The 225,618-nt window shown below is 71.2% G+C and carries 204 protein-coding genes, 3 tRNA genes, 2 pseudogenes and 1 riboswitch (1 of these 210 only partly in view); of the genes and pseudogenes, 112 read left to right on the plus strand and 97 right to left on the minus strand.

Annotated features, from left to right (window positions below; genetic code table 11):
• Positions 1-100, plus strand: a pseudogene (locus tag ACIRPT_RS21720) (IS481 family transposase); the annotation flags it as partial.
• On the opposite strand, the gene ACIRPT_RS21725 reads toward ACIRPT_RS21720, so the two are convergent.
• The 9 genes and pseudogenes from ACIRPT_RS21725 to rpmH all read right to left on the minus strand — a co-directional run bounded on the left by ACIRPT_RS21725 (position 97) and on the right by rpmH (position 6,974).
• Positions 97-714 carry a GNAT family N-acetyltransferase gene (locus tag ACIRPT_RS21725; RefSeq protein ID WP_403829434.1) on the minus strand — a complete coding sequence of 206 codons (618 nt, stop codon included), beginning with the start codon at positions 712-714 and terminating at the stop codon, positions 97-99. The pseudogene ACIRPT_RS21720 and the gene ACIRPT_RS21725 overlap by 4 nt on opposite strands.
• Positions 715-1,021: 307 nt before the next feature.
• Complete coding sequence (locus ACIRPT_RS21730; protein WP_403829436.1) at positions 1,022-2,122, minus strand: ParB/RepB/Spo0J family partition protein; 1,101 nt, start codon at positions 2,120-2,122, stop codon at positions 1,022-1,024.
• Positions 2,119-3,189 carry a ParA family protein gene (locus ACIRPT_RS21735; RefSeq protein ID WP_403500663.1) on the minus strand — a complete coding sequence of 357 codons (1,071 nt, stop codon included), beginning with the start codon at positions 3,187-3,189 and terminating at the stop codon, positions 2,119-2,121. Before ACIRPT_RS21735 ends, ACIRPT_RS21730 begins: the two co-directional genes overlap by 4 nt.
• A gap of 305 nt (positions 3,190-3,494) precedes the next feature.
• On the minus strand, positions 3,495-4,220 hold the full coding sequence (gene rsmG / locus ACIRPT_RS21740; protein ID WP_403499818.1) for a 16S rRNA (guanine(527)-N(7))-methyltransferase RsmG: 726 nt from the start codon (positions 4,218-4,220) through the stop codon (positions 3,495-3,497).
• 134 nt (positions 4,221-4,354) lie between these two features.
• Positions 4,355-4,861 carry a protein jag gene (locus ACIRPT_RS21745; protein ID WP_403499820.1) on the minus strand — a complete coding sequence of 169 codons (507 nt, stop codon included), beginning with the start codon at positions 4,859-4,861 and terminating at the stop codon, positions 4,355-4,357.
• 14 nt (positions 4,862-4,875) lie between these two features.
• On the minus strand, positions 4,876-6,036 hold the full coding sequence (yidC, locus tag ACIRPT_RS21750; protein ID WP_403499823.1) for a membrane protein insertase YidC: 1,161 nt from the start codon (positions 6,034-6,036) through the stop codon (positions 4,876-4,878).
• 3 nt (positions 6,037-6,039) lie between these two features.
• Positions 6,040-6,357 (minus strand): membrane protein insertion efficiency factor YidD, encoded by a 318-nt coding sequence (yidD, locus tag ACIRPT_RS21755; protein ID WP_006604423.1) that lies wholly within the window; start codon positions 6,355-6,357, stop codon positions 6,040-6,042.
• A 95-nt stretch (positions 6,358-6,452) separates the two neighbouring features.
• Positions 6,453-6,812 (minus strand): annotated as a pseudogene (gene rnpA, locus ACIRPT_RS21760) (ribonuclease P protein component); the annotation flags it as partial.
• Positions 6,813-6,836: 24 nt separating this feature from the next.
• Entirely contained in the window at positions 6,837-6,974 is a 138-nt protein-coding gene (gene rpmH, locus ACIRPT_RS21765; RefSeq protein WP_003949374.1) for a 50S ribosomal protein L34, read from the minus strand.
• 378 nt (positions 6,975-7,352) lie between these two features.
• Here rpmH and dnaA point away from each other — a divergent pair, with 378 nt between their 5' ends.
• From dnaA to ACIRPT_RS21825, 12 genes are all read left to right on the plus strand, one after another.
• Positions 7,353-9,185, plus strand: coding sequence for a chromosomal replication initiator protein DnaA (gene dnaA / locus ACIRPT_RS21770; protein ID WP_403829440.1), 1,833 nt, complete (start codon positions 7,353-7,355; stop codon positions 9,183-9,185).
• 967 nt (positions 9,186-10,152) lie between these two features.
• Entirely contained in the window at positions 10,153-11,283 is a 1,131-nt protein-coding gene (dnaN, locus tag ACIRPT_RS21775) for a DNA polymerase III subunit beta (protein ID WP_403829443.1), read from the plus strand.
• A 192-nt stretch (positions 11,284-11,475) separates the two neighbouring features.
• Positions 11,476-12,354, plus strand: a complete 879-nt coding sequence (gnd, locus tag ACIRPT_RS21780) for a phosphogluconate dehydrogenase (NAD(+)-dependent, decarboxylating) (RefSeq protein WP_403499832.1) — start codon at positions 11,476-11,478, stop codon at positions 12,352-12,354.
• Between the two features lie 52 nt (positions 12,355-12,406).
• On the plus strand, positions 12,407-13,543 hold the full coding sequence (recF, locus tag ACIRPT_RS21785) for a DNA replication/repair protein RecF (protein WP_403829446.1): 1,137 nt from the start codon (positions 12,407-12,409) through the stop codon (positions 13,541-13,543).
• On the plus strand, positions 13,540-14,073 hold the full coding sequence (locus tag ACIRPT_RS21790; RefSeq protein ID WP_403499837.1) for a DUF721 domain-containing protein: 534 nt from the start codon (positions 13,540-13,542) through the stop codon (positions 14,071-14,073). Before recF ends, ACIRPT_RS21790 begins: the two co-directional genes overlap by 4 nt.
• A gap of 449 nt (positions 14,074-14,522) precedes the next feature.
• A complete protein-coding gene (gene gyrB / locus ACIRPT_RS21795; protein WP_403829449.1) occupies positions 14,523-16,553 on the plus strand; it encodes a DNA topoisomerase (ATP-hydrolyzing) subunit B in 2,031 nt (676 codons plus the stop codon).
• A 50-nt stretch (positions 16,554-16,603) separates the two neighbouring features.
• On the plus strand, positions 16,604-19,228 hold the full coding sequence (gene gyrA / locus ACIRPT_RS21800; RefSeq protein WP_403829451.1) for a DNA gyrase subunit A: 2,625 nt from the start codon (positions 16,604-16,606) through the stop codon (positions 19,226-19,228).
• Positions 19,229-19,243: 15 nt separating this feature from the next.
• Positions 19,244-19,945 (plus strand): DUF3566 domain-containing protein, encoded by a 702-nt coding sequence (locus ACIRPT_RS21805; RefSeq protein ID WP_403829454.1) that lies wholly within the window; start codon positions 19,244-19,246, stop codon positions 19,943-19,945.
• Positions 19,946-20,034: 89 nt separating this feature from the next.
• Positions 20,035-20,108 (plus strand) — tRNA-Ile (locus ACIRPT_RS21810).
• Positions 20,109-20,339: 231 nt separating this feature from the next.
• Entirely contained in the window at positions 20,340-20,474 is a 135-nt protein-coding gene (locus tag ACIRPT_RS21815; RefSeq protein ID WP_003958712.1) for a DLW-39 family protein, read from the plus strand.
• Between the two features lie 292 nt (positions 20,475-20,766).
• Complete coding sequence (locus ACIRPT_RS21820; protein ID WP_403829457.1) at positions 20,767-22,701, plus strand: VWA domain-containing protein; 1,935 nt, start codon at positions 20,767-20,769, stop codon at positions 22,699-22,701.
• Positions 22,695-24,104 (plus strand): hypothetical protein, encoded by a 1,410-nt coding sequence (locus ACIRPT_RS21825; protein WP_403829458.1) that lies wholly within the window; start codon positions 22,695-22,697, stop codon positions 24,102-24,104. The genes ACIRPT_RS21820 and ACIRPT_RS21825 overlap by 7 nt, the downstream gene beginning before the upstream one ends.
• Before the next feature lie 31 nt (positions 24,105-24,135).
• On the opposite strand, the gene ACIRPT_RS21830 is transcribed toward ACIRPT_RS21825, so the two are convergent.
• Both ACIRPT_RS21830 and ACIRPT_RS21835 read right to left on the minus strand, forming a co-directional pair.
• Positions 24,136-25,503, minus strand: a complete 1,368-nt coding sequence (locus tag ACIRPT_RS21830) for a serine/threonine-protein kinase (protein WP_403829461.1) — start codon at positions 25,501-25,503, stop codon at positions 24,136-24,138.
• 41 nt (positions 25,504-25,544) lie between these two features.
• Positions 25,545-26,093, minus strand: a complete 549-nt coding sequence (locus tag ACIRPT_RS21835; protein WP_400069033.1) for a helix-turn-helix domain-containing protein — start codon at positions 26,091-26,093, stop codon at positions 25,545-25,547.
• 128 nt (positions 26,094-26,221) lie between these two features.
• Between ACIRPT_RS21835 and ACIRPT_RS21840 the strand changes: the two genes are divergently transcribed.
• A tRNA-Ala gene (locus tag ACIRPT_RS21840) sits at positions 26,222-26,297 on the plus strand.
• Between the two features lie 109 nt (positions 26,298-26,406).
• Here the strand turns inward: ACIRPT_RS21840 and ACIRPT_RS21845 are convergent.
• Together ACIRPT_RS21845 and ACIRPT_RS21850 are read right to left on the minus strand one after the other, a co-directional pair.
• Positions 26,407-27,099: a transglycosylase family protein gene (locus ACIRPT_RS21845; RefSeq protein WP_403829464.1), complete on the minus strand. Its 693-nt coding sequence runs from the start codon at positions 27,097-27,099 to the stop codon at positions 26,407-26,409.
• 296 nt (positions 27,100-27,395) lie between these two features.
• Positions 27,396-28,112 (minus strand): DUF5324 family protein, encoded by a 717-nt coding sequence (locus tag ACIRPT_RS21850; protein ID WP_403829467.1) that lies wholly within the window; start codon positions 28,110-28,112, stop codon positions 27,396-27,398.
• A 339-nt stretch (positions 28,113-28,451) separates the two neighbouring features.
• On the opposite strand from ACIRPT_RS21850, the gene ACIRPT_RS21855 reads away from it, so the two are divergent.
• Positions 28,452-28,979: a peptidylprolyl isomerase gene (locus ACIRPT_RS21855; RefSeq protein WP_403499859.1), complete on the plus strand. Its 528-nt coding sequence runs from the start codon at positions 28,452-28,454 to the stop codon at positions 28,977-28,979.
• A 169-nt stretch (positions 28,980-29,148) separates the two neighbouring features.
• Positions 29,149-30,063 (plus strand): rhomboid family intramembrane serine protease, encoded by a 915-nt coding sequence (locus tag ACIRPT_RS21860; protein WP_403829471.1) that lies wholly within the window; start codon positions 29,149-29,151, stop codon positions 30,061-30,063.
• A 271-nt stretch (positions 30,064-30,334) separates the two neighbouring features.
• Here ACIRPT_RS21860 and crgA read toward each other — a convergent pair whose 3' ends face one another.
• The gene (gene crgA / locus ACIRPT_RS21865) at positions 30,335-30,589 is read right to left on the minus strand and encodes a cell division protein CrgA (protein WP_046927087.1); all 255 of its coding nucleotides are present in this window, start codon (positions 30,587-30,589) and stop codon (positions 30,335-30,337) included.
• Between the two features lie 182 nt (positions 30,590-30,771).
• On the opposite strand from crgA, the gene ACIRPT_RS21870 reads away from it, so the two are divergent.
• The 6 genes from ACIRPT_RS21870 to ACIRPT_RS21895 all read left to right on the plus strand — a co-directional run bounded on the left by ACIRPT_RS21870 (position 30,772) and on the right by ACIRPT_RS21895 (position 35,527).
• Positions 30,772-31,542, plus strand: coding sequence for a DUF881 domain-containing protein (locus tag ACIRPT_RS21870; RefSeq protein ID WP_403829474.1), 771 nt, complete (start codon positions 30,772-30,774; stop codon positions 31,540-31,542).
• A gap of 54 nt (positions 31,543-31,596) precedes the next feature.
• Entirely contained in the window at positions 31,597-32,307 is a 711-nt protein-coding gene (locus ACIRPT_RS21875; protein ID WP_403829477.1) for a class E sortase, read from the plus strand.
• Positions 32,308-32,388: 81 nt separating this feature from the next.
• Positions 32,389-32,565 (plus strand): hypothetical protein, encoded by a 177-nt coding sequence (locus tag ACIRPT_RS21880; protein ID WP_403499871.1) that lies wholly within the window; start codon positions 32,389-32,391, stop codon positions 32,563-32,565.
• Entirely contained in the window at positions 32,562-33,218 is a 657-nt protein-coding gene (locus ACIRPT_RS21885; RefSeq protein ID WP_403499874.1) for an aminodeoxychorismate/anthranilate synthase component II, read from the plus strand. Before ACIRPT_RS21880 ends, ACIRPT_RS21885 begins: the two co-directional genes overlap by 4 nt.
• The gene (locus tag ACIRPT_RS21890; RefSeq protein WP_403829480.1) at positions 33,215-34,753 is read left to right on the plus strand and encodes a class E sortase; all 1,539 of its coding nucleotides are present in this window, start codon (positions 33,215-33,217) and stop codon (positions 34,751-34,753) included. The genes ACIRPT_RS21885 and ACIRPT_RS21890 overlap by 4 nt, the downstream gene beginning before the upstream one ends.
• A 24-nt stretch (positions 34,754-34,777) precedes the next feature.
• Positions 34,778-35,527, plus strand: a complete 750-nt coding sequence (locus ACIRPT_RS21895; RefSeq protein WP_403499880.1) for a class E sortase — start codon at positions 34,778-34,780, stop codon at positions 35,525-35,527.
• A 96-nt stretch (positions 35,528-35,623) separates the two neighbouring features.
• On the opposite strand, the gene pknB is transcribed toward ACIRPT_RS21895, so the two are convergent.
• The 6 genes from pknB to ACIRPT_RS21925 form a co-directional block, all read right to left on the minus strand.
• The gene (gene pknB / locus ACIRPT_RS21900) at positions 35,624-37,627 is read right to left on the minus strand and encodes a Stk1 family PASTA domain-containing Ser/Thr kinase (protein ID WP_403829483.1); all 2,004 of its coding nucleotides are present in this window, start codon (positions 37,625-37,627) and stop codon (positions 35,624-35,626) included.
• A gap of 146 nt (positions 37,628-37,773) precedes the next feature.
• Positions 37,774-39,243 (minus strand): peptidoglycan D,D-transpeptidase FtsI family protein, encoded by a 1,470-nt coding sequence (locus ACIRPT_RS21905; protein ID WP_403829486.1) that lies wholly within the window; start codon positions 39,241-39,243, stop codon positions 37,774-37,776.
• Complete coding sequence (locus tag ACIRPT_RS21910) at positions 39,240-40,637, minus strand: FtsW/RodA/SpoVE family cell cycle protein (protein ID WP_403499888.1); 1,398 nt, start codon at positions 40,635-40,637, stop codon at positions 39,240-39,242. Before ACIRPT_RS21910 ends, ACIRPT_RS21905 begins: the two co-directional genes overlap by 4 nt.
• A gap of 23 nt (positions 40,638-40,660) precedes the next feature.
• On the minus strand, positions 40,661-42,244 hold the full coding sequence (locus tag ACIRPT_RS21915) for a PP2C family protein-serine/threonine phosphatase (RefSeq protein WP_403829489.1): 1,584 nt from the start codon (positions 42,242-42,244) through the stop codon (positions 40,661-40,663).
• A gap of 129 nt (positions 42,245-42,373) precedes the next feature.
• Positions 42,374-42,901, minus strand: coding sequence for an FHA domain-containing protein (locus ACIRPT_RS21920; RefSeq protein ID WP_403499893.1), 528 nt, complete (start codon positions 42,899-42,901; stop codon positions 42,374-42,376).
• 10 nt (positions 42,902-42,911) lie between these two features.
• Positions 42,912-43,736, minus strand: coding sequence for an FhaA domain-containing protein (locus ACIRPT_RS21925; RefSeq protein ID WP_403499895.1), 825 nt, complete (start codon positions 43,734-43,736; stop codon positions 42,912-42,914).
• 529 nt (positions 43,737-44,265) lie between these two features.
• On the opposite strand from ACIRPT_RS21925, the gene ACIRPT_RS21930 reads away from it, so the two are divergent.
• Positions 44,266-44,349, plus strand: a tRNA-Leu gene (locus ACIRPT_RS21930).
• Positions 44,350-44,704: 355 nt separating this feature from the next.
• Here the strand turns inward: ACIRPT_RS21930 and ACIRPT_RS21935 are convergent.
• Positions 44,705-45,355, minus strand: coding sequence for an FMN-dependent NADH-azoreductase (locus ACIRPT_RS21935; protein ID WP_403499897.1), 651 nt, complete (start codon positions 45,353-45,355; stop codon positions 44,705-44,707).
• A gap of 126 nt (positions 45,356-45,481) precedes the next feature.
• Between ACIRPT_RS21935 and ACIRPT_RS21940 the strand changes: the two genes are divergently transcribed.
• Entirely contained in the window at positions 45,482-45,841 is a 360-nt protein-coding gene (locus ACIRPT_RS21940; RefSeq protein ID WP_403499900.1) for a winged helix-turn-helix transcriptional regulator, read from the plus strand.
• 38 nt (positions 45,842-45,879) lie between these two features.
• On the opposite strand, the gene ACIRPT_RS21945 is transcribed toward ACIRPT_RS21940, so the two are convergent.
• Complete coding sequence (locus tag ACIRPT_RS21945; RefSeq protein WP_403829494.1) at positions 45,880-46,314, minus strand: MarR family winged helix-turn-helix transcriptional regulator; 435 nt, start codon at positions 46,312-46,314, stop codon at positions 45,880-45,882.
• Positions 46,315-46,542: 228 nt separating this feature from the next.
• Here ACIRPT_RS21945 and ACIRPT_RS21950 point away from each other — a divergent pair, with 228 nt between their 5' ends.
• The 4 genes from ACIRPT_RS21950 (at position 46,543) to ACIRPT_RS21965 (ending at position 51,422) form a co-directional block, all read left to right on the plus strand.
• Positions 46,543-47,820 (plus strand): ABC transporter permease, encoded by a 1,278-nt coding sequence (locus tag ACIRPT_RS21950; RefSeq protein ID WP_403829497.1) that lies wholly within the window; start codon positions 46,543-46,545, stop codon positions 47,818-47,820.
• Between the two features lie 540 nt (positions 47,821-48,360).
• Complete coding sequence (locus tag ACIRPT_RS21955; RefSeq protein WP_403829500.1) at positions 48,361-49,776, plus strand: DUF2252 domain-containing protein; 1,416 nt, start codon at positions 48,361-48,363, stop codon at positions 49,774-49,776.
• A 313-nt stretch (positions 49,777-50,089) separates the two neighbouring features.
• Positions 50,090-51,067, plus strand: coding sequence for a hypothetical protein (locus ACIRPT_RS21960; protein WP_403829502.1), 978 nt, complete (start codon positions 50,090-50,092; stop codon positions 51,065-51,067).
• A gap of 10 nt (positions 51,068-51,077) precedes the next feature.
• Positions 51,078-51,422 carry a rhodanese-like domain-containing protein gene (locus ACIRPT_RS21965; protein ID WP_403499913.1) on the plus strand — a complete coding sequence of 115 codons (345 nt, stop codon included), beginning with the start codon at positions 51,078-51,080 and terminating at the stop codon, positions 51,420-51,422.
• Positions 51,423-51,604: 182 nt separating this feature from the next.
• Here the strand turns inward: ACIRPT_RS21965 and ACIRPT_RS21970 are convergent, their stop codons facing one another.
• From ACIRPT_RS21970 to paaA, 6 genes are all read right to left on the minus strand, one after another.
• Positions 51,605-52,738 carry an acyl-CoA dehydrogenase family protein gene (locus ACIRPT_RS21970; protein WP_403829505.1) on the minus strand — a complete coding sequence of 378 codons (1,134 nt, stop codon included), beginning with the start codon at positions 52,736-52,738 and terminating at the stop codon, positions 51,605-51,607.
• Positions 52,739-52,852: 114 nt separating this feature from the next.
• Positions 52,853-53,905 carry a 1,2-phenylacetyl-CoA epoxidase subunit PaaE gene (gene paaE / locus ACIRPT_RS21975; RefSeq protein WP_403829508.1) on the minus strand — a complete coding sequence of 351 codons (1,053 nt, stop codon included), beginning with the start codon at positions 53,903-53,905 and terminating at the stop codon, positions 52,853-52,855.
• The gene (gene paaD, locus ACIRPT_RS21980; protein ID WP_403829511.1) at positions 53,905-54,411 is read right to left on the minus strand and encodes a 1,2-phenylacetyl-CoA epoxidase subunit PaaD; all 507 of its coding nucleotides are present in this window, start codon (positions 54,409-54,411) and stop codon (positions 53,905-53,907) included. The genes paaE and paaD overlap by 1 nt, the downstream gene beginning before the upstream one ends.
• Complete coding sequence (gene paaC, locus ACIRPT_RS21985; protein ID WP_403829514.1) at positions 54,405-55,121, minus strand: 1,2-phenylacetyl-CoA epoxidase subunit PaaC; 717 nt, start codon at positions 55,119-55,121, stop codon at positions 54,405-54,407. Before paaC ends, paaD begins: the two co-directional genes overlap by 7 nt.
• Positions 55,118-55,456 carry a 1,2-phenylacetyl-CoA epoxidase subunit PaaB gene (gene paaB, locus ACIRPT_RS21990; RefSeq protein ID WP_403829516.1) on the minus strand — a complete coding sequence of 113 codons (339 nt, stop codon included), beginning with the start codon at positions 55,454-55,456 and terminating at the stop codon, positions 55,118-55,120. Before paaB ends, paaC begins: the two co-directional genes overlap by 4 nt.
• Entirely contained in the window at positions 55,453-56,403 is a 951-nt protein-coding gene (gene paaA / locus ACIRPT_RS21995; protein WP_403829518.1) for a 1,2-phenylacetyl-CoA epoxidase subunit PaaA, read from the minus strand. The genes paaB and paaA overlap by 4 nt, the downstream gene beginning before the upstream one ends.
• 177 nt (positions 56,404-56,580) lie before the next feature.
• Between paaA and ACIRPT_RS22000 the strand changes: the two genes are divergently transcribed.
• From ACIRPT_RS22000 to ACIRPT_RS22010, 3 genes are read left to right on the plus strand one after another with little or no spacing between them, the layout of a single operon-like run.
• On the plus strand, positions 56,581-57,249 hold the full coding sequence (locus ACIRPT_RS22000) for a DUF5819 family protein (protein ID WP_403829520.1): 669 nt from the start codon (positions 56,581-56,583) through the stop codon (positions 57,247-57,249).
• Positions 57,250-57,257: 8 nt separating this feature from the next.
• Positions 57,258-58,574, plus strand: coding sequence for an HTTM domain-containing protein (locus ACIRPT_RS22005; RefSeq protein WP_403830003.1), 1,317 nt, complete (start codon positions 57,258-57,260; stop codon positions 58,572-58,574).
• Positions 58,571-59,260 (plus strand): TrmH family RNA methyltransferase, encoded by a 690-nt coding sequence (locus ACIRPT_RS22010; RefSeq protein ID WP_403829523.1) that lies wholly within the window; start codon positions 58,571-58,573, stop codon positions 59,258-59,260. Before ACIRPT_RS22005 ends, ACIRPT_RS22010 begins: the two co-directional genes overlap by 4 nt.
• 62 nt (positions 59,261-59,322) lie before the next feature.
• Here ACIRPT_RS22010 and paaN read toward each other — a convergent pair whose 3' ends face one another.
• Positions 59,323-61,035 (minus strand): phenylacetic acid degradation protein PaaN, encoded by a 1,713-nt coding sequence (gene paaN, locus ACIRPT_RS22015; RefSeq protein ID WP_403829526.1) that lies wholly within the window; start codon positions 61,033-61,035, stop codon positions 59,323-59,325.
• A gap of 225 nt (positions 61,036-61,260) precedes the next feature.
• Here paaN and ACIRPT_RS22020 point away from each other — a divergent pair, with 225 nt between their 5' ends.
• Both ACIRPT_RS22020 and ACIRPT_RS22025 read left to right on the plus strand, forming a co-directional pair.
• Positions 61,261-62,781, plus strand: coding sequence for a 3-hydroxyacyl-CoA dehydrogenase (locus tag ACIRPT_RS22020; protein WP_403829528.1), 1,521 nt, complete (start codon positions 61,261-61,263; stop codon positions 62,779-62,781).
• Positions 62,782-62,783: 2 nt separating this feature from the next.
• Positions 62,784-63,374, plus strand: a complete 591-nt coding sequence (locus ACIRPT_RS22025) for a TetR/AcrR family transcriptional regulator (protein ID WP_403499941.1) — start codon at positions 62,784-62,786, stop codon at positions 63,372-63,374.
• A 51-nt stretch (positions 63,375-63,425) separates the two neighbouring features.
• Here the strand turns inward: ACIRPT_RS22025 and ACIRPT_RS22030 are convergent, their stop codons facing one another.
• Positions 63,426-63,944: an Lrp/AsnC family transcriptional regulator gene (locus ACIRPT_RS22030; protein WP_403499944.1), complete on the minus strand. Its 519-nt coding sequence runs from the start codon at positions 63,942-63,944 to the stop codon at positions 63,426-63,428.
• A 221-nt stretch (positions 63,945-64,165) separates the two neighbouring features.
• Here ACIRPT_RS22030 and pdhA (ACIRPT_RS22035) point away from each other — a divergent pair, with 221 nt between their 5' ends.
• The 9 genes from pdhA (ACIRPT_RS22035) to ACIRPT_RS22075 all read left to right on the plus strand — a co-directional run bounded on the left by pdhA (ACIRPT_RS22035) (position 64,166) and on the right by ACIRPT_RS22075 (position 74,581).
• The gene (gene pdhA, locus ACIRPT_RS22035) at positions 64,166-65,326 is read left to right on the plus strand and encodes a pyruvate dehydrogenase (acetyl-transferring) E1 component subunit alpha (protein ID WP_403829532.1); all 1,161 of its coding nucleotides are present in this window, start codon (positions 64,166-64,168) and stop codon (positions 65,324-65,326) included.
• Positions 65,323-66,357: an alpha-ketoacid dehydrogenase subunit beta gene (locus ACIRPT_RS22040; RefSeq protein ID WP_403829535.1), complete on the plus strand. Its 1,035-nt coding sequence runs from the start codon at positions 65,323-65,325 to the stop codon at positions 66,355-66,357. Before pdhA (ACIRPT_RS22035) ends, ACIRPT_RS22040 begins: the two co-directional genes overlap by 4 nt.
• Positions 66,357-67,739 carry a dihydrolipoamide acetyltransferase family protein gene (locus ACIRPT_RS22045; protein WP_403829537.1) on the plus strand — a complete coding sequence of 461 codons (1,383 nt, stop codon included), beginning with the start codon at positions 66,357-66,359 and terminating at the stop codon, positions 67,737-67,739. The genes ACIRPT_RS22040 and ACIRPT_RS22045 overlap by 1 nt, the downstream gene beginning before the upstream one ends.
• Before the next feature lie 173 nt (positions 67,740-67,912).
• Positions 67,913-68,824 (plus strand): NTP transferase domain-containing protein, encoded by a 912-nt coding sequence (locus ACIRPT_RS22050; protein ID WP_403829539.1) that lies wholly within the window; start codon positions 67,913-67,915, stop codon positions 68,822-68,824.
• Positions 68,821-70,413: a molybdopterin-binding protein gene (locus tag ACIRPT_RS22055; RefSeq protein ID WP_403829541.1), complete on the plus strand. Its 1,593-nt coding sequence runs from the start codon at positions 68,821-68,823 to the stop codon at positions 70,411-70,413. The genes ACIRPT_RS22050 and ACIRPT_RS22055 overlap by 4 nt, the downstream gene beginning before the upstream one ends.
• Positions 70,410-71,570 carry a potassium channel family protein gene (locus tag ACIRPT_RS22060; RefSeq protein ID WP_403829544.1) on the plus strand — a complete coding sequence of 387 codons (1,161 nt, stop codon included), beginning with the start codon at positions 70,410-70,412 and terminating at the stop codon, positions 71,568-71,570. Before ACIRPT_RS22055 ends, ACIRPT_RS22060 begins: the two co-directional genes overlap by 4 nt.
• Positions 71,571-71,708: 138 nt before the next feature.
• Complete coding sequence (locus ACIRPT_RS22065) at positions 71,709-72,686, plus strand: NAD(P)H-quinone oxidoreductase (protein ID WP_403829546.1); 978 nt, start codon at positions 71,709-71,711, stop codon at positions 72,684-72,686.
• A gap of 194 nt (positions 72,687-72,880) precedes the next feature.
• Positions 72,881-73,768, plus strand: a complete 888-nt coding sequence (locus ACIRPT_RS22070; protein ID WP_403829548.1) for a hypothetical protein — start codon at positions 72,881-72,883, stop codon at positions 73,766-73,768.
• A gap of 249 nt (positions 73,769-74,017) precedes the next feature.
• Positions 74,018-74,581 carry a bacterial proteasome activator family protein gene (locus tag ACIRPT_RS22075; RefSeq protein ID WP_403499964.1) on the plus strand — a complete coding sequence of 188 codons (564 nt, stop codon included), beginning with the start codon at positions 74,018-74,020 and terminating at the stop codon, positions 74,579-74,581.
• Positions 74,582-74,659: 78 nt separating this feature from the next.
• Here the strand turns inward: ACIRPT_RS22075 and ACIRPT_RS22080 are convergent, their stop codons facing one another.
• Positions 74,660-76,324: a protein kinase gene (locus ACIRPT_RS22080; protein WP_403829551.1), complete on the minus strand. Its 1,665-nt coding sequence runs from the start codon at positions 76,322-76,324 to the stop codon at positions 74,660-74,662.
• A gap of 314 nt (positions 76,325-76,638) precedes the next feature.
• On the opposite strand from ACIRPT_RS22080, the gene ACIRPT_RS22085 reads away from it, so the two are divergent.
• Positions 76,639-78,261, plus strand: a complete 1,623-nt coding sequence (locus tag ACIRPT_RS22085; protein ID WP_403829553.1) for a protein kinase — start codon at positions 76,639-76,641, stop codon at positions 78,259-78,261.
• A gap of 59 nt (positions 78,262-78,320) precedes the next feature.
• On the opposite strand, the gene ACIRPT_RS22090 is transcribed toward ACIRPT_RS22085, so the two are convergent.
• From ACIRPT_RS22090 to ACIRPT_RS22100, 3 genes are all read right to left on the minus strand, one after another.
• A complete protein-coding gene (locus ACIRPT_RS22090) occupies positions 78,321-79,367 on the minus strand; it encodes a phosphotransferase (protein WP_403829555.1) in 1,047 nt (348 codons plus the stop codon).
• 122 nt (positions 79,368-79,489) lie between these two features.
• On the minus strand, positions 79,490-79,906 hold the full coding sequence (locus tag ACIRPT_RS22095; RefSeq protein WP_403499974.1) for a pyridoxamine 5'-phosphate oxidase family protein: 417 nt from the start codon (positions 79,904-79,906) through the stop codon (positions 79,490-79,492).
• A 133-nt stretch (positions 79,907-80,039) separates the two neighbouring features.
• Entirely contained in the window at positions 80,040-80,699 is a 660-nt protein-coding gene (locus ACIRPT_RS22100; RefSeq protein WP_403829558.1) for a response regulator, read from the minus strand.
• Between the two features lie 329 nt (positions 80,700-81,028).
• Here ACIRPT_RS22100 and pdhA (ACIRPT_RS22105) point away from each other — a divergent pair, with 329 nt between their 5' ends.
• Genes pdhA (ACIRPT_RS22105) through ACIRPT_RS22115 form a run of 3 tightly spaced genes read left to right on the plus strand, consistent with a single transcriptional unit; the run spans position 81,029 to position 84,741 of the window.
• On the plus strand, positions 81,029-82,240 hold the full coding sequence (gene pdhA / locus ACIRPT_RS22105) for a pyruvate dehydrogenase (acetyl-transferring) E1 component subunit alpha (RefSeq protein WP_403499978.1): 1,212 nt from the start codon (positions 81,029-81,031) through the stop codon (positions 82,238-82,240).
• Between the two features lie 2 nt (positions 82,241-82,242).
• A complete protein-coding gene (locus ACIRPT_RS22110; RefSeq protein WP_403829560.1) occupies positions 82,243-83,226 on the plus strand; it encodes an alpha-ketoacid dehydrogenase subunit beta in 984 nt (327 codons plus the stop codon).
• Positions 83,227-83,250: 24 nt separating this feature from the next.
• Complete coding sequence (locus ACIRPT_RS22115) at positions 83,251-84,741, plus strand: dihydrolipoamide acetyltransferase family protein (protein ID WP_403829562.1); 1,491 nt, start codon at positions 83,251-83,253, stop codon at positions 84,739-84,741.
• Between the two features lie 108 nt (positions 84,742-84,849).
• Here ACIRPT_RS22115 and ACIRPT_RS22120 read toward each other — a convergent pair whose 3' ends face one another.
• A complete protein-coding gene (locus ACIRPT_RS22120; RefSeq protein WP_403499987.1) occupies positions 84,850-85,029 on the minus strand; it encodes a hypothetical protein in 180 nt (59 codons plus the stop codon).
• Between the two features lie 203 nt (positions 85,030-85,232).
• Here ACIRPT_RS22120 and ACIRPT_RS22125 point away from each other — a divergent pair, with 203 nt between their 5' ends.
• The 3 genes from ACIRPT_RS22125 to ACIRPT_RS22135 all read left to right on the plus strand — a co-directional run bounded on the left by ACIRPT_RS22125 (position 85,233) and on the right by ACIRPT_RS22135 (position 88,240).
• A complete protein-coding gene (locus ACIRPT_RS22125) occupies positions 85,233-86,099 on the plus strand; it encodes a GNAT family N-acetyltransferase (protein ID WP_403829564.1) in 867 nt (288 codons plus the stop codon).
• 111 nt (positions 86,100-86,210) lie between these two features.
• Positions 86,211-86,903 (plus strand): GntR family transcriptional regulator, encoded by a 693-nt coding sequence (locus ACIRPT_RS22130; RefSeq protein ID WP_403829566.1) that lies wholly within the window; start codon positions 86,211-86,213, stop codon positions 86,901-86,903.
• Positions 86,900-88,240, plus strand: a complete 1,341-nt coding sequence (locus ACIRPT_RS22135) for a nitrate/nitrite transporter (RefSeq protein ID WP_403829568.1) — start codon at positions 86,900-86,902, stop codon at positions 88,238-88,240. Before ACIRPT_RS22130 ends, ACIRPT_RS22135 begins: the two co-directional genes overlap by 4 nt.
• A 214-nt stretch (positions 88,241-88,454) precedes the next feature.
• Here ACIRPT_RS22135 and ACIRPT_RS22140 read toward each other — a convergent pair whose 3' ends face one another.
• Entirely contained in the window at positions 88,455-89,279 is an 825-nt protein-coding gene (locus ACIRPT_RS22140) for a maleylpyruvate isomerase family mycothiol-dependent enzyme (protein ID WP_403829570.1), read from the minus strand.
• A gap of 144 nt (positions 89,280-89,423) precedes the next feature.
• On the opposite strand from ACIRPT_RS22140, the gene ACIRPT_RS22145 reads away from it, so the two are divergent.
• Positions 89,424-90,212, plus strand: coding sequence for a carbon-nitrogen family hydrolase (locus ACIRPT_RS22145; RefSeq protein ID WP_403829573.1), 789 nt, complete (start codon positions 89,424-89,426; stop codon positions 90,210-90,212).
• A 19-nt stretch (positions 90,213-90,231) separates the two neighbouring features.
• On the opposite strand, the gene ACIRPT_RS22150 is transcribed toward ACIRPT_RS22145, so the two are convergent.
• Complete coding sequence (locus ACIRPT_RS22150) at positions 90,232-90,762, minus strand: LURP-one-related/scramblase family protein (RefSeq protein WP_403829575.1); 531 nt, start codon at positions 90,760-90,762, stop codon at positions 90,232-90,234.
• A 64-nt stretch (positions 90,763-90,826) separates the two neighbouring features.
• On the opposite strand from ACIRPT_RS22150, the gene ACIRPT_RS22155 reads away from it, so the two are divergent.
• Positions 90,827-92,638: an NHL domain-containing thioredoxin family protein gene (locus tag ACIRPT_RS22155; protein ID WP_403829577.1), complete on the plus strand. Its 1,812-nt coding sequence runs from the start codon at positions 90,827-90,829 to the stop codon at positions 92,636-92,638.
• Between the two features lie 86 nt (positions 92,639-92,724).
• On the opposite strand, the gene ACIRPT_RS22160 is transcribed toward ACIRPT_RS22155, so the two are convergent.
• From ACIRPT_RS22160 to ACIRPT_RS22190, 7 genes are all read right to left on the minus strand, one after another.
• The gene (locus ACIRPT_RS22160; protein WP_403829579.1) at positions 92,725-93,411 is read right to left on the minus strand and encodes a hypothetical protein; all 687 of its coding nucleotides are present in this window, start codon (positions 93,409-93,411) and stop codon (positions 92,725-92,727) included.
• A 138-nt stretch (positions 93,412-93,549) separates the two neighbouring features.
• Positions 93,550-94,380, minus strand: coding sequence for a helix-turn-helix domain-containing protein (locus ACIRPT_RS22165; RefSeq protein WP_403829582.1), 831 nt, complete (start codon positions 94,378-94,380; stop codon positions 93,550-93,552).
• A 181-nt stretch (positions 94,381-94,561) separates the two neighbouring features.
• Positions 94,562-95,608, minus strand: coding sequence for a hypothetical protein (locus tag ACIRPT_RS22170; protein WP_403829584.1), 1,047 nt, complete (start codon positions 95,606-95,608; stop codon positions 94,562-94,564).
• A 325-nt stretch (positions 95,609-95,933) separates the two neighbouring features.
• Positions 95,934-96,596 carry a DUF4232 domain-containing protein gene (locus ACIRPT_RS22175; protein WP_403829587.1) on the minus strand — a complete coding sequence of 221 codons (663 nt, stop codon included), beginning with the start codon at positions 96,594-96,596 and terminating at the stop codon, positions 95,934-95,936.
• Between the two features lie 167 nt (positions 96,597-96,763).
• Positions 96,764-98,698: a BTAD domain-containing putative transcriptional regulator gene (locus ACIRPT_RS22180; protein ID WP_403829589.1), complete on the minus strand. Its 1,935-nt coding sequence runs from the start codon at positions 98,696-98,698 to the stop codon at positions 96,764-96,766.
• A 1-nt stretch (position 98,699) separates the two neighbouring features.
• The gene (locus tag ACIRPT_RS22185; protein ID WP_403829591.1) at positions 98,700-99,995 is read right to left on the minus strand and encodes a M18 family aminopeptidase; all 1,296 of its coding nucleotides are present in this window, start codon (positions 99,993-99,995) and stop codon (positions 98,700-98,702) included.
• Between the two features lie 254 nt (positions 99,996-100,249).
• The gene (locus ACIRPT_RS22190) at positions 100,250-102,076 is read right to left on the minus strand and encodes an acyl-CoA dehydrogenase (RefSeq protein WP_403829594.1); all 1,827 of its coding nucleotides are present in this window, start codon (positions 102,074-102,076) and stop codon (positions 100,250-100,252) included.
• A 177-nt stretch (positions 102,077-102,253) separates the two neighbouring features.
• Here ACIRPT_RS22190 and ACIRPT_RS22195 point away from each other — a divergent pair, with 177 nt between their 5' ends.
• The 4 genes from ACIRPT_RS22195 (at position 102,254) to ACIRPT_RS22210 (ending at position 105,609) form a co-directional block, all read left to right on the plus strand.
• Positions 102,254-102,730, plus strand: a complete 477-nt coding sequence (locus ACIRPT_RS22195) for an SseB family protein (RefSeq protein WP_046927143.1) — start codon at positions 102,254-102,256, stop codon at positions 102,728-102,730.
• A gap of 177 nt (positions 102,731-102,907) precedes the next feature.
• A complete protein-coding gene (locus ACIRPT_RS22200; RefSeq protein ID WP_403829597.1) occupies positions 102,908-103,861 on the plus strand; it encodes a pirin family protein in 954 nt (317 codons plus the stop codon).
• Positions 103,862-104,003: 142 nt separating this feature from the next.
• Positions 104,004-104,351: a hypothetical protein gene (locus tag ACIRPT_RS22205; RefSeq protein WP_403829600.1), complete on the plus strand. Its 348-nt coding sequence runs from the start codon at positions 104,004-104,006 to the stop codon at positions 104,349-104,351.
• Between the two features lie 100 nt (positions 104,352-104,451).
• Entirely contained in the window at positions 104,452-105,609 is a 1,158-nt protein-coding gene (locus ACIRPT_RS22210) for an AI-2E family transporter (protein WP_403829603.1), read from the plus strand.
• Here ACIRPT_RS22210 and ACIRPT_RS22215 read toward each other — a convergent pair.
• Positions 105,540-107,702, minus strand: coding sequence for a SpoIIE family protein phosphatase (locus tag ACIRPT_RS22215; protein WP_403829606.1), 2,163 nt, complete (start codon positions 107,700-107,702; stop codon positions 105,540-105,542). The two genes, ACIRPT_RS22210 and ACIRPT_RS22215, sit on opposite strands and share 70 nt — an antisense overlap.
• A gap of 288 nt (positions 107,703-107,990) precedes the next feature.
• Between ACIRPT_RS22215 and aspS the strand changes: the two genes are divergently transcribed.
• Positions 107,991-109,778: an aspartate--tRNA ligase gene (gene aspS, locus ACIRPT_RS22220; protein ID WP_403500032.1), complete on the plus strand. Its 1,788-nt coding sequence runs from the start codon at positions 107,991-107,993 to the stop codon at positions 109,776-109,778.
• Between the two features lie 159 nt (positions 109,779-109,937).
• Here aspS and metG read toward each other — a convergent pair whose 3' ends face one another.
• The 3 genes from metG to ACIRPT_RS22235 form a co-directional block, all read right to left on the minus strand.
• Complete coding sequence (gene metG, locus ACIRPT_RS22225) at positions 109,938-111,653, minus strand: methionine--tRNA ligase (protein ID WP_403829609.1); 1,716 nt, start codon at positions 111,651-111,653, stop codon at positions 109,938-109,940.
• Between the two features lie 154 nt (positions 111,654-111,807).
• Complete coding sequence (locus ACIRPT_RS22230; RefSeq protein ID WP_403829611.1) at positions 111,808-113,391, minus strand: MFS transporter; 1,584 nt, start codon at positions 113,389-113,391, stop codon at positions 111,808-111,810.
• Between the two features lie 238 nt (positions 113,392-113,629).
• On the minus strand, positions 113,630-115,171 hold the full coding sequence (locus ACIRPT_RS22235) for a VWA domain-containing protein (protein ID WP_403829613.1): 1,542 nt from the start codon (positions 115,169-115,171) through the stop codon (positions 113,630-113,632).
• Positions 115,172-115,528: 357 nt separating this feature from the next.
• On the opposite strand from ACIRPT_RS22235, the gene ACIRPT_RS22240 reads away from it, so the two are divergent.
• A complete protein-coding gene (locus ACIRPT_RS22240) occupies positions 115,529-117,595 on the plus strand; it encodes a PhoX family protein (RefSeq protein ID WP_403829615.1) in 2,067 nt (688 codons plus the stop codon).
• Positions 117,596-117,861: 266 nt separating this feature from the next.
• Positions 117,862-119,172, plus strand: a complete 1,311-nt coding sequence (locus ACIRPT_RS22245) for an alpha/beta hydrolase (protein ID WP_403829617.1) — start codon at positions 117,862-117,864, stop codon at positions 119,170-119,172.
• A 102-nt stretch (positions 119,173-119,274) separates the two neighbouring features.
• Here the strand turns inward: ACIRPT_RS22245 and ACIRPT_RS22250 are convergent, their stop codons facing one another.
• On the minus strand, positions 119,275-120,096 hold the full coding sequence (locus ACIRPT_RS22250) for a polysaccharide deacetylase family protein (RefSeq protein WP_403829620.1): 822 nt from the start codon (positions 120,094-120,096) through the stop codon (positions 119,275-119,277).
• A gap of 263 nt (positions 120,097-120,359) precedes the next feature.
• Between ACIRPT_RS22250 and ACIRPT_RS22255 the strand changes: the two genes are divergently transcribed.
• The 3 genes from ACIRPT_RS22255 to ACIRPT_RS22265 are packed head-to-tail and all read left to right on the plus strand — an operon-like array spanning position 120,360 to position 122,769.
• The gene (locus ACIRPT_RS22255; protein WP_403829623.1) at positions 120,360-121,124 is read left to right on the plus strand and encodes an ABC transporter permease; all 765 of its coding nucleotides are present in this window, start codon (positions 120,360-120,362) and stop codon (positions 121,122-121,124) included.
• The gene (locus tag ACIRPT_RS22260) at positions 121,121-121,798 is read left to right on the plus strand and encodes an ABC transporter permease (protein WP_403829625.1); all 678 of its coding nucleotides are present in this window, start codon (positions 121,121-121,123) and stop codon (positions 121,796-121,798) included. The genes ACIRPT_RS22255 and ACIRPT_RS22260 overlap by 4 nt, the downstream gene beginning before the upstream one ends.
• Positions 121,762-122,769 (plus strand): ABC transporter substrate-binding protein, encoded by a 1,008-nt coding sequence (locus ACIRPT_RS22265; RefSeq protein ID WP_403829627.1) that lies wholly within the window; start codon positions 121,762-121,764, stop codon positions 122,767-122,769. Before ACIRPT_RS22260 ends, ACIRPT_RS22265 begins: the two co-directional genes overlap by 37 nt.
• 111 nt (positions 122,770-122,880) lie before the next feature.
• Here the strand turns inward: ACIRPT_RS22265 and ACIRPT_RS22270 are convergent, their stop codons facing one another.
• From ACIRPT_RS22270 to ACIRPT_RS22280, 3 genes are all read right to left on the minus strand, one after another.
• Positions 122,881-124,038 (minus strand): betaine/proline/choline family ABC transporter ATP-binding protein, encoded by a 1,158-nt coding sequence (locus ACIRPT_RS22270; RefSeq protein ID WP_403829630.1) that lies wholly within the window; start codon positions 124,036-124,038, stop codon positions 122,881-122,883.
• 82 nt (positions 124,039-124,120) lie between these two features.
• Positions 124,121-125,332 carry a sensor histidine kinase gene (locus ACIRPT_RS22275; RefSeq protein ID WP_403829633.1) on the minus strand — a complete coding sequence of 404 codons (1,212 nt, stop codon included), beginning with the start codon at positions 125,330-125,332 and terminating at the stop codon, positions 124,121-124,123.
• Positions 125,329-126,012 carry a response regulator transcription factor gene (locus ACIRPT_RS22280; RefSeq protein WP_403500059.1) on the minus strand — a complete coding sequence of 228 codons (684 nt, stop codon included), beginning with the start codon at positions 126,010-126,012 and terminating at the stop codon, positions 125,329-125,331. The genes ACIRPT_RS22275 and ACIRPT_RS22280 overlap by 4 nt, the downstream gene beginning before the upstream one ends.
• 224 nt (positions 126,013-126,236) lie before the next feature.
• Between ACIRPT_RS22280 and ACIRPT_RS22285 the strand changes: the two genes are divergently transcribed.
• The 6 genes from ACIRPT_RS22285 to ACIRPT_RS22310 all read left to right on the plus strand — a co-directional run bounded on the left by ACIRPT_RS22285 (position 126,237) and on the right by ACIRPT_RS22310 (position 131,669).
• A complete protein-coding gene (locus ACIRPT_RS22285) occupies positions 126,237-126,755 on the plus strand; it encodes a hypothetical protein (protein ID WP_403829636.1) in 519 nt (172 codons plus the stop codon).
• Positions 126,745-127,905, plus strand: coding sequence for a peptidoglycan-binding protein (locus tag ACIRPT_RS22290; protein WP_403829638.1), 1,161 nt, complete (start codon positions 126,745-126,747; stop codon positions 127,903-127,905). Before ACIRPT_RS22285 ends, ACIRPT_RS22290 begins: the two co-directional genes overlap by 11 nt.
• Positions 127,902-128,633: an ABC transporter ATP-binding protein gene (locus ACIRPT_RS22295; protein ID WP_403829640.1), complete on the plus strand. Its 732-nt coding sequence runs from the start codon at positions 127,902-127,904 to the stop codon at positions 128,631-128,633. Before ACIRPT_RS22290 ends, ACIRPT_RS22295 begins: the two co-directional genes overlap by 4 nt.
• Positions 128,630-129,823 carry an ABC transporter permease gene (locus ACIRPT_RS22300; protein ID WP_403500071.1) on the plus strand — a complete coding sequence of 398 codons (1,194 nt, stop codon included), beginning with the start codon at positions 128,630-128,632 and terminating at the stop codon, positions 129,821-129,823. The genes ACIRPT_RS22295 and ACIRPT_RS22300 overlap by 4 nt, the downstream gene beginning before the upstream one ends.
• 238 nt (positions 129,824-130,061) lie before the next feature.
• On the plus strand, positions 130,062-131,003 hold the full coding sequence (locus tag ACIRPT_RS22305) for an NADP-dependent oxidoreductase (protein ID WP_403500074.1): 942 nt from the start codon (positions 130,062-130,064) through the stop codon (positions 131,001-131,003).
• A gap of 105 nt (positions 131,004-131,108) precedes the next feature.
• A complete protein-coding gene (locus tag ACIRPT_RS22310; protein ID WP_403500076.1) occupies positions 131,109-131,669 on the plus strand; it encodes a DUF4291 domain-containing protein in 561 nt (186 codons plus the stop codon).
• A gap of 9 nt (positions 131,670-131,678) precedes the next feature.
• Here ACIRPT_RS22310 and ACIRPT_RS22315 read toward each other — a convergent pair whose 3' ends face one another.
• Both ACIRPT_RS22315 and ACIRPT_RS22320 read right to left on the minus strand, forming a co-directional pair.
• The gene (locus tag ACIRPT_RS22315; protein ID WP_403500079.1) at positions 131,679-131,882 is read right to left on the minus strand and encodes a hypothetical protein; all 204 of its coding nucleotides are present in this window, start codon (positions 131,880-131,882) and stop codon (positions 131,679-131,681) included.
• Positions 131,883-131,935: 53 nt separating this feature from the next.
• Positions 131,936-132,925 (minus strand): hypothetical protein, encoded by a 990-nt coding sequence (locus tag ACIRPT_RS22320; RefSeq protein WP_403500082.1) that lies wholly within the window; start codon positions 132,923-132,925, stop codon positions 131,936-131,938.
• Positions 132,926-133,073: 148 nt separating this feature from the next.
• Between ACIRPT_RS22320 and ACIRPT_RS22325 the strand changes: the two genes are divergently transcribed.
• A complete protein-coding gene (locus tag ACIRPT_RS22325; RefSeq protein ID WP_403500085.1) occupies positions 133,074-133,382 on the plus strand; it encodes a hypothetical protein in 309 nt (102 codons plus the stop codon).
• Positions 133,383-133,464: 82 nt separating this feature from the next.
• On the opposite strand, the gene ACIRPT_RS22330 is transcribed toward ACIRPT_RS22325, so the two are convergent.
• Positions 133,465-134,511, minus strand: coding sequence for a cation diffusion facilitator family transporter (locus ACIRPT_RS22330; RefSeq protein ID WP_403500088.1), 1,047 nt, complete (start codon positions 134,509-134,511; stop codon positions 133,465-133,467).
• A gap of 304 nt (positions 134,512-134,815) precedes the next feature.
• Between ACIRPT_RS22330 and ACIRPT_RS22335 the strand changes: the two genes are divergently transcribed.
• The gene (locus tag ACIRPT_RS22335) at positions 134,816-136,027 is read left to right on the plus strand and encodes a cytochrome P450 (RefSeq protein ID WP_403829643.1); all 1,212 of its coding nucleotides are present in this window, start codon (positions 134,816-134,818) and stop codon (positions 136,025-136,027) included.
• Positions 136,028-136,081: 54 nt separating this feature from the next.
• Here ACIRPT_RS22335 and ACIRPT_RS22340 read toward each other — a convergent pair whose 3' ends face one another.
• The 6 genes from ACIRPT_RS22340 to tsaD all read right to left on the minus strand — a co-directional run bounded on the left by ACIRPT_RS22340 (position 136,082) and on the right by tsaD (position 142,057).
• Complete coding sequence (locus ACIRPT_RS22340) at positions 136,082-137,371, minus strand: cytochrome P450 (protein ID WP_403829645.1); 1,290 nt, start codon at positions 137,369-137,371, stop codon at positions 136,082-136,084.
• On the minus strand, positions 137,368-138,048 hold the full coding sequence (locus tag ACIRPT_RS22345; protein ID WP_403829647.1) for a GTP-binding protein: 681 nt from the start codon (positions 138,046-138,048) through the stop codon (positions 137,368-137,370). Before ACIRPT_RS22345 ends, ACIRPT_RS22340 begins: the two co-directional genes overlap by 4 nt.
• Positions 138,029-138,385 carry a DUF742 domain-containing protein gene (locus tag ACIRPT_RS22350; protein ID WP_403500099.1) on the minus strand — a complete coding sequence of 119 codons (357 nt, stop codon included), beginning with the start codon at positions 138,383-138,385 and terminating at the stop codon, positions 138,029-138,031. Before ACIRPT_RS22350 ends, ACIRPT_RS22345 begins: the two co-directional genes overlap by 20 nt.
• Positions 138,382-138,810: a roadblock/LC7 domain-containing protein gene (locus ACIRPT_RS22355; RefSeq protein WP_403500102.1), complete on the minus strand. Its 429-nt coding sequence runs from the start codon at positions 138,808-138,810 to the stop codon at positions 138,382-138,384. Before ACIRPT_RS22355 ends, ACIRPT_RS22350 begins: the two co-directional genes overlap by 4 nt.
• Positions 138,807-140,477 (minus strand): sensor histidine kinase, encoded by a 1,671-nt coding sequence (locus ACIRPT_RS22360; protein ID WP_403829650.1) that lies wholly within the window; start codon positions 140,475-140,477, stop codon positions 138,807-138,809. The genes ACIRPT_RS22355 and ACIRPT_RS22360 overlap by 4 nt, the downstream gene beginning before the upstream one ends.
• A 506-nt stretch (positions 140,478-140,983) precedes the next feature.
• On the minus strand, positions 140,984-142,057 hold the full coding sequence (gene tsaD, locus ACIRPT_RS22365; RefSeq protein WP_403829653.1) for a tRNA (adenosine(37)-N6)-threonylcarbamoyltransferase complex transferase subunit TsaD: 1,074 nt from the start codon (positions 142,055-142,057) through the stop codon (positions 140,984-140,986).
• A 207-nt stretch (positions 142,058-142,264) separates the two neighbouring features.
• On the opposite strand from tsaD, the gene cbiE reads away from it, so the two are divergent.
• The 3 genes from cbiE (at position 142,265) to ACIRPT_RS22380 (ending at position 145,778) form a co-directional block, all read left to right on the plus strand.
• On the plus strand, positions 142,265-143,527 hold the full coding sequence (cbiE, locus tag ACIRPT_RS22370) for a precorrin-6y C5,15-methyltransferase (decarboxylating) subunit CbiE (RefSeq protein ID WP_403829655.1): 1,263 nt from the start codon (positions 142,265-142,267) through the stop codon (positions 143,525-143,527).
• Between the two features lie 46 nt (positions 143,528-143,573).
• Complete coding sequence (gene cobM / locus ACIRPT_RS22375) at positions 143,574-144,347, plus strand: precorrin-4 C(11)-methyltransferase (RefSeq protein WP_403829658.1); 774 nt, start codon at positions 143,574-143,576, stop codon at positions 144,345-144,347.
• Positions 144,348-144,497: 150 nt separating this feature from the next.
• Positions 144,498-145,778, plus strand: a complete 1,281-nt coding sequence (locus ACIRPT_RS22380; protein ID WP_403829661.1) for an MFS transporter — start codon at positions 144,498-144,500, stop codon at positions 145,776-145,778.
• A gap of 172 nt (positions 145,779-145,950) precedes the next feature.
• Here the strand turns inward: ACIRPT_RS22380 and ACIRPT_RS22385 are convergent, their stop codons facing one another.
• Positions 145,951-147,108 (minus strand): cobalt-precorrin-5B (C(1))-methyltransferase, encoded by a 1,158-nt coding sequence (locus ACIRPT_RS22385; RefSeq protein WP_403829664.1) that lies wholly within the window; start codon positions 147,106-147,108, stop codon positions 145,951-145,953.
• A gap of 17 nt (positions 147,109-147,125) precedes the next feature.
• On the opposite strand from ACIRPT_RS22385, the gene ACIRPT_RS22390 reads away from it, so the two are divergent.
• Both ACIRPT_RS22390 and ACIRPT_RS22395 read left to right on the plus strand, forming a co-directional pair.
• Positions 147,126-147,908, plus strand: coding sequence for a cobalt-precorrin-6A reductase (locus ACIRPT_RS22390; RefSeq protein ID WP_403829667.1), 783 nt, complete (start codon positions 147,126-147,128; stop codon positions 147,906-147,908).
• A 70-nt stretch (positions 147,909-147,978) separates the two neighbouring features.
• Positions 147,979-148,536 carry a CchlQ gene (locus ACIRPT_RS22395; protein WP_403500121.1) on the plus strand — a complete coding sequence of 186 codons (558 nt, stop codon included), beginning with the start codon at positions 147,979-147,981 and terminating at the stop codon, positions 148,534-148,536.
• Positions 148,537-148,588: 52 nt separating this feature from the next.
• Here ACIRPT_RS22395 and ACIRPT_RS22400 read toward each other — a convergent pair whose 3' ends face one another.
• The 4 genes from ACIRPT_RS22400 to cobG all read right to left on the minus strand — a co-directional run bounded on the left by ACIRPT_RS22400 (position 148,589) and on the right by cobG (position 153,134).
• On the minus strand, positions 148,589-149,158 hold the full coding sequence (locus ACIRPT_RS22400; RefSeq protein WP_403500124.1) for a carbonic anhydrase: 570 nt from the start codon (positions 149,156-149,158) through the stop codon (positions 148,589-148,591).
• Positions 149,159-149,600: 442 nt separating this feature from the next.
• Positions 149,601-151,145, minus strand: coding sequence for a precorrin-2 C(20)-methyltransferase (locus tag ACIRPT_RS22405; RefSeq protein ID WP_403830006.1), 1,545 nt, complete (start codon positions 151,143-151,145; stop codon positions 149,601-149,603).
• Positions 151,142-151,768 carry a precorrin-8X methylmutase gene (locus ACIRPT_RS22410; protein WP_403830008.1) on the minus strand — a complete coding sequence of 209 codons (627 nt, stop codon included), beginning with the start codon at positions 151,766-151,768 and terminating at the stop codon, positions 151,142-151,144. Before ACIRPT_RS22410 ends, ACIRPT_RS22405 begins: the two co-directional genes overlap by 4 nt.
• A 7-nt stretch (positions 151,769-151,775) precedes the next feature.
• The gene (gene cobG, locus ACIRPT_RS22415; RefSeq protein WP_403829669.1) at positions 151,776-153,134 is read right to left on the minus strand and encodes a precorrin-3B synthase; all 1,359 of its coding nucleotides are present in this window, start codon (positions 153,132-153,134) and stop codon (positions 151,776-151,778) included.
• 170 nt (positions 153,135-153,304) lie between these two features.
• Positions 153,305-153,377: riboswitch (cobalamin riboswitch) on the plus strand.
• Positions 153,378-153,433: 56 nt separating this feature from the next.
• Between cobG and cobN the strand changes: the two genes are divergently transcribed.
• Positions 153,434-157,039, plus strand: coding sequence for a cobaltochelatase subunit CobN (cobN, locus tag ACIRPT_RS22420; protein ID WP_403829671.1), 3,606 nt, complete (start codon positions 153,434-153,436; stop codon positions 157,037-157,039).
• A 156-nt stretch (positions 157,040-157,195) separates the two neighbouring features.
• Positions 157,196-157,483, plus strand: a complete 288-nt coding sequence (locus tag ACIRPT_RS22425) for a hypothetical protein (protein WP_403829673.1) — start codon at positions 157,196-157,198, stop codon at positions 157,481-157,483.
• 21 nt (positions 157,484-157,504) lie between these two features.
• On the opposite strand, the gene ACIRPT_RS22430 is transcribed toward ACIRPT_RS22425, so the two are convergent.
• The 3 genes from ACIRPT_RS22430 to ACIRPT_RS22440 all read right to left on the minus strand — a co-directional run bounded on the left by ACIRPT_RS22430 (position 157,505) and on the right by ACIRPT_RS22440 (position 160,195).
• Positions 157,505-158,035, minus strand: coding sequence for a hypothetical protein (locus ACIRPT_RS22430; RefSeq protein WP_403829676.1), 531 nt, complete (start codon positions 158,033-158,035; stop codon positions 157,505-157,507).
• Positions 158,036-158,111: 76 nt separating this feature from the next.
• A complete protein-coding gene (locus tag ACIRPT_RS22435; RefSeq protein ID WP_403830011.1) occupies positions 158,112-159,314 on the minus strand; it encodes an MFS transporter in 1,203 nt (400 codons plus the stop codon).
• Positions 159,315-159,451: 137 nt separating this feature from the next.
• On the minus strand, positions 159,452-160,195 hold the full coding sequence (locus ACIRPT_RS22440) for a DUF4097 family beta strand repeat-containing protein (protein ID WP_403829678.1): 744 nt from the start codon (positions 160,193-160,195) through the stop codon (positions 159,452-159,454).
• Positions 160,196-160,424: 229 nt separating this feature from the next.
• Here ACIRPT_RS22440 and ACIRPT_RS22445 point away from each other — a divergent pair, with 229 nt between their 5' ends.
• The 4 genes from ACIRPT_RS22445 (at position 160,425) to ACIRPT_RS22460 (ending at position 162,533) form a co-directional block, all read left to right on the plus strand.
• Positions 160,425-160,697: a DUF1876 domain-containing protein gene (locus ACIRPT_RS22445; protein ID WP_403829681.1), complete on the plus strand. Its 273-nt coding sequence runs from the start codon at positions 160,425-160,427 to the stop codon at positions 160,695-160,697.
• 78 nt (positions 160,698-160,775) lie between these two features.
• Positions 160,776-161,273, plus strand: coding sequence for a VanZ family protein (locus ACIRPT_RS22450; protein WP_403829684.1), 498 nt, complete (start codon positions 160,776-160,778; stop codon positions 161,271-161,273).
• Positions 161,274-161,418: 145 nt separating this feature from the next.
• A complete protein-coding gene (locus ACIRPT_RS22455; RefSeq protein WP_403830014.1) occupies positions 161,419-162,261 on the plus strand; it encodes a helix-turn-helix domain-containing protein in 843 nt (280 codons plus the stop codon).
• The gene (locus ACIRPT_RS22460) at positions 162,243-162,533 is read left to right on the plus strand and encodes a DUF397 domain-containing protein (RefSeq protein WP_403829687.1); all 291 of its coding nucleotides are present in this window, start codon (positions 162,243-162,245) and stop codon (positions 162,531-162,533) included. Before ACIRPT_RS22455 ends, ACIRPT_RS22460 begins: the two co-directional genes overlap by 19 nt.
• A 52-nt stretch (positions 162,534-162,585) precedes the next feature.
• On the opposite strand, the gene ACIRPT_RS22465 is transcribed toward ACIRPT_RS22460, so the two are convergent.
• The 4 genes from ACIRPT_RS22465 to ACIRPT_RS22480 all read right to left on the minus strand — a co-directional run bounded on the left by ACIRPT_RS22465 (position 162,586) and on the right by ACIRPT_RS22480 (position 166,051).
• Positions 162,586-163,920 carry an LCP family protein gene (locus ACIRPT_RS22465; RefSeq protein WP_403830017.1) on the minus strand — a complete coding sequence of 445 codons (1,335 nt, stop codon included), beginning with the start codon at positions 163,918-163,920 and terminating at the stop codon, positions 162,586-162,588.
• Positions 163,921-164,241: 321 nt separating this feature from the next.
• A complete protein-coding gene (locus ACIRPT_RS22470) occupies positions 164,242-164,427 on the minus strand; it encodes a hypothetical protein (protein WP_403500150.1) in 186 nt (61 codons plus the stop codon).
• A 226-nt stretch (positions 164,428-164,653) separates the two neighbouring features.
• Positions 164,654-165,619, minus strand: a complete 966-nt coding sequence (locus tag ACIRPT_RS22475; protein WP_403829690.1) for a M56 family metallopeptidase — start codon at positions 165,617-165,619, stop codon at positions 164,654-164,656.
• Positions 165,620-165,622: 3 nt separating this feature from the next.
• Positions 165,623-166,051: a BlaI/MecI/CopY family transcriptional regulator gene (locus ACIRPT_RS22480; RefSeq protein WP_403829693.1), complete on the minus strand. Its 429-nt coding sequence runs from the start codon at positions 166,049-166,051 to the stop codon at positions 165,623-165,625.
• Between the two features lie 233 nt (positions 166,052-166,284).
• Between ACIRPT_RS22480 and ACIRPT_RS22485 the strand changes: the two genes are divergently transcribed.
• Positions 166,285-166,860, plus strand: a complete 576-nt coding sequence (locus ACIRPT_RS22485; RefSeq protein WP_403500160.1) for a TerD family protein — start codon at positions 166,285-166,287, stop codon at positions 166,858-166,860.
• A gap of 76 nt (positions 166,861-166,936) precedes the next feature.
• Here ACIRPT_RS22485 and ACIRPT_RS22490 read toward each other — a convergent pair whose 3' ends face one another.
• A complete protein-coding gene (locus ACIRPT_RS22490) occupies positions 166,937-167,392 on the minus strand; it encodes a tellurite resistance TerB family protein (RefSeq protein ID WP_403500162.1) in 456 nt (151 codons plus the stop codon).
• 182 nt (positions 167,393-167,574) lie between these two features.
• Between ACIRPT_RS22490 and ACIRPT_RS22495 the strand changes: the two genes are divergently transcribed.
• The 3 genes from ACIRPT_RS22495 to ACIRPT_RS22505 are packed head-to-tail and all read left to right on the plus strand — an operon-like array spanning position 167,575 to position 169,385.
• Entirely contained in the window at positions 167,575-167,820 is a 246-nt protein-coding gene (locus ACIRPT_RS22495) for a hypothetical protein (protein WP_403500165.1), read from the plus strand.
• Entirely contained in the window at positions 167,817-168,803 is a 987-nt protein-coding gene (locus ACIRPT_RS22500) for an acyl-CoA desaturase (protein ID WP_403829697.1), read from the plus strand. The genes ACIRPT_RS22495 and ACIRPT_RS22500 overlap by 4 nt, the downstream gene beginning before the upstream one ends.
• Positions 168,804-168,854: 51 nt before the next feature.
• On the plus strand, positions 168,855-169,385 hold the full coding sequence (locus ACIRPT_RS22505) for a DUF5994 family protein (RefSeq protein ID WP_403829699.1): 531 nt from the start codon (positions 168,855-168,857) through the stop codon (positions 169,383-169,385).
• A 15-nt stretch (positions 169,386-169,400) separates the two neighbouring features.
• On the opposite strand, the gene ACIRPT_RS22510 is transcribed toward ACIRPT_RS22505, so the two are convergent.
• The 4 genes from ACIRPT_RS22510 to ACIRPT_RS22525 form a co-directional block, all read right to left on the minus strand.
• Positions 169,401-170,114 carry a response regulator gene (locus ACIRPT_RS22510; RefSeq protein ID WP_403829701.1) on the minus strand — a complete coding sequence of 238 codons (714 nt, stop codon included), beginning with the start codon at positions 170,112-170,114 and terminating at the stop codon, positions 169,401-169,403.
• On the minus strand, positions 170,107-171,423 hold the full coding sequence (locus ACIRPT_RS22515) for a sensor histidine kinase (RefSeq protein WP_403829703.1): 1,317 nt from the start codon (positions 171,421-171,423) through the stop codon (positions 170,107-170,109). The genes ACIRPT_RS22510 and ACIRPT_RS22515 overlap by 8 nt, the downstream gene beginning before the upstream one ends.
• 127 nt (positions 171,424-171,550) lie before the next feature.
• Positions 171,551-172,336, minus strand: coding sequence for an ABC transporter permease (locus ACIRPT_RS22520; RefSeq protein WP_403829705.1), 786 nt, complete (start codon positions 172,334-172,336; stop codon positions 171,551-171,553).
• Position 172,337: 1 nt separating this feature from the next.
• Positions 172,338-173,276, minus strand: a complete 939-nt coding sequence (locus ACIRPT_RS22525; protein ID WP_403829708.1) for an ABC transporter ATP-binding protein — start codon at positions 173,274-173,276, stop codon at positions 172,338-172,340.
• 266 nt (positions 173,277-173,542) lie between these two features.
• On the opposite strand from ACIRPT_RS22525, the gene ACIRPT_RS22530 reads away from it, so the two are divergent.
• Positions 173,543-174,010, plus strand: coding sequence for a DUF6344 domain-containing protein (locus ACIRPT_RS22530; protein ID WP_403829710.1), 468 nt, complete (start codon positions 173,543-173,545; stop codon positions 174,008-174,010).
• A gap of 495 nt (positions 174,011-174,505) precedes the next feature.
• Here the strand turns inward: ACIRPT_RS22530 and ACIRPT_RS22535 are convergent, their stop codons facing one another.
• The 3 genes from ACIRPT_RS22535 to ACIRPT_RS22545 all read right to left on the minus strand — a co-directional run bounded on the left by ACIRPT_RS22535 (position 174,506) and on the right by ACIRPT_RS22545 (position 175,893).
• Entirely contained in the window at positions 174,506-175,195 is a 690-nt protein-coding gene (locus tag ACIRPT_RS22535; protein WP_403829713.1) for a DUF1707 domain-containing protein, read from the minus strand.
• Entirely contained in the window at positions 175,192-175,371 is a 180-nt protein-coding gene (locus tag ACIRPT_RS22540; RefSeq protein WP_403829715.1) for a DUF5708 family protein, read from the minus strand. The genes ACIRPT_RS22535 and ACIRPT_RS22540 overlap by 4 nt, the downstream gene beginning before the upstream one ends.
• 240 nt (positions 175,372-175,611) lie before the next feature.
• Entirely contained in the window at positions 175,612-175,893 is a 282-nt protein-coding gene (locus ACIRPT_RS22545) for a hypothetical protein (RefSeq protein WP_403829718.1), read from the minus strand.
• Positions 175,894-176,067: 174 nt separating this feature from the next.
• On the opposite strand from ACIRPT_RS22545, the gene ACIRPT_RS22550 reads away from it, so the two are divergent.
• Positions 176,068-176,847 (plus strand): aminotransferase class IV, encoded by a 780-nt coding sequence (locus tag ACIRPT_RS22550; RefSeq protein ID WP_403829721.1) that lies wholly within the window; start codon positions 176,068-176,070, stop codon positions 176,845-176,847.
• A gap of 32 nt (positions 176,848-176,879) precedes the next feature.
• Here the strand turns inward: ACIRPT_RS22550 and ACIRPT_RS22555 are convergent, their stop codons facing one another.
• Complete coding sequence (locus ACIRPT_RS22555; protein WP_403829724.1) at positions 176,880-177,167, minus strand: hypothetical protein; 288 nt, start codon at positions 177,165-177,167, stop codon at positions 176,880-176,882.
• 146 nt (positions 177,168-177,313) lie between these two features.
• On the opposite strand from ACIRPT_RS22555, the gene ACIRPT_RS22560 reads away from it, so the two are divergent.
• Both ACIRPT_RS22560 and ACIRPT_RS22565 read left to right on the plus strand, forming a co-directional pair.
• Positions 177,314-178,447: a site-2 protease family protein gene (locus ACIRPT_RS22560; protein WP_403829727.1), complete on the plus strand. Its 1,134-nt coding sequence runs from the start codon at positions 177,314-177,316 to the stop codon at positions 178,445-178,447.
• Positions 178,448-178,454: 7 nt separating this feature from the next.
• Entirely contained in the window at positions 178,455-179,201 is a 747-nt protein-coding gene (locus tag ACIRPT_RS22565; protein WP_403829729.1) for a PP2C family protein-serine/threonine phosphatase, read from the plus strand.
• Positions 179,202-179,298: 97 nt separating this feature from the next.
• Here the strand turns inward: ACIRPT_RS22565 and ACIRPT_RS22570 are convergent, their stop codons facing one another.
• Positions 179,299-180,192 (minus strand): D-alanyl-D-alanine carboxypeptidase family protein, encoded by an 894-nt coding sequence (locus ACIRPT_RS22570; protein WP_403500196.1) that lies wholly within the window; start codon positions 180,190-180,192, stop codon positions 179,299-179,301.
• Between the two features lie 281 nt (positions 180,193-180,473).
• On the opposite strand from ACIRPT_RS22570, the gene ACIRPT_RS22575 reads away from it, so the two are divergent.
• Together ACIRPT_RS22575 and ACIRPT_RS22580 are read left to right on the plus strand one after the other, a co-directional pair.
• Positions 180,474-181,970 carry a protein kinase gene (locus ACIRPT_RS22575; RefSeq protein ID WP_403829732.1) on the plus strand — a complete coding sequence of 499 codons (1,497 nt, stop codon included), beginning with the start codon at positions 180,474-180,476 and terminating at the stop codon, positions 181,968-181,970.
• 28 nt (positions 181,971-181,998) lie between these two features.
• Positions 181,999-183,138: a CapA family protein gene (locus tag ACIRPT_RS22580; RefSeq protein WP_403829735.1), complete on the plus strand. Its 1,140-nt coding sequence runs from the start codon at positions 181,999-182,001 to the stop codon at positions 183,136-183,138.
• Here the strand turns inward: ACIRPT_RS22580 and ACIRPT_RS22585 are convergent.
• The 3 genes from ACIRPT_RS22585 to ACIRPT_RS22595 form a co-directional block, all read right to left on the minus strand.
• The gene (locus tag ACIRPT_RS22585) at positions 183,135-184,007 is read right to left on the minus strand and encodes an HpcH/HpaI aldolase/citrate lyase family protein (protein ID WP_403829738.1); all 873 of its coding nucleotides are present in this window, start codon (positions 184,005-184,007) and stop codon (positions 183,135-183,137) included. The genes ACIRPT_RS22580 and ACIRPT_RS22585 overlap by 4 nt on opposite strands.
• A gap of 5 nt (positions 184,008-184,012) precedes the next feature.
• Positions 184,013-185,086, minus strand: coding sequence for an HpcH/HpaI aldolase/citrate lyase family protein (locus ACIRPT_RS22590; RefSeq protein ID WP_403829740.1), 1,074 nt, complete (start codon positions 185,084-185,086; stop codon positions 184,013-184,015).
• A gap of 94 nt (positions 185,087-185,180) precedes the next feature.
• Positions 185,181-186,761 (minus strand): nitrilase-related carbon-nitrogen hydrolase, encoded by a 1,581-nt coding sequence (locus tag ACIRPT_RS22595; protein ID WP_403829743.1) that lies wholly within the window; start codon positions 186,759-186,761, stop codon positions 185,181-185,183.
• A gap of 174 nt (positions 186,762-186,935) precedes the next feature.
• On the opposite strand from ACIRPT_RS22595, the gene ACIRPT_RS22600 reads away from it, so the two are divergent.
• From ACIRPT_RS22600 to ACIRPT_RS22615, 4 genes are all read left to right on the plus strand, one after another.
• Complete coding sequence (locus ACIRPT_RS22600) at positions 186,936-188,216, plus strand: sensor histidine kinase (RefSeq protein ID WP_403829746.1); 1,281 nt, start codon at positions 186,936-186,938, stop codon at positions 188,214-188,216.
• Entirely contained in the window at positions 188,213-188,932 is a 720-nt protein-coding gene (locus tag ACIRPT_RS22605; protein ID WP_403829748.1) for a response regulator, read from the plus strand. Before ACIRPT_RS22600 ends, ACIRPT_RS22605 begins: the two co-directional genes overlap by 4 nt.
• A gap of 73 nt (positions 188,933-189,005) precedes the next feature.
• A complete protein-coding gene (locus ACIRPT_RS22610; protein WP_403829751.1) occupies positions 189,006-189,872 on the plus strand; it encodes a helix-turn-helix transcriptional regulator in 867 nt (288 codons plus the stop codon).
• A 44-nt stretch (positions 189,873-189,916) separates the two neighbouring features.
• Positions 189,917-190,924, plus strand: coding sequence for a zinc-binding alcohol dehydrogenase family protein (locus ACIRPT_RS22615; protein ID WP_403829754.1), 1,008 nt, complete (start codon positions 189,917-189,919; stop codon positions 190,922-190,924).
• 60 nt (positions 190,925-190,984) lie between these two features.
• Here the strand turns inward: ACIRPT_RS22615 and ACIRPT_RS22620 are convergent, their stop codons facing one another.
• Positions 190,985-191,692, minus strand: coding sequence for a 1,4-alpha-glucan branching protein (locus tag ACIRPT_RS22620; RefSeq protein ID WP_403829757.1), 708 nt, complete (start codon positions 191,690-191,692; stop codon positions 190,985-190,987).
• Between the two features lie 72 nt (positions 191,693-191,764).
• On the minus strand, positions 191,765-192,112 hold the full coding sequence (locus ACIRPT_RS22625; RefSeq protein ID WP_403829760.1) for a MerR family transcriptional regulator: 348 nt from the start codon (positions 192,110-192,112) through the stop codon (positions 191,765-191,767).
• Between the two features lie 523 nt (positions 192,113-192,635).
• Here ACIRPT_RS22625 and ACIRPT_RS22630 point away from each other — a divergent pair.
• On the plus strand, positions 192,636-192,839 hold the full coding sequence (locus tag ACIRPT_RS22630) for a cold-shock protein (RefSeq protein WP_006604579.1): 204 nt from the start codon (positions 192,636-192,638) through the stop codon (positions 192,837-192,839).
• 511 nt (positions 192,840-193,350) lie between these two features.
• Positions 193,351-193,632, plus strand: coding sequence for an SCO5918 family protein (locus ACIRPT_RS22635; RefSeq protein WP_403500227.1), 282 nt, complete (start codon positions 193,351-193,353; stop codon positions 193,630-193,632).
• A 61-nt stretch (positions 193,633-193,693) separates the two neighbouring features.
• On the opposite strand, the gene ACIRPT_RS22640 is transcribed toward ACIRPT_RS22635, so the two are convergent.
• Together ACIRPT_RS22640 and ACIRPT_RS22645 are read right to left on the minus strand one after the other, a co-directional pair.
• Complete coding sequence (locus tag ACIRPT_RS22640; RefSeq protein WP_403829765.1) at positions 193,694-193,963, minus strand: hypothetical protein; 270 nt, start codon at positions 193,961-193,963, stop codon at positions 193,694-193,696.
• 644 nt (positions 193,964-194,607) lie between these two features.
• Positions 194,608-195,492, minus strand: coding sequence for a hypothetical protein (locus ACIRPT_RS22645; protein WP_403829768.1), 885 nt, complete (start codon positions 195,490-195,492; stop codon positions 194,608-194,610).
• A 475-nt stretch (positions 195,493-195,967) separates the two neighbouring features.
• On the opposite strand from ACIRPT_RS22645, the gene ACIRPT_RS22650 reads away from it, so the two are divergent.
• The 3 genes from ACIRPT_RS22650 to ACIRPT_RS22660 all read left to right on the plus strand — a co-directional run bounded on the left by ACIRPT_RS22650 (position 195,968) and on the right by ACIRPT_RS22660 (position 198,836).
• The gene (locus ACIRPT_RS22650) at positions 195,968-197,656 is read left to right on the plus strand and encodes a hypothetical protein (RefSeq protein ID WP_403829771.1); all 1,689 of its coding nucleotides are present in this window, start codon (positions 195,968-195,970) and stop codon (positions 197,654-197,656) included.
• Positions 197,653-198,231, plus strand: a complete 579-nt coding sequence (locus ACIRPT_RS22655; protein ID WP_403829774.1) for a hypothetical protein — start codon at positions 197,653-197,655, stop codon at positions 198,229-198,231. Before ACIRPT_RS22650 ends, ACIRPT_RS22655 begins: the two co-directional genes overlap by 4 nt.
• A gap of 98 nt (positions 198,232-198,329) precedes the next feature.
• Entirely contained in the window at positions 198,330-198,836 is a 507-nt protein-coding gene (locus ACIRPT_RS22660) for a DUF3558 domain-containing protein (protein ID WP_403829777.1), read from the plus strand.
• 39 nt (positions 198,837-198,875) lie between these two features.
• Here ACIRPT_RS22660 and ACIRPT_RS22665 read toward each other — a convergent pair whose 3' ends face one another.
• Both ACIRPT_RS22665 and ACIRPT_RS22670 read right to left on the minus strand, forming a co-directional pair.
• On the minus strand, positions 198,876-200,390 hold the full coding sequence (locus tag ACIRPT_RS22665) for a serine/threonine-protein kinase (protein WP_403829780.1): 1,515 nt from the start codon (positions 200,388-200,390) through the stop codon (positions 198,876-198,878).
• 205 nt (positions 200,391-200,595) lie between these two features.
• Complete coding sequence (locus tag ACIRPT_RS22670) at positions 200,596-201,909, minus strand: diacylglycerol/lipid kinase family protein (RefSeq protein ID WP_403829783.1); 1,314 nt, start codon at positions 201,907-201,909, stop codon at positions 200,596-200,598.
• Positions 201,910-202,290: 381 nt separating this feature from the next.
• Here ACIRPT_RS22670 and ACIRPT_RS22675 point away from each other — a divergent pair, with 381 nt between their 5' ends.
• From ACIRPT_RS22675 to ACIRPT_RS22700, 6 genes are all read left to right on the plus strand, one after another.
• Positions 202,291-205,044, plus strand: coding sequence for a LuxR C-terminal-related transcriptional regulator (locus ACIRPT_RS22675; protein WP_403829786.1), 2,754 nt, complete (start codon positions 202,291-202,293; stop codon positions 205,042-205,044).
• A 140-nt stretch (positions 205,045-205,184) separates the two neighbouring features.
• On the plus strand, positions 205,185-205,385 hold the full coding sequence (locus ACIRPT_RS22680) for a hypothetical protein (protein ID WP_403500252.1): 201 nt from the start codon (positions 205,185-205,187) through the stop codon (positions 205,383-205,385).
• Complete coding sequence (locus ACIRPT_RS22685; RefSeq protein WP_403829789.1) at positions 205,382-206,719, plus strand: hypothetical protein; 1,338 nt, start codon at positions 205,382-205,384, stop codon at positions 206,717-206,719. Before ACIRPT_RS22680 ends, ACIRPT_RS22685 begins: the two co-directional genes overlap by 4 nt.
• Positions 206,720-206,785: 66 nt before the next feature.
• On the plus strand, positions 206,786-207,307 hold the full coding sequence (locus tag ACIRPT_RS22690; protein ID WP_403829792.1) for a hypothetical protein: 522 nt from the start codon (positions 206,786-206,788) through the stop codon (positions 207,305-207,307).
• Between the two features lie 177 nt (positions 207,308-207,484).
• Positions 207,485-209,074, plus strand: coding sequence for an MFS transporter (locus ACIRPT_RS22695; RefSeq protein ID WP_403830019.1), 1,590 nt, complete (start codon positions 207,485-207,487; stop codon positions 209,072-209,074).
• Positions 209,075-209,196: 122 nt separating this feature from the next.
• Positions 209,197-209,607, plus strand: a complete 411-nt coding sequence (locus ACIRPT_RS22700) for an SHOCT domain-containing protein (RefSeq protein ID WP_403829795.1) — start codon at positions 209,197-209,199, stop codon at positions 209,605-209,607.
• A gap of 39 nt (positions 209,608-209,646) precedes the next feature.
• Here the strand turns inward: ACIRPT_RS22700 and ACIRPT_RS22705 are convergent, their stop codons facing one another.
• Positions 209,647-210,927, minus strand: a complete 1,281-nt coding sequence (locus ACIRPT_RS22705) for a PP2C family protein-serine/threonine phosphatase (protein WP_403829797.1) — start codon at positions 210,925-210,927, stop codon at positions 209,647-209,649.
• A 203-nt stretch (positions 210,928-211,130) separates the two neighbouring features.
• On the opposite strand from ACIRPT_RS22705, the gene ACIRPT_RS22710 reads away from it, so the two are divergent.
• Positions 211,131-212,312: an RNA-guided endonuclease InsQ/TnpB family protein gene (locus tag ACIRPT_RS22710; RefSeq protein WP_403829800.1), complete on the plus strand. Its 1,182-nt coding sequence runs from the start codon at positions 211,131-211,133 to the stop codon at positions 212,310-212,312.
• Positions 212,313-212,565: 253 nt separating this feature from the next.
• Entirely contained in the window at positions 212,566-213,507 is a 942-nt protein-coding gene (locus ACIRPT_RS22715) for an NAD-dependent epimerase/dehydratase family protein (RefSeq protein ID WP_403829802.1), read from the plus strand.
• A 98-nt stretch (positions 213,508-213,605) separates the two neighbouring features.
• Here ACIRPT_RS22715 and ACIRPT_RS22720 read toward each other — a convergent pair whose 3' ends face one another.
• Entirely contained in the window at positions 213,606-214,226 is a 621-nt protein-coding gene (locus tag ACIRPT_RS22720) for a PadR family transcriptional regulator (RefSeq protein WP_403829805.1), read from the minus strand.
• 108 nt (positions 214,227-214,334) lie between these two features.
• Here ACIRPT_RS22720 and ACIRPT_RS22725 point away from each other — a divergent pair, with 108 nt between their 5' ends.
• The 3 genes from ACIRPT_RS22725 to ACIRPT_RS22735 all read left to right on the plus strand — a co-directional run bounded on the left by ACIRPT_RS22725 (position 214,335) and on the right by ACIRPT_RS22735 (position 217,318).
• Positions 214,335-215,528 (plus strand): FAD-dependent monooxygenase, encoded by a 1,194-nt coding sequence (locus ACIRPT_RS22725; RefSeq protein ID WP_403829807.1) that lies wholly within the window; start codon positions 214,335-214,337, stop codon positions 215,526-215,528.
• Between the two features lie 289 nt (positions 215,529-215,817).
• Positions 215,818-216,627 (plus strand): class I SAM-dependent methyltransferase, encoded by an 810-nt coding sequence (locus ACIRPT_RS22730; protein ID WP_403829809.1) that lies wholly within the window; start codon positions 215,818-215,820, stop codon positions 216,625-216,627.
• Entirely contained in the window at positions 216,614-217,318 is a 705-nt protein-coding gene (locus tag ACIRPT_RS22735; RefSeq protein ID WP_403829811.1) for a M24 family metallopeptidase, read from the plus strand. The genes ACIRPT_RS22730 and ACIRPT_RS22735 overlap by 14 nt, the downstream gene beginning before the upstream one ends.
• A 25-nt stretch (positions 217,319-217,343) precedes the next feature.
• On the opposite strand, the gene ACIRPT_RS22740 is transcribed toward ACIRPT_RS22735, so the two are convergent.
• Both ACIRPT_RS22740 and ACIRPT_RS22745 read right to left on the minus strand, forming a co-directional pair.
• On the minus strand, positions 217,344-221,576 hold the full coding sequence (locus ACIRPT_RS22740; protein ID WP_403829813.1) for a molybdopterin-dependent oxidoreductase: 4,233 nt from the start codon (positions 221,574-221,576) through the stop codon (positions 217,344-217,346).
• A 220-nt stretch (positions 221,577-221,796) separates the two neighbouring features.
• Positions 221,797-222,510: an SDR family NAD(P)-dependent oxidoreductase gene (locus ACIRPT_RS22745; protein ID WP_403829815.1), complete on the minus strand. Its 714-nt coding sequence runs from the start codon at positions 222,508-222,510 to the stop codon at positions 221,797-221,799.
• Positions 222,511-222,611: 101 nt separating this feature from the next.
• Here ACIRPT_RS22745 and ACIRPT_RS22750 point away from each other — a divergent pair, with 101 nt between their 5' ends.
• Complete coding sequence (locus tag ACIRPT_RS22750; protein WP_403829818.1) at positions 222,612-223,472, plus strand: helix-turn-helix transcriptional regulator; 861 nt, start codon at positions 222,612-222,614, stop codon at positions 223,470-223,472.
• A 25-nt stretch (positions 223,473-223,497) separates the two neighbouring features.
• Here the strand turns inward: ACIRPT_RS22750 and ACIRPT_RS22755 are convergent, their stop codons facing one another.
• Positions 223,498-224,709, minus strand: coding sequence for a hypothetical protein (locus ACIRPT_RS22755; RefSeq protein WP_403829820.1), 1,212 nt, complete (start codon positions 224,707-224,709; stop codon positions 223,498-223,500).
• Between the two features lie 658 nt (positions 224,710-225,367).
• Between ACIRPT_RS22755 and ACIRPT_RS22760 the strand changes: the two genes are divergently transcribed.
• Positions 225,368-225,618, plus strand: partial view of a DinB family protein gene (locus tag ACIRPT_RS22760; protein WP_403829822.1) — the beginning only. It continues 307 nt past the right edge of the window; 251 of the gene's 558 nt are visible here — the first part of the coding sequence; its start codon is at positions 225,368-225,370; its stop codon lies off the right edge, out of view.

The following is a 225,618-nucleotide window of genomic DNA, read 5'->3' on the forward strand; positions in this document are numbered from 1 at the left end:
CGACTGGCTGGACTGGTACAACTACCACCGACCCCACACCGGAATCAGCGGCCACACCCCAGCCAGCCGCGTCACCAACCTCTCCGGACAACACAGCTAGAGCGGCCGCAGCGCGGGTTCCTTCTGGACGGCGCCCAGCAAACGGTCGAGGGCCAGCTCCACGTCTTCCTTCCACGAGATGGTGGCCCGCAGCTCAAGCCGCAGCCGCGGAAAGCGCGGATGGGGACGTACGGTCTTGAAGCCCACCGCGAGGAGATGGTCGGCGGGCAGCACACACGCCGGCTCGGTCCAGCGGGCATCACCGAAGGCCTCGATCGCCTTGAACCCGCGCTGAATGAGGTCCTTGGCAACCGTCTGCACCATCACCCGACCCAGTCCCTGCCCCTGGTAACCGGGTGTCAGCCACGCGGTGAGCATCTGCACGGCATCCGCCGACACCGGGCTGGTGGGAAAGGCCATGGAGCGCGGCACATAGGCAGGCGGGGCATACATCACGAACCCGACCGGGACATCGTCGACGTAGACCACCCGCCCGCACGATCCCCACTCCAGCAGAACCGCCGAGATCCAGGCTTCCTTTTCCAGCTCGGGCCGGCCCGCCTTTACCGCGGCTTCGCCGCTGACGGGGTCGAGCTCCCAGAAGACACAGGAGCGGCAGCGCTTGGGGAGATCCGGAAGGTTGTCCAGCGTGAGCGGTACGAGCCGACGGCCCATGAAGCCAGGTCCTCACTTCCCTCGCCTGCCGTACCGCGCAGCGCCGTCAGCGCCGCCTGCTCCCTGAGCAGACCGCCAACGAACCCTCCGACGGCAGCGAGACCGAAGCCCGCTGCCAACAGTCCGGTGCGGCTCACTGATCGCATGGCCTCTCCTCGTTGTGAGGTCTCTCCATGTGGATGCGTGCCATACCCGATCGCATCGTATCCACCCTTTACGGGCACGGGTACCGTCATAGAGCAAAGGGCGGGCCGTGTTCCGGTATGGACTCCGGAACACGGCCCGCCTGGGAGCCGAACCCGTCAGCTCATTCCTTGTCGTCGGTCTCCTCGGAGAGGGACTTGCCAAGGACCGGGCCCTCGCCAGGAGCCAGCGTGCCGAGAATGCGCTCCAGATCGTCCATTGAGGCGAACTCAACGACGATCTTTCCCTTCTTCTGGCCGAGGTCGACCTTCACCCGGGTCTCGAAACGGTCGGACAGCCGCGTGGCGAGACCGGTGAGCGCGGGGGACACACGGGTTCCCGCACGCGGCTTCTTGGGCTTGGTCGTGCTCTTGGGGTCCAGCCCCAGCAGCTTCACGATCTCCTCGAGGCTGCGCACCGACAGCCCCTCCCGCACCGTGCGACTGGCGAGGTGCTCCTGCTCCTCGTGGTCCTCCACGGCAAGCAGGGAACGGGCATGTCCCGCGGACAGCACGCCCGCCGCCAGTCTGCTCTGGACGGACGGTGCCAGCTTCAGCAAGCGCAGCGTGTTGGTGACCTGTGGACGCGATCGCCCGATCCGGTCGGCCAGCTCGTCATGCGTGCATTTGAAGTCCTTCAGCAGCTGGTCGTAGGCGGCCGCCTCTTCCAGCGGATTGAGCTGTGCCCGGTGCAGGTTCTCCAGAAGCGCATCGAGCAGCAGCTTCTCGTCCTCCGTGGCCCGGACGATGGCAGGAATCTTCTCCAGCCCGGCCTCACGGCATGCCCGCCAGCGGCGCTCACCCATGATGAGCTCATATTGCTCCGGTGCGGTCTGACGGACCACCACCGGCTGAAGCAGGCCCACCTCCTTGATGGAGACCACCAGCTCGGCGAGCGCGTCCTCGTTGAACACCTCCCGCGGCTGCCGCGGGTTCGGCGTGATCGCGTCCAGCGACACCTCGGCGAAGTACGCGCCCGCGACCTCCGATACGGCCGGAGACATCGTCTCCGGCTCGTCCGGTGTCTCTGTTTCACGTGAAACACCATTCGCCGGCAGCGCGGCGACCTTTGCCGCCGCCACCCCCCGGCCAGGTGTCAGTACCGGTACGGCCGACGGTGACGTCGCCCCCCGTCCCACCGCAGGCCCGGCGTTGTCCGTGCTCTGCGGTGCCGCGGGGATCAGCGCACCGAGCCCACGGCCCAGCCCTCTACGTCGTTCGCTCACTGGGTCCCCTCCGACATGCTGTGCTGTCCTTCATAGTTGACCGCGAGGCCCTGACCGCCGGTCTGAGGAGCCCCACGCAACGCGATCTCTCTGGCCGCTTCGAGGTACGAGAGCGAACCGCTGGATCCCGGGTCATAGGTGAGCACCGTCTGCCCATAGCTGGGTGCCTCGGAGATACGCACCGAGCGGGGGATGCTCGTACGAAGCACCTCGTTCCCGAAGTGGCTGCGCACCTCATCGGCGACCTGCGAGGCCAGCCGGGTACGCCCGTCGTACATGGTGAGCAGGATCGTGGAGACATGGAGCTTGGGGTTGAGATGCCCCCGCACCAGGTCGACGTTCCGCAGCAGCTGTCCCAAGCCCTCCAGCGCGTAGTACTCGCACTGGATCGGGATCAGCACCTCGGCGCCGGCGACCAGCGCGTTCACGGTGAGCAGGCCCAGCGAGGGCGGACAGTCGATGAGGATGTAGTCCAACGGCTGCTCATACGCCTTGATAGCCCGGTCCAGCCGGCTCTCACGGGCCACCAGAGAGACCAGCTCAATCTCCGCGCCGGCCAGGTCGATCGTGGCGGGCGCGCAGAACAGCCCCTCCACATCGACCACGGGCTGCACCACGTCGGAGAGCGGCTTGCTGTCCACGAGCACGTCATAGATCGATGGCACTTCGGCGTGGTGGTCGATTCCCAGCGCCGTCGAAGCATTGCCCTGGGGGTCGAGGTCGACCACCAGAACCCGTGCCCCGTGCAGGGCCAACGAGGCCGCCAGGTTCACCGTGGTCGTGGTCTTGCCGACCCCGCCCTTCTGGTTGGCAACCACCATGACCCTGGTCTGCTCGGGCCGGGGAAGCCCGTCGCCCGCGCGGCCAAATGCCTCTACCGCCAGCTGAGCTGCACGACCGATCGGGGTGTCGTCCATCGGGGGCGGCGTTTCACGTGAAACGTCGTCCCCGAACGACTCGTTACGGGGACCGGGGACCGGATCGGTCATCGGTCCCGCGATGTTGGCGTCGGACCGCACGGATTCACTCTCCTCGACATCAGGCTCGCAATGGTCAGAGCCTGCCATGCTTTCGGTGTCGCGAACCAGTGAGGTCCGTTCTCCTGTGGACGAATCCACTTCTGTGGATACTTCCGTGACCCTTGTGGGTTTACGGTCGCGCGGCGCGGCGGCCGCGCGACCACGGTCAATGATCCCTTGCAGCAGAGAACGACGTTTCACGTGAAACACGATGCCAGCGCCGCGCCCGATTAAGCCGCGACACTCCGTCTTATGCTCTTTTGATGGCGTTTATGGAATTCGCCCTATTCGCTGGCATGCAGACGTCACTCGCACGGCGCCGATGCCGGCCTGGGGATCTCCGGAATCGGGCCTCAGCGCCGGCGGCCCCTCGACGCACGGCTGGCACGCGCCGCCTTCGCCCGCTTGGCCGCAAAGCGCACACCGCCCGGGCTCTCGCCCACCTCGACCCGCACCACCGTCGACGGCGGATCCACGATCCCCTCGCCCACGTGCACCACCGACGTCTCCACCACGCCGAGTTTGCTCAGTGCCGCCCGAGCTCCCTTGAGCTCCTCCTCGGCGGCGTCGCCCTTCAGCGCCAGCATCTCGCCGTACGGACGCAGTAGCGGCACACCCCAGCCCGCCAGCCGGTCGAGCGGCGCAACGGCCCGGGCCGTCACCACATGTACCTGCGGCAGCTTGCCCATGACCTCTTCGGCCCGCCCCCGCACCACCGTCACATGATCCAGGCCGAGCAGCTCGACGACCTCCTGAAGGAAGGTCGTGCGACGCAGCAGCGGCTCCAGCAACATGATCTTCAGATCCGGGCGCACCAGCGCCAGCGGGATACCGGGCAGCCCGGCCCCCGAGCCCACATCGCAGACCGAAACGCCCTCCGGAACCACCTCGGAGAGCACCGCGCAGTTCAGCAGATGCCGCTCCCACAGCCGCGGCACTTCGCGCGGGCCGATGAGCCCCCGCCTCACCCCTGCATCGGCGAGCAGTTCGCCGTACCGCACAGCCTCCGGAAAGCGCTCACCGAATACCTCCTGCGCCGCCTTCGGCGCAGGAGGGAGCTCCGCTGCTGCCTCCGTCACGGGAACCGCCCTTCCTCTGGACTGCTTTTCCTGCCGGGAACCGGGGATACGCCCCCGGGATAACACAGAACGCTGACAACATTTGGCCCCGCCTGCGAGCAGACGGGGCCAAAGACAAACGGAGCGCTGAAAGGTCAGGCCGGGAGGACGACCACTCGGCGCTGCGGCTCCTCGCCCTCGGACTCGCTGCGCAGTCCGGCCGCGGCCACCGCGTCGTGCACGACCTTGCGCTCGAACGGCGTCATCGGGTCGAGCTTCACCGGCTGACCGGTGCCCTTTGCCTCCTCCGCCGCCTTCGCACCGATCTCCGTGAGCTGCTCACGCTTACGCGCACGGAAGCCGGCGATGTCCAGCATCAGACGGCTGCGGTCACCGGTCTCACGGTGCACGGCCAGCCGGGTCAGCTCCTGCAGCGCCTCCAGCACCTCACCGTCACGGCCGACCAGCTTCTGCAGATCGCGGCTGGTCGAGTCGCTGATGATCGACACCGCGGCACGGTCGGCCTCGACATCCATGTCGATGTCACCGTCGAGGTCAGCGATGTCCAGCAGGCCCTCGAGGTAGTCGGCCGCGATCTCGCCTTCCTGCTCCAGGCGCGTCAGGGTGTCGGTGCCCTTGGTGCCAGGGGTCGTGTCCGTCACGAAAGGACTCCTTCTTACTTCTTGGACGGGTGCTTGGGGCGCTGCTGGCCCTTGCGCTGTCCGGACTTGGTGTTGCGGGATCCGGAGGCGGAGGCGCCCTTCGCGGACGCACCGCCCTTCTCCTCGCCGCCCTGCGGGGCCTTCTTCTCCAGGGACTGCTTCGCGGCACCCTCATCGGATGAGCTGCCGTTCGCGGAGCCCGCCCGCGTACGGTTCTGCGTACCGCTGGAGGCAGTGCCGGCCGTGGAGTGCTGCCGCTTGGCCTTCGTCTGGCGCTTGGGCTGCTGGCGGTTCTGGCGCGCCTCTTCGGCCGCCTTCTTCGACTCCACCTCGGCCGGGCTCTCGACCAGCTTGCCCTGGGCCCGCAGCCGCTCCTGGCGCTCGTTGAAGGCCTTGCTGCCCGGGGTCGGGTTACGACGGATGACGAACATCTGCTGACCCATGGTCCACACGTTGGTGGTCAGCCAGTAGACGAGAACACCGACGGGGAAGTTGATACCGAAGACGGCGAACATGATCGGGAAGACGTACATCAGCATCTTCTGCTGCTGCATGAACGGCGTCTTCACCGTGAGGTCGACGTTCTTCGTCATCAGCTGGCGCTGGGTGTAGAACTGCGACGCCGACATCAGAACGATCATGATGACCGTGACCACACGGACGTTGGTGACCGAAGCGCCGAGGCTCTCGATCTTCGCCGCGCTGTCCATGAACTTGGCCGCCAGCGGCGCACCGAAGATGTGCGCCTTCTGCGCGCTCTCCAGCAGCGTCTGGTCGATGACACCGACCGTCTTGCCGTTCGCGATGTGGCTGAGGACCTGGTACAGCGAGATGAAGAACGGCGACTGGGCCAGAATCGGGAGACAGCTCGAGAGCGGGTTGGTGCCCGTCTCCTTGTAGAGCTTCATCATCTCTTCGGACTGGCGCTGCTTGTCGCTCTTGTAGCGCTCCTGGATCGCCTTCATCTTCGGCTGGAGCGCCTGCATGTTCCGCGTCGACTTGATCTGCTTCACAAAGAGCGGGATCAGGCAGATACGGATCAGCACCACCAGCGAGACGATGGACAAACCCCACGCCGCGCCACTGTTCGGGTTGAAGATCAAGCTGTAGAACGAGTGGAACTGGACGATGATCCAGGAAACAGCGGTATAGAGGGGACCGAGGATCGTGTCCACGAATCAGGCTCCTTGGGCGTTGGGCTGAGTCTCGGGCTGGGCGACAGGCTCAGGGACGGTGGGCCCGCCCAGGCGGCTCCTCAGCCGCTGATGCCAAACCGGACGCTTCCGGGGAGGGACGTGGTCGACCCCACCGAGCGACCACGGATTGCAGCGCAGGATGCGCCAGGCAGTCAGCGCAGTCCCTTTCACCGCGCCGTGCCGGTCGATGGCCGTATAGCCATAGTGCGAGCACGACGGGTAGTACTTGCAGACCGGTCCCAGCAAGGGGCTGATGGTCCACTGATAGATCTTGATCAAAAGCAGCAGCGGGTACTTCACTGTGCGCTCCCTCCCGGGTCCCGTCCGGGGTTCCGGGGGCCCGCGGCGTCGCCGCCGCCGGTCATGGCCCCGGTGGGATTGCAGCCTTTCGGCACCCCTCCCAGCAGCCGCTGAAGCGCGGCGTCCAGGTCGCGGGCCAGCTGGTCATGCTCCGCAGCACCCGCGCCGGGCAGGGCCCGTACGACAACCAGGCTACCGGCGGGCAGCCGGTCCAGCCGATCACGCATGAGGTGACGAAGCCTCCGCTTGACCTTGTTGCGTACGACGGCGACGCCAACGGCCTTGCTCACGACGAAACCCGCACGCGCCGGGGGAACGCATTCCCCCGCTGCGTGCGGGTCCGTTGCACCGCTACGAAAATGAACGACAAGGAGCGGGCGCCCGGCCCTGCGTCCCCGGCGTACCGCGGTCGCAAAGTCCTCGCGCCGCCTCAGCCGATACTCGGTAGGCAGCACGTCATGGACCTAGGGTCAGGCTGCTCAGGCCGACAGGCGGGCGCGACCCTTGCCACGGCGGGACGCGAGAATCGCGCGGCCGGCGCGGGTCCGCATGCGCAGACGGAAGCCGTGGGTCTTCGCGCGACGGCGGTTGTTCGGCTGGAAGGTGCGCTTGCTCACTCGGGGGCTCCAGGAATGCTTGTTGTCTCAAAGGTTGAGACAGATGTGGGGCGTCGTTGGCTGTCACCGTGCGCCCACGAGTAACTCGCAACGCCTAAGTGCACCGCTTCACGATCACCAGAGCGCGATCTTTGCCCATCGGAGGCAGGCGGCAGCAGCCATCGACAACTCGACCTGGTCACGGTACGCGCGGCTACGCCATCCGGTCAAACCGGCTCCGGTCCGCCCCACACGGCCTCTTGTCAGGACACACTATGCACAGCCTGTGGACAACAACTTGAATCCGCAGGCCCGGCCTGACTACCGTTGGTGAACTCCGATTCCTTCCCGCCCGTCCTGAGAATCACACATTCGTGGGACTGTGAGAGAGCGTGCCTTGTGGCTGAAGTCCCCGCCGATCTTGCCGCAGTGTGGCCGCGCGTACTCGACCACCTCCTGCGTGCGGAGGCCGATGGCCTCAAGCCCAAGGACCAGGACTGGCTCAAGCGCACCCAGCCGCTGGCGCTGGTCGCCGACACCGCACTGCTCGCCGTCCCCAATGAATTCGCCAAGGGCGTGCTCGAAGGCCGGCTCGCGCCGCTGATCGGGGAAGCGCTCAGTCACGAATGCGGGCGGCCGATCCGGATCGCGATCACCGTGGACGACTCCTCCGAGGAGCCGCCGGCGCAGTCCGCGCCCCCCGCACCGCAGCAGCAACAGCACCTGCAGCAGCACCCGCAACACCAGCAGCCGCAGCACGACGCATACGACAGCTACGACAACCGGCACGACAGTCGGCACGACAGCCGTCAGGGCTACGGCCACCAGGGCGACGAACTGCCCACCGTCCGGCCCGCCTACCCCGATTACCAGCAGTCCCGGCACGAGCCCGGAGCCTGGCCGCAGCACCCCGCCACCATGGCCGGCGGCCCCGGCCCGCGTGACGACTACGGCTGGCAGCAGCAGCATCTCGGCGGCTTCCCCGACCGTGACCCGTCCGCGGAGCAGTGGCGTGAGTCATACGGCACCCGGCCGCCCTCCCCCCACGGACAGCAGCAGAACGACTACCGCTCACCGCGCCGCGACCTGTCCGAGCACCAGCCGCCCGGCCGGTCCGGCGGCCCCGCGCTGCCGGCGCCCAGCGGTGCGCCCAGCCCGCTCGCCGCCCAGCCCGCGCCGGCGACCGGCCCCGGCGAGCCGACCGCACGGCTGAACCCGAAGTACCTCTTCGACACCTTCGTCATCGGCGCCTCGAACCGCTTCGCGCACGCCGCCGCGGTGGCCGTCGCCGAGGCACCGGCCAAGGCGTACAACCCGCTGTTCATCTACGGGGAATCGGGCCTGGGCAAGACCCACCTGCTGCACGCCATCGGGCACTACGCGCGAAGCCTGTATCCGGGCACCCGGGTGCGGTATGTGAGCTCGGAGGAGTTCACCAACGAGTTCATCAACTCCATCCGCGACGGCAAGGCGGACGCGTTCCGCAAGCGCTACCGCGACATGGACATCCTGCTCGTCGACGACATCCAGTTCCTGGCGAGCAAGGAGTCGACGCAGGAGGAGTTCTTCCACACCTTCAATACGCTGCACAACGCCAACAAGCAGATCGTGCTGTCCTCGGACCGGCCGCCCAAGCAGCTGGTCACCCTCGAGGACCGGCTGCGCAACCGCTTCGAGTGGGGCCTGATCACGGACGTCCAGCCGCCCGAGCTGGAGACCCGGATCGCGATCCTGCGCAAGAAGGCCGTGCAGGAGCAGCTGAACGCGCCGCCGGAGGTGCTGGAGTTCATCGCGTCCCGCATCTCGCGCAACATCCGCGAGCTGGAGGGCGCGCTGATCCGGGTCACGGCGTTCGCCTCGCTCAACCGGCAGCCGGTGGACCTGGGCCTGACCGAGATCGTGCTCAAGGACCTGATCCCCGGTGGCGAGGACGCGGCACCGGAGATCACGGCGACCGCGATCATGGCGTCGACCGCGGACTACTTCGGGCTGACCATCGACGATCTGTGCGGCTCCTCACGCAGCAGGGTGCTCGTCACCGCCCGCCAGATCGCCATGTATCTGTGCCGCGAGCTGACGGATCTGTCGCTGCCGAAGATCGGCGCGCAGTTCGGCGGCCGGGACCATACGACCGTGATGCACGCCGACCGCAAGATCCGCGCGCTGATGGCCGAGCGGCGTTCCATCTACAACCAGGTCACCGAGCTGACCAACCGCATCAAGAACGGCTGAGGCCTGCACCGGCCGGCCACGGCCGGCCGGTGCAGGCGCGCTCAGGGCGCTCCGGAGACATGCTCCCGGGGCGCCCTTCGTCGTACGGGGGCCACGGAGACGCGTGACGGACGCCCCTGAACGACGGCGAGCCACTCCTGAGCCCTCCTGAAGCCGCTCCGGAAGGCCGCACCGCGCGCCTCGCCGTCATCCCAAACCTGTGGAGCGCGCCGAGCGTGTTCGATTCCGCGCGAGGTCACGGCCTCTCTCCACAGATTGAGCAAGAATCTTCCATCCACACCCTGGGGAGAGCAGAGTTATCCCTGGGGAATCCACAGAGCGCCGTCCCGAGGGGCCATCGAGGGAGGTCAGCCGGGTGTGGATTTGTGGCCAACCGCAATCCACAGGGTGTGGATGAAGATTTCGTCCACAAGGGAGCGCTCGGCTTGTCCACCGGCTGCCCACAGGAGAGGCCGTGTTGTCCCCAGTGATCGTCGGCTTCTCCACACCCCTGTCCACTGTTCGGCAACCCGACACCCGTCCTCACCGCGCCGAGTGAAAGCCGTCACATCAAGTTGGTTGGTTGGGCTGTGGGGAACCGGGGTAAAGCTGGGGATGGCACTGGGGAGAACTACCCCTCCCCTGTGCATCGGGTGTGCAGAACTTTCGGCGGTCCACAGATCCGCCCGCTTATCCACGGCTGCCGCCCACAGGGCCGGTGGACAAAAATGCCGCGTTGACCTGCGTAAAGACAGTTGTCCACGGTTTCCACAGGCCCTACTACTACGACCACGGATATCTACCGGGGACTTCGCTTGAAAGCGGGGGCTGTGCACAAGTTGGTCGCCGAGCGCCCGGACCGGGTCGAGTCGACTTGACCCCGAGCCGCACCGACTGTCGGTGGCGTGCGTCAGACTGGTCTCCGGCAACCCAGCCGACGAAGAAGGCCAGCAGGGCGCAAGCCAGCAACAGCAGGAGGCGGTTTCCGGTGAAGATCCGGGTGGAGCGCGATGTACTCGCGGAGGCAGTGGCCTGGGCGGCCAAGAGCCTCCCGGCCCGTCCGCCGGTGCCCGTCCTCGCGGGCCTGCTGCTGAAGGCGGAGGAAGGCGTACTGAGCCTCTCCGGCTTCGACTACGAGGTATCCGCGCGCGTCTCGGTGGAGGCCGAGGTCGAGGAGGAGGGCACGGTCCTCGTCTCCGGCCGGCTGCTCGCCGACATCTGCCGCGCGCTCCCCAACCGCCCGGTGGAGATTTCCACCGACGGTGTACGAGCGACCGTGGTCTGCGGCTCTTCCCGCTTCACCCTCCACACCCTGCCTGTGGAGGAGTACCCGTCGCTTCCGACGATGCCCACCGCCACCGGCACCGTCCCGGGTGAGGTCTTCGCCGCGGCCGCCGCCCAGGTGGCCATCGCCGCCGGCCGCGATGACACGCTCCCGGTGCTCACCGGCGTACGGATCGAGATCGAGGGCGACACTGTCACCCTGGCCTCCACCGACCGCTACCGCTTCGCGGTGCGTGAGTTCCTGTGGAAGCCGGAGAGCCCCGACGCCTCCGCGGTCGCCCTGGTCCCCGCCAAGACGCTGCTGGACACCGCCAAATCGCTGAGCAGCGGCGACACCGTCACGCTGGCGCTGTCCGGCTCGGGTGCGGGCGAAGGCCTGATCGGCTTCGAGGGCGCCGGGCGCCGTACGACCACGCGGCTGCTGGAAGGCGATCTGCCGAAGTACCGCACGCTCTTCCCGACCGAGTTCAACTCCATCGCCGTGATCGAGACCGCCCCGTTCGTCGAGGCCGTCAAGCGTGTGGCGCTGGTGGCCGAGCGGAACACCCCGGTGCGGCTGAGCTTCGAGCAGGGTGTGCTGATCCTGGAGGCCGGCTCCAGCGACGATGCACAGGCTGTGGAGAGGGTTGACGCCGATCTGGACGGCGACGACATCTCGATCGCCTTCAACCCGGGCTTCCTCCTGGAGGGCCTGTCGGCCATCGACTCCCCCGTGGCGCAGCTGTCGTTCACGACGTCCACGAAGCCCGCGCTGCTCAGCGGCCGGCCCGCCAAGGACGCCGAGGCGGACGACGCGTACAAGTACCTGATCATGCCGGTCCGGCTGAGCGGCTGACGGCTGGGGACGTGACCCGCGGCGGAGCCGCTGCGGGTCCCGGGCCGAGCGCCCGGCCGCTCATCGGAGCCCTTGCGGCGACTGGCTGACAGGCCCCCGATGAGCGGCTGAGCCCACAGCTGTGCACGAGGTCGCGGGCGTAGGCTCGGACCCGGGTACAACAGCAACGACTACGTGCAAAGAGGGTCTCTGATGGAGCTCGGTCTCGTCGGTCTCGGCAAGATGGGCGGCAATATGCGCGAGCGCATCCGCCGCGCCGGCCACACCGTCGTCGGATACGACCGCAACCCGGACCTGGCTGATGTCAACAGCCTCCAGGGGCTGGTGGACCAGCTCAAGGGTCCGCGGGTGGTCTGGGTCATGGTGCCGGCCGGTGCCGCCACCCAGTCCACGATCGACGAGCTGGCCGAGCTGCTCTCGCCCGGCGACATCGTCGTGGACGGCGGCAACTCCCGCTGGACCGACGACGAGAAGCACGCCGAGGAGCTCAAGGCCAAGGGCATCGGCTTCGTCGACTGCGGAGTCTCCGGCGGCGTGTGGGGCCTGGAGAACGGCTATGCGCTGATGTACGGCGGCGACAAGGACGACGTCGCCAAGGTGCAGCCGATCTTCGACGCCCTCAAGCCCGAGGGCGAGTTCGGCTCGGTGCACGCCGGCAAGGTCGGCGCCGGCCACTTCGCGAAGATGGTCCACAACGGCATCGAGTACGCGATGATGCAGGCCTACGCCGAGGGCTGGGAGCTGCTGGAGAAGGTCGACTCCGTCACGGACGTGCGCGAGGTCTTCCGCTCCTGGCAGGAAGGCACGGTCATCCGTTCCTGGCTGCTGGACCTGGCCGTCAACGCCCTCGACGACGACGAGCACCTGGAGAAGCTGCGCGGCGTCGCCGCCGACTCCGGTGAGGGCCGCTGGACGGTCGAGGCGGCGATCGACAACGCCGTGCCGCTGCCCGCCATCACGGCCTCGCTCTTCGCGCGCTTCTCGTCCCGTCAGGACGACTCCCCGCAGATGAAGATGATCGCCGCGCTGCGCAACCAGTTCGGCGGCCACGCGGTCGAGAGCAAGAAGTAACTCTCAGCAACAACACGGAGCAATCAGCCGGGGGAGGTCGGCGCACCAAGCTATGCACGTCACGCATCTCTCGCTCGCCGACTTCCGCTCGTACACCCGGGTCGAGGTCCCGCTCGACCCGGGCGTCACGGCTTTTGTGGGCCCCAACGGGCAGGGCAAGACCAATCTGGTCGAGGCCGTCGGGTACCTGGCGACCCTGGGCAGCCACCGTGTCTCCTCGGATGCCCCGCTGGTGCGGATGGGCGCCGACCGTGCGATCGTCCGGGCCGCGGTCGTCCAGGGCGAACGGCAGCAGCTGGTGGAGCTGGAGCTCAATCCGGGCAAGGCCAATCGCGCCAGGATCAACCGGTCCTCGCAGGTCAGGCCGCGGGACGTGCTGGGGATCATACGGACGGTGCTGTTCGCGCCGGAGGACTTGGCGCTGGTCAAGGGCGATCCCGGGGAGCGGCGGCGCTTCCTGGACGAGCTGATCACGGCGCGCTCGCCGCGGATGGCGGGGGTGCGCTCCGACTACGACCGCGTGCTCAAACAGCGCAACACCCTGCTGAAGACGGCCGCGCTGGCGCGCCGGCACGGCGGGCGGCAGATGGACCTCTCGACGCTGGACGTGTGGGACCAGCATCTGGCGCGCGCGGGCGCCGAGCTGCTGGCACAGCGGCTGGATCTGATCGGCGCGCTGCAGCCGCTGGCCGACAAGGCGTACGAGCAGCTGGCGCCCGGTGGCGGGCCGCTGGCGCTGGAGTACCGCGGGTCGGCGGGCGAGGCGATGGCCGCCGCGACCACCCGCGAGGAGCTGTACGGGGTGCTGCTGGCGGCACTGGGCGAGGCCCGCAAGGGGGAGATCGAGCGCGGGGTGACGCTGGTCGGCCCGCACCGCGACGATCTGGTGCTGAAGTTGGGGGAGCTCCCGGCGAAGGGCTACGCGAGCCACGGCGAGTCCTGGTCGTATGCGCTGGCGCTGCGGCTGGCTTCGTACGACCTGCTGCGGGCCGAGGGCAATGAGCCGGTGCTGGTCCTCGACGATGTCTTCGCCGAGCTGGATGCGCGCCGGCGGGAGCGGCTGGCCGAGCTGGTGGCTCCGGGTGAGCAGGTGCTGGTGACCGCGGCGGTGGACGACGATGTGCCGGGGATGCTGGCCGGGGCGCGCTATGCGGTGTCCGGCGGCACCGTGGAGAAGGTGACCTCGTGAGCGAGGAACAGCCCGACCGCCCCAAGCCTCCGGAGCTCTCCGGTGTGGATCTGGCCCGCCAGGCCTTGGTCGCCGCCAAGGAACAGGCGCGTGCGCGAGGCGCGGCCGCGCAGCAGAAGAAGCAGGCCAAGCGAGGCGGGCTGCGCTCGGGGGCACGGGCGGACGGCCGCGACCCGTTGCCGCTGGGTGCGGCGATCAACCGGCTGATCACCGAGCGCGGCTGGGAGACCCCGGCGGCGGTCGGCGGGGTGATGGGGCGCTGGCCGCAGCTGGTCGGGCCCGAGGTGGCGCAGCACTGCGAGCCGCAGCGGTACGACGAGGACGCCCGAGTACTGACGGTGCAGTGCGATTCGACGGCATGGGCGACGCAACTGCGCCTGCTGGCGCCGCAGCTGGTGGCGCGCCTCAACCAGGACCTGGGCCAGGGCACCGTAAAACTGATCAAGGTTCTGGGGCCCGGAGGTCCCGCGCGGCGCTACGGGTCGCTGCGGGCGCCCGGGAGCAAGGGGCCCGGGGACACCTACGGCTAGGCCCGGTCCGACGGGTCAGGCCCCTCGTCCGGCCGTGAACGGATGGCGGTGTTTCACAGGAAGCGATGTTTCACGTGAAACAGCCGCCCTGTCCCGCTTCCGGACCGTTTCGCGTGAAACAGTCCGCGGCTCCATGACCCCTGTAAACACATGGGGCGGGTGAGACTCCGCTCACGGTAGCCGGCGGTTGACAGTCGGAAGCGCTGAGTGCCCGTGTGAGCGTCCTGAGGCCCCTTCTCGGATATGGGGAGTCGGCGGACGTCAGTTCAGGGCGGCACATGACGACTCAGGTGCCTGCAAACCCCCATGAGTGTCAGCGCTACCGGTAGACTGGTAGCAATCCCGCCCACTCGCGGAACATGTCGAACGACGCAGCCGTTCTCGCCTGTCTTTTCTGGGGTTGCCCCACAGGCGCGGAAGGGCTTGTGCTGTGCCAGAAAGGGCGCTTCGTGGCCGACTCCGGCGACCTCAACGAGAACAACACGGCTTCTACTGAAGAGGGGGTTCCGGCCGACGCCCTGGGCGACTCCTCGGTGGAGAAGTCGTACGACGCCAGCGCCATCACCGTCCTCGAAGGCCTGGACGCGGTCCGCAAGCGTCCCGGCATGTACATCGGCTCGACGGGCGAGCGCGGTCTGCACCACCTCGTGCAAGAGGTCGTCGACAACTCCGTCGACGAGGCGATGGCCGGTCACGCCGACACCATCGATGTGACGCTCCTGGCCGACGGCGGCGTGCGCGTGGTCGACAACGGCCGCGGTATCCCCGTCGGCATCGTGCCGTCCGAGAACAAGCCCGCCGTCGAGGTCGTGCTGACCGTCCTGCACGCCGGCGGCAAGTTCGGCGGCGGCGGATACGCGGTCTCCGGTGGTCTGCACGGCGTGGGTGTCTCCGTCGTGAACGCGCTCTCCACGCGTCTCGCCGTGGAGATCAAGACGGATGGCTTCCGCTGGACCCAGGACTACAAGCTCGGTGTGCCGACCGCGCCGCTCGCCCAGCACGAGGCCACCGAGGAGTCCGGTACGTCGGTGACGTTCTGGGCCGACGGCGACATCTTCGAGACCACCGAGTACAGCTTCGAGACGCTGTCGCGGCGCTTCCAGGAGATGGCGTTCCTCAACAAGGGCCTCTCGATCGCGCTGCGCGACGAGCGCCCGGCCCATGTGGACGAGGAGGGCAACCCGCTCTCGGTCCGGTACCACTACGAGGGCGGCATCGTCGACTTCGTGAAGTACCTCAACTCGCGCAAGGGCGAGCTGGTGCACCCGACCGTCATCAGCGTGGAGGCCGAGGACAAGGAGCGGCTGCTCTCGGTCGAGCTCGCGATGCAGTGGAACACCCAGTACAGCGAGGGCGTCTACAGCTTCGCGAACACCATCCACACCCATGAGGGCGGCACCCACGAAGAGGGCTTCCGGGCGGCGCTGACGGGTCTGATCAACCGCTACGCGCGCGACAAGAAGCTGCTGCGGGAGAAGGACGACAACCTCACGGGTGAGGACATCCGCGAGGGTCTGACCGCGATCATCTCGGTCAAGCTCGGCGAGCCGCAGTTCGAGGGCCAGACCAAGACCAAGCTGGGCAACACCGAGGCCAAGACCTTTGTGCAGAAGGTCGTCCACGAGCACCTCACGGACTGGCTGGACCGCAACCCCAACGAGGCCGCGGACATCATCCGCAAGGGCATCCAGGCGGCCACCGCCCGCGTCGCCGCCCGTAAGGCGCGCGATCTGACCCGCCGTAAGGGCCTGCTGGAGACGGCGTCGCTGCCGGGCAAGCTCAGCGACTGCCAGTCCAACGACCCGACCAAGTGCGAGATCTTCATCGTCGAGGGTGACTCCGCCGGCGGCTCGGCCAAGTCCGGCCGTAACCCGCAGTACCAGGCGATCCTCCCGATCCGCGGCAAGATCCTGAACGTCGAGAAGGCACGGGTCGACAAGATCCTGCAGAACAACGAGGTCCAGGCGCTGATCTCGGCCTTCGGCACCGGCGTGCACGAGGACTTCGACATCGAGAAGCTCCGCTATCACAAGATCATCTTGATGGCGGACGCCGACGTCGACGGCCAGCACATCAACACCCTGCTGCTCACGTTCCTCTTCCGCTTCATGCGGCCGCTGGTCGAGGCCGGACACGTGTACCTCTCCCGGCCCCCGCTGTACAAGATCAAGTGGGGCCGGGACGACTTCGAGTACGCGTACTCCGACTCGGAGCGGGACGCGCTCATCGAGCTCGGCAAGCAGGCCGGCAAGCGCATCAAGGACGACTCGGTCCAGCGCTTCAAGGGTCTGGGCGAGATGAACGCCGAGGAGCTGCGGGTGACCACGATGGACATCGACCACCGTGTCCTCGGCCAGGTCTCGCTGGACGACGCGGCCCGCGCGGACGACCTGTTCTCGGTGCTGATGGGTGAGGACGTCGAGGCACGTCGCTCCTTCATCCAGCGCAACGCCAAGGACGTCCGCTTCCTCGACATCTGAGCCCGGTCGGCCCTCACAACAGCCGCCGCTCGAAAGGACTTTGAACAGCAATGGCCGACGAGAATCCCCCCGTGACCCCGGACGGTGTGACCCCCGAGGGCGCGCCCGCCGCCATCGAAGGCGTGGGCATGCGCGTCGAGCCCGTCGGGCTCGAGACGGAGATGCAGCGCTCCTACCTCGACTACGCGATGTCCGTCATCGTCTCGCGTGCGCTGCCGGACGTACGGGACGGCCTCAAGCCCGTCCACCGCCGCGTCCTGTACGCGATGTACGACGGCGGCTACCGCCCCGAGAAGGGCTTCTACAAGTGCGCCCGCGTCGTCGGTGACGTCATGGGTACGTACCACCCGCACGGCGACACCTCCATCTACGACGCCCTCGTGCGGCTGGCGCAGCCGTGGTCGATGCGGATGCCGCTGGTGGACTCCAACGGCAACTTCGGTTCCCCGGGCAACGACCCGGCCGCGGCCATGCGGTACACCGAGTGCAAGATGAAGCAGCTGTCGATGGAGATGCTCCGGGACATCGACGAGGAGACCGTCGACTTCCAGGACAACTACGACGGCCGTAACCAGGAGCCGACGGTGCTGCCGTCGCGCTTCCCGAATCTGCTGATCAACGGCTCGGCCGGTATCGCGGTCGGTATGGCCACCAACATCCCGCCGCACAACCTGCGCGAGGTCGCGGACGGCGCGCAGTGGGCGCTGGCCCACCCGGAGGCCTCCAACGAGGAGCTGCTGGACGCGCTGATCGAGCGGGTCAAGGGCCCGGACTTCCCCACCGGTGCGCTGGTGGTGGGCCGTAAGGGCATCGAGGAGGCGTACCGCACCGGCCGCGGCTCCATCACGATGCGCGCGGTGGTGGCCGTCGAGGAGATCCAGAATCGCCAGTGCCTGGTGGTCACCGAGCTGCCGTACCAGACCAACCCGGACAACCTCGCGCAGAAGATCGCCGACCTGGTGAAGGACGGCAAGATCGGCGGCATCGCGGATGTCCGCGACGAGACGTCCTCGCGTACGGGGCAGCGCCTGGTGATCGTCCTCAAGCGGGACGCGGTCGCCAAGGTCGTCCTGAACAACCTCTACAAGCACACCGACCTCCAGACCAACTTCGGCGCCAACATGCTCGCCCTGGTGGACGGCGTGCCGCGCACGCTCTCCCTGGACGCGTTCATCCGGAACTGGGTCACGCACCAGATCGAGGTCATCGTCCGTCGGACGAAGTTCCGGCTGCGCAAGGCCGAGGAGCGGGCGCACATCCTGCGCGGTCTGCTCAAGGCCCTGGACGCGATCGACGAGGTCATCGCGCTGATCCGGCGCAGCGAGACGGTCGAGGTGGCGCGCGAGGGCCTGATGGGCCTGCTGACCATCGACGAGATCCAGGCGAACGCGATCCTGGAGATGCAGCTGCGCCGGCTGGCCGCCCTGGAGCGCCAGAAGATCACCGCCGAGCACGACGAGCTGCAGCGCAAGATCAGCGAGTACAACGCGATCCTGGCCTCGCCGGAGCGCCAGCGTCAGATCATCAGCGAGGAACTGGCCGCGATCGTCGAGAAGTTCGGCGACGACCGGCGCTCCAAGCTGGTGCCCTTCGAGGGCGACATGTCCATCGAGGACCTGATCGCCGAGGAGGACATCGTCGTCACGATCACCCGTGGCGGCTATGTGAAGCGCACCAAGACCGACGACTACCGCTCGCAGAAGCGCGGCGGCAAGGGCGTGCGGGGCACGAAGCTCAAGGAAGACGACATCGTCGACCACTTCTTCGTCTCCACCACCCACCACTGGCTGCTGTTCTTCACGAACAAGGGCCGGGTCTACCGCGCCAAGGCCTACGAGCTGCCCGACGCGGGGCGCGATGCCCGCGGCCAGCACGTCGCCAACCTCCTCGCCTTCCAGCCGGACGAGCAGATCGCGCAGATCCTGGCGATCCGCGACTACGAGGCCGCGCCGTATCTGGTGCTCGCCACCAAGGCCGGCCTGGTGAAGAAGACGCCGCTCAAGGACTACGATTCGCCCCGCTCCGGCGGTGTGATCGCGATCAACCTGCGCGAGCAGGAAGACGGCAGCGACGACGAGCTGATCGGCGCCGAGCTGGTGTCGGAGACCGACGATCTGCTGCTGATCAGCAAGAAGGCGCAGTCGATCCGGTTCACGGCGACGGACGAGGCGCTGCGGCCCATGGGCCGGGCCACTTCCGGCGTCAAGGGCATGAGCTTCCGTGAGGGCGACGAGCTGCTCTCGTTGAACGTGGTGCGCGAGGGTACGTTCGTGTTCACCGCGACGGACGGTGGCTACGCCAAGCGCACCGCGGTCGACGAGTACCGCGTCCAGGGCCGCGGCGGCCTCGGCATCAAGGCCGCCAAGATCGTGGAGGACCGGGGTTCGCTGGTCGGCGCCCTGGTGGTCGAGGGAACCGACGAGATCCTGGCGATCACCCTGGGTGGTGGCGTGATTCGTACGCGGGTCAACGAGGTCAGGGAGACCGGCCGTGACACCATGGGCGTTCAACTGATCAACCTTGGCAAGCGAGATGCCGTCGTCGGCATCGCACGGAACGCCGAGGCCGGTCGTGAGGCCGAAGAGGTCGACGGGGTCGACGAGACCGAGGAGACCGAAGAGGTCGCAGGGACCGAGCCGGCGGCGGCCGAGGGCGAGCAGCCCGCGGCGGAGTAGCACGAGGAGTAGGTCGTGAGTGGAGCCACGGGCGCTGCGGCGGGTGGACCGGGAGTCAAGAAGGGCTCCTCGTCCGGACCCGCGACCGTGACGGAAGACGGCGCCCGTGGCTCTGCCGCGTCCGAAGGCCCCCGAGACGAGGGCTCCAACCAAGGGGGAACCGTGACCGATACGCGTCAGCCGCAACCTCAGCCCCAGCAGCAACCGCAGCCGCCACAGCAGCCCCAGGGCGGCCAGGGCGGCCAGGGGCAGCCGTATCAGCCGCCCCAGGCCTACCGCACCGGCGGCGGCACCGGCGGTGGCCAGGCCGTGCGCAAGCCCCGCACGAGCGCCGGCACGGCGCCGCGCACCCGCAAGGCCCGGCTGCGGGTGGCGCGCGCCGATCCCTGGTCGGTGATGAAGGTCAGCTTCCTGCTGTCCATCGCGCTGGGGATCTGCACGGTGGTGGCCGTTTCGGTGCTGTGGATGGTGATGAACGCGATGGGCGTCTTCTCCACCGTCGGCAGCACCATTAGCGAGGCCACCGGCTCGAGCGACGGCGGCGGATTCGATCTGCAGTCCTTCCTGTCGCTGCCGCGGGTGCTGCTGTTCACGTCGGTCATCGCGGTGATCGACGTGGTGCTGGCGACGGCGCTGGCCACGCTGGGCGCGTTCATCTACAACCTGTCCGCGGGGTTGGTGGGCGGGGTGGAGCTCACCCTCGCCGAGGACGAGTAGTGCCCCTGGTGGCGGGCCCGTCGGAGGGCCTCGGGAACCGATTTTGGGAACGCCTCTGAAGTGCGCTAATCTTCTGGTGCAGCGAGCGCGCGGCTATAGCTCAGACGGTTAGAGCGCTTCCCTGATAAGGAAGAGGCCCCAGGTTCAAGTCCTGGTAGCCGCACTGCACAATCGGCCCGGCCGGAGATTTCTCCGGCCGGGCCGATGCGTTGTGGCGTGCGGGGCGATTCGGCGGTGCCGCCCGATTCTCCGTACGGAAAACGGAAGTTGAGCCTTCTTCGAGGTCAGCGCGCCGGTTGTAGCCGGGCTCGGCCTAGATAACCGATCGGTATCGGTCGGTGTGTATCATCGGCCGACATAGGTCCCCTACGTCAACGAAAGACGAGGTCGCGCGGTGAAGAAGCTTCTCCTGGTCGCACTGGCCGCCATCGGCGGGCTCCTCGTGTACCGCCAGATCCAGGCGGATCGCGCCGAGCAGGATCTGTGGACGGAGGCGACCGACTCCGTGCCCGCAGGTTCGGGTGTGTGAGACCCCAACGCACAGCAGTTTGTACGGACCCCGGTTGCCTTTGGGCGGCCGGGGTTTCGTGCGTCATGGGGTGGGCCGGGCGCGGTGGCATGATGCCGGGCGCGGGTGCGTCGTGGTGGGCCGCTGTTGTTGCAGGGCCGTGACAGCGAGCCCCTTGCGTTTGCGATAGCACATTATTAACTTGCAGTAGCAAAGCTGAAGTGCGTGGCATCGCGGTATGCGTTGACGTGCGGGTACGTGGGTGCGTTGATGTGCGGAAAGTGACACGCGGTACGCAAGGGGGACGAGGGACATGGCACGACGACGCCGCAGGGGGGCGGTGGCTCTGCTCGGCGGACTGCTGCTGGCGCTCACCGCCGCGCCGCTGCAGACAACGCCGGCCGCGGCGACTGCGCCGGCCGCGCCGCCCGCCGAGGGCACCGGCATGGTGATGGTGCTGGACTCCTCCGGCTCCATGGCGGAGAAGGACGCCTCCGGCAGTACCCGGATCGCGGCCGCCGGTAAGGCCGTCGGCACGGTCGTCGACGCGCTGCCCGACGGTTACCCCACCGGCCTCCGGCTCTACGGCGCCGACAAGTCCAGGGGCTGCGACGACACCCGGCTCGCCCAGCCCGTCTCCCCGCTCGACCGTGCGGGTCTCAAGCGGGCCGTCGCGGCGGTGCGGCCCAAGGGCGACACCCCTATCGGGCTGTCCCTCGAAAAGGCCGCCAGGGATCTCCCCAAGCCCTCCGACGGATCGATCGGCAAGCGCACGATCCTGCTGATCTCCGACGGTGAGGACAACTGCCAGGCGCCGCCGCCCTGCAAGGTCGCCGCCCAACTCGCCGCTTCCGGCGTGGATCTGCACATCGACGCCATCGGCTTCGAGGTCGCCGGCAAGGCGCGGCAGCAGCTGGAATGCATCGCCAAGTCCGGCCATGGCCAGTACTTCGACGCCCCCGACGCCAAGGCGCTTGCGCGACAGCTCCAGCGGGCCGGGCAACTCTCCGTAGGCGGCTACAAGTTCGAGGGGGAGAAGGTCCGGGGCACCCCCAGCCAGGCCAATGCGCCCGGCATCGGACCGGGTCAGTACCTGGACAGCATCGGACCCAACCAGAAGCGGTACTACGTCACCGACCTGGACGCGGCCTCCACGGCAGACTTCTCGGCGACCGTGGTTCCGCAGCCCGGCGCGCGGATCGGGCTTCTCGACTCACTGCACACCGAGATCGTCTACGGCATCGACAGCACCTGCGACTCCACCCACGAGCTGTTCGGGCAGCGGCAAAGCGCCACGCCGCTCACCTCGGGCATCAGCCGCGTCCCCTCGGAGAAGGGCACCGCTCCCTGCGACAAGGCGGCCCGTTACTGGTTCGTCGTCGAGCGCGAGGCGCCCAAGGGCTCGGACGCCTCGCCCTGGCCGCTCGAGGTGATGTTTCACGTGGAACATCCGCTGAAGAAGGGCATCACGCCCGCGCAGTCGGAGCCGAAGTACGGCGCGGGCGGCAAGAACGCCACACTGCCCACCGGTACCCCCAAGGCCGTCACCGGCGGCACCGGCTTCAACGACGCCCGCTCCCTGACCCAGGGTGTCTGGCGGGACAAGATCCTTCCCTCGCAGACCCTCTGGTACAAGGTGCCGGTCGGCTGGGGCCAGCAGCTGCGGTACGACGTGGAGTTCGCCAATGAGCGGACGGTCAGGAACGGCCACAGCGCGGTCACCGCTTACGGTGGCACTCAGGTCTACACACCCGCCCGTGCGCCGGTCGGCAGCGGCACGGGGGAGTTCAACACACAGGTGCCGTACAACGGCCGGCCGGCCTCGCTCAGTATGGGGACGGTCCCCGTCGCCTGGACCAACCGCTACGAGAGCGACCTCAACGTCACGCCCGTGCACGACAAGGGCGACTTCTACATCGCCGTATCGCTGAGCGCCCAGGCCGCCGAGATCGCGCGGAACCCGCAGATCGGCGTGGTGCTGCGGGTCGCCGTACCGGGCAGGGCGAAGTCCGGGCCACAGGCCGGTGCGGGCGCCCTCAGGAGCGACGCCGCGGGTGCTCCCGGGGCCTCTGCCGACGGCAGGCAGGGCGGCAGTGAAGGATGGGCGGCGGGCCCGGTGGTCGCGGCCGTCTTCGGCGGTATCGGCGTACTGCTGCTGGCCGGACTCGCGGTCGCCTTCCTGCGGGCCCGCAGGAAGCAGCGGCCCAGCGGCGGCGGTTCGGATGCGATGAGGGGTGGCTCGTGGTGACGGGGCGTGGGACGAATGCGGGGCTCGTCATGCTTGCGGCGCTCGCCATGGTGGCGGTGATGCCGGGCGCGGTGGGGGTGGCCTCCGCCGAGAACGTGCCCACTTACAAGACGGCGGACGATGCCACCCCGGTCAAGGGCGCCGCCACCACCTCGGACGCCTCGCCCCTCGAGCCGGGACGGCACACCGACACGATCAAGCGCGGCGCGGAGCAGTTCTACGGCGTCACGCTCGACGCCAAGTCCAGCGCCTACTTCTCCGTGGTCGCCGTGCCCAGTCCGGGCACCAAGGTCGAGGAATACAAGGACAAGCTGTCCATCAGGGTCCAGGACACCAACGGCACCCCCTGTAGTTCGGAGACTTCGCCGACCTTCCATGCCGGCGGAACGGCCTATCCCATCAGCGACTACGCCGTCCGTGACGTCGGCCACGACGAGACGGACTGCCAGGAAGCCGGTCAGTACTACGTCGTGGTCACCCGCGACGGATCCTCCACGTCCGGGCCTGCCGACTGGGGGATCGAACTCAGCTACATCCGCGAGCCCGCGCTGAAGGGCAGCACCCCGGCCGAGCCCGCCGACGGCAGCTGGAGCACCGCGACCCCCGCGCCGCGCACCGCCCCCACCAAACGCAAGGCCAGGGGCGGTACCGGCTTCAACGACGCGTTCCCGGTCGACACCGGCGTCTGGACGGACCGGATCAGGCCCGGCGAGACCCGTTTCTACCAGGTGCCGGTCAACTGGGGCCAGCGGCTCAACCTGCGCGCGGAACTGCCGAACGCGTCCTCGCCCGCCGCCGGCGGGTTCCTCGCGGACGCCCTCGGACTGAATGTGTTCAACCCCGCGCGGGGCGTCGTCATCGACGACAACTTCGTCTCCTACGACGGCGAAGGGGCCACCGCAAAGGAGTTCACCGCCCCCGTCGCCTACGGGAACCGCTTCAACACCACCGACTCGGTCAAGGCGATGAGGTTCGCCGGCTGGTACTACCTCGAAGTGACCCTGAACTCTGATGCAGAGCGGTACTTCCCCAAGGGCGCCGATCTCACCCTGCGGGTCGACGTCCGGGACCCCGTGAAAGCCGGGCCGGCCTACGCCGGGCCCGCCCCCGAGTTCACCGTCACCGACGAGGAACGGGAGATGGCCAGGAAGGGCCAGACCGAGCAGGAGGCCGAGAAGAGCGGCACTCTGCAGACGGTGGCCTACGCCGGGATCGGCACCGGCGTGGTGCTGCTGCTGGGACTGGGCGTGTGGACGCTGGTGGCCCGGCGCAGGGCCGCAGCCGCCCCAGGAACGCCCGGGACGGCCGGACTGCTCCCCCACCAGGCGGAGCAGCCCACACAGCCCCAGCACCCCCAACACGGCAGCCAGGGCCGGCAGTCCGGGCCTCCGCAGGGCTGGTAGGGCGCCCGCGGCAGGCCGTCGTGGCGGGCCGTCAGGAGACCGACAGCGCCCAGACGCCGACCGCGATGCACAGCAGCGCGACGATCAGCACCGGGACCGCCACCTTCGCGGGCGGTCCCGGCCGCCGTACCGGCACGGCAGCGGGCCGCGCGGCGACCGGAGCGCCCGAGGCCGCCGCCATGTGCGCGACGGGCGCCTGCTGCCCCGGGGCCCCGGCCGGCGGCTGACCGGGCACGGGGTGCGGGCCCGCGGTATACGGCCGGGTCGCGGCAACGTCCGGCCGGACGGCCGCCGTCGGCTCGTACGCAGGGATCGGCGCCGGTGTGGCCGGTGCGGCGGACATGCCCTGGGCCGGGGGCGTATCGCTCCAGGCCGCGCTCGGCAGCGGTGTCGGGGTCGGCGGGGTGCTCGGCTGCGGTGGCACCGACAGGCTCCGCTCCGGCGGCGCGAGCTGGAAGCTCCCGGTGTCCGACATGGAGCCCTGGCCGGTGGCCACGTCCTCGGACGTGCCCTTCGAGACCAGGGGCCCGTCCGGCCCGAACCCGCCCGGCAACGGCCCGATGTGGTCGAAGACCTCGACGACCTCGTCCTCGATCGTCACGTCCGGCAGCATCTCGGCCGCCGACAGGACCGCCTTGCGCGCCCCCGTGGCCGTCTTGAACCGCGACTCCGGGTCCGGGTGCAGCAGACCGGCCAGCACCTGCCACAACGGCTCCGGCACGCCCTCGGGGGCGTTGGGGATGCCACGCTCGGCGAAGTGCCGGATCAGGCCCTCGGAGTCCGGCTTGGTGCCGGTGATCAGATAGAGCGCCACCAGGCCGACCGCGAACAGGTCCGCCGGAAAGTCCGGCTCGGAGCCCAGCATCTGCTCCGGCGCGAAGTAACCGGGAGTGCCCACCACGTAGTTGGTCTCGGTGAGCCGAGGCTCGCCCTTGCGCATCGCGATGCCGAAGTCGCTCAGCCGCAGATGCGGGCGACCCGTGCCGGTGGCCTCCAGCAGGATGTTCGCGGGCTTGATGTCCCGGTGCACCACACCCTCCGCATGCACCGCGGTCAGCCCGGCCAGCAGCTGGTCCAGCAGCGTGCACACGAACCGCGGCGGCAACGGGCCGTAGTCGCCGATCAGATGCGCCAGCGAGCCGCCGTTCACCAGATCCATGGTGAACAGCACCTTGTCGTCGTCCGCGGCCCAGCTCGCCGGGGCCAGCACATGCGGATGGTCGATCCGCAGCGCCTGTTCCCGTACGAAGCGCAGCAGGGTGTGCGCATCGCTCTGCTGAAGCACCTTGGCCGCTACATAGCGGCGCCTTCGCTGGTCCCAGGCGCGCCAGACGGCACCCACGCCGCCTCGCCCGATCGGGTCGACCAGCTCGTACCGACCGGCGAAGATCTCACCCATGACGCCCCGTCCGCTCCCGAACTCCGCAAGCTCCGTTGTGCCTAGCCCTGGTGCGCCTCGTAGTGCGCCACCGCGTCCGCGGTGCGGCCGGCACCGTAGACCCTGAGGAACTCTGCCAGTTCGGGGTGAGTGGGGGCGAGGGTGTTCGCCGCATCGATGATGTCGCCTGCGTCGGAGACCGAGCGCAGCAGCGACTGAATCTCGCGCACCACGCGCCGTACGGTGGTGGCCCCCGTCGACGACGTCTGCTGCGTGGTGTTGTTGAGCACCGAGCCGCCGGCCGTCTTCTTGATCTCGTCCATGCGGTCGGTGGCCTCGGCGGCGCTGACGCTGCCGTCCGCCACCTGTCCGGCCAGTTCCTGCAGCGCCTGGACGCGCTGGACCACGGCCGGGTTGCCTATCTTCGCGCGCTGCCCGCTCATCAGCTGCGACAGCATCGGGGCGGACAGGCCGAGTACGGCGGCGAGCCGGGCCTGGTTGAGGCCGAGATCATCGATGAGACGGCGGAACAGCGCACCCAGAGGCTCCCCGTACCAACTGCGCTGCAGCTCCCGGGCTCGCGCGGTGGCTTCCTGTTGTGCTGCGTCCATGCGTCTCCCCTGTCTCCCCGATCGCGCTTCGCTGCCGCGAATCTCGCGAAGCATCCTACGGAGAGTGGCGGGGTGCGGCGATACCCGGTCGGGAAACCGGCCGGGTACCAGGTACCCTGGTCCGCGAAGGGGCCTTAGCTCAGTTGGTAGAGCGCTGTCTTTGCATGGCAGATGTCAGGAGTTCGACTCTCCTAGGCTCCACCACCCAATGCCTTCTGATCTGTGAAACCGCAGGTCAGGGGGCATTTTTTGGTGCGCTGGGGAAAGTCGGGGGCGGCCCCGGCGCCGGGCGGCACCGGGGCGCCCGATCCGGTCACCTGTGCAGGCGCAGCTGCTGCCCCGGGTAGATGTGGTCCGGGCCCTCGTCGAGCCTGTGCTCGTTCATGTCGTACAGGGCCTGAGTGCCGCCGCGAATGTGCTGATTGTCCGCGATGACCGAGAGGCAGTCGCCCCGCTGTACGACGTAGGCGCTGCCGGCCTGGGTGCGGGAGGCCTTGTGGGTGCGCTGGTGCCTTGGGGCCTGGCCGGCCGACGGGGACCGATGGGTCCGGTGCGCCTGGTGCGTCTTACGCGAGTGGTGGTTCGCCGACGCGTGCCGGTGATGGGTGACGGCTCCCTCGTAGCCGTCCACCGGGCCGTCGGAATCGAACAGACCGAAGTGCCCGCAGTTCGGCCACGGCGCCAGGCCGCGGTCCTCGGCGATGCGCTCGCCGACCGCGATTTGCTGCGACCGGGAGGCGAGGTCGGCGCGGGGTGCGTAGCGCCGGCCGCCGTATTCCTGCCAGGTGGTGAGGTCGATCTGGAGGCCGCCGTGGTAGCCGTTGCCGGTGTTGATGTGCCAGCGGCCGCTGCTCTCGCAGTGGGCGATGCGCTCCCAGTTGGTGTCCTCTGGGGCTGTTGGCGGGGCGGCCGCTGCGGCCTGGCCGGCGAGTCCGGGGGTGCTCAGCAGCACGATCAGCACGGACAGGATCGCTTCGACGGACCGTTTGGCGACGTGCGACGACATGACGGTACTCCTCCGCAGTGCTCCGGCAGCGGTCGTGGCGCAGTGCACGCCACGACCGGTGGGCAGGGACGAGGTAACCGGCCAATATGCTTTTCGGCACGTTTGACGGGCCCGAAGGCGCGTGTTTCACCTGGCTGGACGCAGGGTTCTGACGGAGCGTTATGCCGTACGGGAAGCCCTGAGCGTTCCGCGGCAGGACCCGCGGGGCGCGCGCCCGCCGGAACGCCAACGGGCCGTGCCCGCCGCCCTGTTGAAGGGGAGGCGGGCACGGCCCGTCGTGTGGGTGGTGAGCGGCGTCAGGTGGTGTTGCCGCCGCGCTCGTCGGCCTCGTCCTCGGCCTGCTTGGCCTGGACCTCGGGGTCGAGGGAGGCGCCCTCGCTGCCGTCCACGGCATTGAGGCGGCCGCGCTCGCCGACCTCGGTGGGGGCCGGCGGCTCGACCAGCCAGTCCGGGTTGGCCTGCTTGTCCCACCACTTCCAGGCGGCGACCGCGGCGCCCACCGCGATGCCCAGGATCGTCAGGCGCTTGGCGACCTTGCCGGCGCAGGCGCGGCGATGATGCTTCTTCTGGAGCTTGGCGATCTCGGCGGCCGTCACCTGCCCGCGCAGCGCGGCCAGCGCGGCGCTGCCGCGGGCCACCGCCTCGTCGCGTACCGGCTCGGCGGCCGCACGTGCGGTGCTCACCGCGTGCTCCAGCCGCGGCGCGGTGTACTCGGCGGTCTGCCGGGCGGCCTTACGGGTCCGGGCGGCGGCCCGGCAGGCCGCGGCGTCGACCTTGGGCGGCAGGGCGTCACGGGCGTGCTCGAGGCGCGGCTGCAGATGCGCGTCGTACTGCGAACGGGCCTGGTGCGCGGCTTCGACGACCTTGGGCCCCATGCGGGTACGAGCCTCATGCGCGTAGTGCACGGCGGCGTCCCTGGCCGTACCGGCATACGGAGCCACCACCTCCGCGGCGTGCCGCACGCTCTCCCTGGCCGTACCGGTCGCGGCGCGCACGCTGTCCTTGCGGGTCACGGGATCCTCCTCCTCGGTGGCGTGTCCGGGGCTGTGGGGGTGGTCCCCCATGTCTTCTCTGTCGCCTGTCCACCCGGTTCAAGATCATGCCCGCTCACATGTCGTACGGCATGTGCGACCGGGCATCCGGGTCATTGGGGACCTTCCGGAGCCTTGTTGACGACAATGCCACGGTTTGCCGCCCGGCGCGCCCGGTTCCCGCGGCCCGCGCACCGAGTGAAACCCGGAGTAGTCGCAAGAAATCAGTACGAAGGGCATCGAAGGTGGCAGCCGCGGGACCGGCGGTCCGGTCCGTGCGAGGATCGGTAACCGCCAGTGAAGACTTATGGAAGGTAGATCGTGGCTGAACAGCTCTACGCCACCTTGAAGACCAACCAGGGCGACATCGAGATTCGGCTGCTGCCGAACCACGCCCCCAAGACGGTCAAGAATTTCGTCGAGCTTGCCGGCGGCGAGCGGGAGTGGACGCACCCGGCGACCGGCAAGAAGTCCACGGACAAGCTGTATGACGGCACGGTCTTCCACCGTGTGATCAGCGGCTTCATGCTCCAGGGCGGGGACCCGCTCGGTGACGGCACCGGCGGCCCGGGCTACCAGTTCGCGGACGAGTTCCACCCCGACCTGGCCTTCAACAAGCCCTACCTGCTCGCCATGGCGAACGCCGGTCCGGGCACCAACGGCTCGCAGTTCTTCATCACCGTCGCGCCGACCGCGTGGCTGACCGGCAAGCACACCATCTTCGGTGAGGTCACCAACGACGCCAGCAAGAAGGTCGTGGACGCCATCGGCAGCACCCAGACCAACCCGCGGACCGACCGTCCGCTGCAGGACGTCGTCATCGAGACGATCGTCGTCGAGACCCGCTGAGCGGGTCCCGCGGCCCGACGCCGGACCGATAGCGTCCCGCTCGGGGAACCAATGCGCCCCGCCCGGTCGTAGAACATAAGGCGGGGCGCGTAGCTCGATGTGCGCTGGTGATCGGGCGACGGGCGGTGCCTGGACGCCCCCAGACGCAGACGTAAGGACGAGGGGACCGATGGACCAGGTGCCAGGCAGCCCGCAGGAGCCGAAGGACGCCCACGGCGGTGACGGTCTGCCGGCGTGCTACCGCCATCCGGACCGTACGACCGGCATCCACTGCACCCGCTGCGACAAGCCGATCTGCCCGGACTGCATGGTCAGCGCCTCGGTCGGCTTCCACTGTCCGGACTGTGTACGCGGCGGCGGCACCGGCCACTCGGCGAGCGCGACGGCGCCGCGCACCATCGCGGGCGGCATCATCGCCGCCAATCCGCGGCTGATCACGTTGATCCTGATGGGCATCAACCTCGCGGTCTTCATCGCGGTCCTCATCGCGGACAAGGAGGACGGCAGCAACCAACTGCTGAGCGATCTGGTCATGCGCGGCCGCACCCCTTCCGGGTACCTGCCGCAAGGGGTCGCCAACGGCGAGTGGTACCGCCTGGTGACCGCGATGTTCCTGCACCAGGAGATCCCGCACATCGCCTTCAACATGCTCTCGCTGTGGTGGCTGGGACCGCCGCTGGAGGCCGCGCTGGGCCGACTCCGGTTCTTCGTCCTGTACATGCTCGCCGGCCTCGGCGGCAGCGCCCTGTCGTATCTGATCGCCCCGCCGGACGCGGCCTCCCTCGGCGCCTCCGGCGCGATCTTCGGACTGCTGGGAGCCACCGCCGTCCTGATGCGCCGGCTGAACTACGACATGAAGCCGGTACTGATCCTGCTCGGCCTCAACCTGGTCTTCACCTTCGCCTGGCCGAACATCTCCTGGCAGGCGCACATCGGCGGCCTGGTGGTGGGCGCCGCGGTGGCGTACGGAATGGTGCACGCGCCGCGTGAGCGCCGGAATCTGGTGCACACCGCGACCTGCGTGGTGGCGCTGCTGGCCATCGTCGCCGTCGTGTGGGTACGGACGCTCCAACTGGTCGGCTGAGCGGGTCGTACCGCTTTCGGGGGCGCACCGGGCCAAGTTGTCCACAGTACGTGGCGGATCTTGTGCAAGCTGTGGGGAACGCCCGTTCGTTGCCGCGCTGACCTGCATTTCCCCAGTAGGGGCACGGGGATGCAGGTGCCGGGAGGCGGTCGGCGCCGGTCACACCGGCGTCAACCTCCCGAAGGTTATCCACAGATCTTCTGAAGTTTTCCCCGGCTGTGGATAACCGTGTGGATGGCCTTGGGCAGGACTTGCCAAGGCCGGATGCGCGCTACTTCCACTGCGTCGAGACGCCGAAGCCCACCGCGATGAAGCCGAAGCCGCACACGATGTTCCAGTTCCCCAGGGCCTTGATCGGAAGGTCCCCCTCGGAGACGTAAAAGAGCACGATCCAGGCGAGTCCGATCAGGAACATCGCCAGCATCAGAGGCGCGACCCAGCCACGGCCTGAATTCATCTTCAGACTGGTGGTCTTCGCCGGCGGCGGCGTGAAGTCGTCCTTCTTACGGATCCGTGACTTCGGCACGAGGAACACTCCTGTCGATGCGCTGCTCCCCCCACCCCGGGCGGCGCTCGAGCGGGCGGTGCCCCCACCTGCGCGGGGGCGGTACGGAAGGGGTGCCGGGAGGGGAAACGGTGGGGCGCGAGTCCTCGCCCGGGCGTCCGTTAGCGTAGTGCTTCCGCGGCGTCGTAAGGAGTAAGGGTACGTTGAGCAATTCCGCTGACTCCCCAGGTCGCCCCGTCCGCCCCCGGCTGCGGCCGGTACGGCTCCTGACCCTCGCGGTCTTCGCACTCGCCGGATTGCTGTTCTGGCTGAGCTTCGACACCGCCCGTGGCACCAACCTGCGCTCGGACGACTCCATGCTGCGACTGTCCGACCTCATCGAGGAACGCAGCCACAAAAACGGTGCCCAGGACGACCGTAACGCCACCCTGCGCCAACGCGTCGACGCCCTCGCCCAGCGCGACAACGGCAGCACCAAAGCCGAGGACGCCAAGCTCAAGGCCCTGGAGAAGAACGCCGGCACCAAGGCGCTGACCGGCCCCGGCGTCACCGTCACCCTCACCGACGCCCCGCCCAACGCCACCGCCAAGATCCCCGGCATTCCCGAGCCGCAGCCCAACGACCTCGTCATCCATCAGCAGGATCTACAGGCCGTGGTGAACGCCCTGTGGCAGGGCGGCGCCAAGGGGATCCGGGTCAAGAACCAGCGGCTGATCTCCACCAGCGCGGTGCGCTGCGTCGGCAACACCCTGATCCTCCAGGGCCGGGTCTACTCCCCGCCCTACACGATCACCGCCGTCGGCGATCGCGCGGCGCTGAACAGGGCGCTGACCGCCTCCCCCGCCATCCAGAACTACCTGCAGTACGTGAACGCCTACGGCCTCGGCTGGAAAGTCGACCAGCGCGAGACGGTGACTCTTGCCGGCTACTCCGGCACAGTGGATCTCCACTACGCACAGCCTGTGAAGCCGTAGCCCGCGCGCCGCGGGGCGGCGGGAGGGCAGGGCCGAATGTCACCGCGGAGCCGCATGACGCCGCCGAGCCGGACGACGGTGCGCTGGATCGTACGGACGCTCAGCGAAATCTGTGTCACCACCGGCGCACTCATCGTGCTCTTCGTCGTTTATGTGCTCTTCTGGACCGGCGTACGGGCCGACAGCGCGATGGACGGCGAGATCGGCAAACTCCAGGAACAGTGGTCGACCGGCCCCGTTGCCTCCCACGACAGCGCCCCCACGCCCACCCGCGCCAAGCCGCCCGGCCCCTACACAGCGGGCGCCTCCTTCGCCGTGATGTACATCCCGCGCCTCGGCGCCGACTGGGCCAAGCCCGTACTCGAAGGCACCGCGACCGGCACCCTCCGACGCGGCCTGGGCCACTACGACCGCACCGCGCGGCTCGGCCGGCTCGGCAACTTCGCCGTCGCCGGACACCGCCGCACCTACGGCGACCCCTTCAAGGACTTCCCGCGGCTACGACCCGGGGACGCCGTGGTGCTGACCGACGGCGCGACCTGGTTCACGTACCGCATCGACAACCGCCCCTACACCACGCTGCCCGGCGACGTCGGCGTGATCGACCCCGTACCGGAAAAATCCGGCTTCAACGGCCCCGGCCGCTATCTCACGCTGACCACCTGCGAGCCGGAATGGGGCCACAGCCACCGGCTGATCGCCTGGGCACACCTGGATTCCACCCAACCCGTCGAACAGGGAAGGCCATCGGCTTTGAGCGGCTGACCCACCAGCGCCCGCCCTCGCCCCTTAGTCTGGTGGGGCAATCGACATCGTCATCGGCATCGGCAAGGGGACAGCGAGCGCATGTACGGCTGGATCTGGCGGCATCTGCCGGGCAACGCATGGGTGAAGGCGCTGATTTCACTGGTGCTGGTGCTGGCGATCGTCTTCGTGCTCTTCCAGTACGTCTTTCCGTGGGCGGAGCCGCTGCTCCCCTTCAATGACGTCACGGTCAATGAAGGGATGGCGGCACTCCGATGACCGCACGGATTCTCGTCGTCGACAACTACGACAGCTTTGTCTTCAACCTCGTCCAGTACCTCTACCAACTCGGTGCCGAGTGCGAGGTGCTGCGCAACGACGAGGTCGCGCCGCGGCACGCTCAGGACGGCTTCGACGGCGTCCTGCTCTCACCCGGGCCCGGCACGCCCGAGGAGGCCGGCGTCTGCGTCGACATGGTCCGGCACTGCGCGGAAACCGGCGTCCCGGTGTTCGGCGTCTGTCTGGGCATGCAATCGATGGCGGTCGCCTACGGCGGCGTGGTGGACCGGGCCCCCGAGCTCCTGCACGGCAAGACCTCGCCCGTCATCCACGAGGGCGCCGGGGTCTTCGCCGGTCTGCCCTCTCCCTTCACGGCCACGCGCTACCACTCACTGGCCGTCGAGCCCGACACCGTCCCCGACGACCTGATCGTCACCTCCTGGACGGAGTCCGAGGACGTACCCGGCGGACGGATCGTCATGGGCCTTCGGCACCGCGAACTCCCGGTGGAGGGCGTGCAGTTCCACCCCGAATCGGTGCTGACGGAGTGGGGGCACAAGATGCTGGCCAACTGGCTGGTGGAATGCGGTGACGAGGGAGCCCTGCGGCGCTCTGTGGGGCTTGCCCCGGTGGTCGGCAAGGCGGGCGCGTGACGCCCCTGCGCCCGGAGCGTGAAGGGAGACCCTATGAGCCGTACGAGTCGGCGCAGTCGTATGCGCCCGAGCAGCCCCCTGCCCCCCAGGAGCCATACGATCCCCTGGATCCCTACGGCCGCCCCGACGCGTTCGAGGCGGCCGTAGGGCAGCTCAGCGACCCCCTGAACGACCCGCTGCCGGGCCAGGGGCCGCAGACACCGTCGCCCGATCCCGCGCCGTACGAGCAGCCCGGGCGCCCGGCCCCCCACACCGCGAGCGCCGGCTCGCCCTGGTTCCAGCCGCACCGCGAGACGGAACAGCCCGGAGTGCCGGCTCCACAGCCCGCACCCGAGCCGGACTCCCACGAGGCCACGCCCCGCCGACAGCGTGCCTTCGGGCCCGAGTCGGCCGCATCCGCCCGGAGCCAGGGGCACGGCTACGGCCCGGGGTACGAGACTTACGCGGCCGCCGAGCCGGCGCCGGAGCCGTACGCCGCACCGCAGCCCCCCGCCCCCGCCTCCCCGCCGTCCTCCTCCGGGCCGCAGCGGGACGACGAGACCATGGCTCTGCGCCAGGCCGAGGAGCGCGGTGCGCGCCGCGACCGCAGGAAGGGCGTGGACGGGGACGACGTTTCACGTGAAACAACCGCCCGTGAAACCGACGCCGTTTCACGTGAAACATCGGAGACGCCGGCAGAAGGCGGCCGGGCGGCACGGCGTAAGGCCGCGCAGGAGGCCGCCAAGCGGGGCGGCAGACGCGGCCGGCACGGCGCCGGGGCCACCGCGGCCACCGCGGCCGCCAAGGCCGCCTCCGCCCCCGAACCGCCCGCCGTCCCCACCTCCCGGCTGGAGGCCCGCCGCGCCGCACGAGCGGCCAAGGACAGCCTCAGCCTGATCGTCAGCCGCGCCGTGGGCGAGGTGTTCATCTCCCTCGGCGTACTGATGCTGCTGTTCGTCACCTACCAGCTGTGGTGGACGAACGTGATGGCCGACGAGGAAGCGGGCGGCGCCGCCACCACCCTCCAGCACCAGTGGGACAAGGGCGGCGGAGAGAAGAAGAACCTCGCGGTCGGCGAGCGCTTCGGCATCATGTACATCCCGAAGCTGGACGTGAAGGCGCCGATAGCCGAGGGCATCGACAAGCACAACGTGCTCGACCACGGCATGGTCGGCCACTACGACAAGAGCAGCGGAATCAAGACCGCAATGCCCTGGGACAAGAAGGGCAACTTCGCGGTGGCCGCCCATCGCAACACCCACGGCGAGCCGTTCCGCTACGTCAACAAGCTCACCAAGGGCGACAAGATCGTCGTCGAGACCCAGAGCGCGTACTACACGTACGAAATGGAGAGCATCCTCCCGCAGACGTCTCCGAGCAACACCAGCGTGATCGGACCCGTACCGCCCGGCTCGGGATTCACCGGTCCCGGCCGCTACATCACGCTGACGACCTGCACCCCGGAATTCACCAGTACCTTTCGGATGATCGTCTGGGGCAAGATGGTCGACGAGCGCCCGCGGAGCAAAGGCAAACCGGCAGCGCTCACAGGCTGAACGAAGGTAAGAGGGGTATACGCGGTGACTGTGACCGGACGCGACGAGGACACCGACCCCTCCGAGCCGTCCCCGAAGCCGCGCCGCGGATGGTGGATCGTCGCCTCCGTCGTCAGCGTCATCGGCGAACTGCTGATCACGGCCGGCCTGGTCCTGGGCCTGTTCGTCGTCTACTCGCTGTGGTGGACCAACGTCCTCGCCGACCGCGAGGCCCACAAGCAGAGCGACGTGGTACGCGAGCACTGGGCCAAGGGCGGCCACAGCGGCCCCAAGGGGCCGGGAGAGCTGGACACCAAGGACGGCATCGGCTTCCTCCACGTCCCGGCGATGGACAACGACGAAATACTGGTCAAGAAGGGCACCGGCGCGGAAATCCTCAACGAGGGCGTGGCGGGCTACTACACCAAGCCGGTCAAGTCGGGGCTGCCCGAGGACAAGAAAGGCAACTTCACGCTCGCCGCGCATCGCGACGGCCACGGCGCGAAGTTCCACAACATCGACAAGCTCAAGGACGGCGACCCGATCGTCTTCGAGACCCGCGACACCTGGTACGTCTACAAGGTCTACGCCGTCCTCAGCCAGACCTCGAAGTACAACGTGGATGTCCTCGACAACATCCCCAAGGAGTCCGGCAAGCGCAAGGCCGGCCGCTACATCACCCTGACGACCTGCACCCCGGTCTACACCTCGAACTACCGCTACGTCGTCTGGGGCGAGCTGGAGCGCACGGAGAAGGTCAACGCGGACCGCACACCTCCCAAGGAACTCCGCTAGCCCCGCGGACGGCCCCTGCGGCGCTCCTTCCTGCACGACGAAGCCCCGACCGCCCTCCAAGGGCTGCCGGGGCTTCGTCGTACGACGTGTGGGCCGCTAATTCCCCCCGAAGGCGCCGGCCCAGAAGCCGCCGTTGTTGCCGTTGTTGCCCCCGTTATCGTTGCCGCCGCCGGGCTGGGTGGTCAGCGTCACGGTCGTGGTGTTGGGGTCGGAAGGCGTGTTCGCCGCGGGGTCCTGGGCAGTCACCAGGGCGTTGTCGTCCTGCGGGCTGCCGTCGGCGAACTGGACGTTCTTGAAGCCGGCCTGCTCCAGTACCTTCTTCGCGGCCTTGACCGGCAGGTTGACGACGTTGGGCACCGGCGTCTGTGCCGCGGCCTTGCCGACCGTCAGCGAGATGACCGAGCCCGGCTTGGCCTTGGTGTTGCCCTCCGGGCTCTGTGAGAGCACCTTGCCGACCTGGTTCGGGTCGGTCGCATCCTGCTCGGTCTTGGTGACCTTGAATCCCAGGTCCGTCAGTTGCTTCTCGGCCGCCGCGAAGTCCTGACCCGTGACGTTCGGGACATCCGTCTTCGGGCTTTCCTCCGCGACCGTCAGCGTGATTTCGGTGTCCTTGGGCGCCTTGCTCCCGGCCTTGGGGTCCTGGCCGAGGACGGTGCCCTTCGGACGATCGGACGTCTTCTTGACCGGTACGACGTTGTGGAAGCCCTTGTTCGCGAGCTCCTTGCGCGCGTCCTCGAACGGCAGACTTTCGACGTTAGGGACGGTCACCTTGACGGGCCCCGTGCACAGCGTGACCGTGATCGCGTCGCCCGAAGCGATCTTGCCAGGGGGCTCCGGATCCTGCGAGGTGACCTGGTCCTTCTTGACGTTGGTGCAGGCCTTGCGGCCCCCCACGGCCACCTTGAACCCGCCGTTCTTCCCGTACTGCTTGGCTTCGTCCAGGGACTTGCCGACGAGGTTGACCAGGTCCTGCTTGCCGTTGTTGCCGCCGCCGCTGAACATCGCCCGGCCGATGAAGATCGCACCGACCAGAACGAGAACGGCCGCGAGCACCAGCAGAACCGTCGACGTGTGGCTCTTCTTCTGGCCACCACCGCGCCGGCGGTCGGCGCGGTCGTCGTAGCCGTAGCCCCCGTCGTCAGCGTTCATCGGCGGAAGCATGGAGGTCTTCGGACCGCCCCCGTCCTGCGGGCGCAGCATCGTGGTGGGCTGGTCCTGGTCGAAACCGCCCACGCCCATCGCTGAAGTCGCGGCGACCGGCTGCCCCTCCAGCGCCGCCTCGATGTCGGCGCGCATCTCATCGGCCGACTGATAGCGGTAGTCAGGGTCCTTGACCAGCGCCTTCAGGACGATCGCGTCCATTTCCGGCGTGATCTCGGGATCGAAGTTGCTCGGCTTCTGCGGTTCCTCGCGGACATGCTGATACGCCACCGCGACCGGCGAATCACCAATGAACGGCGGCCGCACGGTAAGCAGCTCGTAGAGCAGACAGCCCGTCGAGTACAGGTCGGAGCGGGCATCGACCTGCTCGCCCTTGGCCTGCTCGGGCGAGAGGTACTGCGCGGTGCCGATGACCGCCGCGGTCTGCGTCATCGTCATACCGGCGTCGCCCATCGCGCGGGCAATGCCGAAGTCCATGACCTTGACCTGGCCGGTGCGCGTCAGCATGACGTTGGCCGGCTTGATGTCACGGTGGACGATGCCGGCCCGGTGCGAGTACTCCAGCGCCTGGAGGACACCGGTGGTCATCTCCAGGGAGCGCTCGGGCAGCAGCTTGCGGCCGGAGTGCAGCAGCTCACGCAGCGTGGAGCCGTCGACGTACTCCATGACGATGTACGGGATCGAGACCCCGTCGACATAGTCCTCGCCGGTGTCGTACACCGCGACGATCGACGGATGGTTCAGCGAGGCGGCCGACTGGGCCTCACGGCGGAACCGGGCCTGGAAAGACGGATCGCGGGCGAGGTCCACCCGCAGCGTCTTCACAGCGACGGTGCGGCCCAGGCGGGTGTCATGCGCGAGGTAGACCTCGGCCATGCCACCGCGGCCGAGCACCGACCCCAGCTCGTACCGGCCGCCGAGGCGACGCGGCTCTTCCATAAGCTTCTCCAGCCCTCTCCGTCAGTCCCGACCGCACCTGTGTGTGGTCCGGCGGTGTGCTGTCCGGGCATACCGTACCCGGCTCGCTGCACCGGACCGGGCCGCTGCCACAACCTGATATCCGACCGGTATTGGCATGGCCCGCGTCACTTGTTGCTCTCGAGCACCGCCTCCATGACGTCCTTGGCGATGGGAGCTGCGAGAGCGCCGCCGGCGATGTCATCGCGGAGTGTGTCGGATCCCTCAATGACCACGGCCACCGCGACGGGGGTTCCCTTGGAGGTCTTCGCGTACGAGATGAACCAGGCGTACGGGTTGTCCTTGTTGTTCTCGCCGTGCTGCGCGGTGCCGGTCTTACCGCCGACGGTGACGTTGGGGATCTGAGCCTTGGTTCCCGTGCCGTCCTTGACGACGGTCTCCATGATGCTCTGGATCTTCTGCGCGTTCTCCGGCGAGAGCGGGTTACTCATCACCTGCGGCGTGTGCTGCTGCACCACGCTGAGGTTCTGGGCCTCCAGCTGCTCGACCATGTACGGCTTCATCAGCTTGCCGCCGTTGGCGACCGCCGAGGCGACCATGGCCATCTGCAGCGGGGTGGCGCGGTTGGACGCCTGCCCGATGCCCGCCATCGCGTTCTGCGGCCGGTTGTCCGTGGGGAAGATGCTCTCCGCGGCCCGGACCGGGGTGTCGATCTCCGGGTTGTTGAAGCCGAACTTCTCGGCCTCGGCCTTCATCTTCTTGTTGCCGAGGTCGGCACTGATCTTGCCGAAGACCGTGTTGCAGGACAGGCGCAGGGCCTCGCGCAGGCTGACGTTCTCACACTGGATGGAGCCCTCGTTCTTCAGCGGGAGGCCGGAGGTGTCGGGCAGCGTATACGGCACCGGCGACTTGGTAGCGGCGTCGACGTCGTCGTAGAGACCGTTCTCCAGCGCCGCCGAGGCCGTCACGACCTTGAAGGTGGAGCCGGGCGGGTAGGTCTGGCGCAGCGCCCGGTTGAGCATCGGCTCGTCCGGGTCGCTCTTCTTCTGCAGCGCGTTGTACGCCTTGGCGTCCTTGTCGGTGTTGCCCGCGAACGTCGAGGGGTCGTACGACGGGGTGCTGGCCAGCGCCAGGATCGCGCCGGTCTCCGGGTTGATCGCGGCGACCGCGCCCTTCTGGTTCCCCAGCCCCTTGAACGCGGCCTCCTGGGCCTTTGCGTCCAGGGTGGTCACCACGTTGCCGCCCTTCTGCTTGCCGCCGGTGAACATGTCGACCGTGCGGCTGAAGAAGAGCTTGTCGTCGGTGCCGGAGAGGATGCCGTCGTTCAGCTTTTCCAGCTGGTTGGCGTCGAAGGCCTGCGAGGCATAGCCGGTGACCGGCGCCCACATCTTGCCGTTCTTGTACGTCCGCTTGTACTTGAAGTCGCCGCTGTCGGTGGTCGTCGAGCCGGTGATGGCCTTGCCGTCCACGATGATGTCGCCGCGCGGCATGCTGTAGCGCTCGATGGCGACCCGGCGGTTGTGCGGGTCGTTCTTGAGCTCGTCGCCCTGGACGAACTGCACCCAGTTGACGCGGATCAGCAGCGCGAGGACGAGCAGGCCGCAGAAGATCGCGACCCGGCGCAGGGGCTTGTTCACGGACGGACCACCTGGGTCATCTCGGCGTCGGGGGACGGGGCGGGAGCCGGAGCGGGCCGACGGGCGGTGTCGCTGATCCGCAGCAGGATCGCGACCAGCGCCCAGTTGGCGATCACGGACGAGCCACCCTGGGCCAGGAACGGCATCGTCATACCGGTCAGCGGGATCAGGCCCGTCACACCGCCGGCGACGACGAAGACCTGGAGCGCGAACGCGCCGGACAGGCCGATCGCCAGCAGCTTGCCGAACGGGTCACGCGCGGCCAGCGCCGTACGGATGCCCCGCTCGATCAGCAGGCCGTAGAGCATCAGGATCGCCATCAGTCCGGCGAGGCCGGTCTCCTCGCCGACGGTGGCGAGAATGTAGTCACTCTTGGGCGCGATACCGCCGATGAGACGGGAGTAGCCCTGGCCGAGACCGGAGCCCATGATGCCGCCGGAGCCGAAGGAGTACATCGCCTGGGCGGTCTCCGTGACACCGCCGTTGGACAGCTCCAGCGGGTTGAGCCAGTTGTGGACGCGGACCTGGACGTGCGACTCGAACGTCGCCACCGCGACCGCGCCGCCCCCGCTGAGCAGCAGACCGAAGACGATCCAGCTGGTGCGCTCGGTGGCCACGTACAGCATCACGACGAAGAGACCGAAGAACAGCAGCGACGTACCCAGGTCGGTCTCGAAGACCAGGATCATCAGGCTCAGCGCCCAGATGACGAGGATCGGGCCCAGGTCACGACCGCGCGGGAGGTAGAGCCCCATGAAACGGCGGCTGGCCAGCGCCAGCGCGTCCCGCTTGACCATGAGGTAGCCCGCGAAGAAGATCGCGATGATGATCTTGGCGAACTCGCCGGGCTGCAGTCCGCCGACACCCGGGATGGTGATCCAGATTCGGGCACCGAACCGCGCCGGGAAGAACACCGGGGCGATGAGCAGCACCAGCGCGAGGACCATGGAGATATAGGTATAGCGCTGCAGGACACGGTGGTCCTTGAGGAAGATCAGCACGGCCAGGAAGAGCCCGACACCGAGCGTCGACCACATCAGCTGGCCCGGCGCCATCGCACCGCCCAGCTGCTTGGTGGTGATCGCCGGCTCCTGGTCCAGCCGCCAGATGAAGATCAGGCCCAGTCCGTTGAGCAGAGTGGCGATGGGCAGCATCAGCGGGTCGGCGTACGGCGCCCACTTGCGGACGACCAGATGTGCGACACCCGCCAGCAGCCCCAGCCCCAGCGCATAGCCGAAGACGCCGGCGGGGACCGAGCCGTCCTTCGCCAGGCCGATGTTGACATAGGCGAACACCGGAATCAGCACCGCGAAGACGAGCATCGCCAGCTCGGTGTTCCGGCGGCTCGGAGCTCCGATGGTGCCGACGGTGGTGGTGTTGGTGGTACTGCTCATCAGATGTACGGCCCCCTACGCCCTCACTGCTGGGTGCTGCAATTCTTTTCCAGCTTCTGCTGCTCCTCTGAGGGGGCCTGGCTGGTGGTGGGTGTGGGAGTGGCGGACGCGGCGAACGCGCTGGGCACAACGCCGTCCGACGTCGCCTTGTCCGCCGTGCCGGGCTTCGCGGTGCTGCCGGGCTTGGCGGTGCTGCCGGGCTTGCCGGCCGAACCGGTCTTGCCGCCGGACGTACCGCCTGCCTTGCCCCGGCCCTTGTTACGGGCAGCCTCCTCGGCGGCGGCCTCCCGCTGCTCCTTGGCGAGGCAGGCATTGGCCTGCTTGCCGAGCTCGGTGACCTTCTCGCTCGCCTGATTGCGGCTGTCGACCGCGATCGTCTCCTTGACCTGGTTCCGCTGGTACACGGGTAGGTACTTGAGTTCGATCTCGGGGTGGTCCTCGTCCACGTTGTTCAGGGAGATCCACGCCAGGTCCTGGCTGATCCCCTGGTAGAGCGCGACGTGATCGTCTTTGACGCCGACGAAGTACTGGGTCTGCGTCCAGCGGTACCCGCCGTAGAGCCCACCGCCGACCACGGCCAGCGCGAGGGCGATGAACAGCGACCGCTTGAGCCACTTCCCGCGCCGCGGCGGCTTGAGGAAGTCCTCGTCGGTGAACGCGCCGAACGAGCCCTGCGGCGGGCCCCCGACGTCGGGGCCACCGCTGCCGGGCGGGCCGAAGGCGCCACCGGGAGGCGCCGGGGGGCCGTCCCTGCGGCCGAGCTCGGCGGCGCGGGCGGCCGGCGTCTGCATCGTGCTCGGGTCGCTGAGCTGGTTCTGGTTCTCGGCCACGGCGCCGACGATCACCGGGGTGTCGTTGAACTGCCCGGCCATCGTGTCCGCGCCGTCCACGTCCAGGACGTCGGCCACGATGCACGTGATGTTGTCGGGCCCGCCACCGCGCAGCGCGAGCTGAATCAGCTCCTGCACCGTCTCGTGCGGCCCCTGGTAACTGGCGAGGGTCTCTTCCAGCGTCTGGTGGCTGACCACCCCTGACAGCCCGTCCGAGCAGATCAGATACCGGTCACCGGCCCGCACCTCGCGGATCGACAGATCCGGCTCGACATGATCACCGCTGCCCAGCGCCCGCATCAGCAGCGACCGCTGCGGATGCGTCGTGGCCTCTTCCTCGGTGATCCGGCCCTCGTCGACCAGCCGCTGCACCCAGGTGTGGTCCTGTGTGATCTGCGTCAGCACGCCGTCCCGCAGCAGATACGCGCGCGAGTCACCGACGTGTACGAGGCCGAGCCGCTGCCCGGTCCACAGCAGGGCGGTGAGCGTCGTGCCCATGCCCTCCAGCTGCGCGTCCTCTTCGACCATCACCCGCAGCTGGTCATTGGCCCGCTGCACGGCCGTGCCGAGCGACGTCAGGATGTCCGAGCCCGGAACGTCGTCGTCGAGCTGGACGAGAGTGGAGATCACCTCGGAGGAGGCGACCTCACCGGCGGCCTGGCCGCCCATCCCGTCGGCGATGGCAAGCAGCCGGGGACCGGCATAGCCGGAGTCCTCGTTGCCCTCGCGGATCATGCCCTTGTGCGATCCGGCGGCGAAGCGCAGGGACAGACTCATGCGCACCTCACCCGTCGGTTCGGGGTACAGCCGGTCTCGAGCCACACTGCCCACCCTCCGGTCGGGAGCACGCCCGGGTCCGTCGGGTGGACCGCCGCGGCTCGCTCGCTCCGCTCGCTCATTGTCGTACTACTTCCGCAGCTCGATGACGGTCTTGCCGATGCGGATCGGGGCTCCCAGCGGGATCGGTGTCGGGGTCGTCAGCCGGGTCCGGTCCAGGTACGTGCCGTTGGTGGAACCGAGATCCTCGACGATCCACTGGCCGTCACGGTCCGGGTAGATCCTGGCATGCCTGCTGGACGCGTAGTCGTCGTCCAGCACGATGGTGGAGTCGTGCGCGCGGCCCAGCGAGATCGTCTGGCCCTGGAGGGCGACGGTGGTGCCGGTCAGCGAGCCCTCGGAGACCACCAGCTTGGTGGGTGCTCCGCGCCGCTGGCGGTTGCCGCCGCGGCCGCTGTCCTGGCGGCGCTGCTGCTGCGGCGGCGCAGCGGCCTGGCGCTGGGTACGCGCTTCCTGCCCGCCGCGCCGGGCGGCCCCGCGCTGTGTGACGCGCGTGCCGAACAGATCGCTGCGGATGACCTGAACGGCCACGATGACGAACAGCCACAGTACGGCGAGGAAACCCAACCGCATGACCGTGAGGGTCAGCTCTGACATTGCCCCCGCTTCACCCTTCGGCTTGCCGGTAAACGATGGTGGTACTGCCCACGACAATCCGCGAGCCGTCGCGGAGATTAGCGCGAGTGGTGTGCTGCCCGTCTACCACGATGCCGTTCGTGGAACCCAGATCCTGGATCGTGGGGGGCGTTCCGACCCGGATCTCACAGTGACGCCGGGAGACACCCGGGTCGTCGATCCGTACGTCAGCGTCGGTGCTGCGGCCCAGCACCAGCGTCGGACGCGAGATCTGGTGGCGGGTGCCGTTGATCTCGATCCAGCGCCGGGTCTGCGCATAGGGCTGCGGTCCTGCACCGGGCGGTGCCGTACGGGGTACGGGCTGCGCGCCGCCGGGAGGCGGGGAGGAGGGCATGGGGGGCGCACCCACGTGTCCGCCACCGGGCTGGCCGCCACGGGGCATCGCGGGGGCGGCGCGCTGGCCTGCCGGCTCCTGGGACGTGCTGGAGGCGAGCGTGCGGCTGCGGACGCGGTACAGGCCGGTGTCGAGATCGTCGGCCTTCTCCAGATGGACCTTGATCGGGCCCATGAAGGTGTACCGCTGCTGCTTGGCGTAGTCACGCACCATGCTCGACAGCTCATCGCCGAGCTGGCCGCTGTACGGGCTCAGCCGCTCGAAGTCGGGCGCGCTCAGCTCCACGATGAAGTCGTTGGGGACGACCGTGCGGTCGCGGTTCCAGATGGTGGCGTTGTTGTCGCACTCACGCTGCAGCGCGCCGGCGATCTCGACGGGCTGCACCTCGGACTTGAACACCTTGGCGAAGGTGCCGTTGACGAGACCTTCGAGACGCTGCTCGAAACGCTTCAGTACTCCCACGGGGCACCTCCTTCCTCAGTCTTCCTCGGGGTCGTCCTGATCGGGTCGTCCTGATACTGCTTACTGATCGTATCCACGCGTGGGGAAATCGGCTGGTTCCCCTTTCCCGCCTGGGAGACGAGTGTCGCCCCTCACAGGGTTGCCCGGACCTTGCCTGTCTCCTTGCCCACTGTTCAAGCACTGCGATCGTAGATGTGCCCCCAACACAGTGTCCCGCAACCGCCGGGCTGTCCGACCGGGCGGGGGTCTGAGCCCTTCCGGCCAAGCCAGGGTGGCCCATGGTGGACCCCGTGAGGGGCACGTCCCCCGTCGGCGGACACCGCGAGTGTGAACCCTCGACGGCGCAGTCGGCGAATGCCCGGGTGAGCGCGGTCGGCGGCCCCGGTGGCGGCCGGCGTGCGGGGCCTGGGGAAAGGCGTGTGAAGGCACCCTCAACACCGTGCTAATCTTCTGGATGTCGGCAGGCGCTCGCACAAGACCCGGACGGAACAGCCCGGATCGCGTGAGAGAATCAATCGGCAGCACCCATGCGCGGGTGGCGGAATAGGCAGACGCGCTGGATTCAGGTTCCAGTGCCCGAAAGGGCGTGGGGGTTCAACTCCCCCCTCGCGCACAGATGAGACCCCCGGTCTCCGGAGAAATCCGGAGATCGGGGGTTTCTTGTTGTGCTTGTCACGTTGTTGCGTGGGGCACATGGGGCGTTCCCGCCCGCCTCACATTCCGGCATCTGCCGCATTCATCGCATTCCATGGCATTTATTCCGCGGGTTGCCTTTGCGGATGCCAGGCCATTCGCGGGCCCCGTGGCATTCCTCGCAACCCCTGTATCCATTGCGGCAGCGGGGCCCTGGCCGGGGCGTTGGAGCGGGGAGAGTGCCGGGCGGGGAGCGGCGTGACCGTGCCGCTCCCCGCGGTGCCGCTCCCCGGCGTCGGGCCCGGTGCCGGGGAGTCGGGTTGCCGGCTGCGACGTCAGGCGGCGAAGCGCTCGACGAGGGCCTTGGCCTTGGCCGCCGCGTCCTCGTGGGCCTTGTCGCGGGAGGCCTCGTACTTCGGGATCAGGTCGGCCATCGCCTCGTTCACCGGCGCCATGGTCAGCTCGGGGACGATGAAGTCCACATCCAGGCCGAGCCCGCTGCCCAGGACGGCCTCGAGGTAGTTCTGGACGTACTCCATGCCCTCGCGGGGAGTGCCCGGCGCGTACGAGCCGCCGCGGCTGGCGACGACGGTCACCGGGGTGCCCTTGGCGGACGGCTCGGGGCCCGCCGTGCGGCCCATGATGATCACCTGGTCGAGCCATGCCTTGAGGGTGGAGGGGATCGTGAAGTTGTACATCGGCGCGGCTATCAGGACCGCGTCGGCCTTCTCCAGCTCCTCGGCGAGTTCGACGCGCACCGCGAAGGCGGCCTGCTGCTCGGGGGAGTGGGTGGCGGGGTCGGAGAAGCCGGCGGACGCGGCGATGCCGTCCAGGTGCGGCAGCGGGTCGACGCCCAGGTCGCGGTAAATAACGGTGCCGTCGGGGTGCTGCTCCTCCCAGGCCTTGCGGAAGGCCGCGGTCACCGAACGGGAGGCGGAGCCGCCCTCGGGGAAGACGGAGGTGTCGATGTGCAGAAGGGTGGCCATGGTGATCGGTCCTTCGGTCGCGGCCGGACGATGCTCGGCGCACTTGTTGAATTCCGTACGTACCTATTGATAGCACAGGAGCTTACTTTTCTGCAGTAGCCAACATCAAAGCGGTACCCTGGGGCCATGGACCACAGCGAGGCGACGTGCAGGCAAGTCGACGTCGGCATGACGCGCGTCTTCGAGCTGTTCGGGAAACGCTGGACGGGCCTGATCGTCGCCACTTTGATGCCGGGACCGGTGCACTTCGCCGACCTGCGGCGGGCGATCCCCGGGATCAGTGAGCGCATGCTGTCCGACCGCCTCATGGAGCTGGCGGCGACCGGCCTGGTCGTGCGCGAGGTGGACGAGGGCCCGCCGCTGCGTGTCGCCTACCGGCTGACGGAGGCCGGGCGGGCGATGGAGACGGCGCTCAAGGAGCTGTCGCGGTGGGCGGAGACGTATCTCACCGATGGCGGGCAGTGTCCGGAGCGGTTTCGGCGGTAGGGGGTTCGGCGGGTACGGGGCGCGGGGGCTCTTCCGTGTCAGCTGAGTCGTTCCTGGGCGGCGTTGTAGCGCCGTAGGTACGTCGCGAAGCGGTCGAGGTCGTCCTCGTCCCAGTCGGCCAGCCGCTCGTGGAACGCCAGGCGGCGGCTCGCGGTGACGTTGGCGAGCACCTCGGCGCCCTTGTCTGTGGGGTGCAACACCTGGACGCGTTGGTCGTCCGGGTCGACGCGGCGTTCGACGAAGCCGAGCTTCTCCAGCGCGGCGATCTGCCGGCTGACTGTGGACTTGTCCAGGAGGTAGTGCGCCGCCAGGTCCGTGGCGCGGCATCCCTGCTGGTCATCGAGGTGCGCAAGCAGGGTGTAGGAGACCAGTGACAGCTCGGGGTGCATCCGCGCGGCGGTCGCGCGGGCCCGCCGGGCGAAAGCGGTCATCTCCTGCTGGATGGTCTCGACGGAGGTGTCGCGGTGGGGCACGGGGTTGCCTTTCCTAGAGGTAGTTGTATAGTACAACGTGAGTTGATGGTTGTAATTACCAACTCTTTGGTTGTGTGTGCTGCCCAGCTGTTCGTCCCTGGGGCGCGTCGGCCCGCTGTGGGGGTCGCCGTCTCTGTGGATCGCCCTCCGCGAAGCGTTCATGGAGGGCCCTGCGCGCCGCTGCGACGACCGATATGACCGTTCCGCCTAGCTGAGAAGGGCTGCACCATGAGTCCGGTCCCCCGTCCCGACCACCACCGTGACGATCCCCGCGGCGCCGACCCGGCCGATCGCCGTACGGAGCGCCACGGCACGCATCGTTCGGCTCGCTCCGCGGGGCTGCGGCATGTCCTGATGCATCTGATCACCCCGCTGCTGATGTGCATCGGCATGGGCCTGGCGTATCTCGGAGCCTTCGCCAATCCCGCGCCGCACCACCTGCCCGTGGCGATCGTCGGGTCGGGTCAGAAGGCTCAGCTGCTCGCCCAGTCGATCAACGACAGGGCGGGCGGTGATCTGGAGGTGCGGACGGTGGACCGCCGGTCCGCCGCGATCGACCAGCTCAAGCGCCAGGACATCTTCGGTGCCTATGTGATGAAGGCGAAGGGCGGTACGGGTGAGATCGCTGGGGGCGGGGCCGGCGCCGGGACTGAGGCGGCAGGGCGCGGGGCAAACGATGGGGCTCGGCCGTCCGGTCCCGAGCTGATCGTGGCGACTGCGGGGTCCGACACCAGCGCATCCGTGGTGCAGAAGATCTTCACGCCGATCGCGGCGCAGCAGGGCGTCCCGCTCAAGGTCACAGACGTGGCACCGACCGCCGAGGACGATCCGACGGGCCAGGGCATCTTCTTCCTGCTGGTCGCGATCAGCATCGGCTCGTACGCCTCGGTCGCCGTGATCGGCGGGGCCGGCGCCGTACTGCCGGTGCGGCTGCGGGCGGCGCTGGCGCTCGGCACGTCTTTCGTGGTCGGCCTCATCGGCGCGGCGTTCGCCGGTCCGGTCTTCCACCTCGTCGACCACGGGCTGTGGGGGTTGTGGGGCATGGCCTGGCTCTATTCCGCGGGCATCCTGCTGATCGGCACCGGGCTGCACACCTTCCTCAAGCGCTGGACCACGCTCGGGGTGATGGCGCTGTTCGTGATGCTCAACTTCACGTCGTCCGGCGGGATCTTCCGCCCCGAGATGCAGAACGGCTTCTTCGCCGCGCTGCACTCGTTCTGGAACGGCGCGGGCTTCGTCGAAGGCACCCGCAGCCATGTCTACTTCGACGGCTACGGGCTGGCCGGGCATGTGTGGACGCTGGCCGCATGGCTGGTCGTCGGCGTGCTGATCGTCGGCGTGGCGGGGCTCGCCGAGAGGAAGCGGCGTACGGCCGAGGCGACGGCGGTCGCCAATGCCGCGGCGGTGGCGGCGGCTGCGGTGGCGGCGACGGTTCCGGAGCGGGTGCCGGTGCGGGTGGTGCAGGAGGCGATGGAGGAGGAGATGGAGGAGGCCGTGGGGGTTTAGGTGGGCTGGGTGTATAGGTGGTTTCGAGGTGGAGTTGGGGCGGGTGGTGCGAGGGTTGGGGGTCGTCGGTGCCTGGACCCGGGTCCCGGGTCCCGGGTCCCGGGTTCCGGGACCCGGCACTTGGCCGTTGGCCGTTGGCCTGAATTGAGCGGCTGGCTCCCTGCCCGGTGGGGGCGCCTGACCGGACGTTGCGTCAGCTGGCTCGACGCCACCTCTTCTTGATGGCTCTCCGCCCCGCTTCCGCCCCGTGCACCTTCGGCTTCTCCGGCAACTACCCGGTGGGACTTGCCCGTCGAGCGGCCCTCGGGCAGTGGGCAACTCTGGCGTCCTGACCTCGTATTTCAGCGGATTAGATCTCCTTGTTCACCTTCCTTCGCGCCCCTCCCGTGCTTTTTGCCCCTCATATTTCAGGCCCCCACACAGAGTTATCCACAGGCCCTGCCGGACCGCGGACAGTGTCGGTACCGTCATGGGCGAACGAGACGGAACCGGCCGGTCAGGCCGGACGGAAGCGGGTCGTGAAGGGGGAGGTGGCGCGCGATGTCGCGTGTGCCGTACGTATCGGGGTTTGCGAAGGTGGACGCGCAGGGAGCGTCGCCCAAGGCCGCCGGCCGGGCGCTGCGCGAGCGGCTGCCGCGTTCCGAGCAGGCCGCGCTGTCGAGCGCGGCCGGGCGGCCGGACGCGGTGGCGGCGGTCGAGGAGTCCAATGCCGGACGGCTGCCGGAGCTGACGCCCATACGGGTCGGGCGGATGGCTGCCAGTCCCTTCGCCTTTCTGCGCGGTTCCGCGGGCTTGATGGGGTACGACCTCACGGCCACTCCTGTTACCGGCATAGGCGCACAGATCTGCGGGGATGCCCACGCCGCCAACTTCGGCCTCTACGCGGATGCCCGCGGCGGCCTCGTCATCGATCTCAATGACTTCGATGAGACCGTGTACGGGCCGTGGGAGTGGGACGTCAAGCGGCTCGCGACGTCGCTGGTGCTGGCGGGACGCGAGGCGGGGGTAGGGGAGGACGGCTGCGGCAAGGCGGCGCAGGACGCGGCGGGCGCGTATCGGCGCACGATGCGGCTGCTGGCGAAGCTGCCGGTGACCGAGGCGTGGAACGCGATCGCGGACGAGGAGTTGGTCTCGCACACCGACGCCCGTGATCTGCTGGGCACGCTGGAGCGGGTCGCAGCCAAGGCGCGCAAGAACACCAGCGCGCGGTTCGCGGCGAAGGCTACGGAGCGGCGGCCGGACGGCGGCCGGCAGTTCGTGGACGCGCCGCCGGTGCTGCGGCGAATACCGGATGCGGAAGCGGCGGCGGTGGCTTCCTCGCTCGCCGGCTATCTGGAGACGCTCCCTGAGGACCGGCTGCCCCTGCTGGCAAGGTACGCCGTCCACGATGTGGCCTTCCGGGTGGTCGGGACGGGCAGCGTGGGCCTGCGCTCGTATGTGGTGCTGCTGCTTGATCACCGGGGCGAGCCGCTCGTGCTGCAGGTGAAGGAAGCGCGAGGTTCGGTGCTGGCGCCGTTCGTGGAGAAGGCCGGCTTTCCGGTTCCGTCGGTGGCGCACGAGGGGCGCCGGGTGGTGCGAGGACAGCGGCGGATGCAGGTCGTAAGTGACACGTTGTTGGGCTGGACGACGGTGCAGGACCTGGCGGGGATCGGAGAGCAGGAGGGGCTGCCGTTCCAGGTTCGACAGTTCAGGAATCGCAAGGGCAGCGTGGATCCGGCGCAGCTCACCGGAGACCAGCTGGACGACTACGCACGGATGACCGGTGCACTGCTGGCGAGGGCGCATGCGCACAGCGTCGACCCGCGGCTGGTGGCTGGGTACTGCGGCAAGGGGGAGGAGCTGGACGAGGCGGTGGTGGCGTTCGCGGTGGCGTATGCGGACCGTACGGAAGCGGATCACGCGGAACTGGTGGCGGCGGTCAAGAGCGGCCGGATAGCCGCGGAGATGGGGGTATGACGAGGACGGGCCGGATCTGACGGTGATCTGCTGCGGGCTTTGACGTCGGTCTGCGGTGGGGTTGCTGGGGCGGGCCGCTCGGGGCGGGCGGCTGCGCGGGGGTACCCGGGCGGGGTGCGGGCGACGGCTGCGGCGATGGGGGCGGGCGGCGGAAGGGGCGCGGGGGCGAGGGTAGGGGTGTGGGTGGGCGAGGGGTGGGGCGGGGGGGAGGGGGAAGGGGAGCCGGGGCGGACCGCCAGGGGGCCAGGTGTTCTCCCCCACCCCCCACCTGTCTACGGAGCCCCCGCGTCCCCATGGGCCGTACGCTGACCGAGTGACGAACTCGCACGCGGAGAACGCGCAGGACGGCCAGGACCGATCGGACGCACTGGGTGCGCCCGGCGCACCGGGCACCCCCGGCGCCTCGGCCGGCCCACAGGCACCGGAGGATCAGGCCGCCCCGCGGACGCCCGAGGCCCCTGCCGGCCCGCAGGCGGCCGACGCTCCCGGTGGCGAGCGGGGCGATCACGCGGCTCAGGACGAGGCCACCCGGCGCCTGGCGAAGGCCGTGCTGGCGGCTGAGCAGGCGCTGATCGAGTTCGAGATTGCGGTGGAGACGTTCCGGGTGGAGGTGGAGAACTTCTCCCGGCTGCATCACCAGCGGCTCGGCCCCATGTATGCGCGGCTGGACGAGCTGGATGCACAGATCGCCGAGGCCGTGGCGGCACGTACGGGTGACCCCGAGGACATCCGTAAGGCCAAGGAGGCGCGGGCTTCCGTGTTGCCGATGCCCGATGTGGAGGAGTTGTTCCACGGCTGGATGGGCTCGGACGGGCTGTTCCCCGAGGCGCAGGCGATGCTGACCGAGCAGCCGGTGCAGCCGCCGCAGAAGGTGCGGCCGAGCGAGGAGACCCGCAAGGTCTACCGCGATCTGGTGCGCAAGGCTCACCCGGACCTGGCGCGGGACGATGCGGAGCGGGCCCGGCGGGATGCGTTCATTGCGCAGGTCAATGCGGCGTATGGGCGGGGTGACGAGGCGGCGCTGCGGCAGCTGGCGCAGGAGTGGGCGGCCGGTCCCGCGCCGGCCGAGGAGCGGCTGAGCGAGAGCGAGGAGCTTTACGCCCGGCTGGAGTGGCTGGCCCAGCGCAAGGAGCTGCTGGCCGCCGTCGCGGCGGAGCTCGAGGAGAGCGCGATCGGGGCGATGATCAAGATGGCGCCGCAGGATCCGGACGCGCTGTTGGACGAGATCGCCGAGAAGCTGCTCGCCGACGTCGCGGAACGCGAGGCGTATCTCGCGCAGCTGGTCGGGTAGCGTCGAGAGCATGCATATTGGTTCTCTGCCCACGATCGGTGTCGACGCTCTCACGTCCGAGGACTTCCTCCTGGACGTGCGCGAGGACGACGAATGGGAGGCCGGGCACGCCGAGGGTGCTCTGCACATCCCGATGAGCGAATTCGTTGCCCGTTACGGGGAGTTGACCGAGGCGGCTCCCGAAGGCGGCAAGGTGTATGTCCTGTGCCGGGTCGGCGGGCGTTCGGCTCAGGTGGCGCAGTATCTGATCCAGCAGGGCATCGACGCCGTGAACGTCGAGGGCGGCATGCAGGCGTGGGAAGCCACCGGACGTCCCGTGTCCGACGGCAAGGGCGGCACCGGCGCGGTCGTCTGATGTGCTCGGCCGGCGGCCCCGGCCGAGCGGACTCCGCTGAGTAATCCGGACAGCAGGACCCCGGCTGAGCTGGTCGTTCGCGGCTCGCTCGCCTCGCGGTCCGCTTTCTTGGAGATCCCCTCGTCCCCCCGCGATCGGCTTCGCGGGCCGCGGGCGGCTCCCTTCCCTTCCCCTTCCTCCCCTCAGCTCAGCGGGTGCGCGGCCAGAAGATCGCCGAGCGCCTCCTCGTGGGCGGCGGCCGGGCCCAGGGAGAGCTCGAGCTGTTTGGCCCAGGCGTGGTAGCGGTGGAGTGGGTAGTCGGTGTCGGCGCCGAAGCCGCCGTGCAGATGCTGGGCGGTCTGGACGACGCGTCGTACGCCGTCGGCGGCCCAGATCTTGGCGACCGCGACATCGCCCGCGGGCGGCAGCGCGCCGGCCGCGCCGGTGGTGATGCGCCATGCGGCCTGCCAGAGGGTGGCTTCCATGGCCCGCAGGTCGATGAAGCGGTCGGCGGTCTGGACGGCGACGGCCTGGAAGGTGGCCACGGGGTGGCCGAACTGTTCGCGTTTGCTCGTGTAGTCGCTGGTCATGGCGAGGACTCGTTCGCCGAGGCCTAGGGCGAGCGCGCAGGTGCCGGTGGTCAGGACATGGCGGAGTGTCTCCCAGGCAGCGGGATCGGTGATCGTTTCCCGGGGGCTGAGGCGTACGGAATCCAGCCGGACCTCGGCGTAGCGTTCGCCGCTGGTGGAGAACTGGTCCTCGAGGGCGAGTCCGGGGTGGGCACGGGGGACGAGGGCGAGGACGGCGTGGCCGTCGCGGGTGTGTGCCGGGAGCAGGATCCGGTCGGCGGTCTGGGCCCAGGGGACGGCGGTCTGGGTACCGTCGAGTATCCAGTCGGTGCCGTCCCGGCGGGCGGTCACGGCGAGTTCGGCGGGGTCGTGTCCGGTGCTGCCGCCGGCGGCCACCGTGATGACGAGGTCGCCCGTGGCGATGCCTGGCAGCACCTCGGCGCGGAGATCACCGGCCGCGTGTTTCTGGAGGGTGTACGCGGCGGCGGTGGATTCCAGCAGTGGTACGCGTGCCAGCACCTTGGCCGCTTCGCGCAGTACGAGGCAGAGGGCGATCGGGTCGAGGCCCGCGCCGCCGTGTTCGGGGCCGATCAGCAGGCTCAGGAGATCGGCGTCGGCGAGCTTGTGCCACAGCGGGCGGTCGAAGTCGTCGGCGACGGCTCCTGGGGTGAGCGCCGGGCTGGGCACGCTGTCGGGAGTGACGCCGGAGAAGACGGCCCGGGCCGCTTCGAGGGCGGCTTGCTGCTCCTCGGTGAAGGTGAAGTCCACGGTTCTGTCCTCCCGCGCGGCGCATTGACCTGACGGAGCGTCAAGGTAGAACAGGTTACAGGAATTGGGAATGGCGGGGCGGGAAATGTCCTCGGGCGGGTGGGGCGGCCGGTGTCAGCGGTCGAAGTCCAGCTCGACCTTTTCCGTGACCGGGTGTGACTGGCAGGCCAGCACATATCCGGCGTCCACCTCTTCCGCCTCCAGCGCGAAATTGCGGTCCATACGTATCTCGCCGGACACCAGATACGCCCGGCAGGTGCCGCACACGCCGCCCTTGCACGCGTACGGTGCGTCCGCGCGGTTGCGCAGCACCGCCTCCAGCAGCGATTCGCCCTGCTGCACGGACCAGCTGCCGGAGCGCCCGTCGAGCGTGGCGGTCACCGTGCTGTGCGTGGGTGCGGACGCGGCAGGGGTCAGAGGCGCGGTTGTGGTGCCGTTCTCGATGTGGAAGATCTCTTCGTGGATGCGTCCGCGGGGGACCTCGAGCGCGCGAAGTGCCCGTTCGGCGCCCTGGACCAGGCCGTAGGGGCCGCACAGGAACCAGCCGTCGACCGAGTCGATGGTCAGCAACGTGGGCAGCAGCGCACGCAGCCGCTCTTCGTCCAGCCGTCCGGATGGCAGACCCGCCTGCTGCTCCTCGCGGGAGAGGGTCTGGATCAGCTGGAAGCGCTCCGGATAGCGGTCCTTGAGGTCGGCCACCTCTTCCAGGAACATCGTCGAGGCCGCCGTGCGGTCGCTGCGGATCAGGCAGAAGCGGGCGTCGGGCTGCCGGGCGAGCAGGGTGGTGACGATGGAGAGCACGGGGGTGATGCCGCTGCCGCCGACGATTCCGACGAAGTGGCCCGGGCGGGGTGCGAGGGTGAACCGGCCGGCCGGGGCCATGACCTCGACGGTGTCGCCGGCGGTGAGTTCTTTGAGGGCGTAGGTGGAGAACGCGCCGTCCTCGACGAGGCGGATGCCCACGCGCAGTACGGGATCGTCGGTGGCCGGAGCGCAGATGGAGTAGGTGCGGCGGATCTCCTGGCCGTCGACCGATCTGCGCAGCGCGATGTGCTGGCCTGGGGTGTGCCGGAAGGTCTCGCGCAGTTCCGGCGGGACCGTGAACGTGACGGCCACCGCGTCGTCCGTGAGCCGCTGGACCTCCCGGACCTGGAGCGGGTGGAACATCACAACTCCTTGAAGTGGTCGAAGGGTTCGCGGCAGGCCTCGCAGCGGCGCAGTGCCTTGCATGCCGTGGAGGAGAAGCGGCTGAGCAGGGTGGTGTCGGTGGATCCGCAGTGCGGGCAGCGGATCGTCAGGTCGACGGTGATGGGCCCGCTTGCCGGTCCGGTGGGGCGCGGTGGGGCGATGCCGAATTCGGCGAGCTTGCGGCGGCCCTCGGCGGTGATGGCGTCCGTGGTCCAGGGCGGGGCCAGGACCGTACGGACCTCGACCTCGGGGATGCCGTTCTCGTGCAGTACCCGCTCTATGTCGGCGGACATCGCCTCGATGGCGGGGCAGCCGGTGTAGGTGGGCGTGAGCTGTACTTCGGCGCGGTCCGGGGCCGTCAGCCGTAGGCCGCGCAGCACTCCGAGCTCGGCGAGGGTGAGCACCGGTAGCTCGGGGTCGGGCACGGATCCGGCCAGTGCCAGCAGCTTCTCTTCGAGGGCGGTGAGGGCGGTGGTGGTCACCATGTCGCTCCCGGGTGGCTGCGGTGCAGATGCTGCATCTCGGCGAGCATCCGCCCGAACGGTTCGGTGTGCAGGCCCTGGCGGCCCGCGCCCGCGGTCCAGGCGCCGCGCTGCGGGCCCTGCGGGACGGTGAGCGTGGCGCGTCCCAGCAGCTCGGTGATGCGGGTGGTCCAGGCGTCGTGCAGCGCGGGCCAGGGCACGTCCAGGCCTTCGACCGGTTCGAAGAGCTCGCCGGTGAAGCGCCACAGGGCGTCCAGGCCGCGCTGCATACGGGCGTGGCTCTCGTCGGTGCCGTCGCCCAGTCGCAGGGTCCACTGTTCGGCGTGGTCGCGGTGGTAGGCGATTTCTTTGACGGCCTTCGCGGCCAGTGGCGCCAGGTCGCTCTCGCCCGTGGCGAGGTGATCGAACAGCAGTTGCTGGTAGCTGGAGAAGTAGAGCTGGCGGGCGATGGTGTGGGCGAAGTCGCCATTGGGCTGTTCGACGAGCTGGAGGTTGCGGAACTGGCGCTCCTCGCGCAGATAGGCCAGTTCGTCCTCGTCGCCGGTCAGGGAGAGCAGGATGCGGGCCTGGCCGAGCAGGTCCAGGGCGATGTTGGCCAGTGCGACCTCCTCCTCCAGGACGGGGGCGTGGCCGGCCCACTCGCCCAGGCGGTGGGAGAGGATCAGCGCGTCGTCCCCGAGGGCCAGGGCCGGGGTGAGGGTGAGGTTCGTCAAAGGTGATGCACCCCGTCCGGGATCTCGTAGAAGGTCGGGTGGCGGTAGGGCTTGTCGCCGGCCGGTTCGAAGAAGGAGTCCTTCTCGTCCGGTGAGGAGGCGGTGACCTGGGCGGAGGGCACCACCCAGATGGAGACGCCCTCCGAGCGGCGGGTGTAGAGATCGCGGGCGTTGCGCAGCGCCATGGCGGCGTCCGGCGCGTGCAGGCTGCCGGCGTGGGTGTGGGAGAGGCCGCGGCGGCTGCGTACGAAGACCTCCCACAGGGGCCATTCGGCGGACCGGATGCCGTCTGCCGCGTCGGCTGCGGGGGTGTCGGCGGGGCGTGGTGTGGTCATCGGTCGGCCTTTCCGTGCTTGGCCGCGTGTGCGGCGGCCGCCTCGCGGACCCAGGCGCCGTCCTCGTGCGCCTGTCGCCTGCGGCTGATCCGCTGTTCGTTGCAGGGGCCGTTGCCCTTGAGGACTTCCCGGAACTCGGCCCAGTCGATGGGGCCGAAGTCCCAGTGGCCGCGCTCGCCGTTCCACGTCAGGTCCGGGTCGGGGAGCGTGAGCCCGAGGACCTCGGCCTGCGGGACGCAGATGTCGACGAAGCGCTGGCGCAGCTCGTCGTTGGAGTGCCGTTTGATCTTCCAGGCCATGGACTGTGCGGAGTGCGCCGATTCGTCGTCCGGCGGGCCGAACATCATCAGTGAGGGCCACCACCAGCGGTCGACCGCGTCCTGTGCCATGGCGTGCTGGGCTTCGGTGCCGCGGCTGAGGGCGAGGAGGAGTTCGTAGCCCTGGCGCTGGTGGAAGGACTCCTCCTTGCAGATGCGGACCATGGCGCGGGCGTAGGGGCCGTAGGAGCAGCGGCACAGCGGGACCTGGTTCGTGATCGCCGCGCCGTCCACCAGCCAGCCGATGGCGCCGACGTCGGCCCAGGTCAGGGTCGGGTAGTTGAAGATCGAGGAGTACTTCTGGCGGCCGGTGTGCAGCTTGTCGAGGAGCTCGTCGCGGCCCGTGCCGAGGGTTTCGGCGGCGCTGTAGAGGTAGAGGCCGTGGCCGGCTTCGTCCTGGACCTTGGCCATGAGGATCGCCTTGCGGCGCAGTGACGGCGCGCGGGTGATCCAGTTGGCTTCCGGCTGCATGCCGATGATCTCGGAGTGGGCGTGTTGCGCTATTTGGCGTACGAGGGATGAGCGGTAGGCGTCCGGCATCCAGTCGCGCGGTTCGATGCGTTCGTCCGCGGCCACGGTGGCGTCGAAGACGGCTTCGAGTGCCGATTCTTCCGGCGCGATCGTCGTCATGTGGTGCCCCCTCGCTCCCGACCGACCGATCGTTCGGTTCAATGGTGGGTGGGCGGGCCGCGGGTGTCAACCCTGAGAAAACTCAGGGGAGGGTGTGCCGGGTGCTGCCACGTAGGTACCGTTCCGTGGCGGAGTCGGCGGAGTGTCAGCCGAGTGGATTCTGGGAACGGGGCGGGAATGCAGTCATATGGGGACGAAACGCGGCCACCCACCGCGCTCTCGCTGCCCTCACGGATCGTCGTGGGCGTAGCGGCCAGCGCGGGCGCCGTGATCGTCGCGATCCATCTGGCCATGATGTTCCTGCACGTGGCACCGCAGAACACGCTCAGCAAGCAGCGAGGCGACCTGATCAGCGACTACGTCTACCCCGAGTACGAGCAGAACTGGAAGCTGTTCGCGCCCAACCCGCTCCAGCAGAACATAGACGTCGAGGTCCGCGCCCAGCTGCGCGGCGCGGACGGCAAGCCGCGGACCACCGGCTGGACCGACCTGACCGCCCGCGACGGAGCCGGCATCCTCCACAACCCGGTCCCCAGCCACACCCAGCAGAACATGCTGCGCCGCGGCTGGGAGTTCTTCCTCAACTCGCACACCGCGCAGAACAACCCCGTCGGCATGCGCGGTGAGCTGTCCGAGCGTTATGTCCGGCGCATCGTGATGTACCGCATGGGCGCCGAATGGGGCGCGGACGGCCGCGTCGAGCGGGTGCAGGTGCGCTCGGTGACCACGGCCGTCAGCCCGCCGCCGTGGAGCACGGAGAAGGTCAGCGACAAGCCCATGTACCGGATGCTGCCCTGGTGGCAGGTCACCGCGGCCGACCTGCCCAAGGGGGCGACGAACAAGTGACGTCACCGATGCCGCAGCCGCCGGCCACCGAGCCTCAGGCGCCTCCCGCGCCCCAGCAGTCCCCCGCCCCCGAGCCGCCCCTGGAAGAGACCCGCATAGAGCGTGCCATCGGCCGCGGCTTCGCGCAGGTCACCGGCCGGGCGATGGCCCCGTACCAGACCGCCGTCATCCGCATCGGGTTCTCCGCGACGTGGCTGTTGTTCCTGCTGCGGGAGTGGCCCAACCGCCATGCCCTCTACGGTCCCGACAGCCCCTTCAGCCTGGACATGGCCCGCCGGCTGCTCAACGGCAACCACGCCTTTTCGCTGCTGCCCTGGTCGGACAGCAGCGGCTGGTTCGAGTGCGTCTACCTGCTGGGCATAGTGGCCAGTGCCCTGCTGATGCTGGGCTGGCGCACCCGCACCATGTCGGTGCTCTTCATGATCGGCGTGCTCTCGCTGCAGAACCGCAGCATCTTCCTGGGGGACGGCGGCGACAACGTCATCCACCTGATGTCGATGTATCTCGTGCTCACCCGCTGCGGCCAGGTGTGGTCCCTGGACGCGCGCCGCGCCAAGCGGGCAGCGGCGACGCCGTCGGAAGAGCCCGGCCGTGACCTGCCCGGCATCCTGCTGTGGACCGTTCTCGGCCTCGCCCTGGCCGTGGGCCAGCTGCTCGGCAAGTACAGCCTCACGTGGTTCGGCGACGGGCCCTTCCCGCACATCGGCTGGAGCCTGGCGCTGTGGGGCCTGTGGGCGGCGCACGGCCTGTGGTGGGCGGTGCGGCGGTACGCGCCGGGGGAGCCGCGCACTGTCCTGGACATGCTCGCCAAGCTCGCGCACAACGGCGCACTGCTGGTGATCATGGTCGAGGTGTGCCTGATCTACGCCACCGCCGGCTGGTACAAGATCCAGGGTTCGCGCTGGCAGGACGGCACCGCGGTCTTCTACCCGATGCACCTGGACTACTTCTCCCCCTGGCCGGATCTGTCGCAGGTGCTCGGCAGCAGCGGCCTGATGGTCATGCTGCTCACCTACGGCACGGTCATCGTCCAGGTGGCCTTCCCCTTCACCCTCTTCAACCGCCGTCTGAAGAACGTGCTGCTGGTCGCGATGATCTGCGAGCACCTGTCCATCGCGGTCCTGCTGGGGCTGCCGTTCTTCTCCCTCGCGATGATCGCGGCGGATGCGGTCTTCCTGCCGACGAACTTCCTGACCTGGCTTTCCGCCCGGATCTCGGATCTGCGCAAGCGTCTGTTCGGCCGGGACGGCGCACCCGTGCCCGAGGACGGCGAGCCGGAGGCCCGTACCCACAGCGACGGCGATGGCCATACCCTCGTGGGGTGAGTAGCGAGAAAACCGCCCCGGGCGGCGAGATCACCGCCCCGGGCGCGGAGCCCCTCCAGTACGACGAGGGCTTCGGGCCCAAGATCGGCGTCGGCCCGCACCCGGAGCCCTGGCCGCAGGACAGCCGCTACGACCCCGAGCTGCTCGCGCACGGCGACCGCCGCAACGTTGTCGACGAGTACCGCTACTGGACGCGTGAGGCGATCGTCGCCGACCTCGACACCCGTCGTCACGACTTCCATGTGGCCGTCGAGAACTGGGGCCACGACTTCAACATCGGTTCGGTCGTGCGGACCGCGAATGCGTTCCTGGCCAAGGAGATCCACATCGTCGGGCAGCGCCGCTGGAACCGCCGCGGCGCCATGGTCACCGACCGCTACCAGCACGTCCGCCACCACCCGGACACCGCCGACCTCACCGCCTGGGCGGCCGCCGAGGAGCTGCCGATCATCGGGATCGACAATCTCCCCGGCGCCGTTCCGCTGGAGACGACCGAGCTGCCGCGCCGCTGCGTGCTGCTCTTCGGCCAGGAGGGGCCGGGGCTGACCGAAGAGGCGCGCCGGCACGCCTCCCTGGTCTGCTCCATCGCGCAGTTCGGCTCGACCCGGTCGATCAACGCGGGCGCCGCGGCCGCCATCGCGATGCACTCCTGGATCGGCCGCCACGCCCGTATCGACGCCCCCTGACGGCCCTGCGGCCTCCTGATGGCCTTACCGCCGCCCGACGGTCCTAGAGCCTCCCGACGGTCCTACGCCGGCCGGCGCACCTCCACCGTCCGGAAGCGGTTCGCCACGAAAGCGCCGTCGCACAACGCCGCATTGGCCGCAGGGTTGCCGCCGGAGCCGTGGAAGTCGGAGAACGCCGCCGTCTGGTTCACATACACGCCACCGGTGAGGTTGAGCGACAGCTGGGCGCACTCCTCCAGGCAGGCGTCCTGCACCAGGCGCTCCACCTCGGCGTCGGTGGTGTACGCGCCGACCGTCATGGCGCCCTTGTCCCGTACGGTGCGCCGCAGCAGCTCCACCGCGGCGGCCGCCGAGTCGACGGCGACCGCGAAGGACACGGGGCCGAAGCACTCCGACAGATAGGCCGCCTCGGCGTCCGGCTTGGCGCCGTCCAGCTTGACGATCACCGGCGTACGGACCGTGGCCCCCGGGAAGTCGGGGTTGGCCACCTCGCGGGAGGCCAGCGCCACCTCGCCCAGCCCGGACGCGGCGTCGATCCGCTCCTTGACCTGCGGATTGACGATCGCGCCCAGCAGGGCATTGGCCCGCGCGTCATCTCCCAGCAGCCCGCTCACCGCGCCCGCGAGATCGCCGACCACCTCGTCGTACGACTTCGGCCCGGCGTCCGTGGTGATCCCGTCGCGCGGGATCAGCAGATTCTGCGGGGTGGTGCACATCTGGCCGCTGTAGAGCGACAGGGAGAACGCCAGGTTGGCGAGCATGCCCTTGTAGTCGTCGGTGGAGTCGATGACGACGGTGTTGACGCCGGCCTTCTCCGTGAAGACCTGCGCCTGGCGGGCGTGCGTCTCCAGCCAGTCGCCGAAGGCGGTCGAGCCCGTGTAGTCGATGATGCGGACCTCGGGGCGCACCGCCAGCGTCTTGGCCAGGCCCTCGCCCGGCTTGTCGACGGCCAGGCACACCAGGTCGGCGGGGAAGCCGGCCTCGGTGAGCACTTCGCGCGCGACCCGGACGGTCAGCGCCAGCGGCAGTACGGCCCGCGGATGCGGCTTGACCAGCACCGGGTTGCCGGTGGCCAGCGAGGCGAACAGGCCCGGATAGCCGTTCCAGGTGGGGAAGGTGTTGCAGCCGATCATCAGGGCGACGCCACGCGGCACGGCCGTGAACGACTTGGTCAGCTCCAGCGGCTCGCGCTTGCCCTGAGGCTTGGACCAGGGCGCCTGTCCGGGGGTGCGGACCTGCTCGGCGTAGGCGTACGCCACCGCCTCCAGGCCGCGGTCCTGGGCATGGGGCCCACCGGCCTGGAACGCCATCATGAAGGCCTGGCCGCTGGTGTGCATCACGGCCTGCGCGAACTCATGGGTGCGCGCGCTGATCCGCGCGAGGATCTCCAGGCACACCGCCGCCCGCACCTCGGGACCGGCGTCCCGCCAGGCGGGGATCGCGGCGCGCATGGCGGGCAGCAGGACGTCCACGTCCGGGTGCGGATAGCTGATGCCCAGCTCCGGGCCGTACGGGGAGACCTCCTCGCCCGTCCAGTCGTCCGTGCCGGGCTGGTCCAGCGCGAAGCGTTTGCCGCGCAGCGCCTCGAACGCGGCCAGGCCGTCCGGGGCGCCGCTCTCGCCGTACGCCTTGGGGTGCTCGGGGTGCGGGGACCAGTACGCGCGGGTACGGATCGCCTCGAGCGCCTTGTCGAGGGTGGGGCGGTGCCTGTCGAGCAACTGCTCTGCGGTCAGTTGCGCCGGGGCCGGTTGCGCTGCGGTCACTTCGGTGGCCATCGATGACCAACTCCTCGTCGAGCCGGGCGGAAAGCGGATGAGGCGGTGAGATCGGAACCAGAGACGGAGATCGGAACCAGAGACTGGGATCGGGACCAAGGCCGGAGACCGAAGCCGAGGGCTGGGAGCGGATGTCCCAACGGAGTTAGAGTAACCGAACGATCGGTCGGGGCAAGAGGGTCCCGTATGTCTGTGGACAACTCGGGTCGGGGAGGATCAATCGCCATGACGGCAATCGGGACCGGCAGCACGGTGGCAGTGGTGGGCACCGGCACCATGGGGCAGGGAATCGCGCAGGTGGCGCTCGTCGCCGGGCACCGCGTACGGCTCTACGACGCGGCCCCGGAGCGCGCCCGGCAGGCGGCCGAGGCCATCGGCCGGCGGCTGGACCGGCTCGCGGAAAAAGGCCGGATCGCATCGGAGGAACGGAACGCCGCTCGCGACCGCCTCTCCCCCGCCGCCTCCCTCGCCGAGCTGGCCGACGCCGCGCTGGTCGTCGAGGCGATCCTGGAACAACTCCCCGCGAAACAAGAGCTGTTCACCGCGCTTGAGGACATCGTGGCGGCCGACTGCCTGCTGGCCACGAACACCTCGTCCCTCTCCGTCACCGCCGTCGCGGGCCCGCTGCGCCACCCCGGCCGCGTCGTGGGCCTGCACTTCTTCAACCCCGCGCCGCTACTCCCTCTGGTCGAGGTCATCAGCGGCTTCGCCACCGACGAGACGGCCGCCACCACTGCGTACGACACCGCGGCCGCCTGGGGCAAGACCCCGGTGCGCTGTGCGGACACCCCCGGATTCATCGTCAACCGCATCGCCCGCCCCTTCTACGCCGAGGCCCTGCGCGTCTACGAGGAGCGGGTCGCCGATCCCGCCACCATCGACGCCGTACTGCGCGACGGCAGCGGCTTCAGGATGGGCCCGTTCGAGCTGACCGACCTCATCGGGCAGGACGTGAACGAGGCGGTCACCCACTCGGTGTGGACGTCGTTCTTCCAGGACCCGAAGTTCGCGCCCTCTCTGGCGCAGCGGCGCCTGGTGGAGGCCGGGCTGCACGGCCGGAAGTCCGGGCGTGGCTGGTTCGACTACGCCGAGGGGGCGCAGCGCCCCGCCCCGCAGACGGCCGCGCCGTGTCCCGCCCCGGAGGCCGTCGGCCTGCACGGGCAGCCGGCCGGCCCCGCCGCCGTGCTGCCCGAGCTGATCGAGGAGGCCGGCATCAAGGTCACCCAGGACCGGGCGGCGGGGGAGTCCGAGGGCTTCCTCCGGCTGCCCGGCGGGGCGCGCCTCGCGCTGACCGACGGCCGTCCGGCGATGAGCGCGGCGCACGGCCGCTGCATCCGGTTCGACCTCTCGATGGACTACCGGGCCGCGACGCGGATCGCGCTGGCCGCTCCCCAGGGCACCTCCGAGACGGACCTCGCGGAGGCGGTGGGGCTCTTCCAGGCGCTCGGCAAAGAGGTGAGCGTCATCGAGGACGTGCCGGGCATGATCGTCGCCCGTACGATCGCGATGATCGTGGACTTCGCCGTGGATGCGGCGGCCCGCAAGGTGGCGACGCCGGACGACATCGACACCGCGATGCGACTGGGCGTGAATTACCCCGGTGGCCCCATGGAATGGGCCGAGCGACTCGGCGCCAGATGGGTGTGGGATCTGCTGGATGCGATGTACCACCACAATGCCGGTGGCCGTTACGCACCGTCCTGGGCCCTCAGGCGCCGTGCGGACCTGGCGGGACAGGTGCTCTAATCATGACCATGGCCAAGCGCGACACGTACACGCCCGATTCGCTGCTCGCGGTCGCCGTCGGGGTGTTCAACGAGCGCGGATATGACGGCACCTCCATGGAGCACCTCTCCAAGGCGGCCGGTATCTCCAAGTCCTCGATCTATCACCATGTGCGCAGCAAGGAAGAGCTGCTCCACCGGGCGATAAGCCGCGCCCTGGACGGGCTGTTCGGCGTCCTGGAGGAGCCGGGCGCCGTCGAGGGGCGGGCGATCGAGCGGCTGGAGTACGTCACCCGGCGTGAGGCCGAGGTGCTGATGGATGAACTGCCCTATGTGACGCTGCTGTTGCGGGTGCGCGGGAACACCGACACCGAGCGGTGGGCCATGGAGCGCCGCCGCGAGTTCGACCACGAGGTCGCCGACCTGCTCAAGCAGGCGGCCGCCGACGGAGATCTGCGGGACGACGTCGACATCCGGCTGGCCACCCGCCTGCTCTTCGGCATGATCAACTCGATCGTGGAGTGGTACCGGCCCGGCCGCGGCGGCTCGGCGAGCCGGGACGAGGTGGCCGAGGGCGTGGTGCGGACGGCGTTCGCGGGGCTGCGCAAGAACTGAGGGGCGGCCGGGGCGTACGGGCCGGTCGGTGCCCGTGGGACGGCCCGCGCGCTACTCCTCCTCCGGCCCCAGTTCGGTCTCCTCGAAGACCAGCAGGGTGCGGGTGCTGAGCACCTCCGGGATCGACTGGATGCGAGTGAGGACCAGCTCCCGCAGCTCCCGGTTGTCCTTGGTGTGGACCAGTAGCAGTACGTCGAAATCGCCGCTGACCAGCGCGATGTGAGACGCCCCGGGAAGCGCCGTGAGCTGTTTGCGCACGGTCCGCCAGGAGTTCTGCACGATCTTCAGTGTGATGTATGCGGAGGCGCCCTGGCCTGCGCGTTCCTGGTCTATGAGGGCGCTGAAGCCGCGTATGACGCCGTCGTCGATGAGCCGGTTGATGCGGGCGTAGGCGTTGGCCCGCGAGACATGGACCTGCTCGGCGACGGAGCGTATCGAGGCGCGGCCGTCGGTCTGCAGCATGCGCAGGATCGCGCGGTCGACCGTGTCCAGCGGGCGCGCGGGCGGTACGGGCGGGGCGGCATCCGGCGACGGCCGGCCGCCAGGATTGGCCATCTGTTCGTCCCGCATATGGTCCCGCCTCCCCGTTGTGGACGTCCTGCATTCATCTCAAGCTGTGGAGAACCGTTTGTCCACAGGCTGAGTCCGCCTGTAGCCAAAATGCATTGGCGACCGAACAATCGGTAGGGAGGGGCTGTCCCGCCCCGACCGGATGCATCCTGCCCATGAGTCGCCCGCCACCACCCCATCAGGCGCCTCGCGCCGCCCTTCGATCCGAGGAGGTGCTCGTCATGACGGTTCTTGAGCAGCCCGGCAGCAGCAGGAACAAGAGCTCTCTGCCCGCCCCGCCGCCCGACTGGCGGCCGCGAGTCGACCCCACGCCCCTCCTGCCCGACGCCGAGCCGTACCGTCTCCTGGGGACGGCCGCCGCCCAGGAGCTCGACGCCGGCCTGCTCGAGCGGCTCTACGTCCAGCTGGTGCGCGGCCGCCGCTACAACGCCCAGGCCACGGCACTGACCCGGCAGGGGAGGCTGGCCGTCTATCCGTCCTCCACCGGGCAGGAGGCCTGCCAGGTTGCCGCCGCGCTGGCCCTGGAGGACCGCGACTGGCTCTTCCCCAGCTACCGCGACACCCTCACCGCCGTGGCCCGCGGCCTCGACCCCGTACAGGCGCTGACCCTGCTGCGCGGCGACTGGCACACGGGCTACGACCCGCACGAGCACCGCATCGCCCCCCTGTGCACCCCGCTGGCCACCCAGCTCCCGCATGCCGTGGGCCTGGCGCACGCCGCCCGCCTCAAGGGCGACGACGTGGTGGCGCTGGCCATGGTGGGCGACGGCGGCACGAGCGAGGGCGACTTCCACGAGGCGCTGAATTTCGCGGCGGTCTGGCAGGCGCCGGTCGTCTTCCTCGTCCAGAACAACGGCTTCGCGATCTCCGTACCGCTCGCCAAGCAGTCCGCCGCTCCCTCGCTGGCCCACAAGGCCGTCGGTTACGGCATGCCGGGCCGCCTGGTGGACGGCAATGACGCTCCCGCCCTGCACGAGGTCCTCAGCGAGGCCGTACAGCGCGCCCGCAGGGGCGGCGGCCCCACCCTGATCGAGGCCGTCACGTACCGCATCGAGGCGCACACCAACGCCGACGACGCCACCCGCTACCGCACCGACACCGAGGTCGAGACCTGGCGGGCGCATGACCCGATAGCCCTTCTGGAGCACGAACTGACCGCCCGCGAGCTGCTCACCGACGCGTTCGTCGGCGCCACCCGGGAGGGCGCCGAGCAACTGGCGGCCGACCTGCGGGAGCGGATGAACCAGGATCCGGTGCTCGACCCGATGGACCTGTTCACCCACGTTTACGCCGAGCAGACCAGCCAACTGCGCGAACAGGCGGCCCAGTTGCGCGCCGAGCTGGACGCCGAGGAGACCCCCGCCCAGGAGGCCAGGCCATGACGACCACCGCTCCGGCGGCCACCCGCAAGCCCGCCACCATGGCGCAGGCGCTGACCCGCGCGCTGCACGACGCCATGGCCGAGGACCCGACGGTCCATCTCATGGGCGAGGACGTCGGCGCCCTCGGCGGCGTGTTCCGGGTCACCGACGGCCTGGCCAAGGAGTTCGGCGAGGACCGTTGCAGCGACACCCCGCTCGCCGAGGCGGGCATCCTCGGCACGGCCGTCGGCATGGCCATGTACGGTCTGCGGCCGGTCGTGGAGATGCAGTTCGACGCCTTCGCCTACCCCGCGTTCGAGCAGCTCATCAGCCATGTGGCCCGGATGCGCAATCGCACGCGGGGCACGCTGCCGATGCCACTGACCATCCGGATCCCCTACGGCGGCGGAATCGGCGGCGTCGAGCACCACAGCGACTCCTCCGAGGCGTACTACATGGCCACCCCCGGCCTCCAGGTCGTCACTCCGGCGACGGTCGCGGACGCCTATGGGCTGCTGCGCGCCGCCATCGCCTCCGACGACCCGGTCGTCTTCCTGGAGCCCAAGCGGCTGTACTGGTCCAAGGACGACTGGTCGCCCGACACCCCCACGCAGGTCGCCCCCATAGGCCGCGCCGAGATCCGGCGCCGCGGCGAGAGCGCCACGCTGATCACCTACGGCCCGTCGCTGCCGGTCTGCCTGGAGGCCGCCGAGGCCGCCCGCGCCGAGGGCTGGGACCTGGAGGTCCTCGATCTGCGCTCGCTGGTGCCCTTCGACGACGACGCGGTCTGTGCGTCGGTACGGCGTACCGGGCGCGCGGTGGTCGTCCATGAGTCGGCCGGATTCGGCGGCCCCGGGGGCGAGATCGCCGCGCGGATCACCGAGCGCTGCTTCCACCACCTGGAGGCGCCGGTGCTGCGGGTGGCCGGCTTCGACATCCCGTATCCGCCGCCGATGCTGGAACGCCACCATCTGCCGGGCGTGGACCGGATCCTGGACACCGTCGCCCGCCTCCAATGGGAGTCGGACTGGACCGAGGGACGTGGTGAGTGATGGCCGTGGTCCGCGAATTCACCCTGCCCGACCTGGGGGAAGGCCTCACCGAGGCGACGATCGTGCAGTGGCTGGTCGAGGTCGGCCAGGTGGTGGCCGTCGACCAGCCCGTGGTGGAGGTGGAGACCGCCAAGGCGATGGTGGAGGTGCCGTGCCCGTACGGGGGCGTGGTCACGGCCCGCTTCGGCGAGGAGGGCGTCGAGGTCCCGGTGGGGTCGCCACTGGTGACGGTGGCCGTGGGCGCCGTGCCGGACGACCTGGCGGGCGAGGGCCCGGCGGGTGCGGCCGAGGCGGCCGGTTCTCCCGGCACCGTAGCCGCGGCGTCGGAGGAGCCGGCCGGCTCGGGGAATGTGCTGGTCGGCTACGGGACGAGCGCGGCCGCGGCGCGGCGGCCAAGGATCCGGCCGGGGGGTACGGGTCCCGACAACGGCGTACCGGGTCCGCCCGAGCCGGTGCCGGCGCCCGTCGTCCCCGCCGCCCCCGACAGCCTTACGGTGGCCGTCATCTCGCCACTGGTGCGCCGGATGGCGCGGGAAAGCGGCCTGGACCTACGGGAATTGAGCGGGTCCGGGCGAGACGGGCTGATTCTGCGATCGGACGTTGAGCGGGCGATCCGTGAGCGGGAGCAGGCCGGAGCGGCGGCCTCCGTGGCGGGCGTGGTGGGGGCCTCGTCCGCCACCGGGGCCGTACCGCAGGCCGAACGCATCCCGCTGAAGGGGATGCGCGGCGCGGCCGCCGAGAAGTTCAGCCGCAGCCGCCGCGAGATCCCGGACGCCACCTGCTGGGTGGACGCCGACGCCACCGAACTCCTCGCCGCCCGCCGGGCGATGAATGTCCCCGGCGCCCCCACGGTCTCGCTGCTCGCGCTGCTGGCCCGGGTCTGCACGGCCGCACTGGCGCGCTACCCCGAGCTCAACGCCACCGTCGACACCACGACCCGGGAGATCGTCCGGCTGCCCGCCGTCCACCTGGGCTTCGCCGCGCAGACCGACCGGGGCCTGGTCGTCCCGGTGGTGCGCGACGCCCACACCCGTACGGTCGAGGACCTGTCCGCCGAGATGGCCCGGCTCACCGAGACCGCCCGGTCCGGTGGCCTGTCCCCGGCCGAGCTGACCCACGGCACCTTCACGCTCAACAACTACGGCGTCTTCGGGGTCGACGGCTCCACGCCGATCATCAACCACCCCGAGGCCGCGATGCTCGGCGTCGGCCGGATAGCCGCCAAACCCTGGGTGCACGAAGGCGAGTTGGCCGTCCGGCAGGTCGTCCAGCTGTCGTTCACCTTCGATCACCGGGTGTGCGACGGCGCCACGGCCGGCGGCTTCCTGCGGTTCGTCGCCGACTGCGTGGAGCAACCGGCGCTGCTGCTGCGCGCCCTGTGAGCCGGCGCCGCGCCGTCCGCGGTCGCGGCCAGGGACGGCCACGACACCGTCCCTGGCCGTGACACCTGTGTGAACGCGGCACCCCTGGCGATACTCAAGGGGTGAGCGACATTCACGGGGTGCGCGGCACTCAACGGGTGACCCGCACTCAAGGGGTGAGCGACACTCGAGGGGTGAGCGACCACACCGACTACGACGCCATCGTGCTGGCCGGAGGCGCGGCCCGCCGGCTCGGCGGGGCGGACAAACCCGCCCTGCCCGTCGGCGGCCGCGCCCTGCTGGAGCGGGTCCTGGCCGCCTGCGCCGACGCGGCGATCACCGTCGTCGTCGGCCCCCGGCGTCCGGCGAGCCGCCCCGTCGTCCGCGCCCTGGAGGACCCGCCCGGCGGCGGCCCGCTCGCCGGGCTCGAGGCCGGTCTGCGGCACACCACCGCCCCGACGGTCCTCGTCCTCTCCGCCGATCTGCCCTTTCTGACGGCCGCGACCGTACGGAGCCTCCTCGCGGCCGCCGCCGGGACGGCGAACGGCGGCTCGCCTTGCGACGGGGCCGTGCTGCGCGACGCCGACGGGCGCGACCAGCCGCTGGTCGCCGCCTACCGGGCCGAGTCGCTGCGCCACGAACTGGCCCTGCTGCACGCCGAACACGGCTCCCTGACCGGGCTGCCGCTGCGCGCCCTGCTGTCCGAGCTGACGCTGGCACGCGTCCCGGACGCCACCTCCACGGCATCCTTCGACTGCGACACCTGGGAAGACATCAGCGCCGCACGCGCCCGCATCAGGGAGCATGGAAGCGTGTTGGACGAATGGATCACCGCAGTCAAGGCCGAGCTCGACATCGATCTCGATGTCGACACCGCGACCCTGCTCGACCTCGCCCGGGACGCGGCGCACGGCGTGGCCCGCCCGGCCGCGCCGCTGACGACCTTCCTGATCGGGTACGCCGCGGGCCGGCAGGGCGCCGATGTGACCGAACTGGCCCACCGTGCAGCGGCGCTGGCCAACCGCTGGGCCGCGGAAGGCGCCGAGGGCGCGCAGCCGGACGACGCCTCCGGCGCCACGGGTGGCGAAACGAAGCCCGCGGAATGACCGAGGGGGAGTTCGACGCCGCGCTGGACGACGCGCTCGCACTGGCCAACGAGGCCGTGCCGACGGGCGCCCGGCGCGATCCCGCGGACGGCAGGCGCGAACCCGCGAGCGGCCCGTTCGGCCCCTTCGGCCCGTACGGGGTGGACCGGCCGTACGGCGGGGGCGATGCGTACCGCGCGAGCGGGCGGGACGACGCCCGACGGGCCGCCCCGGGCAACGAGAGCGCACGGCGCGCCGACCCGGACAACGCAGCCGGCACAGGCGACACACCCGCCGCTGCCCGTCCCGCACCCCTCGACCCTCCCGCCGGACCCCTCGACCCCGCCCCGCTCGCCCCCTGTCCCTGGCCAACCGCCCGCGATCTCGCCCGCCGCGCCGCGCCCGGACCGCTCCCGCCCGAGAAGGGCCCTCTGGGCGAGGCGCTCGGCCGTACCCTCGCCGCGCCGCTCGCGGCCCTGACCGATCTGCCGTCCTTCGACACCTCGGCCATGGACGGCTGGGCGGTCTCCGGCCCCGGCCCCTGGCAGCTCGACGTCCCCGCCGCGGCCGCCGGCATCCTCGCCGGTCATGCCCCCGCCGCCCCGCTTCCCGACGGCCACGCGATCCCCATCGCCACCGGGGCGCGGGTCCCGGCCGGCGCCACCGCCGTGCTGCGCAGCGAGCACGGCGAGGTCCGCGAGCGGAGCGACGGCCGGACCCGGCTGTATGCGCTGCGGCCCGCGCCGCCGGGCCAGGACATCCGGCCGCGGGGCCAGGAGTGTCGCCGCGGCGACGACCTGCTGGCGGCCGGCGCCCTGGTGACCCCCGCGGTGCTCGGCCTGGCCGCGGCCGCCGGTTACGACGAGCTGACCACCCACCCGCGCCCACGGGTCGACGTGTTCGTGCTGGGCGATGAGCTGCTGCGCCACGGCCTGCCGCACGACGGACGGATCCGCGATGCGCTCGGCCCGATGCTCGGCCCCTGGCTGCACGCCCTGGGGGCCGAGGCGGCCGCGCCGCGCCATCTCGCCGATGATCCCGACACGCTGTACGAGGCGATCGCCGGCTCCCGGGCCGATGTCGTCATCACCACCGGCGGCACGGCGGCGGGCCCGGTCGACCATGTGCATCCCACGCTGCGCCGCCTGGGCTCCGAAGTGCTGGTGGACGGCGTGGAGGTACGCCCCGGGCACCCGATGCTGCTCGCCCGGATCACCCCGCACCGCCACCTCGTCGGGCTCCCCGGCAACCCCCTCGCCGCCGTCTCCGGGCTGCTCACTCTCGCCGAGCCGCTGCTGCGCACGCTGGCCGCCCGGCGCGCCCCGGCCGCGTACCGCACTCCGCTGTGGTCCTCGGTCCACGGGCATCCGCGCGACACCCGGCTCGTACCGGTCGGCTATCGCGAGGACGAGCGGTACGGGCCGATGGCGGAACCGCTGCACTTCCACGGGCCCGCCATGCTGCGCGGGATCGCCGCCGCCGATGCGCTGGCCGTCATCCCGCCCGGCGGCGGGGACCGCGGCACCGAGGTCGACCTCCTCGAACTCCCCTGGCCGGCCGACTGGTCGCCGCCCGCGGCCGGGCAGGGCCTCACTGGAGGCGCGGAGTGAAGCTCCCGTCCTACGACGCCGCGGCGCGCGACGTTCCCGAGGACCGTTCGCACCGGGTGATACTGCCGCGCCGCAGCCCCATGGCGCCGCTGCGGCAGGTCGCCCGCCGTTTGCTGATGGCGCTGCTGGTGCTGGTCGCGACGGTCTTCGTCGTGTGGATCGACCGAGCGGAGTATCACGACAACGCCAATGGCTCGGTGGATTTCCTCGACTGCGTCTACTACGCGACGGTGACGCTCTCGACCACGGGCTACGGCGACATCGTCCCGTACGGGGACAGCGCGCGGCTGCTGAACATCCTGCTCATCACGCCGCTGCGGGTGCTGTTTCTGATCATTCTGGTCGGCACGACCCTGGAGGTGCTGACCGAGCGAACCCGTGAGCAGTGGCAACTGAAACGCTGGAGATCCGCCTTGCGCGACCACACCGTCATCGTCGGGTACGGGACCAAGGGCCGCAGCGCCGTGCAGACGCTCCGCGCCACGGGCCTGCCCCGCGACCGCATCGTCATCGTCGACCCGAGCGCCAAGGTGATCGAGGCGGCGGTGGCCGAGGGCTTCGCGGGGGTGGTGGGCGATGCGACCCGCAGCGATGTGCTCGTACGGGCGGAGATTCAGCGGGCGCACCAGGTCGTGATCGCCACCCAGCGCGATGACACCGCGGTCCTGGTCTCGTTGACCGCCCGTCAGCTCAACAAGCGGGCCAATATCGTCGCGGCGGTGCGGGAGGAGGAGAACGCGCCGCTGCTGCGGCAGTCCGGCGCCGACGCGGTCATCACCTCGGCGAGCGCGGCCGGGCGGCTGCTGGGGCTCTCGGTGCACAGCCCCAGTGCGGGCACGGTCATGGAGGATCTGATCCAGCAGGGCAGCGGGCTGGACCTGATCGAGCGGCCGGTGGTGAAGTCCGAGGTCGGTAAGTCCGTGCGGGAGACCGACGACCTGGTCGTCTCCGTGCTGCGCGGCCACCGCCTGATCGGTTACGACGACCCGGATGCCAGTCCGTTGCAGTCCGCCGACCGGCTGATCACCATCGTCCGCGCGGCGCCGACGGAGGAGCCGGACGCGCTCGGGAGACAGAACCGCTCCCGGCCCCCGACGCTGCCCGGCACCGGCGTTTCGCCGATGCGCCGGGCGAATGAGCAGCGGACGGACGAGTAGCCGTGCGTCCTTGGGCATCTGACGGCCCGCCGCCGGGCGCCGACGCCGGTCACCGGGCCGTGCTTGCCGGTCACCGGGCTGTGGCCGGCGGACCCCGCCCCATCGCCCCGTGCCCGGTCGGCGAGTAGCCTCGCGCTCATGCGAGCGATCACTATCCCGGAGCCCGGTGGCCCGGAAGCACTTGTCTGGGCGGACGTGCCCGATCCCCAGCCCGCCGAGGGCGAGGTCCTGATCGAGGTCGTGGCCAGCGCCGTGAACCGCGCGGACCTGCTGCAGCGCCAGGGCTTCTACGACCCGCCACCCGGCTCGTCGCCCTACCCCGGTCTGGAGTGCTCCGGCCGGATCGCCGCGGTCGGACCCGGGGTCCACGGCTGGACCATCGGCGATGAGGTGTGTGCGCTGCTGGCGGGTGGTGGGTATGCCGAGAAGGTGGCCGTCCCGGCCGGGCAGGTACTGCCGCTGCCGGTGGGCCTGGACCTGGTGACGGCCGCCGCGCTGCCCGAGGTGGCGTGCACCGTCTGGTCGAATGTCTTCATGATCGCGCACCTGCGGCCGGGCGAGACGCTGCTGGTCCACGGTGGCGCCAGCGGTATCGGCACGATGGCGATCCAGCTCGCCAAGGCGGTCGGCGCGCGGGTCGCGGTCACCGCGGGCGGCCCCGAGAAGCTGGCCCGCTGCGCGGAACTGGGCGCGGACATCCTCATCGACTACCGCGAGCAGGACTTCGTCCAGGAGCTCCGCAAGGCCACCGACGGCCAGGGCGCGGATGTCATCCTCGACATCATCGGCGCGAAGTACCTGCAGAAGAACGTCAAGGCACTGGCGGTCAGCGGCCGGCTGGCGATCATCGGTATGCAGGGCGGGGTGAAGGCGGAGCTGAATCTCGCCGCCCTGCTCGCCAAGCGCGCCGCGATCACCGCCACGGGCCTGCGTGCCCGCCCGCTGAACGAGAAGGCGGCCATTGTCGCGGCGGTCCGCGAGCATGTCTGGCCGCTGATCGGCCACGGCCAGGTGCGGCCGATCGTGGACCGCACGATCCCGATGGCGGACGCCGCCGAGGCGCACCGCGTGGTGGACGCGAGCGCACATGTCGGCAAGGTCGTGCTGACGGTCTGACCGGCCGCCGCGACCGGCAGGGCTTCGCGTACGCCGACAACACGGAGCCCCGCCGCCGCGTCCGGGACCCGCTGCGGGCGGTCCCTCCCGCTCCACGGCACATCACCCGATCGGCACCGCCGGGATGTCCCAAATGTGGCGACATGTGACGCTGGGCAGGTCACTCGACGGCTCGGCACGGGAGGGGCACGGCTGTGGCTCCAGGATTCCGTTCGCGCATTACCACCGGTCTGCTGGTGGCCGCCGCCGCTCTGCCCGTCCCGCTGGCGACCACCGCGACGGCCGCGGAGCAGCGGAACACCCCATTCGACCGCCCACCGCACCTCGTAGGGCGGCATGCGCTCCCCGACAGCCATGCCCAGGATCCGTCGCTGGCCGGAAGCCTCGCGGGGGAGGGCCGTGGACACCCCGGCCGCCCGGAATCGCTCGGATACCCGCCGGGATTTCCACGGCCGGACACCGACATGGACGTCCCGGACTTCCCCGGCCTGCGGGACTTCCTCGCCGAGATCCCGGACGAGATGCCGCGCTATCCAGACGATCCACCCGACTACCTCCCCTGGCACGACCGGCACCACGGGCTCGATCCGGACTCCGACTCCTCCACGGCGCCCGATGACGACTTCGCGGACCCGGCAGACCCCGGGGGCGCCGAGCTCGATCCCCCCGAGGACGCGCCCGACGAGGACGACGCCGACCGTCCGGCGGCCCCTGACGAGACGTCCCCTGACCCAAGGTCCGCCGATCCGGCGCCCGCACCCTCCCGGGCGGCCCCCTCCCAGGCGGCTCCCTCCCGGCCGGCCCCGGACCGGCCGGCACCCTCCCGGCCGTCGCCTTCCCCCCGCTCCGACGTCGCGGGCCGCCTCCACCACCGCCCGTACGAGCCGCTGCAGCCGCCCGCCAAGCCCAAGCGGGACCGCACCCCACCGGACGACGCAGACGCCGACCCGGCCGCCTCCACCAGTCCCTATGCCATGGACGGCCCCACGGCTCCCGTCGAACGGGTCCTCCCTATGGGCGCCGGCCTCGCACTCACCGGCCTGGGCCTGGCCTTCCTCGGGCTGCGGCTGCGCCGCCGCTGACTCTCCGCCGCACGACATGTTTCACGTGAAACCACGCACCTAATACAAACCCACCGTTTCACGTGAAACAGATAGCACTCTCTAATCCACCCCCTAATCCCAATGTTTCACGTGAAACCAACCAGCCCAGACATCCGCAGAACCCCCTTCAGAACCCTTCTCCCTCGCTTCGGCGGCCAGGCGAGCCCAAAGCAACGAGAGGAGCACGGCGGATCACCGGCAAACGTCGGGGTACGAGACAATGTCGGCATGGATATGCCGATGAACGAACGGTCGCAGGAGAACCCGCACGTCCTGGTTGTCGGCCCGGACGGCATGGCGCTCGGCAGCGCCGGTGCTGGTAGCGGCGCGGAAGACGCCGATGAGCCCCGCGAGGTTCCGGTGACGGACATGGTCGAACAGCCTGCGAAGGTCATGCGCATCGGCAGCATGATCAAGCAGCTGCTGGAAGAGGTGAAGGCCGCTCCCCTCGACGAGGCGAGCCGGGTCCGCCTCAAGGAGATCCACTCCAGTTCGGTCAAGGAGCTGGAGGACGGGCTGGCGCCCGAGCTGGTGGAGGAGCTTGAACGGCTCTCCCTGCCGTTCACCGACGAGTCGGTGCCGACGGATGCGGAACTCCGCATTGCCCAGGCCCAGTTGGTGGGCTGGCTGGAGGGCCTCTTCCACGGCATTCAGACCGCGCTGTTCGCCCAGCAGATGGCGGCCCGCGCCCAGCTGGAGTCCATGCGCCGCGCCCTGCCGCCCGGCGCCTCGGTCGAAGGCGACGAGGGCCACCCCGGACACGGCGGTGCCCGCTCGGGCCCGTATCTCTAAACACGCGGCTCACCACGAACGACAGGAGGGGCCGGCACGCGCGCTGCGTGCCGGCCCCTCCCCCGTGCGTGTGTCCGGTCAGCTACTGGGGTGTCCGGAGGCGATGACTACCTCGATCGTGTCGCCGCTCTTCGGGTCCCATTCCGCAATGCCTGAAGGCGTTGTCTCCAGGACGGTGTTCTTGTAGGCGTAGCCGTCCCGTTCGGTGATCTTGAAATTCCAGTGCGCAGCCTTCAGGCACGCCTTCACCGAGTCCAGCTTCCGGTAGCTGAGGGAGGGGAAGTAGATCTTGTCCGGCTTGCCGATGACCTTACTCGGGTTGGTGCAGCGGGATACGTCGATCGGCATCGAATCGTCCTCGGGCAGGGTGCTCTCGCTAGGCGAAGCGCTGGTGGCGAACGACGTGGTCGGGTCGTCGCTGCTGCCTCCGCTGACGCTGACGTCGTCGCTGGATCCCCCCGCACTCAGCCCGATGCCGATCGCTATTGCGGTGACCACGATGACACCGACAATCGCCGACACGACGATCACCGCGGTGTTGCTCTTGCGGGCGGGAGCCCCGCTCGGCGGGATCGGCGGCGACATGGGCTGCGGGGCGAAGGTGGGCGGCCCCTGGAAGCCACCGCCGTTGAACGGAACGGGGGTCTGCGCGGGCGCCGGGGCCGGGGTCGGATAGGCGTTGTTCACCGGCGGCGGCGTCGACGGGCCGAAGGCCGCCTGCGTCGGCTGATACGGCTGCTGCACGTTCGGCGGCGCCGGGGTGTGCGGATTGCCGCTCGCGGTGGGGAACACCGAGGAGGACACGGAGGAGCCGCTGGTGCGGGCCCGCGGGCCCTCGCTGATGATCAGCGGCGACCCCGCCTGTCCGGACCCGGCGACCCGCAGACACTCGTCCCGCATCGCCTCGGAGGTCGGGAACCTCTCGTTGGGGTTCTTCTTCAGTGCACGGGCCACCAGAGCGTCCACGGCCGGCGGCAGCGAGCGGTTGATGCTCGACGGAACCGGCGGCTCTTCCTGGACATGGGCGTAGGCGATGGCCAGCGGGGAGTCCGCGTCGAAGGGCAGCTGTCCGGTCAGCAGCTCGAAGAGCATGACGCCGACGGAGTAGAGGTCGGAGCGGGCGTCCACGCCGCGGCCCAGCGCCTGCTCGGGCGAGAGGTACTGCGGGGTGCCGACGACCATGCCGGTCTGCGTCATCGACGTCACGCCGGACTGCATGGCGCGGGCGATGCCGAAGTCCATGACCTTGACGACATTGCGCTTGGTCATCATGACGTTGCCCGGCTTGATGTCCCGGTGGACCAGGCCCATCTCATGGCTCGCCTCCAGGGCGGCGAGCACATCGGCGGTGATCTTCAGCGCCTTCTCGGTCGGCATCGCGCCGTGCTGGGCGATGTCGTTGTCGAGCTCCGAGCGCAGCGGCTGTCCGGAGACGTACTCCATGATGATGTACGGCACCATGCCGCCGTCGAGCTCGTCCTCGCCGGAGTCGTACACCGAGACGATATTGGTGTGCGTGAGCTTCGCCACGGACTGCGCCTCACGGCGGAAGCGTTCGCGGAATGCCTGCTCGCGACCGAGCTCCGTATGCAATGTCTTGATCGCGACCTCGCGATCCAGCACGCTGTCGTACGCGAGATGTACGGATGCCATTCCGCCCGCGCCGAGAAGATCACGAAGCTGGTAGCGTCCCCCGCCGACCGAACGGCCCTCGAATTGGCCTTGAGCGCCGTCCTGGCTCATGGTTTCCGCTTCCCCCTGGGCGACTGCCCGTATGTATCGCGATCAAATTCTGGAATTCCGCAGCCAAGTCTGCCCCAGGGCCCGGACACGTCAAGCTGTGTGCCCGTTCCGTGACCAGATGTGCAAGATCCGGTCACGCGCGCGAGATCTTTTGCACCTTCGATTACCCCTGGTGAGCTTGCCCCTACTGGCAGCCGGGCGGTTTGATGACCGGTCCACGACGAACCGGTGGGTGTCGTCGAACCTGTAGCGTGCTGTAGCGAAGACCGAGACCTTACCGCTCTTGATGCGGATCGATTCGACGGCGAGGACCGATGGCACCGACGCAGAGCCCGCAGGGCCCGTCCGATCCTGAGGCCACCGGCTCCAATATCCCCGATACACCGGAGATGTGGGGCAATGGAGGGCTGGTCGGCGACGGCCGTTACCGGCTCACGCGCCGGCTCGGCCGAGGCGGTATGGCGGAGGTGTTCGCGGCCGAGGACGTACGGCTGGGTCGTACCGTCGCCGTAAAGCTGCTGCGCGCCGACCTGGCCGAGGACCCGGTGTCCAAGGCACGCTTCACGCGCGAGGCGCAGTCCGTGGCCGGACTGAACCACCACGCCGTGGTTGCCGTCTATGACTCCGGCGAGGACTTCGTCGCGGGCAACACCGTGCCGTACATCGTGATGGAGCTGGTCGAGGGCCACACCATCCGGGACCTGCTGCTCAACGCCGATGCTCCGCCGCCGGACCAGGCGCTGATCATCGTCTCCGGAGTGCTGGAGGCGCTGGCCTACAGCCACCAGCACGGCATCGTGCACCGCGACATCAAGCCCGCCAACGTGATCATCACGCACAGCGGCGCCGTGAAGGTCATGGACTTCGGCATCGCCCGTGCGCTGCACGGCGCTCAGTCCACGATGACCCAGACCGGCATGGTCATGGGTACCCCGCAGTACCTCTCCCCGGAGCAGGCGCTCGGCAAGACCGTCGACACCCGCTCCGATCTGTACGCCACCGGCTGCCTGCTGTACGAACTGCTCGCGCTGCGGCCGCCGTTCACCGGCGAGACCCCGCTTTCGGTCGTCTACCAGCACGTTCAGGACATGCCGGTGCCGCCGTCCGAGGTCGCCGAGGCGGTCCCGCCGGAGCTCGACGGCCTGGTCATGCGGTCGCTGGCCAAGGACCCGGACGACCGTTTCCAGACCGCGGAGGAGATGCGCGGGCTGGTCCAGTACTCGCTGCAGATGCTGCAGGAGCAGGGTGGCCACACCGGCACCTGGAGCACCGGCCCGGTGGCGATACATGAGGGCGGCAGCTCCCCGGCCATGGGGAGTGCCGCCACCACCGCGCTGCGGCAGCACCCGGACGGCGGCCAGACCACTGCGCAGCCGATCCTGCCGGGCGGGCGGGACGACGACGGCGGTTTCGACGGCGGGCACCGGCCGGCCAAGAGGGGCCGCGGCAAGATCTGGCTGATCGCGGCGCTCGCGGTGATCGCCATCGCGGTGGGCGTGGCCTTCGCGCTGCAGAACACCAAGAAGGACGACTCCGAGACGAACCCCGACAAGACGTCGTCGCCTTCGGCTTCCCAGCACGACAAGACCAGCGAGCCGCCGTCGGACGAGCCGAGCACGCCGGAGACCCAGCCCGGCGCCACGGGCGGCGACAGCAATACGTACTCCCCGCCGCCGAGCGAGGAGCCCAGCACGCCGTCGACGTCCGAGCCGCCGAGCTCGGAGCCTCCGACGTCCGAGCCCCCGACCTCCGCGCCGCCCACCGACGACACCAGCGACGGTGGTACGACGGACGGTGGCACCAGCGACGGTGGTACGACGGACGGTGGCACCACCGACGGCGGGACCACGGACGGTGGCACCACCGATGCTGGTGCGGACGCCGGGGCCACCGCCGGCGCGGACAGCGGCTCGACGCTGGGCAGCACCGGCGGCTGACCGGCCGGCTGACATGAACAGCGGGGCCGCTCCAGGACTTCTGGAGCGGCCCCGCTGTTTCACGTGGAACAACCGGCGAACGCGTCCCGGACCGCCGCGTACTCCCGGGTCCACCACACCGCCAGCGCGGATGCCGCCGGGAACTGCGGATCCGTGCGCGGATCGCCCAGCCGGTAGCGCCAGGTGAGCATCCAGAAGTCGTTCAGCCGCTCCCACCACACCCGGTGCGCCGCGACGGCCAGTTCGTCGGGCCCGGCTCCGCAGGCGCTGCGGTAGGCGCCCGCGTACGCCGCCACCTTGGCGAGGTCGAGGGTGCCGCAGGGCCGTACGAAGAAGATCGCGGCGGCCCGTACCGCCTCCTCGGCGCGGGGCTGGATGCCCAGCCGGTCCCAGTCGACGATCGCGGCCGGTTCTCCGCCGCGGTAGAGCACATTGAGCGGATGGAAGTCGCCGTGCACCCAGCCGGCGGCGGGCGCGGCCACCGGGCGGCGGTGGGCGAGCCGCTTGAGCAGGGACCGGCGCTCCAGGAGGCGGTGCTCGGCGAGCTCGTCGAAGCTGGTGCGGGGGCGGGCCCGGCGGGCCAGCGCGAGCAGTTCGTCGATCAGCTCGAAGGTGCGGGCGGGGTCGGCCGAGTCGGCCGGGTACGCCGGCCGCGGGCGGTGCGGGTCGGCCGCCATGACCTGCTCCAGCGCGGTGTGGACGAGCCCCAGCAGCGCGCCGAGCCGACGGGACTGGGCGCGGCTCAGCGCGGCCCCGCCCAGGTGCCGGCCCTCGACCCAGGGGTGCAGGGCGTAGCAGCGGCCGTCCAGGACGGTGACCGTACGGCCGTCGGCGGCGGGTACCGGCGGGGCGACCGGCAGTCCGAGACCGGCGAGCCGGAGGGTGGCGCGGTGCTGGCGGGTAATGGCGCCGAGGTCGCCGTCGAGGTGGTGCTTGAGGAAGTAGCGGCCGTGTGTGGTGGCGAGGAAGTAGCCGTGGTTGAGCAGGCCTTCGGCGACGGGTTCGCACGACAGGGGGTCCCCGGCGCCTTCGTAGCGGCGCAGGAGGGATCCCAGGAAGCGCCCGTCGGGCGTTGCCGCCGTCCGGACTACAGATGAGCGCAGCACTCGCCAGATGTTAGATCAACTGGGTGCGGCAGAGCGGGCCTACCGGAAAGCCTTACGCACAGTACGTATATCGGAGCCGATCGCCCGGTCCGCGTGGCGCGGTGCCCGCTACTCCGACCGCGTCACACGGCCCCCGCGTACTGGAAGACCGGCACGTCCGTGAGGTGGTGCACGGTGACGAACTCCGGCTCGATGCGAAGGAATACCGGGTCGAAGGGGGCGCCGTCGGCCAGCCGGGGCGTGCGGCCGAAGAGCGCGCGTTCGGCGGGGGTGGGGTGGAAGACCCGGGCGGTGCCGGTGAACTGCACGGACCAGGTGTCGCTCGCGCCGCTGTTGACGTTGTCGGCCTCGTAGGCGACGACGTTGCCGTCGAGTGCCTGGTGGTAGTCGTAGCCGCGATGCAGCCGGAGGATCAGCCGCCCGTCGAGCAGGAGATGCCGCGTGATGGTGGTGAACGGCAGCGCCCGTCGGCTCGCCGACACCCGGCCGTATGCGGTCCGGCTCAGCAGCTCGATCGCGCGGTAATTGTCGGAGGGCATGCCCTCACCCTGCCCGCCCGCACCGGCCGCGAAATAGGGGCGGGGGCCCCGAAAAGGCCGGGACCAAGGTCCCGGCCGCAAGGACGTGCGGCGGGGTTCTTTTCCGATGCTCCGTACCTGGTGAGAGGCCGTTTCAGTGTTTTTCCGCCTGCATCCGTGCGACATATGCGGCGGCCTGGGAGCGGCGTTCCATGCCGAGTTTGGAAAGCAGGCTGGAGACATAATTCTTGATCGTTTTTTCGGCGAGATGGAGCCGTTCGCCGATGGAGCGGTTGGTGAGCCCCTCGCCGATCAGATCGAGGATCTTGCGTTCCTGATCGGTGAGGTTCGCCAGCCTGTCGTCGCCCCTTGCGCCACCGCCGTCGCGCAGCCGTTCCAGGACGCGGGCCGTGGCCACGGGGTCGAGCAGGGACTTTCCGGCCGCCACATCGCGTACTGCGGAGAGCAGCTCATTGCCCCGGATGGCCTTGAGCACATATCCGGCGGCGCCGGCCATGATCGCGTCGAAAAGGGCCTCGTCATCGGCGAACGACGTGAGCATCAGACACTTGATGTCCGGGTTCTGCGAGCGGATTTCACGGCAGACCTCGACGCCGCTGCCGTCCGGCAGCCGGACGTCCAGCACCGCCACATCGGGGCGGGTGGCGGGGATTCTGATCAGCGCGTCGGCGGCGGTGCCCGCCTCGCCGACGACCTCGATGTCCTCCTCGACCGAGAGCATTTCGTGGACGCCCCGCCGGACGACTTCGTGGTCATCGAGTAGGAAAACCGTGATTTTTCCGTCTTCGTGCACGGCATCAGTCTCACACACCAAACTCTTCCCGTGCTCCAGGTCACCGATATAACGTGCCGGTGTCCCGGCGGCCTGCAACGCTGTGACCAGGAGTTGTTCCCACCTTTTGCGATTTACTTGGAAATCCAAGCAAAATCGCAGGTCAGCGCCGTTTTCACTTAGGCTTTGGCACTGGGTAACGTGCAAACAGCAGGCCACTGTCCGGGACGCTTTGTTCCACCCGGATCCGGCCGCGTTCGCACACACCCCGTGCGCCGTATCGGATACCGGGTGAGCCGCAATACGGCCACCGGCGGACCCCGGGGGCCGGACAGACGGAGGAGCAGCACGTGACCGTGGAAGGCACTGCCCAGCGGAAAACCACCCGCGCCGGCAGCAAGCGCACCGCCGCCAAGAAGGCGTCGCCGGCGAAGAAGGCGACTCCGGCCAAGGCCGGCGGCCGGCCGGACGAGGCGGAGCAGGACCAGCTCGTACAACTGCTGACCCCGGAGGGAAAGCGGGTCGAGCACCCGGAATACGCGATCGACCTGTCCCCCGAGGAGCTGCGCGGGCTCTACCGCGACATGGTCCTCACGCGGCGGTTCGACGCCGAGGCGACCACTCTCCAGCGTCAGGGCGAACTGGGCCTGTGGGCCTCGCTGCTCGGCCAGGAAGCCGCGCAGATCGGCTCCGGGCGCGCGCTGCGAGACGACGACTACGTCTTCCCGACCTACCGCGAGCACGGCGTGGCCTGGTGCCGCGGCGTCGACCCGACGAACCTGCTGGGCATGTTCCGTGGCGTCAACCACGGCGGCTGGGATCCCAACAGCAACAACTTCCACCTCTACACCATCGTGATCGGCTCGCAGACGCTGCACGCGACCGGCTATGCGATGGGTGTGCAGAAGGACGGCGCGGATTCCGCGGTCATCGCCTACTTCGGTGACGGCGCCTCCAGCCAGGGCGATGTCGCCGAATCCTTCACCTTCTCCGCGGTCTACAACGCCCCGGTCGTGTTCTTCTGCCAGAACAACCAGTGGGCGATCTCCGAGCCCACCGAGAAGCAGACCCGCGTCCCGCTCTACCAGCGCGCCCGCGGCTACGGCTTCCCGGGCGTACGGGTGGACGGCAACGACGTACTGGCCTGTCTGGCGGTGACCAAGGCGGCGCTGGAGCGGGCGCGTACCGGCCAGGGCCCCATGCTGGTCGAGGCGTTCACCTACCGCATGGGCGCGCACACCACCTCCGACGACCCGACGAAGTACCGGGCCGACGAGGAGACGCTCGCCTGGGAGGCCAAGGACCCGATTCTGCGGCTGCGGACCTACCTGGAGTCCGAGGGCTTCGTCGACGACGCGTATCTCGCCGCCATCGAGGAGGAGAGCGAGGCGCTGGGCAAGCGGGTCCGTGATGTCGTACGTGCCATGCCGGATCCGGATCACATGGCGATCTTCGAGAATGTCTATGCCGACGGGCACGCGCTCGTCGATGAGGAGCGCGCGCAGTTCGCCGCGTACCAGGCGTCGTTCGCCGACGCCGATGCCGCCGCGGAGGGGAACTGACCATGGCCGTCCACGAGAAGATCACCATCGCCAAGGCGATCAACGCCTCGCTGCGGACCTCCATGGAGGCCGACCCCAAGGTCGTCATCATGGGCGAGGACGTCGGCAAGCTCGGCGGCGTCTTCCGCGTCACCGACGGGCTGCAGAAGGACTTCGGCGAGGACCGGGTGATCGACACCCCGCTCGCCGAGTCCGGCATCATCGGCACTGCGATCGGCCTGGCCCTGCGCGGCTACCGCCCCGTCGCCGAGATCCAGTTCGACGGCTTCGTCTTCCCCGCCTACGACCAGATCGTCACCCAGCTCGCCAAGATGCACGCCCGCGCGCTGGGCAAGGTCAAGGTGCCGGTCGTCATCCGTATCCCGTACGCGGGCGGAATCGGCGCGGTCGAGCACCACTCCGAGTCCCCCGAGGCGCTCTTTGCGCATGTCGCGGGCTTGAAGGTGGTCTCCCCCTCGAACTCCTCCGACGCCTACTGGATGCTCCAGCAGGCCATCGCGGGCGACGACCCCGTCATCTACTTCGAACCCAAGCGCCGCTACCACGACAAGTCGCGGCTGGACACCGAGTCGATCCCCGACCCGCTGCACAAGGCACGGGTCACCCAGACCGGCACCGATGTCACGCTCGCCGCCTACGGCCCGATGGTGAAGGTCTGTCTGGACGCCGCCAAGGTCGCGGCCGAGGAGGGCAAGTCGGTCGAGGTCGTCGACCTGCGCTCGATCTCGCCGATCGACTTCGACACCGTCCAGGCGTCGGTGGAGAAGACGGGGCGGCTGGTCGTGGTCCACGAGGCCCCGGTCTTCTTCGGCTCGGGCGCGGAGATCGCCGCCCGGATCACCGAGCGCTGCTTCTACCACCTGGAAGCCCCGGTCCTGCGGGTCGGCGGCTTCCATGCCCCGTATCCGCCGTCCAGGCTGGAGGACGAGTACCTTCCGGGACTGGACCGGGTGCTCGACGCCGTTGATCGCGCGCTGGCGTACTGAGGGGTTTGAGGAGAGTTCGTGACCATGACTGCAAGTACCGCAGGCGCCCAGCGCTTCCGCGAGTTCAAGATGCCCGACGTGGGCGAGGGGCTTACCGAGGCCGAGATCCTCAAGTGGTACGTCCAGCCGGGCGACACCGTCACCGACGGCCAGGTCATCTGTGAGGTGGAGACCGCCAAGGCCGCCGTCGAACTGCCCAGTCCCTACGACGGGGTCGTGCATGCGCTGCACTTCGACGAGGGCGTCACCGTCGATGTCGGTACCGCCATCATCTCCGTGGACACCGACCCCGGCGCCGGGCCCGCCCCGGAGGCCGGCGCTCCGGCCGCGGACGCGTCCGCCGCGCCCGTCGAGGAGGACGCGGAGCCGCAGGGCCGGCAGGCGGTGCTCGTCGGCTACGGCGCCGCCCCGGCCTCGACCAAGCGCCGGGCCCGCAAGCCGCAGCCCGGTGCCGCGGCGGGTGCCCGCCCGTCGACGGGTGTTTCGCACGCCTCTATCGGATCCCAGCCGCAGCCGGTGAACGCCGCGCCGCCGGCCGAGCTGAACGGCCGTCCCGCGGTCGCTCCGGTGGCCGCGGCGCCGGTCGCCCCGGTCGTGCCCGCAGTGGTGCCCGGCCGTCCGCTGGCCAAGCCCCCGGTACGCAAGCTCGCCAAGGACCTCGGCATCGACCTGGCGACGATCGCACCGACCGGCCCGGGCGGCATCATCACCCGGGAGGACGTCCACGCCGCGGCCGCCCCGGCACCGTCCATCGCCGCCGCCCCGGAATACGAGGCCGTGGCCCCGGCCGAGACGGGCGCGGTCGACACCGTCGCCCGCGAGCGCCGGGTGCCGGTCAAGGGCGTACGCAAGGCCACCGCCCAGGCGATGGTCAACTCGGCCTTCACCGCACCTCACGTCACGGAGTTCATCACCGTCGATGTGACGCGCACGATGAAGCTCGTCCAGGAGCTCAAGCAGGACCCGGACATGGCCGGGCTGCGCGTCAACCCACTGCTGCTCGTCGCCAAGGCCTTCCTGGTCGCCATCAAGCGGCACCCGGAGGTCAACGCGACCTGGGACGAGGCGAATCAGGAGATCGTCTACAAGGACTACGTCAACCTCGGCATCGCGGCGGCCACTCCGCGCGGCCTGATCGTCCCGAACATCAAGGACGCGGGCGTCAAGACGCTCCCCCAGCTCGCCGCGGAACTGGGCGAGCTCGTCGCCACCGCCCGCGACGGCAAGACGTCACCGGCGGCCATGTCCGGCGGCACGGTCACCATCACCAACGTCGGCGTCTTCGGAGTCGACACCGGAACGCCGATCCTCAACCCGGGGGAGTCCGCGATCCTCGCCTTCGGCGCGGTCAAGCTCCAGCCCTGGGTTCACAAGGGCAAGGTGAAGGCCCGCCAGGTCACGACCCTGGCGCTGTCCTTCGACCACCGCCTGATCGACGGCGAGCTGGGCTCCAAGCTGCTCGCGGATATCGCGGCGATACTGGAGCACCCCAAGCGGCTCATCACATGGGGATGAGCCGACGAGGCTGAACTCGGCATCAGGGGCGGTGTTTCACGTGAAACACCGCCCCTTGCCGTTCCTGCCCCCGGCCCTTTCAGGCCTGGCTGTCTCCGTTGTCGACGGTCAGCCTCGGATCAGCTCCACCGCCCGGCTGAAGTGCGCCACCGGTCCGGTCGGGCCGTCCGGTTCCTCGGCATGCGCCGCGCGCCGGGCCAGCGTGCTGCCCGCCCAGACGGCGGCGACGATCAGTGCCACCACGACGGTGTTCCTGGTCCGGCGTCCGGCGTTCGTCCTGGGCTGCATGATCAACTCCCCTTGTGTGGCGGAGCCTCCCCGGCTCCTGCCTCTATTCACCCATGGGATTCGGGCCGGTCCGTACGCGTCAGGTACGGACTCCCGTAAGCCTTTAGTCGGACGCCTCGTCCCCCTTGGGTCCCCCTTGCGGAAGGGGGTTCGGGGCGGGAAAGGGTTTGCCGCCGCTGGCCGGGCTGCTTACGGTCGGCACAATGAGCAGCGAAACGATCATCAGGCGCTACCGGACGGCCGACCGAGAGGCGGCGACCGACCTGTGGTCCCGCGCCGCACGGCAGGCACACCCGTTCATCGAGGGGGAGGGCCAGGGCGAGCGGGCGCGGGTCGTGCGCGAGGTGTCTCTCGTCCGGGCGCAGAACTGGGTCGCGGAGCGCGCCGGCCGGGTCGTGGGGCTGCTCGGGATCCTGGACGGCAATGACGGGGACGGCATCGAGACCGGCGCGGAGATCGGTGGGCTGTTCGTGGCGCCCGAGGTCCAAGGGCAAGGCGTCGGCCGGGAGTTGGTGGAGCACGCCGCCTCGCTGCGCGGTGCGCTGCGCCTGGAGGTCTTCGAGGCGAACGCCCGCGCCCGCCGTTTCTGCGGGCATCTGGGGTTCACCGAGGGGGCGCGGCGGGCGGACGAGGAGACCGGGCACCCGCTGATCCTCCTGGAGCGCGAGGCGCCGCTGAGGTCGGTGTCCTGGCTGCATCTGCGCGAGGGCCGGCTGCTGAGCGTACGGACCCGGGGCAACGACACCTTCTACCTCCCGGGCGGCAAGTACGAGCCGGGGGAGACCGCACGGGAGGCGCTGTCGCGGGAGCTGTCCGAAGAGCTCGGGCTCCTCGTTCCCGCGGCGCAGCTGTCACAGGCGTTCGTCATCCATGACGTCGCGCACGGTAAGAACGGTCGGCGGCTGCATATGACGTGCTTCACCGGCGGCCCCCAGGACATCGCCCCCGAGCCGGGGCGGGAGATCGCCGAGTACGCCTGGTTCGACCGGCAGGAGGCGCGGGAGCGGTGCGCGCCCGCGCACTCCCAGGTCGTGGACCGCCTGATCGCGCAGGGCCGGATGCCCGGGTAAGGGGCGGGCGAGCGGGGTGCATAGCGCCCCTACCAGCGCAAATGGGTCACTCTTTGTCCGCATCGCGGAATGCGCTGTCAGACGCATACCTGTTGTATCTATCCTGTGCGCATGCCATCTCCGTCCGCGTCCGCCGCCCCCGCCAGAGCTTCCGGCCCCGCTCCCGCCAAGCAGCCGCCCGCCGCCGAGCGGGTCTATGCGCACATCAAGGACGCCGTTCTGCAGCGTCACTATGAGGGCGGCATGCTGCTCACCGAGGGTGAGCTGGCCGAGGCCGTGGGGGTTTCGCGGACGCCGGTGCGGGAGGCGCTGCTGCGGTTGGAGGTCGAGGGGCTGATCAAGCTCTACCCGAAGAAGGGCGCGCTGGTGCTGCCGGTCTCCGCGCAGGAGATCGCCGATGTCGTCGAGACGCGGCTGCTGGTGGAGAAGCACGCGGCGGCCAAGGCCGTACCCGCGAGCCGGGCGCTGACCGCCGAGCTCGAGGAACTGCTGGAGAAGATGCGGGAGCAGGCCGCGTCCGGTGATCTCGCCGCCGTCTCGGTCACCGACCGCTGCTTCCACGCCGCCATCGTGCGCAGCGCCGGCAACCAGATCCTGGACCGGCTCTACGAGCAGCTGCGTGATCGCCAGCTGCGGATGGGCGTCGCCGTCATGCACGCACATCCGGACCGGATCGCCAAGAACATCGCCGAGCACGCGGAGATCCTCCAGGCACTGCGGGACGGCGACGCGGACGCCGCGACCGACGCCGTGCACCGGCACGTCAGCTGGGTTCGCAATCTGGCGCAGGGAGAGGTGCGATGAGCGGGGGAAGTACCGGCGGCCCCGGCACAGGCGGCGGCGCCCCGCGCCTGCTGCCCTCGGACCCGCCCGGCGGCCGTAAGGCCATGGCGGTCTGGGGCATCGGCGTCGCGGTCTACTTCGTCGCGATCACCTACCGCACGAGCCTGGGCGTGGCGGGCCTGGACGCCGCCGAACGCTTCCACATCAACGCCTCGGCGCTGTCCACCTTTTCGATCCTGCAGCTGCTGGTGTACGCGGGCATGCAGATACCCGTCGGCCTGCTGGTCGACCGGCTCGGTGCCAAGAGGGTGCTGACCATCGGCGTCGTGCTCTACACCGTCGGTCAGCTCGGCTTCGCGCTCTCCACGTCGTACGCCATGGCGCTCGGCTCGCGCGCCCTGCTCGGCTGCGGTGACGCGATGACCTTCATCAGCGTGCTGCGGCTGGGCTCGCGGTGGTTCCCGGCCCGCCGTGGCCCGATGATCGCGCAGATCGCGGCGCTCGTCGGGATGGCGGGCAACCTGATCTCCACCCTGGTCCTCGCCCGCTTCCTGCACAGCTTCGGCTGGACCCCGACCTTCGCCTCCAGCGCGGTGGGCGGCGTCGCCGTCCTGGTCCTGCTGCTGGTCTTCCTCAAGGACCACCCCGAGGGATACGAGCCGCCGCCCGCGTCCGCCGAGCACACCGGCGCGGCCTTCGTCCGCCGGCAGATCGCGGATGCCTGGCGCGAGCCCGGCACCCGGCTGGGCATGTGGGTCCACTTCACCACTCAGTTCCCCGCGATGGTCTTCCTGCTGCTGTGGGGCCTGCCGTTCCTCGTCGAGGCGCAGGGCCTCTCCCGCGGCACCGCCGGTGAACTACTCACCCTCATCGTGCTCTCCAACATGGCCGTCGGCCTGATCTACGGCCAGATCATCGCCCGCCACCACGCGGCCCGTACGCCGCTGGCCCTGGGCACCGTCGGCGCCACCGCCCTGCTGTGGGCGATCACCCTGGCGTGGCCGGACGATCACGCGCCCATGGCGTTGCTGATCGTGCTGTGCACGGTCATGGGGGCCTGCGGCCCCGCCTCGATGATCGGCTTCGACTTCGCGCGGCCCGCCAACCCACCCGAGCGTCAGGGCACCGCCTCCGGCATCGTCAACATGGGCGGCTTCACCGCCTCGATGACGACCCTGCTTGCCATCGGCGTCCTGCTCGACGCGACCGGTGACAACTACCGGATCGCCTTCGCCTCCGTCTTCGTCCTGGAGGCGCTCGGCGTCTCCCAGATCCTGCGCCTGCGCCGCCGCGCGGCCCGCCGCGAACGTGAACGGCTGGTCGTCAGCCGGGTGGAGGCGGTCCACGTCCCGGTGTGAGGTGGCGCAGGAATCGGGTCCCGGGGGCGCCGGGCGACGTCCCGAGGAGGCGCACTGACGTCGTCGGCGGAGCGCACTGTTTCACGTGAAACAGCCAAGCCCTTGCTCGCCTTCCGCCACGCACATGGCCCCATGCCGCCGGTGGACGCCGCTCGCCGGAGACGCCCCGTCAGGTGCCGGTTCCGGCCGGGGCGTCCCTCGAAGCCGGCGTCGGTTACGGCGTGACCGCGAAGTTGTCCAGGATCGCCGCGGCCAGCTCCTGATCGCCGTCGATCTTGATCTGCTCGGCGACGGCCGCCAGGCGCACCCGGCCGCAGGCCAGACGGTGGAAGATGTCCCAGTCCAGGGCGAGCGTCGCCGTCGGGCCGAGCGAGACGCTGCCGTTGATCGTGCCGTTGCCCTCGGAGTCGACACGTACCGTGCGCATGAACTCCAGCGGGCCGCTGACATCGAAGACCACGGCGGAATCGGCGGGTGCCTGGGCCCTCTTGGTGACCACGGCGGGCAGCGTCTTCAGCAACAGATCGCGCGTCAGATGGGCGCCGGGGGAGTCGAGGTTGCCGGGCTTGCCGAGCGCCCGGCGCAGGTCCTGCTCATGTACCCAGACGTCGAAGGCCCGCTGCTGGAGCACGAAGTCCAGCGGTCGGTCCTCGGCGAGCGGGCTGCGCACCACCGTGTCCGGCTGACGGGTCTCGTTGCGCAGCTGCCGGGAGCGCCGGATGACGGTGTATTCGAGCTCGCTGAGCATCTCCGGCGCGGTGTGGTGCCGCCGGACATCGACCTGGACCTCCATACGACGGGCCGACTCGCTGCGCACGTGGTAGAGGTCGCGCGGCAGGGTGTGGATCGGCCGCGGGTCGCCGAGCATCTCGCATTCCAGACCGATCACATGCGAGACGACATCGCGCACGGACCACCCTGGGAGGTCCGTAGCCCTGCTCCACTCGCCCTCGACGAGCGGAGTCACCAGCTCGGCTATTGCTTCTATGGAGTGCGTCCAGGCATCGATGGAGGACTGAAGGCTGGGATGGACGGTCACGGGACCCCTCGGACGGTTCGTACGCGGGCTGCTGTCTGTGCAGTTAAGTTACGCTGCGCACGGGCACCCCGGCAGTGCTTTCGGGTGACCATCGTAGGTGGATGTTTGACGGCGGCCCGGTTCGAAAGCTTAGGCGGTGGTACTGTGCGCGCTTCGTTGCTGCAGATTGGCGTGGATCCGGCGGAATCCGTCAATTCCCGGCGGATGCGGGTGGCTTCGCTGGTGCGTGAGCAGTCCGGCAGCGATCTCGTGGTGCTTCCCGAGCTGTGGCCGGTCGGCGCGTTCGCCGCCGAGCTCTTCGCCACCGAGGCGGAAGCGCTGACCGGCCCGACGCATGACGCGATGGCCGCGGCCGCGCGGGACGCCGGGGTCTGGCTGCACGCCGGATCGGTCATCGAGCGAGCCGCCGACGGCACCCTGTACAACACCTCGCTGGTCTTCTCCCCCGATGGCGGCCTCGCCGCCACCTACCGCAAGATTCACCGTTTCGGTTTCGACGAGGGCGAGGCGGTCCTGCTGGGGGCCGGCGACCGGGCCGTCACGGTCGGTCTTCCGGGGACCACCGTGGGCCTTGCCACGTGTTACGACCTCCGCTTTCCGGAACTCTTCCGGCAGTTGACGGCGGCCGGCGCGGAGCTGCTGATCGTGCCGGCCGGCTGGCCCGCCCGCCGCCGCGCGCATTGGTCGCTGCTGGCCCGCGCCCGCGCCGTGGAGAACCAGTGCTACGTCCTGGCCTGCGGCACCGCAGGCACCCATGCCGACGTCGAACAGGCCGGTCACAGCGTCGTCGTCGACCCCTGGGGCGAGGTATTGGCCGAGGCCGGGCCGGACGAAGAGGTGCTGACCGTCGACCTCGACCCGGCCAAGGTCGCCAAGACCCGCGCCGACTTCCCCGTGCTGCGCGACCGGGTCCTGGGCCTCGACCGGCCATAAGGCGAGCCGCGCGGGGACGTCAGTCCTCCCCGCGCTCCCGCTCCGCCAGCCGGATCACACACACCGCGACGGCGATCAGCAGCGCCGGGTCCGCGTCCTCCCGTACGACATCGACCCCGTACGTGTCCCGTACGGTCAGCCAGCGCCGCGAGATGGCGGCCAGCAGTTCGCCCTCGTACTCGACCGCGAACTCCCGGTCCAGGATCTTGCCGCTGACGTCCAGCTCGGTGCCGTCCACCAGCTCAACGCGGTAGTGGTTGCGCAGCAGCGAGAGCCGCTTGCGCCGGATGGTGGCCAGCGGCCGGTCGTCGCGCTCGATGGTCATGGTGTCGCGCAGGGCCAGCATCTTCTTGCGGATGGTGACCAGCACCCGGCCCTGCAGGTCCTTGAGCTCGAAGGTCTCGCGCAGCCGCAGCGCCTTCCCGTCGACGAGGAAGACATGCCGCCCGTGATCGTCCTCGATCCAGTAGTCGTCGCCGATGCCGAGGATCCGGTCGCGTACGAGGTACTTGCTGGGGGCTGGGGGCCGGCCCCCGGGTGAGTGCAGCATGGCTGAGGTGTTCCCCGGACCCCCTGCGGAATGCACACGCACCGGGGTGACGTTGAATGTGCACATGGCTTCACGTGCGCGCGTCCGGGCCCCCGAGCTGATCGGCAAGGGCGGCTGGCTCAACACCGGCGGTAATGAACTCACCCTGTCTGACCTGCGAGGACGCATTGTCATCCTCGATTTCTGGACGTTTTGCTGTGTGAACTGCCTGCACGTTCTGGACGAGCTACGCGAACTGGAGGAGCGCCACCGCGACACCGTCGTGATCATCGGCGTGCACTCCCCCAAGTTCGTCCACGAGGCCGAGCACCAGGCCGTCGTGGACGCCGTCGAGCGCTACGGCGTCGAGCACCCGGTCCTCGACGACCCGGAGCTCGCCACCTGGAAGCAGTACGCCGTCCGGGCCTGGCCCACCCTCGTCGTCATCGACCCCGAGGGCTATGTCGTCGCCCAGCACGCCGGTGAGGGCCATGCGCATGCCCTCGGGAAGCTCGTCGAGGAGCTGACGGCCGAGCATGGCGCGAAGGGGACGCTGCGCCGCGGCGACGGCCCGTATGTGCCGCCGGAGCCGGTCGCCACCGATCTGCGCTTCCCCGGCAAGGCCGTACGGCTCCCCGGAGGCAGCTTCCTCGTCTCGGACACCACCCGGCACCAGCTGGTGGAGCTGGCGGCGGACGGCGAAAAGGTGCTGCGCCGGATCGGGAGCGGCGAGCGCGGGCCGGCCGCCGACTCCTTCAACGAGCCGCAGGGCCTGGCGCTGCTGCCCGATGGCAAGGTCGCCGTCGCGGACACCGTCAACCACGCCATCCGGGTCTTCGACCCCGAGAGCGGCGCGCTGGAGACGGTGGCGGGCACCGGCAAGCAGTGGTGGCAGGGCTCGCCGACCTCGGGGCCGGCCCGCGAGGTGGATCTCTCCTCGCCGTGGGACATCGCCTGGTGGCAGGACCGGCTGTGGATCGCGATGGCCGGCGTCCACCAGCTGTGGACGTACGACCCGGCCACGGGCACGGTCCAGGTCGCGGCCGGCACCACCAACGAGGGCCTGGTGGACGGCCCGGCGGCGGAGGCGTGGTTCGCCCAGCCGTCCGGGCTCGCGGCGGCCGGGGACCGGCTGTGGGTCGCGGACTCCGAGACCAGCGCGGTGCGCTGGGTGCAGCGCACGGATACGGGCGACGGCTACGAGGTCCGTACGGCCGTGGGCACCGGGCTCTTCGACTTCGGGCACCGCGACGGCGCGGCCGATCAGGCGCTGCTGCAGCACCCGCTGGGCGTCACGGCGCTGCCCGACGGCTCGGTCGCCATCGCGGACACGTACAACCACGCGCTGCGCCGCTTCGACCCCGCGAGCGGCGAGGTGACGACGCTGGCGACCGATCTGCGCGAGCCCTCGGCGGCGGTGCTGGCCGACGACGACATCGTGGTGGTGGAGTCCGCGCGGCACCGCCTGACCCGGCTGCGGCTGCCGGAAGAGGCGGTCCGCGTCGAGTCGGTGGCCCATCGCACCCAGCGCGCGGCCACCGAGGTGGCCCCGGGCAAGCTCCGGCTGGACGTGGTTTTCCAGGCCCCCGCGGGCCAGAAGCTCGACACCCGCTACGGCCCCTCGACGCGCCTGCTGGTCAGCTCGACCCCGCCGGAGCTGCTCGCCGACGGCGCGGGCCCGGACACCGACCTCGGCCGGGACCTGGTGCTCGCCGACGGGGTGACCGAGGGTGTGCTGCATGTCTCGGCGATGGCGGCGTCCTGCGACGACGACCCCGCGATCGAGTACCCCGCCTGCCATGTGCACCAGCAGGACTGGGGCGTTCCGGTGCGGGTCGTCGACGGCGGGGCGCCCAGGCTGGCACTCGTCCTGGCGGGGCTCGACGAGGGAGCGTAGGACCGACGGTGCTCGTCCTTGCTGGTTTCACGTGAAACCAGCAAGGACGAGCACGGTGTCGGGGGCGACTCACCCGCCGGTCATGGCTACTTGACCGGGCGGGAGTTCGTCGCCGACTGGGCCCGGTTCAGGCTCAGGTACCAGTCGCTGACCTTGGCGGTCTTGCCGATCGAGGGGTGCTGATCGTACTGCCCGAAGTGAACGGGGGTGGCCGTCCGCTGCACGGAGAACTCATGCCGCTTCATGACGCCGAAGTACATGAGGGACTGTGCCTTCCCCTTGTCCGAGGCGGTCTTGGTCGGGATGGTCGCGTAGGCGGTCGCGCCCGGCGCGACCTGGATCCGATGGCCGTTCATGAAGCCCGGAGCGCCTTCGTAGAGCGCCACCGGCTTCGTGCTGTCGTACGACCCGTCCTTAGAGAGGGCGTCGCCGCGGAACAGCATCGGAGCGTTGTAGAGATAGCAGGACGAGCTGGTCTTGTTGCGGTATTTCACGATCACCTGGCTCGGCTCGGACACCTGGACGAACCTGAACGAGCCCGGAATGGGGCGGCACATGCTCCGGTCCCTGCTCGCAGCGGCGCCTGCACCCGCTCCCGCTCCCGCGCCACCACCGATGATCCTGTGCTTCTTGCTCTTCGACGACGAGGAAGAAGAGCTCCTCTTCGACTTCTTGGAGGAGTGGCTGTTGCAGCCGGTCAGCGCGAGCGAACCGGCGAGCCCGAGGGCCAGCGCGGCATACGCGACGGAGCGGCGGGAGCGGCGTGCGGTCATGGGTGGGTCCCCCAGTAAGTCACTGCGGATCAGCGAGTGGTGTGTGTCATGGCACGGCCACGATATCGATTGCCGGTCCAGGCTCCAGGAGCGGTTCATGGCGGCGGTATCTATGCAGGTCAAGGGGTGTGGGCGGGATCAGTCCGGACAACTGGGCAAGTCGCTGTTCTCCAGCTGTTCCGGGCGAATCCGGATGCCCGGCACCCATACCTGTTTGCCATCGTGGTCGACCTGGAACCACAGGCTGCTGTGTCCGCCCGCCTCGTCCGTGACCGTGACCCCGTTGGCGATCCGGCAGCGGGCGTGCAGCGTGTCGCCGTGCCAGACATGGCCGGCGACGTTGGAGCGGCGGTAGGGGACGTAGGGGTCGCGGGCCAGCCCGAGCGCGCAGTTTTCGGAGCGGCTGTGCCGGCAGTCCCGCTCGACGTTGTGGACGGTGATCCGGGCCGAGCCGGTGCCCGCCGCCGTGCCCTGGGGCCCGTCCGTTCCGGATCCGGTCAGTGCCGGTACGGCGAACGCGGCGGCGCCCAGCACGGCGACCGTACCGGCCGCGGCGAGCACCAGCGGCAGCCGCCGCCGTCCGGGCGGTACCGAGTCCCGGGCGTCCGTTCCGACGGCGACCTCGGTCTCCGCGGTCGTGGGCGGAGTGCCTTCCGCCGCCTCATGGGCCCGGTGCAGCAGCTCGACCAGCGCGGGCAGCCGGTCCTCACCGGTGAAGGAGAGCTTGCACCACTGCACCAGCAGCCGCTCGTCCGGCAGGCTCTGGCCGCGCAGATAGCGCGAAAGGGAGGAACGGCTTGCAGGCAGCCGGCTCTCCAAGTCCTTGAGGCTGTAGCCCAGTTCACCGTGCATACGACGCAATGCCGAGACGAAGTCCCGTACGGGTCCGGTGAGTTCGTCGGGCAGCGGGGCCAGTGGCTTGCGGCGGACATTTGCGGGCTGGTTCGGATTGCCAGGCACGTCTGGCATTCCAGCACAGCGGACATGCGCGCGCGAGGGGCACTTCCGCTCCCCTGTGACGGAAGTACCCCTCGTTACGCGATCCGGATCAGACCCGGACCAGCTGGTGACGTTTCACGTGAAACCGCGTGATGCCGATCATGTGCTGCCGACGGCGCGATGTTTTACGTGAAACATCGCCACCCACGGCTCAGTCGCCGAACTTCACCGGTCGGTACGGCTTGAATTCGGCGTCACCGCCCGGAAGCCCGTACGTCAGGCTCCGGTGGTCGGTGCCGTGCCCACCGCGCTGTTCGTAGGCGGTGTACGAGGAGTGCGCATCGTTGTTCCACTTCTCGAAGATCACCACGTGCCGGGTGTTGCTGTCGCCGGCCGCGTCTATCAGCAGGTCGCCGGGCTTCAGCTCGCCCACCGAGATGGGCCGGGTGATACCGCGGTTGGTGGCCAGCCCCACGGTGTTGGTGCCGGGCGTCGGCAGGCCGAGCGCCATGGAGGCATAGCCGGAGCAGTCCTGGCGATAGCCGTCCTTCCAGACCTTCGCCTGGCTGTACGGGACCTGGGCGCCGCCGTTCGCGGTGAGCCAGGCGGCCGCGTGGTTCAGCATCTCCTGGCGGGTGCCGCCGGGCCGCGGAGGCTGCGGGCTGCCCTGGACCGGCACCCCCGGCAGCCGGTCCTGCGGAATGTCCACCGCGACCACGCTGAGGAAGCCACTGACCGGGCCGGTGATATGCGCCATGAATGTCGAGCAGGCGTTGCCCTCACACACCTTGTGGCCGGTGTCCACCTGGTAGTCCGCGGTGATCCGGTCCTGCCCAGGCGCGGACTTGTTGATCATTCCGACCGAGGGTGAGTTGGTGTCGGCGGTGGCGTGCACCACCCATCGCGTGCCCCAGGTGGGGAAGTCGGCGGCCGCGGCCTGCCGCACGGACCCGGCGCCCGCGGCACGGGCGGTGAGCGCCGAGGTGGCGGCGGCCTTGCCGGTGGTGTCGCGGGAGAGCTTGGTCGTGGCCACCGAGTGCCCGCCGGCCGCCGCGGCGCCGCCCTCGCTGCCGTGGGCGATCCCGGCGAACGCACCGATTCCTATGCCCGCCGCGGCGACCGCGGGTATCGCCTTGCGCAGCAGGGTCCTACGGAACGGGGAGCGCGGCCCCAGCCCCTCGCCGCCGCCGGCCGCGAGGACCTCCCCGGGGTTTGCGCCGTCTGCCGGATGCGTGTTCTCGTGCTGGTGCTCGTACATGCCGATTCCCCTCCGCGTACGGCCGGTTGGGCGGATCGGCCCGCCGGCCCTCGGTACGCCGCCGGACGGTCCGGTCGCGGCGACGGCAACCATCGTGTTCCGGGGCGGGCGGCCGCTCGGCGCCTGCGTGTCCCATGGGACGTCCCGTCCGGGCGCAAGCCGGTGACCTGCGGAGACATGGGTGCGAGGGGCCGGGAGCGGGACAACGTACGGGCATCGCCGGGACATGACGGGACATCGCCCGGCGCGCCCGTAGCACATACGCAAAAGGCAGGGCGCCCGCTGGGGGATGCGGGCGCCCTGGTTCATGGGGTGGTGCGACGGCCTACCAAGCGGCGGCGTCGCTCGGGTCCGACTGCCAGTAGGTCACCCAGGCGCTGTCGTCGACGTACACCGAGCCGCCCGGCAGCGCCACCTTCCCGGCGCCGCCGATGCTGCCCTTGCCGTCCCGGCCGGGGAGGCCGACGCTCAGCGACGTCACCTTGCGGCCATGGCGCCCGCTGCCGTCCGCGGAGGAGGTCAGCACGGCGGCGTAGCCGGACGCGCCGGGGGCGAGGGTGACCACCGCCTGCGGCTTGCTGTCCGGGAGGTCGGGGATCGGGGACTGGGCGTCATCGAACCGCAGATGCGGCGCGGCGTAGAGGTCGCACGGAGAACCGGAGGTGTTGGTGGCCTCCAGCAGGAGGTGGTTGACGGGCCGGGCGAGCGGCTTCGCCACGACGCGGGTCTTCGCGGCGTCACAGGCGTGGTGCCGGACGTGGGCCCCCGGCCGGCTCCCGCCGATGCCGTCGGCGCCGTCCCCGGCCGCCGCGTACCGGGCGGCCAGGGGTTCCGACGCGACCGGCTCGGCGGGCCGCGTCTGGAGCGCATCGGCGTCGTCCTGGCTGCCGCAGGCGGTGAGGGCGAGCGCGGCGACGGCGGTCAGCCCGGCCGCGGCGATCCGCAGCGTACGGCTGTGAGCGCGGCGGGCGGTTGCGTTGCGTGGCATCTCGGGCCTCCCCCTGTCGGCGGTCCGGCCGGCGAGAGGGCCGGTCCTGCGCCGGCCACCCCGGCGTCGGTCCCGCGGTCTGCCCACCACATTGCCGCCCTGCGCTGCCGTTCCACTAACGCCGGCCTAACGCGCCGAGGGCGCCGCGTACCGCCCGCCGAAGCGGTTCACTTCCCGGCGCCGCCACCCTTCTCGCCACGCTCATCCCGCTCATCCCGCGCGAACAGCTGGGTGAGCGTGCTGATCGTGTAGACGTCGGTGGCCTCTTCGTCCACGAGATGCATCTCCGCCAGCCGGTCCAGCCCGTCCTGGGTGCGCTCCGGGTCGTACCCGGCGAGCGCCGCCGCCACGGACGCGTTCAGATGCCCGTCCGCGCTCTTGGCCAGCGCGCTGAGCAGCCGGGCGTCGTCCGCCGACAGCCGGGCGACCGACATCCGCAGCGCCGCGGCGATGCCGGTGTCCTCCGCCGACAGCAGCGCCAGCCGCCGCTGTTCGTCGCGCAGCGCCGCGGCCAGCCGGGCCAGCCGCCAGCGCGGCCGGGCGGTCAGCTGGGCGGCCGCGGCCCGCAGCGCCAGCGGCAGCCCATCGCACAGATCCACCAGTTCCCGGGCTGCGGCCGGGTCCTCGGCGACCCGTTCCGGGCCGAGCATCGCGCCCAGCAGCGCCGCGCCCTCCTCGTGGCCGAGCACCTGGATGCCCACCGGCCGGGCGCAGTCGGTGGCGACCAACCCGTCGAGCCGGCTGCGGCTGGTGACGACCGTGGCGCAGCGCGGGCCGCCCGGCAGCAGCGGCCGGACCTGCGCGGAGCTGCGGGCGTTGTCGAGGACGACGAGCAGCCGGCGCTCGGCGACCAGCGACCGGAACAGCGCCGAGGCGGCCTGCGCCGAGCCGGGCACCCGCTCCGGCGGCGTGCCGAGCGCGAGCAGGAAGTCGCGCAGGATCTCGGCGGCCGGTGCCTCGTCGCCCTCGCCGAAGCCGCGCAGATCGGCGAAGAGCTGCCCGTCCGGGAAGGCCGCGGCATGCAGATGCGCCCACTGCACGGCGCAGGCGGTCTTGCCGACGCCGGCCGGACCGGCGACCACGGCCAGCGGGCTCTCGCCCGTCGTGTGATCGGTCAGGACATCGGTCAGTGCGGCGAGTTGATGATCACGTCCGAGGAACCGGGCCGGCGGCCTGGGCAGCAGCCGCGGCGCGGCCCGCGCGGCCCCCTCCCGGGCGCCTGGACCCGCGCCCGTGGCACTCGCTTGCCCGGGTACCCGCCCCGCCCCGGCCGCGGGAGCCGTCCCGCCGGCCGACGCCTGGCGCCCGTCGGCGCCGCCGGAAGCCGGAGCCGGCGATCCCTTTGCCGCGGAGGTCCCCTCCCGCTCCGCCCGCAGAATCTCCTCGTAGGCGCCGCTCAGCCGCTCCCCCGGGTCCACCCCCAGCTCCTCATTGAGCAGCCGCCGCGTGCGGTGGAACCACTCGAGCGCGTCGGACTGCCGCCCCGCCCGGAACAGCGCCCGCATCAGCGCGGCGATCAGCCCTTCCCGCAGCGGATGGCTGACGGCCGCGGAATAGAGAATGGCCGCGGCCTGCTCATGCTCACCGAGCGTGCCGTGTGCCCGCGCCAGCGCCTCGACGGCCGTCAGCCGGCGCTCCTCCAGCGCGTGCGCCGCGGCCGCGAACGGCGGGCTGGTGACCGTGCCGGTCAGCGCCGGACCGCGCCACAGCCCCAGCGCCTCCCGCAGCAGCGGCACGGCATCGCCCGGCGCCGCCTCCGGCCGAGCGAGCGCCACCAGTTCCCCGAACCGGTGGGCGTCGATCAACTCCTCCGGCAGCCGCAGCAGATACGCGGATCCGTGCGTGGTCAGCTCGATGCCGTACGCCGCCGCCCCGCCTTCGGCGAGCGTGGCGCGCAGCCGCGAGACATGTCCCTGGACGACCGTACGGGCGTGTTCGGGCGGCTCGTCCTCCCAAAGGGAGTCGATCAACTGCTCGAGTGGCACGGTGGTATTGGGCTGCAACAGCAGCAGCGCCAGCACGCTGCGCCGTTTGGCGGGCCCGAGCGGCAGCTCCCCGGCGCCGGTCGTGACCGCGACCGGGCCCAGCATTGAGAATTCCAACTCAGCCCTCCAGGAAGGCCGTCAGGGCGTTCGCCAGCAGATACGGGTCCTTGGCGCCGCACAGCTCACGTGCCGAGTGCATGGAGAGGATCGCGACGCCTATGTCGACCGTCGCGATGCCGTGCCGGGCGGCGGTGATCGGGCCGATCGTCGTCCCGCAGGGCATCGAGTTGTTCGACACAAAGGACTGCCACGGCACCCCTGCCCGTTCACAGGCCGCCGCGAACACCGCCCGGCCGCTGCCGTCGGTGGCATATCTCTGGTTCACATTGACCTTCAGGATCGGCCCGCCGTTGGGCATCGGGTGATGCCCCGGCTCGTGCCGCTCGCTGTAGTTGGGGTGTACGGCGTGCCCGGTGTCGGACGAGAGGCAGATGGTGCCCGCGAACGCCCGCGCACGGTCCTCGTACGAACCGCCGCGCGCGAAGACCGAACGCTCCAGCACCGTGCCGAGCAGCGGGCCGTCCGCGCCGGTGTCGGACTGGCTGCCGTTCTCCTCGTGGTCGAAGGCGGCCAGCACCGGGATGGTGGTCAGCGCGCTCCCGGCGGCGGCCACGGCGGTCAGCGAGGCCGTACCGGCGTGCACCGAAAGCAGGTTGTCCATCCGCGGCCCGGCGACCAGCTCCTGATCGCGCCCCAGATAGGCGGGCGGCTCGATGCTGTGCACCATCAGGTCCCAGCCCTGCACCTCCCCGGCCGCGAGGCCGATCTCTTCCTCGACGAAGGAGATCAGATCGCCCTCCGCGACCTCGCCCAGACCCCAGATCGGCGTCATGTGCCGCTGCTTGTCCAGCTTCAGTCCGTCGGAGTTCACCGACCGGTCGAGATGCACGGCCAGTTGCGGGACGCGGAGCAGCGCCCGGTCGACGTTCACCAGGCGGTGGCTGCCGTCCTTGAGCGTCACCCGCCCGCTGAGTCCCAGATCGCGGTCGAGCCAGGTGTTGAGCAGCGTGCCGCCGTACACCTCGACGGCGACCTGCCGCCAGCCGCGCGCACCGGTGTCGGGAATCGGCTTCACCCGCAAATTGGGAGAGTCGGTGTGAGCCCCCACAATCCGGTACGGAGTGGCCGCGTCCGCGCCCTGCGGCACGTACCAGGCGATGATCGCCCCGCCGCGCAGCACATACTTCCCGCCGCTCCGCCCGTCCCATGCATCGGTCTCCGCGACCTGCCGGAATCCGGCCTTCTCCAGCCGCTCCGCCGCATTCGCCACCGCGTGGTACGGCGATGGACTGGCCGCAAGGAAAGACATCAGGTCGTCGGTGTGGCCGCGATCAAAGCGGGTGGAGTGGCTCATGCCCTCAGCATAAGGAGCCGAACCCCTCAATCCCGGTGCTCGCGGGCCGTGACTCCGGTCCCTTCCAGCCATGATGTGTGCGATCTACACCGAAGCTCGGCGGAAGGTGTGGTTCCGGTTGCTCGCTCCGCGGCGGTCCGCCGTGCAAATGACCGTGCCCGCCTCTCCGGGGGAAGAGAGGCGGGCACGGTCAGTGTGGATGCCGATTCTGAGAGACGTCTGAGAACGCCGTCAGGAAGGCATCCGGAAGGGGCCTAGAACGCGGCCTCGTCCAGTTCCATCAGCGACTGGTCGATGGACTCGGCGAGGGAGCGCTGGACGGCCAGGCCCGGCAGCACGTTGTGGGCGAAGAACTTGGCGGCGGCGATCTTGCCCTCGTAGAACGCCTTGTCCTTCGCGGAGGCGCCCGCCAGCTTCTCCTGCGCCACCGCGGCGCCCTTGAGCAGCAGGTAGCCGATGACGACATCGCCCGAAGCCAGCAGCAGGCGGGTGGTGTTGAGGCCGACCTTGTAGATGGACTTGACGTCCTTCTCGGTGGCGGCGAGGTCGGTCAGCATGGCGCCGACGATCGCCTCCAGGTCGGCGGCGGCCTTGGCCAGCTCGCCGCGGGCCTGCTCCAGCTCCGCGCCGCCGGCCGCGTCGCCCAGGAAGCCCTTGATGGTCTCCGACAGCTGGGTCAGCGCGGCGCCCTGGTTGCGGACGATCTTCCGGAAGAAGAAGTCCTGGCCCTGGATGGCGGTGGTGCCCTCGTAGAGGGTGTCGATCTTGGAGTCCCGGATGTACTGCTCGATCGGGTACTCCTGCAGGTAGCCGGAGCCGCCGAAGGTCTGCAGCGACTGGGCCAGCTGCTCGTAGGACTTCTCCGAGCCGTAGCCCTTGACGATCGGCAGGAGGAGGTCGTTGAGGGCGTTCTCCGCGGAGGCGTCCTCGCCCGCGGCCTCCTTGATGATGATCTCGTCCTGGACGGTGGCGGTGTAGAGCACCAGGGCGCGCATGCCCTCGGCGTACGCCTTCTGCGTCATCAGCGAGCGGCGCACGTCGGGGTGGTGGGTGATGGTGACGCGCGGCGCGGCCTTGTCCGTGAAGGCGGCCAGGTCCGGGCCCTGCACCCGCTCCTTGGCGTACTCCAGGGCGTTGAGGTAGCCGGTTGACAGGGTCGCGATGGCCTTCGTGCCGACCATCATGCGCGCGAACTCGATGATCATGAACATCTGACGGATGCCGTCGTGCTTCTCGCCGATCAGCCAGCCCTTGGCGGGGTGGCGGTCGCCGAAGGTCATCTCGCAGGTGTTGGAGGCCTTCAGGCCCATCTTGTGCTCGACGTTGGTGGCGTAGACGCCGTTGCGCTCGCCCAGCTCGCCGGTCTCGAAGTCGAACTCGTACTTCGGGACGAGGAAGAGCGACAGGCCCTTGGTGCCCGGACCGTGGCCCTCGGGGCGCGCGAGGACGTAGTGAAGGATGTTCTCCGACATGTCGTGCTCACCGGAGGTGATGAAGCGCTTCACGCCCTCGATGTGCCAGGAGCCGTCCTCCTGCTTGACGGCCTTGGTGCGGCCGGCGCCGACGTCCGAGCCCGCGTCGGGCTCGGTCAGCACCATCGTGGAGCCCCAGCCCTTGTCGACCGCGACCTTGGCCCACTTCTTCTGCTCGTCGGTGCCCTCCTCGAAGAGCACACCGGCGAACGCGGGGCCGGAGGCGTACATCCACACCGCCGGGTTGGCACCCAGGATCGTCTCGGCGAAGCCCCAGAGGAGGGAGCGGGGCGCGGTGGTGCCGCCGAGCTCCTCCGGGATGCCCAGGCGCCACCACTCGGCGTCCATGTAGGCCTGGTAGCTCTTCTTGAAGGTGTCCGGCACCGGTGCGGTGTTGGTCTCCGGGTCGAAGACCGGCGGGTTCCGGTCGGCGTCGGCGTAGGAGTCGGCCAGCTCGTTCTCCGACAGCCGGGCGATCTCGGACAGCACGCTCTTGGCGGTGTCGACGTCCATCTCCGCGAACGGTCCGGTGCCGTACACGCTGTCACGGCCGAGTACCTCGAAGAGGTTGAACTCGATGTCGCGGAGATTCGACTTGTAGTGCCCCATGGGTACGGCTCCGTAAGTGTTCGGGAGGAAAGAGACCTCGAGAGAGGTTGCGACCTCAATACGCAATACCAGCTAGTAGCTACGATGATGCTACCCGTCGGTAATAACAAGCAACCCCTAACCGCCCATCTGTGATGAGCGTCCCCCGGACAATCGCCGAATCAGTACGCTGTGGCCATGTACGGCTACGACCAGAACGCGGGTGCCGGGCAGCAGCAGTACGGTGCGCCGCCGCCCCCGCCGCAGCAACCGGCCCCCGGGGGCTACGGCGAGCAGCCGCTGTATCCCGAGCCGTCCCCGCCCTCCCTCGCCGATGCGGTGCGCGCCTTCACCACCGGCTCGATGTCGGCCGAGGACTTCCAGGGCATCTTCTCCACGTCCAAGATCTACTGCCCGCGCGGTGACAACCCCGGGTTCCTCGCGCTGCACAACACCCAGCAGCCGGTGATCCCGATGTTCACCTCGCTCAAGGAGCTGCGGCGGTACGCGGGCAAGGAGTCCAAGTACTTCGTGATCACCGGCGCCGAGGTGCTCGACCTGCTGCCCACCGGCTATGGCTTCGTCCTCGACATGGAGGGCGACCACCGGATGGTCTTCGACGCGAAGGCCGTGGAGCAGATGGTGGACTTCGCGATGCGCCGGATGTACGGCTAGGGCCTTCCCGGTCGCCTGCGCTTCGCGGCCGACCGGGCTTCCCCGGCCGGCCGTAAATCTTTGGTCGACATCGCTCTGACCTGCGGAAACAATCCTCCTGCGGCCATCGGGAATGCCGCATGCCTTGCTAGTTGTTCAGCATTCAACTAAGTTGAACGAACGACCGAGGAGGCCGTCATGCCCGCTGTGACCGTAGAGAATCCGCTGACCCTGCCGCGCGTGGCGGCACCGGTCACGGCGCACACCCGTCCCGTGCTGGCCGTAGCGACGGCTCCGAGCGGATTCGAGGGCGAGGGCTTCCCGGTGCGCCGGGCGTTCGCCGGCATCGACTACAAGTACCTCGACCCGTTCATCATGATGGACCAGATGGGCGAGGTGGAGTACGCGCCCGGAGAGCCCAAGGGCACGCCCTGGCACCCGCACCGCGGCTTCGAAACCGTCACGTACCTGCTCGACGGCACCTTCGTGCACCGCGATTCGCACGGCGGCGGTGGCGTCATCAACGACGGCGACACCCAGTGGATGACGGCCGGTTCCGGCCTGCTGCACATCGAGGCGCCGCCGGAGTCCCTCGTCATGAGCGGCGGGCTTTTCCACGGCCTTCAGCTGTGGGTCAACCTGCCCAAGAGCGACAAGATGATGGCCCCCCGCTACCAGGACATCGGCGGCGGCGAGGTCAAGCTGCTGACCTCGGCCGACGGCGGCGCGCTGCTGCGGCTGATCGCCGGCGACATCGACGGCCACCAGGGTCCGGGCATCACGCATACGCCGATCACGATGATGCATGTGACGGTGAACCCGGGCGCCGAGGTGACGCTGCCGTGGCGCCCGGAGTTCAACGCCCTCGGCTATGCGCTGGCCGGACGCGGTTCGGCCGGTGCGGAGGGCCGCCCGTTCGGGATGGGCCAGACGGTGGTGTTCGGGACCGGTGACTCACTCACCATCCGGGCCGACGAGAGCCAGGAGTCCCGCAGCCCGAACTTCGAGGTCGTGCTGCTGGGCGGGCTGCCGATCCGCGAGCCGATGATGCACTACGGTCCGTTCGTGATGAACACCCACGCCGAACTGGCCCAGGCCTTCGAGGACTTCCAGGCCGGGCGGCTGGGGAGGATCCCGGCCGGGGAGCGCTGAGGTAGTGACCCGGCCGGCGGCGTACCGAGACGACTGACGTATCGGTACGATCGCCAACGGCGTTGCCAGGGGCGGTGTTTCACGTGAAACACCGCCCCTGCGCGTGCGCCGCTGCCGAGCGAGGGCGGGAGGTGCGGCCGGGATGTCCGCGCACGCGTGGATCGACGAACTGATCGACTTCTTGCTGGAGCGTCTCGACGACGAGGGCGTGGCGGTGCTGGAGGGGCATCTGCCCCGGCGCGTTTCCGTCGAGTACTACCGTCCCCAGGCCAACCAATTGGGCGCCTGTGCCGTCCTCTGGGGTTGCGAAGTCTGCTGGACCAAGCCCGGGGAATGGCGGCCCTGCCCCGAGGAAAGATGGCCGTGCGCCTCCGTCCGTGCGCTGGCCCTCCCGTTCGCCGATGATCCGGACTACCGCGAGAGATGGCGGCCTGACCACCGCGACCTCTGGCTGCCCTACTACCGCGACCGGGAGAGAGGGCTGCGGTGAGGACAGCAGTGAGGATCGCGGTGGCGGTGTTTCACGTGAAACGCCGCCCCGCCCGTTTCGGGCCGGGTGCCCGGGGCGTCCCGCGTGATGGACTGTCCGGGTGCGAAACGACTCTGACAACGGCTCGGTTCAGGGCCAGGGCGGCGCCGGCCGCGGCCGGGCGTCGGCAAACGCGCCGCTGCTGCCCATCGAGGCCCGCCGCGCCGCGGCCTGGTGCGTGGTGGGGCTGCTGGTCTCGTCCGTCCTGGCCGTCGGCGTGTGGCTGTGCGTCGAGCTGAGCGCGGCGGTCACGCCCGTACTGCTGGCGCTGCTGGGGAGCGGGCTGCTCGGACCGCTCTACCGGCGGCTGGTACTGATGAAGCTCAACCGCTCGCTGGCGGCCGGGCTGACCTGCGCCGTCCTGGTGATCGTGGTCGGCGGCGCGGGCTACATCGTGGTCAGCGCCCTGATCGACAGCGGTGACCAGATCATCGCCTCGCTCAAGCAGGCCGCCAAGGACCTCTCCAAGTACTTCGGTACGGCCGGCACCTCGCTCAACGACCTCGCCTCCAACGCGAAGAGCCTGGTCGGCAAGTTCGGTGGGACAGCGGCTTCCGGTCTGCTGGCGGGCGTCAGCGTGGTCGGCCAGGCCATCGCCGCGGCGGTCCTCGCCCTGCTACTGACGTTCTTCTTCCTGCGCGACTCGGACAAGGCCCTCCGCGCGCTGCACGACTGGGCACCCGGCAGCTCCGCGCCCCAGCTGGAGCGGATGGCCCGCCGCGGCTTCCAGAGCATCGAGGGCTTTATGCGCGGCACGACCTTCATCGCGCTGATCGACGCCATCTGCATCACCGTCGGGCTGCTGATCCTTCAGGTGCCGGGCGCCGTCGGTCTGGGCGCGCTGGTCTTCGTCGGCGCCTATATCCCCTACCTGGGTGCCTTCATCTCGGGCGCGGTGGCGATCCTGGTCGCCCTGGCCGACCGCGGCTTCGTCATCGCGCTCTGGGCGCTCGGCGTCGTGCTGGCGGTGCAGGTCCTCGAGGGCCATGTCCTGCAGCCGATGATCCAGAGCCGTACGGTCCAGATGCACCCGGCGACCGTGATGCTGGCGATCACCGCGGGCGCGAGCGTCGCCGGGATCCTCGGCATGCTGCTGTCCGTACCGCTGACCGCCGCCGTCTCCGGCGTCCTCCACGAGCTACGTGTGCACTACGCGAAGGGCTCCGGCGCCGCCGACGGGCCGGACGGCAGCGCGCCGCCGTCCCCCGCGTCTTCGTAGAGCTCGAACCACGTCGACTTGCCGTCCCCGCGCGGATTCACGCCCCACGCCCCGGCCAGCAGCTCCAGCAGCACCAGACCGCGCCCCGACGACGCCAGTTCGCCGGGGCTGCGGCGGTGCGGGAGCTCGTCGCTGCCGTCGGCGACATCGACCCGTATACGGCGACTGCCCCGCTCGCCGGAGATCTCCGCGACCAGCAGCGCATCGCCGTCGGTGTGCATCAGAACGTTGGTGATCATCTCGGAGACCATCAGCACCGCGGAGTCCACCTGATCCGCGTCGGCCCAGTCGTGCAGTACGTCCCGGATCTGGGCGCGGGCCTCCGCTATCCGCTCCGGCTCGGCCTGCGCCACGGACAGGACCGTGCGTCGTATGGGCTGCTGCGCCAGCGGGCCGCCGGTGCGCACCCCGCAGCTGCCGCCCTCCCGGTACAGCAGCAGCATGGCGATGTCGTCCTCGCGGCGGTCCACCAGCGGCCCGGTGGTGTGGTGCGAGGACGGTCCGTGCACGGCCTGGACCAGGGCGTCGGCCATCTTCTCCAGGCCCTCGGGGTCCGCCCCGCCGTCGTACTCCTCGATGATGTCGCGCAGCCGCGCCCAGCCGGTCTCCAGGTCGTGACCGCCGGTCTCGATCAGCCCGTCGGTGCAGACGAGCATCGTCTCGCCGGGCTCCAGCACGAACCTGGTCGTGGGGTAGTCCGTGTCCGGGTCGATGCCCAGCGGCAGCCCGCCCGCGGTCGGGCGCACCAGCAGCGTGCCGTCGCCCAGCCGGACCGCCGGGTCGGGGTGGCCGGCCCGCGCGATGTCCAGCAGCCCGGTCGCCGGGTCCACCTCGATGTACAGACAGGTCGCAAAGCGCTGGTCCTGGACCTGCCCACGGGTCTCGGTCTCATTGATCCCGGCCAGGAAGCGGGAGGCGCGGGAGAGCACCGCGTCGGGGTGGTGGCCCTCGGAGGCGTAGGCGCGCAGGGCGATCCGCAGCTGGCCCATCAGCCCGGCGGCGCGGACATCGTGCCCCTGGACATCCCCGATGACCAGCGCGGTCCGCCCGGACGGCAGCGGGATCATGTCGTACCAGTCGCCGCCGACCTCGAGCCCGCCGCCGGTCGGCACGTACCGGGCGGCCACGGTCATGCCGGGGATGTCCGCCTGCACGGTCGGCATCATGCTGCGTTGCAGCCCGACCGCCAGCTCCTGCTGGGACTCCTGCATCCCCGCCCTGGCCAGCGCCTGTGCCAGCATCCGGGCGACGGTCGTCAGCACCGAGCGCTCGTCCGGCGAGAAGCTGACCGGCTGCGCGAACCCGGCCATCCAGGCCCCGATCGTCCGCCCGGCGTTCACCAGCGGCAGGAACGCCCACGAGGTGCGCTCGAACCGGGCGGCCAGCGGCCATGTGGCGGGATACCGGCGGCGGTAGTCGTCCGGCGTCGGCAGATAGATCGCCCGGCCGGTGCGGATGACCTCGACGGCCGGATATTCGGTGTCCAGCGGCATATTGAGAAACGGCCGCTCATCGCCGGGTTCATGCCCGTGATGGCCGATGACCGAGACCCGGTCGCCCTCGATACCGAAGACCGCCAGGCCGTCCGGCATGAAGCCGGGCATCGACAGCCCGGCCGCGACCCGCAGCACCTCGGCGGTGGACCGTGCCTCGGCCAGCGCACGGCCCGCGTCCAGCAGGAACGCCTCGCGCGAGCGACGCCAGTCACCAGTGATCGGGGTGTCGGCCGCGGAGGTGCCTGGCTGAGGCTCGGGCACTTCCTGCAGCGTGCCGACCAGCTCGAAGTCGCCGTTCACCCGTTGTGGGCGGGAGCGGGAGCGCACGATCCGCAGCACCCGGCCCCGCTCGTCCACGATGCGCAGCCGCGCCTCGGCGACCGTTTCCTCGGAGGCCGCGAGCTGGATCACCCCGTTGATCTCCGCGAAGTCGACGGGATGAAAACGGGAGCGTACGGCGGCCTCACTGAGCCTCACCGGCACCGCCGGCAGCCCGAGCAGCCGGGCCGCTTCGGCGTCGAGGCTCACCCGGCCTGAAGCGTTGTCCCAGCGCCACAGGCCGGTCGCGATGGCGGCCAGGAGCTCCTCGGTGCGCATTGCATCACTTTAGGTGGATTTTGCGGGGCTCGACCAGCGAGCCGGACGTGATCATCGTCCCTGCCGCGCCACCCGGCTTCACCCCGGGCGGATCGTGTTCGGGATATGTCAATGAAGGGGTGTGGGTGGGGACGGTAACCTGGAGCGGTTATGTCAATCCTGGGGTGGCCTTTTTCGGGTGATCCACGGGGTGAGCGACCAGGCGTCCGAGCTCCGCGTTCGGTTTCCGTCGTGTGGTCGGATCCCTCCCACTACTCCCCACCTCGATCGCGACGACTTGGATGAGCGATGCATCGGTACCGGTCCCATAACTGCGGCGAGCTCCGGGCCGCGGACGTCGATACCGACGTCCGCCTCAGCGGCTGGCTGCACAATCGACGTGACCTGGGCGGCATCCTCTTCATCGATCTGCGCGACCACTACGGTCTCGTGCAGCTCGTCGCCCGCCCCGGCACCCCCGCCAACGAGGTCCTCGGCTCGCTGACCAAGGAGACCGTCGTCCGCATCGACGGCCGGGTCAGCGCGCGCGGCGCGGACAACGTCAACCCCGACCTGCCGACCGGCGAGATCGAGATCGAGGTCTCCGAGGTCGAGGTGCTCGGCGCCGCCGACCAGATCCCGTTCACGATCAACGCCGACGACGGCGTCAACGAAGAGCGGCGCCTGGAGTACCGGTTCCTCGACCTGCGCCGCGAGCGGATGCACCGCAACATCATGCTGCGCACCGCCGTCATCTCGGCCATCCGCCACAAGATGGTGGCCCTCGGCTTCAACGAGATGGCGACCCCGATCCTGTCCGCGACCTCCCCCGAGGGCGCCCGCGACTTCCTGGTCCCCTCGCGGCTGCACGCCGGCAAGTTCTACGCGCTGCCGCAGGCCCCCCAGCAGTTCAAGCAGCTGCTGATGATCGCCGGCTTCGACCGCTACTTCCAGATCGCGCCCTGCTTCCGCGACGAGGACGCCCGCGCCGACCGCTCGCCCGGCGAGTTCTACCAGCTCGACGTCGAGATGAGCTTCGTCGAGCAGGAGGACGTCTTCCAGCCCGTCGAGAAGCTGATGACCGAGCTCTTCACCGAGTTCGGCAACGGCCGCACGGTCACCTCCCCCTTCCCGCGCATCCCGTTCCGCGAGGCGATGCTCAAGTACGGCTCCGACAAGCCGGACCTGCGCGCCGAGCTGGAGCTGGTCGATGTCTCCGACGTCTTCGCGGGCTCCGGCTTCAAGGCCTTCGCGGGCAAGCACGTCCGCGCCCTGGCCGTGCCGGACACCGCCGACCAGTCGCGGAAGTTCTTCGACCAGATGGGTGACTTCGCCGTCCAGCAGGGCGCGAAGGGCCTGGCCTGGGTCCGCGTCGGCGCCAACAACGAGCTGAGCGGCCCGATCGCCAAGTTCCTCACCGAGGACGACATCAAGTCGCTGGTCGACGCCCTGGACCTCAAGCCCGGCCACGCCGTCTTCTTCGGCGCCGGCGAGTTCGAAGAGGTCTCCAAGATCATGGGCGCGGTCCGCGTCGAGGCCGCCAAGCGCGCCGGCCACTACGTCGAGGACGAGTTCCGCTTCTGCTGGATCGTCGACTTCCCGATGTTCGAGAAGGACCCGGACACCGGCAAGATCGAGTTCTCGCACAACCCGTTCTCCATGCCCCAGGGCGGCCTCGAGGCGCTGGAGACCATGGACCCGCTGGACATCCTGGCCTGGCAGTACGACATCGTCTGCAACGGCACCGAGCTGTCCTCCGGCGCGATCCGTAACCACGAGCCCGAGGTCATGTACAAGGCCTTCGGCATCGCCGGTTACGACAAGGAGACCGTCGAGGCCGAGTTCGGCGGCATGCTCCGCGCCTTCAAGTTCGGCGCCCCGCCGCACGGCGGCATCGCCCCCGGCGTCGACCGCATCGTGATGCTCCTCGCGGACGAGCCCAACATCCGCGAGACCATCGCCTTCCCGCTCAACGGCAACGCCCAGGACCTGCTGATGGGCGCCCCGTCGGAGGTCGACGAGGCGCGGCTGAAGGAGCTGCACCTGAGCATCCGCAAGGGCCCGGCGAAGCCGACCCCGTACAAGCCGACGAAGTGACGCGCGAAGCGGCATGAGGAGAGGGCCCGGGACCGGGGACGGTTCCGGGCCCTCTGCCCTTGGGGCGACGGCGGCCCCCGCGCGGACAAAGGCCTGCGCACACACGACGCCCCCGGACCGAACCCGGTCCGGGGGCGTCGCGCACGTTCTGGCCGGGGATCAGCCCTCGTCCCCGCCGAACCGCTCCCGGTACGCCTCCAGGTCATCCTCGGTGATCTTCGCGAAGAGCACCGGCGGCACCGTGAACGGCGTCCCGGCCGGAACCGCGGCCAGCGCCTTCGCCTCGTCCTGGGAGATCCATACGGCCGTGTCGTTCTCCAGCGCGAACGCGCCCCGCATCGCCTTCGCCGACGCCGGAATGAAGGGCTCCGAGACGACCGAGTACAGGTGGATCAGATTCATCGCCGTACGCAGCGTCAGCGCCGCCGCGTCCTTGTCGGTCTTGATCTCCAGCCACGGGGCCTTCTCCTCGAGGTAGGAGTTGCCCGCGCTCCACAGGGCGCGCAGCGAGGCGGCCGCCTTGCGGAACTGCAGGGCCTCCATGTGGCCCTCGTACTCCGCCAGCAGCCCGGCGATCTCCTCGCCCAGCTTCCGCTCCGCGTCCCCGGCCTCGGCGCCCGCCGGGACCTCGTCCCCGAACCGCTTGCGGGAGAACGACAGCACGCGGTTGACGAAGTTCCCGAGCGTGTCCGCGAGGTCCTTGTTCACCGACGACGAGAACAGCTCCCAGGTGAAGGACGTGTCGTCCGACTCCGGCGCGTTGGCGATCAGGAAGTAGCGCCAGTAGTCGGCGGGCAGCAGCTCCAGCGCCGCGTCCGTGAAGATGCCCCGCCGCTGCGACGTCGAGAACTTCCCGCCGTAGTAGTTGAGCCAGTTGAAGGCCTTGAGGAAGTCGACCTTCTTCCACGGCTCGCGGGTGCCGATCTGCGTCGCCGGGAACATCACGCTGTGGAACGGCACATTGTCCTTGGCCATGAATTCCGTGTACCGGACGTCATCGGCCTCGTACCACCACGACTTCCAGTCGCGCTCCTGCGGAGCCTGGTCCGCCCACTCCTTCGTCGACCCGATGTACTCGATCGGCGCGTCGAACCAGACGTAGAAGACCTTGCCCTCGGCGGCCAGCTCCGGCCAGACGTCGGCCGGCACCGGGACGCCCCAGTCCAGGTCGCGGGTGATCGCCCGGTCCTGAAGGCCCTCGGTCAGCCACTTGTGCGCGATGGAGGAGGCGAGGGTCGGCCACTCCTTGCTGCCGTTCCCCTCCAGCCAGCCCTCGACCTCGTGCTGCAGCTTCGACTGGAGCAGGAACAGATGCTTGGTCTCGCGCACCTCGAGATCACCGCTGCCGCTGATCGCCGACCGCGCGTCGATCAGGTCCGTCGGGTCCAGCACGCGGGTGCAGTTCTCGCACTGGTCGCCGCGCGCCTTGTCGTAGCCGCAGTGCGGACACGTACCGACGATGTAGCGGTCCGGCAGGAAGCGCTCATCGGCGATCGAGTAGACCTGCCGGATGGCGCGCTGCTCGATGAAGCCGTTCTCCTGCAGCTTGCGCGCGAAGTGCTGCGTGAGCTCCCTGTTCTCCTGCGACGAGCTCCGCCCGAAGTAGTCGAATTCGAGCCCGAAGCCTTCGTAGATCGCCTTCTGCTTGTCGTGCTGCTCCGCACAGAACGCGTCGACCGACTGCCCGGCCTCCTTCGCCGCGAGCTCGGCGGGCGTCCCGTGCTCATCCGTCGCGCAGATGTAGAGCACGTCGTGCCCGCGCTGCCGCAGATAGCGGGAGTACACATCGGCCGGGAGCATGGACCCCACCATGTTGCCCAGGTGCTTGATCCCGTTGATGTACGGAAGGGCGCTGGTGATGAGGTGTCGAGCCATTGCCGGCTGCTCCCAAGTCGCTACGGTGAGTGATGATTTGCTTTACCAAACGTCAATATCGTACTGGACGGGGGGTAGGGGGTTGCGCGGCCTTTTCCCGGCCCTCTGCCGCGGCACGGCGGCGCCGTCCCGCGGCCGGTGCGGCGCCGAGGGGCTACCGGCGGGCGCCCGAGGCGCGGGCCGGCGGGGCCGGAACGGCCGGCTTCGGGGCCCGGCCGTTGACCATCAGTCCGGCGACGAGCGCGGCCAGCAGCATGATCGCCGAGCCCACCCCGATCGCCACCGTGAAGCCGTCCACCACTCCGTCGTTCACGATGCCGTTCCGCAGCGCGGGGGGAATGCCCCGGCCTCCGGTCCGCCGCGCCGCGTCGGCGAGATGAGCCGCGATGTACGTCGCGCTCGTCGACGTGGCGATGGTGTTGAGCAGTGCCGTACCGATCGAACCCCCCACCTGCTGGGCCGTGTTGACGGTGGCGGACGTGACCCCGGAGTCCTGCGGCGCCACCCCGGACGTGGCCGTCGCCATTACCGGCATGAAGATCAGCCCCATCCCCAGACCGACGAGGAGCTCGGCGGGCAGGACGTGCGAGAGGTAGGCGGGCCGGGCGGTCAGATACGTCAGCGTGTACAAGCCGGAGGCGGCGAGCAGCGCGCCGGGGACCATCAGCAGCCGGGGCGCGAGGCGGTGCAGCAGCCGCGCCGAAATCTGTGTCGAGCCGACGATGATCGCCGCCGTCATCGGCAGATACGCCAGCCCCGTCCGGACCGGCGAATACCCGAGCACGACCTGGAAGTAATACGTCATGAACAGGAACATCCCGAACATCCCGATCACGGCCAGGCCCATGGTCAGAAAGGCGCCGCCCCGATTCCGGTTCCGCACGATGCCCAGCGGCAGCAGCGGGTAACGGGCACGCGTCTGCCACCAGCCGAAGCATGCGAGCAGCGCCACGCCACCCACCAGCAGTCCCAGGACCCGTGCGTCACTCCAGCCCCGCGGCTGCGCCTCACTGCACCCGTAGACGATGACGATCAGCCCGCCGCAGCCCAGCAGGACACCGGGGACGTCCAGCCGGGTGCCGCCGCGATCGCGTGTGTCGCGCAGAAAGACCGTGGCACCGGCCAGCGCGACGACGGCGACCGGGACATTGACGTACAGACACCAGCGCCAGTTCAGGTACTCGGTCAGCAATCCGCCCGCGATCAGCCCGATGGCCGCGCCCCCGCCCGCGATCGCGCCGTAGATCCCGAATGCCTTGCTCCGCTCCTTGCCGATGGTGAATGTGGTCGTGAGCAGCGACAACGCCGACGGTGCCAGCAGCGCCCCGAACGCTCCCTGCAGGGCCCGTGCCCCGAACAGCAGCCCGGCCCCGGTCGCCGCCCCGCCCAGCCCCGACGCGAGCGCGAACCCCACCAGCCCCACCATGAACGTCCGCTTCCGCCCCACCAGGTCCGCGATCCGCCCGCCCAGCAGCAGCAACCCGCCGAACGCGAGCGTGTACGCGGTGATCACCCACTGCCGGTTCGCATCCGATATCCCCAGGTCGTGCTGGGCCGAGGGCAGCGCGATGTTCACGATGGTGGCGTCCAGGACCACCATCAGCTGGGCAATCGCGATCACGACCAGGCCCCACCAACGGCGGGGGTCGGGCGGCGCGGCCCAGCTGGGGGTCCGGGAGCCGGCGCCCGGAAGGGGGACGGCGCCCCCCTCTCCGCTCTCCGCGCTCGCATCACTCATGGGCCCGCCTCGTTCGGCCGCCCCGGCCCACCGGACCGCCCCGCCGTTCGGAGCGGGAGTATGCGGTGCAAACGAGGCTAACGGGGTACTTCACCCATTCAGCCTAGGCAGCGGGACGGGGGCTCGCCTCCCGTGCCCTGCCTCAGGGACCCGCGCACACGACGACGGCTGCGGCCGGGCCCGGTGAGGCCCGGCCGCAGCCGGTAAGGGTGAGCGGTCCGGTGGTGCGGGGTGTGGGTCAGTTGTCCTTGAGGACGCCGGCCGTGCGGGCCTCGATGAGCCACTCGGGGAATTCGACCATCAGCTGCTGGTAGAGCTCGTCGGCGGAGAGGGCGCGGGGGTCGCGGCCGGCGTGGAAGAAGCCGGCGTTGTCGACGACGCGCTTCTCCGGGACGGCCAGGTCGTCGAGCTTGCGGAGGAAGTCGAAGCCCTTGGCCTCCGGGTCGCCGAAGCCGACGAACTGCCAGAAGATGGGGAGTTCCGCCGCCTCGCACAGGGCCTTCTCGGCGGCCGGCTTGGAGGTCGGGGCGCCGTCGGTCTGGAAGATGACGAACGCGGGGGCGGTGCTGCCGGACTTCTTGTAGTGCTCGACCACGGCGTTGATCGCCCAGTGGTAGTTCGTACGGCCCATGTGGCCGAGACCGGCGTGCAACTCCTCGATGCGGCCCTCGTAGTTGGTGAGGTCGAGGTCCGCGGTGCCGTCGATGTCGGTGGAGAAGAAGACGACCGGGACGATGCCGTCGTCGTCCAGGTTGGCGGAGAGGCCGAGGGCCTGCTCGGCGAGGTTCTGGACCGTGCCGTCCTTGTAGTAGTTACGCATCGAGCCGGAACGGTCGAGGACCAGGTAGACGGCGGCGCGCTGGGTGGCGAGGTTGTGCTTCGCCAGGGTGGCGGATGCGGACTTGTAGAGGGAGACGAGGGCGGGGGCGGTGGTCTCGACCTTGGTGAGGGAGAGGGAGGGCTGCGCGGTGTCCTTCTCGGCCTCCTTCTCGGTTTCTTCCTTGGCCTCTGCCTTGGGCTCGTCCTTGGTCTCTTCCTGGAGCTGTTCCGCGGGCGCTGCCTCGGGCTCTTCGTCGGTCTGCGGGTCGGTGGGCGCCTCGGCCTTCGGCTCCGGGGCGGGGGCCGGCTCCGGCTCGGGCTCGGGCTGCGGCTCCGGCTTGGTTTCGGCCGCGACCTCGACCTCGACCTCGGGCTCGGGAACGGCCTCCGGCGCGGTCTCGGGCGCTGTGACGGCCTCCGGCGCGGTCTCCGGCTCTGCCACGGCCTCGGCCTCGGTCTCCGGCTCGGTCTCCAGCTCCGGCTCGGTCTTCGCCTCCGGCTCGGTGTCCGGCTTCGGGGCGTCGAAAGCCCGGCTGACGAGGGCGGAGATGCCTTCGGGAGCGGCCGTCGTGTCCGCTGCGGCCGTCTCCGCCGCCTTGGGCTCCTCGGCGGGCTCCGTTACGGCGGCGTCGGCGGGCTTGGCTGCCTCGGCCGGCTCGGGTGCCTCGTCCCGCGCGGTCTTCTCCCGTACCGAAGGCTTAGCCTCCGCTTCGGCGTCCACCGGGCTGCCCTGTGCGGGGAGGGTGGCCGTCGTCGGGGCCGGGGAGTCGTTGGGCGCCGTCCGGGCGGCCGGGACCTCGGGTTCCGGGGTGGGGGCGGCGGCCGGAGTGGATTCCTCGCGGGCCTCCGGGATGGTTGCCGATTCCGGTGTCGTATCGGCGCCGTTCGGTGCCGCGTGGGATTCTTCGCGGGCCGCCTTGGAGCGGCCGAAAGCGTTGCGCAGCAGACTCCGAATGCCCATCGGCGAACCTCTCTAGCATGTGGTGGGTGCGGCGAATGTCCGTGAAGCCCGGACATGTCCCTGACCAGGACGGATACGTAAGGGTAGCGGCCTGGACCGGCCTCACCGTGGGACCCCGCGCCTTGTGTGGCGGGCGATCTGGGGGTGTGCAGGGCTTGGCAGGTCATTGACCCTGCGTACGGCAGGTCTTGACCGTTCGTACGGCCTCACGCGGAATCGTATCGGCCCGGGATTCATCGGGAGTTCATGTTTGCGTCGCGCTCCGGCGGACTGCGACCCATAGCGTCACGCCGAATCCAAGGCGTTGCCAAATTGTTCGGCGTTCTTCGCCGTTCTTCGTCGTTCTCAGGGGGAAGCGTGCGCAAGTTCCTGCCGTTGATCGGCTCTCATCCGGGTGGGCGTTCGGCGATGACATGCCGGTATCGCTGTGGCGATGCGTGCTTTCATGACACACCCAATGTGAGCGACAACGAATATGTCGGGGATGTCATCGCCGGTGCGCTGTCGCGGCGTTCGGTGGTCCGGGCGGCCGCCGTGGTGACGGTTGCGGGAGCGGTCGGAACCGTAGCGGGAAGTGTGGGGGCCGGGCAGGAAGCCGTGGCCGCGTCCAAGGGGCACGGTCATGACGGCGGGAAGGCGGCGCGGGGGCTGCGGTTTGCGGCGGTTGCGCCGAATACCGCTGATTCCGTTGTCGTGTCCGAGGGGCATGCGCAGAATGTCGTCATTCGATGGGGCGACCCGATTCTGCGGGGTGCGCCGGCCTTTCATCCGGATCGGCAGTCGGCAAAAGCCCAGGCCGGGCAGTTCGGTTACAACAACGACTACATGGCGGTACTGGACCTGCCGGGCGAGCGCAATCGGCAGTTGCTGGTGATCAACCATGAGTACACGGATGAGCAGTTGATGTTCGCCGGGTACGACGCGGAGAATCCGACGCGGGAGCAGGCGGAGATCGGCTGGGCGGCGCACGGAATCTCCGTACTCGTCACGCAGGAGGAAGAGCGGAGCGGCCGGCTGACGGCGGTCACCCGGCACCGCCTCAATCGGCGGATCACCGGCACGACGCCGTTCGAGATCACCGGACCGGCGGCGGGGAGCGAGCTGCTGAAGACCGCGGCCGATCCCGAAGGCACCCGCATTCTCGGGACGTTCAACAACTGCGGTGGCGGCATTACGCCGTGGGGCACCGTGCTGTCGGGCGAGGAGAATTTCAACCAGTATTTCGCCAATGGGGGTTCCGTCACCGATCCGGTGGTCGCCGCGCGGCTCAAGCGGTACGGGATTACCGGCGCCGCCAGCCAGCGGAAGTGGGAGCGGTTCGACGAGCGGTTCGACGTGGCGCGCGAGCCGAACGAGGTGAACAGGTTCGGCTGGGTCGTGGAAATCGATCCCTACGATCCGGAGGCCACGCCGCGGAAGTTGACCGCATTGGGTCGGTTCAAGCACGAGGCGGCCGAGCCGCGGCTGACGGACGACGGCCGGCCCGTCCTCTATATGGGCGATGACGAGAAGTTCGACTATTTCTACAAGTTTGTCTCCTCGAAGAGGATGCGGCGGGGTAATGACCGCTCCGTGCGGGAACACAACCGGACATTGCTGGACGAGGGGACGCTGTATGTCGCCAAGTTCACCGGCGACAGCGCCGCGGGCGAGATCGACGGCTCCGGGAAGCTGCCGGCGGACGGGGAGTTCGACGGGGCGGGCGAATGGATTCCGTTGGCGAGCGGCGATACGTCATTCGTTCCCGGAATGAGCGCGGAAGAGGTGTACGTCTTCACGCGCATGGCCGCCGACAAGGTGGGCGCGACGAAGATGGACCGGCCGGAGGACGTCGAGCCCAGTCCGCGTACCGGGCGGGTCTATATCGCGCTGACCAACAACAGCGACCGGGGGAAGGCGGGGAAGGCCGCGGCGGATGAGGTCAATCCGCGCAACGGCAACAAGCACGGGCAGATCGTGGAGCTGAGCGAGCGCGGGGGCGACGCCGCGGCCCGGCATTTCCACTGGCGGCTGTTCCTGGTCTGTGGCGATCCCGCGGATCCGGCCACGTATTTCGGCGGGTTCCCCAAGGACCAGGTCAGCCCGATTTCGTGTCCGGACAACATCACGTTCGATGCGTACGGGAATCTGTGGATTTCTACGGACGGCAACGCGCTCGGCAGCCATGACGGGCTGTTCGGCGTGGCCACGGCGGGGCCCCGGCGCGGCGAGGTGAAGCAGTTCCTGACGGTGCCCACGGGCGCCGAGACCTGTGGACCGCTGGTGCAGGAGCGGCGGGTGCTGGTGGCCGTGCAGCATCCCGGTGAGGTGGACGGGGCGAGCGTGGAGAAGCCCGCGTCGCAGTGGCCGGACGGGCCGGGGGCGTTGGTCCGGCCGTCCGTGGTGAGCGTGTGGCGCAAGGACGGGCGGGATATCGGGGTCTGAGCTCCGCCCGCACAGGAGACCCGGGCGCCCTTCCACGGGGGGGAGGGGCGCCCGGTCCGGGCCCGTACAACCGCCGCGCCCTTGCCCCCACATCACGCCCCGGAAACGAATGAGCAAGAGATAGGTAAGAACTAAGTCGTTCAGGTATCCGATTCGCAGGTGCGCCCGTCTTCTGCGGTGACCATTGTCCTGAGCCGCCCGTTGTGCCTCTAGGCGGCCGGTACGTAGGCAATAACCCTTCCGAGGGTGACGGGAGATGTGGGCGCATGGGGCTGACCAGTCAGTCGCTCGAAATCACGGTGATCGTGCTGGCCTTGGCCTGTGTGGCTGCCACGGTGTGGCTCTGGCCTCGGCTGTCGCGGAGCGGCGTCCGGCCGGTGCTGGGCAGGCTCGGCGCCATTGCGGCCACCCAGCTGTCGATCGTCTGCGCGCTCGCTCTCGCCGTGAATTCGAGCTTTGAGTTCTACGGCAGCTGGGACGAGCTGCTGGGCAACAACGAGCAGGCCCCGGTGTCCGTGAGCCAGAACGGCGGCAAGTACGCCTCGATCGGCAACATCAAGGGCGGACTGGTCCAACCGGCCGGTCCCCAGGGTCTCGATCGGGTGACCGGTCTCCCCAAGGGCCCCGCCGACAAGGTGGGCAAGGTCGAGTCCGTACGGATCATCGGCCGCCGCACCCGGGCCATCAACCCGGGCTTCGTCTATCTGCCGCCGCAGTACTTCCAGCAGCAGTTCCGCCGCCAGCGGTTCCCCGTCATGGTCGTCATCAGCGGTTACCCCGGCGGCATCATGAACCTCGCCCAGCATCTCCAGGTGCCGCAGAACGCGGGCCGGCTGATCGCCCAGGGCAAGATGCAGCCGACCGTGATCGTGATGGTCCGGCCGACGATCGCGCCGCCGCGGGACACCGAGTGCGTGGACGTTCCGGGCGGGCCGCAGGCCGAGACGTTCTTCACCAAGGACCTGCCGGACGCGATGAAGTCCGCGTACCGGGTGGGGCACGACCCCAGTGCCTGGGGTGCGTTCGGGTACTCGTCCGGCGGCACGTGCTCGCTCCAGCTGGCGATGCGCAATCCGAACGTCTACACCTCGGCGGTCTCGCTCTCCGGCGACTACGCGATCAAGGATGACCTGACCACCGGCAGCCTCTTCGGCACCGGTATCGCGGGCGCGAAGCGCGAGCGGGAGCACGATCTGCTGTGGCGGCTGAAGCATCTGCCCGCGCCGCAGATCTCCGCGCTGGTGGCGAGCAGCCGTAAGGGCGAGCCCGATTACGGGGACACCATGAAGTTCCTCCAGGCCGCCAAGCCGCCGATGACGGTCGACTCCATCATCCTGCCGCGCGGCAGCCATCAGTTCGCCACCTGGCGGCGCGAGGTGGTTCCGGCCCTGGAGTGGCAGAGCCAGCAGCTGACGTTCCCCCAGGACACCGAGGCGGCCAAGCCGCGGCCCAGGCCGGGGACGGGTCCGTCGCCGGCCCCGGGCCCGGGGAAGGGCACGGCGCCGTCGAACGCGCCGACCGCGCCGCCCGGAGCGGCCGAGCGCAAGCGCGTGGAGGCGGAGCAGTCGCGGGGCTGAGCCGGGAGTGAGCGAAGGGGGCGCCGGATTCGTCCGGCGCCCCCTTTCGTATGCCGTTGTGGTGTCGCACGGTGCGGTGCTGTGCCGTGCGGTGCCGTCGTTTTACGGGCGGTAGACCATGCCGGGCTCCGGCTTGGCCGGTGAGAGCAGCTGGGAGACCGTGACGATCGTGTAGCCGCGCTTCTTCAGCTGCTCGATGATGCCGGGGACGGCCGGGACGGTGCCCTTGTAGATGTCGTGCAGCAGGATGATGCCGTCGCGTTCGGTCTGGTCCAGCACCCGCTTGGTGATCAGTGCGGAGTCGTTGGTCTGGTAGTCCTTGGCGGTCACGCTCCACAGGACCTGCGCCAGGCCGAGTTCCTTGCTGATCCGGGAGACGTCCTCGTCGGTCCGGCCCTGCGGCGGGCGCATCAGCCGGGGCGTCTTGCCGGTGATCTTCTTGACGGCGTCCTGGACGCGGGAGAGCTCCCGCTTCGCCTCGGCCGGCTTGATGTCGGTGAGGATCTTGTGGGACCAGGTGTGGTTGGCCAGCTCATGGCCCTCGGCGTCGATCCGCTTGACCTCGGCGGGGCGTTCGGCGACGTGGTTCTTGCCGAGCATGAAGAAGGTCGCGTGCACCTTCTCCTTCTTGAGGATGTCGAGGAGGCGGTTGGTGTTCTCGCTGGGGCCCGCGTCGAAGGTGAGGGCCACGCACTTGGCCTTGTCGCAGTCGACGTCGGAGGCGTGCGTGCGCTTGGTGCCGTCCCCGTTCTTGCCGTCCCCGTTCTTGGCGTCCGCGTCCGCGGAGGCTGTCGCGTCGGCGCGGGCGTCGGCCGGGGCGGTGACGTCGTAGGTGGCACAGCCGCTGAGGGCCAGGACCAGGGTCGTGGCCGTCAGCAGCCCGGCTATGGACGTGCTGCGGGCCGCGGACTTCTGCTTCGGCATGCGGGTCTCTTTCGGACGCGGACGGTGGACGGGCATCCGTGACCGAGCCCCTCTTTACGGCCATGACCTGCGATTTGGGCAGGACGCAGCGCGACGCGACGGGGTGTGACCCGCCGCGCCGTACTGCGGTCGAACGGACTTGGGGAACTATACACAGCGTGTATTCACGACGTGTATACGTGGGGTGTCTACATCGCGTGCAGGGGGACCCGATCGGACGCGGTGGGCGCGACACCCCGCCCCCGCAGGGATGGACTCGTACCGTGACCGCACCGCCGCTCGACGCGCCCGACGACTGCCTGGCGCACAACGACTGGATCTGCGGCGACTACCTGAGCACCCGTCGGTGGATCCTGTTCGACGCGGTCGTCCAGCACATCCAGCTGACGGTGATCTCGGTGGCGCTCGGGCTGCTGATCGCGGTCCCGCTGGCGTTGCTGGCCCGGCGCCGGCGCTGGACGCTCGGGCCGGTGCTCGGCATCACCACGGTCATCTATACGATCCCCTCGCTGGCGATGTTCTCTCTGCTGCTGCCGGTCTACGGGCTGTCCGCCACGCTCGTCGTGGTCGGCCTCGCCCTCTACTCGCTCACCCTGCTCGTCCGGAACATCCTGGCGGGACTGGACGGCGTCCCGGCCGAGGCCAAGGAGGCCGCGCGCGGCATGGGGTACGGCCCGATGCGGCAACTGCTGACCGTGGAGCTGCCGCTGGCGCTGCCCGCGGCGATGGCCGGGCTGCGGATCGCCACCGTCTCGGCGGTCGCGCTCACCACCGTCGGCGCCATCGTCGGGTACGGCGGGCTGGGCAATCTCATCTACGCCGGGATGAACTCGTTCTTCAAGGCGCAGGTGCTCACGGCATCGGTGCTGTGCGTGATCATCGCCGTGGCCTTCGACCTGCTGCTCCTCGGGGCGGAGCGACTGCTCACGCCCTGGCGACGGGCCGGCCGGAAGTCGCGCCCGCGCGCCCGTGCGGCAGGCGGCGCGGGCGTCGGACGGCCGCTCGCCGCGTCCGGGCGGCGGCCGTGAACACCCTCCCCGCGGTCTGGACCTGGCTGACCACCGCCGCCAACTGGTCCGGCGAGAACGGCGTCTGGCACCGCCTTGAGCAACACCTCGTCCTGACGTTCGTCTGCCTGGCCATCAGCACCCTGATCGCGCTGCCCATCGCGCTGACGCTCGGCCACCTGGGGCGCGGCGGCGCGCTGGCCGTCAACCTCGCCAACGTCGGCCGCGCGGTGCCGACCTTCGCCGTACTGGTGCTGCTCCTGCTGACGCCCATCGGGCGGTACGGGCAGTGGCCCACGATCATCGCCCTCGTACTGTTCGCCATTCCGCCGCTGCTGACCAATGCGTACGTCGGGATGCGCGAGGTGGACCAGAACGTGGTGCGGGCCGCGCGGGGCATGGGGATGACCGGGACACAGCTGGTCTGGCGGGTCGAGGTGCCGTTGGCGTTTCCGCTGATCCTGACCGGCGTCCGGATCGCCGCCGTGCAGCTGGTGGCCACCGCCACCCTCGCCGCGCTGGTGGGCGGCGGCGGGCTGGGCCGGATCATCACCGCGGGCTTCAACCTCGCCAGCACCCCGCAGGTGGTCGCCGGGGCGGTGATCGTCGCGGTGTTCGCGCTGCTGATGGAGGCCGCGTTCGAGCTGGGGCAGCGGTGGTGGGCGCCGTCGTGGGCGCGGGGGCGGAGCCGGTGAGGGGCGCCCGCGCCGCCGTAGCGGTCCTCGCGGCTTGCGTCCTTGCGGCTTATGTCCTCACTGGCTGCACCAGCGGGCCCTCCCTCGAGAAGCGCAGCGCGATCACCGCCCCGCCCGGCGACAGCCGGCAGCTCTCCATCGGCTCGGCCGGCTTCACCGAGAGCGAGTTGCTCGCCCAGATGTACGCGGCGCTGCTCGGCCACGCCGGATACCGCACCGACATCCTCACCGTCGGCAACCGCGAGCTGTACGAACCGGCGCTGGAGAACGGCCAGATCGATGTCGTCCCGGAGTACGCGGCCACCCTCGCCGACTGGCTCAACGCCAAGGACCACGGGCCCAAGGCCGCCCCCGTCGCCTCGCCCGATCTCGACACGACGATGGCCGCACTGCGCAAACTGACCGCGCCGCGAGGCCTGACCGCGTTGCCGCCCGGCCGGGCCGTCGACCAGAACGCCTTCGCGGTGAGCGCCTCCTACGCCGCCAAACACCACCTCACCACCCTCAGTGACCTGGGCCGCGCCAAGCTGCCGGTGCGGCTGGCGGCGGGCGACGAGTGCGTCCAGCGGCCGTTCTGTGCGCCGGGGCTGCGCAAGACGTACGGCATCAACATCACCGCCGTCGACCCGAAAGGCGTCGGCACCACCCCCGCCAAGCAGGCCGTCCAGAACGGCCGGGACCAGATGGTGCTCACCACCAGCACCGATGCCACCCTCGCTCAGTTCGGGCTGGTGCTCCTCACCGACGACAAGAAGCTGCAGAACGCCGACAACATCATCCCCGTGGTCAACCGCGCCCGCGCGGGCAGTGCGCGGGCCGCCGCCGCGCTCAACCGTCTCAACACGGTGCTGACCACCGCCGATCTGGCGCGCCTCAACGAGCAGGTGGACAGCTGGCGGCGGCTGCCGGCGGATGTGGCGCACCACTACCTCGTGTCCAAAGGGCTGTTGCCGAAGAAGTCCGGGAGCTGAGCCGTTTCTCCCGGGCCCGGGCTCGGGCGCCCTGGATGTTTCACGTGAAACGGCCGTCCGTGGGCGTTTCACGTGAAACATCGCCCCGCTTCCCGTGAAACACCGCCGCTCTCACTCCGTAGGCACCGAATCCACCTCGGCCCGCTCCCTCGGCACCCCCCGCTCGTCGGAGTCGATGGTGCGGCGCAGCGCCTCGTGGAGCGTGGTCGGGGTGAGGACGCCGAGGAAGCGGTGGCCGTCCAGGACCGCGATCCAGCCCGCGTCGTGCTTGAGCATCTCGCTGAAGGCCGCTTTGAGGTTGCCGGCCACCGGCACCCAGGCCTCCATGCGGCGGGCATGGTCGGAGACCCGGCCGGTCGCCGCCGCCATGTCTTCCGTGCCCACCCAGCCGTGCAGTTCGCCGTCCTCGTCGAGGACCACCGCCCAGCGGGCGCCCTCGGCGCGCAGCCGGGTGGCCGCCTCCGCGGCCGGTTCGCCGAGGCGGGCGAACGGCGGGCGCTCCAGGTCGTCGCGGTCGATGCCGGTGACCGAAAGCTGCTTCAACGCCCGGTCGGTGCCGACGAATTCGGCGACGTAGGGGGAGGCCGGGGCGCCGAGGACGCCGGCGGGGGTGTCGTACTGCTCGATGCGGCCCTCGCCGTAGACCGCGATCCGGTCGCCGAGGCGGATGGCCTCCTCGATGTCGTGGGTGACCAGCAGCACCGTTTTGTGCATGGTGGCCTGGAGGCGCAGGAACTCCTTCTGGAGCCGGTCGCGGACGACCGGGTCGACGGCGCCGAACGGCTCGTCCATCAGCAGTACGGGCGGATCGGCGGCGAGCGCGCGGGCCACGCCGACGCGCTGGCGCTGGCCGCCGGAGAGCTGGTCGGGGTAGCGCGGGCCGTAGACCGCGGGGTCCAGGCCGACCATGTCGAGGAGTTCGGCGGCCCGCTCGCGCGCCCTGGCCCGCTTCCAGCCGGTCAGGAACGGCACGGTCGCGGTGTTGTCGAGGACGGTGCGGTGCGGGAAGAGGCCCGTCTGCTGGATGACATAGCCGATGCGGCGGCGGAGCTGCACCGGGTCGACGCCGGAGATGTCCGAGCCGTCGACATGGATCGTCCCGTGGGTCGGGTCGATGAGCCGGTTGACCATCATCATGGTCGTCGTCTTGCCGCAGCCGGACGGGCCGACGAGGGTCACCAGTTCTCCCTCGGCGACCTCGAAGGAGAGGTCGTCGACGGCGGTGGTGCCGTCCGGGTACCGCTTGGTGACCGAGTCGAACCGGATCATTGAGCCATTGAATCCCGCCCGGGCGCCGAGGTCGCGTCATGCGAGCAATCGGGGCCCGGCCCCCCGGCCCGGCCGTGCGTCCTCACTCGGCCAGCCGCGCCGGAAAGGCCACCCGCACCGTCAGCCCCCCGCCCGGATTCGGGTGGGCGGTGGCCTCCGCGGAGTGGGCGCGGGCGATGGAGGCGACGATGGACAGGCCCAGGCCCGCGCCCTCACCGGGAGCGTGCCGGCGCGCCTCGAGGCGGCGGAACGGCTCGAAGAGGTACGGGACGGACTCCGCGGGGACGACCGGGCCGGTGTTGGTGATCTTCAGCGCCCGGCCGTCGACGCTGAGGGTGATCCGGCCGTCGGCGTGGTTGTGGCGTATGGCGTTGGCGACGAGATTGCGTACGAGATGGCTGAGCAGGACGGGATCGCCGTCGACGGTGAGGGGGCGGATGTCGGTGGCGAGGGTCAGCCCGCGCCGCCAGGCGTCGTCGGCGTACTCCGCGGCCACCGTCTCCGCGAGATCGCCGAACGCGACCGGTTCGCGGCGCTGTAGCCCCTGGTCGGAGACGGAGAGCAGCAGCAGACCCTCGATCAGCTGCTCGCTGTCCTCGGCGACCTCCATCAGCTTGCCGCGGATGCGCCGTACGTTGGCCGGGTCCGGGTCGGCCAGGCCGATCTCGGCGGCGGCGCGCTGCACCGCGAGCGGGGTGCGCAGCTCATGCGCGGCGTTGGCGGCGAACCGCTGCTGTGCGGAGACCAGATGCTCGATGCGGTCCAGCATGCCGTCGAAGGTGTCGGCGAGGTGCTTGAGCTCCCCGGGCGGGGCGTCCAGCGCGATGCGTTCATGGAGGTTGGCGGCGGACAGCCGGCGGGCCGTGCGGGTGATCACGGAGACCGGGTGCAGCACCCGTCCCGCCATCCACCACGCCAGGACCACCGAGATGATGGCGAAGGCCAGCAGCGCGACCAGAGAGACGGTCAGCAGTCGGCTGAGCGTGGCCTGTTCGGCGGCGTCGGTGATGTGCTTGGTGACGCGGTAGAGCCCTCCGTCGGCGAGGTCGACGGGGTAGCCGGGGCGGAGCGAGGCGGGCGCCGAGGTGTGCGCGGGGGTGGGGGAGCGCGTCACCATCGGGGCGGGGCTGCGGGGGGTCGCGGTGGTGACGGCGGTGCTCAGGCTCGAGTACAGGCCCTGCCGTACGAGGAGGTAGACCAGGCCGACGAGCATCGCGCCGGCCAGCACCAGCAGCCCGCCGTAGAGCGCGGTGAGCCGGACGCGTTCGCTGCGGGGAAGCCAGGCGCCCCTCATCTGTGGCTGCCCGTCCCGTGTCCACCGCTCAACCGGTAGCCGGCCCCCGGCACGGTCTCGATCACCGGCGGGTTGCCCAGCTTGGCGCGCAGTTTGCTGAGGGTGACGCGTACGGCGTTGGTGCGGTAGCTGGTGTGCTCCTCCCAGACCTCCTCGATCAGGTCATCGCCGCTGACCACCGCGCCGTCGGCGCGCAGCAGCACCTCCAGCACCGCGAATTCCTTACGGGACAGCGGCAGCGGGCGGCCGTCGCGGAGGGCGAGGCGCCGCGCGGTGTCGACGCTGACCCCGGCCCGTTCGATGACCGGCGGCAGGGCGGGCCGGACGCGCCGGCCGAGCGCCAGGACCCGGGCGAGCAGCTCCTCGTACGCGAACGGTTTGGTCAGGTAGTCGTCGGCGCCCAGCCCCAGGCCGTCGACCCGGTCGCGTACCGTGCCGGACGCGGTCAGCATCAGCACCCGGGTCAGCAGCCCCTGCGCCACCACGCGCCGGCAGACCTCGTCGCCGTGCAGGCCGGGCAGATCGCGGTCCAGTACGAGCACGTCGTACGCCCCGAGCCGCAGCTTGCCCAGCGCTTCCCGGCCGTCGTGGGCGACATCGGCCGCGATCGCGTCGCGGCGCAGGCCCTCGGCAATCATTTCCGCGAGGAACTCCTCGTCCTCCACCACCAGCACGCGCATGGGCTCATGTGTACCTGAGGTGCACCTTTCGCCGATGTAAACGCCCGGCCGCCGCGTTCCGGGAATCGGTTAGGGAAACGAAATGCGGCCCCGTGTCAGCCTCTGCGGCGTTCGGTCGGGCCGGCCGGCGGTGTCGGCCGATGATGTCGGCCGGTGACGGCGAACCATCACCCCGACCGGTCGTATCCGTTTGCGGTATTCAGCACGAGACACGGAGGAAAGCCATGAGGCAGCGCGGCACGCAGGGCGGGGCGCGGCGCACGACACCCATCGTGGCGGCGTCGTTGATGGCCGGTCTGGCGCTCTTCGCCACGGCCTGCTCCGGCGGGGACGAGGGGGGCTCCAAGGGCGGCGGCTCCGATGCCGGCGGCAAGGGCAAGGAGGCGGACGCCGCGTACAAGCACCGCCAGTGCCTGCGCGACCACGGCATCAAGGTCGACGAGCCCAAGCCGGGCCAGGACCCGCGCGCCATCTCCATCGGCGGCAACGCCGACCCCGGGAAGATGAAGAAGGCGTTCAAGGCATGCCAGGAAGGCGGCCCCGGCGCCGGTGCGAACGGCCCCGGCCAGGCCGACAAGGACAAGATGCTGAAGTTCGCCCGGTGCATGCGCGAGCACGGCTTCAACATGCCCGACCCGAAGTTCGACGGCAGCGGAATGCAGCAGGCGCAGCGCATTCCCAAGGGTCAGGAGAAGACGTTCGAGAAGGCCAACCAGGCGTGCGGAGGCCGGAATGCCGGCTGAGGCGGAAGCGGGAGGGGACCTCGCGCACCCCGGGCCCGGTCGTGGCCGCCGTAAGAAGTACCTGCTGTCCGCCCTTGTCGTGGCCGTCCTGCTGGCCGGCGGCGCGGCGGTCGGCACCGTCACCGCACGGCCGGAAGCGGGGCAGCAGCGCGGCGCGGGCCGGGGCAACCTGCCGCCGGCCACCGACACCGTCCGGCGCGAGGACCTCAGCAGCAGCACCCAGGTCGACGGAACCCTCGGCTACGCCAAGGAACGCAAGGTCAACGGCGGCGCGAGCGGCACCCTGACCTGGCTGCCGGCCACCGGCTCCACGGTGCGGCAGGACGGCGCCCTCTACGAGGTCGACGGCCACAAGATCCGCCTGATGTACGGCGACAAGCCGATGTACCGGCCGCTGAAGGAGGGCGACGAGGGCGCGGACGTACGCCAGTTGAAGGCGAATCTGCGCGACCTCGGATACGGGTACGGGCTGGCCGTGGACGACGAGTTCACGCCCGGCACCACCGACGCCGTCAAGCGCTGGCAGAAGGCGCACGGCCTCAAGCGGACGGGCACCACCGGCCCGGACCAGATCTCCTTCCAGCCGGGCGCGGTGCGCATCAACCGCAAGGACGCGGCGGTCGGCGATCCGGCCGCGCCCGGCCGCCCGGTGCTGACCACGACCGGATCCGCGCGCGAGGTGCTGATCAAGCTCGATGTCTCCCAGGCGGACCTGGCGAAGCCCGGCACCGAGGTGACGGTGAATCTGCCCGGCGGCGACACCGCCGAGGGCAAGGTCACCTCCGTGGACCGGTCCGTCACCGAGGAGGGCACCGACCCGCAGAACAAGACGCCCAAGATCACCGCCCGGATCGGCTTCGCGGACCCCCAGGGCGGCAACGGCCGGGGAGGCACTCCCGGCGACAAGGTCAGCGCCTTCGACCGGTCACCGGTCACCGTCGACGTCGTCGGCGAGGTCCGGAAGAACGTCCTGACGGTGCCGGTCGGCGCGCTGCTGGCGCTGCCCGGCGGCGGCTTCGGCGTACAGGTCGTCGAGGGCGGCCGGGCGCGCGAGGTACGGGTGAAGCTGGGCATGTTCGCGCAGGGCCGGGTCGAGGTCACCGGCGGCGGCCTGAAGCCGGGTACGAAGGTCGGGGTGCCGAAGGCATGACCGCCACCGCCATCGGCCTCGACTTCGGCGGCCCGGACCGGACCGCCGAACCGGTCGTCGAACTGTCCGGCGTCACCAAGGAATACCCCGGCGGGGTCGCCGCCCTCCGCGGCGTGGACCTGACGGTGGCGCGCGCCGAACTGCTCGCCATCGTCGGCCCGTCCGGCTCCGGCAAGTCCACCCTGCTGCACATCGTCGGCACCCTGGATCGCCCCACGGCCGGCGCGGTCACCCTCGCCGGCCATGACATCGCCACCCTCAGCGACCGCAAGCTCTCCGCGCTCCGCGCCCAGCACATCGGCTTTGTCTTCCAGTCCTTCCACCTGGTGCCCGGCATCAGCGCCCGGGACAACGTCGCCGAGGGCCTGCTCTACTCCGGCCTGCCGCGCGCCGAACGGCGCCGCCGGGCGGCGCGGGCGCTGGACCGGGTGGGGCTCGCCGACCGGATGGGCCACCGCCCGCACGAGCTGTCCGGCGGCCAGAAGCAGCGTGTCGCCATCGCCCGGGCCGTGGTCGGCGAACCCGACCTCCTCCTGGCCGACGAGCCCACCGGCGCGCTGGACTCCGCCTCCGGCGCGGCGGTCATGGCCCTGCTGCACGACCTCAACAAGGAGGGCGCCACCATCGCCGTCATCACCCACGACAGCGAGATCGCCGCACAGCTGCCCCGGCAGGTCCGGATCCGCGACGGCCGGATCGTCGACGACGTCCGGAGCGTGCCGCGATGAGGCGCACCCGGCTCACCCCCGCCCCGCTCCGCCCCCGCGACGTCCTGCACGTCGGCTCCGCCGGCCTGCGCACCCGTCCCCTGCGGGTCGTCCTGTCCGCCCTCGGTATCGCCATCGGCATCGCCACCATGATCGCGGTGGTCGGCATCTCCGCCTCCAGCAAGGCCCAACTGCTGCGCAAACTGGACGCATTGGGCACGAACATGCTGGTCGCGACGCCCGGCCAGGGCATGTTCGGGGAGAAGGTGCAGCTGCCGGAGCGCTCGCCGGGGATGGTGGGCCGCATCGACGGGGTCCAGCAGGTGGGCGCCACCGGCGACCTGGGCCAGTCGGTCCGCCGCAGCGCGAAGATCCCGCCCGAGGAGACCGGCGGCATCACCCTCAAGGCCGCGAGCGAGGGGCTGCTGCGCACGCTGCGCGGCTCGATGGCCTCCGGCACCTGGCTCAACGCCGCCAACGCCCGCTACCCCTCCGTCGTCCTCGGCCATGTCTCCGCCCGGCGCCTCGGGGTCTCCGTCGGCCAACAGGTCGCCATCGGCGGCCGCTACTTCACCGTCATCGGTGTCCTCGCCCCGCTCCCGCTCGCCCCCGAGATCGAGCGCGCCGCCCTGGTCGGCTGGCCGGCCGCACGCGAGCTGCTCGCCTTCGACGGCCACCCCACCGCGCTCTACGAACGCTCCACCGACGCCACCGTCCAGGACGTACGCGACCTGATCCCGGGCACCGTCGATCCGGAGAATCCGCGGAACGTCCAGGTCACCGACCCGTCCTCGGCGCTCCAGGCGAAGGCGGCGACCGAGGGCGCGTTCACCGATCTGCTGCTCGGGCTGGGCGGGGTGGCGCTGCTCGTCGGTGGTGTCGGCGTCGCCAACACCATGATCATCTCGGTGCTGGAACGCCGTCACGAGATCGGCCTGCGCCGCTCCATGGGCGCCACCCGCGGCCAGATCCGCCTCCAGTTCGTCACCGAGTCGCTCCTGCTGTCGGGCCTCGGCGGCCTGGCCGGGATCGTGCTGGGCGCGGCGGCCACCTACGCCTTCGCGGCCTCGGGCGGGATCCCCTGGGTGGTGCCGCCGTGGGCGGTCGGCGGCGGGTTCGGCGCGACGCTGGTGATCGGCACCGTCGCCGGCCTCTATCCGGCCGTACGGGCGGCGCGGCTGTCCCCGACGCTCGCGCTGCACGCCGTATAGGCCCGAACAGGCCCGTGTAGGACCGTATAGGCCCAGTCGGGCCCGGCCGCACCCCCGGCGGGCCCGACCGGGGTGGGACACCGTCGAACGGGGGGCTGGTCCCGGCCATAAGAGTTGCTTCCGGAACACCGCCTTGCCACCTGCCGCATCCGGCCCCACCGGCGTGCTTACGATCCACTTCGGCCGCCGGTAGGGGACGGGTGACCTCCGGTTGGGGAAGGGTGGAAGGGAACGCCACATGAGAGCCGTAGCAGTCAGCGCATTCGGTGAACAGCCGCAGCTCATGGAGCTGCCGCAGCCCGAGCCAGGGCCGGGCGAGGTCCTGGTGCGGCTGGCCGCCGCCGGACTCAACCCGATCGACTGGAAGCTCGCCGACGGCAAGTTCGGCAGCGCCGTACCGGCCGTCTTCCCGCTGGTCCTGGGGTCGGACGGGGCCGGCGAGGTGCTCGCGGTCGGGACCGGGGTGCGGCGGTTCACCGTCGGGGACGCGGTGTTCGGGCAGTTCCAGCGGCCGGAGCAGGGCGGCGGTTCGTACTGCGAGATCGCGGTCGCCGACGAGCAGGCGATCGCCCCGGCCGCCCGCAGCGTCACCTACGCGACCTCCGCCGCCGTGCCGACGGCCGGGATGACGGCGTACAACCTGGTCGAGGAGACCCGGATCAGCGAGGGCCGCCGGGTGCTCATCGTCGGCGCCACCGGCGGCGTCGGCACCTTCGCCACCCAGCTCGCGGCCGGCCGCGGCGCCGAGGTCCTGGCCACCGCCCGCCCGGCCATGGCCGAGCTGATGCGGAATCTGGGCGCCGCCGAGACCTTCGACCACACCGCGGGGCCGGTCGCGGACCAGGTCCTCGCGGCCTACCCCGACGGCGTCGACGTGCTGATCGACATGACCAGCGACCCCGAGGGGTTCGTCGAACTCACCAGGACCGTGCGGGACGGCGGCACGGCCGTCTCCCTCATCGGCTCGGCCGACGCGGACGTCCTCACCGAGCACAACCTCCGCGGCTTCAACTTCGTCAACCGCCCCTCCCCCCAGCTCCTGGAGATCCTCGCCGGCCAGGTCGACGCGGGCCGCCTGACCGTCCTCGTGGGCCGCGAGGTCCCCCTGGAGGAGGCCCCCGACGCGCTCGCCGCAAGCCGCACGGGGCGTGCGCAGGGCAAGACGGTGGTCGCGATCTGAGCCCTCCGCGGTCTCCCCGGCCGTCCGCCCGCGGGGTGGGCGGCCGGCGCGGTGACAGCGAAAACCGGTGGCCGCGCCGGGCCCCGGTCCGGCACCCTGCCTCCGATGCTCCGTCAGATACGCGCCGACCACGACGCGGCCACCCTCGTCGTCTACCAGGCCTACGCACCCGCCGTCGCCGACGCCGCCCTCCGCGCCGGCCGCTTCGTGCCGCCGTTCTCGTTCCGCCGCATGACCTGGATCAAGCCGTCGTTCCGCTGGCTGATGCACCGCAGCAATGGGGCCCGGAAGCCGGGCCAGCAGCGCATCCTGGCCGTACGCATCACCCGAAGCGGCTGGGAAGCGGCCCTCTCCCGCGCCACCCTGACGACCGCCGACCCGGCAGCCGTCGCCGCCGCACCGGTCCACGTCCAGTGGGACCCCGAACGCACGCTGCGCGGCGCCCCGCTCAACCACTACAGCATCCAGGTGGGCATCGGCCGCGACCTGATCCGCAGTTACGCCGAGGAGTGGGTGGTCGGCGTCACCGACCTCACCGACCGCGTACGCAAGATCGCCACCCTCGTGCAGGGCGGCCGCTCCGCACAGGCCCGGCGCCTGCTGCCACCGGAGCGCCCGTACGAGCTCCCGCGCCCGATCGCCGCCCGCCTGGGCGTCGACGGCTGAACGGTGCGCCTACGGCGCGTCCGGCCGCCCCTCGCCGCGCCGGTGGTCCAGCGTCGGATCGTGCCGCGGGTCGTACCGCCCGGTCCCCCGGCAGCGTCGGCACTCCCCTGCCCGATGCACGGTCTCGGCCGAGCCCCGGAACGGGTCGACGCCGGGCGCATAGGCCAGCGCCCGGGTCGTGTAGCCGGTGCCTTGGCACCACTGGCAGGTCATGGCGACAGCCTAAACGTCCCCGTCGCCGGGCCCGGCCGCCCCGGCGCCCGCGGTCAGGCGGCCCCGCCGGCGCACAGCCGCCGTACCGCCCGCACCGCCGGCGGCCCCACCGCCGCCAGCGCGGCCGTCGCCAGCGCCACCCCGATGACGGTCCACACCCCGTCACGCAGCGAACCGGTCAGCGCATCCGCGTACGCGGACGCGGCGGCCCGCGGCACCACGGCCGGCAGCCCCTCCAGCGCGCGGGCCCGCAGCAGGGCCAGGGCCGTCGCGAGCAGGGCCGCCGTCGCGGCGCACCCCGCCCCCGCGCAGATCAGCGCCCGCCGCCGGCGCCGCGCCAGCAGCAGCCCGGCCAGCAGACAGAGCGCCGCGGCCGACGGGAGCAGGGGCGCGGCGGTGCGGACGGCCCGGTAGGCGAGGCGGGCGCGGGGGACGTCGGGGGAGCGCAGCAGGACGACCTCGGCGCCCATGCGGGGGATGCGGTGGGCGATGTCGATGCCCAGGCCGTTGCCGGCGAGCTGCTGCCGGACGCGGTCGAGGATCGGGGTGAGGTCCAGGGTCACCGAGGCGTTGCCGGTGGCGGTGAGGCTGCCGTCCAGCGCCTGATGGGCGGTGCGGTGGACGCCGGTCCAGACCGCGGGGAAGGCGCGGCCGGTGACGACCTGGCGGACTTGCTTGCCGACGAAATCGCGCAGACCACGGGTGAAGCGCTTCAGCAGTGCGGCCCGTTCGGGGCGGGGGATGGCCTTGAGCAGGCCGTCGAGCCGGACATGGGTCATCACGCCGTTGGTGACGTCGTGGACGATGGCGTCCTGGACGGCGCGGTTCGCGGCGAGCGGCGCGACGGTGGCCACGTACCGGTCGGTGTCGGTCAGTTCGCTGCGCGCCCATACGGTGGCCAGGCTCAGCGGCAGGAGGAGCGCACCGATGAGCAGCAGCGCGCCCGCCCCCAGCGCGCGGCCGGGCCGTCGCCGGGGCTGTTCGGGCAGGCGTTCCGCCTCTGTCACCCGGCCGCGGGGGCGTACGGGTGCGCTCGCTGACATCGCGTCCGGTCCTTCCTGGTGGGAGGGACAGCGGCCAAGTGGCCGGGTATTCAGGCAAGACCGGAAGGGCGGGGGGCGCGAGCCGGGGCGGTGCCAACGGGTGATCACGTACGCCGGACACCCTGGGCTCTGCCCATAGCATGACGTCATGTCAGTGAACATCGATGTCGAGATCACCGTCACCGAGCCCGCCGACGCGGCGCAGGCGGAGCGGATAGCGGACGCCCTCAACGACGTGGCGCGGGACGAGGGGATCCACCACGAGATCAGCTTCGTGGTGGACGAGTGGGAGGGGCGGCTCGAGGTGGTGGGTGGCACCCAGTACCCGTTGATCATCACCCGCTTCGGCCAGTGGCAGCCGGAGTTCGAGAGCCGCGTCCACAGCGCGGTGCAGGCGGTGGCGCCGGCCGCGAAGACGGACATCAAGTGGGGCTACCCGGACGATGAGGACGACTGACGAGGCCCTGCTCGCGGCCTTGGGCCACGCGGTCTGAGACGCGGTCTGAGGCCGGCCCGGGGGTGCCCGGTGCCGGTGCGGTTCAGTGCCGGTGCGGTCCCGGCCGGTGGACCGGTCCGTGGGCGTCCGCGCAGTGGTCGGTGGCGTGCGGCTCGGTGTCGGGGCCGGGGCCCGGGCCGAGGGCCAGGACGTCCGGGGCGGCGGACTCCTCGCCCACGTGGTCGACCTGGAGGGTGGCGTGGGTGATGCCGTACTCGGTGCTCAGCAGTTCCTGGAGGCGGCGGCGGACCTTGTGACAGTCGCCGCCGGGGGCCACCAGGATGTGGGCGGAGAGGGCCGGCTGGCCGGAGGTGATCTGCCAGATGTGCAGGTCGTGGATCTCGACGACCTGGTCCTCGGCGACGAGGTGGTCGCCCAGCGCGTCCGGGTCGACGCCGGCCGGTGCGGCCTCCATGAAGATCCGGCCGGACTCGCGGACCAGGCCCGTACCGGCCTTCAGCATCAGCGCGACGACGACCAGCGAGGCGATCGCGTCGGCCCGCTCGAAGCCGGTGGTCAGCACGATCAGGCCGGAGACGGCGGTGGCGACGAAGCCGAAGAGGTCGGTGAGGATGTGCTGGTAGGCGCCCTCGATGTTGAGGCTGGAGCGGTTGGCCCGGGAGAGGAACCAGGTGCAGATGAGGTTGATGACGATGCCGGAGAGGGCCGTGACGAGGACGAGCCCGCCGGTCACCTGGGGCGGTGAGATCAGCCGCGTGACCGCCTCGTAGCCGAGCCAGGCGGACAGGAGCAGCAGGGTGATGCCGTTGGCCTGGGCGGAGAGGATTTCGGCGCGCTTGAGGCCGTAGGTGTAGCCGCCGCGCGCGGGGCGGGCGGCCAGCCGCATCGCGATCAGCGCCAGGATGATGGAGACCGCGTCGGTGAGCATGTGCGCGGCGTCCGAGATCAGGGCCAGGGACTGGGCCACGACGCCGATGACGACCTCGACCGCCATGTAGGCGGTCAGGAGCAGCAGCGCGGCGCGCAGCCAGCGGCGGTCGGCGTCCGGGGAGACGCCGTGCGAGTGGCCGTGCGCGTGGCCGTCCGCCTGGCTGTGGCCGTGCCCGTGGGTGTGGGCGTGCTCGGTCATGGCGCGCTCCTTCCTGGGTCGTCGTGGGGAAGCAAACCGCACTTCGGCGAAAGATCCAAAGGCTGCACCGGTGACCGTTGTCATTACCGTCGAACGGCGGATCGTGCCTGGTCAGAGCGTTGTGTGCGGAGAGGCGCCCGGGGCGGGCCGAGGCGCGGAAGAGGGCCCTCGGCATCCGATCCCGCGCGATGTCGAGGGCCGGGACCTCTTGATAAGGGCACGCCAAAGAGACGATCTTGGTAGTGCGGACGGTTCGCGATGCCGCGGTCCGTGTTGCGTACACCTACTGAGGAGAGTCGTACCCGTGAACCGAGAAGCGCCGGACATCCTGTCGCCGGAATTCGCCGCGGATCCGTATGCCGCCTATCGCGTGCTGCGCGACGACTTCCCGCTGCTGCATCACGAGGCCACCCAGAGCTACATCGTCTCGCGGTACGAGGACGTCGAACGGGCCTTCAAGGACCCGGCGTTCACCACGGACAACTACGACTGGCAGCTGGAGCCGGTGCACGGCCGGACCATCCTGCAGATGAGCGGACGGGAGCACGCGGTGCGCCGGGCGCTGGTCGCGCCGGCCTTCCGCGGCAACACCCTGGAGCAGTCGTTCCTGCCGGTGATCGAGCGCAATGCCCGTCAGCTCATCGACGGATTCCGGGGGGCGGGCACGGCCGACCTGGTTGCGGAGTTCGCCACCCGCTTCCCCATCAACGTCATCGTCGACATGCTGGGGCTGGACCGGGGCGATCACGAGCGCTTCCACCGCTGGTACACCGCGATCATCGGGTTCCTCGGCAATCTCGCTCAGGACCCGGACGTCGCCGCGGCGGGACTGCGCACCCGCGAGGAGTTCGCCGCGTATCTGCTGCCCGTCATCCGCGAGCGCCGCGACCACCTCGGCGACGATCTGCTGTCCACGCTCTGCGCCGCGGAGATCGACGGGACGCGGATGAGCGACGAGGACATCAAGGCGTTCTGCAGCCTGCTGCTGACGGCCGGCGGGGAGACCACCGACAAGGCGATATCCAGCCTGATGCACAACCTGCTGCGCCACCCGGAGCAGCTGGCCGCGGTGCGCGCGGACCACTCGCTGATCGCGCCGGCGTTCGCGGAGACGCTGCGGTACACCCCGCCGGTCCACATGATCATGCGGCAGGTCGCCGAGGACGTCACCATCGGCGGCGGCGAGGTGCCCAAGGGCTCCACCGTCACCTGCCTGATCGGCGCTGCCGGGCGGGACGAGCGGCGCTACGCCGACCCCGACACCTTCGACATCCACCGCGCCGACCTGTCCGCCACCACCGCCTTCTCGGCCGCCGCGGACCATCTCTCGTTCGCCCTCGGACGGCACTTCTGCGTCGGCGCGCTGCTGGCGAAGGCGGAGGTGGAGGTGGGCGTGGCCCAACTGCTCGACGCCCTGCCGGAGGTGGCGCTGGCGCCGGGAGCGGAGCCGCGGGAGCAGGGGGTGTTCACGAGGGGGCTGGACACGCTGCCGGTGCGCTTCACGCCGATGGGTTAGCCGGCACTTCGCGGGGCGGGGCGGTGTTTCACGTGAAACACCGCCCCGCGCCTGTCATCCGTACAGCGCGCCCGGTGTCCCCATCGCCGGAATCGGCGTGTACGCCGGCGTGAACTCGACCGGCAGCCCGACCAGGCCGCGCATCCACAGCGACGGATGCCACACCAGGTCCTCGGCCGGCACCGCCAGCATCACGTCCGGCAGCCGGTCGAGCAGCACCTCCACCGCCGCCTTGGCGATCACCTCGGCGATCTCCGGGGCGGGGTAGGGGCAGGCGTGTTCCCCATGGCTGAAGGACATATGGGCCTGGTTGCCGTCGGCGCCGGCCTCGCTGAAGTCCGGCCGTACCTGGGGATCGGTGTTGGCGGCGGCAAGCCCCAGGATCACCAGGTCTCCGGTACGGATCCGGCGGCCGCCGAGCTGGGTGTCGCGTGCCGCCCAGCGGCCGATGTAGTTCTGGGTCGGGGTGTCGTGCCAGAGCACCTCGTTGAGGGCCTGGCCGACGCTGCGCCGCCCGCCCGAGAGGCTGACCGCGAACCGGTCGTCGGTCAGCATCAGCCGCAGCGTGTTGCCGATCCAGTTGGCGGTCGGCTGCTGGGCGGCGGCCATCATCACCAGCAGATCGATGACCACTTCCTCATCGGCCAGCCCCGCCTGATGGCCCAGCAGCCGGGACGGCACATCGGCGCCCGGCCTGGCCCGCCTGGCCTTGACCAGCCGCTGCATCCGCGCGGCGACCCTCTGGTGCGCCGCGATCGCGCCGTCGTCGGCGTTCAGCGACGCGGCGATGTCGGCGGCCAGCTCGGGCACCTCGGTGGCCGGGAAGCCGAAGAGCTCGGCGATGACGAGCAGCGGCAGCCGGGCCGCGTAATGGACCATCAGATCGGTCTCGCCGGACCCGGCGAACGCATCGATCAGCCCGTCCGCCAGCCGCTCGCAGATCTGCCGCAGCTCGAACTGGTCGATCGCGGTCAGCGCATCGCTGATCGCGCCGGCCCGCCGCCGGTGCTCGGCCCCCTCGGCGAACATCACCGACGGCTGGTGCCCGACGAACGGCATCAGCGGCCAGCCCTCGGGGATGTGCTCCCAGGCGTGCCAGCGCCGGGAGTCGCGCGCGAACAGCTCCGGGTTGCTGGTGACCTGGTGCAGCTCGCGGTAGCCCAGGACGAACCAGCCGGGGATGTCGCCGTCGAGGAGGACCGGTGCGACGGTCCCGTACCGCGCCCGCATCTCGCGGTAGAGCTTCGCCGGGTCGTCGCTGAAGCCGGCGCCGTACAGCGGTACGGCGTCCGTGCCGGGCCGCATGGGGCAGCCGCCGGTCCGGGGGTGCTGCTGCTCGATCATGGTGCGGTCTCCGCGGTTTCCTGTACGGACAGGGCGTAGAGATGGTCGACCAGTGCGATCAGCACGGCCTTGCTGGACTCACGGTCGCGCGCATCGCAGTGGATCAGCGGTACGTCCGGTGAGAGGTCGAGTGCGTCGCGGATCTGCTCGAGGGTGTGCCGGTCGCCGCCGAAGTCGTTGTGCGCGACGATGAACGGCATCCCGTGCGCCTCCAGCCGGTCGATCGCGTACCAGGAGTCGTCCAGCCGCCGGGTGTCGACCAGGACCACCGCACCCAGCGTTCCGGAGAACAGCCGGTCCCACAGGAACCAGAAGCGTTCCTGGCCGGGCGCGCCGAAGAGATACAGCACCGAGCTGTCGTTGATGCTGATCCGGCCGAAGTCGAAGGCGACGGTGGTGGTCGACTTGCCCTCCACGCCGGTGGGGTCGTCGACGCCGACGCCCGCCCGCGTCATCGTCTCCTCGGTGTTCAGCGGCCGGATCTCGCTCACCGAGCGGACCATGGTGGTCTTGCCGACGCCGAAGCCGCCGACGATCACGATCTTCAGCCCGTTGTCGGCGTTGGCGCTCAGCGGAATGCGGTCGGCGTCGGTGCCGGCCGCTACGGCCGTGGCCGGATTCGCAGAGGAGGTCGCGGCGGCGGTCGCGGCGGCGTTCTCAGAGGCGGTGGAGTGCATCGAGCACCTCCTTCAGCAGGTCGGCGGCGGGGAGTTGGGCGGTGGCGGCGGTGCGCGGATGACGGGCGGTGACCTGCCCGCGGTCGAGCAGGTCGGACAGCAGGATCCGGACCACGCTGACCGGCATCCGCAGCTCCGCCGAGACCTCGACCACGGCCAGCGGGCGACGGCACATGGTCAGGATCCGGGCATGCTCGGACTGCATGCCCGGTGTCGGATCGCATTCGCTGACGATGAGGGTCACCAGGTCGAGCGTCCGGTCGTCGGCGGACCGGCTGCGGCCGCCGGTCACGGTGTAGAGCCGGTCCGGATCATCGTCAGGACCGAGCCGTTTCATGCGCGCTGCCCCGGCGCACCGGTCCCGCCGTCACCGCGCGGGGCGGCCTGCAGATACTCGCCGATCTGCTCCACCAGCTCGTTCATGTTGAAGCCGATCAGGCCGACATCGGCGTCCTCGACGGCGATCAGCGCCAGATGGGCGCCGTTCCCGGCCTCCACGATGAACAGGACGCCACCGTGGAACTCCGTCATCGCCTGTCGTACGCCCCCCGTACCGTTCCCGAACTCCACGGACGCGCCGTGCGACAGGCTCTGTATCCCGGAGGCGATGGCGGCCAGCTGGTCGGCCTGATCGACGGTCAGGTCCTTGGAGTGACACAGCTTGAGCCCGTCCCGGGACAGGACCAGCGCATGGCGCGCGCCCGGAGTCTTCTGGAGCAGGTTCTCCAGCATCCAATCGAGGCTGTGGTCAGTGGTGTTCATCGGGTCTCGTCCTCCGGACGTGCTGGAGAGGGTGCGGGGGGTGACGCGGGTGCGCCGCCGGAACGGGTGTCCGGGGCGGCGTCGGCGGGCGTGCCGTCGGCGGCATCCGGGGCGGATGTGCCCTGGAAGGCCTTACGGAAGGAGCTGAAGCGCGCCGCCGATTCCTCGACGGAGCGGGCGGGCCGCGCGGGCTTGCCGGCGTCCGGCGTGCGGCCGTGCGCCGGGCCCGTGCCCATGGGGGCGGAGGCCAGGGTCTGGCCACGGCGGCGCTTGGGCAGGCCGCTTTCGCCGAATTCGGCCGGCGGGGCGGGCCGGGGCTCGGGCTCCGGGGCGGGCTCGGGGGCGGTCTCGGCCCGGGGGCCGGGGGTCTGGGCCTGGGGGGTGCGCCTGGGGAGCGGCGACGGTGCCTCGGAGCCGGGTGCGGGCCGGTCCTGGTGCGCCGGCTCGGACTTCGCCGGGAGCGGCGACGGGCTCTCCGGCTCGGCCTCGGGGGCGCGCCGGGGAGCGGGGACCGCGGCCCGCGCGGCCGTCACGACCGTGTCGGCGATCGGCGGGTGCGCCGCCTGCTGGGCCGGCGGCCGCGCCTCCGTCACCAGCTGCTGCGGAATCAGCACGACGACGCCCGTGCCGCCGCGCGCCGACGGCCGGAAGGACACGTTCAGCCCGTGCTTGCGTGCCAGACAGCCCACCACCGCGAGCCCCAGCCGCGTCCCGGACAGCGACATCAGGTCCAGCGTGGCCGCGGACACCGACTGCTGGGCCCGCTGCAACGCGGCCTCACCCATCACCAGTCCGCTGTCCTCCACGCTGACCACCACACCGGCCTGCGCCTCTTCCACGTACACATGCACGGGAGACAGCGGCGGTGAGAACGACGTCGCGTTGTCCATGATCTCGGCCAGCGCATGCATGATGCCCTCGGCCGCATGGCCCGCGATGGCGACGTCGCTGCTGCTGTGCAGCTGAATGCGGCGGTAGGCGCTGATCCGCCCCATCGCGCCGCGCAGAATGCTCTCCATCGCGATCGGCTTGTTCCAGCGGCGGCCGGACCGGGCCCCGGTCAGTACGGCGATGCTGTCCGCCAGCCGCCCCGCCTGTGCCGTCGTGTGGTCCAGCTTCATCAGGTCGCCCAGCACTTCCTCGCCGTGCCGGTCCTCCATCTCGCGCAGGTCCGCGAGCATTCCGGTGGCGAGCGCCTGAACCCGGCCCGCGGCATTGGCGCATGCGGACATCGCCGCGGCCCGCATCCGCTCACCGCGGCCGACCTCCTCGGCCAGCGTCCGCAGGATCCGCTGATGCGACCCGGCCGTGGGCGTGACCGTACGGCTGAGCGCGGTGTCCACCGATGCGCCGTCCCGCAGCTCCGCGACCAGCGCGGGCAGCGTCTCGTCGGCCAGCCGGTCGGCCTCGCCCCGGATGTCCCCGATCCGCGACCGGTAGTGCCGAACCAGCCGCTCCTGAAACACGGCGGTCGCCACCGCGGCGCTCAGCGCCGCCCCACCGGCCCCGCCACCCCAGGCCAACAACATCCGTACGGACGGTGGTGCGAGCAACACCGCCCACACGCACAGCCCCCCGGTCACCACTAGAGCGACCGCCAGGGTGCGCAGGGCCGCTCCCAACGGCGTGTGCGCTGCCTGACGGCGGGCGGGTATCCGTGCTGACATCAAACAGGTCCTCGTGAACGATGGCGGCTGCGGGCGGTACGGGGTGGTGATTGTGTCGGGGCGAACGGGGGGAGCGAAACCCCTGAGGGAATCGAGGTGTTGCGGTGCGGGAGTTGCGTCCCGCGAGCGTCCCGCGACGTGTCCTGCGGTGCGTCCCAGTGTTGCGTCCCTGCGATACGTCCCTGTGATGTGTTCTGCGGTGAGTGCTGCGTGTGCGTTACTCCAGGTAAGGCTCGATGCCCGACGAAGGAATGATCGAAGATCGTCCAGGCACTTTAGCCGCTCGCCGGGATCGGGCAACTTCCGTATCGCCCTCTGCCGTTGAGGCACCATTCGCGCAGGTCATCCCGCGATCGCCGGACTTCCGCCGTACGGCGAAGCGGCGGCCGCCATGACGCCGCGCGCCCAATGCGCGCGCGACCAGCGGGGATGCGGGCGCCCGCCCAGGGCCCCGGTTTCGGGCCCCTCCGTCGCTGGACCGCCCCGGGCGCCCGGTCCTGCCCCTGCTACGCCGCCCGGACCCGCCCCCCGGCCACCGGATGCAGCGCCGCGAACTCCAAGGGCGCCGACGGGTCGACCGACACCTCCAGCGGCGCGGGCTCGGCCCCCGCCCGGACCAGCAGGTCCCCGACCGCCGCGATCATCGCGCCGTTGTCCGTGCACAGCCGCAGCGGTGGCACCCGCAGGCGGATCCCCGCCGCCGCGCAGCGCTCCTCGGCCAGCGACCGCACGCGCGAATTGGCGGCCACCCCGCCCACCACGACCAGCGTGGCGACGCCGTGCTCGGTGCACGCGGCCACCGCCTTGCGGGTCAGGACATCCGCCACCGCCTCCTGGAGCGAGGCCGCGCCGTCGGCGAGGGGGAGGGGGCGGCCCGCGGCGCGGTGGCTCTCCGCCCACCTGGCCGCCGCCGTCTTCAGACCCGAGAAGGAGAAGGTGAAGCGGTTCGACCGCGGGCCCGCGGTCAGCGGGCGGGGAAAGGGGACAGCGCGCGGATCCCCCTCGCGCGCTGTCCGGTCAATGGCCGGGCCGCCGGGATACGGCAGCCCGAAGACCCGGGCGACCTTGTCGAAGCACTCGCCGGCGGCGTCGTCCAGGGTGTCGCCGAGGTGCACGATCGGGTCGCGCGCCAGGTCACGTACGAGAAGGAGGGAGGTGTGGCCGCCGGAGACGATCAGGACGACGCAGGGGTCGGGCAGCGGGCCGTGCTCGAGGGTGTCGGCCGCGACATGCCCCGCCAGGTGGTGCACCCCGTACAACGGCACGCCGAGCGCATACGCCAGCCCCTTGGCCCCCGCCAGCCCCACCTGAAGGGCACCGGACAGCCCCGGTCCCGTCGTCACCGCCACCGCCCCGATGTCCCCGGCCCGCAGCCCCGCATCGGCCAGCGCGGCCCGTACGACCGGGGTCAGGGCGTGCACATGGGCGCGGGCCGCGATCTCGGGGACGACGCCGCCGAACCGCGCGTGCTCGTCCATGCTCGACGCCAGCGCCTGCCCGAGCAGCCGGCCGTTCCGCACCAGCCCGGCGCCCGTCTCGTCGCATGACGATTCGATCCCCAGCACCACCGGCGAGTCCACCGAGCCGCGCCTCCGTTCCGTCCTGAGTTCTTCTCCCTTGGCAGTAATTGCAAACTATATGCAATAAGCGTCGGGTGGGGGCCGGTGGGTGGCCATGGCTCCGCCCCCACCGGCGATCCGTACTCGCCGGTCAGTAGAGTTCCCCTCCCAGCCCCTCCCGCCCCCTCCACCTCCCTTTCCGCCCGAACGAACCCCGAGGTACCGGCAGTGAGCCCCGCACCACCCCTCTCCGTAGTCGGCATCGGGGCCGACGGCTGGGACGGTCTGCCGGCCGGCTCCCAGCGGGTCCTGCGCGAGGCCGAGGTGCTGATCGGCGGGGCGCGGCAGCTGGCGCTGCTGCCCGCCGAGTGCGCGGGCGAGCGGGTGCCGTGGCCGTCGCCATTGCGGCCCGCCGTGCCGGGGCTGCTCGCCGCGCACGCCGGGCGCCGGATCTCCGTGCTGGCCAGCGGCGATCCGATGTTCTACGGGATCGGGCGGACGCTGAACGAGGTGGCCGGGACGTCCCTTCGCGTGCTGCCGCACCCCTCCTCCGTCTCCTACGCCTGCGCGCGGCTCGGCTGGCCGGTGGAGGAGACGGAGGTCGTCACGCTGGTCGGGCGGCCCGCCGAGAGCCTGGCCGGGGCGCTGTACGACGGGCGGCGGCTGCTGGTGCTGTCCGCCGGTGCGGGCACCCCCGCCGAGGTCGCCGCGCTGCTCCGCGCCCACGGCTTCGGCCCGACCCGTATGCGGATCCTCGAACAGCTCGGCGGCGAGCGTGAACGGGTCGCCGAGGGCACCGCGGCGGGCTGGGCGGAGCCGTCCGAGGCCGGCTCCCACGACATCGACCCCCTCAACGTCATCGCGCTCGACTGCGTCCGCGAGTCCGAAGCCCGCCGCCTCTCCCTCGTCCCGGGCCTGCCCGACGACGCCTACGAGCACGACGGCCAGTTGACCAAGCGCCATGTCCGCGCCGCCACCCTCGCCGCGCTGGCCCCCGCCCCCGGCGAACTCCTCTGGGACATCGGCGGCGGCTCCGGCTCCATCGCCATCGAGTGGCTGCGCGCGCACCGCAGCTGCCGCGCCGTCAGCGTGGAACGCGATCCGGTACGGGCCGAGCGCATCGGCCGTAACGCCCGGTCGCTGGGGGTGCCGGGGCTGCGCGTCGTCACCGGCGCCGCGCCCGCCGCGCTGGAGGGTCTGGCGGTGCCGGACGCGGTGTTCATCGGCGGCGGACTGACCGCCCCCGGGCTGCTGGACGCGTGCTGGCAGGCGCTGCCACCGGGCGGCCGGATCGTCGCCAATACCGTGACGCTGGAGTCCGAGGCGCTGCTCGCCGACCACTACCGACGCCACGGCGGCGACCTCGTACGCCTCGCCGTCGCACACGCCGTCCCGGTCGGCGGCTTCACGGGCTGGCGGCAGGCGATGCCGGTCACCCAGTGGGCGGCCGTGAAGCCGGCCGGTGGCGAGGCGGGGCGCTGTTTCACGTGAAACCACGCCGCACACCACCCACGGAGCACCTGGAGAACGAGCAGCGATGACCGTTTACTTCATCGGCGCGGGCCCCGGCGCCGCCGACCTGATCACCGTGCGCGGCGCCCGCACCCTCGCCTCCTGCGGCGTCTGCCTGTACGCGGGCAGCCTGGTGCCGCGCGAGCTGCTGGCCGAATGCCCGCCCGGCGCCCGGCTCATCGACACCGCGCAGATGGACCTCGACGCCATCGTCGGAGAGCTGGTCCGCGCCCACGAGGAGGGCAAGGACGTCGCCCGGCTGCACTCCGGCGACCCGTCCGTCTTCAGCGCCGTCGCCGAGCAGATGCGCCGCCTTGACGCGGCAGGGGTGCCGTACGAGGTGGTGCCGGGCGTCCCGGCCTTCGCCGCCGCGGCCGCAGCCCTCAAGCGCGAACTGACGGTCCCCACCGTCGGCCAGACCGTCATCCTCACCCGCGTCGCCCAGCGCGCCACCCCCATGCCCGAAGGCGAGGACCTGGCCACCCTCGGCCGCAGCGGCGCCCTCCTGGTCCTCCACCTGGCCGCCATGTACGTCGACCGGGTCGTCGCCGAACTCCTCCCGCACTACGGCGCCGACTGCCCCGCCGCCGTCGTCGCGATGGCCTCCCGCCCCGACGAACTCGTCCTGCGCGGCACCCTCGCCGACATCGCCGGCCAGGTGAAGGACGCCGGGGTGGTCCGGACGGCCGTGATCATGGTCGGCCGGACGCTGGGCGCCGAGCAGTTCCGTGACAGCCATCTGTACTCGTCGACCCGGGAGCGGCCGCACGCTCCCTGCGACGCACCGCCTCAGGGGTAGCGCCTCAGGGGTGGCGCCTCAGGGGTGGCGGCACAGCCCACAACGCATGGTTGTGGACGACCGTCGGCCCGGTTGTTTGATTGTCCGGCCTGCCGCTCGCTTTGATGGCTCCGCCCACACGAGGTGGTTCGAGCGGACGGCGAGGCGAGGATGAAGGCCAAAACGGCCGGGCGGTCCCTGGGACGGCAGTTCGGGTGGCTCTGGGCGGCGTACGCGGCCAGCACGTTCGGCACCTGGCTCGCGTTCGACGCGCTCCCCCTCATCGCGATCCTCGTACTGCACGCCGGGTCGACCGAAGTGTCGTTGCTGGCCGCGGCGGGGCTGACGGTGGGGGCGGCGGTGGCCGTGCCGCTCGGCCCGTGGGTGGAGTTCCGCCGCAAGCGGCCGGTGATGATGGCGATGGACCTGACCCGGTTCGCGGCGTTGATCAGCATCCCCGCCGCGTTCGCGCTCGGCCATCTCACCTTCGTCCAGCTCCTGGTCGTATCGGCCGTCGTCGCCGCGGCCGACATCACCTTCAACGCGGCCGGCGGCGCATGCCTCAAAGCGCTCGTGCGGCCCGAGGACCTGCTCGCGGCGAACGGGCGCTTCGAGTCCACGACCTGGACCGCCACCGTGCTCGGGCCGCCGCTCGGCGGGGCCGCCATCGGGCTGTTCGGCCCGGTGATGACCGTGGTGGCCGACGCGGTCAGCTACCTGCTCTCCGCGGCGGGGATCCGCGCGATCGGCGGGCGGGAGCCGCGGCCGGTGCGCACCGAGGCCCCGCGGCTGCGCGCCGGCGACCTGCTCGTGGGGTGGCGCTACATCCTGAACCACCCGGCGCTGCGCCCGGTGTTCTTCAGCACGATCCTGTTCAACGGCCTGCTCATGGCGACCTCGCCGCTGCTCGCCGTCCTCATGCTCGGCCCCCTCGGGTTCGCACCCTGGCAGTACGGCCTCGCCTTCGCGGTGCCCTGCGTCGGCGGTCTGATCGGCTCACGACTGGCCCGCCCTCTCGTCGCGCGGTTCGGGCAGCACCGGGTGCTGTTCACCGCCGGGGCGCTGCGCGCGTGCTGGCTGGTCGGGCTGGCCCTCGTCCGCCCCGGCGTCGCCGGGCTCGTGATCGTCATGGCCGTCGAGCTGGGGCTGATCACCTGCTGCGGCGTGTTCAACCCGGTGCTCGCCACGTACCGGCTCGAACGGACGGCGACGGACCGGGTCGCCCGCACCCTGTCCGCGTGGTCGGCCACCGGCAAGGCCGCCACCGCCGCCATGACCGCCCTGTGGGGCCTGCTGGCCGCGGTCACCGGCCCCCGCACCGCGATCGCGATCGCCGGTCTCCTCATCCTGGCGACCCCGTTCCTGCTCCCCCGGCACGACGACGCGCCGCACCCCGGCGAGAACGGGGCCGGAGCCGCACGGGACACCCCGCAACTCGCCACCGAGTCCTGACCGCGCCGGGACTCCCGAACCCGGCACCGGCTCCCGGACTCGCCCGGGACTCCCTCCCGGCCGCAGACGCCGCCCGCTCGCCCCGGACTCCGCCGTTCGCCCCGGACGCCGCCACCAGCCCCGGACTCCAGCACTCGCCACGACTCCGGAAGACGGACCGCGGCGCCACGCCTCATGTGTCCCCCGGCCCCCGAGGCTCCGCCCGCCCCACCACCATCCCCGCCCGGTCGATGCAGATGACGTCGACGGACACCGGCGCCCCGCGCAGCACGGCCAGCGCCTCGTCGCGGGCCGTGGCCGCCACCAGGTCGCCCAGTGGCACCCCCGCCGCCTCGCACAGCCGGAGCGCGGCGAGCCCCGTATTGGCCTCGGCGACGGCGCCCGCCAGCTCTTCCCCCGCGCCGCCCCGCCGGGCCAGTCCGGCCAGGAAACCCTTGTCCACCTGCGACCGCGCGGAGTGCAGATCCAGGTGACCGGCCGCCAGCTTCGACAGCTTGGCGAAGCCGCCGCAGATCGTGAGCCGTTCGACGGGGTGCCGCCGGATGTACTTCAGCACCGCGCCCGCGAAGTCCCCCATGTCCAGCAGCGCGTCCTCGGGCAGGTGGTGCAGGGCGACCACGGTCTTCTCCGACGTCGAACCCGTACACCCCGCCACATGCCGCCGCCCCGCCGCACGCGCCACATCCACCCCGCGCCGGATGGAGTCGATCCAGGCGGAGCACGAGTACGGCACGACGATCCCGGTGGTCCCCAGGATGGACAGCCCGCCCAGGATCCCCAGCCGGGGGTTCCACGTACTGCGGGCGATCTCCTCCCCGTGATCCACCGAGATCTCGACCTCGACGTCGGCCGCCGTGCCCCCGTACCGCGCGGCCACCGCCGCCAGATGCTCGCGCATCATCTCCCTCGGTACGGGATTGATCGCGGGTTCGCCGACATCCAGGGGGAGGCCGGGACGGGTGACGGTCCCGACCCCGGGGCCGGCGCGGAACACCACCCCCGAGCCGGGCGCCAGCCTCCGCACCCGCGCCCGCACCAGTGCCCCGTGCGTCACATCCGGATCGTCCCCGGCGTCCTTCACCACGCCGGCCATGGCGCCGCTCCGGTCCGGCGCCAGCTCCTCCACCGCAAGGGCAAAGGACGGCGTCTGCCCCTTGGGCAGCGTGATCGTCACCGGATCCGGGAACTCGCCGCTCAGCAGCGCCGTGTACGCGGCCGTGCTCGCCGCCGTCGCACACGCCCCGGTGGTCCACCCGGGCCGCAGCCCGGTGTGCGCGAGCTGGGCGGCCCGGCCGCCGCTCGCCGTACCCTTCGACTGCGCTTCAGCCATGGAGGAAATCACCGCTCATGCACGACGACCGCCCCGCCCACGTCCTGATCCTCGGCGGTACGACCGAGGCCCGCCGCCTCGCCGGCATGCTCGCGGCGGAGCCGGGCCCGCGCGTGACGACCTCGCTCGCCGGCCGGGTCGCCGCGCCCCGGCTGCCCGCCGGGGAGGTACGCATCGGAGGGTTCGGCGGCCCCGCGGGCCTCGCCCGCTGGCTGCGCGAGCACGCGGTGGACGCGCTCATCGACGCCACCCATCCTTTCGCCGGCACGATCAGTCACAACGCGGCCGAGGCGGCCGCCACCGCCCATGTTCCCCTGCTGGCCCTCCGCCGCCCCGGCTGGGTACCGGCCCCGGGCGACGACTGGCACCCGGCCGCCTCCCTCGACGAGGCCGCCGCCCTCCTCCGCACCCTCCCCGTCACCCGCGTCTTCCTCACCACCGGCCGCATGGGCCTCACCCACTTCGCCCACCTCACCGACCTCTGGTTCCTCGTCCGCTCCGTGGACGCCCCCGAACCCCCGCACCCGCCCCGGATGACGACCCTCCTGGACCGCGGCCCCTTCACCCTGGACGGCGAGCGTGCCCTCCTCCGCGAGCACCGCATCGACGTCCTGGTGACCAAGGACAGCGGCGCCGCGGCCACCGCCGCCAAGCTGACGGCGGCGCGCGAGGCGGGCCTGCCGGTCATCGTCGTGACCCGCCCGCCGACGCCGGAAGGTGTCCCGGAGGTGGCGGATCCGGCGGCGGCGCTGGAGTGGTGGCGGCGCCTTCCGGGGACGGCACCGGGCCGAGCGAATTGATCGCGGCGCAGCCCGAGTTGAGCGATGCTGAGCGATACTGCCTGACGCCACGACTCCATGAGGGGGACGCATGGACTGGGGGACCCTCGTCGCGACGGTGAGCGGCGGCCTGATGGCGATCTCCGGCACCGTCCTGGCGGACCGCCTCCGTCAGCGCCACGAGACCGACCGCGGCAGCGAAGCGCGACGGCGGGCGGTCTACATCGAGTTCATCACCGCCGCCGGGGTGTGCCATACGCGCCTGCGGCGCATCGCCCAGGACCCGGCCGCCGAGCCCGATCCCGACGCCGCCGCCCGCGCGGCGCTGAACGACGCCGCGATCCACGAGGTACGCGAGCGGCTGTTCATCGACGCGACGACCGGGATCGCCGGCGCCGGACAGGAGATGTTCGAGCGCCTGCGCGCCCTCCAACGGGCGGTCGCCGCGGGCGCCGGACACACCTCACCCGCCTTCCACGACGTCTACCACCCCTACCTCTCGGCCGTCTGGGCCTACCGCGTGGCGGTCCGCACGGAACTGGAGGGCGAGGCCCTGACGCCAAGGGTGTTCGGCTGGGACGAATGGGACGGAACGGACCGCTGCGCGCTGTGCCGGGAGCCCTTGAGCACGGCTCCGGCGTCCGGGTGACCAGGAACGGCGCCGGTCGGGCAAGGGGGTCCGTTCGTCCCGGCCGGCCGGCTCAGGACGGCTCGCCGGACAGAATTTGCACCTTGCCGGAGTCGAGCGAGTAGTAGGCGCCGACCACGGCAAGGGCGCCCTTCTTCACGAGGGGGGCGAGGTCCTGATTGGTGCGCAGACCGTCGGCGGTCAACGTGACCTGGGCGCGGGCCATGGCCTCGACCGGGTCGGCGCCGCCCTCCCCTTCCACCTGCTCGTACGCGGGCCGCAGGGCCTTGACGATCGCCTGCAGGTTCCCGGGCAGCGGTTCGCCGTCGCGAAGGGACGTGTACGCGGCCTTGACGGCGCCGCAGCGCTGATGCCCGAGGACCACGATGAGCGGGGTGCCGCTGGTCATGGGCCCGTACTCGACGGAGCCGGTGACCACCGGGCCGACCGCCTCGCCGCCCGTGCGCATCACGTAAAGGTCGCCGAGCCCGGTGTCGAAGAGGAGCTCGGGCGGCACCCGGGAGTCGATGCACGCGAGGACCGCCCCGAAGGGCTTCTGTTCCTGGGCCACGAACTGACGCCGGTTCGGATCCCGGTCGGGGTGCTGAAGGTCTCCGCTGACCCAGCGTTTGTTGCCGTCCATCAGCCGGGCAAATGCCGCGGCGGGTGTGGTCGGGCGCGGGCTCGGACTCGGGCTCGGGCTCGGCGAAGCGCCGGCCGCCGCCGGGGCCGTCCTCGTCGCGGAACACCCCGCGAGCGCGACCGTGGCGCCCGCAAGTCCGCCGGCCAGCAGCGCCCTACGATCCAGACGTCCCGCTGTGTCCATCGGCCGTTCCCTTCGCGCCGCTCAGACTGCCCTGCGTCCTGTCCCCGCGTCGTGATCGGGGCCATTGTTCAGCGGGAGTGGGCGACCTCGCAGGAGGCGCGGGCGGGCGCGGGCCACGTTGCCACCGACGGCCCAGGGACCGGCTCGGGTGGCGGCGTGAGCGTCCGGGCCAAGACCCCTACCGGTCCGAGTAGCCCCAGCGCCCACGCCCGACGGCCCCCGCCCAACCCGGCAGGGGCCGTCGGTCAGGCCGCGGATCTCAGGCCTCCGGATACCTCCGAGGCGTCCACACCACGTCCTGGTCCGTGCCGTCGTCGCGCCGGACCGCCTGGGTCTGGGACGAGCCGATGAGCAGGAGGGTGCGCATGTCGACCTGGGTGGGGTCGAGGTCGGTGAGGCGGACGGTGCGGACGGATTCCTCGGGGCCGCCGACGTCGCGGGCGAGGACGACCGGGGTGTCCGGGGCGCGGTGTTCCAGGAGGAGTTCGCGGGTCTTGGCGACCTGCCAGGTGCGGCTGCGGGAGCCGGGGTTGTAGAGGGCCAGGACCAGGTCGGCGGCGGCCGCCGCGTGCAGGCGTTCGGCGATGACTTCCCAGGGCTTGAGGCGGTCGGAGAGGGAGATCACCGCGTAGTCGTGGCCGAGGGGGGCGCCGGCGCGGGCCGCGGCGGCGTTGGCGGCGGTGACGCCGGGCAGGACGCGTACGGGGACGGAGCGGTAGGGGGGCTGGGCGGCGACCTCGAGGACGGCCGTGGCCATGGCGAAGATGCCGGGGTCGCCGCCGGAGACGACGGCCACCCGGCGGCCGCGGCGGGCCAGGTCGAGGGCGAGCTCGGCGCGTTCGGACTCGACCTTGTTGTCGGAGCCGTGACGGCGCTGGCCGGGGCGTACCGGGACGCGGTCGAGGTAGGTGGTGTAGCCGACGAGGTCCTCGGCGGCGGCGAGCGCGCCGCGGGACTCCGGGGTCAGCCACAGGGGGCCGGCCGGGCCGGTGCCGACGACCACGACCTCGCCCACGGCCTCACCCGTCGCAGCGTCGGCGGGTGCCGGCGGGTTGGCGATCCGGCTGGGGACGACGGCCACGGAGAAGTACGGGACGGTGTCGGAGTCGATGGCCGACAGGGCGGCCGTGCGCTCGCCCTGCATGGTGGCGCGTTCGACGTAGCAGGCTTCCGGGAGCCGGCCGGAGCGTTCCATGGCGCGGCGGACGGTGGGGAAGGTGCGGCCCAGCTTCATGACGACGGCGGCGTCGGTGGCGGCCAGGCGGGCCGTCAGCTCTTCCTCCGGGAGCGTGCCGGGGAGGATCGTCAGGACCTCGTCCGCCTCCGCGAGGGGCTTGCCCAGGCGGGCCGCGGCGGCGCTGATCGAGGTGACGCCGGGGATGACCTCGGTCGGGTAGCGGTGGGCCAGCCGCTTGTGCATGTGCTGGTAGGAGCCGTAGAAGAGTGGGTCGCCCTCGGAGATGACGGCGACGGTGCGGCCGGCGTCCAGGTGGGCGGCGAGGCGCGCCGCCGCGGCTTCGTAGAACTCGTCCAGCGCACCGCGGTAGCCGCCGGGGTGGTCGGTCGACTCGGTGGTGACCGGGTAGACCAGCGCCTCTTCGATGTGGTCGGGGCGGAGGTGCTCGGCGGCGATGGAACGCGCGATGGAACGTCCGTGCCGGGCGCTGTGGTACGCCACCACATCGGCTCCGGCGATGACCTGGACGGCTCGTACCGTCATCAGGGACGGGTCGCCGGGGCCCAGCCCGACGCCGTACAGACGGCCCGTGGTGCGGTCGTTGGGCTGCTGCTCGCTCACGCTTATTCTTCCTCGCTCGCTATGGCGTTGATGGCGGCCGCGGTCATGGCGCTGCCGCCGCGCCGCCCGCGCACCACGATGTGGTCCAGCTTCGACGGGTGGGCGACCAGCGCGTCCTTGGACTCGGCCGCGCCGATGAAGCCGACGGGTATGCCGATGACGGCGGCCGGGCGGGGCGCGCCCTCCTCGATCATCTCCAGGAGGCGGAAGAGGGAGGTGGGGGCGTTGCCGATCGCCACCACCGAGTCCTCCATGCGGTCCCGCCACAGCTCCATGGCGGCGGCGCTGCGGGTGGTGCCCAGCCGGGCGGCCAGGTCCGGGACGGAGGGGTCGGCCAGGGTGCAGACGACGTCGTTGTCCGCGGGCAGCCGCTTGCGGGTCACGCCGCTGGCGACCATGTTGGCGTCGCACAGGATCGGCGCGCCGGAGCGGAGCGCGGCGCGGGCGCTCGCCACCACCGTCGGGGTGTAGGCCAGGTCGCGTACGAGGTCGACCATGCCGCAGGCGTGGATCATCCGGACCGCGACCTGGCTGACGTCGGCGGGCAGGCCCGCGAGGTCCGCCTCGGCGCGGATGGTGGCGAAGGACTGGCGGTAGATCGCCGCGCCGTCCTTCTCGTACTCGAACACTGTCACGTTACGGGGCCTTCGGGGTGGTGGGGACGGGATGGGGAACGGGAGCCGGCGGGCGTACGACGGAGGTCCGGTAGCCGCCCGGTGCGGTGGCGTCGGCCAGGACGTCGATCCAGGCGCCGCCCTGCGGATGGCCGCAGCGGCGCTCGCACCCCGACCAGTGGACGGGGAGGCCGGCGCCGGCCTCGGGGGTCGTGCCGCCGCTGACCGCATGCGCGGCGTCGGCGCGCACGTCGGTACGGGACTTGGCGCAGCCGGGCAGTCCGGTACAGGCACCGATCCGGTACCAGGGGGAGTCGGGGTCGGTGACGAGCCCGGCGGCGGCCAGCTCGCGCAGCCGGGCGGCGGCCACCGCGGCCGGCAGCCCGGGGACGATGACGCCGCGCCAGGGGGTGAGGCGGAGTTCGCCGGAGCCGTGGCCGGCGGCCGTGTCGGTCAGCAGGCGCCACTGGGGGAGGGTGAGGCGGCCGAGCGGGGGCAGGACGGAGAGGGCGCGGCGGCCGTCGGGGCCTTCGACTTCGCCGGGGAGGGGCGGGGCCGCGGGGGTCTCGTTCACGTCCGCGTTCACGTTCGCGTGCACGTCCGCGCGGGCGCCCACGTACTCCGCCGCGATCCCGGCCTCGTTCAGCCACCGCGCGACCCCACGCGCCGTCAGCGCATCCTCCGCCGGAAGTTCCCGCACCCGCCAGGCGCCGGACCCGCTCGCCTCCGCCGCCGCGAGGAACGCCTCCGCCGCCGCCAGCGCGGCCCGCGGCGCATCCGCCCCGGCGACCCGCACCGCAGCCGGATCGTCCCCGACGCGCAGCAGCGCACCGACCGGGCCGTCCCCGGAGCCGGTGGAGCCCCGCTCTGCGACCAACCTCACATCGCCGCCCAGCGCGGCCACATCCCCCCGCCCGCCGTCCAGGACGAACAGAAAACGGCCGGAGAGCGCCGGCGCGGTGGCGCTCGCGCACAGCAGCGCATCCAGCCGCCGGGCCCACAACCGCACGTCAGGCGGGGTGTGGAGGTCGAGTCCCGCGAGCGGGGAGGCGAGGATGTTGCGGATGCGTTCGTGGCGGGCGGAGGGGAGCAGCCCGGCGTCGCCGAGCAGACCGGCGAGCTCGCCGCCGCAGCCGTCCGGCAGGCCGCGCAGCTCCACGTTTCCCCGGGACGTCAGGGACAGCCGGCCGTCGCCGAGCCGGTCCGCGGCGTCGCCCAGCGCATGTGCCTGACGTACCGTCAGATCACCGGCGGGCACCCGCACTCGGGCCAGCTGACCGTCCGCCGCGGAGTGCAGTCGCAGCGCTCCCGGGCAGGCGTCACCGCGGTCCCGTACGGGCGGCGGGGCCCCAGGGGAGCGCGGCGAGGGGGTGGGCGGCATGGCGGCGAGCATACCCACGCCGGCGCGCCCCGGATCCGGGGCGGCGGGACCCGTCGGCAGTGCGCCCGGAGGCGCTCTCCCCCGTCCGCGGCGCAGCCCTTACTATGCAGGTCGGCGGATCGGCTGACCCGTCGGACGCCAGCGACGGCGCCGGGCCCCAGGGCCCGAGGGAGGAAGCCCGGTGAGAATCCGGCGCGGTCCCGCCACTGTGAACCCGGCCCCGGCCGGGTGAGTCAGGAACTCCCGCCGTCCTTACGACCACCCGGGGCGCGGACACCCCGAGGAAGGCCTGCGCTCGCATGCTTCTGCTGCTGTCGACCTCCGACACCGACCTGCTCAGCGCCCGCGCTGCCACCGGGCCCGTGCCGTACCGGCTCGCCAACCCCGCCCGCCTCGACCTCGACGAGCTGCCCGCGCTCCTGGAGGGCACCGACCTCGTCGTCGTACGCCTCCTGGGCGGCATCCGCGCCTGGCAGGAGGGCCTGGACCTGCTGCTCGCCGAGGACCAGCACCGGCCGGTGGTCGTCCTCACCGGTGAACAGGCGCCCGACGCCCAGCTCATGGAACAGTCCACGGTCCCCGTGGGTATCGCGGCGGAGTCGCACGCCTACCTCGCGCACGGCGGACCGGCCAACCTCGGCCAGCTCGCCAGCTTCCTCTCCGACACGGTCCTGCTCACCGGCCACGGCTTCGAGCCGCCCGCCGCCGCGCCCACCTGGGGCCCCCTGGAGCGCACGGCCCGTACGGACGTCACCGGCCCGACCGTCGCCGTGCTCTACTACCGCGCCCACCACATGAGCGGCAACACCGGCTTCGTCGCGGCCCTGTGCGACCAGATCGAGGAGGCGGGCGCGCGCCCCCTCCCGCTCTTCGTCGCCTCCCTCCGCGCCCCCGAGCCCGAGCTGATCGACGCGCTGCGCTCCGCCGACGCCATCGTCACCACCGTCCTTGCCGCGGGCGGCACCAAGCCCGCCGAGGCCTCGGCCGGCGGCGACGACGAGTCCTGGGACGCGGGCGCCCTCGCCGCCCTGGACGTGCCGATCCTCCAGGCGCTGTGCCTGACCGGATCGCGCGCCGCCTGGGAGGAGAACGATGAGGGGGTGTCCCCGCTGGACGCCGCCTCGCAGATCGCCGTCCCCGAGTTCGACGGGCGCCTGATCACCGTTCCGTTCTCCTTCAAGGAGGTCGACGAGGACGGCCTCCCGGTCTACGTCGCCGACCCCGAGCGCGCCGCCCGGGTCGCCGGTATCGCCGTGCGCCACGCCCGGCTGCGCCACATCCCGGCCGCGCAGAAGCGCCTGGCCCTGGTTCTCTCCGCCTACCCCACCAAGCACTCCCGCATCGGCAACGCCGTCGGCCTGGACACCCCGGCCTCCGCCGTCGCCCTGCTGCGCCGCCTCCGGGCGGAGGGCTACGACTTCGGCGACGAGGAGGTGCCGGGCCTGGCGTCCGGCGACGGCGACGAGCTGATCTACGCCCTCATCGAGGCCGGCGGCCACGACCAGGAGTGGCTCACCGAGGAGCAGCTGGCCCGCAACCCGGTCCGTATCCCGGCCGCGGACTACAAGCGCTGGTACGCCACCCTTCCGCAGGAACTGCGGGAGTCGGTGGAGGAGCACTGGGGTCCGCCGCCGGGCGAGATGTTCGTCGACCGGACGCACAACCCCGACGGCGACATCGTCCTCGCCGCCCTGCGCCGCGGCAATCTCCTCATCCTCATCCAGCCGCCGCGCGGCTTCGGCGAGAACCCGATCGCGATCTACCACGACCCCGATCTGCCGCCCTCGCACCACTACTTGGCGGCCTACCGCTGGATCGCGGCCTCCGCCGACGACGGCGGTTTTGGCGCCGACGCCATGGTCCACCTGGGCAAGCACGGCAACCTGGAGTGGCTGCCCGGCAAGAACGCCGGACTGTCCGCCGCCTGCGGCCCGGACGCCGCCCTCGGCGACCTGCCCCTCGTCTACCCCTTCCTCGTCAACGACCCCGGCGAGGGCACCCAGGCCAAGCGCCGCGTGCACGCCACCCTCGTCGACCACCTCGTCCCGCCGATGGCCCGCGCCGAGTCGTACGGCGACATCGCCCGCCTCGAGCAACTCCTCGACGAGTACGCCGCGATCTCCTCCATGGACCCGGCCAAGCTCCCCGCCATCCGCGCCCAGATCTGGACGCTGATCCAGGCCGCGAAGCTCGACCACGACCTGGGCCTGGAGGCCCGCCCCGACGACGAGGGCTTCGACGACTTCCTCCTGCACGTCGACGGCTGGCTGTGCGAGGTCAAGGACGCCCAGATCCGCGACGGTCTGCACGTCCTGGGCGGCGCCCCGGCCGGCGAGGCCCGCGTCAACCTCGTCCTCGCCATCCTCCGCGCCCGCCAGATCTGGGGCGGCAACTCCGCCCTGCCCGGCCTGCGCGAGGCGCTCGGCCTGGACGAGTCCGCCGCGACCCGTACGACGGCCGACGAGGCCGAGGAGGCGGCGCGCGCCCTGGTCCAGGCGATGGAGGACGCCGGCTGGAACCCGGACGCGGTGACGTCCGTGGGCGCCGACCACGGACAGCAGGTCCGCGACATCCTCGACTTCGCCGCCCGCCAGGTGGTCCCCCGGCTGGCCGCCACCACCGACGAACTCGACCACGCCGTCCACGCGCTGAACGGCGGCTTCGTCCCGGCCGGCCCCTCCGGCTCCCCGCTCCGCGGCCTGGTCAACGTCCTGCCGACCGGCCGCAACTTCTACTCCGTCGACCCCAAGGCCGTTCCCTCCCGGCTCGCCTGGGAGACCGGCCAGGCGCTCGCCGACTCCCTCCTGGAGCGCTACCGGACCGACAACGGCGACTGGCCGCAGTCGGTCGGCCTGTCCCTGTGGGGCACCAGTGCCATGCGCACCAGCGGCGACGATGTCGCCGAGGCCCTGGCGCTGCTGGGCATCCGCCCGGTCTGGGACGACGCCTCCCGCCGCGTGACGGGCCTGGAGCCCATCCCCCTCGCCGAGCTGGGCCGCCCCCGCATCGACGTCACCCTGCGCATCTCCGGCTTCTTCCGCGACGCGTTCCCGCACGTCATCGGCCTGCTGGACGACGCCGTACGGCTCGCCGCGCAGCTGGACGAGCCCGCCGCGGACAACTTCATCCGCGCCCACGCGCAGGCCGACCTCGCCGCCCACGGCGACGAACGCCGCGCCACCACCCGCATCTTCGGCTCCCGCCCGGGGACGTACGGCGCGGGCCTGCTCCAGCTGATCGACTCCCGCGACTGGCGCACCGACGCCGACCTCGCCGAGGTCTACACCGTCTGGGGCGGCTACGCGTACGGCCGCGGCCTGGAGGGCCGCCCGGCCCGCGACGAGATGGAGACCGCCTACAAGCGCATCGCCGTCGCCGCGAAGAACACCGACACCCGCGAGCACGACATCGCCGACTCGGACGACTACTTCCAGTACCACGGCGGCATGGTCGCTACCGTCAAGGCGCTCAAGGGCAAGGCCCCCGAGGCGTACATCGGCGACTCCACCCGCCCCGAGACGGTCCGCACCCGCTCGCTGGTCGAGGAGACCTCCCGCGTCTTCCGCGCCCGCGTGGTCAACCCCCGCTGGATCGAGGCGATGCGCCGCCACGGCTACAAGGGCGCCTTCGAACTGGCCGCGACCGTCGACTACCTCTTCGGCTACGACGCCACCACCGGCGTCGTCGCCGACTGGATGTACGACAAGCTCGCCCAGACGTACGTCCTCGACCCCGAGAACCGCGCCTTCCTCCAGGACGCCAACCCCTGGGCCCTGCACGGCATCGCCGAACGCCTCCTGGAGGCCGAATCCCGCGGCATGTGGGAGAAGCCGGATGCGGAGACGCTGGCGGCGCTGCGGGAGGCCTTCCTGGAGACGGAGGGGGACCTGGAGGGCGAGGGCTGAGGGACGGCGGGCGTCGCGCTGCCGCTTTGCTCCATTCGGGTGAATGTCTCACCCTGGAAGAGCAGGCAGCGCGACGACGGTGCCGCCCTCGGCCGGTCACCTCGGTCCACGGGACCTCTCCTCGGGGGTCGCGCAGACAAGAGTGAGGTGGAGTCCATGAATGCGCGACACATGCGGCGCTCCTTCGCCGTGGCGGCAGCCGGCGCCCTGCTGGCGAGCGGCGCGGCGATGGGCACGGCGGGCGCTGCCGCGGCCGCCCCCGCGTCCTCGGCCACCGGCATCTCGACGGTCCACCACTACCGGTGCGTCTGGGTCGGGGGCCACTGGAACCGGATCTGGGTCCGGGACCACCACGATCACCACGGCGATCACGGCAGGGGCGACGGCCACTGGGTGAAGGTGTGGATCAGGGGCCACTGGAGCCCGCCGCACTGCAATCGCTAGCGGCCGCCGGCCGCCCGGGACTTACGGTGCCGGGTCCGGGTCGGTGAAGTAGGCGTAGGGCTCGTCGGACAGTCCGTCGTCACCCGCCAGCTGCATCCCGTACCGGACGGGCCGCTCCGGATAGAGGTACGGCAGCTGGGCGTACGTGTCGCGGAAGTCCCCGGCCGCGTCGACGAGGTGCAGTTCCTGGCCGTGCCGGAGCGGGGCGCCCGCCAGTACGGCCGGAACCGCCTCCTCGAACCCCGCCCGGTCGAGGACCACCTCGCGCCGCGTCCCGCCCTCCTCGTCCGCGTCCCGGATGAACCGGCGCAGATCCACATGGCCGGTGAGCCGGCCGTTCTCTATCAGCCACAGATCCGCGCTCTCGCCGTCGAAGTGGACGTCTATCCAGCCCTGGCGTTCCTCGGGATCCGGATGGTCGACGTACATCCCCTGCAACAGCGCGCGGATGTGCTCGCGCCTGGCGTAGACGAAGAACAGACTCCATTCGGTCTGGCCGGAGTAGGACTTCTCCAGCACATAGGCGCTCCGGCCCCGCGGCTCCTCGCTCATGCCCCTCACCATGCCAGGCGCCACTGACAACGCGCCCCGCCGCAGGGCCCCGACGCATGTGAACCGCGCGCTCGGGTCACCCGGCCCTTCCGGCCCTGTGCCGCCACACGGTCACGGCCATGAGGGCCGCGGTCGCCCCGCCCAGCATCATGACCGCCGACGGCGACGCACGGTCCACGACCAGACCGCCGGCCAGCGCGCCGAGCGAGATGGTCGCCTGGAACGACGCGGTGAACAGCACCGACGCGGCCTCCGGTGACCGGGGCGCGGACCGGGCGAACCACGTCTGGGACGAGACGGGAACGGCGCCGTAAGCCAGTCCCCAGACGATCAGCAGCGCGATCGCGCCCGGCTCCGACCGGCCGAACACCGGAAGCAGCAAGGTCGCGCCGGAGAGCGCGCACGCGGCGGCGCCGAACGTGGCACGCGGCCGGCGGGCGACGGCCGCGCCGCCGAGGAAGTTCCCGAGGACGCCGGCGGCCCCGTAGACGAGCAGGAAGACGGTGACCAACCCCGGGCCGACCCGGGTGACTTCACCGAGGAACGGCGTCACATACGTGTACGCGCCGAAATGGGCCAGCACGATCAGGAAGGTCGTGAGCAGCGAGAAGCGGACGCGGGCGCCGCGGAGCAGGGCGCGGAGCGCCGTGAGGCGGGTGGGCCGGACGGCGGGGAGCGGGGGGAGCAGGAGCATCAGCATGACGAGGACGGCCGTCGTGAGGATGCCCATGGCGAGGAACGCCGCGCGCCAGCCGGCGAGGTCGCCGAGGAAGGTGCCGGCGGGGACGCCGAGCACGGAGCCCAGGGGGACCGCGGAGAAGATCAGCGCCGTGGCGCGCGGGGCCGACTCCGGGCGGACGAGGCGGTCGGCCAGGCCGACGCCGATGGACCAGAAGCCGCCGATGGTGATCCCGACCAGGACGCGGGAGAGCAGGACCAGCCAGTAGAGCGGGGCGGCCGCGGCGAGGAAGTTGGCCAGCGCCAGGAGCAGGGTGAGGGCGCCGAGCATCAGGCGGCGGTCGAGGCGGGCGGTGGCCACGGTGACGGTGGGGGCGGCGACCGCGGCCAGGAGTCCGGGCAGGGTCATCATCAGCCCGGCCGTGCCGTCCGAGACGCGGAAGTCGGCGGCGATGGCCGTGAGCAGGCCGATCGGCAGGATCTCGGTGGTGACGATCGAGAAGATGCCCAGGGTGAGGGCGGTGACGGCGAGCCAGGAGACGAGGGGTCCGCGGGCGGCGGAAGTGTCCGTGGGCGCGGTGACGGCGGGTGCGGCAGGCATGGCGGTGTCCCGGGTGAGCGGTGGTGGCGGGGATGCGGTGCTCACCAGTCCAGCAGAGGCGCGGGACCCGGTCCGGCAGGTTTCCGACCTGGTAGTGGGCCTGCCCCCCGGGGCCCGCCCGCGGGCCCGTACGCCCCCTATTCCGCGCGGAGTTGCGTGGCCGTGATGGACCCGTTGCTGGTGGTCAGGCTCAGCCGGAAGCGGCCCGCCGGGTCGTTGGCGACGGCGACGTGGGTGTCGCCGTTGTCGGTACGGGCGGAGACGCGGTAGCGGTCCTTCGGCACCCGCACCGTGATGGCGCCGTTGGAGGTCTCCGCCCGGACGTTCTGCGGCGTGGTCGGCGCGAGGTCGATCTCCCCGTTGGAGGTCCGGGCCGTGATGCCCCTGCCCGACAGGCCGCGGCCGGTGATCTCGCCGTCGGAGGTCCGTACGTCGGCCCGGCCCGCGACGCCGTCCAGCTCGATGTCGCCGGAGCTGGTGGTTACTGCCACCTCGCCGACCTTGGTCAGGCGCACCGAGCCGCTGGAGATGTCCCCGCTCACCGGGAGGCCCGCGGGCAGCTCGACGGTGTAGGTGACGGAGCAGTCTGCGCCGCAACCGCCGAGCACCAGGACACCGTCCTTCACCCGGTGCGTGGCCCCCTCGGGCCGGCTGTCGCCGTGGTACCTGACCGAGCGGTGGACGGACACCTTGCCGCCGCCCTTGCCGCCGCGCAGTGTGACCCCGCCCGAGCCGTTGTCCAGCCGTACCGCCGTGATCTTCCGCTTCACCACGGCGTCGTCCGTGAAGGTCTCCCCGGGGAGCAGGCCGCAGGCGCTGATGGCGCCCGCGCCGATGACGGCCAGCGCGACGGCTCCGGTGATCCGGACTCGGTTGTGCATGAAATCCCCCGGCGGTGTGGGAGTTGGCGGACGGACGGCCGGGCGCCTGGTCACGCGCCCGCTCGGTGAGGCTAGGCCGCGCCCGGCGGCCCCGGCCATGGGGTAATCCCCCGGGTCCGGGGTGTGGCGGGCCCCATGTGCGGTCTCCGCGCGCCGGTGCGACGATTTTTATGGGGAGTGTGGTGGGGGCGGGAAAGGCGCTGTTCGGGGCCGTACGAGGAGGCTTCCGGTGACCGAGAACAAGATGTGGGACGCGGAGATCAACATCACCGAATCCGGCAGTGAGGTCAGGGCCGAGGCTCGGCTGCGCGGCAAAGAAGGCGGGCAGATGGTCGGCCAGGGGACGGCCCGGCGTAACCCGACGGACGAGGACGTGCCCGCCATCGGCGACGAACTGTCGGCGGCGCGGGCGCTGTCGGACCTCAGCCAGCAGCTGTTGCAGCGGGCCGCGCACGATATCGAGGTGCACACGGCCAAGCCGGTGGAGCGGCTGCGTTCCTGAACGCACTTCACGGACTTTTCATGACGGCATTGCGTGCACGTATGGCATGACGTGCCACGTGCGGCGTACGTTTCCCGTATGCCCTCCTCAACGCACGGCGCCGTGATGGCGGCGCTCGCCCTGCTCCTCGTCGTTGCCGCGGTCGTGGCGTGCCGGCCGCTCGCCCGCAGAACGGGCTGGTCCGCGAGGGCCGCGCTGGGGGTGCTGCTGGCGCTGGCGGTGTGCCTGGGCATCACGCTCCCCGATCAGATCGTCGCCGGGGCGGGCGGGCGGCTCGGCGCCTGCGTGGCCGGCGAGTCGGTCCGCACGCTGACCGGCGGCTTCGCGCACAACGCGGTCAATGTGGTGCTCTGGATTCCGCTGGGGCTGCTGGGCACCCTGGCGTCGCGCCGGCCGGTCGCCGTGACGCTCACGGGGTCGGGCGCGTGGCTACTCGTCGAGCTGCTCCAGACGCTGGATCCCGTACGGTCCTGCCAGCCGCTCGACTGGGCGAACAACACCGCGGGGGTCGCGCTCGGGGCGCTGGCGGGATGGCTGGCCGTCCGGGGCCGTTGCGAGACCGTGTCGAACCTCTAGCCGCGTCACCTGTCGTCCTGGTGTGGGGTTCTGTGGCCATTTGGTGCCGCTTCCGGCCGCCTTTTCGCTGCGTGGCGCACCGGGCGCCAACTACCGTGAGTATTCCGGCCATTACAGGAATGGACCGGCTGCGGAGGAGGTCGCCATGCCGCCGAGAAGGGCCGTCACCGGACGGAGCAAGGAGCCGCGCCGTCGGTTCGCGGAGGAGCTGCGATTACAGCGTGCACAGAAGGGCGACAGCCTCCGGAAGCTCGGCGAGGTGCTCGGCTGGGACGCGTCGCTGTTCGGGAAAATGGAGAGCGGGCAGACCCTGGGGAGCCCGGAGGTGGTGGAGGCACTGGCCCAGCACTACGGGGCGGGGGAATGGCTGCTGACGCTCTGGGAGTTGGCGGTCGGGGATCCGAAGCAGTTCAAGGAGCAATACCGCCGCTACATGGCTCTGGAGCAGGAAGCGATGAGCCTGTGGCAGTACTCCGTGAGCAGGCCGCCGGGGCTGCTTCAAACGGCTGCGTACGCACGCGAGGCGCTTGCGGCGGGCGGCCTCAAAGGAGCAGAGCTGGACCAACAGGTGGACGCACGGGTGGGACGGCGGAATCTGCTGGAGGGCGATGACCCGCCGCCGTTCCGCGTCATCCTCTGCGAAGCCGTGCTGCGGAACTCGCTGCGCGACCCTGGGGAGTGGCGGGAGCAGTTGCAGCACTTGGTGGAGGCGTCGGAGCGCCCGAACATCACGCTTCACGTGCTGCCGTTCGGCACCGGCCTGCATGGCCTGGACAGCACGGACGTCATGCTTCTGCGGCTGCTGGACGGCAGTACCGTGGCGTACGTCGAGAACGACGTGCGCGGGGAACTGATCGAAGAAAACGGCAGGGTTGAGCGTTTGCAGCGCACATATGATGCGGTGCGCGACCTGGCGTTGTCCCCGGCTGAGTCGCGGAAGTCCATCATGCGATTGTTGGAGGAAGTGCCGTGCGAGCTATCGACCTGAGAAGCGCGACGTGGCGTAAGAGCTCCTACAGCAACTCGGACGGCGGCAACTGCATCGAGGTCTCCGACGACTTCCTGGCCGCCGCCAACTGGCGCAAGTCCAGCTACAGCAACTCAGACGGCGGCGAGTGCATCGAGATCGCCGACAACCTCCCCGCCCTCGTCCCCGTACGGGACAGCAAGGACCCCCACGGCCCCGCGCTCGTTTTCGAGTCGGGTTCCTGGGCGTCCTTCGTCACCGCTGTGAAGGGCGGGGAGCTGTCCGGCGTCTGACGCCGAACCGGTCCCGACGGAGCGGCCCCGCCCGAGGCGGGGCCGCGCCCGGTTAAGACGCCCCGATCTTCTGCGCGAAGTCCGGCCCCACCGTCAGCGTGACCTCGCCCGGTGTCGCCTCGGCGGACTGGCTGACCTTGGTGGCGCGCAGATGGCCGGAGAGGACTTCGGCCTGAGTCTTCAGGTCGCCGGAGTAGGTGATCGTGGTCTTGTCCGTGGCGGGCGCGTTGCCGGTTCCGGTGACCGTGAAGCCGAGCTTGCGGAGCTGTTCGGCGGCGGTGGCGGCCTGGCCGGAGGTGCCGGTGCCGTTGAGGACGCGGACCCGTACGGAGTGCGCGGTCACCGGGCTCTTGGCGGCCTCGGCGAGCTTCTTCTTTCCGGCGGCGCCCAGCTCGATGTCATGGGCGATATCGCTGAACAGCTGGGTGGCCTGCGGGTACTGCCAGACCACGTTCGCGTTGTCGGTGGGGATGTCCGCCTCGCGGTAGTAGTTCGGCACGGTCACGAACGTGAGGTGGTCGCTGGGGATGTCCTTGACCGTCGAGGCGAGGCTGGTGAGCTCGTCGAGGTTGTCCAGGCCCTTGTCGGTTTTGAGGGACTTGGTGGCCGCGTCGAGGAAGTCGTAGAGGGAGCCGGGGCTGGTCAGCTTCTCCTGGGCCTTCTTGCCCAGCGCCTTCATGAACTCCTGCTGGCGGCCGATGCGGCCGAGGTCGGTGCCGTCGCCGACGCTGTAGCGGGTACGGACGTAACCCAGCGCCTTCTCGTCCCGTACGGTCTGGCAGCCCGCGTCCAGGTCGAGATGGGCCTTCTTGTCGTGGATGGCGTGCTTGGGGCAGACCTCGATGCCGTCCAGGGCGTTGACCATGCCCTTGAAGCCCTGGAAGTCGATCGAGGCGAAGTTGTCGATCCGCAGCCCGGTGTTCTGCTCGATGGTCTTGATGCTGCACGCGGCGGCCTTGCCGACGCTGCCGGTGTCACCGCCGATGGAGAACGCCTCGTTGATCTTGAAGCTGTGCGGCGTGGACTTCGTGCCGTTGCCGCGGGTGCAGGCGGGGATGGGCACCCAGGAGTCGCGGGGGAAGGACAGCGCGGTGGCCCATTTGCGGTTGGCGGCGATGTGCAGCACCAGCAGCGTGTCCGACTGCATGGTGGTCAGGTCCTTGCCGTACTTGGCGTTGGCGCCGGCGCGGCTGTCGGAGCCGACGAGCAGGATGTTCTTGGAGCCGGGGCTGAGGTTGGCCGGGCGGTCGCCGTCGACCTCGATGTCCGAGCCCTGGATGTTGCCGTCCAGCTTGATGTACGCCCAGACGCCGACACCGGCCGTGCCGAGCAGCACCACGCCGATCACGCCGCCGGTCCAGGCGAGGATCCGGCCGCGGCGGGTCATGCGGACCTTGCCGGACCGGCGGGAGCCGGCGGCGGGGGTGCCCTTTCCGGCGCGGCGGGACCGGCCGGCGGCGCGGCGGGAGCCGGCGGGCGCGTCTGCCGATGCGGACGTGCCGGGCTTGCCGTCGGACTGCCGGACCTCTCTCAGCTGTTGGGTCTGCCTGTCATCCACGCCGGTGGCCCTTCTGGTCCTTCAAAACTTGCGCACGGGAAGTGCGGGAGGTGCGGGGGGTGCTAGAAGTGCGGGAGCTACGGGGGGTACGAGAGGTACCGGGGGAGCGGGCGGCGTCGGTGGCCGGGGCGGGCCGGGGTCCGCGGGCCGTCAGATCCCCGTGCTGGGGAGCAGCCGTACGGACTCCGGGTCGTAGGGCAGCCACTGCGGAGGCGTGCCGCCGGGAACGGTGCGTAGCCGGCACCACTCCTCGCCCGCCTCGTCCGTCCACCAGCCGCTGATCCGGCCCAACTGCCAGCTGCCGTCGGGATGGTGGACCTCCACGGGCTGATACACCCATCGCACCTCCCCGTCCGGAGGCGGGCAGTCCCAGCTCAGGAGTCCACACCTCGTCGCCATCTCCCCCTCCGGCCGCGCCTGTTGCGCATCTGTGGGACGCAAGCCTACCGACAGTATCTACAGGGCTGTAGAAGCTGATCGAGAAGCCGGCCGGTGTGCGGTGGATCACAGCACGGGCCGGGTGGCCCGGACGTACGGGGGAGTACTTGCGCTAAGTGTGCACTCACAGCGGCGTTGCCGCCTTGAGAACGACGAACAGGGCTACCGCCGCGTTCAGCGCGGAGAGCGCGGAGGCGGCCGTGCCCGCGGCGGCGACGAGGGCCGCCAGGCCCGCCGGAGTCAGCGCGGGCGGCCAGCTGCGGGCCGGCGGCACGGGCGCCAGCAGCGCGGCCACCCGGCGCGGCACGGGCCCCGGTTCGGGCGCCGCGAAGTGCGCCAGCTCCGGGTGTGGCGCGGGGCGGGAGACCAGCGCCGCCTTGCCCACGGCGCGGGCCGTCAGTCGCCGGTCGCCGACCGCCCGCGCGGCTTCCTCGTCGGCCCAGCGCTCGGTGCTGAAGGCGACCGCCGACCGCAGCGGCAGCAGCAGCGGGTTGACGCAGCCGGCGAGGCGTACGAGGAGGAGGTAGCGGTGGTGACGGCAGTTCAGATGCGCCCGCTCGTGGGCGAACAGGGCGCGCCGCTCGTCGCCGTCCAGGCTGCGCAGCATGCCCCGGGAGACGGCTATCCGGCCGGGCCTGCCGGGGCGCCCCAGACGTCCGGGGGTGCCGGGAACCGCGTAGGCGTAGGGCTCGTCGTCCGGCAGTACCGCGGTGTCCGAGCCGCCCGGCAGCATGTCCAGCGCTCGGTGCGTACGGGCGCGGATCCGGCGGTGGCGGCGCAGCGCGGTCCCGCACGAGGTGAGCGCGGCGGCCAGCGCCAGGATCGCGGCGGCGCCGGCGACCTCGGCGTAGGGCACCGCGGCCCGTACCTGCGGGTCGGACCAGCCGTCGGGCAAGGGGTTGCCGGGCAGCTGGGCCGTGCCGACGACCATCAGGAGCCCCAGGCACAGCGTGCTGCACAGGCCGAGCACGGCGGCGAGCAGGGTCAGCAGGCGGGTGCTGCCGCGCGGGTGGAGATGCTGCTCGGCGAGCCGGGCGATCGGCAGTGCGGTGAGCGGCAGCACGAGAGGCAGAAAGACGAAGACGCCCACCGGTCAGCCCCCGCGCGCTTCCGGGTCCGCGCCGGTGGCGGGGTCTTCGCCGGTGGCGCGGTCGAGGAGGGCGCGCAGCAGCTGCTCGTCGTGGGCGGAGAGCGCGGAGACGAAGCTGGTGAGGACGGCGTCCCGGTCGGGTTCGCCGTCCAGGACGCGGCGCATCCGCAGCGCGGCCAGCCCGGCCTCGTCGGCGGCGGGGGTCCAGGCGTAGGCGCGGCCGGACCGTTCGCGGGTGACGGCGCCCTTGGCGTGCAGCCGGGACAGGATCGTCATCACCGTCGTGTAGGCGAGGTCGCCGCCGAGCCGTTCCTGCACCCAGGCGGCGGTGACGGGGCCGGGCGAGTGGTGCAGCGCGGCCAGCACCTGGGCCTCCAGCTGGCCCTGCCCGCGCCGATGGGAGCGCTCCTTGCCGAAGGGCTTGCCGCCCATGCCGTCGCCTCCCGATGCGTCAGGTGTCCCGCCGGACGGGACGTCGGGGCATTTTACGGGGGCGGCGGGGCCGGGCGACCGGTTCGCGGGGCCCTTGCCCCGGCCCGTTCTCCGGCCGTTTCCCGGCCCGTTCACCGGCCTGTTGCCGGGCGCCGCGGAACCCGCCGCTGGACTTCTACACTCCTGTAGATTTTCTGCTGATTCCGGAACGCAGGCAACACTTGGAGGAAGCCATGGGAGTCTCGCTGGCCAAGGGCGGCAACGTCTCTTTGTCGAAGGAAGCGCCCGGACTGACCGCCGTCACGGTCGGCCTCGGCTGGGACGTACGGACCACGACGGGCACCGACTACGACCTGGATGCCAGCGCGCTGCTGTGCACCGAGGCCGGCAAGGTCGCCTCGGACGCGCACTTCGTCTTCTACAACAACCTCACCAGCCCCGACGGTTCCGTCCAGCACACCGGCGACAACCTGACCGGCGAGGGCGAGGGCGACGACGAGTCCATCAACGTCACGCTGTCCGGCGTGCCCGCCGACATCGCGAAGATCGTCTTCCCGGTCTCCATCCACGACGCCGAGAGCCGCGCGCAGAGCTTCGGCCAGGTCCGTAACGCCTTCATCCGCGTCGTCAACCAGGCGGACGGGGTGGAGCTGGCCCGCTACGACCTCAGCGAGGACGCCTCGACCGAGACCGCGATGGTCTTCGGCGAGCTCTACCGCAACGGTGCGGAGTGGAAGTTCCGCGCGGTCGGTCAGGGCTACGCGTCCGGCCTGGCCGGGATCGCGGCGGACTTCGGCGTCAACGTCTGAGCCGGGCGACGGGGCGGGGGAGGGAGCGGTCGCCGCTCCCTCCCCCGCTTCCCTTCGCCCTCCTGCCGCGTCGCCCTCAGAGGTCGAACTCCTCCGGCGCGATGTCCAGCGCGAAGCACACCTCGCGCACCACGGCCCGCTCCGTCTTGTCGAAGTCGCCGTCCGCGCCGCCGATGACGATCCCGATCTGGATGACGGCCCGCGCCTCGACCGGCTTCTTCTTCACCTTGCCGACCTCCTGCAGCACCCCGACCTTGCCGAAGTCGAAGTCGGCGGCGAGCTTGTCCAGATAGCCGTCGAAGCGGCGCTGCAGATCGTCCGCGGCGAAGTTCCCCAGCACCTCATTGGTGGCGATGAGCTGCGCCACCCGCCGGCGCTCCGCCGGGTCGATCGTGCCGTCCGCCGCCGCCACCAGGGCGCATATCGCCATGCTCGCGTCCCGGAAGGCGCCGCTCTTGAGGTCGTTCTTCTTGGCGACGAGCTGGGTCTGCATCGTCTGGGCGGAATCCTTGATCCGGTCCCACAGGGCCATGGCCATCTCCTTCGGTCGTGCGGTTCGGTCGTGCGGCTTGGTCATGCGGAAGTAAAATCTACAACGTTGTAGAAGTAATGGTTGAGGCGGCCTCGCCGCATGAGGGCCGTTATTGGGCGGTGTGTAGGCATTTCGGCGGGTTGTACGGGTACGGTGGAATCACCTAGGCATCGGATGGCGAGGTGAGCACCTTGCAGGTTCTGTTGACCGTCGTCGTGCTGCTGGCGCTGATCGCGCTGGGCGTGCTGTTCCTCAGCCGGCAAAGCGCCCAGTCGGCGGGCCGGATGCCCACTCACGTCCACGCCGACATGCACCCGCCGTTCCTGCACCGCGCGCCGAAGCGACCGCAGGACGAGGCCCTCGCCGAGCCACCGGAATCCCCGCCGTCCTCCCGTGGCGAACCGCCCTGGAGGAGCGACACCCGGTGACTTCCGCGACCCGACCCCCCACCCCCTCGCCGCCCGAGTACGACGGGACGTCACCGTTCCCCACCGGCGGCACCGAAGCCCCGCCCAGCAGCGGCCGCCGGATGTACGTCACGATCACCGGCATCATCGTCGTCGCACCCTTCGTCGGCCTGGGGCTCGCTATCCCCCTTCTCTGGGGCAGCGTCGTCGGCCCCCTCGACCTCGCCCTCCTGGCCGTCTTCTACTTGATCAGCGGCCTGGGCGTCACCGTCGGCTTCCACCGCGGCCTCACGCACGGCAGCTACACCGCCGCCCCCGCGCTGCGCATCGCGCTCGCCCTCGCCGGGTCGCTGAGCTTCCAGGGCGATGTCATCGACTGGGTCGCCACCCATCGCCGGCACCATGCCTTCACCGACCGCCCCGGCGACCCGCACTCCCCGTACCGCTACGGCACCAGCCTGCGCGGACAGCTGCGCGGCCTGGTCCACTCCCATATCGGCTGGCTGTTCGGCAACGACCCCACCTCACACGAGCGCTACGCCCCCGACCTCCTGGCCGACCGCGGCATCCGCGCCGTGGACCGCGCCTTTCCGGCCCTGTGCCTGCTGACCCTCGGCCTCCCCTTCGCGCTGGGCTGGGCGATCGGCGGCTCCTGGGTCACGGGCCTGACGGCCCTCCTGTGGGCGGGCTTCATCCGCATCGCCCTCCTCCACCACGTCACCTGGAGCGTGAACTCCCTCTGCCACGTCATCGGCGAGCGACCCTTCCGCACCCGACGCCACGACCGGGCGACGAACCTGTGGCCGCTGGCCCTGCTCTCCTTCGGCGAGAGCTGGCACAACCTGCACCACGCCGATCCGACCTGCGCCCGGCACGGCGTCGACCGCGGTCAACTCGATCTCTCCGCCGCCCTCATCCGGCTCTTCGAACGCGCCGGCTGGGTGTGGGACGTGCGCTGGCCGGATCCCGCCCGTATCGCGGCCCGCCGCATCCAGGCAGGCTGAGACCGGGTAGCCACCAGGACCCCATCCCCTGTGCACCGCCAGGAGCACACCATGACCACCGCCCCCCTCGGGCCGTCCCTCCACGAACACCCCGACCACCCCGAACCCCCGCCCGTATCCCGGCTGACCATCGCCCCGCCCGGCCCCGTCCTGCGGCCGGTCGACGGCGCCTGGTGGCCCCACTCGACCGACCTGCTGGCCGAACTCCCCGAGTTGCTCAAGGCGTTGCCCTTCGACTGGCCGCGGATCACGCACGCCACGGTGAACGGCTCCGTCTGGTGCTCCCTGCCCACCACGATGCTGGTGGAGGGCCATGTGGTCCGCCTGCGCCGGACCAGGACGGCCCGGCCGGGCCCGGACACCGTCTGCCTGGTGGCGGCCGGCTGCGGCCGCTGGGACCTGCTGATCATCCCGCCGGACACGCCGGAGGCGGAGGCAGTGCAGGCCATGGCCTCGATGGCGAGGTCGGGTGGGGGGAGAACGGAGAGCGGGGAGGGCCGGGGGGATGTGGAAGGTGTGGGGGGAATGGCGGGCGCGCCGGGCCCGGCGGGTACGGCGGCGGAGAGGGATCCGGGCGGCTGAATCCGTCACCACGCCTCAGCCCAGGATCCCCCGCTCATAGCCCATCGCCACCGCCGCCGCCCGGTCCTTGGCGCCCAACTTGCCGTAGATATGCGTCAGATGGGTCTTGACCGTCGCCTCGCTGATGAAGAGCACGGCGGCGATCTCGCGGTTCGAGGTGCCCTTGGCGACGAGTTCGAGGACCTCGCGTTCGCGGGCGCTGAGCGGCTCGTCGCGCGGTGACCGGACCCGGGAGACCAGGCGGCCGGCGACCGCGGGCGAGAGCACGGTACGGCCTTCGGCGGCCGCCCGTACGGCCGTGAACAGCTCGTCGCGCGGGGTGTCCTTGAGCAGATAGCCGGTGGCGCCGGCCTCGATCGCCGGGAGGGTGTCGGAGTCGGTGTCGTACGTCGTGAGCACCAGGACCTTGCAGCGCAGCCCCCGGCGGCCCAGCTCGGCGATGGCCGCGACGCCTCCGCCGCCGGGCATCCGCAGGTCCATCAGCACCACGTCCGGGTCCAGCCGGGCGGCCAGTTCGACGCCCTCGACGCCGTCGGCGGCCTCACCGAGCACCGCGAAGCCGGGGGCGGAGGCGAACATTCCGCGCAGCCCGTCCCGTACGACGGGGTGGTCATCGACGATGAGGAGGGTGATCACCGAATCGGTCCGCCTCGTGTGGTCGGTGTGGTCTGGGTGCTGTGCCTGCTGTGCGTGCCCGCCGTGCTGTTCCGGCGCCCTGTGCTCAGCCATGGGCGACCAACGGTACGCGGGCGGAGACGGCCGTGCCCTGGCCCGGTTCCGACTCGATGTGGACGGTGCCCGCGATGCGTTCGGCGCGGGCCCGCATGCCGCCCAGGCCGAAGCCGCCGGTGTGACGGCGGGGCGGTGGCGCCGCCGGGTCGAAGCCGCGGCCGTTGTCGCGGATGTCCAAGGTGACCTCGTCGTCCATATAAGAGAGGGTGACGCCGACCCGGGACGCCCCGGCGTGCCGGCGGGCGTTGGCCAGGCCCTCCTGGGCGATCCGCAGCAGGGTGGCCTCGACCTCGTGGTGCAGCGGTTCGGCGGTCCCGGTGACGGTGAACTCGGCGCGGATGCCGGACGCCGCCGACCATTCCTCGGCCGTCTTGCGGAGCGCGGCCGGCAGTTCGTCGTGCTCCAGCGCCCCCGGGCCCAGGTTCTGCACCGAGCGGCGCGCCTCGCCGAGGCTGTGCCGGGCCAGCTGCGCGGCGCGCCGGGCGTGCGCGCGGCCGAGCGCGGGATCGGCGCTCTCGCCGGCCGCCTCCAGCTGCATGATGATGCCGGTCAGGCCCTGCGCGAGGGTGTCGTGGATCTCGGCGGCCAGCCGGCGGCGCTCGTCGGCGATGCCCGCCTCCCGCGCCTGGAGCAGGAGCTGCGCGTGCAGGCCGGCGTTCTCCTCCAGCGCCAGGGCCAGCCGGGCGTTGGTGCGCTCCAGCTCGGCGATGGTGGCGGCCTTGGCGGCGGCCAACTCGGCCTGCTTCGTGCCGAGATGGGCGAAGAGCAGCACCATGGCGGCGTGCACGGTCAGCAGCGCGCCGAACAGCACCCAGCCCAGGACGCCGTCCGGCGGCAGCCCGCCGGACTGCGCGGCCGCCATGATCACGGCAGTACCGAGCAGCGCGGCGCGGACGTAGCGGCGCGGCAGCGTGCGCACGGCGTCGAAGTAGCCGCTCACCGCGTAGATGGAGAACAGCCCGTTCAGCAGGGACAGCGCGGCGGTGACGGCGAAGCGGACGACGTAGAAGACCTGCCCGGCCCGCGCCCCGTCCGGCAGCTTCCGGCAGACCAGGCTCCACCAGATCTGGAGCCCCAGCGCCACCGCGCTCAGCGCCCCCACCGCGTACGACTCGCCGCGGGTCATCAGCGCGTCCCCCGCCGCCACGGCCGTCAGCACCGCGAAACCGAGGAGCAGAGCGCCGCCCCAGCGGTGGAATCTGCGCTCCCAGGGGAGGTGGGGCGGGGGGTGCGCGGCCATGGGCTGCTGCCAGGGTGCGGGCTCCCCTCCCGTACGGGCCTGCGTCTCGCCGTCAGCGCTCGCCATGCGGTCAGTCTCCCCCGTTCCCGTTCCCGTCCTCGTCCCCGTTCCCGTCCTCGTCCCCGTTGCCGTCCCGGTCCCGGTCCTCGTCCCCGGGCCCCCGCCCCCGCTCCTCACTCCCGCTGACTCCCGCTCACTCCCAGCGGAAGAACCTCTTCGCGCACCAGCCCGCCACGGCCGTCCACGCCGCCATCACCGCCAGATGCGACCAGCCCGGCCAGTCACCGGCCGCCGCCTGTCCGAGCGCCTGCGCCCCGGCGCCGAACGGCAGCACCTGGACGATGTGTTGCAGCGTCTCCGGCATGGCCTGGACCGGCGCCCACACCCCCGCGCTGAACATCATCGGGAAGAACACCGCCGAGCCGATGACCTGCGCGATCCTGGCCGTACGGGCCACCGAGCAGATCACACAGCCCAGCGCGAGCGCGCTGCCCAGGGTGAGGACCAGCGCCAGCGTGTACCCGAGGAGCTGCCGCGGCAGCTCCACCCCGAAAGCGAGCCGCCCGACGGCGAGCGCCAGCGCCGCCGAGATCAGCGCGGCCGCGCCGTGCAGCGCGATCCCCGAGCCGAGCAGCGCCCCGGGGCGTACCGGCGTGGTCGACATCCGGCGCAGAATGCCGCGCTCCCGATAGCCCGTCAGCAACGGCGGCAACGCCTGCAGCCCCGCCATGATCATGGCCACCAGCAGCGTCACCGGCACATAGAGATCGATTGTCCGGCGGCCCCCGAGCTCCGGCTGCGCCTCCCGGAAGGAAGGGACCAGCCCGAGGATCGCCAGCAGTACGGACGGGAACAGGCCGACCCAGAACAGCGTCCCCGGCTCCCGCCGGAACAGCAGCGCCTCGGTCCTGAACACGGCGAGGGTCGCCGACCGCGAGCGGGCGGGGCGCGTGGCGGTGGAGTGCGTACCGGTGGACATCTCAGGCTCCCTGGGCGGTCAGATCGGTCAGATCGAGGAACGCGTCATCGAGCGTGGCGTCGCTGACGCGCAGCTGATGGGCGGTGATGCGGTGCCGGGCGAGCAGCGAGATCACCGCGTCGACGGTCGCGTCCGTACCGCGGATCACCAGCCGCCCGCCGCCGCCCGGGGCGCCCCGGCGGCCGGCCGCCGGCTCCACGGCCCCCAGGCCGGGCAGCGCCGCCAGTTCGGCCCCGTCCAGCGGCGCCGACGGGGTGAAGGAGATGACGACGGACTGCGCGGACCGGCCGATCAGGCCCGCCGGGGTGTCCAGGGCGGCGATCCGGCCCCCGTCGATCACCGCGAGCCGGTCGCAGAGCCGCTGCGCCTCCTCCATGAAGTGGGTGACCAGCAGCACCGTCACCCCCGAGGCGCGCACTTCCTCGATCAGCTGCCAGGTGTCGCGGCGGGCCCGCGGGTCGAGCCCCGTGGTCAGCTCGTCGAGGACCACCACCCGCGGATTGCCGATCAGCGCGAGCCCGATGAACAGCCGCTGCTTCTGGCCGCCGGAGAGCTTCCCGAAGCGGGCGGAGAGCCGGTCGGTGAGCCCGAGCCGGTCGGCGAGCGCCCGCCAGTCGGCCGGGTGCGGATAGCAGGCGGCGTACAGTTCGAGCGCCTCACGCACGGTCAGCTTGGCCTGGAGCTCGCTCTCCTGGAGCTGGCTGCCCAGGATCCGGGTGACCCGGTCGTGGTCGGCGACGGGGTCGAGCCCGCCCACCCGGACGGTCCCGCCGTCCGGGACCCGTAGCCCCTCGATGCATTCGACGGTGGTGGTCTTGCCCGCGCCGTTCGGCCCGAGGACGCCGAAGATCTCCCCCTCCTCGACCTCGAACGAGACATCGTCGACCACGGTCCGGCCCCCGTAGACCTTGCGCAGCCCTTGGACTTCGATGATTGCCATACACCGAGGATCCGCGCCCCGCATCCCCCGCCACATCGCCCATCGCGCTCGGAAGGGCATCAACCGATCGGCTGACCGGGGCCTACGACCCGTCAGCACGGGGGCCGGATACGCCATCCGGATGGTGTTCATCGGAAGAACGCCGACTCGGGGGCGTCGGTCCTCCGATCCTCGCATTGCGTACTCATCATAAGAAAACGCAACAGATCCAGCGGATGTGCACCATCCGCACTCTCCCGCTGAGATCCCGACGAAAGTGAGGGGCCATGGCTGCGACCAAGGTCATGAAGTTCTGGGCGGTATGCCTTGCCGTACTCGGCAAGCTGCTCGCATCCCTGGGCGTCTCCGCCCACGCCTCGGCGGCCCGCCGGGAGGCCACGCTGGGCGCTCCCGCCCCGAGCACCGCGGCGCCGACCATCGCCCGGCCGCGCACCGAGCCCTCGCTGCCACCCGCGCCCTCCACGCCCGCCACGCCCTCCGCGCAGCTCTACGGCCAGCTCGGCCATGCGCAGCGCAGGTTCGTCTGCGCCCAGCTCCCGCCGACCATCAAGCAGCGGATCCGCGCCGAGGCCCACGGAGCCTCCCCCACCTCCCGCAGCCGCCTGGCCACCGCCGCCGAGCCCCTGCCCACCGCCCCCGCCAGGGCCGCGCGGCACTCCGGCGCCGCGCGCGAGGTCGCGGCCGCCATTCCGGCGCCCCGCCGCCGCGCACACTCCTCCGCCTGCGCGGCCTGACCCTGCCCCAGAACCTGACTCGACTCAGGCTCAGGCTCAGACTCGAACTCTGAATTCCTGCCCCGACCCGGCAAGACCGCCCGTGTGGCGGGACGGCGCGTGCGGACTCCGCGCCAGGGACGCCGGGCCCGAGAGGCGGACCGGGAATGACCGTGATCGCGGAGATGGGGCGATCACGGAGCGATGACGTGGAGCCGTCGGCGTTCGCGGGCCCAGGCGTAGCCGTACGCCGGGTGTGGCCGGTGCGAGGGTGCCGGGCTCCGTCGGCCGAAGCCGTCCAGTGATGGGCGGCTCTTTTGCTGTGTGCGCGGGGCCGTGGACGGCGGCCCGGCGGTGCACGGCACCCACACCGGGCACCGCCGGACCTTCTTGCGTGCCAGGGCCGCGCCGGCTCGGAGGGAGCCGGGCGATGCGGCCGGGGCACGTCTTCTTCGTACGGAGAGACGGCACGTCAGGGGGACGCGCCGGGAATGAGTCCCTCCGTACGGTGCGGAATCAGGGCTTGTCGGTCCGCGCGCCGGCTCCGGCGTGGCCGCGGCGCTCATCGAGCCACTTCTGCCAGGGCGCGCGGCGGTCGCTGCTGGGGTGGGCGAGGACGATGTCGCCGAAGAGGGCGAAGCCGGTGACGCGGATGAGCGGGGCGGCGGCGTCCGGTGCCGAGTGCGCGCGGGTCAGATCGCGGACGGCGCCGAAGAGGTTGCCGCATTTGACCTCGACCCGTACGCCTTCGGGGAGCAGCAGATGCACATCGCCCAGGATCGCGTTCGCCACGAGGGACAGTTCGCCGCTCGCCGGTGCCGGTGAGGCGCACAGGTCGAGGGTCACATCGCCCAGGATGGCGGTCGCCTCCAGGCGGTCCTCCAGGCCGGGATGGTGGTGGGTGAGATCGCCGAACACGGCCCGGAAGGCGCGCCGTCCGGACGGGCCGCCGGCCCGGGAGGCGGCCGCCTCGGTGGGCAGCCCCTCTCCGACGCTCACCAACTCCTCGCGGAACCGCGCCAGATAGGCCGCCTCGCAGCGCTCGGCCAGCTCCTCCAGGGTCAGCCGGCCTTCCGCGGCGGCCTCCCTGAGCCGTTCGACCATGTCCTCGCGCTCGGCGTCCGAGGCGAGCACCGGAGCCGGGGAGGACGCGGTCGGCGGCGGCGTCAACTCCTTGTGCGGATACGGCCGTCGGGGCTCTGTCATGACCGCTGCTTCCCCGCTTTCCTGCCCATCCCCACCAGCGCGAACAAGGCCTCCGCGGCACCCACGAGCGCCAGGACCAGCCCCGCCTTGTGCAGCGAGACGACCGGCGTTTCCACTTCCTTCGTGGTCAGCCAGAGGATCACGCCCACGATCGCCAGGACAATGCCGATCGCCATACCCTTCATCAGGTCCCTCGTCCCTTGTGGTGTGTGGTGGTGCCGGAGCCGGTGATAGGGACCAGCGTCCCGCCCGGGCGAGGAATGCGGATCATCCGCAGGTAGGCAATGTCCGGCCGCCGCCTGCCACTTTCTATGTACGGCGGCGCGGTGGCCCGTGCGGTCGCCGGGGCACAAAGAGCGAGGCAGCCGGCCCGGGAGCCGGCTGCCTGAGGGGCGGCGCGTCGTGCGCGGGGATGGTCAGCCGACGCCGACCGGGCTGACCCAGCTGCCCGGGTGGGTGGCGCCCCGCTGGTCCAGGACGGCGCCGCCGAAGGGCCTGTGCATGTCCGGGCGGTCGCCGGCGGTCCGGCCCGGGGCGGAAGCGTACTTGCCGGTCGCCGTCCCGCCGGTCGCGGTGGACGGCGCGCCCGCCGCGTCGGCCTCGGTGTCCTGGTAGGCGGTGAGCGCGATCGCGGCGGCGGCGATCAGCGTGGCGGCGGCTGCCTTGCGTCCGCGGTGGAGCGTGGTGCCGTGCGACATGAGGTCCCCTGGTGGGTCGGGTGGTGCGGGTGGCCGGTCCGGTGCTCGTCCCGTCGGCACGAGACTGTCCGCGGCCGTTGGTGATCGGCTAACACGTCGCTAACGGGGCCCGAGGGGCCCGGGACGCCGCCCCGCGCCCCGTCCCGCCCGCCGCCTCGCTGACACACTCGCCCCATGGCGCTCTTGAACGGACACCCCGCGGACCCCGACGCCCTGCGCACCCTCGCGCTCACCAATTACGGCCACTTCACCACCATGCGGGTGGACGGCCGGCGGGTGCGGGGGCTGTCCCGGCACCTGGAGCGGCTGGTGCGCGACTGCCGGACGGTCTTCGGCGCGGAGCTCGATCCGGCGACGGTGCGCGGGTACGTCAGCGAGGCCGTGGGCGACCGGACCGGGGCGTGCGTCGTACGGGTCACCGTCCTCGATCCCGGGCTGGACATCGGGCGCCCGGCCGCCGCGGACGATCCTCATGTGCTCGTCGGCGTCCGTCCGGCGGCTCCGCTTCCGCTGCCGCCGTTGCGGGTGGCGACCGTGCGCCATCAGCGGGAGGTGGCGTCGGTGAAGCACACCGGGCTGTTCGGGTCCCTGTACCAGCGGCGGGCGGCGCAGCGGGCCGGATCCGACGATGCGCTGTTCGTGGGGCCGGACGGGCTGGTTTCCGAGGGGCCCACCTGGAACGTGGGGTTCGTGGCGGCGGACGGCGGGGTGGTGTGGCCCCGGGCCGATGTCCTGCCGGGTGTGACCATGGGCCTGCTGCGGGACGCGCACGGACACCTCGTCGCGCCGGTGGCCATCGACCAACTGCCTTCCATGCAGGCGGCGTTCGCGACCAACACCGCCATCGGCGTACGGGCGATCGGCGCCGTCGACGACATCCGCCTGGACGCGGCGCACCCCGTACTCGTGACGCTACGGGAGCGCTATGAGGCGGTGCGCGGGGAGCGGCTGTAGGGCCCGCGGGCCGTCGTCCGTACGGTCACAGGTCACAGCACCAGCCGCTCCGGCATCGGCTGTTCCACCCCGTCCAGCTCCAGCGTGCACCGGGGTGTGGTCGGCACCAGGTGCGGCTCCCGCACCAGGACCCGGAACGGGTGGGCGGGCTCACCGGGCAGCTCGCCGTTCAGCACGTTCATCCCCCGCCCGTGGATCTTGCGGTATGCGATCACCTTGCCGTTGACCAGCACTTCTATCTCGCCTTCCCGGCTGGGCCCGACGTTCACGGTGATCGAGTTGCCCTCTTGGTCCACATGGAAGTGGTGGCTCCGGCTCATGGCGCACCTCCGGCGTCCTCGCGCGTACGTACAAGGGTAAATCCGACATTTAGCATAAAAGGTCCCCCCTGCTCCCCGTGCACCCATATCTCCCGGGCGACCCGAGAGTGACAATTGTGGTGAACGGGGCGTGCTGGGAGACGGCGATGAACGGTTCGGTCCGGCTCGGACGAGTGGTCGGGGTACCGCTGCGGATGCACTGGAGCGTGCCCCTGCTGGCGGCCCTGTTCGCCTACGGGCTCGGCCGCCAGACCCTCCCCGTATGGATCCCCGGGCGCCCGCCCCTGGTCTACGCCCTCGCCGGCGTCGCGGGCGCCGGCCTGCTCATGGGCAGCCTGGTCCTGCACGAGACGGCACACGCCGCCACGGCCCGGCGCAAGGAGATCTCGGTCCAGGACGTGACGCTGTGGGCGCTGGGCGGTATGACGCGCATGGGGCGCCCCAAGACCGCCGCGGCGGCCTTCCTGGTCGCGGTCAGCGGCCCGGTCACCAGCCTGGTCATCGGCGGCGCGGCGCTCGGCGCGGGCTTCGGGCTGCACGCGCTGGCGGGCTGGGCCGCCGTCCCCGGCGTCGTCCTGCTCTGGCTCGGCTGGGCCAACCTCTTCCTCGGCGTCTTCAACCTCCTGCCCGCCGTACCGCTCGACGGGGGACGGGTGATGCAGGCGCTGCTGTGGTGGCGCACGGGAGACCGGGAGCGCGCCGATCTGGCCGCTTCCCGGGGTGGCCAGATCACCGGTGTGCTGCTGGCGGGCGCCGGCTGGGTCATCCTGCTGCGCGGGGCGCCGATCGGTCTCTGGCTCGTCTTCATCGGCCTCTTCATCATGGTCGTGGCCGGGTCGGAACGGCGGCACGCCGCCCTCCACAGCGCGCTGCGCGGTCTGCGGGTGTCCGACGCCATGACCGCCCCCGTGTCCACCGGCGCCGACTGGCTCACCGCCCAGAACTTCATCGACGAGGTCGCCGTCCACTCCCGCCACTCCGTGGTGCCGCTGCTCGACTTCGAGGGGCGCCCCAGCGGCGTCGTACAGATCCGCAGGCTGGCGGCGGTCCCGGCGGCCAGCCGCGAGTCCCTGCGGGTCAGGGAGCTGGCCATCCCCCTCTCCCAGTGCGCGGTCGCCGCCCCGGACGATCCCCTGACCGAGGCCCTCGACCGGATCAGCCTGCGGACCGGGATGCGGCTGCTGGTCGTCGACGCGGGGCATCTGGTGGGCATCGTCACCGGCAAGGACGTCTCCCGGATGATGCAGCGGCACTCGCTCGGCGGCCGGGCGCAGGGGTGATGCGGCGATGCGGTACGTGACGGTCACGGCCCTCAGTCACACGGGGCTGATCCGCGACCACAACGAGGACAGCCTGGTGGCCGGCCCCTGGACGCTGTGCGGCACGGTCACCGAGAACCCCCAGACCCTGGTCTTCCCGCTCGGCCATCCCCTCGTCGTCGCGGTCGCCGACGGCATCGGCGGCCAGCCCGGCGGCGAGGTGGCCAGCGAACTGACCGTCCGTCAACTGTCCACCGTCGGCCCGTCCCTGAACTCCGAGGAAGCGCTGCGCGAGGCCCTGAACGTCTGCAACCGCGCGGTGTACGCCGCCGCCGGCCGTGACCCCGGCCTCGCCACCATGGGCACCACCGTCGCCGGCGTGGTCGTCCTCCCCGACTCCCTGCTCGCCTTCAACGTCGGCGACAGCAAGGTCTTCACCGCCACCCCCGACGGCCTCCGCCAGCTGAGCACCGACGACAGCCCGCCGCTCTCCCCGGGCCGCCGCACCACCTCCCTCATCACCCAGTCCCTGGGCGGCGGCCTGCGCTACACCCCCGTCGTCCCGCACCTCGTCACCCTCCCCCTCTCCCTCGCCGACCGCTACCTGACCTGCACCGACGGCCTGACCGACCCGGTGCCGGAGGACGCCGTCGACGGGCTGCTGCAACTCCACTCCCACGACAACAGCAAGGCGGCGTTCGAGCTGTGGAAGGCCGCGATCGAGGCGGGCGGCCCGGACAACATCACGCTGGCGCTGATTGAGGTCGGGGAGTGACCGCCCGCGGCTCCGGCCGTCCCCGCCGCACGGCAAAGGGGCCCGCCCGCGGCCATCGGCCGCGCGCAGGCCCCTCGCCTGTTCCGTCCGCTACGGGTTACTTCTTGAACCCGTAGTCCATCAGCTTCTTCGCGGACGTCGTGCGGGCGGCCACCGAGGAGTCGGCGAGGACCGTGCCGATGACGGTCTTGCCGCTGCGGGTGGCGGCGAAGACCAGGCAGTACTTGGCCTCGGGGCCGGAGCCGGTCTTGACGCCGATGGCGCCGGAGTAGCTGCCGAGCAGGGTGTTGGTGTTGGTCCACTCCATGTAGCGGTAGCCACCGCTCTTGGTCGTGACCTTCTGCTTCGTCGACTTCGTCTTCACGACCGAACGGAACGTGGAGTACTTCATCGCGCTGCTGGCGAGCTTGGTCAGGTCGCGCGGCGTCGAGTAGTTCGCGCCCTTGCCGATGCCGTCGAACGAGTCGAAGTGCGTGTTCGTCAGGCCGAGGCTCTTGGCGGTGGAGTTCATCTTGCCGATGAACGACTTCACCCGCGCGTCCCGGGTGGTGCCGCTGCCGAACTTGTCGGCCAGCGCGTACGCCGCGTCGCAGCCGGACGGGAGCATCAGCCCGTACAGCAGCTGACGGACGGTGACCTTGTCGCCGACGATCAGCTTGGCCGACGAGGCCCAGTCGTTGTCGACGATGTAGTCGCTGTACGCCTTCTGGACCGTGACCTTGGCGTCCAGGTCGAGGTTCTTCTGCGCCAGCACCACCCGGGCCGTCATGATCTTGGTGGTGGAGCCGGTGGAACGACGGGTGTCCGCGGCCTTCGTGTAAAGGCTCTTGCCGGTGCCGTTGTTCATCACGTAACCGCCCGCGGCGGTGATCGTGGGAGCCGCCGGTGCGGCGGCCTGCGCCGGAGCGACGAACGCCCCGGCCGTGAGGACTGCGCCGGCGGTGACGGCCACGGCGGTCGCGCGACGAATGCCCTTAATGCCGATTTTCAAATGAATACTCCAAATACGCCTGCGGGGCGGTCACATGCACAGCGGTCACATGAGAATGCCGCTTGCTGATGAGACGCTTGGGACGAGGCGATGGATGCGCGCCCCCGAGAGGATTTTTCGGATCCCGCTCCCGTGTGCGCCCGTCCCGGGAACACAGCCAGACCCAACCGGACACAACCGGACACAGCCAGGGCCCGTCCGGGGAAACCGTCCCAAGGAACCCCACCCCCTTCCAGCACGTCTTCCGGCGTGTTGGCAGTAACGGTCCGTGGAGGAATCCGGTGGAGCACAGGATGTTGGGGGAGCGCTACGAGCTGGTGGAGCAGCTCGGGCACGGCGGTATGGGTACGGTCCACCGGGCGGTCGACCACCGGCTGCGCCGTACCGTCGCCGTGAAGACCCTCTCCGCCGAACTGGCGCAGCAGCCGGAGTTCCGCACCCGCTTCCGGCGCGAGGCGCACGCCGCCGCCGCGCTCAATCACCCCGGTGTGGCCACGGTGCACGACGTGGGCGAGGACGACGCCGGCGGTGGCATCGAGCCGTACCTGGTGATGGAGTACGTCGAGGGCAGGACCCTCAGCCGCGTGCTGCACGACGGCGCGCTGCCCGTGGCGCAGGCGGCCGACATCGCCGGCCAGGTGCTCGACGCCCTGGAACACAGCCACCGGCACGCCATAGTCCACCGCGACATCAAGCCCGCGAACGTCATGCTCACCGCCGCGGGCGCCGTCAAGGTCGTCGACTTCGGCATCGCCAAGGCGCTCAGCGAGGTGGCCACCCGGCTGACCGGCACGGGCGTGGCGGTCGGCACGCCCGCCTATCTGGCCCCGGAGCAGATCAACGGCCATGAGACCGATCACCGCACCGACCTGTACGCCGTGGGCTGCCTGCTCTACGAGCTCCTGACGGGGCGTCCCCCGTACACCGGCGACTCACCCTTCTCCGTCATGCACCAGCACCTGGCCGCGGAACCCGTGCCGCCCTCCCACCTCCGCCCGGAGCTGCCGCCCGCCCTGGACGCGGTGATCGTCACGGCGCTGCACAAGGACCGGGAGGACCGCTTCGCGGACGCCGGTGCGATGAAGGCGGCGGTCGGTGCGGCCTCCCGGGGCGGGGCGGCGCTCCCGCTGCGGACCCCGACCACCGTGGATGCCGCGGCCGGCGCGCCCGACGCCGCCGCGCCCGCGGCCGTCCCCACCGCGGAAGCCGCCGCACCGGAGGCCGCCGCCCCGGCGCCGGTGGCCCCCGCCCCGCGGCCCGCCCGCCGGAGAAGACCGCTGCGCGTGGTGTTCCACCCCACCGCCGAGGGCGCGGTCGCGTTGCTCGGCTGCGTCCTGTCCGTGGCGATATCCCGTACGGACATGATCGAGGTCGGCCAGTTCCACCGCGTCGCCCTGCTCGCCGCCGCGGCCGGGGCGGTGTTCCTGCTGTGGTCCGCGCGGCTCGCCTGCGCGGTGGCCTGGGGCCCCGTGGCGGAGGCCGTCGCGGCGTGGTCCCAGCTCTCCCGCGGCTATGTCGGCTGGGAGACCCATTACGTCATCATCGCCCTGGTCCTGGCCATCGTCGCCGCCCTCTGCCTCGCCGCCGGCTACCGCGACGAGCGGGCGGGCGGCTTCGCGCTGGTGGCGTTCTGGTTCACCGCCCTGACGGCCGTCTGGTTCTTCCTCGACGACCTGAACAAGATCGGCGTGTTCTATGTGCTGCTGCTGGGGGTGACGCTGGCCATCGGGGCCCACGCGCTGAAGGCCCGTACGGCGGCGGCCACCGGCCCCCGCTGACCCGTCGGACACGGCCTAGCCTGGAGGAATGGCCCCCGACGTGGTCACGCTGTTCCTCTGCGGCGATGTGATGCTCGGCCGCGGTGTGGACCAGATCCTGCCGCATGCCGGGGAGCCGGCGCTGCGGGAGGGGTTCGTCCGCGACGCCCGCGACTATGTGGTGCTGGCGGAGGAGGCGAACGGCCCCATTCCCCGGCCGGTCGATTTTTCCTACCCGTGGGGCGACGCCCCGGCGGTGCTCGCGCGGGCCGCGCCCGCCGCCCGGGTGATCAATCTGGAAACCAGCGTCACACGGAGCGACACCTTCGCCCCCGGCCAGGGAATCCACTACCGGATGCACCCCGCGAACCTGCCCTGTCTGGCCGCCGGCCGCCCCGATGTCTGCGTACTGGCCAACAACCACGTCCTGGACTTCGGCCGCCCCGGACTGGCCGAGACGCTCGGCAGCCTGGCGGGCGCGGGGCTGCGAGTGGCGGGGGCGGGCGAGGACGCCGCCGCGGCCTGGCGGCCGGCGATCGTGCCCGTCGGCGGCGGCCGCCGGGTGCTGGTCTTCTCCTTCGGGATGCCGTCCAGCGGGATCCCGCACCTGTGGGCCGCGACCGCGCGGCGCAGCGGGGTCGCCTTCCTGGCCGGGCCGTCGGACGCGGCCGCCGCCGAGGTCACCGGGCGGGTACGGGAGGCGAAGCGGCCGGGCGATGTGGCGGTGGCCTCGGTCCACTGGGGCTCCAACTGGGGCTACCCGGTCTCCCGCGAGCAGAGCGCCTTCGCCCATGCGCTCATCCACGGCGGCGTGGACCTCGTCCACGGGCACTCCTCGCACCACCCGCGCCCTCTGGAGCTCCACCGGGGAAAGCTCATCCTCCACGGCTGCGGCGACTTCATCGACGACTACGAGGGCATCACCGGCTTCGAGCGCTACCGCGACGATCTGCGCCCGCTCTACCTCGCCTCGCTGGAGCCGGACACCGGCCTGCTGCGCGATCTGCGGATCGCGCCGCTCCAGGCCCGGCGGATGCGGCTGCGGCGCGCCCCGCCCGAGGACACCCGGTGGCTGGGGGCGCTCCTGGACCGGATCGGCGACGGCTTCCGGCCGTGCGCCGTCGACGGGGCGGAGGGCACCCTCACCCTCCGCCCGGCCTCCGGTCCGCACGCCCCGGACGGGGCCTAGCGTCCCGCGATCGCCTCGGCGAGGGCGAGGATCCGGCGGGCGTCCTCGACGTGCAGGTTCTCGATCATCCGGCCGTCCACGGTGACGACGCCGCGCCCTTCGCGGGTGGCGAGGTCGAACGCCTCGATGACCCGGCGCGCGTGGGCGACCTGGGCGTCCGACGGAGCGAACACCTCGTTGCACGGCCCGACCTGCGAGGGATGGATCAGCGTCTTGCCGTCGAAGCCGAACTGCCGCCCCTGCAGGCACTCGGCCTCGAAGCCCGCCAGGTCCTTGACGTCGTTGTAGACCCCGTCCAGGATCGCCTTGCCGGACTCGCGGGCCGCCAGCAGCGCCAGCGACAACCCGGTCAGCAGCGGCGCCCGGCCCGGCACATGCTCGGCGTGCAGCTCCTTGGCCAGGTCGTTGGTGCCCATCACCAGCACGGTCAGCCGCTCGCTCGCGCCGGCCACCGCACGGGCGTCCAGCATCGCCCGCGGGGTCTCGACCATCGCCCAGATCGCCGTGCGGTCCGGGGCGCCGGCCGCCTCCAGCGCCCGCTCGACCTCCCGTACGGTCTCGGCGGATTCCACCTTGGGCACCACGACCGCGTCCGGGCCGGCCTCCGCGGCGGCCCGCAGATCGTCGGCGTGCCAGGCGGTGCCCGGCCCGTTGACGCGGATCGTCACCTCGCGGTGGCCGTACTCGCCCGAGGCCGCGGCGGCGGCGACGCGCTTGCGGGCGTCGGCCTTCGCGTCGGGGGCGACGGCGTCCTCCAGGTCGAGGATCAGCGCGTCGGCGGGCAGCGACTTGGCCTTCTCCAGGGCGCGTTCATTGGCGCCCGGCATGTAGAGGACGGAGCGGCGCGGCCGCAGGGTCGCGTCGGACATGGGACTTACTCCTTGTTCTGCCGGGCTTCGGCGGCTGCGTAGGCGTCGCGCAGTTCGGGGTCGCGGGCGGCGAGCGCGTCCGCGAGCCCGACGACCACCTGGCACTGCTTGTACGTGGCGTCGTCCTGCATCTTGCCGTCGATCATCACCGCGCCGGTGCCGTCGCCCATCGCCTCGATGACCCGGCGGGCCCAGGCGACATCGGCGGGGGCGGGCGAGAAGACCTTCTTGGCGATGCCGATCTGCACCGGGTGCAGGCTCCATGCGCCGACACAGCCCAGCAGGAAGGCGTTGCGGAACTGGTCCTCGCAGGCGGTGGTGTCCTTGATGTCGCCGAACGGCCCGTAGTACGGCAGGATCCCGTGCGCCGCGCAGGCGTCGACCATCCGCGCGATGGTGTAGTGCCACAGATCCTGCTGGAAGGTGGCCCGCGGCGCGTCCGCGCTCCCGGCGTGCGGGTCCTCGCGTACGAGGTATCCGGGGTGGCCGCCGCCGACCCGGGTCGTCTTCATCCGGCGGCTGGCCGCCAGGTCGGCGGGGCCGAGCGAGATGCCCTGCATCCGGGGGCTGGCCCCGGCGATCTCCTCCACATTGGCGACGCCGGAGGCGGTCTCCAGGATGGCGTGGACGAGGATCGGCCGCCGGACACCGGCCTTCGCCTCCAGCTGGGCGAGCAGCCGGTCGACGTAGTGGATGTCCTCGGCGCCCTCCACCTTTGGCACCATGATCACATCGAGCTGGTCACCGATCTCGGTGACCAGCGTCAGCAGATCGTCCAGCGCCCACGGCGAGTCCAGGCTGTTGATCCGCGTCCACAGCTGCGTCTCGCCGAAGTCCGTGGCTTTGGCGATCTCCACCAGGCCGGACCGGGCCGCTTCCTTGCGGTCGGCGGCGACCGCGTCCTCCAGATTGCCGAGCAGGACGTCGACGGTGGGGGCGATGGACGGTACCTTCGCCGCCATCTTCGCGTTGCCCGGGTCGAAGAAGTGGATCATCCGGGACGGCAGAAACGGCACTTCCCGCACGGGCGCCGGCGCACCGACGGCCAACGGGCGGAAGAAGTCCTTCGGAGAGCGCATGCAGTCTCCCTGGTCGGATCGAGGGGCGCGGGCCGCCGGAGGGCGCCCGCCGGCGGTCATCCGGGCCTCACTTTAGAGGCGCGGGACGGTGACACTACTGGCCAGTACGTGTGCCGTTGGTCACCGTCGGCGACGGCGGCGTTCCGGTGCGGCCGGGCGCCGCACCGCGGCGGACGCCGCCCTTGCCGGCCGCGCCGAGGGCGAGCAGCGTCGCGACGGTGGCGAGGCAGAGCCAGGCGAAGGCGTCGCCGATCCGGGTGTAGAGGGTGGTGGTGCCGCGGGTCGGCACATAGGCCACGGTCGTCTGCCGGTCGGTCGTGAAGTAGTCGGTGGTGGCCAGGACGTGACCCTGGTTGTCGAAGGCGGCCGAGACGCCCTCGGAGTCCTGGCGCATCACCGCGTAGCCGCTCTCGATGGCGCGCAGGGCGGCCTTCTGGGTGTGCGCGCGGCCGTATTCCCGCCAGTCGTGCGCGGGGATGAGCATGAGGTCGGCGTCGACCCGCATCATGTCGGGGAAATCGGCGTCGTAGCAGATGACGCCCGCTATCCGGCCGAACGGCGTGGCCACGACGGGGACGCGGCCGTCCCCGGGGGTGAAGGGCTCGGACCCGGGAATGGGGTGGGCCTTCCGGTAGGTCCCGAGCACCTTGCCGCGCGGGTCGATCAGGACCGTCTCGTCCCGGCCGTATGCCGGACCTGCGGTGCCGTAGACCTCGACGCCGATCTCCAGGTAGATCCGGGACCGGCGGGCCTGGTCCCGGGCCGCGGCGATGGTGGTGCGCTCGTCCGCCGCCGTCGTCTTGACGGCTTCCTCGGGCCAGATCACGAGCTTCGCCCCGGCGTCAGCCTCCCGTTCGGTGGCGGCCAGCAGGCTGCGCAGTACGGCGGTCATGGCCGGCCGGAGCGTCGTGGCGGCGGCGATCTCGCGACGCCCGCCGGGAATCCGCGCGATCGCCGCCTTCTGGGCGCGGATCGCCGACGCCTCGGCGGTGACGCCGGCGATCCGTACCGTCGGCGCCTGGGGCGGGAAGAACGCGAGCCGCGCCCCGCCGCCGAGCAGGACGGCCAGCAGGACGGCCGTGTACGTGATGACGCTCCCGCGGGCGCGGCGCCACGAGGCGGTCTCCCAGGCCCGGTTGACCACGCAGGCGAACCAGGCGATCAGGAACCCGATCCCGTACGAGCCGGTGACCGAGACGACCTGGAGCAGGGGCAGGTCGCCGTACTGGGTGACCGCCAGGTTGCCGTAGGCGGTGCCGAACGGGGACAGCACGGTGATGAGGAATTCGCAGCCGGCGACCGCCGCGGGGAAGACCGGCAGCGCCATCCACGGGCGCAACCGGCCGATGAGCAGCCGGTCGAGCAGGAACGGGAGCGTCAGCAGCGCGGCGAGCGCGACCGCTCCGGCGAGCGTCACGGGGCTGAATCCCATCCCCGAGGCGAAGAGCCAGAAAGCGGCCGCGGCGATGTTGGCCGCCCAGACCCACAGGGCGCCCGGCCAGGCGCGGGTGGTGCGGGTGAAGCGCAGCAGGAGAACGGGGAAGACCCAGGCCGCGGCGGCGATGTCCCAGCGGCCGCCGACCGCGAGGAGCTGCGCGGCGGCCCCGAGAGCCAGCAGCGCGTAGCGCCGCCAAGTGGGCGCGGGGGGTCTGTCGTTGCCCGTGGTGGTGTGCATGAGTGCGTCGGTCCCCTTGGTGTGGTGGCTGGTGGGGGTCGGGACCGACGCTAGGAGCGCGCGGACGGCGGAACCGTCGTCCTGACGGCCGATCCTCCGCGGGCCCGCGCAACTATCGATGCGTCCTCGCGGAGGATCCCCCCGGGCCCGCGGGTGGCTAGCCTTCGGCCGGAGATGAACACACACACGACGGCAGTCCTGCGCGGCGCGTACCGCCGGTTCGCCGGCCGGCCCTGGCTGACGGACCTGGCGCTCGGCGGCGGGCTCACCGCATTCGACGTGGCGACGTTGGCGGCCAGGGAGCCGGCACCGAGCGCGGTCGGCGTGCTGCTCTGGGGGCTGGGGACCGTTCCGCTCTTCTGGCGCCGCCGTTGCCCCCGCGCGGTCCTGGCCGCGATGACCGCCGTCTTCGTCGTCTTCGAGACGCTCGATCCGGTCGCGGGCAAGACGCCGGGGCCCTATCTGCTGATCTTCGCCGTGTACGCGGTCGCCCGCTACCGCTCCGTGCCGGTGAGCCTGGCGGCGACGGCGCTGTCGCTGATCGCGGCGGTGGCGACGGACCTCGTCACCGGGCGGTCCGGGCCGCCCCAGCCCGGCTCGCTGGAGCCGATCACCGCGACGACGTTCGTCTCCTTCTACGGCGTCGCCTGGCTCCTGGGGTACGGGCGGCGGCGGATCGGCATTCAGGCCGGCCGGCTGCGCGAGCTCAACGACCGGCTGCGCGCCGAGCAGGAGACCAACGCGCGGCAGGCGGTCGTCGCCGAACGGGCCCGTATCGCCCGCGATCTGCATGACGTGGTCGCCCACCACGTCAGCGCCATCGCCCTCCAGGCGCGCGCCACGGAGGAGGCGCTCCAGGACGAGGCGGTCCGGGACGGTGCGGTCCGGGGCGGCGGCGTGGTCCTGGAAGGCGGCGTGGTCACGGACGGCGGCGCGAAGGGGGTGGCGCGCATCGCGGAAACCGCCGACACGGCGCTCATCGAGATGCGCCGCATCCTCGGCCTGCTCACCGCCCCGGAGGAGGACCTCACACCGGAGCCGTCCCTCCAGCACCTCGGCCGGCTCATCGACGCGGCCGAGGCGGCCGGCTGCCAAGTGACCGCGACGCTGGACGATTCGCTCGGCGCACTTCCGCTCGCGCTGCGGATATCGGGCTACCGCATCGCGCAGGAGGCCCTGACCAACGTGCGGAAACACGCGGGCCCCACCGAGGTGCTGATCTCCGTGCGGCACGGCCGGACGGAGCTGACCATCGAGGTCGAGAACGGGCCGCCCGCCCCCGGCCACCGGCCCGTACCCGGCTCGGGCCGCGGCCTGATCGGCGTCCGCGAACGCGTCGCGGCCTTCGACGGCACCCTGCACACCGGCCCGCTCCCGGGCGGCGGGTGGCGGGTCCTGGCCACCCTCCCGCTCGCCGCGGACCCCCGGGCCGTTCCCCGAAGGGTGCCCTCATGAGCCTGAGCGGCCGGGCGACCACGCGCGTGCTCATCGTCGACGACCAGGAGATGGTCCGGGACGCGCTGCGCGCCGTCATCGACCGCCGGGACGACTTCCATGTCGTCGGGACCGCCGCCGACGGCGCCCAGGCGGTCGCGCTGGCCCCCGAACTCCGGCCGGACGTCGTGGTCATGGACGTCCGGATGCCCGGCATGACCGGCGTCGAGGCCACCCGGCGCATCCTCGCCGACTGGCCGCATCCCGAACCGCCGCCCCGCGTCCTCGTCCTGACCACCTTCGACCTGGACGAGTATGTGCACTCGGCGCTGCGCGCGGGCGCCTGCGGATTCCTGCTGAAGAACAGCCCGCCCGGCCAACTCGCCCACGCCATCCGGGTCGTCGCCGACGGGGAGGCCATGCTCGCCCCCAGCGTCACGAACCGGCTCATCGCCGCCTTCACCGCGCTGCCCGCCGGGCTCGTACGCGGCACCCGCGGCCCGCCGGCCGGCCGCGATCCGCTTCCGGACGCCCTCCGCACGCTCACCGAACGCGAACTCCAGGTCCTCGTCCTCGTCGCCCGGGGCCGGTCCAACGCCCAGATCGCCGACGACCTCGCCCTGACCGAAGCCAACGTGAAGAGCCGGGTCAACCGCATCCTCACCCGCCTCGGGCTGGACAACCGCGTCCAGGCCGCCCTGCTCGCGCACGAGGCGGGGCTGCTCGGTCCTCGGTGAATCCGGGCCGGGCCGCCCGCGGGGACGCCACGCGACCGGCGCGGACGCGCGGGCGCTGTTTAGGGTGGCTGTCATGACCACTGACCGTTCCGCGGAGTCCCGTGACCGTCGTCGCGTCGAGCTCCGTGAGTTTCTGCGCAGTCGCCGGGCCCGGCTATCGCCCGCGGACGTCGGTATGCCGGAGGGCGGGCGGCGGCGTACGCCGGGGCTGCGGCGCGAGGAGGTTGCGGTGCTCGCCGGCGTCGGGGTGTCCTGGTACACGTGGTTGGAGCAGGGGCGCGACATCAAGGTCTCGGAGGAGGTCCTCGATGCCATCGCGCGGGTGCTGCGGCTGGACGACGCCGAGCACGCGCATCTGTACCGGCTGGCCGGCCTCAACCCGCCGCAGGCCGCCTCGGAGCCGTCCGTGCCCGCCCCGCCGCAGGTGCGGCGGCTGCTGGACGCCTGGTCGCCGCGGCCCGGGTACATCCGCGACCGCCACTGGAACTTCACCGACATCAACGACGCCGCCCGCATCGTGTTCGGCTACGGCGAGAGCGACCACAACTGTCTGGTGTCGTACTTCAGCAACGTCCGCTACCGGGTGCTGCACCGGCACTGGGCCGAGACCGCCCCGTACGTGGTCGCCGGTTTCCGTGCCGATGCCGCGCGCTACCCCGAGGACCCGGAGTTCGACCGCATCGCCGAGGAACTGGCCCGCCACAGCGCGGAGTTCGCCGAGCTGTGGAGCCGTCACGACGTGGCCGAGCACACCTCAGCGGTCAAGGCGGTCGACCACCCCGACGCCGGGACGCTGGTCTTCGACGCCACCCTGCTGCCGCTGCCCGAGCTGCCCGGCCACCACCTGATCCTGCACAACCCCCGTCCGGACACCGACACCCAGGAACGGCTGGAGCGGCTCATGGGCGCGCGCAGCGTGGTGGTGTCACACCCAGGATGAGCCGACACTGCCGGGCGCCGTGACACCCCGGCAGGATCACTGTCATGAACAGCGACAGCAACAGCAACAGCGACCGCACCGGCACGCAGATGAAGGCCGTGACCATCCCCGAGTTCGGCGAGGCCGACGTGCTCCGCGTCGCGCAGATGCCGGTCCCCGAGCCCGGACCCGGCCAGGTGGCCATCGACGTGGCCCATGCGGGCGCCAACTTCGCCGAGGTCCTCTACCGGCGCGGCGTGGTGGACGTCCCGCTGCCCTTCGTGCCCGGCATCGAGGTCTCCGGCCACATCCGCGCCCTCGGCGAAGGCGTCACGGACCTACGGGTCGGCCAGCCGGTGGCCGCACTGACGATCGTCGACGGCGGCGGCTACGCCGAGGTGGCGGTCACCTCCGCGGACCTGGTCGCCCCGCTGGACGGTCTCGACATCGACCTCGGCGTGGCCGCGGCGCTCCCCTCCAACAGCACCACCGCCTTCCTCGTCCTGGACCGCGTGGCGCGCATCGAGCCCGGGGACCGGGTCCTGGTCCATGCCGCGGCGGGCGGCGTGGGAAGCCAGCTCGGCCAGGCGGCCCGGCTGCTGGGCGCCGGCCGTGTGGTCGGCACGGTCGGCAGCGAAGCGAAGATCGAGGCCGCCAGGGCCTTCGGCTACGACGAGGTCATCCTGCGCGACCGGACCGCCGAGGCGGGCGAGTTCGACATCGTCGTCGACATGGTCGGCGGCCCCTCCCGCACCGCGAGCCTGGACCGCCTGGCCCCCATGGGACGCCTGGTGGTGATGGGCAACGCCTCGGGCGCCGAAGACATCGGCCTCTCCGCCAACCACCTGTGGTTCACCAACAAGACCGTCTCCGGGTTCAACCTCGCCGCCTTCTCCGCGGCCTTCCCCCAGGACGCCGGGCAGGCCCTGCGCCGCGCGGTGCATGCCGCAGCCCAGGGCACCCTGCGGGTGCAGACCGAGACCCTGCCCCTGGACCACGCCACCGAGGCACACCGCCGCATCGAATCCGGCCGGACCACCGGCAAGCTCGTCCTCACCGTCGCGACGCCGTAGGCGGGCACCGCGCACCCGGGCGGGAGAGAAGGCCGCCCCGCACTCCCCGGGGGCCTCCTCCTACTCGGCGGCCCCGGCCGCGTCGCCGGGTACGACGGCGTAGGGGCCGCGCCCCTTGGTGCCGTCCGGCAGCAGCCAGTCGGCGGTGACATGTCCCCGTAGCTGTGCCGGGTCCGGGGCGGAAGCGTCCTGGGCGGGGTGGAGGACCCGGCGCACCCGTACCCGCACCGGGCCGGACGCGGCGGTGGCGGTCTCCAGCGCGATGTCCGTGCCGTGCGGGCCGTTGTCCACGACCGTGCTGCCCACGAGCGCGGACCCGGGCGCCGCCTCGGCGGACGCCGCGAAGTCGCTGGTGACGGACGGGTCCGGGGTGTCGGTGAGGCTCTGGGCCTGCGGCTCGGCCGTGCCGTTGAGGAGGGCGAACAGCTGCGCGACGAAAACCGGGTCATGGGTGGCGTCGTAGACCCACCGCGGGCCGAGCACCTCGTGTTCGAGGGTGCCGACGAGCGCATGGTCGGCTCCGTCGAGCGGCGCTCCCCGGTAGGTGAGCGGTACGTGATAGACGACCGGCCGGTCGCCGGAGCCGTCACAGACCGCCATGAACTCGATCCCGACCTCCCCGTCCGGGTCATCGAGCCGGAAGCCGCCGGCCTTGGCCAGTTCCGGCTGACGCTGCCCCGTGCCCGCGTACCAGGGCTGCCCGGGAAGCCACGACGTCAGCAGCTCGAGCTTGCCGGGCTTCAAGGTGATGTGATGAATGACGGCCATGCCGCAACGTCCTTTCTGTCGAACGGACTTACGGGATCAGCTTGTCAGCCGCTGCTGCCACGCGCAGCCGGATCAGCCGCGAGCGGGCCCGTCCGGTCCGCCCTCGCGCCGGCGCAGCTCTTCGTTGAGCCGCAGGGCATCCTCGAGCTGGTCCTCGAGGATGATGATGCGGCAGGCGGCCTCGATCGGGGTGCCCTGGTCGACGAGTTCGCGCGCGCGGGCGGCGATACGCAACTGGTAGCGCGAGTAGCGGCGGTGGCCGCCGCCGGACCGCAGCGGGGTGATGAGCCGGGCCTCGCCGAGGGCCCGCAGGAAGGCGGGCGTGGTGCCGATGATCTCCGCCGCGCGGCCCATGGTGTAGGCGGGGTAGTCGTCGTCGTCGAGATGGTCGGTGGCGTTCGGTCGGGGATCCGGAGCCATGCGCACCCTTCGTCTCTGGGCGCACTCCGCGGCCCTGCTGCCAGGCATTGCTCTGTCGGCAGTCCTGTGTCCGTCCGGCCGGACGGCTTTGTGCTGTGCGGCGGAGCCTATCCGCTGGCGCCGGAGAATGTCTATTGCGGCCGCTGTAGATTTCGCCCGCACCGGAGTGGCGCGCGCCCAAGTGGCATGCGGATTCGGCGTCGACGACGGTGAATGACGGTGAATGATGATCAATGGGGCGATGAATATCTCATGTCGCGGCCGAAGGAATTGCGGCTGCGCCGGCGTCGGTTTTGGCGCTCTGCGCCCGTCGGCCGGGAAAATTTCCGTGCGGTGCTGTAAGGGCCGTGCTACTGTCGATAACAGTTGCAGTTGTGGTTCCCAAAATTTTCAAGTGCTTCGGCCGTCTTCGCGCCGGCCGAAGTGGTTTGTGTAGCCGGAGTTTTCCGGATGGGGCAATCATCGCGGCGACGCGAGGCCCGCGCCGTGCGGGTCCAAAGAATTCCCCGAAGGAGAATCAGATATGGCTACTGGCACCGTGAAGTGGTTCAACTCGGAAAAGGGCTTCGGCTTCATCGAGCAGGACGGTGGCGGCGCCGATGTGTTCGCCCACTACTCGAACATCGCCGCCCAGGGCTTCCGTGAGCTGCAGGAGGGCCAGAAGGTGAGCTTCGACGTGACGCAGGGCCAGAAGGGCCCGCAGGCCGAGAACATCGTTCCCGCCTGACGCTGAAACATGCAACGCTGGGGCCCGCGCCGTGGATGCGGGCCCCAGCGCTTGTCTATTCCCAGCCGGTGCGGAGGCCGTCGGATTGCCGTCGCCGCGGCTTTCGGGTCCCGCCGTTCGCGCCCCGTCCCTGCGCTCGCCTTTCCGAGTTCACCATGCGCCGTGTCCGGCCGCTCCGGCTATCGCGAATTTCCGAAGTGCGCACACCGGAAATCATCGTCGCGGTCGGATTTGTTTGACGGTTTATCCGATTCGTTATTGCGTTTCTTCGTGCGGTCCGCTGGTCTGATGGTCCGTCGGGCCTGGGATTCCTCGTACAGGTCGCTCTCGAGGAAGGTTCGGCATGAACTGCCCGGCCCGCACGGATGGTCGCAACCGTTCGAAGACATCGAACCGCGCAAAAAACCCGCGTTCGGCGCCCCGCCCGCGCCCGCCCGCGCCCCGCGCGGCCGTACCGATCCGGAACTCGGCCGGAAGCACCGGTCCCTCCCTCCAACCCTGTTGAGGCACCATGCGATGCGTTATCGCTCACTTTCCCTTCGACTTCGTCAAGAGCGAGGTGGAGCAGCTGATGGCGGGTATCACGCCGGAGCCGGCCGTCGGCCCCTGCGTGGTCATCGGCCGACGTACGTACCCCGTCAAGCAGGTCGGTGCGGTGATCACCAGGCAGGATCGCCGGGACTTCACGGCGGGCGAGGTGACCAGGGCGCTGACCCGGCTGGGCTTCACCTGCGTCACCGCCCCCGCACCGACCGCGCCGGACTCCGACGAATTGCCCGGATTCCGGATCTGATCCGTCCTGCGGCGACCGGCCGCAGGGGGTGCCGCGCGACACCGGCGCCCGGCCGCACGGGTCAGGCGCTCTCCTCCTCTTCGGCCTCCATGCGCCGGATGCCCTCATGCGTCAGCGCGACCGTCGCGGGCGTGTTCCGCGTCGTCCAGTCGACCTCGACCAGCCCTTCGCCCACCAGATAGCTACAGGCGGCGGCCAGATCCTGCTCGGGCATGTGGAGGTCGTCGTGCAGGCCGGCGCCGGTGGCGCCCGGACGGTTGTCCTCGGCGGCGTCGTACAGCGCCTGCATGATCGCTGCGCGGTAGTTCTTCCGCTCGTGCAGTGTGGTCATGACTGCCGCTCGCTCCTCGTTGCGGTACGGCGGTCCGCCGCCACGGCGCGCCCGGCGGGCGGCGGTGGCGGCGGGAGTGTCATCGCGGGCCTCTCGGCGGGGGCGCGTCGTGCTGCGTGTTGCGCAGGCTGATCAGATACGCGACCAGGGCGATCAGGACCACGATGGCGGCCACGGTGACAACGGTCTCCACGTCCTCACGTCCTTCGCGCGGTCGGCACGCCGACCGGGGCGGAGAGCTCGCGGAGGAGCAGGCCGGTCTCGGTCATCGTGCGGACCCGTCCCCGGCCGCGTTCGCCGCGGCCCGGTGTTGCTGCTCGCCGAGAACGGCACCGCGTCGTAGCCGGTGCCCGAAGTGCTCCCGGTACTTTCACCCTACTCCGGCTCCGGGCGCCGCTCCTGGCGTCGCGCGGGCCGCGGTGGCCGGGGCGTCCGGGCCGGCAATTCCGGCCCGGACGGGTAGATCCTCATCGGACCGGCACCGGCACCGGACGGGCGCATCCGGTCACCGGGGCCCGGGAGGGGCCGCGCGCATCATGAGGACGCCGGGCGTCTGCCCCGTGCCGTTCCCATGACTCACACCTCGCGTATGAGGCGGCGGCTGCCTTCCCCCGCCGCCGCCCCGTGCTACGAGGCCGGCGGCGTCACGAGCCGATGCACACAACTCCCAGCAGGCACAGGTGTGTTGGCTGCGTCTGGTCGGCGGCCGGCGCGCTCGGGGCGGTGGCCGCGGGAGCCTCCGCCGAGGGGGCTGCGTCGGAGTCACCGGCCGGAGCGGGGGCGGACGTCGCCGGTGCCGTGACGGCGTGGTGGCCGGCCGGGGCCTGCTGGGCCGGCGGGGGCGTGGAGTGCGGCGTCGCGCTCGGGGCCGCGAGGGGGTGGGTCGTGGTGGCGGTTTTCGGCTGCCGGACCGTCATGGTGGTGTGCTGCGGAGCGGCGGCGGTGTTCTGCTGCCGGTGGGCGTCCTGCTGCCGGTGGGCCCCTCTGGAGGGGCGGGAGTCGAGGCGCCGGGAGTCCCCGGAGTCCGGCTCCTTCGAGGCGGAGGCGGCGGGCTCCGTCCGGGGCGTGCCCACGCTCTCCGGCTCCGGTGACGAGGCCGCGTGGGCCTGGGAGGGCTTGTTCTGCAGCATGCTGACGGTCAGGCCGCCGCCGACGAGGGCGAAGGCCGTTGCGGCCACGGCCCGCCGCCGGTGCTTCTTCCACCGTGCCAGCTGCCGGCGCCGGGCCGCCCGGCCCTGACCCGTGGCGGCGGTGGCGCCGGAGCCGTCGGGCGAACCGGCCTCCGATGCCTCCGTCGCCACGTCCTCGGAGGCATCGCCGACCATCGGCGCGGCAACGGAGCGAGCGGCGCCCTGCTGCGGTCCGGGTGCGGGAACGTCCGCGCCGGGCCAGGCCTCCCATGCCGAGGGAGCGGCCGCCGCGCGGTGCGGGCGGTGGGCGGGCGGTGCTATGTCCGGGGCGTAGTCGCCACACCCGGGGCAGACGAGGGCCCCATTGAGGTTCCGGCGGCACGACGAGCAGTAGTCCATCTGGGATCTTTCTGTGCTGACTGCGCCGCCGGAGGGGGACGGCGGCGACCTGATCAAGGTCGCACGCGATTTCGAGCGGGCAGTAACGCTAACGGCACCCACCCACCGCAGAACGTGGGGGCTGTGACGCTTCGGTGGAGATTCTTTGAAGGCCTCCCCCGCACTCCGGACATGTCGCGATGGATCCCCCGGTGTGACACTGGACTTGTCGCGCACTGTGTGATCTGCGCGCGGTCGGGCCTCCCGTCCGGGCCCCCGTCCGGGCCCTGCGGCGCGGCGAGGCGGCGGTCGCGGAAATGCGACGGGCCTGGTGACGCGGGGTGTGTACGGATCCGGCCACTCGCGGCGCACAACTGCGCACGACTGTCCAGGAATCCCTTCCGGACGCCGGGGCCCGGCGCCATACTGCACCTAACGCAACTCTCTCAACACGCGTAAATGGAGAGGGAGTTCGACCATCGAGGGGTGCGTGATCGTGCCTGGTCAGTCCGAGGCGTCGCCGCAGCAGGGCGCCGCGCCGCAGCACATCCGCAGCGAGGCCACCCGGCTGCTGTGCGCGGGTGTCTACTTCGACGTCCAGTTCCGCCGCCGCGTCATCGAGCAGCTGGTCGAGCACGAGGAGCGCCCGATCGCCCCCTCGCTCGGCATCGACGCCCTGCCGGTCCTCGCGCATGCGCTGTACGCCCGCCGCCGGGAGGCGGAGACCGGGCTGGTGCTGCTGGCCGTCTGGGCGGCGTTCATCTGGCTGGGGCTGGCCGGGGTCGGATCGCAGATGGTGTTACCCGTTCCCATCCCCTGGTTCCTGGCGTACGGCCTGGTCTGCCTGGTGTCCCGGAGCGTGCGCGGGGGCCCGGGTGCCGTCTTCACCCTCGGCCGCGCGGTGCTCAAGGAGGCCACGCGCGGCCGGCTGAAGGCGGTGCTGCCGGTCCTGCCGTTCGCCGTGTCGTTCGCTTACTGGGCGGCCGTGCTCTTCACGCTGTTCAGCGGCGCCGACGCCTGGGCGGCCGTGGTGTTCCCGGCCCTGCTGGTGCCGCCGCTGTGGGCGTACCGCGCACACGTCGTCTCCGTGATGCGCCACAAGCTGAGCCGGGGCGCATACGCCAGGACGCCCCGGGAGAAGCTGCCGGACAGCGAGCAGTACCGGCGGATCGGCGCGGCCATCGACCGCGAACAGCATGCGAGCCTGGCGATCTACGACCCGTTCAGGCCGTTCGTCGGGGCCGGCGAGCCGTACCAGCCCTGGTCGTTCGTCATGGAGCTGAAGCGGCGGGCGGGGCAGGAGCAGCCCAAGCGGCTGGATCCGACGCGGCGGCCGGGTCCCGGGGCGGATGCCGGTGCGGGGGCCGCGCCGCTCACGGGCCGCGAGGTCATCGATCTCATCACGCCCCGCTTGGAGGCCCTGCGCACCTCGGCCGCGGCCAGCAGCCGTGACCGCCTCCGCGGACTCGAGATCGACGAGATGGTCTATCTGCCGGTCGGCGCCGCGCGGGACCAGGTCACGTACGAGCCCGACGCCGTCCGGCAGCACCTCGACGGCGCGGTCGGCGAGGGCGGCGAGGCGCGCCGGCACTTCCTGCGCGTGCGGGTCGGCGCATGGGACGAACAGGTCGCGGTCTCCCTCCTGGTCCGCGTCCACACCCAGGGCGGGATGCTCGTCCTGGAGGTCGTGCCGCATGTCCTCACCCCGGTGCGACCAGAGTTCAAGTCGGTGGATGTGATCACCGCGCCAACGGACGACGGCCTGCTGCGCGAGGCCGTACGCGGCCTGATCACCAGCCCCGCGGCCGGTTGTGCCGCCGGGATCTCCCTGATCCACACGGCCGTCTCCGTGTTCCGTACCTGGCTGACGCTCCCGCAGTACGCGATCCCGGACGGGCCGGCCACGTCGGTGCGGGAGCTGGGGAGCGTGCCGGAGATCTCGCTGCTCCAGGAGATGGACATCAGCCGGTATGTGAAGACGCTGCAGGACCGGATCGCGAGCGGGGTGCGCGAGGCGCTGCGTACGAAGGGCTACGAGACGGGCGAGTTCGAGCAGTACGTCATCAATGTGAACGGCGGCGGGGTCTTCATCGGGAAGATGAGCGGCGGCGCGGTCGCGTCGGGCGAGCGGGCCTCGGCGAAGCAGGTGGACGCGGCGGCGGAAGCGGGGGGTGGTCGGTCGTGACGACGGAGCGGCGGGATCCGGCGGAGGGCGAGGGCGCTGCCGAAGAATCCGCCAACGGCCCGGCAGCACAGGGAAGTTCGGGCGGCATCAGCATCGGCGTGCTGACCGGTGGCGCGGTGGCGGCGGGGGAAGGGGCCGGCGCCGAGGACCGCTCGCAGCGCGTCGGCCCGGTGGCGCCGCCCCCGTCCGCGAGCGAGGGCCCGTCCGTGCCGCCCCCGGCCACGCCCGGCGGTATCGGCATCGGCGTCATGACCGGCGGCGCGGTGGCGGCGGGCCCGCGCGCCACGGCCCTCGACGCCTCGACGCAGCTGATCGACGCCTCCCCGGAACTCCTCGCGGCCGTACGCACCCTCCGCGAGCAGCTGGGCCTGCTCACCCCCGGTGCGGAGATCTCCGAAGTCGATGCCCGGCTCGCCGAGGCCGAGGAGGAGATCGGCGCCACGGGACGGGTGCGGCGCGGCCGCCTCCAGTGGCTGCGCGAGCGGCTCGACTTCGGGGCGACGGCCGCGGCCGGGCTCGCCTCGGCGGCGTCCGTCGTACAGCAGATCACGCAACTCTTGGGCAGGCAGGGGTAGTTGTCGTGGACCAATGGGATGAGGACAGACAGGAGTGGTTATCGCCGCCGCGTCCGGCCGGGCCGCCACCGGGCAGCAGGCACCGGCGTCTGCTGATCGTGGCGCTCGCCGTGGCCCTGCTGGCCGGTGCGGCCGGCACCGGGATCTGGTTACTGGCGCGCGACGACGGCGACGGCGCGTCGCATTACCCGGGCGGCTCGTCCGGGACCGGCGCCGCGTCCGACCCGTGCGCGGCGGTCGACGTCGCCCTGGCCAAGGAGTGGGGGCTGGACTCGGGCCGGCCCGACAACCCCACCGACCCCAATGCCGGGCTGACCTCGTGTCAATGGGGCTATTACGGCTCGAACACCTCCGCAACGGCCGTGTTCCACCTCATCTACGCCAAGGGGCCCGTGCCCATGTCTCCGTCCCCGACGCCGATCGCGGTCACCGGCGTACCGTCCGCGACGGCCTCGGAGAACGACACCGCCTGTGCGGTCCAATGGCCCACGTCGTTCGGGAAGGCGATCGTGCACGTCGCCCGGTCGGGCGAAGGCCTGCCAGGGGACCTGTGCAGCCTCGCCGCCGGCTTCGCCGGGGCGGTGGCTCCCCGCGTGCCCGGTTGACGCCCGCCGCCGCGCCCGCCGGCCGGGTGGCGGCGGTCCTCACCGATCCTGTTCGCGGAGGTGGATGCCCTTGACGGTGGCGTCGAAGACCGGCCGGTACTGGTTCCACTGCGCGTTCGGCGCGGAGAGGTAGACCACGTACTGCGTGCCGTCGGTGCCGCTGAAGGCCAGCTCCACCGCCCGGTACTCCCGCAGCCGGCCCTGGAAGGTGAACTCCCAGTACGCCGCGGGCCGTCCCCGGAACGTCGAGGCGGCCATCCTGACCCGCTCGTAGCCCGCGTTGTCGCGGCGCGTCTGGGCCTCTTCGGTCTCCCGCCAGTGCCGGAGCGGATCGGACCCGGCGAACTCGACGACGTCGACCCGCAGGGCCACCCGCTGGGACGGGTCGATGTACGCCACTTCACCGCCGGGCATGTCCTTGGGGGTCCAGCCGTCCCGTACGGGGACGGAGAAGCCCTGGCCCGCCTTGACGAGGTGGTAGCCGGCGGGCAGCGGTGGCGGCGGGGAAGGGCTGGCGGCCGGAGGGCGACTGGCGGCGGCCGGGGACGGGTGGCCCTTCACCGAAGCCTCGCCGCTTCCGGGCCACAGCAGTACGCCGCACGTCACGGTGGCGGCGGCCACCACCGCCGCGACGCTCCACAGGGCCGCGCGACTCCCGCGCCCGCCTGCGCGCGCGGGAGTCGCGGCCCGGCTCGCGCGCTCCGGCCGGGTGGGCGCATCGCCGGCGGCCCCCGTTGCGGCCGCACGGCCCAGGAGGCGTTCGGCCTCGCGCGCGTCCATGCGCCGGTCGGGTTCCTTCACCAGCAGACCCTCGATCACCGGGGTCAGCTCCCCGGCGTTGCGCGGGGGATCGTAGGGGGCGGCGGCGATGGCGTACGCCGTCTCGATCGCGGTGTCCCGGCCGAACGGATGGCGCCCCTCGACCGCCTGGTACAGCGTCACGCCGAGGGACCACAGGTCGCAGGCGGGGCCGGGCTCGGCGATGCCGCTGCGGAGGCGTTCCGGGGCGAGGTACTGGATCGACCCGACCAGCTCGCCGGTCTTGGTCAGCGACGGCGTCCCGGACTCCACGGCGATTCCGAAGTCGGTGAGGACGATGCGTCCGTCGTTGCCGAGGAGGACGTTGGCGGGCTTGACGTCCCGGTGCAGCACTCCGGAGTCGTGCGCGGCGCGCAGCGCGGCGGCCATGATGCGCCCGATCCGGGCGACCTCTTCCGGCGGCAAGGTGCCCTGCCGCTTGAGGACATCGCCCAGGGTGACGGAGGGGACGTACTCCATGACGATGCAGGGCAGGCCCTCGTCGTCGACGACGTCGTGCACCACGATCACGTTGGGGTGGGTGATGCGGGCGGCGCTGCGGGCCTCGCGGCGGGTCCGCTCGTAGAGCCGCTGGATCTCGTCGTCGTGCAGATGCGGGGGCACGTGCAGCTTCTTCAGGGCGACGTGCCTGCCGAGCAGTTCGTCCTCGGCCCGCCATACGGTGCCCATGCCGCCGCGGCCCACACGCTCCACCAGCCGGTAACGGTTGGCTATGAGCCGTCCCAGATCGGACACCGTGAGACCTACTTTTTCCCGCACGCCTGAGCACGCCTGAACAGATTGCGGGTGCACCATAGCGCGTGCGGATTGCATGGCCATGGCAGACGTTTCCCCGGGCTTCGGCGCGGAGTTCCGGGCCGAGGGTGCGGGCACTCCGGGGGGGCGGGGCAACTTCCCTCGCGGTTCCTCCCGTTCACCCGGGAGGGGCCTTCCCCGCGCGCTACCTCGCCAGCGCGAGCCGGCGCAGCCGCCGCCAGTCCACCCGGGGCTTCGCCCGCGGCACACCGGGGCGGCGGCGCGGCACGCGGACGCGCAGCGCCCCGGGCCGGATCGTGCAGCGGACGGGGGTCGGCAGGGTGAGCGCCTCGCCGTCGACGCCGGCCTGGATCTCGGGCTCGTCGGCGTCGACGACGACCTCCCGGGCGGTCAGCGCGGTGAGGCCCGGCCCGTGCCTGCCCCGCAGGATTCCGGCCGCCTGCGCCGCGTTGTCGACGGTGATGCCCAGGACGCCGAGGACACCCGAATCCAGGTCTTCCCGTCGTCCCAGTCCGGCCGGATCGCCCATGCGGTAGGGGTTGTTGCTGACGAGGACCGCCTGGGGTCCGTCGAGGGCCGTGCCCGCCGCGCGGACGGCCAGCCGCGGGCCGCGCTGGTGCGTCAGCAGGTCCGGAAGCATCTCCAGGATGGTGCGCACCTTGTCGTCGCGGTAGGCGGGGCTCTGCACGACCGCCGCGTACGTCCCGAAGGAGGCGTTGTTGACGAAGGCCCGCCCGTCGATGAAGCCGAGGTCGACGCGGAGTTCGACGCCGTCGGTGAGGGCGTCGAGGCAGCTCGCCGGATCGTCCCGGTCCAGGCCGAGGTCGAGTGCGAAGTGGTTGCGGGTGCCGGCGGAGATCACCATGAACGGGACGCCGTGTTCCGCGGCCACGCCGGCGACCATGGCCTGGGTGCCGTCCCCGCCCGCGACACCCAGGAGGTCGGCCCCCTCGTGCACGGCGCCGCGCGCCAGCGCCACCACGTCCTCGTGGTGAGCGGTATCCAGCAGATGCACGTCGGCGCCGAGCTCCTCCGCCCTTTCCTTCAGGTGGAAGGCGCCCACCTTTCCGCCGCCGGAGCGGGGATTCATGATCAGGAACGGGCGCTCGGGCGGAGCGGCGCGGGCTTCCGACGTGCGGCCGGGCCCGGTGTCCCCGCTGAGCGCGGCCCCGCCGACGGAGACCGCCAGCGCCCACAGGGCGAGCGAGACGAGTACCACCCACAGCAGCCCGGCCCAGGCGTACAGCGCGAGCACGACGGCCGGAGCCAGGGCGGCCAGGGTGCCCGCGAGCACCCTGACGAGCCCGCGCCGCGTCAGCATCCACCAGACACCCGCGGCGGCGACGGCGAGTCCGGCCAGCCCCGCCCCCAGGAGTACGACACTCCGGAGCCCGGCGAACACGAGCAGCACCAGGGCCGCCGCGGCCGCGGCCGTCAGGGCCAGCAGCGCGGACCAGCGCCGCGTCCTGCCCTCGCGTGAGCCGGCGTCCGTACCCATGGAGACTCCTGGCGGTCCTGCGGCCGGGGGTGGTCCGGCCGGTCCGGACATGGCCTGGGGAGCGCTGCCGTGCGTGCCCCCGTTCCGGCCCCCGCTCCGGCGTGCCGCCTGCCATTTCACGGCCGGCGGCCGGGTGGGGCATCACCCGGGGCGGGTGAACGTCGTCGGCGCGCGGCCCGGCCCCCGGGAGGCTGCGCGCCCCGGGAGGCTCCGCGCCCCGGATGGCGATCATGCTCCGGGGGCCCCGAAGATGGAGGGGAACGGGATCTTCATGGGGCGGGAAGCGGTTCGACGGAGATGACCGCAGCGCCCGGCAGAGTGCGGCGGCGGGCGGCAGGCGACGCCAGGAGTGCCAGGAGCCGCACCCGGACGGTGGTGCCCATGCCCCGCAGCACAGCCGCAGCAGCGGCGGACGGCGATGCGGAGTCCCGTACCTCCCGGACGCCGGCGACCGCCCCGGCTTCCGGGCGCGGCGCCCCGCATCCGGACCCGGCCGGCGACCCCATCCTGGCCGCCAAGTTCTGCCTCCCGTCCGTGCCGCGGGAATCCGTCCGCCGGCAGCGGCTGCTGGACCGGCTCACCGAAGGCACCGCGGGACCGCTGACCCTGATCACGGGCCCGGCGGGCGCCGGGAAGACGACGCTGGCCGCCTCGTGGGCACGCGAGGAGAGCGCACCGGGCCCGGTGGTGTGGCTGACGGCCGAGCGGGACGACGCGGCGCCCGGGGTGTTCTGGGCCTATGTCCTGGAGGCATTGAGCCATCACGGGGCCGGGCTGCCGGACGAGGTGGGCCGGCCCGGCTCCGCCGACTCCGTCGACCACGCCCTGCTCGCGAGGCTCGCCGCCGCGCTGGCACAGCTGCGCCGGCCGGTCGTCCTCGTACTCGACGGCCTCGACCGCGTGCCCGGACGGGAGGTGGCCGAGGGCCTGGATTTCGTCCTGACCCATGCGGGACCGCGGCTGCGCCTGGTGCTGATCAGCCGCGTCGACCCGCTGCTTCCGCTGCACCGCTACCGCGCCGACGGCCGGATACGGGAAATCCGCGGCGCCGACCTCGCGTTCACCCGGCCGGAGGCCGCGAGGCTGCTGCGCGGACACGGCCTGGGACGGTACGAGGAGAGCGTCGACGCCCTCCTGGCGCGCACGGAGGGCTGGGCGGCGGGGCTGCGGCTGTGTGCGCTGGAGATGCGGCGGGCCGACGACCCGGCGGGCTTCGCCCGGTCGTTCGCCGCGTCCCGGAGCGCCCTCGCCGACTACCTGCTCACCGAGGTGTTCGCCGCCCAGCCGCCCGCCACCCAGGACCTGCTGCTGCGCGGCAGCATTCTCGACCGGGTTCACCCGGACCTGGCCAACGCCCTGACGGGACGCGAGGACGCCGAGTGGATCCTGGCCCAGCTCACCCGCGCCCATGTCTTCGTCGAGCCGGTCGATGCCACACCGTGGTGCCGCTACCAGCCGCTGTTCTCCGAGGTGCTGCGCATGCACCTGCGCCATCACCGGCCCGGCCTCGAACCCCGGTTGCGCCGCCGGGCCGCGGTCTGGCTCGCCGACGCGGGACGGCTCGCCGAGGCGGTGGAACAGGCCGCCGCGGCCGGGGACTGGGAGTGGGCCTGCGCGCGCATGGTGAACCGCCTGGAGATCGGACGACTGCTCACCGGCCCCGAGGCACACCGGCTGGAGCGGCTCTTCGCCCGCCTGCCCGGCGATCCTGCCGGAGCGGCGCCCGCGCTGGTCGCGGCCGCCTGCGCCCTCGCCCGGTACGACACCGCGGGCGCCCGGACGCTGCTGGACCGGGCCGCGGAAGCACTGCGCGAGCCGGGAGCGCGGCCCGTACCGCAGGCGCGGCTCGCCCTGGCCCTGCTCCGGCTTCTCGCCGGACCCGGCGCGCAGGGCGGCGACGGCGCCGGCCGCACGGCCCTGACGGCGGCGCGGCGGATCCGCGAGCTCGCCGGACAGGCGCCGCGGCCACTGGTGGAGGCGCACCCGGAGATCGAGGCGCTGCGGCGGTACGGGCTGGCGTGCGCCCTGCAACTGGACGGGCGGTCCGACGAGGCCCCGGGGGCTTTCGCGTACGCGGCGGAGGGCTGCACCGGCGAGGTGGCCCAGGCCGTCCGGCACCACTGCCTCGGCCGGCTGGCGCTGATGGAGGCCCGGCGCGGGGCGCTGCGCCGGGCCGAGGAACATGCCCGGCTCGCCCTTGACATCGCCCGGCACCGCTCCGTTCCGCCGGCCCGCCGGTCCGGCATCGGCCACCTCGCCCTGGCCGCTGTCGCGCTCGAACGGGGCGAACTGAGCGAAGCCCGCCGCCGTCTCCACCTCGCGGCCGCGTCCCCGGACGCGGGATACGACCCGGTCGCCGACGCCGAGATCGCCGTCACCCGCTCCCGACTGGACCTCGCGCACGGCCGCCGGCACGCCGCGCTCGCGGCCGTCGACGCGGGCCACGCCCAGGCCGGCCCGCTCCCGCTGTGGCCGGCGCAGCGCCTCGCCCTCGCTCGGGCGGCGGCCCAGCTGGCCCGGGGCGACCCCGCGTCGGCGATCGCGGTCCTGGACGAGCGGGGCCCTGACGGACCGGACCGCACCCTCGCCCTCGCCCAGGCCCATCTCGCCGCCGGGGACCCCGACCGGGCCCTCGGCCTCCTCGCGCCCCTGGACGGCCGGCCGGACGCGGGAGTCGCGGAACGGGTCCGCCTCCGCCTGCTCCGGGCCCGCGCCGCGACCCTGTCCCAGGACCACGAGACGGCATGCGGCCTGCTCCGCGACGCGCTGGCCCTCGCCCGCCCCGAGCGGATGCGCGGGCCCTTCACCGAGGCGGGCCCCTGGGTGGCGCACTTGCTGAAGCGGCCCGACCTGGCCGCCGGGCAGGCCTGGCTCGCGGCCCGTCCGGAGGGCGCCAACGGCACGTCCCGCGCGGACGGCCGGCCACCGGCGCCCGTCACGGTGGAACGGCTGACCGACCGTGAGCGCGAAGTGCTCCGGCACGGCGCGGAGCTGTTGTCGACCGAAGAGATCGCCGAGGCGATGTATCTGTCGGTCAATACGGTCAAGACGCATCTGCGGAGCATCTACCGCAAGCTCACGGTCTCGCGCCGCGGGGATGCCGTGCGGCGCGCGCGGGAGCTGCATCTGCTCTGACCGCATCTGCTCCGACCGCGCGCGGGGCCGGGGTGTCACCTCGTCCGGGTGATGCGGCAGGGCCGGGCGGCCGTTCAGCATCGAAGGCAACGACCGCACCGATGCAGGCACGACCGCACCGACACCGGGGAGGCGCCTTCATGCGATACGAGTTCCGCGTGACCGGCCACCTGTCGACGGTCGTGGCCGAGGCGTTCCCCGAGCTGGAGAAGGCGCTCGTTCCGGAGCACACGGTGCTCTTCGGCCGGGTCACCGACGAGGCCCATCTCTACGGGCTGCTCATCCGCTTCCAGGACCTGGGCCTGCGCGTCCTGGAGATGCGCCGGCTGCCGGAGCCATGACGGCCGCCCCCGCCCCTGGAGGCCACCAGGGGCCCCTGAGCGCCGCCGAGCGGGCGGACTACGAGCGCCTGCGCCGCGCCGCCGGTATGCGGCACCGCCGGCTGCGCTACGCCGTCACCTCCGTGCTGCTGGTCCTGACCTTCGTCCTCGCCCCGCTGGGCGTCGTCGCCACCTGGGTGGACTCCCAGATCTCCGATACCGGCCGGTACGTCCAGACCGTCGCGCCCCTCGCCAAGGACCCGGCGGTCCAGAGCGCGGTGACCAACCGTGTGACGAACAAGGTCGTCAGCTATATCGACACCGCGAAGCTCACCGCCGCGCTCGAACGCGCCCTGCGCAAGACCGGTGCCCCACCGGTCGTGGTCGACCGGAGCGGTCTGCTCGCCGGCGCGTTGAAGTCCGGCGCCACCAGCGCGGTCCGCGCGGTGGTGAACAAGGTGGTGACCAGCGACCAGTTCGCGGACGTCTGGAACATCGCCAACCGCAGGGCGCACGCCGCCATGGTCAACGTCCTCACCGGCAAGGGCGGCAGCGCGGTGGAGGCCAAGGGGAACACCATCAGCCTCGACATCGGCACCGTGATCAAGCAGGTGCAGACGAAGCTGGTCGACGAGGGGTTCAAGAACGCCGACAAGATCCCCGACATCGACAAGACCATCGTGCTGGTGAAGACCGACAAGCTGAACAAGGCCCAGAACCTCATGCGCCTGCTCAACATCGTCGGCGTCTGGCTGCCCGTGCTGGTCGTCGTGCTGGCGGCGCTGGCCGTGTGGTCGGGGCCCTCGCACCGGGTGGCCATGATGAGCGCCGGGGGCGGCGTCGGCGTGATGATGGCCCTCTTCCTCGTCGCGCTCGCCTTCGCCCGTGGGAAATATCTCGACTCGGTGGGGCCCAAGGTCCAGTCGCCGGACGCGGCCGCCGCGGTCTACGACGACCTGGTGCGGTTCCTTCAGCAGAGCACCCGCACGGTGCTCGTCATCGCGGTGATCGTCCTGGTCGCCGGCTATCTCTACGGTCCTGGGCGCGGCGCGCGCCGGATACGCTCCGTCGCCGTCCGCGGCACCGACGCCGCCGGGCGGGGCCTCGCCCGAGCGGGTCTGCGCACGGGCGGCGCGGGCGGCTGGCTCCACCGCCACCGCGGCTGGACGACCGGCATCGTCATCGGCGCGGGGGCGCTGGCGCTGGTCCTGTGGAACTTCCCGACGCCGGGCGCCGTGGCCCTGGTCCTCGGGATCGTGGTGCTCGTCCTCGTCGTGCTGGGCATCCTCGCGGCCGCGCGATCGGCACCCGCGCCGCCGGGCTCCGCTCCCCGGCGCACCGGGCACGGCGGCTGACCGCCCGGTTCACCGGGCCGCGACGGCCGCCCTGCGCGCCGCGCCGATTCCGGGGATCCTGGAGCGGTGGCAGATCACGGCCCCGAGCGCGACGGGTCCCCGGGGCGCGAGCCGATCGCGGCCCGGAGGACCGACTACGCCGGCGCCGTCTACGGATCGCTGCTGGCCGCCTCCGTGGTGGCCGGGGCGGGCACCCTCGGCTCCTTCCCGCGGTTCAAGCTGGTGCTGCTCCTGATCGGCACCGGTGTGGTGTTCTGGGCCGCGCACGTCTACGCCCGGCTCGTCGGGGACCGGCTGGTGCATCAGTCGCTGAGCCGGCAGGGGATCCGGCGGGTCTGTGCGGACGAGTGGCCGATCGTCCAGGCGGCCGTCCCGCCGGCCGTGGCGGTGGCGGTGAGTCCGCTGCTGGGGATCGACCCGGACGGCGCGGCGTGGCTGGGGCTCTCCGTGGCCGCGGCCGAGCAGGTGGGGTGGGCCAGTGTGGCGGTGGTCCGGGCCGGGGCCCCGCGTCATCTGGTGCTGGTCGCCGGCGCGGTCAATCTTCTCCTCGGCCTGGTCATCGTGGCCCTCAAGGCCTCGCTCCACTGACCGCCGCCTGGACTCTGTCTCCGGCCGTCTCCGGCCGCGCACCGCCGGTCGGGTGAGGCATCACCGGGTAACCGGATGAATCCGCCTTTTCCCCGCCTGTGCTGAACCGCCGCGACGGCCGATCAGGCACCGTGCGGTACGTCGGAACCTGTGTCGCGACCTGTGGAGGTGCACGCGGTGGGGCGCTGGCGGCCTCTGGCCATCCTCGGCACGGCCCAGTTTCTGATGGTGCTGGACACCTCCGTCATGAACGTATCGATCAGCCAGCTGGTCGAGGACTTCGGCACCGATGTCACCGCGATCCAGGGCGTCATCACCCTCTACACCCTCATCATGGCCGCATTCATGATCACCGGCGGGAAGCTCGGCGACATGTTCGGCCGCCGCCGCATGTTCGCCATCGGGCTGGTCGTGTACGGCGCGGGGTCCGCGCTCACCGCCGTGGCCCCCGCCCTGTGGGCGCTCGCGCTCGGCTGGTCGGTGATCGAGGGACTCGGCGCGGCGCTGGTCCTGCCGGCCCTGGCCGCGCTCGTGGCCGGCGCCTACACCGGCCGGGACCGGGCCATGGCCTACGGGGTCATCGGCGGGCTGGCGGGGGCGGGCATCGCGGTGGGCCCGCTGCTCGGCGGCTGGCTGACGACGTACCTGACGTGGCGGCTGGTCTTCGCCGGCGAGGTCGTCCTGGTGGTCGCCATGCTCTGCCTCATGGGGTGGGTCGAGGACCACCCGCCGCCGGGGCCGCGGCCCCGGCTCGACACCGGCGGCGCCGTGCTCTCCGCCCTCGGCCTGGCCATCGTGGTGCTGGGCGTCCTGCAGAGCAGCTCCTGGGGATGGCTGAAGCCCCGCAACTCCCCGGTCACCCCGTTCGGCTTCTCCCTCACCCTCTTCTTCATCGCGGGGGGCGCCGTCGTCCTCTGGCTGTTCCGCGCCTGGGAACGGCGGCAGGAGGCCAGGGGCCGGGACCCGCTGGTGCGGTTCTCGCTGTTCGCCAACCGGCCGCTGCGCTCCGGCCTGACCATGCTGCTCAGCCAGAACCTCATCCTCCTCGGCCTGTTCTTCACCATCCCGCTCTATCTCCAGGTGGTGCAGGGCTTCAACGCCTTCCAGACCGGTCTGCGGCTGCTCCCGGTGTCCCTCACCATGCTGGTGTCCGCCATGAGCGGTCCCTTCCTCGGCCGCTTCGCCGCTCCCCGCACGGTCGTACGGACCGGCCTGCTGGTGCTGTTCGTCGCCATCGTGTGGCTGCTCGCCACCATCAGGCCCCGCATCGACGACCTGTCCTTCGCGCTGGCGATGGGCGTACTGGGACTCGGGATGGGACTGCTCGCCTCCCAGCTGGGCAATATCGCGCAGTCCAGCGTCGGGGAGTCCGAACGCAGCGAGGTGGGCGGCCTCCAGTACACCGCCCAGAACCTGGGCTCCTCCCTCGGCACCGCCCTCATCGGCTCCATCCTGATCGGCGCCCTGGTCGCCGCCTTCACCCATCAGATCGCCGACAACCCCAAGATCTCGGACCAGGTGCGCAAGCAGGCCGGCATCTCCATGGAGGCCGGGGTCAGCTTCGTCGGCACCGACGAGATCCGTGCCGCGGCCGAGCGCGCCGCGCTGCCGCCGGACGAGGCCGACGCGGTCGTGGACGCCTATGCCGAAGCCCAGCTGAACAGCCTCAAGGCCGCCATCCTCGCGGCCGCCGCCATCACGCTCGCGAGCCTTGCCTTCACCCGCAACCTGCCCGGGGAACGGCTCACCGGCGCACCGGCCCCCTGAGGCGAGGACGGCGCCCAGCGGCTCGCCGGGAGTCCCTGCCCGCTTCACCCGCGGAGGGTGATGCCCGCGCCCCCCGGCGGGCGGAGCCTGGAGGGGCGACTACGAGTAGCAGGAGGAAAGCCATGGGCAACGTGTACTTGGCGTACGACTATCCGGTGCTCGGCGCCTTCTGGACGGTCATGTGGATCTTCCTCTGGGTCCTGTGGCTGATGGTCCTCTTCCGCGTCATCGTCGACATCTTCCGCGACCACGCGCTGAACGGCTGGGCGAAGGCCGGCTGGCTGATCTTCGTGATCTTCCTCCCCTTCCTCGGCGTCCTGGTCTACGTCGTCGCGCGGGGCAAGGACATGGGCAAGCGCGAGGCGGAGCAGGCCGTGCATCAGCAAGAGGCGGTCGACGCGTACATCCGCAAAGCGGCAGGCGGCGGTGGCGCGAGCCATGCGGATGAGCTGGCGAAGCTCGCCGACCTCAAGACCAAGGGCGCCATCTCGGAGGAAGAGTTCCAGAAGGCCAAGGCCAAGATCCTGCACTGACGGCCGTTGACCGCTGACGGCCCCGACGACGGGCGGGCGTCACAGCCGGACGACCATGAGGGCGATGTCGTCGCCCGCTCCGCCGGTGACGCCGAGGCGGGCCAGCAGGGCATCGGCCAGGCGCTCCGGGCTGAGCCGGCTGTCCTTGGAGAGGGCGTCGCCCAGCCGGGCCAGGCCGGCGTCGATGTCCTCGTCGCGGCGTTCGATGAGCCCGTCGGTGTAGAGCACGAGGGTGTCGCCGCGGTCGTAGGGCAGGCCGGCCTGAGGGCGCGGGGCCTGCTGGACGCGGGCGCCGAGCGGGGGATCGGTGGCCTGGTCCAGCCACTGGCAGGTGCCGTCGGCGTGCAGCAGTACGGGCGGCAGATGGCCGGCGCTGCTGTAGTCGATGCGGCGGCCGACGGTGTCGATCACTGCCTTGACGACGGTGGTGGCCAGCGCCCCCTCGACCGAGCGCGCATACAGGTCCAGCACTTCCAACGCCTTCGCGGATCCCTCGACCGCCCGGGCGGCGGCGCTCAGGGCGCTGCGGAGCATGCCCATGACGGCGGCGGCTTCCAGGCCGTGGCCGACGACGTCGCCGGCCGCCACGGTGAAGCGGCCGTTGGGCAGATCGACCACGTCGTACCAGTCACCGCACACGTTCAGTGAGCCGATGGCCGGCAGGTAGCGCACGGCGACATCCCCGTGCCGGGCCAGGTCGGGCGAGTGCAGCATCGCCTCCTGAAGGGTGATGGCGACCTGGCGTTCGCGGGCGTGCGCCTTGCGCAGTTCCTCGTTCAGCTGCTGCAGCGCACGCGCCCTGGCATACAGCTCGGCCTCCATGGCCTCCTCGCGCTCGCTCAGCTCCCCGCGCGGCTGCCGGTGGCGGGAGCGCCGATAGCGGACGAAGGCGGTCACGTCCTCCACCCGCAGCAGGATCCACGCCACCGACCCGTCCGGTCCGAGAACGGGGGTGTTGATGGGGGACCACCAGCGCTCCTCGAACACCCCCGACCGGTGGGCGACGGGGATGTCGTACTTCTGCGGAGCCAGCGTGTCCCGCTCGCCGAAGGCCAGGACGCGGTGCAGCGAGGCGTCGAGGTTCTGCATGCCGTCGGAGTCGGGGTCCTCGGGATTGTCGGGGAAGGCGTCGAAGATGTACTGCCCCACCAGTTCGCCGCTGCTGCGGCCGGTCGCCTCCAGGGCCGCCTCGTTGACGTCGACGATCACCAGGTCCGGGTCCAGCACCAGACAGGGACTCGGCGTGGCGGCGAACAGCGCCGCGTGATCGATCTCCGGTGTGGTCACAGGCTCCCTGCCGGTCTCGCCAGCCCACCTCATCGGGTCTCCTCCGTGGATACCCCTACCTTCGGGTGGGGGTGGTGGTACCTCCCGCTTGCGGAGGAGAAACGAAGCTCCTGCGGAGCCGGGCAGGGATAGCCGGATCGCCGCCGGGCGATCCGGTGTCTACTACGGTGGCGGCGAGCAAGTCCGTCAAGATCAACTGGTCTCAACTGTCAGTGCTCCCAGGTAGGTTCAGATCCATGACGGCAGCGGCGCAGATGAGGGAGGGTTCCGGGCACGCCCGGTACACCTATCGGTTGCGCCTGTCGTCTTCCGCCAGGGCCGCGCTCGAAGCGGAGTGGCACCGGTGCCGGTGGGTGTGGAACGAATGCGTCGCCAAGTCCAAGGCCGTCCACACGCATAACAGGGCGCATCCCGAGGACAAGCTGACGTGCGGGCCTGTGCAGCTCGCGAAGATGCTGACCGGCGCCCGCGCGTCCACGTCGTGGATGCGGGAGGGAGCGAACGTTCCTCAGCAGCAGATAGTCCGCGACTTCGGCAAGTCCCGAGCGAAGGCGCTGAAGGACATCAAGGCTCGGTTGCCGATGCGGCAGCGGGCTGGGATGCCGAAGTGCAAGAAGAAGCGCGAGGCACTGCCGAGCCTGGAGTACACCCGGCGCGGCTTCCGGCTCAAGGACGGCCGCCTGCATCTGGCCGGCGGGATCGTCGTGCGGCCGGTGTGGTCTCGGGACCTGCCCAAGCCGCCCAGCTCGGTGCGTGTGTACCGGGATGCCGTCGGCCACTGGTGGGCGTCGTTCGTCGTCCCGTCCCAGACCGAGCACCTGCCGGAAACCGGCGCTGTGATCGGTATCGACTGGGGCGTCAAGGAGACCGCGACCACCACGAGCGACGCCCACGACCTTCCCCACCCCCAGCACGGGAAGACCGCAGCGCAGAAACTCGCCCGCTACCAGCGCATGATGGCCCGGCGTCGACCGGCCAAGGGACAGGCCGGATCGAAGGGCTACCGGGAGGCGAAGCGGCAGACCGCGAAGCTGCACGCCAAGGTGGTACGGCAGCGGCAGGACACTGCCCGCACGTGGGCCAAGAAGGTGGTCCGTGACCATGATGCCCTCGCTGTGGAGGACTTCCGCCCGAAGTTCCTGGCGAAGTCGACCATGGCACGCAAGGCGGCCGATGCCGCCATCGGCGCCACGAAACGCGCCCTGATCGAGATGGGCCGCAAGCACGGCCGTGCCGTGCATCTGGTCCACCCCGCGCACACCACCATGGACTGTGCGCAGTGCGGAGCGAGAACCAAGCACGCACTCCCCCTCTCAGAGAGAACGTATGCCTGCACCGTGTGCGGAGCCGTATCCCCCAGGGATAAGTCCGCCCGCGTGATGCTGGTCCGGGCTGGTCTCATACCCGGCTGGTGTTGATCGTGTAAGTCCTGCGCGCCCGCCGGGCCGCAGGCGACGTGAGCCAGGAATCCCCCTCGCTTACGAGGGGGAGGAGTCAACAATCTACGAGCTGCCCGGCGCCCGCACTCGGCGTGACGCCGCTATCCGGCCGTATGCCCGGACGGGCCGGGGCGCCCGTCCGGCGTACTCGGCACCTGTGAGACGCGGGCGGGGCCGAGCGGTCGTGACCGACGACGGCGAGTCGGCGGCGCACTCGCGCTAGTGTGCGAACGTGAGCCTTCATGTCGTCATAGGGTCCGGGCCCGCCGGAGCGGCCACCGCGCGGCTGCTGGCCGAGCGGGGGCACTCGGTACGGGTCATCACCAAGTCGGGCCGCGGCCCGGAGCCCGGCATCGAGCACCTCGCGCTGGACGCGACGGACAGCGCGCGACTGACCGAGGCGGCGCGGGGCGCGGCCGCGATCTACGGCTGTGCCGCACCGCCCTACCCCCGCTGGGCGAGGGAATGGCCGCCGCTGGCCTCGTCGGTCTGCGCGGCGGCGGAGGCGACCGGGGCCGTCCTGGTCATGCTGGGCAACCTCTACGGCTACGGCCCGGTGGCCGGCCCGATGACCGAGGAGCTGCCGCTCGCGGCGACCGGCCCCAAGGGACGGGTACGCGCCGCCGTCTGGCAGCAGGCGCGGACGCTGCACGAACAGGGCCGAATCAAGGCGGTCGAGGTGCGGGCCTCGGACTTCTTCGGGCCCGGCGTGACCGACGGCGGGCACCTGGCCGCGCGGGTCATGCCGCGGCTGCTGCGCGGCAAGCCGGTCTCCACGCTCGGCGATCCGGACGCCCCGCACAGCTGGAGCTATCTCCCCGACGTCGCCGGGGCCCTGGTCGAGGTCGCGGGCGAGGAACGGGCCTGGGGGCGGGCCTGGCACGTCCCGACGGAGCCCGCGCGCTCGGTCCGGGAGATGGTCGAACGCCTCGCCGCCCGGTCGGAAACGGGTCCGGTCGCGGTGCGCGGGCTGTCGCCGGCCGTGCTGGGCGTCGCAGCGGTCTTCTCCCCGCTGATCCGCGAACTGAAGGAGATCCGCTACCAGTTCGACCGTCCGTTCGTGGCCGATTCGCGCGCGTACGAAGCCGCCTTCGCGGTACGGGCCACTGCGGTCGACGAGCAGGTCAGGGCGACGGTGGCGTGGTGGCGCGAGCGACTGGCCGCCACTGCGTGATGTCCGGGACGGCGGCAGCATCCTGACGTCCTGACGTCCTGACGTCCTGACGTCCTGACGTCGGCGACGGCCCGACGTCCGTGCCGGCGGGCGGGCCCTCAGGTCGCCGCCGCGCCCGATTCGGCCGCGTCCTGGAATGCCGCGAGCATTTCCGGGGACCAGGTCAGGCTGCCGTCCCGCAGATCGCCGATCACCCCTTGCAGCCAGCGCTCCTCGGCGTCGAGGACGGCGATCAGGTATTCGTTCTCGATCAGCGTGATGCGCGGCAGTCCGGTCGCGGCCTCGGCGGACTGGCGCTCCAGATCAGCGCGCCGCGCGTGGAGTTGTGCCGCCCGCCGTTCCAGGATCGGCGCGGCCTCGTCCGGGGTGAGCAGGAGCATGTTCGACAGGGCCGCCGGGAACGCGGGGAACTCCGCCCTGGGTGCCGCCAGCATCTGCTCCAGCCACTCGCGGGTGGCCGCCCGGCCCTCTTCGGTGACCTCGTAGACGGTCCGCTCGGGGTACTGCTGGTCGCGTTCGGTCTGCCGGACCGCGATCAGCCCGCCGGTCTCCAGCCGCTCGATCGTGCGGTACAGCCCGGCCCGCTGGCCGACGTTGACGACCTGCTCCTTGCCCCACTGCCTGAGCAGGCGCTGGATGCCGTACGGGTGCAGCGGCCGGTAGTGCAGCAGCGCCAGCACGGTCAGGCCGAGCGGCGAGCTTTTCACGGAGGCGGGCATACCGGCATCGTAGTCAAGGGGAAAATAGTTGCGCTGATACTAGTTGCTTTGCAACTATAGATTCCCGCGCTCAACGGGGGCGCATCCGCATGACCCATGGGAGGGGTTATGAGCGACAACCACGGCCGCGGCTCCGGCATCCGCACGGCACTGGTCATCGGGGGCGGCGTGGCGGGCCCGGTCACGGCACTCGCGCTGCGCAAGGCGGGCATCGCGGCGACGGTCCACGAGGCGTACCCCACCGCGGCGGACGGCGTGGGGGCCTGGCTGGGCCTGGCGCCGAACGGCCAGGCGGCGCTGGCGACGGTCGGCGCCGACGCGGCGGTGAAGGCCGCCGGGCAGCCGGTGCCCGGCATGGTGATGGCCGATGGCGCCGGCAATCACTTCGCCGGCTTCGGCGGCTTCCCCGAACTGCCCGCCACGCTGACGCTGCCGCGCGACCGGCTGTACCGGGCACTGACCGACCGTGCGCTCGCCGCGGGCGTCCGGTTCGCGTACGGCAAGCGGCTGGTCGCCGCCGAGGAGACGCCCGAGGGTGTCACCGCCCACTTCGCCGACGGGACCTCCGCGACCGCCGACATACTCGTCGGCGCCGACGGCATCCGCTCCACCGTCCGCACCGTGATCGACCCGCAGGCACCCGGCCCCGAGTACGGCGGCGTACTGAGCTTCGGCGGCTATGCGGCACCGGGCAGCGCGCCCGGGGCCGAACCGGGCACCATGTACTTCGCGTTCGGCCGTGCCTTCATGGGCTACTGGCAGGGCCCGGACGAGCGGATGATCTGGTTCGCCGGACTGCCCACGGACACCCCGCCGACCCCGGACGACCTGGCGCGCGTACCCGACGCCGAGTGGCTGAGCCGGCTGCGCGACCTGTACGCCGGTCATGTCCCGGGCGAGCGGCTGTTGCGGGGCACCGGCCCCGACGAGCTGATGGTGGTCGGCCGGATGGAGCGCATGCCGTCCGTGCCGCACTGGTACCGCGGCCGGATGGTGCTGGTCGGCGACTCGGTGCACGCCCCGTCCTCCAGCTCCGGACAGGGTGCCTCGCTCGCCATCGAGAGCGCGGTCGAACTGGCCCGTTGCCTGCGCGATCTGCCCACGCACGGCGCGGCGTTCGCCGCCTACGAGGCCCTGCGCCGCCCGCGGGTGGAGGCGATCGGCCGCAACGCCGCGGCGGTCAACAAGGTCAAGGCCGGCAAGGGCGACGCCCCCGTCCCGGCGTTCACCGGCCCCGAGGACATGCTCCGCCCGCTCCACTTCCACCGGATCGCGTGGGAGGAGACGGTGACCGCGGGGTGACGGCGCCGGTGAGCGGCACGGCCCGACGGGCACCGGACACGGGGGCGGCGGTGCGGAGGTCGCGAGCCGCCCCCCGGTGTGCGCACGGGGAGGTCGCCTTGGAGCGGCCTCCAGTTCATATGTACGAGCTGTTTGGGGGATTGCTCCAAGCATTTGCCATTTGATTTACGGATCAGCGCCGCAGTTGCAGTATGGGAGGGTGCGGTTGCCGGTGGGTGGGGAGGCGGAGACGGTGAGGCACCCATGGGCGACCTTCCCGATTCCTGCTCACAAGGCGAGGTACGGATCCATGAATGTGTGCGGCCTGGACGGCGGTGCCGCCGATGTCGGTCACCCGGGCATCGGCTCCGCCCGCTCGGACCCCCGCCGTCCCGACCCCCGCATCGCCCGGTTCGTCGCGGACGCGCTGGGCGGTGCCCGTACGGTGATCAACGTCGGTGCCGGCACCGGGTCCTACGAGTCGGCGGCCCAGGCGGTGACGGCCGTGGAGCCGTCCGGGGCGATGCGTGCGCGGCGCGCGGCGGGCCTGCCCCGGGCGGTGAACGCGGTGGCGGAGAGCCTGCCGTTCGGGGACGGGGAGTTCGACGCGGCGATGACGCTGTTCAGCGTCCATCAGTGGAGCGACGTGGCGGCGGGCCTGCGCGAGATGCGGAGGGTGACCCGGGGCCCGGCGGTCGTGCTGACCTGCGATCCGGCGGTGGTGCGGGACTTCTGGCTGTACGAGTACGCGCCCGAGGTGCTCGACGCCGAGGCCCGCCGGTACCCGTCGATCGAGACGATGGCCGCCTCGCTCGGCGCGGCCGGCAGCGTGCGGTCCGTGCCGATCCCGCTGGACTGCACGGACGGCTTCAACGAGGCGTACTACGGGCGACCCGAGATGCTGCTGGATCCGGCGGCCCGGCAGGCGTGTTCGGCCTGGAGCTTCGTCGATGACGGCGTGCGCGAGCGGTTCACCACACGCCTGCGTGACGACCTGGATTCCGGACGGTGGGACGAACGCTTCGGCCATCTGCGCAGCCAGGCGTTCTACGAAGGCTCGCTCGTCATCGTGCGCGCGACACCGCAAGGAAATGAGGAGCACCACCATGGGCGTACCTGACCGCATGGACGAGGAACTGCGCGTCCTGGGCCTGGTGGAGGCACAGCGCAGAGCGGCGGCCCTGTTCGCCGAGGTCGAGGCGCGCCGGCTGGTGGCGCCCGGGGCCGGCGAGCGCGAGGTCAGCGACCGGATCCGGGATCTGGCGAACGAGATGTTCGGGACGACGAAGCACTGGCACAAGCGGATCGTCCGCTCGGGCCCGCACACCCTGTTCCCCTACCGGGAGAATCCGCCGGACCGGGTCATCGGTGAGGGCGATATCGCCTTCGTCGACTTCGGCCCGATCTTCGAGGAGTACGAGGCGGACTTCGGCCGCACCTTCGTCTTCGGTGACGACCCGGCCAAGCACCGGCTGCGGGAGGACCTGGCGAGGGTCTTCGCGGCGGGCCGGCGCGCGTTCCAGGCCGATCCCGACATCACGGGGAAGCAGCTGTACGCCGAGGTGGAGCGGCAGGCGGCCGAGGGTGGCTGGACCCTGGGCGGCTGGCACGCCGGGCATCTGGTCGGGGTGTTCCCGCACGAGACGATCGACGGCGCCGAGCGGGAGTCGTACATCGTGCCGGACAACGACCGTCCGATCCGCCGCACCGACAGGGCCGGCTGGCGCTGCCACTGGATCCTGGAGATTCACCTGGTCGACGAACGGAACGGATTCGGCGGCTGCTACGAGCAGTTGCTGGACCTGGCCTGACGGGCGCCGGACGGCGAGAGCCCCGTCAGTAGACGTCGCGGACGTAGCGCTTGTCGGCGGCCAGGCGCCGCACGTAGGCGGTTGCCTCGTCGTCGGCCATGCCGCCGTGGAGGGCGACGATGTCCTTGAGGGCCTGGTCGACGTCCTTGGCCATGCGGCCCGCGTCGCCGCAGACGTAGAAGTGGGCGCCGTCCCGGAGCCACTGCCACAGGCGGGCGCCGTTCTCGCGCATGCGGTCCTGTACGTAGACCTTGTTGCGCTGGTCGCGGGAGAAGGCGAGGTCGAGGCGGTCGAGGTGGCCGGACGAGCGGTACGCCTCCAGTTCCTGGCGGTAGTAGAAGTCGGTGGCCTGCCGCTGTTCGCCGAAGAAGAGCCAGTTGGGGCCGGTGTGGCCGCGGGCCTGACGGTCTTCGAGGAAGCCGACGAAGGGTGCCACGCCGGTCCCGGGCCCGACCATGATCATGGGGGTGGCGGAGTCGGCGGGCGGGCGGAAGTGCGGGGAGCGCTGGACGAAGACCTGGACCGGGCCGTCGTCCGCGCAGTCGGCGAGGTAGGTCGAGCACACGCCCTTGCGGTCGCGGCCGAGGTCGTTGGTGTAGCGGACGACGGAGACGGTGAGGCGGACCTCGCTCGGGTGGGCGAGCGGGCTGGAGGAGATGGAGTACAGCCGGGGCTGGAGGCGCTTGAGGACACTGGCCCAGGCGGCCGCGGAGGCGCGGACGGGGAACTCGCTGACGACGTCGGCGGCCTGGCGGCCCCAGCTCCACTTCGCCAGGGCGTCCTTGTTGTCGGGCCGCAGCAGTCGCTTCAGGTCGTGGCTGCCGGTGCGTTCGGCCACGAACTTGAGCAGGTCGGTGGTGATGCGGGCCAGGTCAAGGCGGGTGCGCAGCGCTTCTTCGACGGGGAGGGGCGGGCCGTCGCCGAGGTCGACGGGCTCGTCGGGGTCGAGGCCGGTGAGGGCCAGCCATTCGGTGACGAGTCCGGCGCCGTTGGCCGGCCAGACGCCGAGGGCGTCGCCGGCGTCGTAGGCGAGTTCGCCGTCGCGGGTGTCGAAGGCGAACTGCCGTACCTCCTTCTGCGAACCGGGCAGGCTCAGCAGCCGGTTGCCGACGAGGAGGGTGGCGAAGGGCGAGGCCTTGCTGTGGCCGGCGGATGCGGGGGCCGGGGGCGGGGTGGGGGCGGCCGGTGCGGTCGCGGCGGCGGGACCGGGGCGCCGGTCGTCGGCTGCGGCCAGGGCGGCGGCGACCTGGCCGAGCCACTGCCCGGCGGCCTCGTCGTAGTCGGGTTCGCAGTCGGTGCGGGCGAGGAGGCGGGTGGCGCCGAGTTCGTCGAGCCGCTGGTCGAGGCGGCGGCCGTGGCCGCAGAAGTCGTCGTAGGTGGAGTCGCCGAAGGCGAGTACCGCATAGCGGATGCCCTCCAGCCGTCCGGCGTCCGGCGCGGCCAGGGCCTGCCAGAAGTCGGCGCCGTTGTCGGGGGCGTCGCCGTCGCCGAAGGTGCTGGTGACGATCAGCAGGTCGGTGTCGGAGGCGAGTTGCGCCGGGACGATGTCCGCCATGGGCAGGACCTCGGGGATGCGGCCCGCCTCCGCGAGCCGTGCGGCGGCGCCGGCGGCGAACTCCTCGGCGTTGCCGGTCTGTGAGGCCCAGAGGATGACCAGCCGGCGGGTCGGTACGGCCGTCCCGGCTGCCGGTGCGGCGGTCTGCGCGGGCAGCGGAGCGGGCGCGTCGGTGCGGGAGAACATGCCGGCGAGGACGCCGTCGACCCACAGGGCGTGGTCCGGGTCGAAGGGGGCGTCCGGCGGCAGTACCGGGACGCGCCCGTCGGGCGGGGTCTGGGCGAGACCGGAGAGGTAGCCGGAGAGGTAGCGGCGCTCCGGCTCGGCCAGCGGCGCGGGGGCGAGGCCGGTGAGGCCGAACAGCGTGGCGAGTGAGGAGAGCGCCGGGGCGGCGGAATCCGCCGGGGCCGCTGCGGTGGCCGCCGGGGCCTGGGCGGGAGTCACGGGTGCTCCTTGGTGCGCGGTGGCCGCCGCGGCGGTTTCGGGGTGCGCGCCCGGGTGCGCTGCCGGGACCGGGGCGGCGGTCTTGGCGAGGGCGACGGCGCAGGCCTTGAACCCGGGCTGGAAGGAGACCGGGTCGACGGCGTCGTTGGTGACGGCGTTGATGCTGAGGTACTCGCCGAACAGGTCGTTCCAGTGGAAGGGCGCGAAGCAGGTGCCCGGTCGCACCCGGTCGGTGACCACGGCGGGCAGGACGGCCCGGCCGCGGCGGGAGGCGACCTCCAGGTGGTCGTCCTCCGTGACCCCGAGCGCGGCGGCGTCGTCGGGGTGGATCTCGACGAAGGGGCCGGGGTTGAGCTTGGTGAGCTTGGCGACCTTGCCGGTCTTGGTCATCGTGTGCCACTGGTGCTGGAGGCGGCCGGTGTTGAGGACGAACGGGTAGTCGTCGTCGGGGAGTTCGGCGGCGGGCAGATGCGGGCGGGCGAAGAACCGGGCGCGTCCGCTCGGGGTCGGGAAGGCCAGGCGGGGGCGGCTGCCGTCCGGGCGTTCCCGCGGCGTCTGGCTGACGCCGTCGTTGACGTAGCGGATGGGGTTGCGGTCCGGGCCGTCGGCACTCGGCGCCGGCCACTGCACCGGTGTGGTGCGCAGCCGGTCGTAGGTCACGCCGCGCAGGTCCCAGCCGGTCCCGGGGTTCCACGCCCGCTTGAGCTCCTCGAACACCTCCTCGGCACAGGTGTAGCCGAAGGCGTCGGCGAACCCCATCGCGCAGGCCACCCGGGCGATCAACTGCCAGTCGGGCAGGGCCTGTCCGGGCGGGTCGACGACGCCCTGGACGAGGGTGAGGTTCCGCTCGGAGTTGATCATGACGCCGTCGGACTCCGCCCACAGCGTCGCGGGCAGGACGACATCGGCGTACGCATTGGTCTCGGTCTCGGCGAACACGTCCTGGGTGATGACGAGTTCGGCGGCCTCCAGCCCGGCGATGACGGTCCTGCGGTTGGCGACGGAGGCGACGGGGTTGGTGCAGATGACCCAGCACGCCTTGATGTCACCGGCCGCCATCTGCTCGAACATCTCGACCGTGCCGCGCCCGACCTCGGTGCGCAGGGAGCCTTCGGGGATGTTCCACAGGTCCTCGATGAAGGCGCGCTCGGCGTCGACGAGCACGGAGCGCTGGCCGGGCAGGCCGGGGCCCATATAGCCCATCTCGCGCCCGCCCATGGCGTTCGGCTGGCCGGTCAGCGAGAAGGGGCCGGAGCCCGGACGGCAGATTGCGCCGGTGGCGAGGTGCAGATTGACCAGGGCGTTGGTGTTCCAGGTGCCGTGTGTGGACTGGTTCAGGCCCATGGTCCAGCAGCTCATCCACTCGCCGGCCTCGCCGATCCACCGCGCCGCCTGCCGGATGTCGCTCTCGGCGAGGCCGGTGATCTCGGCGACCCGGTCGGGCGGGTAGTCCGCGAGGAAGGCGGGTATCTCCTCCCAGCCCTCGGTGAGGTCGGCGATGAACTCCTCGTCGGTGTGCCCGTTGGCGACCAGCAGGTGCAGCAGCCCGTTGAGCAGCGCGAGGTCGGTGCCGGGCTTGATCTGCAGGAAGAGGTCGGCCTTGTCCGCGGTGGCGGTGCGGCGGGGGTCGACGACGATCAGCTTGGCGCCGGCCGACTTCACCCGGTCCATCATGCGCAGGAAGAGGATCGGGTGGCAGTCGGCCATATTGGCGCCGATGACGAAGAACGCGTCCGCGCGGTCGAAGTCCTGGTAGGAGCCGGGCGGGCCGTCCGCGCCGAGCGAGAGTTTGTAGCCGGAGCCCGCGGAGGCCATGCACAGCCGGGAGTTCGACTCGATCCGGTTCGTCCGGACGAAGCCCTTGGCCAGCTTGTTGGCCAGGTACTGCGCCTCCAGGGACATCTGCCCGGACACGTAGAAGGACAGCGCGTCGGGCCCGTGCTCGTCCAGGATCGCCCGCAGCCGCCCGGCGACCGACGCGATGGCCTCGTCCACGTCCGTCTCGACCGTCTGGCCGCCCCGCTCGGCCCGTACCAGCGCCTTCCCCACGCGTCCGGGCGCGGCCATCATGTCCGCGCTCGTCGCGCCCTTGGTGCACAGACGGCCGAAGTTGGTGGGGTGCGCCTTGTCCCCGGACGTCTTCGCCGCACGGCGACGCCCGTCAGCGGGGTCCCGCGCCACGTCCAGCACGATCCCGCAGCCGACCCCGCAGTACGAACAGGCCGTGCGGACGCTGCCGTCCTTCGAGCCAGCTGCCACCGAAACTCCACTCCGCGGCGTGTCTACCTCCTGAGCCGGACCGCCCCGCCAGCGGCGGGGGCCCCGGAACAGCACCGTAGGAAGATCGAATTTCCGGTCCGTCACGCGCTGGTCGTGCGCGGGGTTACACCCCGCGCACGGGGCACCGCAGGCATGTGTGAGGTGATCCAGCAGGAGGCAAAGACGCGGCGGTACGGTGGCCGGCCGCCGGATCCGGCGCCTACCAGGGCAGGGGACCCGCCGCGTCGAAATACCCGCCGGTCGGGCCGTCCGGGCCCACCTGCGCCATGCGGACGATGATCTCGGCGCCCTCCTCGACCGTCAGCACGCCGGTGTTCCCGTTCAGGTCGGTCTTGGTGAAGCCGGGCTCCACGGCATTGATCCGCAGGTCCGGGAACGCCTTCGCGTACTGCACGGTGATCGTGTTGACCGCGGTCTTCGACGCCGGGTACGCGACGCCGGGATAGGCGGCGGCCGGATGGCCCGGGTCGGACAGGTGCGCGATCGAGGCCAGGCCGCTGCTGAGGTTGACCACGACCGGGGCGGCGGACCGCCGCAGCAGCGGCAGGAACGCGTGCGTGACGCGCACCGTGCCGAAGACGTTCGTCTCGAAGACCTCCCGCAGCACGTCGGCGGTGACGTCCGCGGCCCCGGCCACCTCGTCGTTCTCGCCCCGCACCTCGATGCCGGCGTTGTTGACCAGCACGTCGAGGCCGCCGTCGGCCTCGATCGTCCGCACCGCGGCCGCGACGGACGCGTCGTCGGTGACATCGAGCCGCACGGCCCGTGCCCGCGCGCCCAGTTGCCCGGCGGCGCGGCGGCCGCGGGCCGCGTCCCGGCTGCCGACGTAGACGGTGTGGCCCGCGGCGATGAGCCGTCGGGCGGTCTCGAAGCCGAGACCCTTGTTCGCTCCGGTGATCAGTGTTGTCGTCATGCCTCCACCGTCCGCCCCGCCCGCCCGCGCGGCCAGGAGTCCCCTCTTCCTGGGACCGGTGGTACCAGGAAGGTGCGCGGCCGGCGGGGCACACTGGGCGCATGGCGACGGCGGAGTTCGGCAAGGCGGTGCGCCGCTGGCGCGACCGCGTCCCTCCCGAGGCGGCGGGGCTGCCTGCCGGCGGGCAGCGGCGCGCGGCCGGCCTGCGCCGCGAGGAGCTGGCGATGCTCGCCGGGATCTCCGTCGACTACGTCACCCGGCTCGAGCAGGGCCGCGCCACCAACCCCTCGGGCCAGGTCGTCGAGGCCCTCGCCCGCGCGCTGCGGCTGTCGGAGGAGGAGCGCGGGCACCTGTTCCGGCTGGCCGGGCTCGCGCCGCCGGGTCCGGAGACGGTGCCGGCGTTCATCACCCCGAGCGTCCAGCGGCTGCTGGACCGGCTGACGGAGACGCCCGTGGCGGTCTTCGACGCGTGCTGGACGCTCCTCGTGGCCAATGCGCCGTACGTGGCGCTGACGGGCGAACAACAGGGGGACCCGCACGCCCGGCGCGGCAACGAACGCAACGGCGTATGGCGCCATTTCCTCGGCCCTGGCAACGGGGCCCGGCGCACGCCGCAGGCGCAGCGCGACCATGAGGCCGCGCTCGTCGCCGACCTGCGCGCGGCCGCCGAACGCTACCCGGCCGACCGGCGGCTGCGGCGGCTGATCGCGGAACTGCGCGCGGGCAGCGAGCGGTTCGCCGAGCTGTGGGACGCGGGCGCCGTCGGCCGCCACGAGGCCTCGCACAAGACGATCGACCACCCGCGGGTCGGTCCCGTGACGCTGGACTGCGATGTCCTCACCGTGGCGGGCGGCGATCTGCGGATCATGGTCTACACGGCAGAGCCCGGCACCGAGGACGCCGAACGCCTCGCCCTGCTGACCGTGCTCGGCACCCAGGACCTCGTCGGCCCCGCCACCTGAAGCGCTCGGCCCCCTCCCGGCGCCGTCAGCCGCGCCCGGTGAACTGCTGCCCGACCCCGAGCCGGCGCAGGCCGGCGAGGACCTGCGGGTCCTGGGCATCCAGCCAGTCGCAGAGCTGGCGGAAGGAGACCAGCCGGACGTCCTTGCGCTTGTCGTCGGCGATGTGCTTGATCGCTTCCTCGACGGCGTCCATGTAGATGCCGCCGTTCCACTGCTCGAAGTGGTTGCCGATGAAGAGGGGGGCCCGGTTGGTCTCGTACGCCCGCTGGAAGCCGGCTATGTAGGCGTCGGCGGCCTGCTTGCGCCAGCCCGGGTAGTTGGCCGGCGGGCCCTTGGTGGAGTTCTGGGACTGGTTGAACATCATGTTGTAGTCCATCGAGAGGACTCCGAGCGGGCGGCCCGCGAACGGAATCGTCTGGAGCGGGAAGTCCCACAGGCCCTGCTTCTTGGCGGGCCAGATCTGGAGGCCGCCGGGGGAGCTGGCGTCGTACCGCCAGCCGCGCTTCTTCGCGGTCGGCAGCAGGTTGTCCTGGCCCAGCAGGCACGGCGTACGGCCGCCGACCAACTCCTTGCGGTAGTCGAACGGGAGCGCTTCGAGGTCCGTGAAGCCGGTGTTGGTCCGCCACTTGGTGACGAAGGACATGGCCTGCTCTATCTCGTCGTCCCACTGGGCGGGGGTCCAGTGCTTGACCGACCCACGGTCGGCGGCCGTGTCGCCGCAGAAGTGGCCGTTGAAGTGGGTGCCTATCTCGTGGCCCTCCAGCCACGCCCCGCGCACGTTCTTCAGCGTCGCCCTGATGTGGTCATCGCTGAGGTAGCCGATGGCGGAGGCGCCGACGGGGTTGTTCGGCGGGCGGTACAGGCGCTTCTTCGACTCGGGCAGCAGATACAGCCCGGAGAGGAAGAAGGTCATCGAGGCGTTGTGGTCCTCGGCTATCTTGCGGAACCGCGGGAAGAGGCCGTTGCCCACCTCGCCGGCGCCGTCCCAGGAAAAGACCACGAACTGGGGCGGCTTCTGGCCCGGCGCCAGCCGCTCCGGCTTGGCCGGCTGCTTCGGCTGCTTGCCGGTGTACGCGGTGGAGCCGTCGCCTATCGGCTTGGCCCCCGCCGTCCTGCCGGGCTTGGTACCGACCGTGCCGGAGCCCGACGACCCGGAGGAGGAGCAGCCTGCGACGGAGAGCGCGGCCGCCGCTCCTATTCCGAGTCCGAATATCCCCCGGCGGCTGTATTCGCGCATAACGGTCCCATCGCATTCGTTCGAGTTCTGGTAAGTGGGACGCCCAGAGATGTGGGACGCCCGAAAAGACGGGGCCGCGGATGTCGAGGTTCCGCTTTGACCCGAAAAGGGAAAAAATTCATCGGAGGGTCGCGGCGCGCTTACTCTCCGAAGTGATGGGAGCGGCTCGAGAGCCGGGCACTCCGCAGCGAACTACGCGATGGATAACTCCGAAAAGGAGAAGGTGACCGTCCGGGCTCCCCCGTTGCCGTCATGGTGAGACGTCATGGCGTCCCGTCCCGCGGGGACCGTCGTCGTTGTCGTTCGACGTCCTTTCCGCATGTCGTGCTCCCCCGTTCGATGGGCGGGACGGAAAGCTGAACGCCGCACCGGCCCTCACCAACGCCCTTGGCTGCACATGACTCTCGCGGGGGTCGCTAGCGCACCGATAACGCCTCACTAACAGCCGTTGCGGCACCGGCCGGTCCCGCGTTGCCGACGCGGACGAACGGCACTCACCGGCTGCCCTTCGTGCCGGAATCGGAGACCGTCAGGGTGAAATGCGCCCCACACGCGCCATGGGTTCCGACCTCTCGAAAGCCGTGTAGGACAGAACCTGACCTACACGGTCTCTAACTTGGTTCCTGTCCACGCCACAGGAGAAAGAAAGGCGGAGATCATGACCTCCACCGAGCAGACCACCCGCAACTCGGCCCACGCATCGGCGACCACCGGCGAGCGCGCCGACTTGCTGGCGATGCTGGCCAAGCACCGGCACATGCTGCGCTTCACCACCCGCGACCTCACCGACGAGCAGGCGGGGCTGCGCACCACCGCCGGCGAGCTGTGCCTGGGCGGCCTGATCAAGCACGTCACCTCGGTCGAGCGGAAGTGGGGCGACTTCATCCTGGACGGACCGGCCTCGATGCC

This window comes from Streptomyces sp. NPDC101227, from assembly GCF_044767545.1.
In the GTDB taxonomy this organism is placed as follows: Bacteria; Actinomycetota; Actinomycetes; order Streptomycetales; family Streptomycetaceae; genus Streptomyces.

Coding starts and splice junctions, on each gene's coding strand:
- ACIRPT_RS22490 (WP_403500162.1), bottom strand. CDS start 167,392: ATGGCCCTGTGGGACCGGATCAAGGATTCCGCCCAGACGATGCAGACC.
- ACIRPT_RS22305 (WP_403500074.1), top strand. CDS start 130,062: ATGAGAGCCGTAGCAGTCAGCGCATTCGGTGAACAGCCGCAGCTCATG.
- paaD (WP_403829511.1), bottom strand. CDS start 54,411: ATGGTGACCACCACCGCCCTCACCGCCCTCGAAGAGAAGCTGCTGGCA.
- ACIRPT_RS22230 (WP_403829611.1), bottom strand. CDS start 113,391: ATGAGTGATGCGAGCGCGGAGAGCGGAGAGGGGGGCGCCGTCCCCCTT.
- ACIRPT_RS22720 (WP_403829805.1), bottom strand. CDS start 214,226: ATGCCCGCCTCCGTGAAAAGCTCGCCGCTCGGCCTGACCGTGCTGGCG.
- aspS (WP_403500032.1), top strand. CDS start 107,991: ATGCATCGGTACCGGTCCCATAACTGCGGCGAGCTCCGGGCCGCGGAC.
- ACIRPT_RS22530 (WP_403829710.1), top strand. CDS start 173,543: ATGGCTGCGACCAAGGTCATGAAGTTCTGGGCGGTATGCCTTGCCGTA.
- ACIRPT_RS22330 (WP_403500088.1), bottom strand. CDS start 134,511: ATGACCGAGCACGCCCACACCCACGGGCACGGCCACAGCCAGGCGGAC.
- ACIRPT_RS22550 (WP_403829721.1), top strand. CDS start 176,068: ATGGCGCTCTTGAACGGACACCCCGCGGACCCCGACGCCCTGCGCACC.
- ACIRPT_RS22120 (WP_403499987.1), bottom strand. CDS start 85,029: ATGCAGCCCAGGACGAACGCCGGACGCCGGACCAGGAACACCGTCGTG.
- ACIRPT_RS22025 (WP_403499941.1), top strand. CDS start 62,784: ATGACCATGGCCAAGCGCGACACGTACACGCCCGATTCGCTGCTCGCG.
- ACIRPT_RS22340 (WP_403829645.1), bottom strand. CDS start 137,371: ATGATCGAGCAGCAGCACCCCCGGACCGGCGGCTGCCCCATGCGGCCC.
- ACIRPT_RS22725 (WP_403829807.1), top strand. CDS start 214,335: ATGAGCGACAACCACGGCCGCGGCTCCGGCATCCGCACGGCACTGGTC.
- ACIRPT_RS22150 (WP_403829575.1), bottom strand. CDS start 90,762: ATGCTGCACTCACCCGGGGGCCGGCCCCCAGCCCCCAGCAAGTACCTC.
- ACIRPT_RS21820 (WP_403829457.1), top strand. CDS start 20,767: ATGGCACGACGACGCCGCAGGGGGGCGGTGGCTCTGCTCGGCGGACTG.
- ACIRPT_RS22110 (WP_403829560.1), top strand. CDS start 82,243: ATGGCCGTCCACGAGAAGATCACCATCGCCAAGGCGATCAACGCCTCG.
- ACIRPT_RS22685 (WP_403829789.1), top strand. CDS start 205,382: ATGACGGCCGCCCCCGCCCCTGGAGGCCACCAGGGGCCCCTGAGCGCC.
- ACIRPT_RS22205 (WP_403829600.1), top strand. CDS start 104,004: ATGTCCGCGCACGCGTGGATCGACGAACTGATCGACTTCTTGCTGGAG.
- ACIRPT_RS22620 (WP_403829757.1), bottom strand. CDS start 191,692: ATGGCCGTCATTCATCACATCACCTTGAAGCCCGGCAAGCTCGAGCTG.
- ACIRPT_RS21920 (WP_403499893.1), bottom strand. CDS start 42,901: ATGTCAGAGCTGACCCTCACGGTCATGCGGTTGGGTTTCCTCGCCGTA.
- ACIRPT_RS22480 (WP_403829693.1), bottom strand. CDS start 166,051: ATGGGCGGCAAGCCCTTCGGCAAGGAGCGCTCCCATCGGCGCGGGCAG.
- ACIRPT_RS22455 (WP_403830014.1), top strand. CDS start 161,419: ATGCCGCCGAGAAGGGCCGTCACCGGACGGAGCAAGGAGCCGCGCCGT.
- ACIRPT_RS22485 (WP_403500160.1), top strand. CDS start 166,285: ATGGGAGTCTCGCTGGCCAAGGGCGGCAACGTCTCTTTGTCGAAGGAA.
- paaE (WP_403829508.1), bottom strand. CDS start 53,905: ATGTTCCACCCGCTCCAGGTCCGGGAGGTCCAGCGGCTCACGGACGAC.
- ACIRPT_RS22555 (WP_403829724.1), bottom strand. CDS start 177,167: ATGAGCCGGAGCCACCACTTCCATGTGGACCAAGAGGGCAACTCGATC.
- ACIRPT_RS22280 (WP_403500059.1), bottom strand. CDS start 126,012: ATGCGCGTGCTGGTGGTGGAGGACGAGGAGTTCCTCGCGGAAATGATT.
- ACIRPT_RS22310 (WP_403500076.1), top strand. CDS start 131,109: ATGCTCCGTCAGATACGCGCCGACCACGACGCGGCCACCCTCGTCGTC.
- ACIRPT_RS22710 (WP_403829800.1), top strand. CDS start 211,131: ATGACGGCAGCGGCGCAGATGAGGGAGGGTTCCGGGCACGCCCGGTAC.
- ACIRPT_RS22170 (WP_403829584.1), bottom strand. CDS start 95,608: ATGTACGAGCACCAGCACGAGAACACGCATCCGGCAGACGGCGCAAAC.
- gyrA (WP_403829451.1), top strand. CDS start 16,604: ATGGCCGACGAGAATCCCCCCGTGACCCCGGACGGTGTGACCCCCGAG.
- ACIRPT_RS22285 (WP_403829636.1), top strand. CDS start 126,237: ATGAGGCAGCGCGGCACGCAGGGCGGGGCGCGGCGCACGACACCCATC.
- ACIRPT_RS22600 (WP_403829746.1), top strand. CDS start 186,936: ATGAACACACACACGACGGCAGTCCTGCGCGGCGCGTACCGCCGGTTC.
- ACIRPT_RS21950 (WP_403829497.1), top strand. CDS start 46,543: ATGAGTCCGGTCCCCCGTCCCGACCACCACCGTGACGATCCCCGCGGC.
- ACIRPT_RS22165 (WP_403829582.1), bottom strand. CDS start 94,380: ATGCCAGACGTGCCTGGCAATCCGAACCAGCCCGCAAATGTCCGCCGC.
- ACIRPT_RS22325 (WP_403500085.1), top strand. CDS start 133,074: ATGTCAGTGAACATCGATGTCGAGATCACCGTCACCGAGCCCGCCGAC.
- pdhA (WP_403829532.1), top strand. CDS start 64,166: ATGACGGTTCTTGAGCAGCCCGGCAGCAGCAGGAACAAGAGCTCTCTG.
- ACIRPT_RS21860 (WP_403829471.1), top strand. CDS start 29,149: ATGGACCAGGTGCCAGGCAGCCCGCAGGAGCCGAAGGACGCCCACGGC.
- ACIRPT_RS22515 (WP_403829703.1), bottom strand. CDS start 171,423: ATGGCGAGCGCTGACGGCGAGACGCAGGCCCGTACGGGAGGGGAGCCC.
- ACIRPT_RS21910 (WP_403499888.1), bottom strand. CDS start 40,637: ATGAGCAGTACCACCAACACCACCACCGTCGGCACCATCGGAGCTCCG.
- ACIRPT_RS22735 (WP_403829811.1), top strand. CDS start 216,614: ATGGGCGTACCTGACCGCATGGACGAGGAACTGCGCGTCCTGGGCCTG.
- ACIRPT_RS22020 (WP_403829528.1), top strand. CDS start 61,261: ATGACGGCAATCGGGACCGGCAGCACGGTGGCAGTGGTGGGCACCGGC.
- ACIRPT_RS22055 (WP_403829541.1), top strand. CDS start 68,821: ATGACCGAGGGGGAGTTCGACGCCGCGCTGGACGACGCGCTCGCACTG.
- paaA (WP_403829518.1), bottom strand. CDS start 56,403: ATGACGACGATCGCGCCGGAAGAATCGGCACTCGAAGCCGTCTTCGAC.
- ACIRPT_RS21875 (WP_403829477.1), top strand. CDS start 31,597: ATGACGCCGCCGAGCCGGACGACGGTGCGCTGGATCGTACGGACGCTC.
- ACIRPT_RS22745 (WP_403829815.1), bottom strand. CDS start 222,510: ATGACGACAACACTGATCACCGGAGCGAACAAGGGTCTCGGCTTCGAG.
- ACIRPT_RS21735 (WP_403500663.1), bottom strand. CDS start 3,189: ATGGCAGGCTCTGACCATTGCGAGCCTGATGTCGAGGAGAGTGAATCC.
- ACIRPT_RS22095 (WP_403499974.1), bottom strand. CDS start 79,906: ATGCCCTCCGACAATTACCGCGCGATCGAGCTGCTGAGCCGGACCGCA.
- ACIRPT_RS22275 (WP_403829633.1), bottom strand. CDS start 125,332: ATGAGGGGCGCCTGGCTTCCCCGCAGCGAACGCGTCCGGCTCACCGCG.
- metG (WP_403829609.1), bottom strand. CDS start 111,653: ATGGCTCGACACCTCATCACCAGCGCCCTTCCGTACATCAACGGGATC.
- ACIRPT_RS22135 (WP_403829568.1), top strand. CDS start 86,900: ATGAGCGGGGGAAGTACCGGCGGCCCCGGCACAGGCGGCGGCGCCCCG.
- ACIRPT_RS22175 (WP_403829587.1), bottom strand. CDS start 96,596: ATGCCACGCAACGCAACCGCCCGCCGCGCTCACAGCCGTACGCTGCGG.
- ACIRPT_RS22190 (WP_403829594.1), bottom strand. CDS start 102,076: ATGGGGCACTACAAGTCGAATCTCCGCGACATCGAGTTCAACCTCTTC.
- ACIRPT_RS22360 (WP_403829650.1), bottom strand. CDS start 140,477: ATGTCAGCACGGATACCCGCCCGCCGTCAGGCAGCGCACACGCCGTTG.
- ACIRPT_RS22245 (WP_403829617.1), top strand. CDS start 117,862: ATGGGGCTGACCAGTCAGTCGCTCGAAATCACGGTGATCGTGCTGGCC.
- ACIRPT_RS22395 (WP_403500121.1), top strand. CDS start 147,979: ATGGACTGGGGGACCCTCGTCGCGACGGTGAGCGGCGGCCTGATGGCG.
- ACIRPT_RS22215 (WP_403829606.1), bottom strand. CDS start 107,702: ATGCGCACCGAGGAGCTCCTGGCCGCCATCGCGACCGGCCTGTGGCGC.
- ACIRPT_RS22565 (WP_403829729.1), top strand. CDS start 178,455: ATGCGGTACGTGACGGTCACGGCCCTCAGTCACACGGGGCTGATCCGC.
- ACIRPT_RS22680 (WP_403500252.1), top strand. CDS start 205,185: ATGCGATACGAGTTCCGCGTGACCGGCCACCTGTCGACGGTCGTGGCC.
- ACIRPT_RS22615 (WP_403829754.1), top strand. CDS start 189,917: ATGAACAGCGACAGCAACAGCAACAGCGACCGCACCGGCACGCAGATG.
- ACIRPT_RS22045 (WP_403829537.1), top strand. CDS start 66,357: ATGGCCGTGGTCCGCGAATTCACCCTGCCCGACCTGGGGGAAGGCCTC.
- ACIRPT_RS21940 (WP_403499900.1), top strand. CDS start 45,482: ATGGACCACAGCGAGGCGACGTGCAGGCAAGTCGACGTCGGCATGACG.
- paaB (WP_403829516.1), bottom strand. CDS start 55,456: ATGACCACACCACGCCCCGCCGACACCCCCGCAGCCGACGCGGCAGAC.
- ACIRPT_RS21915 (WP_403829489.1), bottom strand. CDS start 42,244: ATGAGTCTGTCCCTGCGCTTCGCCGCCGGATCGCACAAGGGCATGATC.
- cobM (WP_403829658.1), top strand. CDS start 143,574: ATGACCGTTTACTTCATCGGCGCGGGCCCCGGCGCCGCCGACCTGATC.
- ACIRPT_RS22350 (WP_403500099.1), bottom strand. CDS start 138,385: ATGAAACGGCTCGGTCCTGACGATGATCCGGACCGGCTCTACACCGTG.
- ACIRPT_RS22525 (WP_403829708.1), bottom strand. CDS start 173,276: ATGGCAATCATCGAAGTCCAAGGGCTGCGCAAGGTCTACGGGGGCCGG.
- ACIRPT_RS21880 (WP_403499871.1), top strand. CDS start 32,389: ATGTACGGCTGGATCTGGCGGCATCTGCCGGGCAACGCATGGGTGAAG.
- ACIRPT_RS22605 (WP_403829748.1), top strand. CDS start 188,213: ATGAGCCTGAGCGGCCGGGCGACCACGCGCGTGCTCATCGTCGACGAC.
- ACIRPT_RS22235 (WP_403829613.1), bottom strand. CDS start 115,171: ATGGGCATTCGGAGTCTGCTGCGCAACGCTTTCGGCCGCTCCAAGGCG.
- ACIRPT_RS22075 (WP_403499964.1), top strand. CDS start 74,018: ATGGATATGCCGATGAACGAACGGTCGCAGGAGAACCCGCACGTCCTG.
- ACIRPT_RS22250 (WP_403829620.1), bottom strand. CDS start 120,096: ATGCCGAAGCAGAAGTCCGCGGCCCGCAGCACGTCCATAGCCGGGCTG.
- ACIRPT_RS22520 (WP_403829705.1), bottom strand. CDS start 172,336: ATGTCCACCGGTACGCACTCCACCGCCACGCGCCCCGCCCGCTCGCGG.
- ACIRPT_RS22560 (WP_403829727.1), top strand. CDS start 177,314: ATGAACGGTTCGGTCCGGCTCGGACGAGTGGTCGGGGTACCGCTGCGG.
- ACIRPT_RS22385 (WP_403829664.1), bottom strand. CDS start 147,108: ATGGCTGAAGCGCAGTCGAAGGGTACGGCGAGCGGCGGCCGGGCCGCC.
- ACIRPT_RS22755 (WP_403829820.1), bottom strand. CDS start 224,709: ATGCGCGAATACAGCCGCCGGGGGATATTCGGACTCGGAATAGGAGCG.
- ACIRPT_RS22300 (WP_403500071.1), top strand. CDS start 128,630: ATGAGGCGCACCCGGCTCACCCCCGCCCCGCTCCGCCCCCGCGACGTC.
- ACIRPT_RS22085 (WP_403829553.1), top strand. CDS start 76,639: ATGGCACCGACGCAGAGCCCGCAGGGCCCGTCCGATCCTGAGGCCACC.
- ACIRPT_RS22700 (WP_403829795.1), top strand. CDS start 209,197: ATGGGCAACGTGTACTTGGCGTACGACTATCCGGTGCTCGGCGCCTTC.
- ACIRPT_RS22590 (WP_403829740.1), bottom strand. CDS start 185,086: ATGCGCTCTCCGAAGGACTTCTTCCGCCCGTTGGCCGTCGGTGCGCCG.
- ACIRPT_RS22390 (WP_403829667.1), top strand. CDS start 147,126: ATGCACGACGACCGCCCCGCCCACGTCCTGATCCTCGGCGGTACGACC.
- ACIRPT_RS22290 (WP_403829638.1), top strand. CDS start 126,745: ATGCCGGCTGAGGCGGAAGCGGGAGGGGACCTCGCGCACCCCGGGCCC.
- ACIRPT_RS22730 (WP_403829809.1), top strand. CDS start 215,818: ATGAATGTGTGCGGCCTGGACGGCGGTGCCGCCGATGTCGGTCACCCG.
- ACIRPT_RS22510 (WP_403829701.1), bottom strand. CDS start 170,114: ATGGCTGAGCACAGGGCGCCGGAACAGCACGGCGGGCACGCACAGCAG.
- ACIRPT_RS22000 (WP_403829520.1), top strand. CDS start 56,581: ATGCAGTCATATGGGGACGAAACGCGGCCACCCACCGCGCTCTCGCTG.
- pknB (WP_403829483.1), bottom strand. CDS start 37,627: ATGGAAGAGCCGCGTCGCCTCGGCGGCCGGTACGAGCTGGGGTCGGTG.
- ACIRPT_RS22585 (WP_403829738.1), bottom strand. CDS start 184,007: ATGTCCGACGCGACCCTGCGGCCGCGCCGCTCCGTCCTCTACATGCCG.
- ACIRPT_RS22505 (WP_403829699.1), top strand. CDS start 168,855: ATGACCACCGCCCCCCTCGGGCCGTCCCTCCACGAACACCCCGACCAC.
- ACIRPT_RS22295 (WP_403829640.1), top strand. CDS start 127,902: ATGACCGCCACCGCCATCGGCCTCGACTTCGGCGGCCCGGACCGGACC.
- ACIRPT_RS22440 (WP_403829678.1), bottom strand. CDS start 160,195: ATGCACAACCGAGTCCGGATCACCGGAGCCGTCGCGCTGGCCGTCATC.
- ACIRPT_RS22640 (WP_403829765.1), bottom strand. CDS start 193,963: ATGACCACACTGCACGAGCGGAAGAACTACCGCGCAGCGATCATGCAG.
- ACIRPT_RS22160 (WP_403829579.1), bottom strand. CDS start 93,411: ATGACCGCACGCCGCTCCCGCCGCTCCGTCGCGTATGCCGCGCTGGCC.
- ACIRPT_RS22450 (WP_403829684.1), top strand. CDS start 160,776: ATGCCCTCCTCAACGCACGGCGCCGTGATGGCGGCGCTCGCCCTGCTC.
- ACIRPT_RS22345 (WP_403829647.1), bottom strand. CDS start 138,048: ATGCACTCCACCGCCTCTGAGAACGCCGCCGCGACCGCCGCCGCGACC.
- ACIRPT_RS22750 (WP_403829818.1), top strand. CDS start 222,612: ATGGCGACGGCGGAGTTCGGCAAGGCGGTGCGCCGCTGGCGCGACCGC.
- ACIRPT_RS22675 (WP_403829786.1), top strand. CDS start 202,291: ATGCCCCGCAGCACAGCCGCAGCAGCGGCGGACGGCGATGCGGAGTCC.
- ACIRPT_RS21965 (WP_403499913.1), top strand. CDS start 51,078: ATGCATATTGGTTCTCTGCCCACGATCGGTGTCGACGCTCTCACGTCC.
- ACIRPT_RS22320 (WP_403500082.1), bottom strand. CDS start 132,925: ATGTCAGCGAGCGCACCCGTACGCCCCCGCGGCCGGGTGACAGAGGCG.
- gnd (WP_403499832.1), top strand. CDS start 11,476: ATGGAGCTCGGTCTCGTCGGTCTCGGCAAGATGGGCGGCAATATGCGC.
- ACIRPT_RS22115 (WP_403829562.1), top strand. CDS start 83,251: ATGACTGCAAGTACCGCAGGCGCCCAGCGCTTCCGCGAGTTCAAGATG.
- ACIRPT_RS22465 (WP_403830017.1), bottom strand. CDS start 163,920: ATGACCCGCCGCGGCCGGATCCTCGCCTGGACCGGCGGCGTGATCGGC.
- ACIRPT_RS22580 (WP_403829735.1), top strand. CDS start 181,999: ATGGCCCCCGACGTGGTCACGCTGTTCCTCTGCGGCGATGTGATGCTC.
- ACIRPT_RS22645 (WP_403829768.1), bottom strand. CDS start 195,492: ATGGACTACTGCTCGTCGTGCCGCCGGAACCTCAATGGGGCCCTCGTC.
- ACIRPT_RS22040 (WP_403829535.1), top strand. CDS start 65,323: ATGACGACCACCGCTCCGGCGGCCACCCGCAAGCCCGCCACCATGGCG.
- ACIRPT_RS22545 (WP_403829718.1), bottom strand. CDS start 175,893: ATGTCGCACGGCACCACGCTCCACCGCGGACGCAAGGCAGCCGCCGCC.
- ACIRPT_RS22125 (WP_403829564.1), top strand. CDS start 85,233: ATGAGCAGCGAAACGATCATCAGGCGCTACCGGACGGCCGACCGAGAG.
- ACIRPT_RS22030 (WP_403499944.1), bottom strand. CDS start 63,944: ATGCGGGACGAACAGATGGCCAATCCTGGCGGCCGGCCGTCGCCGGAT.
- ACIRPT_RS22430 (WP_403829676.1), bottom strand. CDS start 158,035: ATGAGCGAGGAGCCGCGGGGCCGGAGCGCCTATGTGCTGGAGAAGTCC.
- ACIRPT_RS21935 (WP_403499897.1), bottom strand. CDS start 45,355: ATGGCCACCCTTCTGCACATCGACACCTCCGTCTTCCCCGAGGGCGGC.
- ACIRPT_RS22610 (WP_403829751.1), top strand. CDS start 189,006: ATGACCACTGACCGTTCCGCGGAGTCCCGTGACCGTCGTCGCGTCGAG.
- ACIRPT_RS22315 (WP_403500079.1), bottom strand. CDS start 131,882: ATGACCTGCCAGTGGTGCCAAGGCACCGGCTACACGACCCGGGCGCTG.
- paaN (WP_403829526.1), bottom strand. CDS start 61,035: ATGGCCACCGAAGTGACCGCAGCGCAACCGGCCCCGGCGCAACTGACC.
- ACIRPT_RS21830 (WP_403829461.1), bottom strand. CDS start 25,503: ATGGGTGAGATCTTCGCCGGTCGGTACGAGCTGGTCGACCCGATCGGG.
- ACIRPT_RS22130 (WP_403829566.1), top strand. CDS start 86,211: ATGCCATCTCCGTCCGCGTCCGCCGCCCCCGCCAGAGCTTCCGGCCCC.
- ACIRPT_RS22200 (WP_403829597.1), top strand. CDS start 102,908: ATGCCCGCTGTGACCGTAGAGAATCCGCTGACCCTGCCGCGCGTGGCG.
- ACIRPT_RS22630 (WP_006604579.1), top strand. CDS start 192,636: ATGGCTACTGGCACCGTGAAGTGGTTCAACTCGGAAAAGGGCTTCGGC.
- ACIRPT_RS22670 (WP_403829783.1), bottom strand. CDS start 201,909: ATGGGTACGGACGCCGGCTCACGCGAGGGCAGGACGCGGCGCTGGTCC.
- ACIRPT_RS22065 (WP_403829546.1), top strand. CDS start 71,709: ATGCGAGCGATCACTATCCCGGAGCCCGGTGGCCCGGAAGCACTTGTC.
- ACIRPT_RS22400 (WP_403500124.1), bottom strand. CDS start 149,158: ATGGACGGCAACAAACGCTGGGTCAGCGGAGACCTTCAGCACCCCGAC.
- ACIRPT_RS22705 (WP_403829797.1), bottom strand. CDS start 210,927: ATGAGGTGGGCTGGCGAGACCGGCAGGGAGCCTGTGACCACACCGGAG.
- ACIRPT_RS21835 (WP_400069033.1), bottom strand. CDS start 26,093: ATGGACGCAGCACAACAGGAAGCCACCGCGCGAGCCCGGGAGCTGCAG.
- ACIRPT_RS22380 (WP_403829661.1), top strand. CDS start 144,498: ATGAAGGCCAAAACGGCCGGGCGGTCCCTGGGACGGCAGTTCGGGTGG.
- ACIRPT_RS21885 (WP_403499874.1), top strand. CDS start 32,562: ATGACCGCACGGATTCTCGTCGTCGACAACTACGACAGCTTTGTCTTC.
- ACIRPT_RS22595 (WP_403829743.1), bottom strand. CDS start 186,761: ATGCACACCACCACGGGCAACGACAGACCCCCCGCGCCCACTTGGCGG.
- ACIRPT_RS22185 (WP_403829591.1), bottom strand. CDS start 99,995: ATGAGCCACTCCACCCGCTTTGATCGCGGCCACACCGACGACCTGATG.
- ACIRPT_RS22080 (WP_403829551.1), bottom strand. CDS start 76,324: ATGAGCCAGGACGGCGCTCAAGGCCAATTCGAGGGCCGTTCGGTCGGC.
- ACIRPT_RS22005 (WP_403830003.1), top strand. CDS start 57,258: ATGCCGCAGCCGCCGGCCACCGAGCCTCAGGCGCCTCCCGCGCCCCAG.
- cobN (WP_403829671.1), top strand. CDS start 153,434: ATGCTTCTGCTGCTGTCGACCTCCGACACCGACCTGCTCAGCGCCCGC.
- ACIRPT_RS22635 (WP_403500227.1), top strand. CDS start 193,351: ATGCGATGCGTTATCGCTCACTTTCCCTTCGACTTCGTCAAGAGCGAG.
- recF (WP_403829446.1), top strand. CDS start 12,407: ATGCACGTCACGCATCTCTCGCTCGCCGACTTCCGCTCGTACACCCGG.
- ACIRPT_RS22195 (WP_046927143.1), top strand. CDS start 102,254: ATGTACGGCTACGACCAGAACGCGGGTGCCGGGCAGCAGCAGTACGGT.
- ACIRPT_RS22535 (WP_403829713.1), bottom strand. CDS start 175,195: ATGACAGAGCCCCGACGGCCGTATCCGCACAAGGAGTTGACGCCGCCG.
- ACIRPT_RS21845 (WP_403829464.1), bottom strand. CDS start 27,099: ATGTCGTCGCACGTCGCCAAACGGTCCGTCGAAGCGATCCTGTCCGTG.
- ACIRPT_RS21955 (WP_403829500.1), top strand. CDS start 48,361: ATGTCGCGTGTGCCGTACGTATCGGGGTTTGCGAAGGTGGACGCGCAG.
- ACIRPT_RS22155 (WP_403829577.1), top strand. CDS start 90,827: ATGGCTTCACGTGCGCGCGTCCGGGCCCCCGAGCTGATCGGCAAGGGC.
- ACIRPT_RS22425 (WP_403829673.1), top strand. CDS start 157,196: ATGAATGCGCGACACATGCGGCGCTCCTTCGCCGTGGCGGCAGCCGGC.
- ACIRPT_RS22435 (WP_403830011.1), bottom strand. CDS start 159,314: ATGCCTGCCGCACCCGCCGTCACCGCGCCCACGGACACTTCCGCCGCC.
- ACIRPT_RS22270 (WP_403829630.1), bottom strand. CDS start 124,038: ATGATCCGGTTCGACTCGGTCACCAAGCGGTACCCGGACGGCACCACC.
- ACIRPT_RS22540 (WP_403829715.1), bottom strand. CDS start 175,371: ATGGCGATCGGCATTGTCCTGGCGATCGTGGGCGTGATCCTCTGGCTG.
- ACIRPT_RS21725 (WP_403829434.1), bottom strand. CDS start 714: ATGGGCCGTCGGCTCGTACCGCTCACGCTGGACAACCTTCCGGATCTC.
- ACIRPT_RS22625 (WP_403829760.1), bottom strand. CDS start 192,112: ATGGCTCCGGATCCCCGACCGAACGCCACCGACCATCTCGACGACGAC.
- cobG (WP_403829669.1), bottom strand. CDS start 153,134: ATGCCGCCCACCCCCTCGCCGCGCTCCCCTGGGGCCCCGCCGCCCGTA.
- ACIRPT_RS22355 (WP_403500102.1), bottom strand. CDS start 138,810: ATGAACACCACTGACCACAGCCTCGATTGGATGCTGGAGAACCTGCTC.